The organism is Pseudomonas sp. BJa3 (assembly GCF_026343815.1).
Taxonomy (GTDB): domain Bacteria; phylum Pseudomonadota; class Gammaproteobacteria; order Pseudomonadales; family Pseudomonadaceae; genus Aquipseudomonas; species Aquipseudomonas soli.
In genome coordinates, this window is record NZ_JAOXMC010000009.1 from 1 (window position 1) to 229,711 (window position 229,711).

Sequence of the window (229,711 nt, forward strand, 5' to 3'; positions counted from 1 at the left end):
TCTGTACTGATGCGAACAGTCAGAATCGGGCATTTAGTCCCACCACCCCTTCAAGTCTAACCATACAAGCGGGCTTGCCCCGCGAGGGCGTTACTCAGGCCTCGTGGCAGACGTGTCCATCGACCAAGGTATAACGCACCGCACCCGGCAGGCAGTGGCCGATGAACGGGCAGTTTTCGCCGCGGGAGAACCAGTGTTCGCCGGCCACGGTCGAGGCTTTCGGGTCGAACAGCACCAGATCGGCGGCGGCGCCGACTTTCAGCTCGCCGGCCGGCAGGCGCATGGCCTTGGCCGGGCCGCTGCTCAGGCGCGCCAACAGGGTCGGCAGGTCGAGCAGGCCATCTTCGACCAGGGTCATGGCCAGTGGCAGCAACAGCTCGACACAGCTGATGCCTGGCTCGGTGGCACCGAACGGCGCCAACTTGGCATCGCGCTCGTGGGGCTGGTGATGACTGGAGATCGCCTGGATCACCCCGGATTTCACCGCTTCGCGCAGGCCGTCGCGGTCGGCGGCAGTGCGCAGCGGCGGCTGCACGTGGTACAGGCTGGAGAAGTCGCGCAGGGCCTCGTCGGTGAGGATCAACTGGTACAGCGCCACATCGGCGGTGACCGGTAGCCCCAACTGCTGGGCCTGGGCGATCAGCCGGGCGCCGCGGGCGCTGGTGATCTGGGTGAAGTGGGCGCGCACGCCGCTCTGCTCGACCAGCAGCAGGTTACGGGCCAGGGCCACGGTCTCGGCGGTTTCCGGGATGCCAGGCAGGCCGAGGAAGCTGGCCATCGGGCCCTCGTGGGCGAGGCCGCCCTGGGCCAGGTCACGGTCCTGGGAGTGGAACACCACGGTCAGGTCAAAGGTGGCGGCGTATTCCAGGGCGCGGGCCAGGGTGCGGTTGTTGGGGATCTCTTTCAGGCCGTTGCCGAAGGCCACGCAGCCGGTGTCGCGCAGGGCCACCAGTTCGGCCAGTTGCTCGCCTTCCAGGCCTTTGGTCAGGGCGCCGATCGGATAGACCTTGCTGTTGGCCGCTTCGCGGGCGCGGTCGAGGATCAGTTCGGCGACCGCCGAGGTGTCCAGTACCGGCTTGGTCTGCGGCGGGCAGCACAGGCTGGTGACGCCGCCGGCGACCGCGGCGCGGGTTTCGCTGGCGATGTTGCCCTTGCGGCTGTAGCCCGGTTCGCGCAGGGAGACGCCGAGGTCGACCAGGCCAGGTGCGGCGACCAGGCCTTCGGCCTGGATCGTGCGGCTGGCGCTGAAGCCGGCCGGGGCCGCGCCGATGGCGGCAATGCGCCCGCCATCGAGGTGCAGGTCGGTGATGGTGTCCAGGCCGTTGGCAGGGTCGATGACCCGGGCGCCGATGATGCTTAGGGTCACTGGGCGTTCTCCTGCTCGAATTGACGTTGCGCGTTCTGCCCGCTCATGGCCATGGACAGCACGGCCATGCGCACGGCGATGCCGTAGGTGACCTGGTTGAGGATCACCGAGTGCTTGCCGTCGGCCACCGCCGACTCGATCTCCACCCCGCGGTTGATCGGACCCGGGTGCATGACGATGGCGTCGGGCTTGGCGCCGGCCAGGCGCGCGGTGGTCAGGCCGAACAGGCGGTAGAACTCGCCCTCGCTGGGCAGCAGGCCGCCGGCCATGCGCTCGCGCTGCAGGCGCAGCATGATCACCACGTCGACATCCTTGAGGCCTTCGGCAAGGTCGGTGTAGACCTTCACGCCGTACTGCTCGATGCCGATCGGGATCAGTGTCTTCGGGCCAATCACGCGGATGTCCGGGCAGCCCAGCGCCTTGAGCGCAAGCATGTCCGAGCGTGCTACGCGCGAGTGCAGGATATCGCCGACGATGGCCACCGACAGGTTCTCGAAGCTACCCTTGTGTCGACGAATGGTGAGCATGTCGAGCATACCCTGGGTCGGGTGCGCGTGGCGGCCGTCACCGCCGTTGATCACGGCCACGTCCGGGCACACGTGCTCGGCGATGAAATGGGCGGCACCGGAGTCGGAGTGGCGCACGACGAACATGTCGGCGGCCATGGCCTCCAGGTTGCGCAGGGTATCGAACAGGGTCTCGCCCTTGCTGGTCGAGGAGGTCGACACGTTCAGGCTGATCACGTCGGCCGACAGGCGCTGGGCGGCCAGCTCGAAGGTGGTGCGGGTACGGGTGGAGTTCTCGAAGAACACGTTGCACACGGTCTTGCCGCGCAGCAGCGGGACTTTTTTGACGGCCCGGGCGCCGACTTCGAGGAACGAGTCGGCGGTGTCGAGGATTTCGGTCAGCAGTTCGCGGGGCAAACCGTCGAGCGAGAGGAAGTGGCGCAGCTGGCCCTGATCATTGAGCTGCAGCGGGCGCTTGGCGTCGAATGGCGTCATCGCGGGGGACTCTTAAAGGGCGGATGCGGGAGCGAGGTCCTGTCGCTCGAGGGCGAGCGGCGTGGGTCCGGTCAATTTTACCCGTTCATGGGCGCCCAGGGACAGGGTGGCGCCAAGCACATTCGGGCGGATCGGCAGTTCGCCTGCATCCAGGTCGAGCAGGCACACCAGTGTCACGCTGGCCGGGCGGCCGTAGTCGAACAGCTCGTTGAGGGCGGCGCGGATGGTACGCCCGCTCATCAGCACGTCGTCCACCAGCACCAGGTGCTGGCCTTCGACCTCGAAAGGCAGTTCCGAGGGGCGCACCTGCGGGTGCAGGCCGTTCTGGCTGAAATCGTCACGATAGAAGGAGACGTCCAGGGTACCCAGCGGGCTCTGGTCGCCGAGCTCGGCCTGCAGGGCCTGGGCTACCCACACGCCGCCGGTGCGGATACCGATGAAGCGTGACTCGACGATGGCGCGGCGGGCCAGGTGGGCGCGAAGGTCGACGGCCATCTGCCGGATCAGGTCGGCGGGATTGGGTAGGCTCATTGCGTGCTCCTCGGAAGGCGGGCGCCGGCAAGCCGCCGGCGGCAAAGCGGATTTAAGTGTTGGCCTCCAGCCAGCCTTGCAGCAGCAGGGCCGCGGCGATGGCGTCGACCGGATTGTCGCGGTAGCTGCCGTGACGGCCGCCACGGGCCATCTGCTCGCCCTTGGCTTCGAAGGTGGTGAGCCGTTCGTCGTGGGTGTGTACGGGCAGGTTGTAGCGGCCGTGCAGGCGACGGGCGAATTTTTCGGCGCGTTCGCTCATTTCGCTGGGCGTGCCGTCCATGTTCAGCGGCAGGCCGACGACGATGGCGTCGGGTTTCCATTCCTTGATCAGCTTCTCGACCTGGTTCCAGTCCGGCACGCCGTTCTGTGCCTTGAGCGTGCACAGTTCTCGGGCGTGGCCGGTGATCACCTGGCCGACGGCCACACCGATCTGCCGGGTGCCGTAGTCGAAGCCAAGCAGCAAGCGCAGTTCGGCCATCAGGCGTGGCCCGCCTGGCTGGTCAGCAGGCTGAGGTTGATCCCCAGGCTGGCGGCGGCGGCGCCCAGGCGCATGTCGCTGGCCACGCCGAAGATGATCTCGGGGTCGAAGGGGCAGTTGAGCCAGGCGTTGTCGGCAAGCTCGGCCTCCAGCTGGCCGGCTTCCCAGCCCGCGTAGCCCAGGGTGATCAGGCTCTTGCGCGGACCGTCGCCGGCGGCGATGGCGAACAGCACGTCCTGTGAGGTGGACAGCGACAAGCCCTCCAGCTCGACCGTGGCCTGGTAGCTGCGGTCGTTGCTGTGCAGCACGAAGCCGCGGTCGGTCTGCACCGGCCCTCCCTGGTAGATCGGGATGTGCAGGGTGCTGGCCGGCGGCTCATCGTCCGGGCGCAACTGTTCGAGGATGTCGGCCAGGTTCAGCTCCTGCGGGCGGTTGACCACCAGGCCCATGGCGCCGTGGGCATTGTGCTCGACGATGTAGGTGAGGGTCTGGGCAAAGTTCGGATCGGCCATGTGCGGCATGGCGATCAGGAACTGGTGCTTGAGGTAGCTGGGGGCGAGGGTCTTCATGTCCGCTAGTGTGGCGCCAGGTGGCGAGGCTGACAAGGTGTGCAGAGGGCTGGAGGTATTCCCGCCCCCACCGGGGTGCCCGTCACCCTCGGGTCAGTTGCTCTGCAGCCGGTCACCCCGGGCAAAGCGCCAGGTACGGATGATCTCCAGGCGGTCGAACTCCGCCAGGTCCCCGGTGAACGGCGCGAAGGGCGCCGCCAGGCGCACGATGCGCTGGGCGGCCTGGTCCAGCACTGGCTGGCCCGAGGACTCCAGCACCAGTACCTCGTACAGTGAGCCGTCGCGGTTGATCGACACCATCATCCGCAGGCTGCCGTACATCTGCTGGCGCCGGGCTTCTTCGGGGTAGTTGAGGTTGCCGATGCGCTCGACCTTCTTGCGCCACTCTTCCTTGTACCAGGCGCCCTTGTCGCGCAGGGTCGAGGCGGCGTTCAGGCGGTGGATGCGCGGGCGCTTGGCGTAGAGCTGCTGTTCCTGGGACAGCTCGGCCTCGAGGCTGGCGATCTGGCTGGACAGCTGCGAGCTGTCGAAGTCCGGAACCTTTGCCTGGGGCTGGGGTTGCGGCTTGCTTTCCTTCGGCTTGGGCTCGACTTTCTGCGGCTTCGGCGCCTGGGTGGCGACCACGGCCTTGGCCGGTGCCGGGGGTGTTTGCGGTTTCGCCGCCGGGGGCGGGGTGATCTTGTTGATCTTGCTGTCCTGGAACGGCGCGACCTCGGTGGTCTTGGGCACCGCTTTCTTGTCCAGGGTGCCGCTGCCCTGCTGGTTGTCCTGGGCCTGGAAGTCGGCCTTCTCGGGCGCTTTCTCGCTCTTGAAGGTGGCCAGGGTGATGTCCATGGCGTGACGAATCTCGGCCGGTTTGACCACGGTGAAACCCACGCCCAGGATCAGCGCCAGGTGCACCAGGGCGGCCAGGAACAGGGTGAAACCGAGCCGGTCCACCGGGCGAACGCGCGGTGGCAGCAGGTCGGGTGGGATGTCAGCGGGAAGCGTCATCGGGTATCCAGCAACCGCTAGGCTCTGTACGAAAAGCCTTGATACTTGTTCATGCTGCGTTGAGAACAGCCTCGGAATGCTCATGTACTCCAGTACACTCCGCTTCCTCGGCTGTTTTCGCCTTGCCTGACCTGCGTCTCAAGACTTTTCGTGCAGAGCCTCTGCGGGGCAGCAGCTCAGTCAAAAAGGACCGGCATCATACCCCACTGCGCGGTGTTGCCACGTGTCCTCGGTCAGCGCGCCTGAAGCTTGCGATCAATGGCGTCCATCAATTGCCCGCCGATATTGGTGTTGAAGGCAGCGTCGATCTCGCGGATGCAGGTCGGGCTGGTGACGTTGATTTCGGTGAGGTAGTCGCCGATCACGTCCAGGCCGACGAACAGCAGGCCCTTTTCACGCAAGGTCGGGCCGACCTGGGCGGCGATCCAGCGATCACGCTCGCTCAAAGGGCGGGCTTCGCCGCGACCGCCGGCGGCCAGGTTGCCGCGGGTCTCGCCGCTGGCCGGGATGCGCGCCAGGCAGTAGTCCACCGGCTCGCCGTCGATCATCAGGATGCGCTTGTCGCCGTCCTTGATCGCCGGCAGGTAGGCCTGCGCCATGATCTGCTGGGCGCCGAGCGCGGTCAGGGTTTCGAGGATCACCGACAGGTTGGGGTCGCCGACCCGGTGACGGAAGATCGAAGTGCCACCCATGCCATCCAGCGGCTTGAGAATCACATCACCATGCTCGGCGGCGAACTCGCGGATGATGTCGGGGCGGCGGCTGACCAGGGTGGGTGGCGTGCACTGCGGGAACAGCGTAGCGAACAGCTTCTCGTTGCAGTCGCGCAGGCTCTGCGGCTTGTTGACCACCAGCACGCCTTCGGCCTCGGCCTGTTCCAGCAGGTAGGTGCTGTAGACGAACTCCATGTCGAAGGGCGGGTCCTTGCGCATCAGGATCACGTCCAGCTCGGCCAGGGTGCTGTCCTGCTCCTCGCCCAGTTCGAACCAGCGGGCCGGGTCGGCGAACACCTTGAGCGGGCGCATGCGTGCGCGGGCCTTGCCCTGGCCCTGGTACAGGTCGCGCTGCTCCATGTAGAACAGGCTCCAGCCGCGGGCCTGGGCGGCCAGCAACATGGCCAGCGAGCTGTCCTTTTTGTAGGAGATGGACGCGATGGGGTCCATGACAATCCCGAGGCGAACGCTCATGGGGTAGTTCCTCTTGGCGGCACTGGCCGCATGGTACGAAAGAAAAGTGGCTCAGGGTGGCGCCGGGCGCGCCCACGGTCAAGGGGCGGGCGGATGGAATGGCCTTCGGGAGTGTGCTAAAAAGGCCAGGCACATGGCCTGCATGGCCTTTTGGCGAATTCGCTCCCAGGCAGAAGCGCAACTATGGAACAACCCCTGAAGGTGATGGTGATCGACGATTCCCGCACGATCCGCCGCACCGCGCAGATGTTGCTCGGCGAGGCAGGCTGCGAGGTGATCACCGCCAGTGACGGCTTCGACGCCCTGGCCAAGATCGTCGACCACAAACCGCGGGTCATCTTCGTCGATGTGCTGATGCCGCGCCTCGACGGCTACCAGACCTGCGCCATCATCAAGCACAACCGCGAGTTCAAGGACACCCCGGTGATCCTGCTCTCTTCCCGCGACGGCCTGTTCGACAAGGCCCGCGGCCGGGTGGTCGGTTCCGACCAGTTCCTGACCAAACCTTTCAGCAAGGAAGAACTGCTCGACGCGATCCGTGCCTGCGTGCCGGGCTTCGCCGCGCAGGATCCACACGCACCCTGACGCCGCCCACGCAGGGCGGCGTCTCTATTTCCTGATGGGGAAACAGCATGGCCCGAGTTCTGATTGTCGACGACTCGCCGACAGAGATGTACAAATTGACCGAATGGCTGGAGAAGCACGGCTATGGGGTGCTCAAGGCCGACAACGGCGCCGACGGCGTGGCCCTGGCGCGCCAGGAGAAGCCCGACGCGGTGTTGATGGACATCGTCATGCCCGGCATGAACGGTTTCCAGGCCACCCGCCAGTTGAGCAAGGACCCGGAAACCAGCGCCATTCCGGTGATCGTGGTCACCACCAAGGACCAGGAAACCGATCGGATCTGGGCCCAGCGCCAGGGCGCCCGCGACTTCCTGACCAAACCTGTGGAAGAAGACGCGCTGATCACCAAGCTCAAAGAAGTGCTGCAGGCTTGACCACCCGGCCCCAGGGCGCGTCGCTGACCGCCTTCGAACTGCTGCTGGACATCGACCGGCGCTGCCGCCTGCTGGTGGCCGACCAGCCACCGCAGGACATCCGCCTGCAACAATGGAGCGGCATCGGTTTTCGAGTTGCCGGACAGTGGTTCGTCGCGCCCATGGGCGAAGTCGCCGAAGTGCTGCGTGAGCCCCGCGCTAGCCGGGTGCCGGGTGTGCAGCCCTGGGTGCGCGGAGTGGCCAACCTGCGTGGGCGGCTGCTGCCGGTGATGGACCTGTGTGCGTTTTTTGGCCTTGGCCCGGCCGCGGCGGGCAAGCAACGGCGCGTGTTGGTGCTGGATCATGAAGAGCTGTTCGCCGGGCTGCTGGTGGATGAGGTGGTCGGCTTGCAGCATTTCGCTCTGAGCAGCCTCGAGCTGTCACCGCCGCAACCGTTGATCCGTGCGGCCGCGCCCTTCGTACATGGGCATTTTCCCCGTGAGCGTAATTGGGCGATCTTCAGCCCGTTCGCCCTGGCCCAGGCGCCGGGCTTTCTCGATGTGGCGTTGTAGAGGACTTTCGACGTGAACAAGCCAGGACCCACCGTTGCCGCAGCTGGCGTCTCGCCCGCCGCCGTGGCCCAACGCCCGCGTAGCACCGCGCAGATCACCGTGCTGTTCGTGGTGCTGATCCTGTCGATCGTCCTGTTGTTCGCCAACTTCGCCTACCTCAACACCCAGGCCAACCACGACAAGCAGTACATAGGCCATGCCGGCGAGCTGCGCGTGCTGTCCCAGCGCATTGCCAAGAACGCCACCGAGGCTGCGGCGGGCAAGGCGTTGGCGTTCAGGTTGCTCAGCGATGCACGCAACGACTTCGAACGACGCTGGAGCTACCTGCGCGAAGGTGACAAGGCCACCGGCCTGCCCGCAGCGCCCGCCGCGGTGCGCGACGAAATGGATGCGGTACGCCAGGACTGGGAGAACCTGCGCAAGAACACCGACACCATCCTGGCCAGTGAACAGACCGTGCTGTCGCTGCATCAGGTCGCGGCCACCCTGGCCGAAACGGTTCCGCAGTTGCAGGTCGAATACGAGAAAGTAGTTGAAATCCTGCTGCAGAGCGGTGCGCCGGCCAATCAGGTGGCCGTGGCCCAGCGCCAGTTGCTGCTGGCCGAGCGCATTCTCGGCTCGGTCAACACCGTGCTCGCCGGTGACGAGTCCTCGGTGCAGGCCGCCGATGCCTTCGGCCGCGACGCCAGCCGTTTCGGCCAGGTGCTCGAGGGTATGCTCGCCGGCAATCCGGCGATTCAGGTCACCCGCGTCGAGGACACCGATGCCCGGGCGCGCCTGGCCGAGATCGCCGAACTGTTCCAGTTCGTCTCGGGCTCGGTGGACGAGATTCTCGAAACCTCGCCCGAACTGTTTCGCGTGCGCGAGGCTGCCGGCAACATCTTCAGCCTGTCGCAGACCCTGCTCGACGAAGCCTCGCACCTGGCCAACGGCTTCGAGAACCTGGCCGGCGGGCGCACTCTCGACACCGTCGGCGGCTATGTGCTCGGCCTGCTGGCACTGGCCTCGATCATCCTCATCGGCCTGGTGATGGTGCGCGCCACGCACCGCCAGCTGCGCGAAACCGCCGAGAAAAACGAACGCAACCAGCAGGCGATCATGCGTTTGCTAGACGAGATCGAGGAACTGGCCGACGGCGACCTGACCGTCACGGTTTCGGTGACTGAGGACTTCACCGGCGCCATTGCCGACTCGATCAACTATTCGGTTGACCAGCTTCGCGATCTGGTTGCTACCATCAACCACAGCGCCGAGCAGGTGGCTGCTGCGGTGCAGGACACGCAGAACACCGCTCGCCAACTGGCCAAGGCTTCGGAGCACCAAGCGGAGCAGATCAGCGAGGCGTCCGAGGCGGTGGGTGACATGGTCGAGTCTATCGACCGGGTCTCCGCACATGCCTATGAATCGGCCAAGGTGGCCGAGCGCTCGGTGGCCATTGCCAACAAGGGCAACGAGGTGGTGCACAACACCATCCACGGCATGGACAACATCCGCGAGCAGATCCAGGACACCGCCAAGCGGATCAAGCGCCTGGGTGAATCCTCTCAGGAGATCGGCGATATCGTCAGCCTGATCGACGACATTGCCGAGCAGACCAATATCCTCGCCCTCAACGCGGCCATCCAGGCGTCGCTCGCCGGTGAGGCTGGCCGAGGCTTTGCCGTGGTCGCCGACGAAGTGCAGCGCCTGGCCGAGCGCTCGTCCTCGGCAACCCGGCAGATCGAGGCGTTGGTGCGCACCATCCAGGCCGACACCAACGAGGCGGTGATCTCCATGGAGCAGACCACCGCCGAAGTGGTGCGCGGCGCGCGCCTGGCCCAGGACGCCGGCGTGGCGCTGGCTGAGATCGAAGGTGTATCGCAGACGATGGCCGACCTTATCCACAGCATCTCTGATGCCGCTCAGTTGCAGACGTCGTCTGCCGGGCAGATTTCCCACACCATGGCGGTGATCCAGCAGATCACCGCACAGACCTCCGCCGGTTCCGGGGCCACGGCCGACAGCATCCGCCACCTGGCGCGCATGGCCAGCGAGATGCGCCGTTCGGTATCCGGTTTCACCCTGCCCAGACCGGTGGAACGGTCGTGAGCGGGGCAAGCATGGCCGGCCCGGGCAGTACGGCTGGCGAGCGCCACGACACGGTGGCCCTGGCATGGATCAAGGCCCCTCTCCTTGATTGCCTGGCACAGGCGCGACAGGCCCTGGAGCGTTTTTCGGCAGATCCGGGCGACCTGTCGATGCTGGCGTTCTTTGTCGACAACCTTCACCAGGTGCACGGTTGCCTGCACTTGCTCGAATTGCCGGGCGCGACGCGCCTGGCCGAGGAACTGGAGCTGCTTGGGCGGGCCATGTCCGACGGACAGGTGAGCCCTCGTGGCGACTGCCTGGGCGCGCTGTTCCGGGGGCTCGAGCAATTGCCGCCCTACCTGGATCGCCTGCGCGGGGCACGCCACGACCTGCCATTGGTGGTCATGCCACTGCTCAACCAGCTGCGGGTCTGCCGCGGTGCCGAACCCCTGGCCCAAGGCAGCCTGCTGGGCGACCTCGGACAGCGCCTGGCTGGCGCGGCGGACCTGGCCAACCTCGACCTTTCCCTGGGGAGCTGGCGTGAACACATGCAGGCCGGTCCTGGGCGCGACGCGCTGCGTTCGGTGGTGATGGCGCTGTGCGATGACCTGATGCGCATCAAGGACCGTCTCGACCCCTTCGTCAGTGGCGAGCATCCGCCACGCGAACCGCTGGAGACGTTGCTGCCGCCCCTGCGCCATGTCGCCGACACTCTGGCAGTGCTGGGTTTCCAGCAGCCACGACGCGTGATCATCGACCAGGTGCTGGCGCTGCAGGCGCAGGTCGAGAACGACGGCGCGGTGGACGAGGCGCTGTTGATGGATGTCGCCGGGGCGTTGTTGTACGTCGAGGCGACCCTCAACGGCATGGTCGGGCCGCTGGAGGAGACCTCGCCAGGCAACCTGCCTGGTTCTGACCTGGCCGAGATTCGTCAGTTGGTACTCAACGAGTCGCTCAATGTGCTGCAGCAGGCCAAGGACCTGATCGGCGACTGCCTGGAGTCGGACTGGTCGCGTCAGCGCCTGCAGGCCTTGCCCGGCCTGCTGCAGCAGGTGCGCGGGGCGTTGGCGATGCTGATGCTTCCGGCTGCCGCCGAAGTGTTCGGCGGGTGTGCGGGATATGTGCAGGGCTGGCTGGGTCATGTGGAGGATGAGCCGCTGCCCGATGAGTTGGCCCATCTGGCCGATGCCCTGTGCGCCGGCGAGGCCTGGTTGCAGTGGCGAGTGGCCGACCCGCTGGCTGATGCCCAGCGTTTCATCGACATGGCCCTCGCCAGCCTGACCGCCCTGGGCGTGCAATGCCCGCGCCTCGAGCGCCCCTTGGCTGACGCCCGGACGGCGGACGGGATCGATGACGAGTTGCGCGAAGTGTTCCTCGAAGAGGCCGGCGAACTGTTGCCTGAAATAGAGCGCCAATGGCTGCGTTGGCGTGCCGACAATGGTTTGCGTGATTCACTGATCGAGGTGCGTCGTGCGCTGCATACGCTCAAGGGCAGCGGGCGGATGGTCCACGCAGAGGCCGTGGCGGAGCTTGCCTGGGGCGCCGAGCACCTGCTTAACCGGGTGCTGGAGGGGCGCATCACGCTGAGTGCCGAAGGCCTGGTGGCCTTGCAGCAGGTCTTCGTGCGCCTGCCCGACCTGCTCGCCGACTTCGCCGCCAGCCAACTGCCGCCCACTGCGGAGATCGAGCAACTGGCCGGGCATCTGCACGCGCTGGCGCTCAACGACACGCCGGCCAGTGCCAGCATCGACGGGCTCGATCCGCAGCTGCTGGAGATCTTCCGTAACGAGGCCCAAGGGCACCTGGCCGGGCTCGATGTCTTCCTGCAGATGGCTGATGCTCAAGGCACAGGGGTCAGCGACAGCCTGCAACGCGCCTTGCACACCCTAAAGGGCAGCGCCGCCATGGCCGGCGTGATGCCGGTGGCGGAGCTGGCCACCGCGCTCGACCGCCTGGTGCGCGAATACAAAGGTCATCACCTGCCTTTGCAGCAGGCCGAAACCGAACTGCTGGAGGCTGCACGTGCGCTGTTCCACCTGGGGCTGGCCCAGCTGGACAGCACGCCATTGGCTGCCATCCCGGGGGCTGCGGCGTTGATCGAGCAGGTCGGGCAAACGGTCGATGCCAGGCTGGCCAGGCACCAGGCCGAGGCGCATCCGGCACGCCGGGCCCGGCGTGACCCGCAACTGACGGCCACTTTCCTGACCCTGGGCATGGATATCCTGCTCGACGCCGAGGCGCGGCTCGCCAACTGGCAGGCCGACGCCACGCAGCATCATGAGCTGCACCTGCTGCTCGAGGAAATGACCACCCTCAGCCATGGCGCGCACCAGGCCGAGCTGTGGCAGGTGGATGAAGTCTGCGAAGGGTTGCTCGACCTGTACGGTGCGGTCGAAGAGGGCAGCCTGGCGGTGACGCCGCGTTTCTTCGCCATCGCCCGGCAGGCCCACGAAGCGCTGTTCGACCTGTTCGATGAAATAGCCGCCGGGCAGGATCCGACAGCACGCCCCGATTGCCTGGCCGCCTTGCACGGCTTGCTTGATGATGCCCTCGATCCGGCGGCCCTGGGGCTGGTAGGCGCAGCTGGCGCGACAACGCTGCCTGTCGCAGGTCAGCTACCGGACCCAGCGGTCGTTGACCTGTTCCTCGAGGAAGCCGCCGATATTCTCGAGGGCGCCGACCAGGCGCTGCGGCAATGGAAGGACGATCCCGAAAGCCTGTCACCGCTGTCTGCGTTGCAACATGATGTGCTGACCCTCAAGGGCGGCGCGCAGATGGCTGCGATCGGTGCGATCGAAGTGCTTGCCCAGGAGCTCGCGCTGCTCTACGAAGGGCTGGTGGACCGGCGGATCGGGGCAAGCCTGGGGCTGTTCGAGCTGCTCGCACGCAGCCATGACGCCCTGGCCGGGATGCTGCGCAGCTTGCGCGAGGGACAGTCACCGCTGTCGGCGGTGGAGTTGCTGGGTGAACTGCGCGATTTCCGTCACAACGCTCCGCCACCTGGCCCGGTCGAGGCGCAGGACGACACGCAGGAAAGCGAAGGCGACAAGGAACTGCTGGAAGTTTTCCTCGAGGAAAGCTCCGATATCCTCGAAAGTGCGGCGCAGTCCCTGGCGCGCTGGCAGGCCGACCCGCGCAACACGGTCGAGGTGGAGAACCTGTTGCGCGACCTGCACACCCTCAAGGGGGGGGCGCGCATGGTCGAGATCGCCGCCATCGGCGACCTGGCCCATGAGCTGGAATTCCTCTACGAGCTGCTGGCGGCCGCACGGCTGCCGTCGACGCCGGCCTTGTTCAGCCTGCTGCAGAACTGCCATGACCGCCTGGCGCACATGCTCGACGCGGCGCGCCTGGGCGAGCCGCTGCATGCGGCCACGGCGCTGATCGACTATATCCGCAACTTCTCCAGTGCAGCGCTGACCGACAGCGCCGCCGGGCAGCCCCAGGCCGAGCCCGCCCCGGCCGAAGCCCCGGCTGTCGCCCCCGAGCGGGCCGGGGACATGGTCAAGGTCGATGCCGAACTGCTGGACGACCTGGGCAACCTGGCCGGCGAACATTCGGTGATCCGCGGGCGCATCGAGCAGCAGGTCAACGACGCGCAGTTCGCCCTCAACGAGATGGAGACCACGCTGGAGCGCATGCGCGACCAGCTGTTGCGCCTGGATATCGAGACCCAGGGGCGGATCTCGAGCCGGCACCAGTTCGAGGGTGATGCCTACGACGACTTCGACCCACTTGAGATGGACCGCCATTCGCAGTTGCAGCAATTGTCGCGGGCGCTGTTCGAGTCCACCTCGGACCTGCTCGACCTCAAGGAAACCCTGCTGCAGCGGGCCCAGGAGGCGCACAGCCTGTTGCAGCAGCAGGCGCGGGTCAACAGCCAGTTGCAAGAGGGGCTGACCGCCACCTTGATGGTGCCGTTCGAACGCCTGGTGCCGCGTTTGCAACGGGTGGTGCGGCAGGTGGCCAGCGAACTGGGCAAGCATGTCGAACTGGTGGTCGGCAATGCCGAGGGCGAGCTGGACCGCAGCGTGCTCGAACGCATGGTCGCGCCGCTGGAGCACATGCTGCGCAATGCCGTCGACCATGGCCTGGAAGCCCGCGAGGCGCGCCTGGCGGCCAACAAGCCGGAGCAGGGCACCATCCACCTGAACCTGCTGCACGAAGGTGCCGACATCGTCATCGAGATGAGCGACGACGGTGCCGGGGTGCCGCTGGAGGCGGTGCGCAACAAGGCGATCAAACGCGGTCTGCTCGATCCGCAGGCGCGTCTGAGCGACCACGAGATCCTGCAGTTCATCCTGCGCCCGGGATTTTCCACGGCCGAGAAGATCACCCAGATCTCCGGGCGCGGCCTGGGCATGGACGTGGTCCATGAAGAGGTCAAGCAACTGGGCGGTTCGATGAGCATCGAGTCCAGCCCCGGCAAGGGTGCGCGCTTCCTGATCCGCCTGCCGTTCACGGTGTCGGTGAACCGGGCGCTGATGGTGCATGTGGAGGATGAGCAATACGCAATTGGGCTGAACACCATCGAGGGCATCGTGCGCGTGCCGCCGGCGGAGCTGGAAGCCTGCTACCGGCTGGACCCGCCACGCTACAGCTATGCCGGGCATGACTACGCACTGCGTTACCTCGGCGAACTGTTGCAGGAGGGCGCGCAGCCCAACCTGCTGGGCCAGAGCGTACCGCTGCCGGTGCTGCTCACCCATTCCCACGAACAATCGTTCGCGATCCAGGTCGACAGCCTGTCGCCCAGCCGCGAAATCGTGGTCAAGAGCCTGGGCCCGCAGTTCGCGGCGGTGCCGGGGCTGTCCGGTGCCACTCTGCTCGGCGACGGACGAGTGGTGCTGATTCTCGACCTGCTCGGCCAGTTGCGTGGCCAGCAGCGACGCCTGGCGCGCCTGCCGGGCGTGGCGCAGGGGCAGCATCTGCTGACGGGGCCCGTGCCGCGTCGGCCGCTGCTGGTGATGGTGGTGGACGATTCGGTGACCGTGCGCAAGGTCACCAGCCGCCTGCTCGAACGCCACGGTATGAGCGTGCTGACCGCCAAGGATGGGGTGGATGCCATGGCGCTGCTCGAAGAGCACCGCCCGGACGTGTTGCTGCTGGACATCGAGATGCCGCGCATGGACGGTTTCGAGGTGGCCACGCGTATCCGCCGCGACCAGCGCCTGGCGCAGTTGCCGATCATCATGATCACCTCGCGCACCGGGCAGAAGCACCGCGACCGGGCCATGGCCATCGGCGTCAACGAATACCTCGGCAAGCCTTACCAGGAGTCGGTCCTGTTGCAGAGCATCGCCCACTGGAGCCAACCCCATGCTTGAACATATCGCCGGCCAGCGCAGCAGCCTCACCGGCCTGCTGTTGCCCTTGGGCGACCGCACCCTGGTACTGCCCAACGTGGCGGTGGCCGAATTGATTGGTCATCGCGCCATCGCCTGCGAGCCAGGAGAGCCGGCCTGGCACCTGGGCTGGGTGGACTGGCGCCAGCAGCGCTTGCCGTTGATCGGTTTCGAGGCCGCTTGTGGCGGGCAGACCACTTGCGGCGAGCGGGCACGGGTAGTGGTGCTCAATGCACTGGGGGATACCGGCCTGCGCTTCCTGGCGTTGCTGCTGCAGGGCATTCCGCGCTCGTGCAAACTCGACAGTCAGTTGAACTATGTTGATGTGCCACTGGCCGCGCTGGAGCTGGCGGCAGTGCAGGTGGGCGAGCAGGTGGCGCGGGTGCCTGACCTGGCCGGGCTGGAAAGATTGGTGCGTGACGCTGATCTGCAATCTGCAGCTGGCTAGGATGATGGTTGAGCGGGCCCTGTCGCGGGGCTCAGGAACCCTGACTGCTGCGGGAGGTCTGTGTTTGCATGTATTACGGTGAACGCTTCAACGCCTGGACCCACTTGGTCGGTGCGGTATTGGCCTGTATCGGCGCGAGCTGGCTGATCGTCGTGGCGGGCCTGCAGGGCGATCCCTGGAAGATCGTCAGTTTCTCCATCTACGGTTTCACCCTGCTGCTGCTCTACAGCATCTCCACCCTCTACCACAGCACTCGCGGGCGTGCGAAGCGCATCATGCGCAAGCTAGACCACCTGTCGATCTACCTGCTGATCGCCGGCAGCTACACGCCGTTCTGTCTGGTGAGCCTGCGGGGCCCCTGGGGCTGGAGCCTGTTCGGAGTGGTCTGGGGGCTTGCGCTGATCGGCATGTTGCAGGAGATCAAGCCGCGCTCCGAGGCGCGGATCCTGTCGATCGTGATCTATGCGCTGATGGGCTGGATCGTGCTGGTGGCGGTGAAGCCGTTGCTGCATAGCCTGGGTGCTGCGGGCTTCGCCTGGCTGGCGGCCGGCGGTGTGTTCTACACCGTCGGCATCATCTTCTTTGCGTTTGACAGCCGATTCCGTCACTGGCATGGCATCTGGCATCTGTTCGTGATTGCCGGCAGCCTGATGCACTTTGTCGCCGTATCTTTTTACGTGCGTTAGAAGTCGCCCCACAATTGCTGCGCCACCGACAGGGCCACCACAGGGGCGGTTTCGGTGCGCAGCACCCGAGGGCCGAGGCGAGCTGCGTGGCAGCCGGCGGCCTTGGCCAGCTCGACTTCCGCTTCGCTCAGGCCGCCCTCGGGGCCGATCAGGAAGGCCAGCCTGGCCGGTTTGGCATGGCTGGTCAGCGGCTCGGCCACCGGGTGCAGCACCAGCTTGAGTTCGGCTTTGGTGCTTTTCAGCCACTCGGCCAGGGTCACGGGCGGGTGGATCATCGGCAGGGTCGAGCGCCCGCACTGCTCGCAGGCACTGACAGCCACCTGGCGCCAGTGGGCCAGGCGCTTGTCGGCGCGCTCGTCCTTTAGACGTACTTCGCAGCGTTCGCTGACGATAGGGGTGATTTCATTGACACCCAGCTCGGTGGCTTTCTGGATTGCCCAGTCCATGCGCTCGCCCCGGGACAGCCCCTGGCCGAGGTGGATGTGCAAAGGCGAGTCGGCCTGGCCGGGGATGGCCTGGTCGAGGCTGACGCGCACGGTTTTCTTGCCGACTTCGAGCAGTTGGCCGAGGTATTCCTGGCCGCTGCCGTCAAACAGCTGCACGGCGTCGCCAGCGGCCATGCGCAGCACGCGGCCAATGTAGTGGGCCTGGGCTTCGGGGAGCTCGTGCTCGCCAAGGCCCAGTGGGGCGTCGATGAAGAAGCGGGAGAGTCTCATGGGCTTGCTCTGGAAAAAGGCTGACGCAGATCCTGTAGGAGCGGACGCGCCGGCTCCTACAGGTTTCGGGTTGGTCTGGGGTTAGCCCGGATCGCGGAAATCCGGATGGAAGTCGGCCGGCACGGCGACGCTCACCTTGTCGCGGGTGGCGATATCGATCCCCTCGCTGGCCACCTCTGCCAGGAAGTCGATCTGCTCGGGTGTGATGACGTAAGGCGGCAGGAAATACACCACGCTGCCCAGCGGGCGCAACAGCGCGCCCCGGCTCAGGGCGTGCTCGAAGACCTTCAGGCCGCGGCGCTCCTGCCAGGGGTAGGCGGCCTTGGTGGCCTTGTCCTGGACCATCTCGATGGCCACGACCATGCCGGTCTGACGGATTTCGGCGACGTGGGCATGGTCGGCCAGGTGCGCGGTGGCGCTGGCCATGCGCGCCGACAAGGCCTTGTTGGCCTCGATCACGTTGTCTTGCTCGAAGATGTCCAGAGTGGCCAAGGCCGCGGCGCAGGCCAGCGGGTTGCCGGTGTAGCTGTGCGAGTGCAGGAAGGCGCGCAGGGTCGGGTAGTCGTCATAGAAGGCCTGGTAGACCTTGTCGGTGGTCAGGCAGGCGGCCAGCGGCAAGTAGCCGCCGGTCAGGGCCTTGGACAGGCACAGGAAGTCCGGGGTGATGCCGGCCTGCTCGCAGGCGAACATCGTGCCGGTGCGGCCGAAGCCGACGGCGATCTCATCGTGGATCAGGTGCACGTCGTAACGGTCGCAGGCCTCGCGCAGCAGCCTGAGGTACACCGGGTGGTACATGCGCATGCCGCCGGCGCCCTGGATCAGTGGCTCGACGATCACCGCGGCGATGCTGGCGTGGTGTTCGGCCAGGGTCTGCTCCATGGCCGCGAACATGTTCCGCGAGTGCTCTTCCCAGCCCATGCCTTCCGGGCGCAGGTAGCAGTCCGGGCTTGGCACCTTGATGGTGTCCAGCAGCAACGCCTTGTAGGTTTCGGTGAACAGCGGCACGTCGCCCACCGACATCGCGGCGATGGTCTCGCCATGATAACTGTTGGTTAGGGTGACGAAGCGCTTCTTCTGCGGTTTCCCGGTGTTCTGCCAGTAATGGAAGCTCATCTTAAGCGCCACTTCGATGCACGACGAGCCATTGTCGCCGTAGAACACCCGCTCGAGGCCGGCAGGAGTGATGGCCACCAGGCGTTCGGACAACTCGATCACCGGCTGATGGCTGAAACCGGCGAGGATCACGTGCTCGAGCTGATCGACCTGGTCTTTGATGCGCTGGTTGATGCGCGGGTTGGCATGGCCGAAAGCGTTGACCCACCATGAGCTGACGGCGTCCAGATAGCGTTTGCCCTCGAAGTCCTCCAGCCACACCCCCTCGCCGCGCTTGATCGGAATCAGCGGCAGCTGTTCGTGGTCTTTCATCTGGGTGCATGGGTGCCAAAGGACCTTCAGGTCGCGCTGCATCCACTGATCGTTGAGGCCCATGGGCACTACTCCTGGCTTTACGGCTCGGTTTGACCGCGTAAGCCTAAGCAATGCCGGGTGGCAGGACAACCGCTCAATGTCTCCAGGCCGGGCGCCATTCCAACTGGCGGATATGCACGGTGCACTGCGGCAGGGTGGACAGGGTCAGGCGGTCGAGCGGGCCAGGTACGTCGTGCCAGGAGGTACCGTGGGTGCCGGGGCCGGGGGCGAACTCGGTGTAGCCCTGGTCGCGCAGTGTCAACCAGTAGGCGGTCGAAACGGCCCTGCCGAGCGTGTTGACGTCTACCTCGAGCAGCAGGCAATCGACCGTCTGGCCGAAGATGAACTCGATATCGCACTGGCCATGGATGATCAATTCGGTGCCGAGCCGCCCCTCGTCGGTTTGGTAGCGCGCGCTGTAGACGATGCCATTGGATACGATGCTCAGACCAGTGGGCGCGTGCCAGGTGCATTCGGGGAGGGGCGCCGAAGGCGTCCATCTGGCAAAGTCTTCGCTGTAGATCACGGCTGTACCCCGGCTCGGTGCTTGAGTGCCAGCCAAGGCTGCACGAGCCGGAGACCCACTGCTACTGACAAAATTACCAGTTGCCAAAAGCACTTGATGTCACTGCGGTGGCAGGGTGGGCAGAGGTGACGTATTCTTAACGCATCTCTCCCGGGGCATTGCTCCCGTCTCTTCTGTCGCTTCTCTAACCGGAGTTCGCCATCATGGCTGCTGCTTGGGTGCGCCTGTGCGCGTTGGTATTGATCGGGGTTTCCAGCGGTGCCGCGCTGGCCAAGGACAAGACGGCTATCGTCGTCGGTGGTGGCCTGGCGGGCCTGACTGCGGCTTACGAGCTGCAGAGCAAAGGCTGGCAGGTGACGGTGCTGGAAGCGAAGGCCGGCATGGGCGGGCGTTCGGGCCTGGCAACCAGCGAGTGGATCGGCAACAGCAAGGCCCAGCCGGTACTGAACCAGTATCTGCAGCAGTTCAAGGTGGGCACCCTGCCGGCCCCGGAGTTCGTGCGTAATCCCGGCTACCTGATCGATGGTGAATACTTCAGCGCCACGGACCTCACAAGCAAGCAGCCGGCCACAGCTGAAGCGCTGAAACGCTTCGAGAAGACCCTCGATGACTTGGCGCGCTCCATCGATGACCCGCTCAATCCCGCGGCGAACAGCACACTGTTCGCCCTCGACCAGATGACTGTGTCTACCTGGCTGGACAAGTTGCAATTGCCGGCGACCGCTCGCCAACTGGTGAACCAGCAGATCCGTACCCGCTATGACGAGCCGTCGCGCCTGTCGCTGCTGTATTTCGCCCAGCAGAGCCGGGTCTATCGCAACGTCAGCGATCGTGACCTGCGCGCCGCGCGTCTGCCGGGTGGCAGCCCGGTACTGGCCCAGGCCTTCGTCAAGCAATTGAAGACCATCAAGACCAGCTCTCCGGTGACCGCTATCGTCCAGGACAAGGACGGTGTGACCGTCAAGGTCGGCGGTGTCGGCTACCAGGCTGACTATCTGGTCATGGCCGTGCCGCTGCGTGCACTGGCCAAGATCCAGATGACCCCTGGCCTGGACGGGCAGCACCTGGCGGCCTTGAAGGGTACCAACTATGGCTGGCGCGACCAGCTGATGCTCAAGTTCAAGAACCCGGTATGGGAAAGCCGTGCACGCATGTCCGGCGAGATCTTCAGCAACACTGGCCTGGGCATGCTGTGGATCGAGCCGGCGTTAAAGGGTGGCGCCAACGTGGTGATCAACCTGTCCGGCGATAACGCCCGCTTGCTCCAGGCTTTCGGTGACAAGCAGATGGTCGATCAGGTGCTGATCCGCCTGCACGCCTTTTACCCGCAGGCACGCGGCGCCTTTACCGGTTATGAAATCCGCCGCTACAGCACCGACGCCGGCATGGGCGGTGCCTACCTGGCCTATGGCCCGGGACAGATCAGCAAATACTGGCGCCTGTGGGAGCGCCCGGTACAACGGATCGCCTTTGCCGGCGAACACACCGATGCGCTTTACCCAGGTACCCTCGAAGGGGCCCTGCGTAGCGGTCAGCGTGCTGCGGGACAGGTCCAGGACCTGGCGGCGGGCAAGTCCTTCGACCCGGCCAAGGCTGCATCGGTAGCCGCCGCAGCGGCTACTGGAGCGGCTGGCGTCGCGGCCGCGAAGGACAAGGGCGGGTTCTTCTCCAACCTTTTCGGCGGCTCGTCCGACAAGGCCCCCGCCAAGGCAGAGCCAGTGAAGGTCGAGCAGGCCAAGCAGGACAAGCCGGACAAGCCGGGCTTTTTCTCGCGCCTGTTTGGTGGTGGTGACCAGCCAGAGGTAAAGGCTGCGCCGATCACCAAGGCCGAAGAGGTTGCACCTGTGCCCGTACCGGCCCCCGCCCCTGTCGTCCCGGCGCCTGTGGCCAAGGATGAACCGCTGAAACCTGCCGTTACCAAGCCCGCTCAAGCCAAGCCTGCGGCCAAGCAGGCCCACAAGCCTGCAGCCAAACCGGCGCCGGTGAAGAAGGCCACCGCCAAGTCGGAACCGGCCAAGAAGCCGGTGGTCAACAGCCAGGCCAAGGCCGGCTGATCCCGGTATAGCTGCCTGCGCGGGGCCCTGTGTGAGCGGGCTTGCCCCGCGATGGCGTCGGATCTTCCAAACGTCTATCGTTAATGTTTCCTTAATAGGAAGCTTGCAGAATAAATATCTGGTTTTTCGATAATCAGAAGCTGTTTTTTACGCTTTTATTCGATGCATTACGCGTTAGTCTTGTGCACAGCTTTCACGGGGAAATACGCCAACATGCAACTGCGCAATTCATCTTCTCGCTACGGCCTGGTCAGCATCGTCCTGCACTGGGGTGTGGCGCTGGCGGTCTTCGGGCTGTTTGGCCTTGGCCTGTGGATGGTCGGCCTCGATTATTACGACCCATGGCGCAAGTCGGGCCCGGACCTGCACAAGAGCATCGGCCTGGTGTTGCTGGCACTGATGCTGTTGCGGGTAGTCTGGCGTTTCGTCAGCCCGCCGCCGCCGGCACCGGCCAATCATGGCAAGGTCACTCGCCTGGCCGCCAAGCTGGGCCATCTGGCGCTGTACCTGGGCCTGTTCGCGGTGATGATAGCGGGCTATCTGATTTCCACGGCCGACGGCGTGGGTATTCCGGTGTTCGGCTTGTTCGACGTTCCCGCGCTGGTCAGCGACCTGCCCGACCAGGCCGACCTGGCAGGTGTGATCCACCTCTGGCTGGCCTGGGGCCTGGTGATTTTCGCTGTACTGCACGCATTGGCGGCACTGAAACATCATTTCATCGACCGTGACGCGACCCTGACCCGCATGCTGGGCCGCAAAGCTTGAATCTCAACCTCAATTGCAAAGGAAGGAAGTAAGGATGTTGAAAAAGACTTTTGCCGCTCTGGCGCTCGGTACCGCACTGATTTCCGCTGGCCAGGCCATGGCGGCCGAGTACAAGATCGACAAGGAAGGCCAGCACGCGTTCGTCGACTGGAAGATCAGCCACCTGGGCTACAGCTTCATCCACGGCACCTTCAAGGACTTCGACGGCAACTTCACCTGGGACAGCGCCAAGCCCGAGGCGAGCAAGATCAGCGTCGACCTGAAGACTGCCAGCCTGTGGTCGAACCACGCCGAGCGTGACAAGCACATCGCCAGCAAGGACTTCCTGGATGTCAAAAAATATCCAGAAGCCAAATTTGTCTCCACCAGCGTCAAGTCGACCGGTGACAAGACTGCCGATGTGACCGGCGACCTGACCCTGCACGGCGTGACCAAGCCGGTTACCTTCAAAGCCGTGTTCAATGGCGAGGGCAAGGACCCATGGGGCGGCGAGCGCGCCGGCTTCAACGCTACCACCACGCTGAACCTGAACGACTTCGGCATCAAGGGCCCAGGCCCGACTTCGCAGACCCTGGACCTGGATATCAGCGTCGAAGGCGTGAAGCAGAAGTAATTCGCTTCGCCAGCAACAAAAACGCCGCCCAATGGGCGGCGTTTTTGTTGGCTTTGCATGGCCGCATCGCGGGGCAGGCCCCGCGATGGCGCGCTCAGCCCTTGCGGGTCAGCAGCGCTGGGCGTTCACCGCGTGGGCGGCTTGGCAGGTCGTCCAGTTGCTCGGGCGTCGGGTAACGGTCCAGCTTGGATTCCTTGCGGATGATCACTGGCGCGCTCTGCGACTCGCGCGGGTTGCGCACGGCTGGTTCCTGGCGGGACGAATCTTCACGGCGGGCACGGCCGCCGTTGTTGTCGCGTCGGGCGCCACCATTGCTGCCGCCGCCGTTGCGCGGGCGCTTTTCACCGGAGCCCTGGCCCTGGCGCTGCTGGCCATTGCCACGACCCTGGCCTTGCCCCTGGCCGCCACCACTGCGCTGGCCTTGGGCTTGGCCGCCGTTGCCGCCCGGGCGACGATTGCGCCCCTGGTTCTTGGCGTTCTGGTAGGGGCTGACGTAGTCGGCGCGGTTGCCGAAGTTGTCGACGTCGTCGTCGAGGAACTCCTCAGGGTCACGGTTGGGTGCGGCGACAGGCACGGCTTTCTGGCCGTTGTTCTGCTGCTGGCGTGGCTTCTGGTCGCGCGGCTTGCGCTGCTGGCCTTGCTGCTGTTTCTCGCCAGACTTGTCCTTTTCCGCGGCCTTCTCGGACGAAGGCTTGTTGCGGCCCTTGTCCTTGCCTTTGTCCTTGCGTCCGCCACTGCCTTCCTTGCCGCCTTCGCCGCGAGGTTGCTGGTTGCGGCCACCGCGGCCATTGTTCGGCTGGCGCTCGCGCACTTCCGGCTTCTCGGCCTCGACCTGCGATGCGTCAAAGCCCATCAGGTCGCCATCCGGGATTTTCTGGCGGGTGACGCGCTCGATGCTCTTGAGCAGCTTTTCTTCGTCCGGCGCAACCATCGAAATGGCTTCACCGGAGCGACCGGCACGGCCCGTACGGCCGATGCGGTGAACGTAGTCTTCCTCGACATTGGGCAGCTCGAAGTTGACCACATGAGGCAGTTGGTCGATGTCCAGGCCGCGAGCGGCGATGTCGGTGGCGACCAGCACGCGCACGGTATTGGCCTTGAAGTCGGCCAGCGCCTTGGTGCGGGCATTCTGGCTCTTGTTGCCGTGGATCGCCGCCGCGGTCAGGCCGTGCTTCTCGAGGTACTCGGCCAGGCGGTTGGCGCCGTGCTTGGTACGGGTGAACACCAGCACCTGTTCCCAGGCGCCCAAGGTGATCAGGTGCGCCAGCAGGGCGCGTTTGTGGCTGGCCGGCAGGCGGTAGACCCGTTGCTCGATACGCTCGACGGTAGTGTTCGGCGGCGTGACCTCGATGCGCTCGGGGTTGTGCAGCAGCTTGTCGGCGAGGTCGGTGATGTCCTTGGAGAAAGTTGCCGAGAACAGCAGGTTCTGGCGCTTGGCCGGCAGGCGCGCCAGCACTTTCTTGACGTCATGGATGAAGCCCATGTCGAGCATGCGGTCGGCTTCGTCCAGCACCAGGATCTCGACCCGCGAGAGGTCGACACTGCCCTGGCCAGCGAGGTCGAGCAGGCGACCTGGGCAGGCGACCAGGACGTCGACGCCCTTGGCCATGGCCTGGACCTGCGGGTTCATGCCGACGCCACCGAAAATGCAGGCGCTGATGAAATTCAGGTCGCGGGCATAGACCTTGAAACTGTCATGTACCTGGGCAGCCAGCTCACGGGTGGGCGTCAGCACCAGCACGCGCGGTTGGCGGGGACCATGACGTTGAGACTTGTCGGGATGGCCGCCCGGGAACAGACGCTCAAGGATCGGAAGCGCGAAGCCGCCGGTTTTACCAGTACCTGTCTGGGCGGCGACCATCAGGTCGCGACCTTGCAACACGGCGGGAATGGCCCGCTGTTGCACCGGAGTGGGCTGGGTATAGCCCGCAGCCTCGATAGCGCGGACAAGAGCCTCGGAGAGACCGAGGGAAGCAAAGGACATGGGCAATCCTGTTCTCGTGGGGGCTAGGCCCGATGGGGTGTTCTGCCTGGCGCGACGGGCATCGGAGGGATGCGATCGCGTCCGGTCCAGCTGGGCGTTCACTGCGCATCCTGGAGCCTGCGGGCGGGCACCAAAGGTGCGCGGCGCCTGGTCGAGATGCCTGTTGCGAGGCCGAGCGTCCGGGCGTGAGCCGGGCGGGAAGGCTCGAGTATAACAGAGCAATCAGCGTGTGCCGCGTTCCTGCTGCTCAACGGCGAAAGGAAAATCCTGATTGCCGAGGTAGCGGGCATTGATCGCTGCATAGGCCGGCTCTTGTTTGAAGCGCCGCAGTTCATCACTGAATGCCTGTGCCAGCTGTTCGCGCCCAGGTTTGCGGGCCAGTCCCAGATACTGGGGCCGACGGCTTATCAGCAGTGGCAGTTCTTGCACAGTCTGCTCCAAACCCAGTCGGCGGCTCACATAGCGGCCGACCCGGCGGTCGGTCACCAAGAGGTCGATGCGCCCACGGGTCAACTTGCCGAAGTTGGCCTCGTGGCTGGGCGCAGGCTCACGGCGAAACAGCGGCGATTCTGCGAAGCTGCTGTCGTAGACATAACCGGGGGAGGTGCCTACGGTCAGCCCGGCCAAGTCCTCCAGGTGCACGACAGGGTGGGGGCGTGAGCGGGCCTGGTAGAGGACGAACTCGACCTGGGACATGGGTTCGTCCGGGTAGACCATATAGCCCTGGCGTGAATCGACCTTGAAGATGTCCATCACTGCATCCGCCAGCCCCTGCTCTACCATCGCCAGGCAGCGCCTCCAAGGCAGGAACTGCCACTGCACCTCGACGCCCAGGCGTTTAAACACCTCGTTGGTTATCTCGTAGTCGATGCCTTTGGCCTGGCCATTCTCCTGGTAGAGGTAGGGGGCCCAGTCGTCGCTGACGATGCGCAGGCGTTCGGCATGGGCCAGCGGGCTCAGGCCGGCGAGCAGCAACAGCAGGAGAGGGAGGATGAGCGTGCGCATGGCGTGAGAGTACGCTGCAAGCCCGGGCAAGACCAGTGAACGCTGGCCGCAGGCGCGAGCGCGAACGAACAAGGCTTTGACCTGCGCCAAAGCCTTGTTCGCGACCATCAGCGTGGCAGCTTCAGGTTGTTCCAGATCGCCAGGCTCGGCTCGGACTGGTTGAGGGTATAGAAGTGCAGTCCCGGTGCGCCGCCTTGCAGCAGCTGTTCGCACATGTGGGTGATCACTTCCTCGCCGAATGCCTGGATGCTGGCGGTGTCGTCGGCATAGGCTTCCAGCTGCTTGCGTATCCAGCGTGGGATCTCGGCGCCGCAGGCGTCGGAGAAACGCGCCAGCTTGCTGTAGTTGGTGATCGGCATGATGCCGGGCACCACCGGGATCTCGACGCCCAGTTTCTGCGCGCGCTCGACGAAATAGAAGTAGCTGTCGGCGTTGAAGAAATACTGGGTGATGGCGCTGTCGGCACCAGCCTTGACCTTGTGCACGAAGTTGGCCAGGTCGCTCTCGAAGTTGCGCGCCTGCGGGTGCATCTCCGGGTAGGCGGCCACTTCCAGGTGGAAGTGGTTGCCGGTTTCCTGGCGGATGAACTCGACCAGGTCGCTGGCGTAGCGCAGCTCGCCGCTGGCCATGCCCATGCCCGACGGCAGGTCGCCACGCAGGGCGACGATGCGCTTGATGCCGGCGGCCTGGTACTCGGCCAGCAGGGCACGCAGGTCGTCCTTGCTGTCACCCACGCAGGACAGGTGCGGGGCGGCGGGGACTTTCACCTCGTTTTCCAGCTGCAGCACGGTGTTGAGCGTGCGGTCGCGGGTCGAGCCACCGGCACCATAGGTGCAGGAGAAGAAGTCCGGGTTGTAGCTGGCCAGCTGGCGGGCAACGCCCATCAGCTTTTCGTGACCGGCATCGGTCTTGGTGGGGAAGAACTCGAAACTGTAGCGGCGTTCTTGTGACATCTCTGGTTCCTTCGGCAGTGAGCCTGGGCTGCTGCCTGCAAATAAAAGCCAGGACGGTGGGGGCCGGCCTGGCTCGGACATCGGTTCGAAACGTTGCCTGCCAGTGCCGGGCAAGAATACTTGGCACTGGCAACCAGCCGCTTAGTAGCGGTAAGCGTCCGGCTTGAACGGGCCTTCGACGGTCACACCGATGTACTCGGCCTGCTGCGGGGTCAGCTGGGTGACCACGCCGCCGAAGCCGCGGACCATCTCCAGGGCCACTTCTTCGTCGAGTTTCTTCGGCAGCACTTCCACGGTCAGGCGCTCGGCCTTCTTCGCGGCAGGCAGCGCGGCGAACTTCTGCTCGAACAGGAAGATCTGCGCCAGGACCTGGTTGGCGAACGAGCCGTCCATGATGCGGCTTGGGTGGCCGGTGGCGTTGCCCAGGTTCACCAGGCGGCCTTCGGCCAGCAGGATCAGGTAGTCGTCGTTCTGCGGGTCGAACACGCCGGCACCGGTGCGGTGGATCTTGTGCACCTGTGGCTTGACCTCTTCCCATGCCCAGTTCTTGCGCATGAAGGCGGTGTCGATCTCGTTGTCGAAGTGGCCGATGTTGCAGACCACGGCGCGCTTCTTCAGGGCCTTGAGCATGTTGGCGTCGCAGACGTTGACGTTACCGGTGGTCGTGACGATCAGGTCGATGCGGCCGAGCAGGTCCTTGTTGATGCCGGCTTCGGTACCGGTGTTGATGCCGTCCTTGAACGGCGAGACGACTTCGAAGCCGTCCATGCACGCTTGCATGGCGCAGATCGGGTCGACTTCGGTGACCTTGACGATCATGCCTTCCTGACGCAGGGACTGGGCCGAGCCCTTGCCCACGTCGCCGTAGCCGATCACCAGGGCCTGCTTGCCCGACAGCAGGTGGTCGGTACCGCGCTTGATGGCGTCGTTGAGGCTGTGACGGCAGCCGTACTTGTTGTCGTTCTTGCTCTTGGTGACCGAGTCGTTGACGTTGATCGCCGGGACTTTCAGCTCGCCCTTGGCCAGCATGTCCAGCAGGCGGTGCACGCCGGTGGTGGTCTCTTCGGTCACGCCGTGGATCTTGTCCAGCATGGCCGGGTATTTCTTGTGCAGGATCTCGGTCAGGTCACCACCGTCGTCCAGCACCATGTTGGCGTCCCATGGCTGGCCATCCTTGAGGATGGTCTGCTCGATGCACCACTCGTACTCTTGCTCGGTTTCACCTTTCCAGGCGAACACCGGGATGCCGGCGGCAGCGATGGCGGCGGCGGCCTGGTCCTGGGTGGAGAAGATGTTGCACGACGACCAGCGCACTTCGGCACCCAGGGCGACTAGGGTCTCGATCAGCACGGCAGTCTGGATGGTCATGTGGATGCAGCCGATGATCTTCGCGCCCTTGAGCGGTTGCTCGGCTTGATACTTGCGGCGCAGGCCCATCAGCGCGGGCATTTCCGATTCGGCGATGATGACTTCCTTGCGGCCCCAGTCTGCCAGGGAGATGTCGGCGACCTTGAAGTCGGAAAAACCTGCAGGCGTGTTTACAGCGCTCATTGAGAGCCTCCATTCGTAGTGTGCGAATGGGCGCCGTTGTGCGTTGAGCGTCCGCTTGCGCGGACAACGCCCCAACCGAGCCTGACAGGCCGAGCCTGCTGCAGCGCCCCTCGGATGGGTGGCGGGATGGCCACCACTGCGGGGGACCATATGAAACGGCGAGATTATAGCCGCGGGCGTGTGACACACCCAAGACTTTCTGTCGATTAATCGAGACGATAGTCGATGTTCAATGGAGCGTGACCGAGCGGTCTGCCATCATTAGCGCATGTCAGCAAGCAGGTCAGGAGTACAGATGAACTTTCACACCCGCAAATGGGTAAAGCCCGAAGACCTCAACCCCAACGGCACCTTGTTCGGCGGCAGCCTGCTGCGCTGGATCGACGAAGAGGCGGCGATCTACGCCATCGTCCAGCTGGGCAACCAGCGCGTGGTGACCAAGTACATTTCCGAGATCAACTTCGTCAGTGCTTCGCGTCAGGGTGACATCATCGAGCTGGGCATCACCGCCACCGAGTTCGGCCGCACCTCGATCACCCTCAAGTGCGAAGTGCGCAACAAGATCACCCGCAAGGCGATCCTGACCGTCGACAAGATGGTGTTCGTCAACCTGGGTGAGGATGGCCTGCCGGCCGCCCACGGGCGCACCGAGATCAAGTACATCCAGGACCAGTTTCCCGATTCTGCGGTCGAGTGATAAAGCCGGGGCCGCAGAGCGGCCCCGGCGTTTTCATGCCGGTGTGCTGACCTTGCGCACTACCTTGCCGACCGTCAGGCCTTGAATCAGGATCGATGACAGCACCACGATGTAAGTGATCGACAGCAGCAGATCACGCTCGGCGCCCTGCGGCAGCGACAGCGCCAGGGCCACCGACACGCCACCGCGCAGGCCGCCCCAGGTCAGTACGCGAATGGTGCCCTGCGGCACGCTGCGCCAGCGGCGCAACAGCACGATCGCCGGCGCCACGGTCAGCAGCCGCGAAGCCAGCACCGCCACCGCCAGCACGCCACCGGCCGCCAGGTGCAACCAGTTGAACGGCAGCAGCAACAGCTCCAGGCCGATCAGGGCGAACAGCAGTGCGTTGAGCATGTCGTCGATCAGTTCCCAGAAACCGTCCATGTAGCGGCGGGTCATGTCGTTCATCGCCAGGTTGCGCCCCAGGTTGCCGATGATCAGGCCGGCCACCACCATGGCGATCGGCGCCGACACGTGCAACTCGTAGCACATGGCCGAGCCGCCGATCACCAGTGCCAGGGTCAGCATCACCTCCACCTGGTACTGCTCGACGCTCTTGATCATGCGGTAGGTGGCGTAACCGATCAGGCCGCCGAAGGCGATGCCACCCAGTGCCTCACGGGCGAACAGGATGGCGGTATCGGCGACGCTCGGCGTCTCGCCCAGTTGGATGATGCCCAGCAGCACGGTGAACACCACGACCGCCGTGCCGTCGTTGAACAGCGACTCGCCGACGATGGTGGTCTTCAGCGGTTTGGAGGCGTTGGCGGTACGCAGCGCGCCGAGCACGGCGATCGGGTCGGTTGGCGAGATCAGCGCACCGAACAGCAGGCAGTAGATCAGTGGCACGTTCCAGCCGAACAGGGCGAACACCCAGTGCGACAGGTAGCCAATCACCACGGTGGCGATGAGCACGCCCAGGGTGGCCAGCAGGCCGATCGGCCAGCGGTAGCTGCGCAGGTCGGCAAGATTGACGTGCAACGCGCCGGCGAACAGCAGGAACGACAGCATCCAGTGCATCAGCAGGTCGTTGAAGTCGATCTGGTTCATCAGGCCTTCAACGCGTTCTTCCAAGCCAGGGAAGCCGATCAGGCTCAGGCCCTGCAGCATCAGGGAGAATAGCAATGCGGTGACCATCACGCCGATGGCCGGCGGCAGGCCGATGAAGCGGTAGTTCACATAAGTGAGGAGGGTGGTGAGGCAGATAAACGCGGCAACTAATTCAAGCATCCCGAATCCTGTGAAAGTGGCTTCCAAGTCATTACCCGAATGGCTCGGGCAGTTCTTTGATGATCTGGCGCGGCAGTCGGGACACACCTTATGACCGGATTTATCCAATTGGTTCCTGTCAGGCAGTGGCGTGGGGGCGGGCTCGCCGAGATGGGGCCATAACACGCCAGGCGCTATATAGTGGTCCCCACCGAACGACAACAAGGATTCCAAGGCGTGCTGGCAACTTCCCTCGTACTGGTCGCAGCCCTGCTCCATGCCACCTGGAATACCTTGATCAAGTTCAGCGCCGAGCGGCTGCTGGTCATCGCCAGCATGGACGTGGTGGCGCTGAGTTTCGCCCTGCTGGCGGTGGCCTTCGTAGATTTCCCGCCCGCCGGGATCTGGCCCTGGCTGTTGGCCTCGGCGCTGGCCGAGCAGCTGTACCGCTTTCTGCTGATCCAGGCCTATCGGGTCGGCGACCTGGGCCTGGTCTATCCGTTGATGCGTGGCCTGTCGCCCTTGGTGGTACTTGGGTTGACCCTGGCCTTTGCCGGCGAATCGCTGAGCCAGCAGCAGATCATCGGCATCCTGCTGATCCCCTGTGGCATGGCGTGTCTGCTTTGGCAGGGCGGCGGCGGCGACCGCCTGCCCTGGTCGATGCTGCCGGTGGTGGCGCTGATCGGCCTGTGCATCGGCTGCTACACCTGGTTCGACGGCCAGGCCGTACGCCTGTGGGGCAAACCGTGGGATTACCTGGTGTGGCTGAGCCTGCTCAGCTCCTGGCCGTTCCCGCTGCTGGCCGTGGTGGCTCGCCGGGGGCCATTCATGCTGTTCTGGCGAACCCAATGGAATCTGGGCCTGGCAGTCGGGTTCTGTGTGTTGTTCAGCTACGCTCTGGTGCTCTGGGCCATGCACCTGGGCTCGGTGGCCGAGGCGGCAGCGTTGCGCGAACTGAGCGTGATTCTCGTGGTGCTCCTGGGCATGCGCTACCTCAAAGAACCTTTTGGCGGGCCAAGACTCCTAGCTTGCACGCTGGTGCTGGCCGGCATGCTGGTGATGAAGCTCTGAAGCCAACCTCTGTGAAACAAGGAGTCCTGTAGATGACCGTAGCCCTGTGGTGCATTCTTGTCGCCCTGGTCCTGCCGCCGCTGTGTGCGTTGATCGCCAAACTCAGCAGCGGGTATTTTGGCTTTCGCGCCAATCATGACCCGCGTGCCTTTCTGGACGAGCTTGAAGGGCTGCCACGGCGGGCCCATGCCGCTCAGTTGAATGGCTACGAGGCGTTTCCGGCATTTGCCGCGGCGGTGCTGGTGGCCGATATCGTCGGCAATGCCGAACAAGTAACCCAAGATGTGCTGGGCGTGATGTACATCACCAGCCGGTTGCTCTACATCATCTGCTACCTGGCGGATTGGGCGGTGTTGCGCTCGCTGGTGTGGTTCGTCGGGATGGCGCTGATCGTGTCGTTCTTTGTCGTTTCGATCTGAGTGCATCGCGGGGCATGCCCGCTCCCGCAGTGGGAGTAGGCATGCCCCGCGATAGCGCCCGTCAGGGTACCTTCGGTACTTCGGGCAAAGGCTGACCCTTGGGCCACAACATCCAGATCTGCCCCTGTTGTTTCATGTTGCCTGCCAGTTCCCCTGCCTCTGGCCCGGTGCCCCAGAACAGGTCCGCACGCACTTCACCAGTAATCGCCCCACCCGTGTCTTGAGCTCCCACGGGGCGCACCACCGGGCTGCCGTCGGGGCGGGTGGTGGACAGCCACAGCAGGCTGCCCAGCGGGATCACCTTGCGGTCGATGGCCACGCTGTAGCCAGCGGTCAGCGGCACGTTGAGTGAGCCGCGGGGACCTTCGTTGCTGTCCGGGCGGGTGCTGAAGAACACATAGCTCGGGTTGCTGGCCAGCAACTCAGGGATCCGCTTCGGGTTGGCCTGGGCCCAAGCGTGGATGCTGCCCATGGTCACCTGTTCCTTAGGCAGCTGGCCCTGTTCCACCAGCCAGCGGCCAATCGGCCGATAGGGATGGCCGTTCTGGTCGGCATACCCCAGCCGTAGCTGGCGGCCACCTTCCAGCTGGATGCGACCGGAACCCTGGATCTGCAGGAACTGCAAGTCCATCGGGTCGGTCAGCCAGGCCAGTACCGGCGCCATGGCACCGTCGCGGTTGATCACTTCGGCGGTGTCATAGGGTTTGAGCACGCGGCCATCAAGGCGCCCGCGCAAGCGCTTGCCCTTGAGTTCGGGATACACACTGGCCAGATCGACCACGATCATGTCCTCGGGTACGCCGTACACTGGTACATGCGCGGCTTCGGTGCGTTCCAGGCTGCCGGGGTAGACCGGTTCGTAATACCCGGTGATCAGGCCGTTGGCGCTGTTCTGCGCCGAGCGCAGTCCAAACACCTGGAGATTCTGCTCGAGGAAGGTGCGTACCTGATCAGCGTTCGCCATGGCTGAGCCGGCTGCCTCGCAGGTTGCTGCCCACACCGGATCGCGCTTGAGCTTCTCGCAACCGTTGCGCCAGGCATAGAAGCCGGCCAGCAGGTCGTCGTCGCTGACCTGAGGCAGGTCCTTCCAGGTGGCTGGCACATAAGTGGCGATGGCATGAGGCTCGGGCTTGGCGCTTTCGCCGCCGTTGCAGCCGGCCAGGAGCGCCAGGGCGGGCAGGGCCCAGGCGAGATGGCGCAATGCAGATTTCATCGAGAAGGTCCTGTGCTGGGCGAAACATGAACATTCACCCTTGTTTTCTGTGTGGCTATTGGTCTTTGCCCGGCGGGCGGCGATACTGGCCACCCGTTTGCCTGGCCAAAGAGACCGTGATGTTCAAGCGATTGACCGTAGTACTGCTCGCCGCCCTCGCCCTGACCGCCTGTGACGGCGTCGATCCCAACTCGCCACTGGGCCAGCGCAAGGCGATCTTCAAGCAGATGCTCAAGACCAGTGAAGACATGGGAGGCATGCTGCGCGGACGGTTGCCCTTCGATGGCGTGAAGTTCGCCGAGGGCGCGGTGAAGCTGGATTCCCTGGCCCATGAGCCGTGGCAGCACTTCCCGCAGGTGCGCGACGAGGGTGACAGCAGCGCGCGGGCGGATGTCTGGGAGCGGCAGGCGCGGTTCCAGGACCTGGCCCGGCAGCTGGAGGGCGTCACCGGCGAGCTGGTGACGGTGACCCGCAACCCGTCGCTGGACGCAACGCAGATGAAGGCACCGATGGACAAGGTCGAGGCGGCGTGCAAGGCCTGTCATAGCGAGTTTCGTAATCATTGAGCCGTGGGAGGCTGTTGTGGGAGCGGGTTCGCTCCCACATCAAGGGCTGTTAGGTCAGCGCTCGAGCTCGTCCACGGCTTCCTGCAGTTCTTTCTTTGCCTCGGCCAGCTTGTCCTTGCGCTTGTTGATCTTTTCCGCGTCGCCCTTCTTCATGGCTTTGTCCAGGTCCTTGGTGCGCTGGTTCACTTCGTGGCGAGCATCGAGCACTTTCTGCTCGCGCTCTTTGCGCAGCCCGGCTTCGGTGCAGTTGTCCACGCCACGCAGCGCCTCTTCGAGCCCGGCAACTTGGTCACTGTTGCCATGGTCACGGGCAATCTTCAGCTGGTTCTCGATGGCGCTGCGTTTGGCGGCGCAGCCGGTCAAACCTGCATCCGGCTGGGCGGCTTGCGCGACGCCGGTCGCCAGGCCAAGGGTTGCCAGCAGGAAAAGAGCGGTGAAACGTGTCATGAAAAGCCTCCTGAGCGGGGCGGAGCAGCAAAAGTTGGTGGAATCCTGCCTTGGTTTGCCGGATTTAGGAACCCTTGGTGGGGCTTTAAACGGCAAACTCGGAGTTACCCTACGCTCGTCATTGTTCGGCGGTGTCGTTCGAGTGCTGGAAACCGGCGATACGATACCGGCCCAGTTGCGCGGCAAGGGCTTGAACATCTTCTGTTGCAAAAAAAACCTCGAGTTGTTTCGATTTTGCGCCACCGACCCCCGGCGAGGCTTGCCATGCGTCGGCCGATCGGGTTGCGAGCGTCGACCAGTCGGCCTCCAGCGGCATCTCCTGAGGCAAGGGCGCGCCCAGCGCTTTCAACCACTGGTGGAAGGAGCGCAGGTGAGCCGCGCTGAAACTGTCATGAAGCTGTCGGGCCCTGGCGTCGCCGAGACCCGGCACCTTCGTCAGGACTTGGGTGTCGAGCTCCAGCCAGTCCACGAGGGAGGTCACCAGGCCGGCATTCACCAGTCGGCGCCAGGTACCCGGTCCGATCCCTGGCAGGGCCAGCCCCTGCTTGCCGCTCAACCAGTTCAATCGGGCGATGAATTGCTCTTCGCAGCCAGCGCCAGCCCGCCAGCAAGTGTGGGCGTCATACTGGCCGGCAGCCGGTGAGGCCACGGGCTGTCGCACGACCGTGCGATGTACCACGTCGTCAAACCGCGGAACGGTGAGGCCGGCAAGGCTGATGGCCACCTGATCGCCAGGGCGAATATCGAGGTTCTGCCAGCGAGCCAGGGAACCAAGGCTGACCTGGGAAACCTGACGGTCGTCCAGTTCGACAGGCGCCAGATGCAGGATGGGGGTTACCTTGCCAGTGCGTCCAATGCGAAAGCGCACTTCGCGCACCTCGGCCAGTGCCTGGGAGAAGGGGTATTTCCAAGCCGCAATCCAGTAAGGGGCCTTGGCCTGCCAGCGTTCGGCGGGCGGGCGGCTGTCCTGGCGCAGGATCACGCCATCGGTGGCGAAGGGCAGGGCGGTGCGATACCAGTGCAGGCGCATCTCGGCGGCCTGCTCCGGGCTGGCGATGGCGACGCTGTAGCGCTGGCTGTCGGCAAAGCCCATGGCGGCCAGTCGCTCGAGACGCTCTGCCTGGGTTTGCGGCCCGTGCGGCCAGTCCCAGACGAACAGGCCGATGCTCGCGCCGAGCGCTGTGTCCAGCTGCTTGCGTGCCATCAGCCCGGCCACGTTGCCGCGAGCGTTGAGGCTGCCTGCCTGGGCCTGCACATGGCCCTCCAGGCGTTTGTACAGTTCCCCTTGCAGCACCAGGTCCACAGGCTGCGGCAGCTGTCGGGTGATGGCGCCGAGCGAGGGAATATGCCGGCTCCAGTCATGGCCCTGGACGCCATCGCCACGGCTGAGCAGCCGGACCAACCGACCCTTCTGGTAGACCAGGGAAACCGCGACGCCGTCGACCTTGGGCTGTATCCAGACATCGCGTTTGTCGGCCAGCCAACGACGCATTGCCTGTTCGTCAGGGAGCTTGTCGACGCCGGTGTGGACGATCGGGTGTGCAATCGGACCGCGTGCGCTTGCCAGTGGGGCGGGCGCCGCGTCTGGCAGGTTGAAGCACCGCTGTAGCAGCAATTGGCGCTGGCGGCTCTGGTCATAGAGCTCGTCGGCCACCAATGACTTGCCCTGACGATGGTAGTGGTCGTCCCAGCGGGCCAGGGTCTCGCCCAGCCGGGCCATTTCGGCATTCGCCTGGGATACGCTCCAATCCGGACACTGGCCGGCCTGTGCGCTGGCGATGAGTATCGGCAGGAGCATGAGTATCAGCAGCAACGGCATGGCCGGCATCCTTGCGAGGCGGTAAGGAGTCCTCAGCCTAGGTGTCAGCTGCGCGCTGCGACGTGCCGCATTGTCAGACGATATGTCACGAAAAAGCCCCTGCCGATTGCTCGGCAGGGGCTTTCTTTTACTGCTGTAGGAGACTTACAGGCCGGCGGCGTCGCGCAGGGCGGCGGCGCGGTCGGTGCGCTCCCAGGTGAAGGTGGTGAAGGTGTCGTCACCCACGGTCTTCTGCTGCGGGGTACGACCGAAGTGACCGTAGGCAGCGGTTTCCTGGTACATCGGGTGCAGCAGGTCGAGCATGGTGGTGATGGCGTACGGACGCAGGTCGAAGCATTCGCGCACCAGTTGCACGATCTTCTCGTCCGAGACCTTGCCGGTGCCGAAGGTGTTGATCGAGATGGAGGTCGGCTGGGCCACGCCGATGGCGTAGGACACCTGGATCTCGCAACGCTCGGCCAGGCCAGCGGCGACGATGTTCTTGGCCACGTAGCGGCCGGCGTAGGCGGCGGAACGGTCGACCTTGGACGGGTCCTTGCCGGAGAACGCGCCACCACCGTGGCGAGCCATGCCGCCGTAGGAGTCGACGATGATCTTGCGGCCGGTCAGGCCGCAGTCGCCCACCGGGCCACCGATGATGAAGTTGCCTGTCGGGTTGATGTGGTACTGGGTACCCTTGTGCAGCAGTTCCGCAGGCAGGGTGTGCTTGACGATCAGCTCCATCACCGCTTCCTGCAGGTCTTTCTGCGAGACCTCGGGGTTGTGCTGGGTCGACAGTACGACCGCGTCGATGCCGACGACCTTGCCGTTTTCATAGCGGCAGGTGACCTGGGACTTGGCGTCCGGGCGCAGCCAAGGCAGCAGCTTGGACTTGCGCGCCTCGGCCTGGCGCTCGACCAGGCGGTGCGAGAAGCAGATCGGTGCCGGCATCAGCACGTCGGTCTCGTTGCTGGCGTAGCCGAACATCAGGCCCTGGTCGCCAGCGCCCTGGTCTTCCGGGCGGGAGCGGTCGACGCCCTGGGCGATGTCCACCGACTGCTTGCCGATGATGTTCATCACGGCGCAGGTGGCACCGTCGAAGCCGACGTCGGAGCTGTTGTAGCCGATGTCGATGATCACGTTACGTACCAGGTCTTCCAGATCGACCCAGGCCGAAGTGGTGACTTCACCGGCGATGATGGCGACACCGGTCTTGACCAGGGTCTCGCAGGCCACGCGGGCATACTTGTCCTGGGCGATGATGGCGTCCAGCACCGCGTCGGAGATCTGGTCGGCGATCTTGTCCGGATGCCCTTCGGACACGGACTCGGAGGTGAAAAGGGAGTATTCGCTCATCTCGATGGGTTCCTGAAATTTACCGATGTTGTATGTCGCCAGTGGCCCGCTGGAAATGCCGGACCTGGATCTGAAAACCGTTACGCAAGCCCACGTAGAGGCTGTCCCCGGGGGTCAGTCCCGCAGCGTTGGCCCAACGGGCCAGGTCATCCTGTTCGAAGCCAAGCCACAGGTCGCCGCAGGCTTCGCGCGCCCACCCCTGGTCATGGCTGCACAGCTCGGTGACCAGCAGGCTGCCGCCCGCTTTCACCCGTCTGGCCAGCAGGCGCAAGGCCTGGGCCGGGTCGCTGAAATGGTGCAGGACCATGTTCAGCACAACGCAGTCGGCTTCCACATCCGTTGTACCCAGTGCATCGGCCAACTGCAGGTTCACGTTGTTCAGTGCATTGCGCTCACAGACCTGGCGCGCCAGCTCGAGCATGGTCGGGCTGTTGTCCATGGCCGTGACCTGGTCGAAGCGGCGCGCCAGGTCGGGCAGGAAACCGCCGTCGCCAGGCCCCACTTCCAGGGCGCTGGCGCCGACGCCGAAGCTGAGCTTGTCGAGCAATGCCAGCAGGCTTTCGCGGTACTGCGGCAAGCCGGCGATCAGGTCCTGCTGGGCGCGGAATTTCTCTTCGACGCGCTGGAAAAAGTCCTGGCTGGTAGCGGCGCGGCGCTGTTGCACCAGGGCGATACGTGCCTGTACGTCCACGGGCAGCGAGAGGTCGTCGGCTTCCTCCAGCAGCGCCGTATGCAGGCGGCCACCCAGGCGCTGACTGTCGGGCAGGGCGCGGCGGTAGAAGATCGCATTGCCCTCGCGACGGGTCGCCACCAGGTCGGCCTGGGCCAGTACCTTGAGGTGGTGGCTCATACCCGACTGGCCGATGTCGAAGATCTGCGCCAGCTCCAGCACGCCGAACGAGTCGTTGGCCAATGCGCGCAGCACGTTCAGGCGCAGAGGATCGCCGCCGGCCTTGCACAGGGCGGCCAGCTCGTCGCTGCGTTGCGGGGTGATGGGCGCATTGAGGTTCATGGGGCGGGAGTCTAGTCAGGGGATGCTGTCGTCGCAATAGCAATATCAAAAAGTTTTGATATTGCTGGATGGGTGGTGGTTTCGCAGGCGCATTTCTCGTGAAAAGTGGGCCAAACACAGGAAAAAAGCCCGACTGCGACCATACGTCATTGCCCCCGGCCCCCCCTGTGGGCGAAAATGGTCGCCTTTTTTCGCTTCACCACCCTTTCAAGCCCCAGGAGACTCAGCGATGCCCAGCCGTCGTGAACGTGCCAACGCCATTCGTGCCCTCAGCATGGATGCCGTGCAAAAGGCCAACAGCGGCCACCCAGGTGCCCCCATGGGTATGGCGGATATCGCCGAAGTGCTTTGGCGCGACTACCTGAAGCACAACCCGAGCAACCCGAACTTCGCCGACCGTGACCGCTTCGTGCTGTCCAACGGTCACGGCTCGATGCTCATCTATTCGCTGCTGCACCTGACCGGCTACGACGTCACCATCGACGACCTCAAGGCCTTCCGTCAGCTGCACAGCCGCACCCCGGGCCACCCGGAGTTCGGCTACACCCCAGGCGTGGAAACCACCACCGGCCCCCTGGGCCAGGGTCTGGCCAACGCCGTGGGCTTCGCCCTGGCGGAAAAGGTGCTGGGCGCCCAGTTCAACCGTGAAGGCCACAACATCGTCGACCACAACACCTACGTGTTCCTCGGCGACGGCTGCATGATGGAAGGCATTTCCCACGAAGTCGCCTCGCTGGCCGGCACCTTGGGCCTGAACAAACTGATCGCCTTCTACGACGACAACGGCATCTCCATCGACGGCGAAGTGCACGGCTGGTTCACCGACAACACCCCGGCGCGCTTCGAAGCCTACAACTGGCAGGTGATCCGCAACGTCAACGGTCACGACGCCGACGAGATCAAGATGGCCATCGACACCGCTCGCAAGAGCGACCGTCCGACCCTGATCTGCTGCAAGACCATCATCGGCTTCGGCTCGCCGAACAAGCAGGGCAAGGAAGACTGCCACGGCGCACCGCTGGGCAACGAAGAAATCGCCCTGGCCCGCAAGGAACTGAACTGGAACCACGGTCCGTTCGAGATCCCGGCCGACATCTATGCCGAGTGGGACGCCAAAGCCGCTGGCGCCAAGGCCGAAGCTGCCTGGAACGAGCGTTTCGACGCCTATGCCAAGGCTTACCCGGAACTGGCTGCCGAGTTCAAGCGCCGTGACGCAGGCGACCTGCCGGCGGACTTCTCCGAGAAGGCCCAGGCCTACATCAACGAAGTCGCCGCCAAGGGCGAAACCATCGCCAGCCGCAAGGCCAGCCAGAACACCCTGAATGCCTTCGGCCCGCTGCTGCCGGAGTTCCTCGGGGGTTCGGCGGACCTGGCCGGCTCCAACCTGACCTTGTGGAAAGGTTGCAAGGGTGTCGAGGCCAATGACGCCAGCGGCAACTACGTGTTCTACGGCGTGCGCGAATTCGGCATGACCGCGATCATGAACGGCGTCGCCCTGCACGGCGGTCTGGTGCCTTATGGCGCGACCTTCCTGATGTTCATGGAATACGCCCGCAACGCCGTGCGCATGTCGGCGCTGATGAAACAACGCGTGATCCACGTCTACACCCACGACTCCATTGGCCTGGGCGAAGACGGTCCGACCCATCAGCCGATCGAGCAACTGACCAGCCTGCGCAGCACGCCGAACCTGGACACCTGGCGTCCGGCCGATGCGGTGGAGTCCGCCGTGTCCTGGAAAGCCGCCCTGGAGCGCAAGGACGGCCCGTCGGCGCTGATCTTCTCGCGCCAGAACCTGCAGCATCAGGATCGCAATGCCCAGCAGATCGCCGATATCGCCCGTGGCGGTTACGTGCTCAAGGACTGCGCCGGCGAGCCTGAGCTGATCCTGATCGCCACCGGTTCCGAAGTGGGCCTGGCTGTCCAGGCGTTCGACAAGCTGAGCGCCGAGGGCCGCAAGGTCCGCGTCGTGTCGATGCCGAGCACCAGCGTGTTCGATGCCCAGGACGCTGCCTACAAGCAGTCGGTCCTGCCACTGGAAGTCGGTGCGCGCATCGCCATCGAGGCTGCCCATGCCGACTTCTGGTACAAGTACGTCGGCCTCGAAGGTCGCGTGATCGGCATGACCACCTACGGCGAGTCGGCACCGGCCTCCGCGCTGTTCGAGGAGTTCGGCTTCACCCTGGACAACATCCTGGGCACCGCCGAAGAGCTGCTGGAAGACTGATGCACCCGGGAGGCTACGTGCCTCCCGCCTGATCGCGGGGCAAGCCCGCTCCCACAAGGCATTCCGGTGCCTTTAGGGAGCGGGCTTGCCCCGCGATGGTCGTTCAACGCACCTGCACGTGAGTATCGAATGCCCCACCCGCGTCCCTACAAAGTTGCACTCAACGGTTACGGCCGCATCGGCCGCTGTGTCCTGCGCGCACTGTTCGAGCGAGGGGCGAAGGCCGGTTTCGAGATCGTCGCGCTGAACGACCTGGCCGACCAGGCCAGTCTGGAATACCTGACGCGCTTCGACTCCACCCACGGGCGTTTCCCCGGTGAGGTGAAAGTCGACGGCGATTGTCTGCATATCAATGGCGACTGTGTGAAAGTGCTGCGCAGCGCCACCCCCGAAGGCATCGACTGGGCCGCCCTGGATGTCGACCTGGTACTGGAGTGCTCTGGCGCCTACAACACCCGAGCCGACGGCCAGCGTTTTCTCGATGCCGGTGCGCCACGGGTGCTGTTCTCGCAGCCGATGGCCAGTGAAGCCGACGTCGATGCCACGGTGGTCTACGGCATCAACCAGGGTTGCCTGACCGGCAACGAACTGCTGGTATCGAACGCGTCCTGCACCACCAACTGCGGCGTGCCCCTGCTGCGGGTGCTGGACCAGGCCTTTGGCATCGAGTACGTACAGATCACCACCATCCACTCGGCGATGAACGACCAGCCGGTGATCGACGCCTATCACCATGAAGACCTGCGCCGCACGCGCTCGGCATTCCAGTCGGTGATTCCGGTGTCCACTGGTCTGGCGCGGGGCATCGAGCGCCTGCTGCCGGAACTTGCCGGGCGAATCCAGGCCAAAGCGGTACGCGTGCCAACCGTCAACGTGTCGTGCCTGGACATCACCCTGCAGACCGCCCGCGACACCAGCGCGGCCGAGGTCAACCGGGTGTTGCGCGAGGCCGCCCTGGTTGGCCCGCTAAAAGGCTTGCTGGCCTACACCGAGCTGCCCCACGCCAGCTGTGATTTCAACCATGACCCGCATTCGGCCATCGTCGATGCCAGCCAGACCCGTGTCTCAGGCTCCCGCCTGGTGAACCTGCTGGCCTGGTTCGACAACGAATGGGGGTTTGCCAACCGTATGCTCGACGTTGCCGAACACTATCTGCACGTCGTCCACCCAACCCGCAGCAAACAGCCCTGAAGGACTGCATTCATGACCGTGTTGAAGATGACCGACCTCGACCTGCAAGGTAAGCGCGTACTGATCCGCGAAGACCTCAACGTCCCTGTGAAAGACGGCGTGGTCGCCAGCGATGCGCGTATCCTGGCAGCGCTGCCGACCATCAAGCTGGCCCTGGAGAAGGGCGCGGCGGTAATGGTCTGCTCGCACCTGGGGCGCCCGACCGAAGGCGAGTTCTCCGCTGAGAACAGCCTCAAGCCGGTTGCCGACTACCTGGGCAAGGCCCTGGGCCGCGACGTGCCGCTGGTCGCCGACTACCTCGACGGCGTTCAGGTGCAGGCCGGTGACCTGGTGCTGTTCGAGAACGTGCGCTTCAACAAGGGCGAGAAGAAGAACGCCGACGAGCTGGCGCAGAAGTACGCCGCCCTGTGCGACGTGTTCGTCATGGACGCGTTCGGCACCGCGCACCGCGCCGAAGGCTCCACCCACGGTGTTGCCAAGTTCGCCAAGGTCGCTGCTGCCGGCCCGCTGCTGGCGGCCGAGCTGGACGCCCTGGGCAAGGCCCTGAAGGCGCCGGCCAAGCCGATGGCGGCCATTGTTGCCGGCTCCAAGGTGTCGACCAAGCTGGACGTGCTGAACAGCCTGAGCACTGTGTGCGACCTGCTGATCGTCGGCGGTGGTATCGCCAACACCTTCCTCGCCGCTGCCGGTCACCCGGTGGGCAAGTCGCTGTACGAGGCTGACCTGGTCGAAACCGCCAAGGCCATCGCCGCCAAGGTCAATGTGCCGCTGCCGGTCGACGTGGTGGTTGCCAAGGAATTCGCTGAAAGCGCCGAAGCTACCGTCAAGGCGATCGCCGACGTGGCGGCTGACGACATGATCCTCGACATCGGCCCACAGACCGCTGCCAACTTCGCCGAACTGCTGAAGTCGTCGCAGACCATCCTGTGGAACGGCCCGGTCGGTGTGTTCGAATTCGACCAGTTCGGCAACGGCACCAAGGTACTGGCCAAGGCCATCGCCGACAGCGCCGCATTCTCCATCGCCGGTGGCGGTGACACCCTGGCAGCCATCGACAAGTATGGCGTTGGCGCCGATATCTCCTACATTTCTACCGGTGGCGGCGCGTTCCTCGAGTTCGTCGAGGGCAAGGTCCTGCCTGCCGTGGCAATCCTGGAAGAACGGGCCAAGGCCTGAGTTTGAAGGCGCCTGGCAAAGGGAGCGACCTGATGGTCAAGCAATTGCCTGTGATGATCGTGGCAGTGTTGCTGGGCGCCTGCTCCAGCAACACGGGCAGCGAGGCTGACCCGGCGCAGCCGCCCAAGGGCGGTTGCTACCAGTCCCAGTGGCAGGCCGAGACGGCACCGGTGATCAACAAGCGCCTGGGCCCGGACGGCCTGGAAAAGTACGACGACGAGCACCAGCGCAAGGCGCCGGGCTGCCCTTGATCGGGCGCCAGGCAACCTGAAGGCTGTTTTGTGGTCTTGAACATAGGGCTGCTTTGCAGCCCCTGGCGGAGTGATTGAATGAAAGCGCTTCTGGCCGCATTGGCCCTGGCGACCCTGGCAGGCTGTTCGTTGCTGCAACCCGCCCAACCCGCCCCGGCGGACAACTGGACCCGCTGGGTCTGCGACAGCCAGGCCGAGGTGCTGTGGCGCTTCGCTGATGCACAACAGGACGCGGTCGATGTACGCCTGGGTGGCGGCGACCAGGTCTACCGGCTAAAGGCCGAGCCGGGCGCCTCCGGCGCGCTGTACAGCGATGGCATGCTGGCCTTCCACACCAAAGGTGAAGAAGGCCTGGTGTATTGGGTGGCGACCAACGATCTGATTGGGCGGGGCTGCAAGGCACCGTGACTGGCCGGGCCGCGCAGGTGGCCCACACTACTTGAACAGCAACCGCCCCTGCGGCAGGCTTGCACGAAACAAACGACGCTTGTCGGGAGAGAGATACACAATGGCACTCATTAGCATGCGCCAGATGCTGGACCACGCCGCCGAGTTCGGCTACGGCGTTCCGGCTTTCAACGTCAACAACCTCGAGCAGATGCGCGCGATCATGGAAGCCGCCGACAAGACCGACTCCCCGGTCATCGTCCAGGCTTCCGCTGGCGCTCGCAAATACGCCGGTGCGCCGTTCCTGCGCCACCTGATCCTGGCGGCCATCGAAGAGTTCCCGCACATTCCGGTGTGCATGCACCAGGACCACGGCACCAGCCCCGACGTGTGCCAGCGCTCCATCCAGCTGGGCTTCAGCTCGGTGATGATGGACGGCTCGCTGGGTGAAGACGGCAAGACCCCGACCGACTACGAGTACAACGTCCGTGTCACCCAGCAGACCGTTGCCATGGCCCACGCCTGTGGCGTTTCGGTAGAAGGCGAGCTGGGCTGCCTGGGTTCGCTGGAAACCGGCATGGCCGGTGAAGAAGACGGCATCGGCGCCGAAGGCGTGCTGGATCACAGCCAGATGCTGACCGACCCGGAAGAAGCGGCCGACTTCGTCAAGAAGACCCAGGTCGATGCCCTGGCCATCGCCATCGGCACCAGCCATGGCGCCTACAAGTTCACCAAGCCGCCTACCGGTGACGTGCTGGCGATCGACCGCATCAAGGAAATCCACAAACGCATCCCCAACACCCACCTGGTGATGCACGGCTCGTCCTCGGTGCCGCAAGAGTGGCTGGCGATCATCAACCAGTACGGCGGCGACATCAAAGAGACCTACGGCGTGCCGGTCGAAGAGATCGTCGAAGGCATCAAGTACGGTGTCCGCAAGGTCAACATCGACACCGACCTGCGTCTGGCCTCCACTGGCGCCATGCGCCGCCTGATGGCGCAGAACCCGAGCGAGTTCGACCCGCGCAAGTTCTTCGGTGAAACCGTCAAGGCCATGCGTGACGTGTGCATCGCCCGCTACGAAGCTTTCGGCACCGCCGGCAACGCCTCGAAGATCAAGCCGATCTCCCTGGAAGGCATGTTCCAGCGCTATGCCAAAGGCGAACTGGCCGCCAAGATCAACTGATCTGGTACCGTTCAACGAAAGAGCCCGCCGCGAAGCGGGCTTTTTTTGTGCGCGCAAGACCCGATTCGTACGTCGGCTGTCCACCGCTTATACCGTTAGTCGGCTAAGATCGGTTCCGATGGCTTATGGCCATGCGCCTGCATTGCGTCTTGAGATGCCGAGACTAGAGTAACAATCGGATCCAATTAAAAGTCGCAGTTGGACTTACCAAGAGAAGCAACATGGATGGCGCTTATTCTCAAACACCGGAAAGCAGTTCGGTTCTGCTGATCGTAGACGACTATCCGGAGAACCTCATCAGCATGCGGGCTCTGCTGACCCGCCAGGATTGGCAGGTATTGACCGCCAGTTCAGGGATGGAAGCCCTGAGCACCTTGCTTGAGCACGAGGTCGACCTGGTGCTGCTCGATGTGCAGATGCCCGAGATGGACGGTTTCGAGGTTGCCCGCCTGATGCGCGGCAGCCAACGCACCCGTTTGACTCCGATTATTTTTCTGACCGCCAACGAGCAGTCCGACGCCGCGGTGCTCAAGGGGTATGCTAGTGGCGCAGTGGATTACCTGTTCAAACCGTTCGACCCGCAAATACTCAAGCCCAAGGTCCAGGCTCTGCTGGAGCAGCAGCGCAACAGGCGCATGCTGCAACGGCTGACCCGTGAACTGGAGTCGGCGCGGGCGTTCAACGCCTCGATCCTGGAAAATGCCGCCGAGGGCATCCTGGTGGTGGATGAGGGGGGCAGCATCGATTTCGCCAACCCGGCCATCTCGCGCCTCCTGGATGCGCCGGTGGAGAAGCTGCAAGGCGCGCATATGCTGGACCTGATCCAGCTCCCCTGCGCCAATCTTTGGCCTGAGTCGGACTTTTACCAGGCCTATCTGGGGCGGCAGATCTTCCGTGTCCACGACGCCCAGTTGCGCACCCTCGGTGGTCAGTTGGTGCCCGTAGCGCTGTCCTGCGCGCCTTTGCCCGCCGAGCAGAAAGCCATGGTGGTCACGGTGCTGGACATGTCGGTGGTGCGTAGCCTGCACCAGCAACTGGAGTACCAGGCAGTGACCGATCCTTTGACCGGGTTGCTCAATCGCCGTGGCTTCTACCAGACAGCCGAAAGCGCGTTGCTGCGCAACGAGCGTTCAGACAAGGCCAAGGCCCTGATGTACATGGACCTGGACGGTTTCAAGCGGATCAACGATCTGCTCGGCCATGACGCTGGCGATACGGTCCTGCGCTGGGTGGCTGACCAGCTCAAGGAATGCCTGGGCAGCGAGGCGCTGCTGGCGCGTATGGGCGGCGACGAGTTTACCGCCCTGTTCGATGGCCTGCCGTACCCCGAGCAGGCCGGTCGCTACGCCGAGAAACTGCTGGAGCGTATGTCGAGCTTCCAGCAGGTGGATGGGCTGGAGGTGAACCTGGGGGTGAGCATCGGCATTGCCACCTACCCGGACTGTGGCGCTAACGTGGAAGGCCTGTTGCGCGCCGCCGACGCGGCGATGTACGCGGCCAAGCAGGCCGGACGCCAGCAGTATCGCTTCTACGACCAGGAACTCAATGGCCGCGCCCGCTCGCGGCTGATGCTCGAGGACAGTGTGCGTACAGCCATCGAGCAGAATGACTTCACTCTGGTCTACCAACCGCAGGTGGCTTTCACCGATGGCCGCTTGCGGGGCTTCGAGGCGTTGTTGCGCTGGCAGCACCCCAGCGTTGGCGACGTGCCGCCCGGGTTGTTCATTCCCCTGCTGGAGGAGGCTCGTCTGATCAACCGCCTGGCCAGCTGGATCTATCGCAAGGGCGCCGCGCAGCGCAATGCCTGGAGCGAGCGCTTTGGTTCGCAGCTGGTGCTGGGCATCAGCCTGAGCCGCGCCCAGTTCACCATGCCCGGGTTGGTCGATGAACTGGCCCAGGTGATCGACAAGCATCAACTGCAACCCGCCCAGCTGGAGGTGGAGGTGGCCGAGACCTCGTTGATGTACAACATCGACGCGGCGGTGAAGCAGGTGCACCGCCTGCGAGAGCTGGGCATTCGCGTGGCGTTGGACGACTTCGGCGCCGGCGACTGCTCGTTGCGCATGCTGCGCGACCTGCCTATCGACACGCTCAAGCTCGACCGCCACCTGGTCGCGCGGTTGCCGGACTCGGCGGCGGATATCGCCTTGGTGCGCAGCGTCATCGACCTGTGCGCGGCCTACGACATCACGGTAATCGCCGAGGGTGTCGAGACTCGGGCCCAAGCCGAATGGCTCAAGGGCGCCGGTTGCGCCTACGTGCAGGGGTTCCTGGTGGCCCGGCCGCTCACTGCCGACGCCGCTGGCGATTTCCCGGCGCTTTTCCCATGGGCGTCGTGATTGGCTAAACTCGCGTCTTCTCGTTCCGAACGCCAGCCATGACCGCCCTACGTTACCTGCAAGCCTACCCGCCGCACCTGCAGGAACAGGTGCGCCAGATGATCGCCAGCGATCGCCTGGGCGACTACCTGCGCCAGCGCTATCCCGAACGCCACGACGTGCAGAGCGACAAGGCCCTGTACGGCTATGCCCAGGAAATCAAGCAGCAGTACCTGCGCAGTGCGCCGCCGCTGGACAAGGTCCTGTTCGACAACCGCCTGGACCTCACCCACCGTGCATTGGGCTTGAACACGGCGGTATCGCGGGTGCAGGGCGGCAAGCTCAAGGCCAAGAAGGAGATCCGCGTCGCCTCGTTGTTCCGCGAGGCAGCGCCGCAGTTCCTGCGCATGATCGTGGTGCATGAGCTGGCGCACCTGAGGGAGCGCGATCACAACAAGGCGTTCTACCAGCTCTGCCAGCACATGGAGCCGGACTACCATCAACTTGAATTCGACCTGCGCGTCTACCTGACCTATCGGGAACTGCCGGGCAACACCTGAGGGACAAGCACCCCATGACCACGGAAGTGAGCAAGACCCGCAGCAGCTTCTACCGCCGCCTTTACGTGGCCTGGCTGATCGACAGCCAGACCGCCACCAGTGTGCCGGCGTTGATGGAGGCCACCGGCATGCCCCGGCGTACCGCCCAGGACACCATCGCCGCCTTGGCCGACCTGGACATCATCTGCGAGTTCGAGCAGCAGGCCGGTGCGCGCAACCATGCCGGGCATTACCGGATTCACGACTGGGGCGCGATCGACAAGCAGTGGATCATCCAGCACCTGCGGCAGATCCGTGACGTACTGGGCTACCCTTGAGCGTCGCGGGGCAATGCCCTCAGCCCTTGCGCATGCCGATATGCGGAATATCGTCCTCGAGGTACTCCTCGCCCACCACCTCGAAGCCATGGCGGTTGTAGTAGCCCTGCAGGTGCGCCTGGGCCGACAGGTACACCGGCGTCCCCGCCCAGCAGTGCGCTGCGCACTCTAGCCCCTTGAGCAGCAACTGATGCCCCACCCCGCCCCCACGCGCCGACGGGGCGGTGACCACCCGGCCGATCACCACGTCGCCATTGTGTGATTGCGGGTCGAGCAAACGCAGGTAGGCCACCAATCGGTTCCCGTCCCAGCCCATCAGGTGCAGGGTATCGCCTTGCAGATCGAGCCCGTCGACTTCCTGGTAGGCGCATCGTTGCTCGACCACGAACACCTCGGTGCGCAGTTGCAGGATGGCGTAGAGTTGTTCCTTGGCGAGGTCGCCATGGTGCTTGCAGATCCACTCGATGGACATGGGGGGTCTCCTTCGGTTGACCGTCGATCATCGCAAATCCAGGCGGTCACGACGAGGGAGAATGACGCCGTCCAGGATTCGGCCAAAATAGAGGCTAAATGACATTATCGTCCGCTGCCGCCAGGATTTGGCTTGTGTAATCTGCAACCTCTGTTGCTAGTTAGAGATCGCCGTCACCAGCGTGGGCCCCCAACTTCGAAAGGATTTGAGCATGCGGCCACTGCTTTGCGTTCTTGGATTACTGGGACTGTTGTGCGCGGGGCCTGCCCTGGCCCATGGCAAGCTGCGGCTGGTGGCCGACAGCTGGCCGCCTTTCACCGATACCGGCATGCCCGGTGGCGGCCTGGCCACCAGCATCGTCACCACGGCGCTGACCCGTGCCGGCTACGCCACCGAGTTCGAGGAGGTGCCCTGGGCCAGGGCGCTGATGGGGGTGGGCGAGGGGCGCTACGATGTGTTGATCAATGCCTGGTACAACCAGGAGCGCACCCTGATCGGCCAGTTCTCTGCAACCTACCTGGTCAACCGCATCCGCCTGCTCAAGCGTGAAGGCGAGGCTTTTGCCTATGCCCGCCAGGCTGACCTGTACCCTTACACCATCGCCGTGGTGCGCGACTACGCCTATTCCCCCGAATTCGACAGCGACGAACGCCTGAACAAGGTACTGGTGCGTAACTTTTCATCAGCTGTGCGCATGCTGGCGGCCGGGCGGGTGAACCTGGCGGTGGAGGATGAATACGTGGCGCGCTACAACCTGCAGCGCGAGCCGCAGCAGGTGCGCGAGGGTGTGACCTTCGTCGAGCCGCCGCTGGGCGAGAACAGCCTGCACATCCTGGTGAGCCTCAAGCACCCGGAGCACAAGAAGATCGTGGCGCGTTTCGAAAAAGCCATCGCCACCATGAAGGCCGACGGCAGCTACGCCCGCCTGATGCGCCAGCATGGTTTCTGAGCCCGCTCCTGGTGTGGGAGCGGGTAATCAGGCGGGCTGGCCTTCCTTGATCAGATGCCCGGCCAAGGTCCGCAACGGCCCCAACTGCCGGCAGATCAGCGCCAATTGCGTCTGCACCAGGCGCTGATGCTCGTCCAGTTCCTCGGGCATCTGTTCCAGCGCGTTGGCCAGCGCCTCCTCGGCGTCACTGTGGATCGCCACCGGCAAGCGTGCCGCCAGGCCATTGGCGATCTCGTCCAGGCTGCTGGCCAGGCTCCGCCCGGCACCATCGATCAACTGCTCGTGGACTTCGGCCGGCAGCGCTGTATCGCGGTGCGCGCCCAGCCCCGAGAGGTAACTCAGCAAGGTATGTGACAACACCAGGAAGCGGAAGCCGACGTCGGCCTCCTTACGGAAATGTCCTGGCTCCATGAGCATGTTGGCCAGGGTGGTCGACAGTGCCGCGTCGGCATTGTGCGCATTGCGCCGGGCCAGGCGGTAGGCCAGGTCGTCACGCTTGCCATGGGCGTATTGCTGCATGATCTGGCGCAGGTACTCGCTGGCGCAGGCGAGGGTGTTGGCCAGTACCTTGTTTAACCGTCGGCCTTGCCAGTCGGGCAGGAACAGGAACACCGCGAGGATGGCGATCAGGCTGCCGACCAGGGTATCGAACAGGCGTGGCAGGAACAGCCCGTAGCCATCGCCGATCTGGTTGAAGCAGAACAGCACCATCAGGGTGATCGCCGCCGTGGCCAGGGTGTAGCGGGTGGTGCGGTTGACGAAGAACACCACCCCCGCGACCACCGCGAACAGCGACTGGACGATCGGGTTGGGGAACAGGTCGAACAGCGCCCAGCCCACGGTCAGGCCGATGGCGGTGCCGATGATCCGCTGCACCAGTTTGCGCCGCGTCGCGCCATAGTTGGGCTGGCAGACGAACAACGTGGTGAGGATGATCCAGTAGCCCTGGGTCGGGTGGATCAGGTGGACCATGCCATAGCCCACCGACAATGCCAGCGACAGGCGCAGGGCGTGGCGGAACAGCAGCGAGGTGGGCGTCAGCTGGGTGCGCAGGCGTTTCCACACATCCTTGAAATTGCGTGGTGAGCGGTCGAGCAGGCTGCTGTCGCTGGCATCGGCCAGGCTGTCCGGGTTGCTGGCGGCGCTGAGCAGGCGGTCCAGCGTGGCCAGGTTGGCCGCCAGGGCTCGTAGTGAACGCAGCAGGCCGCGCCAGGCTGGGTTGTTCTGGGTGCGCAGGTGCTCCAGCGAGGCATTGAGGTCTTCAAGGGCCTCTGGGTAGCCGCTGGCGAGTACGAAGGGTTGGCGCAGGCGGATCGAGCGGGCCAGTTCCTGGCAGGATGAGCCCTGTTTGCGCAGCAGGCGCTGGCAGCGGAACATCACATCGCTGTGGAAAAACGCCTCGGTCAGCGCGTTGTAGGGGTAGTGCGAGGCGCTGACCCGCTCATGGATGTCCTGGGCCAGGAAGTACAGCTTGAGGTAGCGGCTGACCTTGGAGTTGGGCTGGCTGTTGCCGACCCGGTGCAGGATGATTTCCTTGGCAGCGTTGAGCGCGGCGACCACCTTGCCATTCTGTTTTGCCAGTTCCAGGCGCGTGGCCTCGACATCGAGGGTGCGGACCGGCTCGAACAGACTCGCCTTGAGCTTGAGGTAGCTGCCCAGCTCGTAGAACAGCCTGGCCAGGCTCTGTTGCACCGGCTGGTTGGAAAACAGCGCCTGCCACAACACCGACAGCAGTCCGTACCAGGCCGCACCCGTGACCAGCAGCAACGGCTCGTGCCAGAAATCGCTGACCTCTCCGCCGCGCTGGTCGACACCGATCATGGTGTAGACCGAGAGGATCAAGGTGGCCGAGGCGATCGCCCCATAGCGTTCGCCCAAGGCTCCGAGCATGGTCAGGGAGAACGCCGCCAGGGCCAGCGCGACCGCGAAGATCCAGGGGTAGGGGAACAACAGCTCGACCGACAGCGCGGCGACGGCGAAACAGCCCAGGGTCACCAGCAGGGCACTGAGGCGTCCCTGCCAGCCATCGTCGGTCTCGGCAAGGGCGCTGGCGATGATGCCCAGGAACAGCGGGATGAGCAGGCTCATCTCGTTCTGGTACCAGCACCAGGCCATGCTGCCGGTGAGGGCGATGGTCACACGGATGGCATAGCTGAACTTGTCTTGGCCCCACAGGCGACGCAATGAATGGCGGAACGAGCTCGATGACATGATGGCCTGCTGGGCAGTATTCGAAAAAGAATCTCTGGGGCCCCATCGCGGGGCAAGCCCTCTCGCACCGTTATGACGTGGGAGCGAGCTTTCCCCGCGATGGTTTCGCACCCTTCACAACACAGAACCAGCAAGAAGCGTTCCGTGCTGCTGAATGGATTCTACTCTACACGAACTGCGCCGCAGCGTTGGCCGAAGCCCAAGCCCACTGGAAGTTGAAACCGCCCAGGTGCCCGCTCACGTCCAGCACTTCGCCGATGAAGTACAGCCCAGGGCTCTTCAGCGATTCCATGGTTTTCGAAGACACTTCGCGGGTATCCACCCCGCCCAGGGTCACTTCTGCAGTGCGATAGCCTTCGGTCCCCGCCGGAACCACCTGCCAGGCCGCCAATTTTTCGGCGACCTGCGCCAGTTCCGCAGGGGTGTACTGCTTCAGCGGCTTGGATTCGAACCACTGCTCGGCCAGCAAGTTGGCCAGCTTGCGGGTGAATACCTCGGCCAGCACGGTCTTCAGCTCGCTGTTGGGACGCTCGGCTTGTTGGCCTTGCAGCCATTCCAGGGCGTCGCGATCAGGCAGCAGGTTGATCTCCAGCGTGTCGCCGGCCTCCCAGAAGGACGAGATCTGCAGGATCGCCGGCCCGCTCAGGCCACGGTGAGTGAACAGCAGGTTCTCGCGAAAGCTGGTGCCATTGCAGCTGGCGATGCAGTCCAGCGAGGTGCCGGACAGCTCGGTGCACAGTGCCTTGAGCTGGGGCTCGGTAATGGTGAACGGCACCAGGCCGGCGCGGGTGGGCAGCAGTTCGTGGCCGAACTGGCGGGCGACCTGGTAGCCGAAGCCACTGGCGCCGAGCGTCGGGATCGACAGGCCGCCGGTGGCGATCACCAGTGACTGGCAGGCGAATGGGCCGGCGCTGGTCTGCAGGGTGTAGCCGGCCTCGGTCTTTTCGATCTTGTCGATGCTGGTGTTCATCCGCAGCTCGGCGCCGGCCTGGTCGCACTCGGCCAGGAGCATGTCGAGGATGTCGCTGGACTTGTTGTCGCAGAACAGCTGGCCGAGTTTCTTCTCGTGGTACGGCACACCGTGCTTGCACACCAGCTCGATGAAGTCCCACTGGGTATAGCGGGCCAGCGCCGACTTGCAGAAGTGCGGGTTGTGCGAAAGGAAGTTGGCGGGTTCGGTGTACATGTTGGTGAAGTTGCAGCGCCCGCCGCCGGACATGAGGATCTTCTTGCCCGGTTTGTTGGCGTGGTCGAGCACCAGCACCCGGCGCCCGCGCTGGGCGCTGAGCAGGGCGCACATCAGGCCGGCGGCGCCGGCGCCGAGGATGATCACGTCGGTGGAGTGCACGGTTTTACCTCTTCAATGGCCGGCGATGGGCTGCACAGCAGCCCCAAAAAGACTTCAGACGATACGGACTTTCAGGGCGCGACCCTTGATCTTGCCGCTGTTCAGGCGCTGCATGGCCTGTCTGGCCACTGCCCGCTCCACGGCCACGAACGCGACGAAGTCGAAGATGGCAATCTTGCCCACCTGCTTGCCTGGCAACCCGGCGTCGCCGGTCAGCGCACCGAGAATGTCACCCGGGCGCAGCTTGTCCTTGCGCCCGGCGGCGATGCACAGGGTGGTCATTGGTGGCAGCAGCGGCTCGCCACCTTTGCTTTTGAGGCTGTCCAACTGTTCCCAGCGCAGCGGCTGCTTCTGCAGGTCTTCTATGGCCTGGGCGCGATGGCCCTCGGCCGGCGCCACCAGGCTGATCGCCACGCCTTTCTCGCCGGCCCGGCCGGTACGGCCAACGCGGTGCACGTGGATCTCGGCGTCACGCGCCAGTTCGACGTTGATGACCATGTCCAGGCCATCGATGTCCAGGCCGCGGGCGGCGACGTCGGTGGCTACCAGCACCGAGCTGCTGCGGTTGGCGAACATGGTCAGCACCTGGTCACGGTCGCGTTGCTCCAGGTCGCCGTGCAGGGCCTGGGCGACGATGCCCTTGGCGGTCAGATGGGCGACGACGTCTTCGCACTGCTGCTTGGTGAAGCAGAACGCCACGCAGGACTGTGGACGGTAGTGGCCGAGTACACGGGTCACGGCGTCCAGGCGCTGCTGAGCGTCGATCTCGATGAAGCGCTGTTCGATCTGGTTGTCGCTGTGCAGCGCTTCGACCTTGACCTGCTGCGGCTGGCGCATGAAGGCCTTGGCCAACTGCTCGATGCCGGCCGGGTAGGTGGCCGAGAACAGCAGGGTCTGGCGGCGCGACGGGGTCTTGCCGATGATGCTGGCGATGGCGTCGAAGAAGCCCATGTCGAGCATGCGGTCGGCTTCGTCGAGCACCAAGGTGTTGAGTCCGTCGAGCACCAGGGTGCCTTTGTCCAGGTGCTGCTGGATGCGCCCCGGGGTGCCGACGATGATGTGCGCGCCGTGTTCCAGCGAGGCGATCTGCGGGCCGAGCGAGACGCCACCGCACAGGGTGAGGATCTTGATGTTGTCCTCGGCGCGGGCCAGGCGACGCAGCTCCTTGGCCACCTGGTCGGCTAGCTCGCGAGTCGGGCACAGCACCAGCGCCTGGCAGCCGAAGTAGCGCGGGTTGATCGGGTTGAGCAGGCCGATGCCGAAGGCGGCGGTCTTGCCGCTGCCGGTCTTGGCCTGGGCGATCAGGTCCTGGCCCTTGAGGATCACCGGCAGGCTCTGGGCCTGGATCGGGGTCATCGAGGCGTAGCCCAGGGCGTCCAGGTTGGCCAGCATGGCGGCGGACAGCGGGAGGGTGGCAAAGGCGGTGGTTTCAACGGTCACGAGGCGGGCCTGCGGCTGGAGCGAAAAATGTCGCACAGTCTACCAGCCTCACAGCCATTCGCCCTACGACTCGACGTGTTCTTCCGGACGACGAGCGCGCCTTCCGTCTGTCGGCGCCAATTGCAGGAAAATCGCCGCCGCCAGCATGGCCATCACGCCGATGGTGACGAAGGTCAGCTGGAACGCCCCCAGGGTGCTTTCCACGCCTTCGGCGCTGCCAGCCGCGGTGAAACCACCGAGCAGCGCGCCGGCGCAGGCTACGCCCAGGCTCAGCGACAGTTGCGCGACCACCGACAGCAGGCTGTTGCCGCTGCTGGCGCTGGCGTCGTCGAGGTCGATCAGGGTCACGGTGTTCATCGCCGTGAACTGCATCGAGTTCACCGCGCCCAGCATCGCCAGCTGCGCCAGCAGCAGCGCATACGGCGTCTGTTCATCGACCAGCCCCAGGCTGGCCAGCAGCAGGCCCAGCAGCAGGGTGTTGCCGGTGAGCACGATGCGATAGCCGAGGCGCTCGATCAGCGGCCGGGCGACCGACTTGGCGAGCATCGCCGCCGCCGCCAGCGGAATCATGCTCATCCCGGCCTGGGCAGGTGAATAACCCAGCGCCACTTGCAGCAGCAACGGCACCAGGAAGGGCAGGGCGCCGCTGCCAAGGCGGGCGAACAGGTTGCCGAGGATACCGATGGCGAAAGTGCGCACGCGGAACAGTGACGGCGAGAACAGTGGCTCCGGATCGCGCCCGGCGCGCAGCCAGTAGGCGGCCAGGCAGGCCATGCCGGCGAACAGCAACAGCATCACCCGCAGGTGCGGCAGGTGCAGTTCGCCCAGCCCTTCCATGGCAATGGTGATCAGCACCATCGCCGCGCCGAACAGCAGGAAGCCCGGCCCGTCGAAGGTGGTGCGCTCGGCGCCGCGCAGGTCGGGGATGAACCTCCACACCGCATAGCAACCCACGGCGCCCACCGGCAGGTTGAGCAGGAAGATCCAGTGCCAGCTAAGAATTTCCACCAGCCAACCGCCCACGGTCGGACCAAGCAGTGGCCCGAGCAGGCCGGGGATGGTGATGAAGCTCATGATCCGCACCAGTTCGCTGCGCGGGTAGGCGCGCAACACCACCAGCCTTCCGACTGGCAGCATCAGGGCGCCACCCAGGCCTTGCACCACCCGGGCGAAGATCAGGAAACCGAGGCTGTTGGCCATGGCACACAACAGCGAGCCGAAGCTGAACAGCAAGATGGCGCTGAAGAAGATGCGCTTGGTGCCGAAGCGGTCGGCAATCCAGCCCGAGGCCGGGATCAGCAGGGCCACGGTGAGCATGTAGGCGATGATCACCCCCTGCATGCGCAGCGGGTCTTCGGCCAGCGAGCGGGCCATGGCCGGCAGCGCGGTATTGAGGATGGTGCCGTCCAGCGATTGCATGAAGAAGGCGATGGCCACCACCCAGGGGATCCAGCGGGCGGTGACGGGGTCCAATGGTGCGCGGTCGGGCATGAGAAACCTCAGGCGAGTGTAGGGCCCATTGTAGGAGCAGGCTCGTGGGAGCCCGCTCCCACGCATGTTACAAGGTGAGGGTCAGCCCTTTGACCAGCGCCCCCGGCAGATGACTCGACCCGGTGCTGCGCTGTCCATAGGTGCTGGTCGACAGGATCATCTCGCGCTCCTGGCTCAGGTCCTCCAGCTGGTTGCCCAGCAGGTTGTACAGGCTGTCGTCGAAGCGCATGGTGCTCACCGGGCCCTGGATCTGCCCGTTCTCCACCCAGAAGGTGGCGAAGCGGGTCAGCCCGGTCATGCGCGCCGCTGGCAGGTCCGAGTAGTTCAAGTACCAGAGGTTGCTGATGTAAAGGCCGGTGCCCAGACGTTCGAGAATCTGCTCGCAGGGCAGGTTGCCCGGCGCCAGGCTCAGCGCGCAGGGCGACTCGTAGCTGTCGGCGCCGTTGGCCTGCTGGCCGAATTCGACGGCGCTGCGCGCACTCACCAGCCGCTCCAGCGCCCGCCCTTCACCGATCAGCAGCAGGTCGCGGCGCGGCGAACCCTCGTCGGAGAAGGCCGGACTCAGCGAGCCGCTGACCTGTTCGCGGAAACTCACCAGCGGGCTCAATTGCGCGTCGCCGTTGTACAGGCGCTGCAACGGGCTGTTGCCAGTGGCCAGCGCCTGCGCGGAAAAACCACCCCAGCACAGCATGCCGGCGATTTCGTCCATCGCCGCCGGTGCCAGGTAGGCGCGGTAGCTGCCGGGCTTGAGGGTGACGGCCGGGCGCCCCAGGTGCGCCAGCTGTTCGCGAGCCTGACGCAGGCGTGCGGCAAAGGTTTCGCCACTCCAGGCCTGCCCTGCGTAGTTGGCTTTGACGGCCTGGCCGTTGGCGTGGAACAGGCTCCAGTCAAAGTTGAAACTGTTGGCCTGGTGCCAGCCAAAGGCGCCGAACGAGCTCGCGAAGCCACGGCAGATGGGGCCGGCGGCATAGATGCCGACCAGATCCAGGTCGCCGGCTTCGCGCTCGACCAAGGCCAGCACTTCGTCCAGCTCGGGCAGTGGCTGCTCTAGCAGGCTATGACTGTGCCAGGCGCTGTAGTCGAGGTTCAGGTAGGGATCCACCGCCAGCAGCGGCAGGGTCTGGCGCAGTTGCGCGAGGGCGTCGTGCAGGCGCTGGCGGTCGAGTTCGGCATCGTCGCCCAGGGTGATCTGCTGCTCTGCCTGGCGTCCTTCGCGGACCAGCCGCAACTGCACGCTGGCCTGGCTGACCAGCCCGGCCTGGCGCACCTTGGCATGGTTGAAGCGCACGAACTGCGAGTGCTCGGCGCTGTAGCCCAGGGTGAACTGCTCGCCGGGCTGCACGGCGGCGTTCAGGCTATCGAGCAAGCTTTCGAAACGTTGCTGGTAGGCGGTGCTCATCAGGCGTCCCCTCCGAATACGTCGATCTGGCGGAACACGCAGGCCGGCGAGGCATGGCCGACTCGCACCACCTGGTTGGGCTCGCCTTTGCCGCAGTTGGGCGTGCCGAGTACCTGGAAGGTGCTGCGGTCACCGACCGCCGAGAGGTTGCGCCAGAAGTCGGCGGAGATGCCGCGATAGTTCGGGTTCTTCACCACGCCCTTGAGTTGGCCGTTCTCGATCAGTTGGCCCCACTCACAACCGAACTGGAACTTGTTGCGCGCATCATCGATGGACCAAGAGCGATTGGTGCGCATCAGGATGCCGTGCTCGATGCCGGCGATCAGTTGCGCAAGCGTCTGCTCGCCCGGCTCGATGTTGAGGTTGGCCATGCGGTCGATCGGCGCGCGGTTCCAGCCGCAGGCGCGGCTGTTGGCCACGCCGTCCAGGCCCGAGCGCAGTTGCGACAGGGCGCCACCCAGGGGGCGCACCAGCAAGCCATCGCGGATCAGGAACTGCTTGCTGGCCGGGGTGCCGTCGTCATCAAAGCTGTAGCTGGCCAGCTCCTCGTGGATTGTCGGGTCGAAGGTCACGTTGAGCAGCTTCGAGCCGTACTGCAGATGGCCGAAATCGCTGGCTTTGACGAAGCTGGTGCCAGCGTAGTTGCGCTCATCGCCGAGAATGCGGTCCAGCTCCAGCGGGTGGCCGATGGATTCGTGGATCTGCAGCATCATCTGGTCGGGCATCAGCAACAGATCGCGCTGACCAGCCGGGGTGTTCGGCGCCAGCAGCAATTGCAGCGCCTCGTCGGCCACCCGGCGGGCCGCGCCGACCAGGCCGCAGCGCTCGACCACTTCGAAGCCGCCTTGCTGCCCGAAGTTCTCCCGGCCCAGGCTGCGGCTCTGGCTGTCCTGGCCGTCGCTGGCGGTGACGCCCAGGCCTGGGTAGATGAAGCGCTGGGCGTGACGCAGCTCGGCGCCGGCGGAGTTCAGGTAGGTCTGCTCGACCACGCTGAAGCCCAGGCTTGCCTGCCAGTCCACAAAGCGCTCGTCCCTGGGTACGCTGGCGGACTCGGCGGCGAGCAGGTCCAGGCAGTCGGCGAGTTTGGGCAGGGACTGTTCGAAGTTGGGCGATACATGATCGTGACGCCCGCTCGGGGCGGCCTGGCCACTCAGGTCGAGCAGGCTGCTGGCCTTGATCCTCCGGGCGAGTGCCTCGGCCTGTTCCAGCGCGCGTTGCAGGCCTGCCTGGGACAGGTCGGCGGTGGCCGCGTAGGCCTCGACGCCGTTGACCCGCACGGTGAGCATGGCGCCTTCGTCCTGGCTGAAGAAGGGCGGCTCGGCGACGTTGCGCCGAACCGACAGTGACTGGTGCGATTGCTTCACATGGCGAAGCGAGAACAGTTCGGCCGTGCTGCGCAGCGCGGCGAAGCGCTGGCGCAGCAGGGTGCTGGAGTCGAACATGGGAAACCTCCGTGTGCGCGGTGGCTCCCCCTAGAACCACCCCTCTTGCATGCCCAGGCACGTATCGTCGCGGGCCTCGAGCAAAGCGAGGTCATTATGGCAGCCCGGCACTTCCCAGGTGAGGAAATAACGCGCGGCCTGGAGCTTGCCCAGGTAGAAGTCGCGGTCGCTGCCCTTGAGCAGGCCGACCTCGGCATGGATCGCCTGCTCCAGCCAGCGCCAGCCGATCACGCAGTGGCCGAAGGCCTTGAGGTACAGCGCCGAGTTGGCCAGGGCCCCAGCGACCTTGCCTTGGCCCAGGTCACCGAGCAGGGCGAGGGTGACCGCTTGCAGGCGATTGACCAACTGCTCCAGCGGCTGGCGCAGTGTGTCGAGGTTCGGGTGATGGCTGGCGCGCTCGCAGGTGCCGGCGATCAGGCGGATCAGTTGCTTGAGCCCGGCGCCGTTGTTCTGCGCCAGCTTGCGCCCGAGCAGGTCGAGGGACTGGATGCCTTCGGTACCTTCGTGGATCGGGTTGAGGCGGTTGTCGCGGTAGTACTGCTCGACCGGGTACTCGCGGGTATAGCCGTGGCCGCCGAGGATCTGGATCGCCAGCTCGTTGGCCTTCAGGCAGAACGCCGAAGGCCAGGACTTGACGATGGGCGTGAGCAGGTCGAGTAGCTCCAGGGCTTGCCGGCGTGCCTCTGCATCCGCCGCGGTGTGGGTGTCATCGAACAACCGGGCCGCGTACAGGCCCAGGTCGAAGGCACCCTCCACGTAGGCCTTCTGTGCCAGCAGCATGCGCTTGACGTCGCTGTGCTCGATGATCGGCACGGCGGGGCTGTGCGGGTCCTTGTTGTCCGGCAGGCGGCCCTGTGGGCGTTGGCGGGCGTACTCCAGTGAATACAGGTAACCGGCGTAGCCGAGCATCACCGCGCCCATGCCGACGCCGATGCGCGCCTCGTTCATCATCTGGAACATGCAGGCCAGGCCCTGGTGCGGCTGGCCGACCAGGTAGCCGACGCACTGGCCGTTGTCGCCGAAATTGAGCGCGGTAGAAGTGGTGCCGCGCCAGCCCATCTTGTGAAACAGCCCGGCCAGCAGCACATCGTTGCGCGGGCCCAGGCTGCCGTCGGGGTTGACCAGATACTTGGGCACGATGAATAGCGAGATGCCCTTCACCCCGGCTGGTGCGTCCGGCAGCTTGGCCAGGACCATGTGCACGATGTTCTCGGACAACTCGTGATCGCCGCCGGAGATGAAGATCTTGTTGCCCTTGAGCCGGTAGCTGCCGTCGCCTGCGGGTTCGGCGCGGCTGCGGATATCGGCCAGTGACGAGCCGGCATGGGGCTCGGTCAGGGCCATGGTGCCGAAGTAGCGGCCCTCGATCATCGGCTGCAGGAACAGGCGCTTCTGCTCTTCAGTGCCGAAACTCTCGATCAGGTTGGCCGCGCCCATGGTCAGGAACGGGTAGGCCGTGGTGCCAGCGTTGGCCGCCTGGAAGTGGGCGAAGCAGGCCTGCGATACCAGGCTTGGCAACTGCATGCCGCCGACGTCGAAGTCGCGGTTGGCGTTGAGAAAGCCCGCTTCGAGGAAGGCGTCCACGGCCGGTTTCACTTCCGGGATCAGCTCGGCGCGGCCGTCCACGTAACGTGGCTCGTTTTCATCGGCTTTGCGGTTGTGCGGGGCGAAGTACTTTTCAGCAATGGTGCGTGCGGTGGTCAGCGCCGCGTCGAAGGTCTCGCGGCTGTGCTCGGCGAAGCGCGGGCGCTGGGTCAGGGCCTCGGCGTCGAGGACTTCGTAGAGTTCGAAGGCGAGGTTGCGGCTGCTGAGGAGTTGCTCGGACATGGCGGCATTCCTGGTTCGGGTTGCAGCGAGTCTAGGCGGGGTGGTGGGGCAGGGGACAGGTTAATTGGTGTGGGTGATATGGGGGCAGAAGTGGCCATCGCCCAGGCTGCCTCGGGCGCCGGGCGCTATGGATTCCCACCAAGGCCGCTGTCGCGGGCTGCCGTTTCTCGAGCCGGGCTAGCATGAACCTTTCACCCTAACACCTGCCTGCAGCTGTCGAGACTAGTAAAAGTACCAGTTTCAGAGTGCTCCACGACTATCAATACTTGTTTGAGATTCCTTTTGGCAGGTGTGCGATGAAGTATTTTTTCTATATGGAAGGTAGGCCTGTTGTCGTCGGGGAAGTGGGGGCGGGCAGGCGTATCGTGCGTGGAGCCGGAGGTGCCTTGGCTCAGGTCGGGCAGCGCGACGGGCTGCTTACCGGCACACGCAGCGATGATTCGATCACCTTCAGCGCCTGGGGCTCCGGGCATTTTGGCCATGTCTATGGTCCCTACGGCTTTGAGCCTCCTGGGGATCACGCTGCCTTACTGGGCTATGCCGGTTATCTACGGGACTCGGAACCTGGCCGCTATCTGTTGGGAAATGGGCATCGTATGTACAGCACGAGGCTGATGCGCTTTAACAGCCCTGATGTACTGAGTCCATTTGCTGCCGGAGGGTTGAATGCATATGCCTATAGTGAGGGAGACCCCATCAATCGTATTGATCCCTCAGGACGGGTTGGATATCAATTTAACCAGACAACCGTAGGGAGATGGCCAGAACAGCGCGTTGTCTGGAGTAGGACAGTCCCACAGGTAAACAGCCAGAGTCCTGGCAGTGTGGTTTTTACCGGCGCAGCAAACTTAACGGATGCAATGACGCTCCATGTGGACAATCGTGACAGATTTGTGGGGCCAAACTATGACGCATTGCAAGCCGATTTTGAAAGTCTGATCCCCTTGGGCATGAAGCCGGAAGACTATGGTCAGTGGGTTGCCCCTGAATTGAGCAAGCAGTCACTGCTTGTCAACAGACGGTCTGCAGTGGGGTCGCTAGAAATTTTGGATAGTCTTGCGTCCGGCGATTACAGGATGGATCACCAGAATCTCTATTTGATAAACAAGAAGACGAGGAGTGTAAAGATTCATGGAGGAGTTATTAGCTCCGATGCCAAGGAAGTTTTCCATCAATATCTTGTGTTCAAGGAGTCTGTTCCCTTGCACAAGAGGCTGCTAGGTGATCAGTGGAAAAGAAAGTTTTCGAATACGCAACAATACGTAAATCTTAAGATGGCGTTAGAAATAAGGGCTTACTGGAATTAGCCAACATGATCAGCGCCCCTACCTGTTCACCCATAAGCATCGCGGGGCAAGCCCGCTCCCACAAAGTCCAAAACACGACCTTGTAGGAACGGGCTTGCCCCGCGATGGTGTCAGCCGTCTTAACCGATGGTCATCAGGCTGGCGTTACCACCCGCTGCCGCGGTGTTCACGCTCACCGCCCGCTCGATCACCAGGCGCTCCAGGGCGATCTGGTGATCGCCGCTCGACAGTCCATGCACGCCGACGATCGCGCCGGCACGCTTGGCCACCTGCTCGCAGACGCCGCGCAACTGGTCGGAGTGACCGTGGTGGATGACCGCGTCGAAGGCGACCTCATCCTTGCTCCAGTCCGCCACCAGCTTGATCTTCGCTTGCAGCTCCTTCGGCAGTCGGGCGCGCACGGTCTTGCCCGGCTCGCCATCCTGGAACACCGCCGAGCTACCCACGGCCAGTACCGCCGCCAGCTGGGCCAGCAGGTCGGCCTCGTTGTCGGCCAGGCACAGCACGTGTTCGCGTGGCAGCACGCTGTAGGTGTTGCGCTCGCCGGTCGGGCCTGGCAGCACGCGGGTGATGCCGCTCTGCGACTGCTCGGCGAACTGCTCGCACAGCGCGACCAGGTCGTTCATCTGGCTGCTGGCCGCCCAGGTCTTGAGGGTGGTCAACGTCTTGAGCTGCTGGTCGCGCAGGGTGGTGTCGGCCTTGCTGCGCGCGTCGTCGGCCTGGAAGTGGCGGGCGATGGCGTCGGCCGGGCGGGTCGACAGCAGGCGGTACAGGTACAGCGGGCCGCCGGCTTTCGGGCCGGTGCCCGACAGGCCTTCACCGCCGAACGGCTGCACCCCGACCACGGCGCCGACGATGTTGCGGTTGACGTACATGTTGCCGGCGTTGACGTTGTCCACCACCTTGGCGATGGTCTCGTCGATGCGGGTGTGCACGCCCAGGGTCAGGCCGTAGCCGGAAGCGTTGATCTGCTCGATCAGCTGGTCCAGGTCCTTGCGGTTGTAGCGCACCACGTGCAGCACCGGGCCGAAGATTTCGCGCTTGAGCTCGTCGAAGCTTTCCAGTTCGATCAGGGTCGGCATCACGAAGGTGCCGCGCTTGATTTCTTCACCCTCGGCGATGGCCACCTGGTAAACGCTGCGGCCTTTGTCGCGCATGCCCTGGATGTGCTTCTCGATGCCGGCCTTGGCTTCGGCGTCGATCACCGGGCCGATGTCCACCGACAGGCGCTCCGGGTTGCCCAGGCGGCTTTCGGCCATGGCGCCCTTGAGCATCTCGATCACGCGGTCGGCGGAGTCCTCCTGCAGGCACAGCACACGCAGGGCCGAGCAACGCTGGCCGGCGCTGTCGAAGGCCGAGGACACCACATCGATCACCACCTGCTCGGTCAGCGCCGAGGAGTCGACGATCATCGCGTTCTGGCCGCCGGTTTCGGCGATCAGCGGGATCGGACGGCCCTGGTTGTCCAGGCGCCCGGCAATGTTGCGTTGCAGCAGGCGGGCGACTTCGGTGGAGCCGGTGAACATCACGCCCTTGACGCGCTCGTCACCGACCAGGCCGGCGCCGACGGTTTCGCCCTGGCCCGGCAGCAGTTGCAGCACGCCTTCGGGGATGCCGGCTTCCAGCATCAGGCGCACGGCCTGGGCGGCGATCAGCGGGGTCTGCTCGGCCGGCTTGGCCAATACCGGGTTGCCGGCGGCGAGGGCCGCGGCCACCTGGCCGGAGAAGATCGCCAGCGGGAAGTTCCACGGGCTGATGCACACCACCGGGCCCAGTGGGCGGCAGTTGTCGTTGCGCAGGTCGTTGCGTGCCTGCACCGCGTAGTAGCGCAGGAAGTCCACCGCCTCGCGCACTTCGGCGATGGCGTTGGCGAAGGTCTTGCCGGCTTCGCGCACCAGCAGGCCCATCAGCGGCTGGATATCGGCTTCCATCAGGTCGGCGGCGCGTTCGAGGATCGCGGCGCGCTCGGCGGGCGGAGTGGCCTGCCAGATCGGCGCGGCGTTGAGCGCGCACTGGATGGCGTTGTCGACGTCGGTGACGGTGGCTTCCTGCACATGGCCGACCACATCGCGATGATCGGACGGGTTGAGCACCGGTGCGGCCGGCTGTTCGCTGGCGGCGCAAGCCAGCAGCGGCGTGGCTTTCCAGTCGTTGTGTGCGGTGGCCAGCAGGGCGCAGGACAGCGACGCCAGGCGGTGTTCGTTGGCCATGTCGATGCCGGCCGAGTTGGCCCGCTCGCTGCCATAAAGCGCGCGCGGCATCGGGATGCGCGGGTGCGGCAGGCCGATGCTGCCTTCCTGGGTGCCCATGCGCTCGATGCTGGCGACCGGGTCGGCTACCAGTTCCTGGATCGAGATCGAGTGATCGGCGATGCGGTTGACGAACGAAGTGTTGGCACCATTCTCCAGCAGGCGGCGGACCAGATATGCCAGCAGAGTTTCGTGGGTGCCGACCGGGGCGTATACGCGGCACGGACGGTTTAGCTTACCTTCGGAGACTTTGCCTACCACTTGCTCGTACAGCGGCTCGCCCATCCCGTGCAGGCATTGGAACTCGTACTGGCCTGGGTAGTAGTTCTGCCCGGCAATGGTGTAAATGGCCGACAGGGTGTGGGCGTTGTGGGTGGCGAACTGCGGATAGATGGCTTCTGGCACGGCCAGCAGCTTGCGGGCGCAGGCGACGTAGGACACGTCGGTATACACCTTGCGGGTGTAGACCGGATAGCCTTCCAGCCCCTCGACCTGGGCGCGCTTGATCTCACTGTCCCAGTAAGCGCCCTTCACCAGGCGGATCATCAGGCGGTGACGGCTGCGCTTGGCCAGGTCGATGACGTAGTCGATCACGTACGGGCAGCGCTTCTGGTATGCCTGGATGACGAAGCCGATGCCGTTCCAGCCGGCCAGCGACGGCTCGAAGCACAGACGCTCGAGCAGGTCCAGCGACAGCTCCAGGCGGTCGGCTTCCTCAGCGTCGATGTTCAGGCCGATGTCGTATTGCTTGGCCAGCAGGGTCAGCGACAGCAGGCGCGGGTACAGCTCGCTCATCACGCGCTCGTACTGGGCGCGGCTGTAGCGCGGGTGCAGGGCCGAGAGCTTGATCGAGATGCCCGGGCCTTCATAGATGCCGCGGCCGTGCGAGGCCTTGCCGATCGAGTGGATCGCCTGCTCGTAGGAGGCCAGGTATTTCTGCGCGTCGTGCTCGGTCAGCGCGGCTTCGCCGAGCATGTCGTAGCTGTAGCGGAAGCCCTTGGATTCGAACTTGCTGGCGTTGGCCAGGGCCTCGGCGATGGTCTCGCCGGTGACGAACTGTTCGCCCATCAGGCGCATGGCCATGTCGACGCCCTTGCGGATCATCGGCTCGCCGCTCTTGCCGATGATGCGGGTGAGCGAGGAGGTCAGGCCGGATTCGTTGTGGGTGCTGACCAGCTTGCCGGTCAGCAGCAGGCCCCAGGTGGCGGCGTTGACGAACAACGATGGGCTGTTGCCCAGGTGTGGCTGCCAGTTGCCGGTGCTGATCTTGTCGCGGATCAGTGCGTCACGGGTGCCTTTGTCGGGGATGCGCAGCAGGGCTTCGGCCAGGCACATCAGCGCCACGCCTTCTTGGGAGGACAGCGAGAACTCCTGCAGCAGGCCCTGGACGATACCGGCGCGGCCACCGGCGCTCTTCTGGTTGCGCAGCTTGTCGGCCAGGCTGGCGGCCAGCTTGTTGGTGGCTTCGGCCTGGGCCGCGGGCAGGCGAGCCTGCTCCAGCAACATCGGCACTACTTCCTGCTCGGGGCGGCGGTAGGCGGCGGTGATCGCCGAGCGCAGGACCGACTGCGGCAGGATGCTTTCGGCGAATTCCAGGAAGCACTGGTGGGCGTGGTCGGCGGCGACTTCGCCGGCGTCGTCGCCAGCGGCGGCATGGCCGTTGAGGTCGTTCAGGGTGGCGCCACCCTCGAGCTTCTCGAGATAGTTGAAGATCGCTTGCTTGATCAACCAGTGCGGCGTGCGGTCGATGGACTGCGCAGCTGCTTTGAGTCGCTCACGGGTCGGGTCGTCGAGTTTGACCCCAAGGGTGGTCGTCGCCATTTCTTATCCTCGTTATTGCCACGGATGTGGCCTAAGCTGGCGGCAAGATTAGCCTGTAGGACAATTCGGGTGCAACCGGGTGCAACCCGATTTTTTCAAGGTAAAGGTGCTACTCGTCTGAAGGATGTTTCCATACAACCGAAACGGTCTTTATTGGTTCAATTTGTTATGGAAAACGCTGTGTTTGCTCCGAATTGGAGCAAGAATGCGGTTTTATCTGAAAATGCATGGCTGGGTGCAACTGGCAAATGAAAAATGGTTGCACCTCGTTCACGTTGTTGCATAGGATTCGCCGCCTGGGTGCAACCGCCGTCGTGCACGGCGGGTCGCAAGAGATAAAAACAACGCCAGGGCACAACTCATGGGCAATCCACTAACGATCACTTTCGTGGTCTACATTGCGGTAATGGTGCTGATCGGCTTTGCCGCCTATCGCTCCACCAAGAACCTTTCCGACTATATTCTCGGCGGCCGTAGTCTCGGCAGCGTGGTCACCGCGCTTTCCGCCGGCGCATCGGACATGAGCGGCTGGCTGCTGATGGGCCTGCCGGGCGCCATCTACTTCGCGGGCCTTTCCGAGGCCTGGATCGCCATCGGCCTGACCGTTGGCGCCTACCTGAACTGGTTGTTCGTCGCTGGCCGGCTGCGTGTGCAGACCGAACACAACGGCGATGCCCTGACACTGCCGGACTACTTCGCCAGCCGTTTCGAAGATCAGACCGGCCTGCTGCGGATTATCTCGGCGATCGTCATCCTGGTTTTCTTCACCATCTACTGCGCCTCCGGCATTGTCGCCGGCGCCCGTCTGTTCGAAAGCACCTTCGGCATGTCCTATGAGACCGCCCTGTGGGCCGGTGCCGCAGCCACCATCGCCTACACCTTCGTCGGTGGCTTCCTGGCGGTGAGCTGGACCGACACCGTGCAGGCCTCGCTGATGATCTTCGCGCTGATTCTGACTCCGGTGATCGTGTTGATCTCCACCGGCGGCTTCGACCAGACCTTCGCTGCCATCGACGCGGTGAACCCGGCGCACTTCGACATGTTCAAGGGCGCCACCTTCATCGGCATCATCTCGCTGATGGGCTGGGGCCTGGGCTACTTCGGCCAGCCGCACATCCTGGCGCGGTTCATGGCTGCCGACTCGGTGAAGTCGATTGCCAACGCCCGTCGCATCTCCATGACCTGGATGATCCTCTGCCTGGCCGGTACCTGCGCCGTGGGCTTCTTCGGTATCGCCTACTTCTCGGCGCACCCTGACCTGGCCGGTCCGGTCACCGAAAACCACGAGCGCGTCTTCATCGAGCTGGCCAAGATCCTGTTCAACCCATGGGTCGCCGGTGTGCTGCTTTCGGCCATCCTGGCGGCGGTGATGAGCACCCTGAGCTGCCAACTGCTGGTGTGCTCCAGCGCCCTGACCGAAGACTTCTACAAGGCCTTCCTGCGCAAGAACGCTTCGCAGAAGGAGCTGGTATGGGTCGGTCGCATGATGGTGCTGGCCGTCGCGTTGATCGCCATCGCCATGGCCGCGAACCCCGAAAACCGCGTGCTGGGTCTGGTGGCCTACGCCTGGGCCGGCTTCGGTGCCGCCTTCGGCCCTGTCGTGCTGCTTTCGGTGCTGTGGAAAGGCATGACCCGCAATGGCGCGTTGGCGGGCATCGTGGTCGGTGCGCTGACCGTGATCGTCTGGAAACAGCTGGATACCGGCCTGTATGAGATCATCCCGGGCTTCCTTTTCGCCAGCATCGCCATCTTCCTGGTGAGCAAGCTTGGCAGCCCGACGAACAGCATGGTTTCGCGTTTTGAAACCGCTGATGCGCAGTATCACGCCGACAAGTAATACCTGCTGATTCGGCGTTGTCCCTGTCGCGGGACAAGCCCGCTCCTACGCAGCCTCTTCAAGTGGCGTGGGAGAGGGCTTGTCCCGCGATGCTTTTTGCGGCGGTCAAGGCAAGGTAAACTTGTCGCCTTCGCAGGAGCTGCCATGAACTATCGCCACGCCTTCCACGCCGGCAACCACGCCGACGTCCTCAAGCACATCGTGCTCACTCGCCTCATCGCCCTGATGTCGCGCAAGGAGCAGCCGTTCGCCTATATCGATACCCACGCAGGGCTTGGCCTGTACGACCTGCAGGGCGACCAGGCAAGCCTTACCGGTGAGTACCTCGAGGGCGTCGCCCGCCTGTGGAATCGCGATGACCTGCCCGCCGTTACCGCTGACTATCTGGGCGTTATCAAGCGCCTGAACAAGAACGGCGAGCTGCGCTACTACCCGGGCTCCCCCGAACTGGCCCGGCGTTTGATGCGTGAACAGGACCGTGCGCAGCTCAACGAAAAGCATCCTGAAGACGGCGTGCTGCTCAAAGAGAACATGAAAAAGGACCCGCGAGTCACCGTGCATCTGGGCGAGGGCTGGCACATCCCGCGGGCCCTGCTGCCGGTGCAGGAAAAACGCGCGATCATGTTGATCGACCCGCCGTTCGAGCAGGCCGACGAGCTCAAGCGCTGCACCGTGGCGATGAAGGAGGCGATCGGTCGCATGCGCCAGACCGTCGCGGCCATCTGGTACCCGATCAAGGACCAGCGCTCGCTGACCCGCTTCTACCAGGACCTCACCAGCACCGGTGCGCCCAAGCTGCTGCGCGTGGAACTGTATGTGCATCACCAGGACAGCCCGCAGGGCCTGAACGGCTCGGGCCTGGCCATCGCCAACCCACCGTGGGGCCTGGAAGATGAGCTCAAGGAGCTGCTGCCGTGGTTGGCCAAGGAACTGGCGCAGACCGCCGGCAGCTTCCGCATGGACTGGCTGATCGCCGAATAAACAGGCGTCGCAAGCACCGTGGGAGCGGCGATGCGGCGGCCTGACTTGCCCGGCGATGGCGTCAGCAAATCCAGCGCCATCGCGGGGCAAGCGCGCTGCCACGTCCATGCATCGCGTCAGGCGATCTTTGCGTTATAATCCCGCCCTTTAGCCGCCATCCGCCTGAATGGCCGGTGGCGCACTTCATACCGATTTGAGAGGCTAACCCCTTGGCACTGACGATTCTTGGCCTGTCCGGCGCCCTTAGCCATGACCCTTCCGCGGCCCTGTACATCGACGGCAAGCTGATTGCCGCCGCCGAAGAAGAGCGCTTCGTGCGTGACAAGCATGCGAAGAACCGCATGCCCTACGAGTCGGCGAAGTTCTGCCTGGAGCAGGCCGGCATCAAGCCGTCGGACGTCGACGTGGTGGCCATTCCTTTCGCCCCGATCAGCCTGTTCGGCAAGGCTCGCTGGCACTACGCCAAGCGCTACTGGTACGCCCCGGACCGCGCCCTCGACGCGCTGCTGATGGGCAACCGCCGTTACAAGCGCTATCGCAAGAAGATCGTCTGGTGCCTGGAGCAGTTGGGCTTCGATCCGAAGAAGATCAAGATCGAACCGGTCGAGCACCACCTGGCCCACGCCTCCAGCGCCTACCACTGCTCGGGCTTCAAAGAGAAGACCGCGATCCTCGGCATCGACGGCAAGGGCGAGTACGCCACTACCTTCTTCGGCTATGGCGAAAACGGCAAGATCCACAAGATCAAGGAATTCTTCGACCCGGATTCCCTGGGTGGCCTGTATGGCGCGATCACCGAGTTCCTCGGCTTCGAGATGCTCGATGGCGAGTTCAAGGTCATGGGCATGGCGCCGTATGGCGATGCCAGCAAATATGACTTCTCGCGCCTGGCCAGCTTCGAAAACGGCGAGCTGGTGATCAACACCGAGTACGCCAACGTCATTGGCCTGCGCCGCTATAAAGAGAAGGGCAAGGGCTTCTACTTCTCGCCCAAGCTGATCGAGTGGTTGGGTCCGAAACGCGAAGGCGATATCGCCGACGAGCCGTATATCCACTACGCGGCGAGCATGCAGGCATTGTTCGAGAAACTCGCCCTGCAGATGATCGACCACTACCTGGGCGATACCCTGAAAGAGACCGGCAAGCTGGCCTTCGCCGGCGGCTGTGCGCTGAACGTCAAACTGAACCAGAAGATCATCGCCCGCGATGACGTGAAAGAGTTGTTCGTCCAGCCAGCGTCCGGCGACGCCGGTACTGCGGTAGGTGCAGCTGCCTATGTGTCCCACGCCCGTGGCGTGCCGGTCGAGAAGATGGAGCACGTCTATCTCGGCCCTGCGTACTCCAACGAAGACGTGATCGCCGCCTGCGCCCGTCACCCGAGCAAACCGGTATGGCGCAAGCTCGAGAACATGCCCGAGCAGATTGCCAAGATCATGGTCGACGGCAACCCGGTTGCCTGGTTCCAGGGTCGCATGGAGTTTGGCCCGCGCGCACTGGGTGGTCGCTCGATCATCGGTTGCCCGAGCGTGCCGGGCGTGGCCGACCGCATCAACCACCAGATCAAGTTCCGCGAGCGCTGGAGGCCTTTCTGCCCATCGATGCTCGACACCGTCGCGCCGCAGATGATCAAGATCGACCATCCGGCCCCGTTCATGACCTTCACCTTCGAAGTGGCTGAAGAGTGGAAGACCCGCGTGCCGGAAGTGGTCCACGAGGACGGTACCTCGCGTGCCCAGGTGCTCAAGCGCGAGTACAATCCGCGCTACTACGACATGATGAAGGCGCTGGAAGACCTGACCGGCAACGGCGTGTCGCTGAACACCTCGCTCAACCGCCGTGGCGAACCGATGATCTGCTCGCCGACCGACGCCCTGAACATGTTCTTCGGCTCGGACCTGCAGTACCTGATCATGGAAGACATCCTGGTGGTCAAGGAAGGCGCCGCGCCGTATGACCAGCCGCTCTGAACCGCGGATCCTGCAGTTCTGCCATGGCTATGACGGGCCGTTCCTCGACTGCGCCCGTCAATACGCCAGCCTGTTCCAGGGCAGCGGCTACAAGGTCACCACCGTGTTCCTCACCGGGGCAGCTGACGCGCAGGTCGCGGCTGGCTGCGCCTCGGACGAGGTATTGTTCCTGGAATTCAGTTCAAAGGCCGTGCGTGGCCTGAAACTGGGTGCCATCGCCGCGCTGCGCAAGATCGCCGCGCAGCGCAATTTCGCGTTCTGCATCGCCCACCGCTTCAAGCCGATCTATGTCGCGCTGCTGGGCACCGGCCTGCCGGTGATCGGCGTGCACCACGCGTTTGGCGACTACCAGCGCAAGGGGCGTCGCCTGTTCGCCAACCTGTTCCGTAAACGCCTGAGCCTGCTCGGTGTCTCGGATGCGGTGCGCGACGACATGCGACGCTGCCTGGGGCTTTGGCCGGCCGAGCGTATCCAGACCCTGTACAACCGCATCGATGTCGAGACATTGCAGGCCAGCTTGGTGCCGCGTGACGAGGCGCGTCGTGCCTTGGGCCTGGATGAGCATGCCTGGGTGGTGGGCAATGTCGGTCGCCTGCACCCGGACAAGGACCAGGCCACGCTGTTGCGCGGCTTCGCCGAAGCCTTGCCTGGCCTGCCGGCTGGCGCGCGGCTGGCAATCCTGGGCAAGGGCCGCCTCGAGGCGCAGCTCAGGGCATTGGCCGCTGAGCTGGGCATTGCCGGGCAGGTGGACTTTCTCGGCCAGGTGCCGGACGCCCGCCGTTACTTCCGCGCCTTCGATGTATTTGCACTGAGCTCCGACCATGAGCCGTTCGGCATGGTCCTGCTGGAGGCCATGGTGGCAGGCGTGCCGCTCCTGGCCACTGCCTGTGGCGGCGCCCGGGAAGTGGTTGAGGGTGTGGGCGTGCTGTTCCCGCTGGGCGATGCCGCGCAGCTGGCCCAGGGCCTGAAACACATGGCCGGGTTGGACGCCGGGCAGCGCGAGGCCTGTGCTTTGCACATGCTGCAGCGCCTGCAGCAGCGTTTCAGCGACCAGGCAGTGCGCGGTGCCTTCTGGCAGTTGCCGCAGGTGCGTGCGCTGGTCGCGGAGGCCTGATGCTCAAATTTATCCAAGGCTGGCGCGAACGCGGTTGGCAAGTCATCGACGCGGCCGCCTACGGCGATACCTGGCAGCGGTTTGGCGGCAGTGTGGCGACCCATCCTCTGGTGATCGAGCAACTGGCCGACCTGGCCCAGATCCCGGTGCGTTATCTGGGTTTTCCACAGGATGGTGAGCTCAAGGCCGCGTTGCCGGTATGGGGGCGCCACTTGGCGCTGTCCAAGGACGTGCTCAAGCGACATGGCAAAAAAGGCCTGTTCGACTTGGGCAACGCCGAGATCATCCTGCCGGCCGCCGATGACTGCGCCGCGCCGCTGCGCCATGCCGGGCGTTACCTGTCCGAACTGAACCAGGGCCGTTTCAGCGGTCTCAAGGCGCAGCCAGAGCAGCTGGCCATGTCTCGTCCGCACGAGGACCTGTCGAAGAAGTTTCGCTATAACCAGCGCCGCGAGCTGCGCCTGCTGGAAGAGGCCGGCGGCCAGGTGCGACCGATTGGCGATTTCACTGCAGCCGAGATCGCGGCGATGTACTGTGACTTGTTTCAGCGTCGCTGGGGGTTCCCGGCTACCGGCGCGGCCCGCATGGCCGAAGTGGTCGAGCGCCTGCGCGAACTGTTGATTGGCTCCGTGCTGTTCCTGGAGGGCGCGCCGATCGCGATCCAGCTGGTGTATCGCGTCGAGGCGCCACAATGGATCAGCGTTGAATATGTAAACGGCGGTGTCGATCCAGAGACCAAGGCCTTCAGCCCTGGTAGCGTACTGAGCTTCCTCAATACCCAGGCTGCCTGGGAGGATGCCAATGCCCGCGGCAAGGCGCTGCGGTTCTCCTTCGGCCGAGCCGATCGAGAGTACAAGGATCGTTGGTGCAACCCCGTCAACGTCTTCCAGGTCTGAACATGAGCGCCAACAAGCAGCAACTGCTCAAACGCCATCGCAAGCGCAAGCGGGTGATCCTGCTGGTGTTGCTTGTCGCGCTGTTGCTGACGGCGCTGTGGGCATCGTGGTTGCCGCCTGTCCTCGCGCTGGTGTTGTGGGTGGCCCATGAGGCCTGGTTCTCCGACCACCTGTTCTACGTGCCCGGCAGCGACTACCAGTACGACTTGCAGGCCAGCGAGCGTCATGCACTGCACGGCCTTGGCGGGGTGCTTGCGTTGCCGAAAGATTGCCAACTGGACGGTAACGAGACCCTGTTGCTGCGGGTGAATCTGCGCGCCGGTTGGTTGGGGCGCCTGCTCGACCCGGCGGTACGCATCGAAGGTGGCGTCGCCGATTGCCAGACCTTCGAGCGTGGTGTCCGCGGTGTGCGCTACCTGAACCTGGGGGGACAGGCAGAGGCGCTGGGCGCCGGGCGGCTGCGCCTGAGTGGCCGGCACTGCCGCGTGGCGCCGGAGATGGAATTGCTGGTGTTCCGTCACGCCGACTACCTGGCCGGCTCGCTGATGGTCATCGCACCCCATGCCGACGATGCCGAGCTTGCGGCATTCGCCGCTTATGCTCAGGCAAAAAGCAGCTGGATCGTGACTCTGACCGCAGGCGAGATCGAGAACGCGTATTATCGCGAAACCTTCGGCCTTGACCTGGTAGAGGCGGCCCGGCTCAAGGGCGAGTTGCGCAGTTGGGACAGCATCGCCGTGCCCCGCTGGGCCGGGGTGCCTTCCCAGCAGTGCGTGCAGTTGGGTTATTTCTGCATGCAACTGCCGGCCATGCAGGCCGAGCCCGGGACACCTGTCGCATCGCGCGAGGCCGACCTGGTCGACACCCGGCCATTCCGCCGTTTCAACGAGGTCGCGTTGCGCAGCGATGCCGATGGCCGGCCGACCTGGAACAACCTGGTCCAGGACCTGCGCGAGCTCATCGAGCATGCGCGTCCGGCAACCATCGTGATGCCGCACCCGACGCTCGATCCCCACCCGGACCACGTGTGCGCCCATGACGCCCTGCAGCAAGCGTTGCAGGGGGCGAGTTGGCAGCCGCAAACCTTGCTGTTGTACGCCAATCACCTGCACGACAATGATCGCTGGCCGATGGGCGATGCAGGTACCGGGGTACCTTTGCCACCGTTCTTCGATGCAAGCCTGCCCATGCGCCCCTGGGTGCTCGGGGTTGGTGCGCAGGAGCAGAGGCAAAAGGCCATCGCTTTGGGTATGATGCACGACCTGCAGCCCGCGGCTCCATTCAAACGCAGGGTTCGTCGCTTCCTGCAGCGCTGCCTGGCCGCCCGGCGCTGGCCGGCATTCGGTGACAATGAATTCTTCCGCAAGGCCGTACGGCGCCACGAACTGCTGTGGGTCGGTACAGTGATCGACAAGAGAGAGCCACGGTGAAAGTCCTGTTCCTGGTCCAGAAAGAGCAACGCGCCATCCTGGACCGTCTTTACGAAGGCATCGCGGCCGACTGCGAGTGCGATATCCGCTGGCTTACCGGTGACCAGCAGGCCGACTTGCGTAGCTATTTCCGCGAACATGTGCAAGTCGATCAGTACGACCGCATCCTGTTCTTCCTGCGGTTCAAGAAAGAAATCCGCCAGGCGCGTTTCATCCGTACCATCCCGAACCTGGTGATCCTCGAGCACGACGCCTACCAGAACTACATACCGTGCAAGTACACCGGCAAGTTCAGCGAGTACTATCGCCAGTTGCCGTGGGCACGGGTCATCACTTCAGGTGCCGTGGTTACCCGTCGCTTGCGTGATGAAGGCTTCGATGCGGTATTCGTACCGAAGGGCTACGACCAGGCGCTGCTGCGCAACGAAAACCGCGAGCGCGACATCGAACTGGCGTTCGTCGGCAGCCTGCGCAGCGTGGCCTACTCGGGTCGCAAGCAGATGCTCGAGTCGATCGCGGCGGTGGAAAATCTGCTGATCACCCGCACCAAGTCGGGCGAGGAATACAGCCAGACCCTTAGCCGCATCCGCTTTTTCGTCAGTGCCGACGTCGGCATGGGCGAGTACATGATCAAGAACTTCGAAGCCATGGCCTGTGGTTGCGTCCTGTTCGCCTATGACCAGGGCGAGGAGGAGAACCAGGCACTGGGTTTCGTCGACATGCACAATATCGTGCTCTATCGCGACCTTGAACAACTACGCGAGAAGCTCGCCCAGCTGCGTGGCGACCTGGCCCTGGCCGAGCGTATCTCGAGCAACGGCCAGCAACTGGCCGAGCAGCGTTATACCTTTCACGCGCTAGGGCAGGCGATCACCGAGGCCATGCGCGCGCCGTTACGCCCGGCCAGCAAACCCGGCCTGGTGGAGCGCCTGCTACGTGCCATTGGTTGGTCGCGTTAAGCCCTAAAACACATCGAGGAAGCCATGATCTTCAGTGAAAACAGCGAGATCACACTGGTGGTGACCAGCTGTGGTCGTTTTGAACTGCTCAAGCGCACGCTCGAGAGTTTCGATCTCTACAACACGGCGCCCATCCGCGAAGTGTTCATCACCGAAGACTCCGGTGACGAGGCGGTACGCGACTGCATTCCCGAGCACTGGCGCGAGCACACCACCTTCATCGTCAACAATCCCAAGCTCGGGCAGTTGCGTTCGGTGGATGCCGCCTACTCACAGGTCAAGACGTTCTGGGTGTTCCACTGCGAGGATGACTGGGCATTCTATCGCCCGGGTTTCGTCGAGGAGTCCCAGGCATTGCTCGAAGCCGACCCGCAAGCCCTGCAGGTCTGGCTGCGCAGCTTCAACCATGACTTGCAGGTGCACAGCCCCTACGTGTTCCTGGAGGCGCGTCAGGTGCTGCAGGGTATCCCCTTCCACAAGCTGGGTTCGCACAAGGCGGAATGGCAGGGGTTCTCTTTCAACCCTGGCCTGCGCAGGCTCGCCGACTACCAGGCGCATGCGCCGTACGCCGCGCATTCGGGCGAGAAGAGCCTGTCGCGGCTGTACGCCGAGCGTGACCGCTACGCGCTGATCCTCGAGAACGACGCGGTGCTGCACACAGGGTTCGGCGAGCATGTGGAAATGCCGGAAGAGAAGATCAAGAAGGCTCGACGCAAGCGCATGGATCGCATTCGCCTGCTGGGCGTGTTGTTTATTGGACTATTGCTTGGATGGGTGTTGAAGGATGTTTGAAGGGATTGGCAGCGATAACCGCATGAGTCGGCGCTATTTCAGCGCGGCGTTGATCGTGTTCCTGGCCAGCTTCGTGCTGATGGCCTCATCGAAATGGACCAACAACATTTTCTACGCCTTCATTGCGTTGCCTGGCCTGGTGTTCCTGGTCAAGGAGCGTGGTGCGGGGCTGTTCAGCGACAAGCTTGGCCTGGCGTGGCTGGTGTTCCTGCTGTGGTTCCTGGTACCGGCGGCGATTGCCGGTGAGGGGCAGTTCTACAAGCATATCGTCTATGTGACATTGTTTGTCTTCGTCGTGGCCGCGTTGGTGAATCATGATTTCATGCGTTCCTGGGTATTTGCCCGGGCGCTGTTCTGGATCATCTGCCTGTATATCTTCGCCTATGCGCTTTACGCCTATGCGACGGGGTTGTATGCCTTGGGGCAGCGTGTCGATCTGCTGCCGGCGCGAATGGAAAATGTCATCTACGTCAGTATCTGGCTGCTGTGTGCCTTGGCGCTGGCCATGCCGCATTGGTTGCGCAGGCAGCTTTGGGTCGAAGCGTTCGCAGCCGTGGTACTTTCCGTGGTGGCGGTGAGCTTCGTGCTGCAGACCCGCACGGCAATGCTTGGTGCTGCGTTCCTGTTCGCTGCCTGGGCAGTTTGGGCGCTGTGGCGCTTTCCCCGAATCGCTGGTCCATGGCTGCTGGGGTTCGCGGTGCTAGGGGCTGTGGTGCTCTGGCTGATCAAGGATGCCAGCTGGGTTCATTCGGTCATCGCCCGTGGTGACTCCTTCCGCGGTGAGCTGTTCCGCGTCATGGTCGGCGAGTGGCAGAACTGTGGCTGGGCCCTGGGCTGCGGGGTGGAGTTCCATACCGACAAGCTGCTTGCCGGCACCATGCCGATCCAGCACCCGCACAATATCTTCGTTGCCTTGGGGCTTTACACCGGTGGTGTTTCGCTGCTGCTGTTCCTGGTCATCGTGGCGATGACCCTGGTCCAGGCCGTGCGCCTGCGCGACCCGTGGGGCATGTACCTGGCCTGTGCCTTGGTCATGCTCAACTTCGACGGTAGCAAGCTGATTGGTAACCCCGACGAGCTATGGCCGCTGGTCCTGCTGCCAGCAGCCATGGTACTTGGCCGTGGGTTGCAGCAGCGACGTTTGCGCTGATGATGACGATGGCCGCCTCCGGGCGGCCATCGTCGTTCAGGCCAGTGCGCTGGCCAGGTCCTGGCGACGGCAGACCTGCTGGCTGGCCAGGTAGGCCTCGATGAACAGGTTGTCGCGGTCACCCAGCAACCATTCCCGATCTTGCCGATACCGCAGCATGTGGCGGAAGTTGCGCTGACGTTGTGAGCGGCGAAGTGGCTTGCGGTACATGCGCAGGTCGGCGACATCGATCAACCCCAGCTTGCCTTCGGGCGTCAGTACCACGTTGCCCAGATGCGCGGAGCGGAAGTACACGCCTGACTCGTGCAGCGTCGCGATGAACTGCCCGAGCTGGTCGCGCAGATCGGGATGCTCGCCGGGTTGCTCCAGTAGCTGACGCAGCGTGTGCCCTGGGAGCGGGTCGTAATGCACGGCATCGCGGGCGATCTCGGCGATACGGTACACCGCCTTGACCTGTGGGCAGGGGATGCCGCGCGCGGCCAGGGCCTTGCAGTTGTCGGCGAAGCGTCGGGCATAGGGATACCAGGCCGCCGAGCTGATCAGGCGCTTGCGCCGGAACAGCTTGAGCATCGTGCCGTCGCGCAGGCGCAGGACCTTGTCGCCAGTGCCGTCGGCTTCGAGGACATGAGCGCCCTCGCGCAGGGCAAGGTAGCGGGCGTGGTCAAGTGCGTGCATCTAGCCTCCAGGGCCATGGGTTCGGGACAGCCGCCTATCTTACCTGCAGCGGGCGGTGCGAGACACCGCGTGTGTTATAATCCCGACTCTTTTTGACCCGACGGATTCTCATGACAGTTCCCGAATCGTCTTCGCCTGCGAGCCTGAAGATCTACCTGCGCCTGCTGGGCTACGTCAAACCTTATATTGGCATCTTCCTGCTGAGCATCGTCGGTTTCGTGATCTTCGCATCGACCCAACCGATGCTGGCCGGGATCCTCAAGTATTTCGTCGACGGCCTGAGCAACCCCCAGGCGGTGTTGTTCCCCAGCGTGCCTTACCTGCGCGACCTGCAGTTGCTGCAGGCGGTGCCGCTGCTGATCATCCTGATCGCCGCCTGGCAGGGCCTGGGCTCGTTCCTGGGCAACTACTACCTGTCCAAGGTTTCGTTGTGCCTGGTTCACGACCTGCGCGTCGAGTTGTTCAACAAGCTGCTGGTGCTGCCCAACCGCTACTTCGACAACCACAACTCCGGGCACCTGATTTCGCGCATCACCTTCAACGTGACCATGGTTACCGGCGCGGCCACGGATGCCATCAAGGTGGTCATCCGTGAAGGCCTGACAGTGGTGTTCCTGTTCGCCTACCTGCTGTGGATGAACTGGAAACTGACCCTGGTGATGGTGGCGATCCTGCCGCTGATCGCGGTGATGGTGAGTACCGCCAGCAAGAAATTCCGCAAGCAGAGCAAGAAGATCCAGGTGGCCATGGGCGATGTCACTCATGTGGCCTCCGAGACCATCCAGGGCTATCGCGTGGTGCGCAGCTTCGGTGGCGAAAGCTACGAAGAGCGTCGCTTCAACGCTGCCAGCCAGAGCAACACCGACAAGCAGCTGCGCATGACCAAGACCGGCGCGCTGTACACGCCGTTGCTGCAACTGGTGATCTACACCGCCATGGCCACGCTGATGTTCCTGGTGCTGTTCCTGCGCGGCGAGGCGTCGGCCGGTGACCTGGTGGCCTACATCACGGCGGCCGGGTTGCTGCCCAAGCCGATTCGCCAGCTCTCGGAAGTCAGCTCGACCATCCAGAAGGGCCTTGCCGGTGCCGAGAGCATCTTCGAGCAGTTGGACGAGAAGCCGGAGGTCGATGCCGGCACCGTCGAGAAGGAACGGGTCGACGGACGCCTCGAAGTACGCAACCTCAGCTTCACCTACCCCGGCACCGAGCGTCAGGTGCTCAGCGACATCAGCTTCACCGCCGAGCCTGGGCAGATGATCGCCCTGGTCGGACGGTCCGGCAGCGGCAAGTCGACGCTGGCGGCGCTGATTCCGCGGTTCTATCACCACACGGAAGGGCAGATCCTGCTCGACGGCGTGGAAATCGAACAGTACCGCCTGCGCAACCTGCGTCGCCATGTGTCCCAGGTGACCCAGCACGTCACCCTGTTCAACGACACGGTGGCCAACAACATCGCCTACGGTGACCTGGCCGGCGCCCCCCGGGCGGATATCGAGGCCGCCGCCGCCGATGCCTACGCCAAGGAGTTCGTCGACCAGTTGCCCAAGGGCTTTGATACCGAGGTCGGCGAGAACGGCGTGCTGCTCTCCGGAGGCCAGCGCCAGCGTCTGGCGATTGCGCGGGCGTTGCTGAAAAACGCGCCACTGCTGATCCTCGACGAGGCGACCTCGGCCCTGGATACCGAGTCCGAGCGTCACATCCAGGCGGCGCTGGACCACGTGATGGAAGGTCGCACCACCCTGGTGATCGCCCACCGCCTGTCGACCATCGAGAAAGCCGACCTGATTCTGGTAATGGATCAAGGCCGTCTGGTGGAGCGTGGCACCCACGCCGAACTGCTCCAGGCCAATGGCCATTATGCCCGCCTGCACGCCATGGGCCTGGACGAAGCGGAAAAGGCCGATATCACCTGATCGGCCGTAGGGTGGGGCCCGCGCGGCCCCGCCAGTCAATCGATACAGCATTGCCGCGGTTGGCCGTAAAGCCCTGCGCAACCCTGTGCTAATATCCTGCCCCTGTTCACTTTTCCAATGATGGGTTGCCCATGAAGTTGTCCATGCCGCGTTTCGATCAAGCCCCGGTATTGGTGGTCGGCGATGTCATGCTCGACCGCTACTGGCATGGCGGTACTTCGCGTATCTCGCCTGAAGCGCCGGTGCCAGTGGTCAAGGTCGATCAGATCGAGGACCGTCCCGGCGGCGCCGCCAACGTGGCTTTGAACATCGCCGCGCTCGGGGCCCCGGCCGCGTTGGTCGGTGTTACTGGCCAGGATGAGGCTGCCGACAGCCTGTCCAACAGCCTGCAGGCCGCCGGCGTGCGCTCGATCTTCCAGCGCATCGCCCATCAGCCGACCATCGTCAAGCTGCGTGTCATGAGCCGCCACCAGCAGTTGCTGCGCATCGATTTCGAAGAGCCCTTCGCCACCGACCCGCTATCGCTGGGGGCGGAAGTGGATGCCTTGCTCGAAGGGGTCAAGGTGCTTGTGCTGTCCGACTACGGCAAGGGCGCGCTGAAGAATCACCAGTCGTTGATCCAGGCTGCGCGCAGCAAGGGCATCCCGGTGCTGGCCGACCCCAAGGGCAAGGATTTCTCGATCTACCGCGGCGCCAGCCTGATCACCCCGAACCTCAGCGAGTTCGAGACCATCGTCGGCCGTTGCGCCGACGAAGCCGAGCTTGTTGCCAAGGGTCTGAAGCTGCTCGAAGAGCTGGACCTGGGCGCGCTGCTGGTGACCCGTGGCGAGCACGGCATGACCTTGCTGCGCATCGGCCATCCGGCGCTGCACCTGCCGGCCCGAGCCCGTGAGGTGTTCGATGTCACCGGTGCCGGCGATACGGTGATTTCCACTCTCGCCGCGGCCATTGCCGCAGGCGAAGACCTGCCGCACGCGGTCGCCCTGGCCAACCTGGCTGCCGGCATCGTGGTCGGCAAGCTGGGCACCGCCGCGATCAGCGCACCCGAACTGCGCCGGGCGATCCAACGCGAGGAAGGCTCCGAGCGCGGTGTGTTGGGCTTGGAGCAGTTGCTGCTGGCCATCGACGACGCCCGGGCGCACAACGAGAAAATCGTCTTCACCAATGGCTGTTTCGATATCCTGCACGCGGGCCACGTGACCTATCTGGAGCAGGCGCGTGCCCAGGGTGATCGCCTGATCGTCGCCATCAACGACGATGCCTCGGTCAGCCGCCTGAAAGGCCCGGGTCGTCCGATCAACAGCGTCGATCGACGCATGGCCGTACTCGCCGGGCTCGGTGCGGTGGACTGGGTTATCAGCTTCCCCGAGGATACTCCCGAGAACCTGTTGCGTCAGGTCAAGCCAGATGTGCTGGTCAAGGGCGGCGACTACGGTATCGACCAGGTTGTCGGCGCCGACATCGTCAAGGCCTATGGTGGCACGGTGAAGGTGCTCGGCCTGGTGGAGAACAGCTCGACCACGGCGATCGTCGAGAAGATCCGCAAGCACTGAGACAGTGCTTGCGCGGGACAAGCCCGCTGCCACGATAGGTGGGGGCGGGCTTGTCCAGTGTTCATTTGTGCAGTGTGTCCCGGGCCCGCTCCAACAACGCCCGAGCCTTGTTACTGAAGCGCTCAAAGTGCGAGGCCGGTTCGCGCTTGTGCTCGGCCAGGCCTTGTTGCTTCAACCAATCCTTCCAGCGGACCCGCTCTTCGCGCACCACCCAGCCCTCCTGCTGCGCAAAGCTCTCGGCCAACCATAGGCCGCGCGTGCTTGCCGGCAGCAACTCGTCCTTTCTAAGGGTGAACAGCTCGGCCACGGGGCGGCCATCTTTCAACGGCATCAGGTAAAGGTCTGGGCGCTTGCGGTCAAGCCGAGCCACCAGTTGGTCGCCTTCGAGCCGCTCGTCGACATGGAACAGGCTCAGTGACTTGGCCTCCCTGGGCACTTGCAGTCGCAGGTCGTAGATCAGCTGTAACGATGCGGTAGGCAGGTGCACGTAGGCCCGTGGCCGCTCCATTAGCGTCAGCCTGGCGCAGTGCACCGGGCGGGCGGCACCAGACTCGGGCGAGAGCACGAACGGCAGCGCCTCGCGATAGTGCAGGGCGGCGGCATAAGGCGCCGGCAGCCAGGTGTCGTTGAAGCGCCCGCCAAGCCAGCCCTCGGGGGTTTCCAGCAGGCACTCCTCGGCCACTTCCTGGATCGCCGTGTGCAGCGGCAGGTTCAGCTCGTGGGCCGGGACATAGCCGGAAATCAGCTTGAGCACCACATCGCCACGGTCCTGTCGGCGTTGGCGCACCAGCACCCAGTAGTCGCGGCCTTGCCAGTTCAGGGTGAGGCGCACTGACACGCCAAGGTTGGCCAGCTCCGCCACGAAGTGTTCGGGGTTGGCGACCTGGATGGCCTTGCGTCGCTGCAGGGTCTGGGCGAAGTTCAGCGGCATGCCGATGCTCTGGTAGGTCAGGCCATCGGGCGTGGCTTCGACGTGCAGCGGCAGGGTCTTGAAGTTGCTCGGATTCTTGCGGATCAGCGTACGCGGCACGAGGCTCCTCCTTGCGTTGGGCCCCCGTCTGGGCGGCTCAGGGCCGGCCCAGGATGCGGGCGACGGTGGCCACGTTGTGGGCCAGGTGTACCGGGTTGATGGTGCCGACGATGGCACTGCACACGCCGGGGTGGGCGAACAGCAACTCGAAACTGGCTTGCACCGGGTCGACCCCCGGCGCCAGGCAGATATGGCCGCTGGCCAGGGCCTTTTTCACCAGGATGGCCTTGCCGTGTTCGGCAGCGTAGTCGAGCACGGGCCGCTCCGCCTGCTCGTTGAGGTTGTAGGTGACCATGGCGCAATCACCTTGTTCCAAGGCCTTCAGGCCTCCCGCGGCAGTCTTGCCGGAGAATCCGTAGCCGAGGATCTTGCCTTCGCGCTTGAGCGCGGCGAGGGTTTCGTACACCCCCTCCTGCTCGAGAATCGCCAGGTCGTTGCCATCGGAATGCACCAGTACCAGCTCGATACGGTCGGTTTCCAGGCGCTTGAGGCTGCGCTCCACCGAGCGACGGGTGTGGGCGGCGCTGAAATCGAAATGCGACTGGCCGTCCTCGAACTCCTCACCGACCTTGCTGACGATGACCCATTGGTCGCGCTGGCCGCGCAGCAACGGGCCGAGCCGCTCCTCGCTGCGGCCATAGGCCGGGGCGGTGTCGATCAGGTTGATGCCCAGCTCGCGGGCTTGCGCGAGCAAGAGATGCGCGGCCTGGTCATCGGGAATGGTGAAACCATTGGGGTACTTGACGCCTTGGTCGCGGCCCAACTTGACCGTGCCCAGGCCCAGTGGCGATACCCGCAGGCCGGTGCTGCCCAAGGGACGGTGGTGATCGTGCAGGGTCGGCAGGCTCATGGCAGCAGTTGCTCCCAGGCTGGCAGCGCCAGCGGCGGGCGCGGCAAGTCGGCAAGATCAGGCTGGCTCGTCGCGCGCACGCCGTCGCGCTCGAAGCTGGCCAGCACGCGATCGGCAAAGTCCGGCGCCAGGGCCAGCTTGGTCGGCCAGCCGACCAGCAGGCGCTGCTGGTCGGCAAGGAAGGCGTTGTCCGGGCGTACCAGGCCCGATTGCGCGGGCTCGGCGCGATCGACGCGCAGGGTGGCCCAGCGCACCAGGCTTTGGTCGACCCAAGGCAACAGGCTGGCGATTTCCTTCTGCGCCGCGGCGATTTGTGCGGCGGGCTCACGGGCAACACCGTCGGCCTCGGCGATATCGCCACCCAGGTACCACACCCATTGGCCATCGGCGGCCGGATGGGTGGTCACGGTGATGCGTGGTTTGGGGCCACCGCCCAGGCAGTGGGCATACAGGGGCTTGAGGTTGGGCCCCTTGGCCAGGACCATGTGCAGCGGTCGGCGTTGCATGGCTGGTTGGTCCAGCCCCAGAGCGTGCAGCAGGTCTGCGGTGCCTGCGCCGGCGCTGAGGACGATGCGCTGGGCGCGGATCTCGCGGCCATCGACCACCAGGCCGGCCAGCTCTTCACCGTCGCGCAGTGGTTCGATTCGCTCGCCGGCCAGCAAGCTGTCACCCGCCAATTGCGCGAGGTTGGCCAGCAAGCTGGGTACGTCGATGACCAGTTCGGCCAGGCGGTAGACCTTGCCCTTGAACGCACGATCCTGCAGGGCCGGCGGCAGTTGCTCGCCCTTGACCTGGTCGACCCGGCCGCGCACGGCCTTGCTGGCGAAGAAACTGGTGAGGTTGCCGGCCAGGGTGCCGGGGGACCAGAGGTAATGGGCCTCGGACAGCAGGCGGGTGGCGCTCAGGTTCAGCTCGCCGTTGCCGGCCAGCGCTTCGCGCCAGCGCCGCGGCATGTCGGCGATGGCCTCGGAGGCGCCGGTCAGCGCCCCGTGCAGGGCGTACTTGGTGCCGCCGTGGATGATGCCCTGCGACTTGATGGTCTGCTCGCCACCGAGGCTGGCGCGTTCCACCAGTACCGTCGAGTAGCCCAGGCGGCGCAGCCGGGCATTGAGCCAGAGGCCTGCGACCCCGGCGCCGACGATCAGCACGTCAGTGGTAATGGCGGATGGCATGCGGGCACCTCGAAAACTGGGACAGGTGCGCAGTATACAGGCTGTGGCGTCGTGCTGACCCCTGTGGGAGCCGGCTTGCCGGCGATAGGGCCGCGCAGCGGCCCCATGGGCTCAGGCTCAGTGCCCTGCGGTATTGGAAAACACCTGGATCACCACCACCCCGCCGACGATCATGGCCATGCCCAGCATCGCCGGCACATCCAGCTTCTGTCCATAGATAACCAGCGCGGCGACGCTGATCAGGACGATCCCCAGCCCCGACCAGATTGCATAGGCAATCCCCACCGGAATGCTGCGCACCACCAGGGTGAGCATCCAGAACGCCACGCCGTAGCCGCACACCATCAGCAGCAGCGGCAGAGGCGTGCTCAGCCCCTTGACCGCTTTCATGGAAGCAGTGGCGATGACTTCGGCACAGATGGCGATGGCGAGATAGGTGTAGGCGTTCATGGCGCGGGTCCTCCGGTACTGGATGGGCATTCTAGAGGATCCAAGGATGCGGTAAAGTCATTACCTATCTGATATGGAGATAGGTTGAATGATGACCGAGCACTGGAACCTGGAACAGTTGCGTCTTTTCGTGCGGGCGGCGGAGCTGCGTTCGTTTTCCGCAGTGGCCCGTGAGCAGCACAAGGCGCAGTCGGCGGTGAGCAACGCCATCGCCCTGCTCGAGACGGACCTGGGCGTGACGCTGTTCGAGCGCAGCAGCGGCCGCCAGCCACGCCTTACCGAAAGCGGCACCGCGCTGCTGGAGGACGCCCGCGAGCTGTTGCGCCAGTGCGAGCGTCTGGACGGTCGGGCACTTGCGCTGATGCGTGGCCAGGAAGCGCTGCTGCGGGTGGCCCAGGACGAAGCCATGCCCTATCAGCCGGTGATCGACAGCCTCGACGAGTTGGCGGCGCGCTATCCCTACCTGGAGGTGCAACTGGCCAGCGGTGCCCAGGGCGATGTGGCGCGCAAGCTGGTGGAGCGGCGCGCCGACCTGGGGTTGTTCTTCCACCACGAAAGCATTCCCGCCTCGCTGGAGAGAAGGGCCCTGGGCAGCGTCGAGATGGTCACGGTATGCGCCATCGACCATCCCTTGGCGAACCTGGCCAAGGTCAGCCGCCAGCAGTTGGCCCGCCATCGCCAGCTGCTGATCACGCCGCAGCAGAGCGGCTACCCCGGCGGCGAGGCGATCAGTCCACAGGTCTGGCGTGCCGACAGCTTCTATGCCATGGCCGAATTGCTGATGCGCGGCCTGGGCTGGGCCTGGCTGCCACGTCATGTGGTGCAGTACCCCACTTACCAGGCGCAGATGGTCGAGCTGGACAGCGAATGGCGCCCGCCGGCGCTGGTGGCGGAGCTGGCCTGGCGCCGCGACGAGCCCTTGGGCCCTGCGGCGCAGTGGCTGGCCGAGCGCTTCGCCGTGCACCTGCGGGCCATTGGCTGACAGGCCTTTTCATCCAGTTCCTAGTAAACTCCGCCGCCATGAACAGAACCCTCTATACCCTGCTTTTCCATCTGGGCCTGCCGCTGGTCGCGCTGCGCCTGTTCCTGCGCGGGCGCAAGGCGCCGGCCTACCGTGCGCGTATCGCCGAGCGCTTCGCTTGTCGCTTGCCACCCATGCGCCAGGGCGGTATCTGGGTGCATGCGGTTTCGGTGGGCGAGAGCATCGCCGCCGCGCCATTGGTCCGGGCGCTGCTCAAGCAGTATCCGGACCTGCCGATCACGCTGACCTGCATGACCCCGACCGGCTCCGAGCGAATCCGTGCGATGTTCGATGGCGAGCCACGGGTGCAGCACTGTTACCTGCCGTACGACCTGCCATGGGCGGCGGGGCGTTTTCTCGACCATGTGCGCCCGCGCCTGGGCATCATCATGGAAACCGAGCTGTGGCCCAACCATATCCATCAGTGCGCCAGGCGCGGTATTCCGGTGGCGTTGGCCAATGCGCGGCTATCCGAACGCTCGGCCCGAGGCTATGCGCGCTTTGCCGGCCTGACCCGGCCGATGCTCGAGGAGATGAGCCTGATCGCGGTACAGACCGAAACCGAGGCCGAGCGTTTCCGCTCGCTCGGTGCGCGCCAGGCGAGCGTGCAGGTGACCGGCTCGATCAAGTTCGACCTGAAGGTCGACGACCAGTTGATGCCTCGCGCTCGACAGCTGCGCGAGCAGTGGGGGGCCAGCCAGCGCCCGGTATGGATCGCCGCCAGTACCCACGATGGCGAGGATGGGTTGATCCTCGAAGCCCACCGGCAACTGCTGAGCGTACACAGCGATGCACTGTTGGTGCTGGTGCCGCGCCATCCCGAGCGGTTCGCGGCGGTACATGAACTGTGCGCCGGCCAGTTCTCCACGGTGCGTCGTTCGAAAGGCGATGCCGTGACGGCGCAGACCCAGGTATTGCTGGGTGACACCATGGGTGAATTGCTGTTCTTGTACGCCCTGGCCGATATCGCCTTCGTCGGTGGCAGCCTGGTCCCCACGGGCGGGCACAACCCATTGGAGCCGGCGGCGCTGGCGCTGCCGGTGCTGATGGGGCCGCATGTGTTCAACTTCCTCGAGATCAGCGCGATGCTGCGCGAGGCGGGGGCGTTGCAGCAGGTGGATGATGCCGAGGGCCTGGCCGCGGCGGTGCGTCGCTTGGTCGAGCTGCCGCAGGATGCGCGGCGCATGGGCGAGGCGGGTAGGGCGGTGATGCAGGCCAATCAGGGGGCGTTGCAGCGGTTGCTCGATGGGCTGGCGCGGCTTCTGAGTTGATGATCAACCTGTAGGCGCGGTTGTTGTGGGAGCGAGCTTGCCCCCACGAAGCCCGCCCTACAGGTAGTGTGTTGCCTTCAAGGCCGGCGTTCGAAGTTTTTCGCCGCCGCCGCCGCCAGGTCCGGTGGCAGGAAATCCTTGTCCGGGTTGTAGTCGGCCTTCAGGTACCGTCCCAGGTCCTGCAGGTCCTGCGGGCTCAGGGTGCCGGCCGCCTGCTTGAGGCGCAAGTTGTCGAGGATGTAGTCGTAGCGGCTGTTGTTGTAGTCGCGCACCGAGGTGTACAGCTGGCGCTGCGCGTCGAGCACGTCGACGATGTTGCGGGTGCCGACCTGGTAGCCGATCTCGGTGGCTTCCAGGGCGCTCTGGTTGGAGATGATCGACTGCTTGCGCGCCTGGACCTGTTCCACGTCGGTGTTCACCGCGCGGTGCAGGTTACGGGTGTTCTCCACCACCTGGCGGCGCAGGCTTTCGCGCTGCTGCTCGCTCTGGGTCAGGCGCGCATAGGCCTCGCGCACCTGGGAGCTGGTCAACCCGCCGCTGTAGATCGGAATGTTCAGTTGCAGGCCGACGCTGGTCTGCTCCACGTCACCGCCGTAGCGCACGCCGTTCTGCGAAGGGTTGGTGAATCCGAGGTTGTCGTTGTCGCCTTTCTGGTACTTGGCCACTGCATCCAGGGTTGGCGCATGGCCGGCCTTGCGCTGGCGTACGGTCTCTTCGGCGGCCGCCACGGCATGGTTGGTGGCCTGCAGGTTGAGGTTCTGCCGCCCGGCGGTCTCGACCCAGGCCTTGGCGTCATTGGGCGTCGGCACTTGCACCGGCAGGGTGTGGACCACACCCTGGATCGCACTGTATTGGCGGTTGGTCAGGGTGATCAGGGCCTCGAAGGCATCCTGCACCTGGCGCTCGGCGATGATCCGGTTGGCTCGCGCCGTATCGTAGCTGGCCTGGGACTGGAGCACATCGGTCTTGTCCGAAAGGCCGACATCGAAGCGCTCGTTGGACTGGTCGAGCTGGCGCTTGAAGGCCGCCTCTTCGGCCTTGGTCGAGGCCAGGTTGTCCTGGGCGCGCAGTACCGCGAAGTAATTCTCGGCGCTTTGCAGGATCAGGTTCTGCTCGGTGGCCGACAGTTCCAGCGCGGCCTGTTCGTTGACCGCTTCGGCAGCCTGCAGCTGGAACCAGCGGTCGGCGCGGAAGATCGGCTGCGCCAGGGTGGCGCTCCAGGCATTGCCGCTGCGGTTGGAGGTGATCGACGGCTCGTCGAGCTTGGTGCGGGTGTTCATCATCTCGGCGCCGGCCGAAAGGTTGGGCAGCAAGCCGGCGCGAGCCTGGGGCACCACCTCGCGACGGGCACCGTAGTCGGCGCGGGCGGCGGCCAGGTCGGCGTTGTTGTCCACCGCTTCCTGGTAGACGCTGACCAGGTCGGTCTTCACCGTCGTGGGCGTATCCACTGCCCAGGCCACTCCGTTGGACGCACAAGACACGGCAATCGCCAGTGAGAGTTTGCGCAGCATAGGGCAATCCTTGATCAAGATGTATTTACTGTACTGTCGGGTATCGAGCACGCCAGTGTAGTGCCGTGCGCCGCCCTCAACAATCCGCCACGTGTGCCATTTATCACGCCAGGGATTTACCCGCTTGGCTTTGCCGACCACTCCAGTCTAGACTGCGCAGGTTCTTGTCGGGGTGCCTTGATGCAAAGGCTGAGATCGCAAAGTTGCGGATCCCGTTGAACCTGATCAGGTTAGCGCCTGCGTAGGGAACAAGATTGCTCTCATGTCCCGGGAGCCTCTTGTGCCAGGTCCGGGATCGCCACAGCTGCTTGCAGCCCACGGCACCCCTTGTCCGGCACTGCACCCGTCAACACGGGTGCGTCCGCGCCTTTCAGGTTCACCCCGACATTCCGCCCGCTAGGAAGCTGTCTGGAGAGCCTGTGATGAGCAAACAAGAAAAAACGATCAGTCTGAGCGAGTCGGCCCAAGTCGACCAACAGTCCGTGCAACCGCTGCCCAATTCGCGCAAGGTCTATGTCGAAGGTTCGCGCCCCGACATCCGTGTGCCCATGCGCGAGATCAGCCTGCATGACACCCCCACCGACTTCGGCGGCGAAAAGAACGCCCCGGTGCTGGTGTATGACACTTCCGGCCCATACACCGACCCCAACGTCATCATCGATGTGCGCAAGGGCCTGGGCGATGTGCGCTCGGCGTGGATCGACGCCCGTGGCGACACCGAGCGCCTGGGTGGCCTGAGCTCGAACTTCGGCCAGCAGCGCCTGAACGACGCCGAGCTGGCCAAGCTGCGCTTCGCCCACGTGCGCAACCCGCGCCGGGCCAAGGCCGGCGCCAACGTTTCGCAGATGCACTACGCGCGCCAGGGCATCATCACCGCCGAGATGGAATACGTCGCCATCCGCGAGAACATGAAACTGCAGGAAGCCCGCGCCGCCGGCCTGCTCAGCCAACAGCACGCGGGGCACAGCTTCGGTGCCAATATCCCGAAAGAGATCACCCCCGAGTTCGTTCGCGAGGAGATCGCCCGCGGTCGTGCGATCATCCCGGCCAACATCAACCACACCGAGCTGGAGCCGATGATCATCGGCCGCAACTTCCTGGTGAAGATCAACGGCAACATCGGCAACAGCGCCCTGGGTTCCTCCATCGAGGAAGAAGTGGCCAAGCTGACCTGGGGCATCCGCTGGGGTTCGGACACGGTCATGGACCTGTCCACCGGCAAGCACATCCATGAGACCCGCGAGTGGATCATCCGCAACTCGCCGGTGCCGATCGGTACCGTGCCGATCTACCAGGCCCTGGAAAAGGTCAACGGCGTTGCCGAAGACCTGACCTGGGAGCTGTTCCGCGACACCCTGATCGAACAGGCCGAGCAGGGTGTGGACTACTTCACCATCCATGCCGGCGTCTTGCTGCGCTATGTGCCGCTGACCGCCAAGCGCGTCACCGGCATCGTCAGCCGTGGCGGCTCGATCATGGCCAAGTGGTGCCTGGCGCACCACAAGGAAAACTTCCTGTACACGCACTTCGACGAGATCTGCGAAATCATGAAGGCCTATGACGTCAGCTTCTCGCTGGGCGACGGCCTGCGTCCGGGCTCGATCGCCGACGCCAACGACGCCGCGCAGTTCGGTGAGCTGGAAACCCTTGGCGAGCTGACCAAGATCGCCTGGAAGCACGACGTGCAGTGCATGATCGAAGGCCCCGGCCATGTGCCTATGCAGTTGATCAAGGAGAACATGGACAAGCAGCTCGAATGCTGCGACGAGGCGCCGTTCTACACTCTAGGCCCGCTGACCACCGATATCGCTCCGGGCTACGACCACATCACCTCCGGCATCGGCGCGGCGATGATCGGCTGGTTCGGCTGCGCCATGCTCTGCTACGTCACGCCCAAGGAGCACCTGGGCCTGCCGAACAAGGACGACGTCAAGACCGGGATCATCACCTACAAGATCGCCGCCCATGCCGCCGACCTTGCCAAGGGCCACCCGGGCGCGCAGATCCGTGACAACGCGCTGTCCAAGGCGCGCTTCGAGTTCCGTTGGGAAGACCAGTTCAACCTCGGCCTGGACCCGGACACCGCCCGTGCGTTCCACGACGAGACGCTGCCCAAGGAGTCGGCCAAGGTCGCGCACTTCTGCTCGATGTGCGGGCCGAAGTTCTGCTCGATGAAGATCACCCAGGAAGTGCGTGAGTACGCGGCCAAGATCGAGACCGTGGACGTGACAGTCGAACAGGGCATGCGCGAGCAGGCCGAGCGGTTCCGCCAGGAAGGCAGCCAGTTGTACCAGAAAGTCTGAGTAGCAGACCCAGGCGGTGCGCGATGCGCACCGCATCGCTGGCAAGCCAGCTCCCACAGAGACTGTGATGCGGCCCCTGTGGGAGCTGGCTTGCCAGCGATGGGTTCACCCCAACTCTTCCGTCGAGCGCCCGAGCATGACCACTCCCAGCCACTTCTCTCCCGACCACCCGGTACCCTCCCACCATCGCCAGTTCGGCGCCCGCGACCTGTTCTCGCTGTGGTTTTCCCTTGGCATCGGCCTGATGGTCCTGCAGGTCGGCGGCCTGCTGGCGCCGGGGCTGGGCCTGGCGGGCTCGATCCTGGCGATCACCCTGGGCACGGCGGTAGGGGTATTGCTGCTGGCGGCGGTGGGGGTGATCGGTAGCGATACCGGCCTGTCGGCCATGGCGACCTTGCGCCTCACGCTCGGTAGCCATGGCGCGCGCCTGCCGGCCTTGCTCAACCTGCTGCAACTGGTGGGCTGGGGTTCGTTCGAGATCATCGTCATGCGTGATGCCGCCAGCCTGCTGGGCGCACGCGCGTTCGGCGAGGGCAGCGGCTGGAGCAGCCCGCTGCTGTGGACCTTGTGCTTTGGCGCCCTGGCCACTCTGCTGGCGGTCAGCGGGCCGCTGGCGTTCGTGCGCAAGGTCTTGCGCAAGTGGGGGATCTGGCTGCTGCTGGGCGCCTGCGCGTGGTTGACCTGGAACCTGTTCGCCAAGGCCGACCTGGCCGATCTGTGGCGACGCCCTGGGGATGGTTCGTTGTCCCTGGCCCTGGGTTTCGACATCGTGATCGCCATGCCGCTGTCTTGGCTGCCGCTGATCGCCGACTATTCACGCTTTGGCCAGCGCGCCATCCGCGTGTTCGGAGGTACCGCGCTGGGCTTCTTCATCGGCAATGCCTGGCTCATGAGTCTGGGCGTGGCCTACACCTTGGCGTTCGCGCCCAGTGGCGAGGTGAATGCCCTGCTGTTGGCACTGGCCGGCGCTGGGCTGGGGATCCCGCTGCTGCTGATCCTGCTGGACGAGACGGAGAACGCCTTTGCCGATATCCACTCGGCGGCGGTGTCCACCGGCCTGCTGGTGAAAATGAAGGTCGAGCACCTGGCCCTGGCGATTGGCGTGCTGTGCACGCTGATCGCCTTGCTGGCGCCGCTGGGCCAGTACCAGAACTTCCTGTTGCTGATCGGCTCGGTGTTCGCGCCCTTGTTCGGCGTGGTGCTGGTGGATCACTTTGTGCTTCGCCGCCGTCGCCTGCCGGCGATGGTCGAGGGTTTGCACTGGCAGGCGCTGCTGGCCTGGGGCGCGGGAGTGGCGGCCTATCACCTGATGGCCAGCCAGGCGCCGGAGCTGGGGGCGACCCTGCCGGCATTGTTGCTGGCAGGGGTGCTGCACTTGCTGCTATCGCTCAGCCGCGGCCGGGAAACAGCTCGGGCTTGATCACGCCATTGAGGCGCGGGTAGGGGATCTTCAGCTCGACATGGCCCATGGAGTAGGGCGCAATGGAGTAGACCTCGTACTTGATCACCACCGCGCCGTAGGTCAGGGCGATGTGCGGGGACTGCTTGAACGGCCAGGTCTTGACGAACTCGGGGTCCTTGTCCATGCCGGTGCTGATCAGCCAGGCGCGGTGAGACTCCTCGGCGGTCTTCCAGAAGGTCGCCTCCTGGCCGGGCACCAGCATGTCGTCAAGGGTCAGTACCTTGTCCAGCTTGCGTGAATAGTTGATGAAGCCGCGCCCAGGCATGCCGTGGGCACCGCCGCTGTCGAGGTAGCTGGACAGCTCGACGATCACCAGCCCGTCATGCTGCTCGCGTACCTTGGCCTGCAGATAGGTGCTGTTGCGCTTGTCGGCGCGAGCGAGGTACTGCTGCTCATAGGCTTGCAGCGAGGCTGGCGGGGTGCCGCGCTGGTTGTCCTCGGTCAGCATCAGCAGGCGCTTCTCGACAATGTCGTCGAGCTTGGGCAGGGCTGGGAAGTGCACGACGTCAATGTTGACCAGCGGGCAGTCGCTTTCGCTGCAGCCGGGTTTGACGTGCTCCCAGGCCTCGCGCTTGACCTCGAGCGGGGCCCGGTAGTTGGGCGTGAACAGGCTCTGGCAGGCGCCGAGCGCCAGTGCCAGGACGGCCACGGAAGTCAGTTTGACAAGCGTCATGTTGCCTCTTTCACAACGGTGATGATCGGCCTTGGACCGCCTGCGCGGCCTTCAGTTCGCCACTAAGCTAACAGAGAGTGACACGCCTGTCCCGGCTGCCCGAACGGTCGACGGAAAGGGATGAAACCGGGCCGTGCGCAGAGTAGGATTGCGCGATGCGGTAAACGAGGCATGAGGAGTTTGCATGACGGACACGCACAATACAGTGCCTACCCAGGTCGAGATCGTTCGGCGGGAGTCGCTGTTCAAGGGCTTCTACAAGCTCGACAAGCTACACCTGCGCCACGAGCTGTTCGCCGGGGGCATGAGCCGCGAGTTCACCCGTGAACTGTTCGTGCGCCATGACGCGGTCTGCGTGCTGCCCTACGATCCACAGCGCGACGAAGTGGTGCTGATCGAGCAGTTTCGTGTCGGCGCCATGGGCAAGGTGGCCAACCCCTGGCTGATCGAGATGGTCGCCGGGCTGATCGACAAGGACGAGCAGCCCGAGGAGGTTGCCCACCGCGAAGCCGAGGAAGAAGCGGGCCTGGCCTTCTCGGCGCTGTGGCCGATGACCAGGTACTTCCCGTCACCGGGCGGCAGCGACGAGTATGTCCACCTGTTCCTGGGCCGTTGCGTTAGCGAGGGTGCCGGTGGCCTGCATGGCCTGGAAGAGGAAAGCGAAGACATTCGCGTGCGCGTGTGGTCGTTCGAGGATGCCCTGCAGGCCGTACGCGATGGGCGTATCTGCAACGCCGCCACGATCATCGGGTTGCAATGGCTGGCGCTGAACCGAGACGAAGTACGAGGTATGTGGAAGTGAACCTGCTGCGCGAGCGCTATCGAGTCGACCTGGTCGGGCTGCAATCGGCCTGCGAGGCCAACTATGCCCGCCTGATGCGCCTGTTGCCCGACATGCGCACCACGCAGAGCTCGCGTCGTATCGGCATGACCCAGGGCGACCAGATGCTCGGTGTGCTGGTGCTTGAAGTGCTATTGGCCTGCCCCTACACCACCACGCTCAAGGTGCGCCAGGAGCACAGCCTGCCCTGGCTGCCGGTGCCCGAGCTGGAGGTGCAGGTCTACCATGACGCGCGCATGGCCGAGGTGGTCAGTGCCGAGCATGCGCGTCGCCTGCGCAGTATCTACCCCTATCCCAACACGGCGATGCACCAGCCGGACGAGAAGGCCCAGCTCAATCTGTTTCTCGGTGAATGGCTGAGCCACTGCCTGGCCTGCGGCCACGAACTGGAAGCCGTGCGCTGAAATGTGATGCGCGTCGGTTTCGAGTATTTGCTCGAAAGCGATCCGCCGCCATAATCCGTGCTGAATCCGTTCGAGGAGACGGCCGTTGCCGCAACCACTTTCACCCCCGTCACCTGTCCATGTGGTGCAACTGACCGATGCCCATCTGTTCGCCGACCCGGCGGGCACCTTGCTGGGCCTCAATACCCGCGCAAGCCTTGGGCACGTGGTCGGCCAGGTTCGCCGCGAACAACCGCGCATCGACCTGCTGCTGTGCACGGGCGATCTTTCCCAGGATGCCAGCGTCGAATCCTACGCGGCCTTTCGCGAGCTCACGTCGACGCTCGGCGCGCCAGCGCGTTGGCTGCCGGGTAACCATGACGAGGCGCGGGTCATGGCAGAAGTGGCGGCGGAACTGGTGCAGGCAGTGACCGATATTGGTGCCTGGCGCATCGTCATGCTCGACTCGGCAGTGGTCGGTGCCACCTTCGGTCTGTTGGCCGATGACCAGCTGGTCGTGCTGGACCAGGCGCTGAGCGGTGCGGACGAGCGCCATTGCCTGGTGTGCTGCCATCACCAGCCGGTGGATATCGGTTGTGCCTGGATCGCGCCGATCGGGCTGCATAATGCCGATGAACTGTTGCGGCGTCTGCGCAGTTATCCACAGGTGAAGGCGCTGCTGTGGGGGCATATCCACCAGGAATGGGACGAAGTGCGTGACGGCATCCGTTTCCTCGCCACGCCTTCGACCTGCATCCAGTTCGCGCCGCGCAGCGAGGACTTCAAGGTGAGCGAGGAGCAGCCGGGTTACCGCTGGCTTCTTCTGCATGCCGACGGGAGGTTGGAGACCGGGGTGGAGCGGGCGCGGGATTTCGTGGTGACGCTGGATTTCGACAGCCCAGGCTATTGAGAGGCCGCTGCGCTGCCTTTGGGAGCTGGCCTGCCAGCGAAAGGGGCGCAGAGCGCCCTGTCATTTGAAGAATTTGTTGCGAAAATCCCCAGGCTGCGCCAATGACCATCGAACACGCTACACTGCGCGTCTTTGCGTCCGGGGGCAGCATGTCGGGTTCCATCCTCTATATCCATGGCTTCAACAGCTCGCCGCTGTCGACCAAGGCACGCCAGCTCGAAGCGGTGATGCAGCAGCTCGACCTGTCCGAGCAACTGCGCGTTCCGGCCCTGCACCATCATCCACGCCAGGCCATCGCCCAACTGGAGACGGCAATCGCCGAGCTCGGCGCGCCCTTGCTGGTCGGCAGCTCCCTCGGCGGCTACTATGCCACCCACCTGGCCGAGCGACACGGGCTCAAGGCGCTGTTGATCAACCCGGCGGTGGCCCCGCACAAGCTGTTCGACGGTTACCTCGGCACCCAGCGCAACCTCTATACCGATGAAGCCTGGGAGCTCACCCACGACCACGTGGACGCCCTGGCCGAACTGGAAGTACCGGCACCGCAGGATGCTGCCCGCTATCAAGTGTGGTTGCAGACCGCCGATGAAACCCTGGACTATCGCCAGGCCGAGCGCTACTACCGTGCTTGCGCCCTGCGGATCCAGGCCGGTGGTGACCACAGCTACCAGGGCTTCGCCGAACAATTGCCGGCACTGCTGGCGTTCGCCGGCATTGCCCGCGGACAGTACGCGGCACTGGACTTTTCTGTATTTTGACTTTTGCATTCACCAGACTGACGACGAGAACCCATGGCCAATCCCAGCGCTAGCGCCTATAACGCAGACGCCATCGAAGTCCTCTCGGGCCTTGACCCGGTCCGCAAGCGACCGGGCATGTACACCGACACCAGCCGGCCCAACCACCTGGCCCAGGAAGTTATCGACAACAGCGTCGACGAAGCCCTGGCCGGCCACGCCCGTTCGGTACAGGTCGTCCTACACGCCGACCATTCCCTGGAAGTCAGCGACGATGGCCGCGGCATGCCCGTGGACATCCACCCCGAAGAGGGTGTTTCCGGTGTTGAACTGATCCTCACCAAGCTGCACGCCGGGGGCAAGTTCTCCAACAAGAACTATCAATTTTCCGGCGGCCTGCACGGCGTCGGCATCTCGGTGGTCAACGCCCTGTCGAGCCAGGTACGCGTGCGCGTCAAGCGCGACGGCAACGAGTACCAGATGACCTTCGCCGACGGCTTCAAGGCCAGCGAGCTGGAAGTGGTCGGCACCGTCGGCAAGCGTAACACCGGCACCAGCGTGTACTTCAGCCCCGATCCGAAGTACTTCGATTCGCCGAAGTTCTCCATCAGCCGCCTCAAACACGTACTCAAGGCCAAGGCGGTATTGTGCCCGGGGCTGTCCATCAGCTTCGAGGACAAGGGCACCGGCGAGAAGGTCGAGTGGCACTACGAGGACGGTCTGCGCTCCTACCTGGTCGATTCGGTCAGCGAGTTCCAGCGCCTGCCCGACGAGCCGTTCTGCGGCAGCTTGGCCGGTAACAAGGAGGCCGTGGACTGGGCCTTGTTGTGGCTGCCGGAAGGTGGCGACAGCATCCAGGAAAGCTACGTCAACCTGATCCCCACCGCCCAGGGCGGCACCCACGTCAACGGCCTGCGCCAGGGCCTGCTGGACGCCATGCGCGAGTTCTGCGAGTTCCGCAACCTGCTGCCGCGCGGGGTCAAGCTGGCCCCCGAGGACGTCTGGGAACGCATCAGCTTCGTGCTGTCGATGAAGATGCAGGAGCCGCAGTTCTCCGGCCAGACCAAGGAGCGCCTGTCGTCCCGCGAGGCGGCCGCGTTCGTTTCCGGCGTGGTCAAGGACGCCTTCAGCCTGTGGCTCAATGCCCACCCCGAACTGGGCATGCAGCTGGCGGAACTGGCCATCAGCAACGCCGGCCGGCGCCTGAAGGCGAGCAAGAAGGTCGAGCGCAAGCGCATTACCCAGGGCCCTGCATTACCGGGCAAGTTGGCCGATTGCGCCGGCCAGGACCCGATGCGCGCCGAGTTGTTCCTGGTCGAGGGTGACTCGGCCGGTGGCTCGGCCAAGCAGGCACGGGACAAGGAATTCCAGGCCATCCTGCCGCTGCGCGGCAAGATCCTAAACACCTGGGAGGTCGATGGCGGTGAAGTCCTGGCCAGCCAGGAAGTGCACAACATCGCCGTGGCCATCGGCGTCGACCCGGGCGCAGCCGACCTCTCGCAGTTGCGCTATGGCAAGGTCTGCATCCTTGCCGACGCCGACTCCGACGGCCTGCACATCGCCACACTGCTGTGCGCGCTGTTCGTCCAGCACTTCCGCCCGCTGGTCGAGGCCGGGCACGTGTACGTGGCCATGCCGCCGCTGTACCGCATCGACCTGGGCAAGGAGATCTACTACGCCTTGGACGAGGCCGAGCGTGACGGCATCCTCGACCGCCTGGTCGCAGAGAAGAAGCGTGGCAAGCCACAGGTCACCCGATTCAAGGGCCTGGGCGAGATGAACCCGCCGCAACTGCGCGAAACCACCATGGACCCCAACACCCGGCGCCTGGTCCAGTTGACCCTGGACGATGTACAGGGCACCACCGAGATCATGGACATGCTGCTGGCCAAGAAGCGTGCGGGTGATCGCAAGAGCTGGCTGGAGACCAAAGGCAACCTGGCCGAGGTCCTGGTTTGATTCGTCCGTTGCTCCTGGCCTGCCTGGCGTGGTTTGCCCTGCAGGCCCAGGCCGGCGACTGGCCGCAGCTCAAGCTTAGCGCCGAGCATGCGGTCGATGGCATGCGCGGCGGTAACCTGTCGGGCCTGGCCTGGTGCCGTGGGGCATTGTGGGCGGTGTCCGACCGCGATGACGACCGGATCTACCGCCTCGACCAGGAGGGAGCGACGTGGCAGGCCCAGCCACTGACCTTCACCCCGCCGGCGGCGCCAGACACCGGCCTGCCATGGGGGCTCAAGTCGCGCAATTGGGCGGCGTCCTACATCCGCGGCGGCGAGCTGGATTTCGAGGGCATCACCTGCGATCAGGCCGGCAACCTCTATATCGTCAGCGAGTCCCACGCTGCCGTGCTGCAGTTGCCGGTGGACGGTGAACCGGACTGGCTGAAAATCGACCAGGCCATGGTGCGCCAGGCGCGGGCCAGCGGCATGTTGCTGCATTTCAACGCACTGTTCGAGGGGCTGGCGATCAACCCGGCGGGCGATCGCCTGTGGCTGGCAGCCGAGCGCGAGCGTCGCGGCCTGCTCGCGGTGCAGCGCCAGCAATCGGTGTGGACCTGCGGGCGCGGCTGCGTGCTGCTCAGCGAGGCGGGTGTCGAGATGCAGCCGCCACAGTTCCCCGAGTCGCGTCCGGTATCACGTGACTTTGCTGACCTGGCCTGGTTCGAAGGCAAGCTGTTCACCCTCGAGCGCAATGCCTACCGCATTTGCCGGCGGGATGCCGACACGGGCGCCGTGGAGCGCTGTTGGTCGTTCGCCGCCGACGCCCTGATGGAATCGCGGCGCTACTCGCAGTCCTACGGCCTGGCCGAGGCGCTGGTGATCGACAAGGGCGGCGCCTGGATCGGCGTGGACAACAACGACCGCCCGCGGGTGGATGGTGAAACACGGCCGATCGTCTGGCGCTTCGACGCGCCACAGGGCGGCTGGAGCGCCCAGCCATGAGCCAGCCACCGGGCAAGCGCGCGGGCAGGGTGTTGATGATTGTCGCCTGGGCGGCGGCGTTGTTCCTGGCCACGCGCTTTTTCGGGCAGTGGGAAAAACATCAGCAGAACCCCAACAGCGTGGTGCAGAGCGAGCAGGGCGACGGCTTCGTCGAGGTGCGCCTGTTGAGCAACGGTCAGGGCCATTTCGTTGCCGATGGCGCGATCAATGGGCGACGGGTGCTTTTCATGCTCGACACCGGCGCCACCGACGTGGCGATCCCCGAGGCACTGGCCCGCGACCTGGACCTGGCGCGTGGCGCCGCGGTGCAATTGAGCACCGCCAATGGCCGGACCCAAGGCTACCGTACGCGGCTCGACAGCCTGCAACTGGGCGATATCCACCTGCGCGACGTACGCGCGCTGGTGGTGCCTGGCCTGGATGGACAGGGCGTGCTGCTGGGCATGAGTGCCCTGAAACAACTTGAATTTACCCAGCGCGGCGGCACCATGCTGCTGCGCCAGAACCTGAAATGACGAGGCCCGCATGAGCGACTCACTCGAACTCAGTCTCGACGGCGTCGAACGCCGTTCCCTGGCTGACTTCACCGAACAGGCCTACCTCAACTACTCCATGTACGTGATCATGGACCGCGCCCTGCCGCACATCGGCGACGGCCTCAAGCCGGTCCAGCGACGCATCGTCTATGCCATGAGCGAGTTGGGGCTCGATGCCGACTCCAAGCACAAGAAATCGGCACGTACCGTCGGTGACGTGCTCGGCAAGTTCCACCCCCACGGCGACTCGGCGTGCTACGAGGCCATGGTGCTGATGGCCCAGCCGTTCAGCTACCGCTACACCCTGGTCGACGGCCAAGGCAACTGGGGTGCGCCGGACGATCCGAAGTCGTTCGCCGCCATGCGTTACACCGAGGCGCGCCTGTCGCGCTACTCCGAGGTGCTGCTCACTGAATTGGGCCAGGGCACCGTCGACTGGGTACCGAACTTCGACGGCACTTTGCAGGAGCCGGCCGTGCTGCCCGCGCGTCTGCCGAACATCCTGCTCAACGGCACCACCGGCATCGCCGTGGGCATGGCCACCGACGTGCCGCCGCACAACCTGCGCGAAGTGGCCAGCGCCTGCGTGCGCCTGCTCGACGAGCCCAAGGCCACCATCGAGCAACTGTGCGAGCATATCCAGGGGCCTGACTATCCGACCGAAGCCGAGATCGTCACCCCGCGCGCCGACATCCAGAAGATCTACGAGAGCGGCAAAGGCTCGATCCGCATGCGTGCGGTATACCGCATCGAGGACGGCGACATCGTCGTCACCGCGCTGCCACACCAGGTCTCCGGCGCCAAGGTGCTCGAGCAGATTGCCGCGCAGATGCAGGCCAAGAAGCTGCCGATGGTCGCCGACCTGCGCGACGAGTCGGACCACGAGAACCCTTGCCGCATCGTCATCATCCCGCGCTCGAACCGCGTGGATGCCGCCGAGCTGATGCAGCACCTGTTCGCCACCACCGACCTGGAGAGCACCTACCGGGTCAACGTCAACATCATCGGCCTCGACGGCCGTCCGCAACTGAAGAACCTGCGGGCGCTGCTGCTGGAGTGGCTGGAGTACCGCATCGGTACCGTGCGACGCCGCCTGCAGCACCGCCTGGACAAGGTCGAGAAGCGCCTGCACCTGTTGGAAGGCTTGCTTACCGCGTTCCTCAACCTGGATGAGGTGATCCACATCATCCGCACCGAGGAGCACCCCAAACAGGCCTTGATCGCCCGTTTCGATTTGAGCGAGATCCAGGCCGACTACATCCTCGAGACCCGCCTGCGTCAACTGGCGCGTCTGGAAGAGATGAAGATCCGCGGCGAGCAGGACGAACTGCTCAAGGAACAGAAGCAACTGCAAGCGCTGCTGGGTAGCGACAGCAAACTGCGCAAGCTGGTGCGCAGCGAACTGATCAAGGACGCCGAGACCTACGGCGACGACCGCCGCTCGCCGATCGTCGAGCGCGCCGAGGCCAAGGCCCTGTCGGAAAACGAACTGATGCCGACCGAGCCGGTTACCGTGGTGCTGTCGGAGAAGGGCTGGGTGCGCTGCGCCAAGGGCCACGATATCGATGCCACGGGGCTTTCGTACAAGGCTGGCGACGGCTTCAAGGCCGCCGCCGCCGGACGTTCCAATCAGTTCGCCGTGCTCATCGACTCCACCGGCCGCAGCTACTCGCTGGCCGCCCACAGCCTGCCGTCGGCCCGTGGCCAGGGCGAGCCGCTGACCGGCCGCCTGACCCCGCCACCGGGTGCCACCTTCGAGTGCGTGCTGCTGCCGGAAGACGATGCCCTGTACGTTGTGGCCTCCGACGCCGGCTACGGTTTCGTGGTCAAGGGCGAGGACCTGCAGGCCAAGAACAAGGCCGGCAAGGGCCTGCTCAGCCTGCCCAACGGCGCCAAGGTGATGACCCCGCGTCCGGTGGCCGACCGCGAGCAAGACTGGCTGGCAGCGGTAACCACCGAGGGGCGCCTGTTGGTGTTCAAGGTCGCCGACCTGCCACAGCTGGGTAAAGGCAAGGGCAACAAGATCATCGGCGTGCCGGGTGACCGGGTGGCCAGCCGCGAGGAATACGTGACCGATCTTGCGGTGATCAGCGAGGGCTCGACCCTTGTATTGCAAGCTGGCAAGCGTACCCTTTCACTCAAGCCGGATGATCTCGAGCACTACAAGGGCGAGCGGGGTCGCCGTGGTAGCAAATTGCCACGCGGTTTCCAGCGCGTCGACGGGTTGCTGGTGGAAACCCCTGCTTGAGTGGATGGGCTGTCTGTTGCGGCGTTTTCGACGCCGCTTCGGGCGGAAATGCTGGAGTCGGGCGACCATTTCGCGGATGATAGGGCCCTCGTTGGCGCCGGCGTGGCCGAGTGCCCGGATGAATCTACATGAGTATCACTGCGGTCAGTCTACTGACGACCGCCTGGATGGGATGAATGAAATTTCTGCGCCTTCCATTTGCGCTGCTGATGACTGGCTTGCTGGGCTTGAGCGGGTGCAGCATGCACCAGCCGGTTGCCCTGTATCAGCTCGACAGCGGTGATCCCGGTCAGCCGACCCAGGCTGCGGGCATGGCGGTGGTGCTTGGCCCGGTATCGGTGGCCGATTACCTGCAACGCGAAACCTTTTTGCAGCGTCAGACCGATGGCAGCCTGACTGCAGCGACCGACGGTCGCTGGGCCGGCAGCCTTTCGTCGGATATTGACCAATTGCTGGTACGCCAGCTGGCCTGGCGCCTGGACAGCCAGCGCGTGGTGCTGGCGCCGGCAAGTGCCGGCTTCACGCCGGACGTGCAGGTGCTGCTGTCGATCACCCGCCTGGACTCGGGCAAGAACCAGCCGGCGATCCTTGATGCGCAGTGGCGCGTGCTGGACCGCCGTGGCCAGGTGCGTGACAACCGTATCGTCCACCTCGAACAGCCCCATGCCGGCAGCGAGTCGGCGCAGGTTCAAGCCCAGGGGCAGTTGCTGCAGAAGCTGGTCGAACAGCTGAGCACCACGGTCAAGCCGTTGGCCAACCAGCCGGCCATCGCCGAGGAGGCGCCACGCAAGCCGGCCGCGCCGGTGCAGGTGAAGAAAGAGCCGGAGAAGCCAAAGATTCCGATGGCATCACCGATTCGTACCGATATGGAAGTGTTCCGCTTCTGATATCCGTAGCCACGAAAAAGCCCGCAGCGATGCGGGCTTTTTTGTGGGTGTCGCCATGTGATCGGGACGGCGTGGGAGTGGGCTTGCCCCACGATAGGGCTCGCCATACAGCAACATTGCCTGCCCCGACGTTATCGTGGGGCTAGCCCGCTCCCACACAGGCCTTGAATCAGCGTTGGCTCATGCGCGGCGCTCGTGCATCCGCGCCAGTTGGCGCTCCAGCATGGACGGGTAAGGCTCCATCAGGCGCTCGACACAGCACGCGCCCTCCGGGCTGGCGATCGGCCGGATACGCGCACGCTGGCGGATCAGAGCATCATCGCTGATACGGCGCTCCACGAGCAGCAGGTTGCGGCTGTGCTGCGACAAGGCCAGCGCGTCCTGGGCTTGTTCGGTCATCAGCAAGTCGACCTGATCCATGCCTTGCAGGTCGTCGGCCAGCACCAGGCCCAGCTGCAGTTGCAGGGTGATGCCGCTGTCGGCCACCTCGATCTGCAGGGCGTGGCCCAGGGCGCGTAGCAGCTCGCCACAGCAGATGGCGTTGGTGAGGTAGTCCTCGCCGCTGTCACGGCTGTGGAACAACAGCAGGGTGCTGCCGTCGTTCAAGGTATGGACTTCCCCTTCGTACAGCGAGGCGGCCTGGTCCAGGCAGTCGCGGTAGCGCTCCAGCAGTTCGGTCAGGCGAGTGCGTGGCAGGCGGCGCAGTTGCTCCTGGGAGCCCAGTTGCACGGCCAGCACGGCGCTGTGCTGCGGTTCGTCGGACTCAACGATGACGGGTTTGGCCGGCGCGCTTTGCTCATCCAGCAGATCGGCGAAGGCGTCATCGTCATCGTCTTGATCGGGTGCCAGCGCCGCTACCTTCGTGCGTGGCGCGGTCTTGGGAGCGGGCATGTCATCGAAATCGTCTGGCTCGTCTTCTTCTTCCGGTTCCGGAGGTGGCGGCGGGGCGAGGCGGGCGTGCAGCTGACGGGCCAGGTCGCCTATCTCGTCCTGACGCTCGATGCCCGGCGTGTAGGGGTGCGGATCACGCAACCAGACGCGCAGTTGCAGCAGCGGGGTGGAGATGAAACGACCCAGGCGCAGGCTGAGGGTCAGTGCCAGGGCCAACAGGATCGCGGCAAGGATACCCATGCTCTGCAGGCTGATCAGCATCGGTTGCTGGAACTGGCTCATGTCCAGGCTGATGCGCAACTGGCCGGCGGTCACGTCCTGGAAGGTGATCTTGGTCTGGTAGACCCCTTCGGTTTCGCCCAGCAAACTATTGCGTGGGCGCTGGCCGGCCTCGGCGAGGATGCGGTTGTCCACGCTGTAGATGGCGGCATGGGCCACCAGCGGGTTCTTCACCAGGTTGCCGAGCAGCACGTTGAGGCTGAGGATGTCGTTGGACACCAGCAGCTCGGTGGCCGATGTGGCCGTTTGCGTGGTCAGGCTCTGGCCAACGGCATCGGCTTGATCGTGCATGGCCTGCTTGAACTGCAAACCCATCACGCAGGCATAGATCACCAGGGCCAGGGCCACCAGGAAGATGTTATGGCAGGCAATGCGCAGGGCCAGTGGGATTCGGCGCTGGCTGAGGGCTCGGTAGATCATCAGGAAGAAGTTATCGGGTTTAACGGGCGTGGGCCGGTTCACAGAGCGCGGCTCTTCATGGCGAGAAAGTTGCTGGGCAGTATAGCGATACGTGTTTTGTCGGCAAAGTAGCGTTGGCGCCCGATGGTCATGGAAAATCGGTAGAATGCGCATTTTTCATCGAGTTGGAGCCCGGTCTTGCGCGAAATCGTCCTGATCAACATCACTGGTGAAGACCGTCCAGGTCTTACCGCGGCCATCACCGGCGTCCTGCTCCAGGGCGGTGTGAATATTCTCGACATCGGCCTTGCGGTCATGCATGGCACGCTGTCGTTCGGCATCCTGGTCGACATCCCCGACAACGAGGTGGCCACCGCGCTGCTGCAAAGCGTACAGGCCAAGGCCCATGAGCTGAACCTGCAGGCGCGCTACACGCCGATCTCCGAGGCCGACTATCAGCACTGGGCCGACAGCCAGGGCGAGGCCCGCCACATCGTCACCCTGCTCAGCCGCCGGGTCACGCCACAACAGTTGCAGCGGGTCAGCGCCATCATCAGCCAGTACGGCCTGACTATCGAGCGCATCGAGCGCCTGTCGGCCCGCGTGGCGCTTGATGCCCAGGTCGAGAAGGGCAAGTCCGCGCTGGAAATCTCCGTGCGTGGCGAAGCCAGCGACGCCCAGGCACTGCGCGCCGACTTCTTCGCGCTGTCCGAAGAGCTGAACATCGACATCGCCTTCCAGCGTGACGACCTGTTCCGCCGCAACCGCCGCCTGGCGGTGTTCGACATGGACTCGACGCTGATCGAGGCCGAAGTCATCGACGAGCTGGCCAAGGCTGCCGGTGTCGGTGAGCAGGTGGCGGCGATCACCGAGCGCGCGATGCGTGGCGAGCTGGATTTCCGCGCCAGCTTCAAAGAGCGCATGGCGCTGCTCAAGGGCCTGGACGTGAGCGTACTGGACCAGATTGGCGCCTCGCTGCGTCTGACCGAGGGTGCCGAGCATCTGTTCGCCGAGCTCAAGCGCCTGGGTTACAAGACTGCGATCCTTTCCGGCGGCTTCACCTACTTCGCCAAGCAGGTACAGGCGCGCCTGGGCATCGACTATGTATTCGCCAACGAGCTGGAAGTGGTGGATGGCAAAGTCACCGGCGTGGCCGTCGAGCCGATCGTCGATGCGCAGCGCAAGGCTGATCTGCTGCAGCAACTGGCCAGTGAAGAGGGCCTGCAGCTTGAGCAGACCATAGCCGTGGGCGATGGCGCCAACGACCTGCCGATGCTGTCCCTGGCCGGCCTGGGTGTAGCGTTCCGCGCCAAGCCGCTGGTGCGTCAGTCGGCCAAGCAGGCGATCTCGACCCTGGGCCTGGATGGTGTGCTGTACCTGCTCGGCGTACGCGATCGCGAAGCGCGCGGCTGATCTTGAGCCCTGGGGCTGCAAAGCCGACCCTATGAAAAAGGCCCTGCATGACGTGAATCATGCAGGGCCTTTTGCTTACCAGATTGATCAGGCCTGGGCGGGCTGCGCCAGTAGCTCACCCATGCGCACGGCGGAGCCGGCACCGAGGCTCTCCGCCCACTTCACCTGTTCTGGCCCGAACAGCACGATGGCGGTGGAGCCCAGCTTGAAGCGGCCCAGCTCGGCGCCTTTCTCCAGATGGATCGGCGCACGACTGGCGTCGTCGTAGCGGAAAGTCTTCAGCTCGCGCTTCGGCGGCGTGACCAGGCCGGCCCAGACGGTCTCGATCGAGGCAACGATCATCGCGCCGACCAGCACCACGGCCATCGGGCCGCGCTCGGTGTCGAACAGGCAGACCACGCGCTCGTTACGGGCGAACAGCTCCGGTACGTTCTCTGCAGTGGTCTGGTTGACCGAGAACAGCCGCCCCGGCACATAGACCATCTCGCGCAGGGTGCCGGTCAGCGGCATGTGCACGCGGTGGTAGTCCTTGGGCGACAGGTAGATGGTGGCGAACTCGCCGCCCATGAACGGCGCGGCCAGGGCCGGGTCGCCGCCCAGCAGCTCCAGGGCGCTGTAGCCGTGGCCCTTGGCCTGGAAGATGCGGCCGTGCTCGATCGGGCCAAGCTGGCTGACTGCGCCGTCGGCCGGGCAGAGGATCGCGCCGGGGGTTTCGTCCAGCGGGCGGGCACCGGGCTTGAGGGCACGGGTGAAGAAGGCGTTGAAGTGCTCGTAGGCGCTGAGGTCTTCGACCAGTGCCTCGGACATGTTCACCTGGTAGCGCTTGGCGAACCAGGCGGTGAAGGCGTTCTTGAACCAGCGTGCGCGGCACTCGGCGACGCAGCCGGCCAGCCGCGACAGCAGGTGGTGCGGCAGCAGGTACTGGCTGATGATGAACAAGCGGGATTTCATTGAGCGTCCTTAAACTTCGACGGGCGTGTCGGGGTGGTTGCCCCATTCGCCCCAGGAACCGGCATAGCCCTTCACCCGTGGATAGCCGAGGGCCTTGGCCACGAGGTAGGTGAAGCCGGAGCGGTGGTGGGTCTGGCAGTGGGTGATCACTTCCTTGTCTGGGGTGATGCCCAGGTTTTGCAGGACTTCGGCGATGTCCTTGCGGATGCGCAGGTGGTCGTTGAGGTCCATGCCGGCGGTCCACTCGAAGTTGATCGCGCCGGGAATATGCCCGCCTTTGGCGGCCAGTACTTTCTCGCCGCTGTATTCCAGTGGCCCGCGAGCGTCCCAGATGACCAGGTCGGCGGCGCCCAGGCGGCTTTGCAGGTATTCGCGGGTGGCGGTGGGCTCCGGGTGCAGTCGCAGGTTCACCGCGCCGCCCATGCTGGCGGGCACCTCGGTGGACAGTTTGTCCGCCGGCCAGGCCTGTATGCCGCCGTTTAGGTAGTGATAGCGCTGGTGGCCAATCACGTCGAGCAACCAGATGAAACGGCCGGCCCAGCCGCCGCCTTCGTCGTCGTAGACCACATAGATCGCATCGTCGCGATGACCGAGTTCGGCGAACAGCTTTTCCAGGTCGGCGCGTGCCGGCAGCAGGCCAGGCGCCGGTGGTTGCCCCAGCTGGGTGCGCTTGGGATCGACGAAGCGTGCCCCGGGGATGTGGCCGCTGCCATAGCGGTTGGCGCTGGTCAGGTCGACCAGGATCAGTTGCGGCGATTCCAGGCGCGGCAGCAGGTCCTTGGCTTCGATCACCAGGGGCAAGCCGGAAAAGTCAGTCATCCACGGTCTCCAGGGTGCAAAGGTGGCGATTGTAGCGCAAGGCAATCATGAATGGCGGTTGCCGAAGATGGCCAGGGCGCGCTCGATGCATTGCACGGTTTTACCGAACGCCTGCACGCTGACATCGGCCAGCGGTTTGCCGTCCTGGTCCGCCACCGCCAGCATCAGCACCTGGTCGCCGACCGCCAGCGAGCGCAGCAGCAGGTGTTCGCTGCGGAAGAATGCGCGCAGTGGCGCTGGCAGCAGCGCGGTGAACTGGGCGTGGTTCTCGGGAGTCAGGCGCAATTGCCCGGCCTTGCTCATCAGTTTCTGCAGGAGTTTGTTCTGCGCGATCGGCAACGCAATGACGCTGGCTTCCTTGGGCAGGCCCGCAGTTTGCTGCACCCGCAGGTGGTCGGTAGCCTTGTCCAGGCTCAGCAGCATCAGGCGCTGCATGCCGCACGCCAGTAGCGCTTCGCGGGCCTGGGTGGCCAGGTGCACGGTGTTGCTGAACGGGCTCGGCTGGGCGAGCAGTTCCTGGCACAGCGTGCGCCAGCGGCCCAGCTCCTCGGTGCTGGGCGGTGGCGGGGTGAGCATGTCCGGGTGCGGGCGGCGCTGGTGCCAAGGCCAGATCAGCGCCTCGGCCGGGTGGAACAGGGCATGCCGGGCGTGATGGCGGGCACTGGCCGCGGCCTGCTGGTGAACCTGCTGCTGCACATCGTCCAGCGTGGTCTGCAGATAAAGGGCGGTAAGCAGCTGCCAGCGCAGCAAATGCGGATTGTCCCAGCCAACCTGGGCGGCCAGGGCAAGGCCGTTGGCCAGCAGTACGGTATTCGGGGGCTGGTTGAACCAGCGGCGCAGGGCCGGCTCTTCGTCCAGGCGCTGTTGCTGGACCAGCGGGTCCTGTTCGTGGGCGATGTTCAGTACCTGCGCCAGTTGTTCGCGCTCGTCCATCAGCAGGCGGTAACCCTGGGTCACCCACTCGGGCAGGCGCCAGTGGTCGGCCATGGCCTGGCACAATTGCATGATGCGCACGCCAAACAGTTGCTGCTCGACTTCAGCAGCCTCCTCGCCCTTGTGGATAACTCGCAGCTCCCATGTGTCCAGCAACTTGGGATAGGCCAGGGCCAGCGGCCACAGGGGCGAGAGGAACAACAAGCTGCCCCAGTGGATTTCCTGCCACAAGCGCGCTAGGCGGCTGGCGAACAGGCCGTTGGCCTGCTGGGTGGCATGCTGACTGATCAGCAGGAACTGGCGCAGCACCGGCGGGATCTCGTCGGCCGGCAGCGATGGCAGGCGTGCCAGCAGTTGGCTGACGCGGGCCAGGCCAAGGCGGTTAAGGGCTATTTCCAGGCTCTCGGCCGGTTCGGCCTGGCTGGCGTTGGCCGGGTGGTTGGCCTCGCGCAGCACGCAGAGCACCAGCGCGGGGCTGTCCTGCATCAGTTCGGCGATATCGCGCAGGGAGCGACGGCTGTCGTTGATGGCTTGCAGCACGCGATCATGGCTCTCTTTCGGCACCGGTACGCGGACCCCGTCGAGCAGCTTGATCCAGGCCTCTAGACTCGACGGAGCCTGACTTGGCACCTTGGTTTCAATTGGCATATTGACATCAGTCCGAACTGGCTTTTCGCAATGAGTGGCTATAGTCTGGCGCAGTTCTGCCGATAAGTAGAAGAAGAGTTTTCAAGCTTCCGTTCCCTATCCTGACCACGACAGCAAGTGCTTCCAACTTATGGCTAAAATTATCGGCATCATCGTCGTATTCGCGAGCGTGCTCGGCGGCTACGTGCTTTCCCACGGCAAGATCGCGGCACTGATCCAGCCGTTCGAAGTGCTGATCATCGGCGGCGCGGCCTTTGGTGCGTTCCTCCAGGCCAACCCTGGTTACATGACCATGCATGTAATCAAGAAGTCGCTGAAGATGTTCGGCACCCGCTTCACCCACACCTTCTACCTGGAAGTGCTGGGCCTGGTGTACGAGATCCTCAACAAGAGCCGTCGTGAAGGCATGATGGCGATCGAGGGCGACATCGAGGACGCCGCGGCCAGCCCGATCTTCGCCAAGTATCCGGCGGTGCTGGGTGACGAGCGCATGACCGCGTTCATCTGCGACTACCTGCGGATCATGTCCACCGGCAACATGGCGCCCCACGAGCTTGAAGGGCTGTTCGACATGGAGCTGCTGAGCATGAAGGAAGAGCTCGAGCACCCGTCCCACGCAGTGACCGGGATCGCCGACGGCATGCCCGGCTTCGGTATCGTCGCGGCGGTACTGGGTATCGTGGTGACCATGGCGTCGCTGGGTGACGGTGACCAGAAGTCCATCGGCCTGCACGTTGGTGCGGCGCTGGTTGGTACCTTCTTCGGTATTCTTGCTGCCTACGGCTTCTTCGGCCCATTGGCCAACGCCCTGCGCCACGATGCCAAGGAAGAGCTGAACGTCTACGAGGCGATCAAGGCCTCGCTGGTGGCCTCGGCTTCCGGCATGCCGCCGTCGCTGGCGGTCGAGTTCGGTCGCAAGGTGCTGTACCCGGCGCACCGCCCGAGCTTCGCCGAGCTGGAACAAGCAGTACGCGGTCGCTAAGCCATGGAGAACAATCAGCCCATCATCGTCAAGCGCGTCAAGCGCTTCGGCGACGGCCATCACGGCGGCGCCTGGAAAATCGCCTTCGCCGACTTCGCCACGGCGATGATGGCGTTCTTCCTGGTGCTGTGGTTGCTGTCGACCGCCACGCCCGAGCAGAAGATCGCCATTGCCGGTTACTTCAAGGATCCGATCGGCTTCTCCGAAAGTGGCACGCCCTACATCATTGACCTGGGTGGTTCGCCACAGCTGGCGCCCGAAAAGACCATCAACCCGGAAGTGAAGTCCGAGCCGACGCCGGATACAAGCTTGCAGTTGGACAAGGACAAGGTCGAGACCATGGCCGAGCAGGTCGAGCGCGAGCGCCTCGAGTTGCTGCTGCAGGAGCTGCAGAACAAGGTCGAGGAAAACCCGCAGTTGCAAAAGTTCAAGGACCAGATCCTGTTCGAGATCACCCAGGACGGCCTGCGCATCCAGATCATGGATGCCGAGAACCGGCCGATGTTCGACCTGGGCAGCGCACGCCTGCAGCCGTACTTCGAAGACATCCTGCTAGCCATGGCCGACACCATCAAGGCGGTGCCGAACAAGATCAGCATCAGTGGCCATACCGATGCCAAGCCGTATTCCGGTACCGGCGACTTTGGTAACTGGGAGCTGTCGGCCAACCGCGCCAACGCGGCGCGTCGCGCACTGGTCGCCGGTGGCTATCCAGATGAGCAGGTGGCCCGTGTGGTCGGCTATGCATCGTCGTCGCTGTTCGATCGCGCCAACCCGTTCAACCCGGTCAACCGTCGTATCGACATCATCGTCCTGACCAAGAAAGCCCAGCGCGATATCGAGGGCGAGCAGGGCAAGCCGCAGGCTGCGCCGCCTGGCGCTGAAGCACCGCCTGCGGGCGCTGCGCCAGGTGCGGCCGCGACTCCGGGCGATACGCCGATGCAACCGCGCGAGTTGCGCCAGAAGCTGAACATCTTCGAGGATGGCGTGTTGAAGATGGATGAGGCCAAAGACCAGTAAAGGACAGGGGCCGCTTCGCGGCCCCGATGCATTCAGAACCCCCGCCTGATCTTGGCCTTGAGATCGGCATGGAAGAAATCCGCATTGTCCCTGTCCGACACTAAGCTGCGCCCGGCCTGCGAAGCCATGGCCCGGCCAAAAGTCTGCTCGTCATGGTATGCGCGCACGAAAAGGTCTATATGCTCCCGTTCCCGCATCACTGGCCACTTGCCCAGGCGCTGCGGCAGGTCAGTCGAGCCAGCATGGTAGAAAGTCACTCGCCGATGCGCCATGGCCGCAGCGCCCAGCAGCCAGGCTGTCCACCAGTCTTCGCCATGGGCCTCGTAGAGCACGCCGATCCAGTGAGTGGCATCGGCCATGTGTTGGCAAAAGCAACCATGCAGGTCGTCGAGGGTCTGGCCTTCGTCGTCGAAGGGGACAAGTTGAGTAGGAATGCCTTCTAGCAGAAGGCGTTCGTTGAGGATGAAGGCATCGAGCCGCTCATCTCGGCGGTAACTGATGAAAACCGGCATCCTTGTTGCCCTCCCTGATCAATGCCGACGACAAGGCATGACCATCGGGGAAAGCGGAGAGATGGACAATAGGTGACTGCGAAACCGGAGTGGTCCTACCTGCTCCGGTAACATCTCCTACAGCAAAAGCCGGCAGATCCGCCAATCAGTAGGTGTCTTCCGGCAAGCTGGCGATGATTGAACGGTAGCTGTTCATCCGTTGCTGCGTGACGCCGCCGTCTTCCAGCGCCTTGAGCAGGGCACAACCAGGCTCGCGGTCATGCTTGCAGTCACGGAAGCGGCAGTTGCCGATCAGTTCGCGGAATTCGATGAAGCCATCCTCGACATCGTCACGGCTGACATGGCCCAGGCCGAATTCACGGATGCCTGGAGAGTCGATCAGGTCACCGCCATTGGGGAAGTGGTAGAGGCGCGCGGTGGTGGTGGTGTGGGTGCCCTGGCCGGACCATTCCGACAGGTCGCCGACACGGGTGCCCGCATCAGGCAGCAGGCTGTTGACCAGCGAGGACTTACCCACGCCCGACTGGCCGACGAACACGCTGATATGACCATCGAGTGTCTGCTGCAAGCGCTGCATGCCATCGCCCTGGTGCGCCGAGACTTCCAGCAGCGGGTAGCCCAGGCCACGGTAGACCTCGAGCATGGCATTGAGAGTCGGGGCGTTCTCGTCGTTGATCAGGTCGGCCTTGTTCAGCAGCAGCAACGGGCGGATGCCGGCATGCTCGGCGGCGACCAGGTAACGGTCGATCAGGTTGGGGTGCGGTTCGGGCGCAGGGGCGAAGACAATGACGATCAGGTCGACGTTGGCTGCCACCGGCTTGAGCTGGCCATGGTTGTTCGGCCGGCACAGTTCGGTGCTGCGCGGCATCTGCGCGACGATCACGCCGATGCCCTGGTTGCCGGCGCGCCAGACCACACGGTCGCCAGTCACCAGCGCCGGCAGGTTGGCCCGCAGGTGGCAGCGGAACACCTGGCCCGCGACCTCGCCGTCCTGGGCCTCGACCTCGACCTGCACGCCGAAGTGGGCAATCACCAGGCCCAGTTGCTCCGGTCCCAGGTCGCCACCCTCCAGTTCCTGCAGCACATGCTGCTCGCGTTTGGCGGCGCGAGCGGCGCGTTCACCCTGGATCTTTTCGATGCGCCAGTTCTGGCGGCGGTTGAGCTGGCGTTTGGCCATGAAGGTTCCGTGTCGGCGGGGCAGAAAGAAAACGGCAGGCAGTTTAGCACGGCGCGCCCAACACCCGTTCGCTAGGCTAATATGACGGCCTATTCGAGGAGCCCTTTCATGCAAAACCCACAGAACCTGATCTGGATCGATCTGGAGATGACCGGCCTGGATCCGGACAACGACGTCATCATCGAGATGGCCACCATCGTCACCGACAGCGAGCTGAACACCCTGGCCGAAGGCCCGGTGATCGCCATTCACCACAGCGACGAGGTGCTGGCGCGCATGGACGAATGGAACACCCGCACCCATGGCGCCTCGGGCCTGACCCAGCGCGTGCGCGAAAGCAAGGTGAGCATGGCCGAGGCCGAGGCACAGACCATCGCTTTCCTCGAGCAGTGGGTACCGAAGGGCAAGTCGCCGATCTGCGGTAACAGCATCTGCCAGGACCGCCGTTTCCTCTATCGCCACATGCGCGAGCTGGAAAACTACTTCCACTATCGCAACCTCGATGTTTCCACGCTCAAGGAATTGGCCGCGCGCTGGGCGCCGGAAGTGCGTGACAGCTTCAAGAAGGGCAACACCCATTTGGCGTTGGACGACATCCGTGAGTCGATTGGCGAACTGCGTCACTACCGTGAGCATTTCATCAAGGTCTGACCTCCTGCGCCGATGATCGTCGGCGCGCCCCTTTTGGTGCCCTGCGTGACTGGGTAGACTGCGCGCCTTTCCCGCACGGACCTGCACCATGTTGCTGATGCTCTATCTCATTGCCATCACCGCCGAAGCCATGACCGGCGCCCTGTCCGCTGGCCGTCGGGGCATGGACTGGTTCGGCGTGGTGCTGATCGCCTGCGTCACCGCGCTGGGTGGCGGCTCGGTGCGTGACGTGCTGCTCGGGCACTACCCGCTGACCTGGGTGAAGCATCCCGAGTACCTGGTGCTGACCAGCTTCGCGGCGCTGCTGACCATCTTCATCGCGCCCTTGATGCGCCACCTGCGGTCGTTGTTCCTGGTGCTCGACGCCCTGGGTCTCGTGGCGTTCACCCTGATCGGCTGCATGACCGCGCTGGAGATGGGGCAGGGGTTCCTTGTCGCCTCCATCAGCGGGGTGATTACCGGGGTGTTTGGCGGCATTCTGCGGGACATCTTCTGCAATGATATTCCGTTGGTGTTTCGGCGTGAGCTGTATGCCAGTGTTTCGTTCGCGGCGGCTTGGTTCTATCTGGGGTGTGTTTACTTCAAGGTGCCGGCGGAGCAGGCCATGCTGCTGACACTGTTTGGTGGTTTTCTGGTGCGGTTGTTGGCGATTCGGTTTCATTGGGAGATGCCGAAGTTTCATTACAATGATCAGCAATAGCGGATTTTTGCGGCGCAGCCACTGTATTCAGAATTTTTCTGGCAGGACTGTAACTGTAGCTATATAGCCATTTTTCAGAAGAGTTGCTGCTCTTGCTCTTGCTCTTGCTCTTGCTCTTGCTCTTGCTCTTGATCTGCTTTTGCTTCTAGGTGCGCGATAGTTCAGGCGACACAAATTGCGACTTCAGGAGGCCGAACGCAGGTCTTGCGGAGGGAGGTGACGGGCATGGATGCCCGTCAAGCGCTGCGCCCCAGGATGGGGCGTTCAGCGCGGTCCTCCCGGGAGCAAGGCCGGAGTGAGGGGACCCCGGAGCGAAGCGTAGGGGCCGGATGAATGGAGCGAGGATTTTTTGGTCCCTTTTTGATCCTTCGAAAAGGGACCCGCCGTAAGGGCGGAAAGGTGATTATGCGTCACCATCGCAAATGAATGCGCATATAACTTTCGAGACACGCGCTGTGTAAGTTAAAGTCAAAGTCAAAGTCAAAGTCAAAGTCAAAGTCAAAGTCAAATGCGATTGGCGTGGGTTTTTACAGTTGTAAGCGCATTCATTTGCTATAATGACGCATAGTCACCCTTTCGCCACCCGGCGAGTCACTTTTTGTCAAACGCGACAAAAAGTAACCAAAAAACGCTGCGCTCCATTCATCCGGCCCTCCGCTTCGCTCCGGGTTCCCTCACTCCGGCCTTGCTCCCGGGAGGACCGCGCTGAACGCCCCATCCTGGGGCGCAGCGCTTGACGGGCATCCATGCCCGTCACCTCCCTCCGCAAGACCTGCGTTCGGCCTCCTGAAGTCGCGAAGTTACGGGCGGCGCCTGCACTGGCGCAGCTGGCGCTCGCAGGCTATGGGGTTGACCTTTTGATCGCCAAAGGCAAAGGCAAAGGCAAAGCAGCGAGCGTCAAAGGGCGTTGTGGCGAGCCAGGGCCCATTCCACGTGTTCGCGTACCAGTTCCGAAGGATCATCCCTACGCGCATTGAGCGCCTCCAGCACGGGGATGGTCGACGGTGCGTTGCCAAGCCCTACCGCGAGGTTGCGCAAGAACCGTTCATACCCCGCCCGGCGCAATGGCGAGCCTTCGGTGCAGCCGAGAAAACGCTTTTCATCCCACAGGAACAGTTCGGCCAGCTCGATATTGTCCAGCCCCCGGCGGGGCATGAAGTCGTCTTCGGTCGTGGTCTTGGCGAAACGGTTCCACGGGCAGACGATCTGGCAATCGTCGCAACCAAACACCCGGTTACCGATCAATGAACGCAGTTCCATTGGAATGGCCCCGCGCAATTCGATGGTCAGGTACGAGATGCAGCGCCGGGCATCGAGCTGATAGGGCCCGACGAACGCCTGGGTCGGGCAGATGTCCAGGCAGGCCTGGCACCGCCCGCAATGATCGCTGCCCTGCACGCCGTCGATCGGCAGCGGCAAGTCGACGAACAACTCGGCGAGGAAGAAATAGCTGCCCGCCTTGCGGTTGAGCAGCAGGGTGTTCTTGCCTATCCAGCCAAGGCCGGCCTCCTGGGCCAGGGCTTTCTCCAGCACCGGGGCGCTGTCGACGAAGGCGCGGTAGCCGAACGGGCCGATGGCTTCCTGGATGCGGTCGGCGAAGTGCTGCACCCGCTTGCGCACCAGCTTGTGATAGTCGCGGCCCAGGGCATAGCGCGAGATGTAGGCTTTTTCAGGGTCCGCCAAGCGCTTTGCCATCTGCGTGTCGCCGGGCAGGTAGTCCATGCGCAGCGAGATCACCCGCAAGGTGCCGGGTATCAGCTCGGCCGGGCGCGAGCGCTTGTTGCCATGCTCGCCCATGTACTCCATCTCGCCATTGTGGCCAGCGGCCAGCCAACGCTGCAGGTGCTGTTCGTGCTCGCCAAGGTCGACACCGGCGATGCCGACATGGGCAAAACCGAGTTCGCGGCCCCAATCCTTGATCGATTGGGCCAGTGTGGCGATGTCTGGAAGGTCGGCGGACATGTATGAACAAGCATTACAAGCGGAGGTGCGTATAATTCTGCCAGACATCGGAGCCTTTGACCCCATGCCTCAGACCAAACACCCCCCATTACCGCTCAGCAGCCTGACCTTGGCCAGGTTGCCGCCACGTGCTGCTGATGCCCACAAGGGCGATTTCGGCCATGTGCTGGTGGTCGGCGGCGACCTGGGCACAGGCGGCGCGGTCATGCTCAGTGGCGAGGCGGCGTTGCGTTGCGGCGCCGGCCTGGTCAGCGTCGCCACCCGCCCCGAGCACGTAGCTGCGGGGCTGACACGCCTGCCCGAGACCATGTGGCTGGGCGTGAGCTCGGCCAACCAGCTGATGCCGCTGCTCGAGCGTGCCACGGTGCTGGTGGTCGGCCCTGGCCTCGGCCAGGCCGGGTGGGGGCGCAGCCTGTTGTCGGCGGTGGCCAATGCCCACCGACCACAGGTGTGGGACGCCGATGCGCTCAACTTGCTGGCGCGCACGCCACTGGCACTGCCCAGCGGCAGCATCCTCACCCCGCACCCCGGCGAGGCCGCGCGCCTGCTGGGGATTTCCACCGAGGCGGTGCAGGCCGACCGGCCGGGTGCGGCGCGCAAGCTTGCGCGTCGTTACGCCAGCGTCTGTGTGCTCAAGGGCGCCGGCACGTTGGTGGCCGACCCTGCCGGGCAACTGGCTTTTTGCGGCCGTGGGCACCCAGCCATGGCCGGTGCCGGATTGGGCGATGTGTTGACTGGCGTGCTGGCAGCCTTGCTGGCCCAGGGGCTGGATGCCTGGCAGGCCGCGTGCCTGGGGGTGTGGCTGCATGCGTGCGCCGGCGAGCGGTTGGGTGTCAAAGGTAGAGGGCTGGCGGCCAGTGATCTGGTGCCGGTCATTAGAGCGTTATTGGAGGAGCATTCAGCGTGTCAGGCATAACCCTGTTTCTGGGCGACGAGGACGCCACCGTCGCCTTTGGCGCGAAACTGGCCGAAGTGACCAAAGGTCATGGTGTGATTTTTCTCGAGGGCGACCTGGGGGCCGGCAAAACCACCCTGTCCCGCGGGCTGATCCGGGGCCTGGGTCATACCGGCCCGGTGAAAAGTCCGACATTTACCGTGGTTGAACCCTACGAGATTGGTGATGTTCGCGCCTTCCATTTCGACCTCTATCGTCTGGTCGACCCGGAAGAGCTTGAATTCATGGGCATTCGCGATTATTTCGAGGGCGATGCATTGTGCCTGTTCGAATGGCCCGATAAAGGTGCGGGCGTTTTGCCAAAGCCCGACCTGACCATTACCATAAGCCCGCAAGCGGGCGGACGTTCGCTGAACCTGTCGCCGCAGGGGGCACGCGGCGAAGCCTGGTGTGCCGTTCTGGCCAAAGAATTCATACAGTAAGTGGGGAAAGGTATGCGCATACGCGCACTGGTCGCTGTCGTTGGGCTGCTGCTGACTGCGGTGACCGTTGACGCTCTGGCCGTCACTCAAGTCAAGAGCATGCGCCTGTGGCGCGCTCCGGACAACACGCGGCTGGTCTTCGACCTGTCCGGGCCTGTGCAGCACAGCGTCTTCACCCTCACCGCTCCCGATCGTCTGGTGATCGACATCAACGGTGCCACCCTGGGGGCGCCGCTGAACGTCTCCACCTCGAACACGCCGATCACCAGCGTGCGTTCGGCCCAGCGCACGCCCACCGACCTGCGCGTGGTGGTCGACCTGAAGAAAGCCGTGTCGCCGAAGAGCTTCACCCTGGCCCCGAACGCCCAGTATGGCAATCGCCTGGTGGTCGACCTGTACGACCAGGAAGCCGACGCCATCGCCGCCAGCAACCCGACACCGCCGCCGACACCGCAGCCACCGGCCACCACGCCGGCGGTGCCCGTCACCCCGGCGCAGCCGGCGATCAAGTTGCCACCGGCACCGAGTGGCAAGCGTGACATCGTGGTCGCCATCGACGCCGGCCACGGCGGCGAAGACCCGGGCGCGTCCGGCTCGCGTGGCCAGCACGAGAAAGACATCGTGCTGGATATCGCCAAGGAACTGCAGCGCCAGATCAACTCCGAGAAGGGTTATCGCGCCGAGCTGACCCGCACCGGCGACTACTTCATCCCGCTGCGCAAGCGCACCGAGATCGCCCGCAAGAAGGGCGCCGACCTGTTCGTCTCGATCCACGCCGACGCCGCGCCGTCCAAGGCTGCCTTCGGCGCCTCGGTGTTCGCCCTGTCCGACCGCGGTGCCACCTCCGAGACCGCCCGCTGGCTGGCCGACACGGAAAACCGCTCCGACCTGATCGGCGGTGCCGGCAACGTCAGCCTCGACGACAAGGACCGCATGCTGGCCGGCGTGCTGCTCGACTTGTCGATGACCGCCACCCTCAGTTCCAGCCTCAATGTCGGGCAGAAGGTGCTTGGCAACATGGGCCGGGTCACGCCGCTGCACAAGCAGCGGGTGGAGCAGGCCGGGTTCATGGTGTTGAAGTCGCCGGACATCCCTTCGATCCTCGTTGAAACCGGGTTCATCTCCAATGCCAACGAGGCGGCCAAGCTGGCTACCCGCAGTCATCAGCAGGCCTTGGCGCGTTCGATCCATACCGGTGTGCGTCAGTTCTTCCAGCAGAACCCGCCGCCTGGCACCTACATTGCCTGGCTGCGTGACAGCGGCAAGATCGCCGAGGGCCCGCGTGAGCACACCGTGCGACCGGGCGAGACCCTGGCGATGATCGCCGTGCGCTACCAGGTGAGTGTTGCCGCCCTGCGCAGCAGCAACAGCCTGAAAAGCGATGAGTTGAAAGTCGGCCAGCACCTCGACATTCCGACCACCGCCCTGGCGTCCCAGCGATGAGTGGCGGCTCGCGCATCCAGCTGCTCAGCCCGCGGCTGGCCAACCAGATTGCCGCCGGCGAGGTAGTCGAACGTCCCGCGTCGGTGGCCAAGGAACTGCTGGAGAACAGCCTCGACTCCGGTGCCCGGCGTATCGAGGTCGAGGTCGAGCAGGGCGGCGTGAAGTTGCTGCGGGTGCGCGACAATGGCAGCGGCATCGCCCCTGACGACCTGCCGCTTGCCCTGGCGCGTCATGCCACCAGCAAGATTCGTGAGCTGGAAGACCTCGAAGGTGTGCTCAGCCTCGGGTTTCGCGGCGAGGCGCTGGCATCGATCAGCTCGGTCGCCCGCCTGACCCTCACCTCGCGTACTGCCGAGGCGAGCGAGGCCTGGCAGGTGGAGACCGAGGGGCGCGACATGCTCCCGCGGGTGCAGCCGGCGGCTCATCCGGTCGGCACCTCGGTCGAAGTGCGTGACCTGTTCTTCAATACCCCTGCCCGACGCAAGTTCCTCAAGGCCGAAAAGACCGAATTCGATCACCTGCAGGAAGTGATCCGGCGCCTGGCGCTGGCGCGTTTCGACGTGGGCTTTCACCTGCGGCACAACGGCAAGACCATCTTCAGCCTGCATGAGGCCGCCGACGAGATGGCGCGGGCGCGGCGCGTCGGCACCATCTGCGGCCCGGGCTTCCTCGAGCAGGCGCTGCCGATCGATGTCGAGCGCAACGGCCTGCGCCTGTGGGGTTGGGTGGGCTTGCCGACCTTCTCGCGCAGCCAGGCCGACCTGCAGTACTTCTTCGTCAATGGCCGCGCGGTGCGCGACAAGCTGGTCGCCCATGCGGTGCGCCAGGCTTATCGGGATGTGCTGTTCAATGGTCGGCACCCAACCTTCGTGCTGTTCCTCGAGTGCGACCCGACCGGTGTGGACGTCAACGTCCACCCCACCAAGCACGAAGTGCGCTTCCGTGAAGGGCGCATGGTCCATGACTTCCTCTACGGCACCTTGCACCGTGCCCTGGCCGATGTGCGCCCGGAAGACCAGCTTGCCGCGCCGGCGGCCAGCGACGAACTGGTCCGCCCCAGCGGCTTGCAGGCTGGCGAGTTCGGCCCCCAAGGCGAAATGCGCCTGGCCTCGCCAGTGCTCGAGCAGCCTCAGGGCGAGCAGCGGGGCTTCGCTTCGAGCGGTTCGGGCGCGGGCTATCAGTACCAGTACACGCCCAGGCCCTCCCAGCCGCTGAATGCCGGCGAGGCGCAGGCGGCCTACCGCGAGTTCTACGCCCCCCTGGACAATGCCGCCGCCGCGCCGAGCGCGTTGCCGGAAAGCCAGGGCGATATCCCACCGCTCGGCTACGCGCTGGCGCAGCTCAAGGGGATCTATATCCTTGCCGAGAACGCCGTCGGCCTGGTGCTGGTGGATATGCACGCCGCCCATGAGCGGATCATGTACGAGCGTCTGAAGGTGGCCATGGCCAGTGAAGGCTTGAGCGGCCAGCCATTGCTGGTGCCCGAGTCGCTGGCGTTGAGCCAGCGCGAAGCCGATTGCGCCGAGGAGCATGCCCAATGGTTCCAGCGCCTGGGCTTCGAACTGCAGCGCCTGGGCCCGGAAACCCTGGCGATCCGCCAGATCCCGGCCTTGCTCAAACAGGCCGAGGCTAATCGCCTGGTGCAGGATGTGCTGGCGGACCTCATGGAGTACGGCACCAGTGACCGTATCCAGGCGCACCTCAACGAGCTGCTGGGGACCATGGCCTGCCATGGCGCGGTGCGGGCCAACCGGCGTCTGGCCATCCCGGAGATGAACGCCTTGCTGCGCGACATGGAGAACACCGAGCGCAGCGGCCAGTGCAACCACGGCCGACCGACCTGGACCCAGATGAGCCTGGACGATCTGGACAAGCTGTTCCTGCGGGGGCGATGACATGAGTGCCAGACCTCCGGCGATTTTCCTCATGGGCCCGACCGCGGCCGGCAAGACCGACCTGGCGATCGAGCTGACCAGCAAGCTGCCCTGCGAGCTGATCAGTGTCGACTCGGCGCTGGTCTATCGCGGCATGGACATCGGTACCGCCAAGCCCTCCAAGGAAGTGCTGGCCGCGCATCCGCACCGCCTGATCGACATTCTCGACCCCGCCGAAAGCTACTCGGCCAAGCGTTTCTGCACCGATGCACTCCAAGCCATGGCCGAGATCACCGCGCGCGGCAAGATCCCGCTGCTGGTTGGCGGCACCATGCTCTACTACAAGGCACTGGTCGATGGCCTGGCGGACATGCCGCCAGCCGATGCCACGGTCCGCGCCGAGCTCGAGGCACAGGCGCAGGCCCTCGGCCTGGCCGAATTGCACCGGCAACTGGCCGAAGTCGATCCAGAGTCGGCGGCGCGCATTCATCCGAATGACCCGCAGCGGCTGATCCGTGCGCTTGAAGTGTACAAAGTGAGCGGCGAGAGCATGACCGCCCACCGTCAGCGTCAATACGCGCAAAGTAGCGGCGCAGACGCAGGCGCGGGCGAGCATTTGCCCTATACTGTCGCCAGCCTGGCGATAGCGCCTATAGATCGTCACATTTTGCATCAGCGAATTGCGTTACGATTTTCACAGATGCTGGAACAGGGCTTTGTCGACGAGGTCCGAACGCTGCGGGCCAGAAGTGACTTGCACGCCGAGCTGCCGTCTATAAGGGCAGTGGGGTATCGGCAGGTGTGGGACTACCTCGACGGCAAGCTGACTGAGAATGAGATGCGTGAACGCGGTATCATTGCCACGCGTCAGCTGGCCAAGCGGCAATTCACCTGGTTGCGCGGCTGGTCCGACGTCCACTGGCTGGATAGCCTGGCCTGCGACAATCTGTCCCGCACCTTGAAATACCTGGGGACCGTCTCCATATTGAGCTGAGTCCCTGCCAGTTGCCGTCTATTCTTGCGAAGGGGCGGCATAATTTATCGATTTTCTTGATTTTCTATTATTGATCCTTACAGGAGTGCGGCATATGTCAAAAGGGCATTCGCTACAAGACCCTTACTTGAACACCTTGAGAAAAGAAAAAGTCCCGGTTTCGATCTATCTGGTCAACGGGATCAAGCTGCAGGGCCAGATCGAATCCTTCGACCAGTTCGTCGTGCTGCTGAAAAACACCGTCAGCCAGATGGTCTACAAGCACGCCATTTCGACCGTCGTCCCAGCACGCCCGGTTCGTCTGCCAAGCCCGACCGATGGTGAGCACGGCGACAGCGAGCCAGGCAACGCTTGAAAAAAGTAGGAGCCTGCATTGTTCTTTGAGCGCCACGGTGGTGGTGAGCGAGCGTTGCTCGTTCACTTGGAAGGTCAGAACCCTGAGGCGCGCGAAGACCCGCAGGAGTTTCAGGAGCTGGCGCTGTCGGCCGGAGCCGATATCGTTTCGCTGGTGACAGTGGCGCGGCATCAGCCCACCGCCAAGTTTCTGATCGGCAGTGGCAAGGTCGAGGAGTTGCGCGACCTGGTCCATTCGGCCGAAGCCGACCTTGTGATTTTCAATCACACCCTCACGCCCAGCCAGGAACGCAACCTCGAGCGCGTCTTCGAGTGTCGCGTGCTGGACCGTACCGGGCTGATTCTCGATATCTTCGCCCAGCGGGCGCGTACTCACGAAGGCAAGCTGCAGGTCGAACTGGCCCAGCTCGAGCACATGAGCACGCGACTGGTACGCGGTTGGACCCACCTTGAGCGGCAGAAAGGCGGTATCGGCCTGCGTGGCCCGGGTGAAACCCAGCTCGAAACCGACCGCCGCCTGCTGCGGGTGCGCCTGCGCCAGATCAAGGCACGCCTGGAGAAGGTGCGCAGCCAGCGCGAGCAGGCCCGTCGTGGGCGCAAGCGCGCCGACATTCCTTCGGTGTCGCTGGTGGGTTATACCAACGCCGGTAAATCGACCCTGTTCAACGCACTCACGCAATCCGATGTGTATGCCGCGGACCAGCTGTTCGCCACCCTCGACCCGACCTTGCGCCGGCTCGAGCTGGCCGACCTGGGGCCGATCGTGCTGGCCGACACCGTAGGTTTCATCCGCCACCTGCCGCACAAGCTGGTCGAGGCATTTCGGGCTACGCTCGAAGAGTCGAGCAACTCCGACCTGCTGCTGCACGTGATCGATGCCCATGAGCCCGAGCGCATGGAGCAGATCGAACAGGTACTGGCGGTGCTGGGCGAGATCGGTGCCGAGAGCTTGCCGATCCTCGAGGTCTATAACAAACTCGACCTGCTCGAAGATGTCGAGCCGCAGATCCAGCGCGATGCCGATGGCAAGCCGCAGCGGGTCTGGGTATCGGCACGCGATGGACGAGGCCTGGAGCTGGTTGGCCAGGCGATTGCCGAGTTGCTGGGGGACGATCTTTATGTCGGAACCCTGTGCCTGGAGCAACGGTTTGCCCGCCTGCGCGCGCAATTCTTTGCCCTGGGTGCCGTGCAGAGTGAAGAGCATGATGAAGAAGGGCGCAGCCTGCTGAGCGTGCGACTGCCCAGGGTCGAGCTGAATCGCCTGGTCAGCCGCGAAGGCATGGAGCCGCAAGTGTTTGTCGAGCAACACACTTTGCAATAAATGCCCGTCGAGGTCGCCGGGCAGCCGTGACAGGCATTCTGTAGCATTGGACGGCGCGCCGTGGGCGCGTCTTTGCTTTATCAGATGGAGAGCGCTATGGCTTGGAACGAGCCGGGTGGCAACTCGAACAATCAGGATCCCTGGGGCGGCCGCCGTAATGGTGGCGGCGGTGGTGGCGACAAGAAAGGTCCACCGGATCTGGACGAGGCCTTCCGCAAGCTGCAGGACAGCCTGAACGGCATGTTCGGCAGTGGCAAGAAACGTGGCGGCGGCGGTGACCGCAATATCGGCAAGGGTGGCGGCTACGGGCTGCTGGGCATCGGCCTGGCGGCTCTGGCGGCAATCTGGCTGTACAACGCCGTCTATGTCGTGGACGAGCAGGAGCAGGCCGTGGTGCTGCGCTTCGGCAAGTACTACGAGACCGTCGGTCCCGGCCTGAATATCTACTTCCCGCCGATCGACCGCAAGTACATGGAAAACGTGACCCGCGAGCGGGCCTACACCAAGCAGGGGCAGATGCTCACCGAAGACGAGAACATCGTCGAAGTGCCACTGACCGTGCAGTACCGCATCAGCAACCTGCAGGACTTCGTGCTCAACGTCGACCAGCCGGAAGTCAGCCTGCAGCATGCGACTGACAGCGCCCTGCGCCACGTGGTGGGTTCCACCTCGATGGACCAGGTGCTGACAGAAGGCCGCGAGCAGATGGCCGTGGACATCCGCGAGCGTCTGCAGCGTTTCCTCGACACCTACCGTACCGGTATCACCGTCACCCAGGTCAACGTACAGAGCGCGGCAGCCCCGCGTGAAGTGCAGGAAGCCTTCGACGACGTGATCCGTGCCCGTGAGGACGAGCAGCGTGCGCGCAACCAGGCCGAGTCCTACGCCAACGGCGTGGTGCCGGAGGCCCGTGGCCAGGCGCAGCGCATCATCGAGGACGCCAACGGCTACCGCGATGAAGTCATCGCCCGTGCCAAGGGTGAGGCCGATCGCTTCACCAAGCTGGTCGCCGAGTACCGCAAGGCGCCGGAGGTCACGCGTCAGCGTCTGTACCTGGACACCATGCAGGAGGTCTACAGCAACTCCAGCAAGGTCCTGGTCACGGCCAAGGACGGGCAGAACAACCTGCTCTACCTGCCGTTGGACAAGATGGTCGAAGGCAGCCGCGGCACCAGTGCAGCGCCGTCCAGCAGCGTATCGCCGTCGGTCAATGACGCCGGCGCGCGTGCCGCCCAGGATCTGCAACCACAACCGCCGCTGCGTTCCAGGGAGAGCCGCTGATGAGCAATAAGTCACTGTTCGCCCTGATCGGCGCCGTGGTGCTGGCGATCGCCGCCTGGAACTGCTTCTACATCGTTTCGCAGACTGAACGCGCGGTACTGCTGCAGTTCGGCCGCGTGGTCAAGGCCGATGTCCAGCCTGGCCTGCACGTGAAGGTGCCGTACGTCAACCAGGTGCGCAAGTTCGACGCCCGCCTGATGACCCTCGACGCGCCGACCCAGCGTTTCCTGACGCTGGAGAAGAAAGCGGTGATGGTCGATGCCTACGCCAAATGGCGGGTCAAGGACGCCGAGCGCTTCTATACCGCAACGTCGGGTATGAAGCAGATCGCCGACGAGCGCCTGTCGCGTCGTCTGGAAAGCGGCCTGCGTGACCAGTTTGGTAAACGCACCCTGCACGAAGTGGTTTCCGGTGAGCGTGATGCGCTGATGGCGGATATCACCGCCTCGCTGAACCGCATGGCCAGCAAGGAGCTGGGTATCGAAGTGGTCGACGTTCGCGTCAAGGCCATCGACCTGCCCAAGGAAGTCAACCGCAGCGTGTTCGACCGTATGAGCACCGAGCGCGAGCGTGAAGCCCGCGAGCACCGTGCCAAGGGTAACGAACTGGCCGAAGGTATTCGTGCCGACGCCGACCGTCAGCGCCGCGTGTTGCTGGCCGAAGCGTACCGCGAAGCGGAAGAGACCCGCGGTGATGGCGATGCCCAGGCAGCTGCCATCTATGCCAAGGCGTACACGCAGGACGCCGATTTCTACGCGTTCTACCGTAGCCTCAAGGCCTACCGCGAAAGCTTCTCCAGCAAGAGCGACGTGCTGGTCCTGGATTCGAAGAACGAGTTCTTCCGCTTCCTGGACAAGAGCAAGCCCTGATCGTGCTCTCATGGGGGATTCGCCCCGCCGGGCAGCTAAAATGCCTGGCGGGGTGCATCCTGAATGAAAAGGGGTGTATGATGAGTCAGCCGGGAAATTCCCGGCTTTTTTGCGTCTGCAAGGTTGATTGGCAAACGGCCAGTTGACGGTTTGGTCAGGTCGCAAGGCAATTCGAGGGTATTGGCTACGGTGGTTGCGCTGGGATCAGTGCTGCCCGCTGTTGTGCGTCAATGCCTGCTTTACTCACGGCTCGCCAGCTGGCAGGCCGCCCGGACCAGAGGGGAAATGGCGTAATGGCAACGGTAGACCGCTGGCTACTGCCAGATGGCATCGAGGAAGTACTGCCACCTGAGGCCGCGCGCATCGAGATCGCGCGTCGTCAGGTGTTGGACCTGTTCCAGAGTTGGGGTTACGAACTGGTCGTCACCCCGCATATCGAGTACCTGGAGTCGCTGCTCACCGGCGCCGGCCAGGACCTGGACCAGCGTACCTTCAAGGTCGTCGACCCGCAGTCCGGCCGCCTGATGGGCTTCCGTGCCGACTTCACGCCGCAGGTGGCGCGCATCGACGCCCACACCCTGCGCCGTGAAGGCCCGAGCCGCCTGTGCTATGCCGGCAGCGTGCTGCATGCACAGCCGCGTGCCCTGTCGACCTCGCGCAGCCCGATCCAGCTGGGCGCCGAGCTGTACGGCGACGCCAGCCCTACCAGCGATGTCGAAGTCATCAGCCTGATGCTCGCCACGCTGCAACTGACCGATGTCGCCGATGTGCACATGGACCTTGGCCATGTCGGTATCTATCGCGGCCTGGCCCGTGCCGCCAACCTGTCCGGCGCGGTCGAGCAGCAACTGTTCGATGCCCTGCAGCGCAAAGCCGTCGATGAAGTGCAGGCGCTGACCGCAGACCTGCCGAAGGACCTGGGCAACATGCTGCGCGCCCTGTGCGAGCTCTGCGGTGGTCGTGAAGTGCTGGCCGAGGCCCGTGTGCGCCTGGGCCGTGCCCCCGCCAGCGTGCTGGCGGCGCTGGACGACCTGTTGGCGATCGCCGATCGCCTGGCTTCGCGCTACCCGGACCTGCCGCTGTACTTCGACCTCGGCGAATTGCGCGGCTACCACTATCACACCGGCGTGGTGTTCGCCGTGTTCGTGCCTGGCGAAGGTCAATCGATCGCCCAGGGCGGCCGCTATGACGACATCGGCGCCGATTTTGGCCGGGCACGCCCGGCCACCGGATTCTCCACGGATTTGAAGACCCTGGTCACACTGGGGCGAGCGGAGGTCGTATTGCCTGCTGGCGGCATCTGGATGCCCGACAGCAGCGATGCGGCCCTCTGGCAGATGGTCTGCCAGTTGCGCAACGAGGGCCAGCGAGTGGTCCAGGCTTTGCCTGGCCAGCCGCTGAGTGCTGCTCTCGAGGCGGATTGTGATCGGCAATTGATTCAGCAAGACGGGCGCTGGCAGGTTCTGCCGCTGACCCATTGAGATTCTTCGCCGGCAATGGGCCGGCACCAAGTTTGCGTGAATGAGGACAAATGTAATGGGTAAGAATGTCGTCGTCCTGGGCACCCAGTGGGGTGATGAGGGCAAAGGCAAGATCGTCGATCTGCTGACCGAACATGCTGCCGCCGTCGTGCGCTACCAAGGTGGCCACAACGCGGGCCACACCCTGGTGATCAACGGTGAGAAGACTGTTCTGCACCTGATTCCGTCCGGCATCCTGCGTGAAGGCGTGCAATGCCTGATCGGCAACGGCGTGGTCGTCGCCCCGGATGCCCTGATGCGTGAAATCACCAAGCTGGAAGAGAAGGGCGTACCGGTGCGCGAGCGCCTGCGCATTTCCCCGGCGGCTCCGCTGATCCTGTCGTACCACGTGGCCCTCGACCAGGCCCGTGAAAAAGCCCGCGGCGAAGCCAAGATCGGCACCACCGGTCGTGGTATCGGCCCGGCCTACGAAGACAAGGTGGCCCGTCGCGGCCTGCGCGTCGGCGACCTGTTCCACCGCGAGCGCTTCGCCGCCAAGCTCGGTGAGCTGCTGGATTACCACAACTTCCAGCTGGTGAACTACTACAAAGAGCCGGCCATCGACTTCCAGCAGACCCTGGACGAGTGCATGGCCTACGCCGAGCAGCTCAAGCCGATGATGCTCGACGTCACCGCCGAACTGCACAACCTGCGCCGCGCCGGCAAGGACATCATGTTCGAAGGCGCCCAGGGCTCGCTGCTGGACATCGACCACGGCACCTACCCGTATGTCACCAGTTCCAACACCACCGCCGGCGGCATCTCCACCGGTTCCGGCGTTGGCCCGATGTACCTGGACTACATCCTGGGCATCACCAAGGCCTACACCACTCGCGTCGGTTCCGGTCCGTTCCCGACCGAGCTGTTCGACGAGACCGGCGCCACCCTGGCCAAGCGTGGCCATGAGTTCGGCTCCACCACCGGCCGTGCCCGTCGTTGCGGCTGGTTCGATGCCGTGATCCTGCGTCGCGCCATCGACGTCAACAGCATCTCGGGTATCTGCCTGACCAAGCTGGACGTGCTGGACGGCCTGGAAACCATCAACATCTGCGTTGGCTACAAGAACGAGAACGGTGCCGTCATCGACGCGCCTTCCGATGCCGACAGCTACATCGGCCTGGAGCCGGTGTACGAAGAGATGCCAGGCTGGAGCGAGTCGACCTTGGGCGTTAAAACCCTGGAAGAGTTGCCGCAGGCCGCGCGCAACTACATCAAGCGCATCGAGGAGCTGGTCGGCGCGCCGATCGACATCATCTCGACTGGCCCGGACCGCAACGAGACCATCGTGCTGCGTCATCCGTTCGCCTGATCAGCTACTTGCTAGCTGACTGAACGCCGCGCCCCCGCAAGGAGGCGCGGCGTTTTCATATGGGTACGAAGTAGCGGGAGGCTTGCCCCGCGCATGGCATCGGCGCAGGCAATTTCGCTGCCATGGATAATCGCCTCATATCTTTGGCATTTATACCTGCTGTCTCAGGCACAACCCTTGCTGTAAGAAGTTTCTGTAGATGCCATCAAAGTAATGGCGCCAGAAACACGAGGGTTACAACGTGTCTGCCATCCTTTCACTGTTACGAAGCCGCCTCTTGCGGCCTGTGTTTGTTGCGCTTGGTATCGCTCTTCTGGTGCAGGTGCTGGTTGCCGTTGCACTGACGCGGAGCACGGTCACCGCCCTGGAAGCCGATTTGGGGGCGCGCCTGGGCAATGACAGCCAGAAACTGGCTGCCGAACTGGAGCAGGCCGGGGAGGATGTCCGGGCTGGGCTCGACAGCCTTTCCGTCAGTACGCGTCAGCGTTTGAGTGCGGGCCTGTCCAGCCGTCTGCAGGATGAGCAGCAGCAGTTGCGCGCGACGCTGGAGGAAAATCTCAGGGACTCGGCCCATGAAATGGCCGATCTGTTGGCCTCGGTCGCGCCACGGGCGATCTGGGACAACGACGTGCCGATGCTCTCGGACTTCGCTCGCCGTGCCCAGCGCAATCCCAACGTGTTGTTCGTGATCTACGACGATGCCCAGGGCCAGCACCTGACCCGCTACCTCAACCGGCAGAACCCGATCAACCAGGCATTGATGGAAAAAGGCCAGGGCGAACGGGCGCTGGACAAGGTGCTGGATGCCGCACGCAAGGATTCGTCGGTGTACTTCGTAGAGGCGTCGATCAACCCCAACGGCGCAGAGATCGGCAAGGTGCTGATGGGCGTGTCCACCGCGGGCATCGACCAGGAGCTCAAGGCTCTGGATCAGCGCTTCGCGGCCTTGATCGCCAGTGGCGAGCAACTGGTCGGGGACAGCCTGGTGGCCGCCGCCGCCGACAGTGGCAAGGCCTTGCGTGCGCGCCTGGAGACAGCCCAGCACAGCGCCACGGCGATGCAGGCCAATACCGCGCAGACGGTGCGTGATGCCGCCGCCGAGCTGCGCTGGCGCATCGGCCTGGGTCTGGTGCTGGTCGGTCTGGGTGTGCTGCTGGTGGTGGCCGTGGTGCTCGGGCGTCGCGTCCTCAGCAAGCTCGGCCTGCTGATCGCCGCGTTGAACGACCTGGCCGCCGGCGAAGGCGACCTGACCAAGCGCGTCAAGCTCGACAGCCGTGACGAGATCGGTGACATGGCTTCGGCGGTCAATCGCTTCGTCGACAAGCTGCAGCCCATCGTCCGCGAAGCCGGCGAAGTGGCGCAGCGTACTGGCGTGGAGATCGACAGCATGGCCCAGCGCAACGCCGGTGCCGATGCCGCTGCCGCGTTGCAGCGCGACGAAGTGGCTGCCAGCCTGCGCGACCTGTCGAGTATGGCTGACGAGGCCCAGGCCGAGAGCCATGCCATGCAGGCGGCATTGCAGCAGGTGGTGGACATTCGCCAGGCGACCGACGAGAACAGTCGTGCTTCGACGCAGCTGGCGCGGTTGATCGAGAACCTGGCCGGCGAAGTGCAGACTGGCTCCCAGGTGATCGAGCGGCTGGCCAAGCAGAGCGAGCAGATCGAGGTGGTACTGACGGTGATCCATGGCATTGCCGAGCAGACCAACCTGTTGGCGCTCAACGCCGCCATCGAAGCGGCGCGGGCTGGAGAAACCGGGCGCGGTTTCGCCGTGGTGGCCGATGAGGTGCGTGCCTTGGCGAGTAAGACACAGAGCTCGACGGGGGATATCCAATCGCATATCGCTGCGCTGCAGCAAGGCGCCAAGGAGGCGGTGGCGACCATCAGTCAGGCCGGGCGCCAGGCCAGTGAAGGCTTGCTGGTGTTACGCGACAATGAGCGGCGCCAGCAGTCGGTGCAGGCTGCGGTCGAGCAGGTGCATGCGGCGATCGGCCTGGCCACGCGAGCGGCCGAGCAGCAGGCCAGCGGCGCGCAAGCCGTGCGTGGGCGAGTCGAAACCATCCATGCCCAGGCCGAGCGTTCGGCCGAGGTGGTAATGCAGACCACCGCCAGCAGCAAGGTACTGGATGACCTGGCGGCGCAGTTGCGGGCCAGTCTGGGGCAGTTCAGGGCCTGAGGAAAGGTGGGGGGCTGATCGCCGGCAAGCCGGCTCCCACATTTACAGTGTGGCTTGAGAGCGACGCGGTAGGGGTGGGAGCCGGCTTGTCGTGGCGACGAACCGCGGCAAAAGGGGCGCAACGCGCCCCCAAGAGGAGGTTGTCACGCCTTGTTCAGGTACATCCTGGTAGTCAGCAGATACACCGGCAGCCCCGACACCACGATCAACAACGCCGCATAAGGCGCCGCCGCCGCGAACTCGACGTTGGCGGTATGCGCCCACACCTCGGTGGCCAAGGTGGTCATCCCGGTCGGGCTGAGCAGCAGGGTCGCGGTCAGTTCCTTCATCGCATCCAGGAACACCAGGGCGAACGCTGCTGCCATCGCCGGGAAGATGATCGGCAAGGTAACCCGGCAGAAGGCTGCGAAGCTGCTGGCGCCCAAGGTGCGCGCCGCCTCTTCCAGGGTTGGCGAGGCCTTGTTCAGTGCGGTGCGCACCGGCGACTGCGCCAACGGCAGGAACAGCAAGGCATAGGCCAGGATCAGCAGCGCCGTAGTCTGGTACAGCGCCGGCACATAGTGCAGGGCGAAGAACACCAGGGTCAGTGCAATGACCAGACCGGGCAGGGCGTGCAGCAGATAGGGCAACCGCTCGGCCCAGATCGCCAGGCGCCCCTTGTAGCGAACCACCAGGAAGCTGATCGGCAGTGCCAGCAGCACGCAGAAGCCAGCGCCACCCAATGACACCGACAGCGAGGTGCCCAGGGCCTTACCGATGGCCGCGACCGGGAAGGCCGCCGATGAGCCCACGCTCAGCCAGTAGCCGAGCATGGCCAGTGGAATGCCACTGCCCAGCACCGCCAGCGCTAGGCAGAACAGCTGCCCCAGTGGCATCCAGCCGCGCAGTCGCAAGGGTTGGGCGCGGCGCGCCACGCCCTGGCCAATGCGCACATGACGCGCCTTGCCACGCACCCGCAGTTCCAGCCACAGCATCGCCAGGCACAGCACCAGCAGCACCGCCGAGAGCATCGCGGCGTTGGCGTTGCTGAATTCCAGTTCGAACTGCTGGTAGATCGCCGTGGTAAAGGTCTGCAGGCCAAGGATCGACAGGGCGCCGAACTCCACCAGCATGTGCAGGGCAATCAGCAGCCCGCCGCCGAGCATCGACGGCCACAGCAACGGCAGGGTGATCTTGCGGAACACGCCCCAGCGGCTGCAGCCCAGCGTGCGCGCCGACTCCTCCAGCGCGGTATCCAGGTTGCGCAGGGTGGCGGCCACCGGCAGGAACACCAGCGGGTACTTCGACAGTGCCATCACCAGGATCGCCCCGCCCAGCCCTTCGAAGTCCGAACTCAGCGACACCCAGGTGAAGCTGCTGACGAACGATGGCACGGCAAACGGCAGGCATAGCACCACGCCCCACAGGCGTCGGCCAGGCAGGTCGCTGCGCTCCAGCAGCCAGGCCAGGGCCACGCCCACCACCAGGCACAGCGCGGTGACGCCGACCATCAGCAGCAGGGTGTTGCGCAGCAAGCCCCACACGAACGGACGCCATAGCAGGCGCAGGGCTTCATGCCAGCCGGCATCCCAGGCCTTGAGCCCGACGTACAGCAATGGCAGCAGGCTCATGGCCACCAGGAACAGCACGGGCAGCACCACCCAGATGGACGGGCGCTTGCGCTTGGGGACGAAGCGCGCCAAGGCGGGCGAGGGCAGGGCGGCAGTCATCAGAGCAGGCCAACCTCACGTTCCAGCTCGATGGCTTCCTCGGCATTGCCAAGGTCGGCCGGCGAGATCTTCGGCGGGCGCAGCTCATCGAACGGCTTCAGGCCACGGTCAGAGACCATGCCTTTATGCAGCGGGTATTCGGCGGTGGTCTGGGTGATCACGCGCTGGCCTTCTTCGCTGGCCATCCAGTTGAGCAGGGCCTGTGCTTCTTTCGGATGCTTGCTGGCCTTGACCGCAGCGGCGCCGGAGATGGTCACCAGGTTGCCGGCGTCGCCGTCGGCCAGGTAGTACAGCTTGGAGTCGAGCTTGCCGCGCTCGCGCTCCAGGGCGTACCAGTAGTAGTTGTTCACCAGCACGGCGGCGACTTCGCCCTTCTCCACGGCCTTCAGTGCGACCATGTTGTTGGTGTAGGTCTTGCCGAAGGCTTTCAGGCCGGTCAGCCATTCTTCGGTGGCTTCGCGCCCGTGCATCTTGAGGATGGCCACCGCCTGTTCCTGGAAGGCGCCGCTGGTGGGCACGTAGCCGACACGGCCGTCCCATTCGGGGCCGGCGAAATCCATCACCGTGGTCGGCAGGTCTTTCTCATCGATCTTCTTCGGGTTGTAGACCACCACGCGGGTGCGCGCGGTAACGCCCATCCAGGTGCCGTTGGCGCCCACGTATTCCTTGGGCAGCATGTTCAGGGTGGCGTCGTCGATCTTCGCCAGTAGGCCCAGTTCGCCCAGGTTGTTCAGCGGTGGCGACTCTTCGGTATAGATGATGTCGGCCGGCGAGCGTTCGCCTTCCTCGATGATCTGGCTGGCCAACTGGTTGCTGCTGCCCTTGCGAATATTGATATGAATGCCGGTCTTGGCCTCGTAGGCCTTGGCGATGGCTTCACCGATTTCCTTGTGCTGGCCGTTGTACATCGTCAACGTGACCGGTTCGTCTGCCAGGGCGGCCGGAGCGCCGATCACCAGGCTCAGAACTGCGGCGGCCAGGGTGCGCATCAGCGGTTGCGGGCGGATCGTCATGCGGGTATTTCCTCGCTTACGGCTACATATTTGGAAACAATGGTAAACGAAATTGTTTCTCAAATGGGCGCATGTCGGGAAATTCATGGGTAGACGAAGGAGGGGCTGCCCGGCGACATGAAATCGCAGGCAAGAAAAAACCCACTAGCAAGCTAGTGGGTTTTTGTATGGTGCCCAGGAGAAGACTCGAACTTCCACGACCGTTAAGTCACTGATACCTGAAACCAGCGCGTCTACCAATTCCGCCACCTGGGCAAAGCTTTGCATCGTCTGCTGAAGGCGACTTTCGTCTGCTTTCACACAGTAGTAACAGATCCTTGGTCATCTGTTACTTGAAAATTTTTGGTGCCCAGGAGAAGACTCGAACTTCCACGACCGTTAAGTCACTGATACCTGAAACCAGCGCGTCTACCAATTCCGCCACCTGGGCACACATTCGAGATTAAAAGATGCTTTACAGCGTCGTTCATCTCTACTACAACTCCGGGGTTGTCCGTCGTTGTGGTGCGCACTATACGGACGCTCCTGATGGCTGTAAAGCCCCTGATCGAAAAAAAATTCAAAAAATTCAACCCGTTGATTCCACGCGCCTATTTCCGTTCGGCGGATACCGCGTCGGGGCTGTCCAAGGCTGACATTTCCGGTTTCAATACGTCTATGCCAGAATTCATATCTATATACCCCAAGGTGAACCCCTTCTGATGGCCGATTGGCAATCCCTCGATCCCGAGGCCGCTCGCGAAGCGGAAAAATACGACAACCCTATCCCCAGCCGTGAGCTGATCCTGCAGCGCCTCGCCGACCGTGGCGAGCCGGCTGCCCGCGAACAGCTGGCCGAAGAGTTCGGTCTTTACGAAGAAGACCAGATCGAAGCCCTGCGCCGCCGCCTGCGTGCCATGGAGCGCGACGGTCAGCTTATCTATACCCGGCGCGGCACCTATGCCCCGGTGGACAAGCTCGACCTTATTTGTGGCCGTGTCTCCGGGCACCGTGACGGCTTCGGCTTCCTCATCCCCGACGATGGTAGCGAGGACCTGTTCCTCAGCCCGGCACAGATGCGTCTGGTGTTCGATGGCGACCGCGGCCTGGCCCGGGTCTCCGGTGTAGACCGCCGTGGCCGTCGCGAAGGCGTGCTGGTAGAGATCATCTCCCGCGCCCATGAAAGCGTGGTTGGTCGCTACTTCGAAGAAGGCGGCATCGGCTACGTAACCCCTGACAATCCGAAAATCCAGCAGGAAGTCCTGGTCACTGCCGGACGCAACGGCGGCGCCAAGATCGGCCAGTTCGTGTCGATCAAGATCACTCACTGGCCAACCCCACGCTTCCAGCCGCAGGGTGATGTGGTCGAGGTGATCGGCAACTACATGGCTCCGGGCATGGAAATCGACATCGCCCTGCGCAGCTATGACATCCCGCATGTCTGGCCACAGGAAGTGATCAAGGAAGCGCGCAAGTTCCGCTCCGAAGTCGAGGAAAAAGATAAAGAGAAGCGCATCGACCTGCGTCATCTGCCTTTCGTCACCATCGACGGCGAAGACGCTCGCGACTTCGACGATGCGGTGTATTGCGAACCGTTGGGCAAGCTGCGCATGTTCTCCGGCGGCTGGCGCCTGTACGTGGCGATCGCCGACGTTTCCAGCTACGTGCGCCTGGGCTCGGCGCTGGATGCCGAAGCGCAGCAACGGGGTAACTCGGTGTACTTCCCCGAGCGCGTCGTGCCGATGCTGCCCGAAGAACTGTCCAACGGCCTGTGCTCGCTGAACCCGCACGTCGATCGCCTGGCCATGGTCTGCGAAATGACCATCAACAAGGCCGGCCAGATGGTCGACTACCAGTTCTACGAGGGTGTGATCCACTCCCACGCGCGCCTGACCTACAACAAGGTCAGCAGCATGCTCGAGCATTCCCGCACCCGCGAAGGCAAGGCACTGCGCGAGGAGTACAGTGCGGTGTTGCCGGACCTGAAGAGCCTTTATGCCCTGTACAAGGTGCTCCTGGCGGCCCGTCACACCCGCGGTGCAATCGACTTCGAGACCCAGGAAACCCGGATCATCTTCGGTGAAGATCGCAAGATCGACGAAATCCGTCCGACCGTGCGCAACGACGCCCACAAGCTGATCGAGGAATGCATGCTGGCGGCCAACGTTGCGACGGCCGAGTTCCTGCAGAAACACAACGTGCCTGCGCTGTACCGCGTGCACGATGGTCCACCGCCCGAGCGTCTGGAAAAGTTGCGCGCATTCCTCGGTGAGCTGGGCCTGAGTCTGCACAAAGGCAAGGACCCTTCGCCTAAGGACTACCAGGCACTGCTGGCGAGCATCGCTGGGCGCCCGGACTTCCACCTGATCCAGACCGTCATGCTGCGCTCGCTGAGCCAGGCGGTGTACAGCGTCGAGAACAACGGCCACTTCGGCCTGAACTACGAGGCCTACACCCACTTCACCTCGCCGATCCGTCGTTACCCGGACCTGCTGGTGCATCGCGCCATCCGTAGCGTGATCCGCTCCAAGGTCGACACCCCGCACGTCAAGCGTGCCGGTGCCATGAGTATTCCCAAGGCGCGCATCTACCCGTACGACGAAAACAGCCTCGAGCAGATGGGCGAGCAGTGCTCGATGACCGAGCGCCGCGCCGACGAGGCTACCCGCGACGTGGTCAACTGGCTCAAGTGCGAGTACATGCGTGATCGCGTCGGCGAGACCTTCCCTGGTGTGATCACCGCGGTGACCGGCTTTGGCCTGTTCATCGAGCTGACCGACATCTATGTCGAAGGCCTGGTGCATGTCAGCGCCCTGCCGGGTGACTACTACCACTTCGATCCTGTGCATCACCGCCTGTCCGGTGAGCGCAGCGGCCGCAGCTTCCGCCTGGGCGACACGGTCGAGGTTAAGGTCATGCGTGTCGACCTCGAGCAGCGCAAGATCGACTTCGAAATGTCGGAGAAGACCGTCACCGCACCGGTCGGCCGCAAGCCACGCGCTGCCGCGCAGCCGGTGGTCGAACAGGCGCCTGCCGCTGAAGCGAAGATTTCGCCCAAGCCGCGCAGCCGCAAGAGCGAGGCCTCCGAGGCGTACTTCCCGAAAGACGCGGTGCAGCGCAATGCCGAGGTGCGCAAGAGCCGTGAAATGAAGAAGGCGCTGATGGGCGAGGCGCGTGCCAGCGGCCATGCCGGCGGCAAGTCGGATAAAGGTGGCAAGTCGTCCGGCAAGCCGACCAAGCATCGCAAGGGGCCGCCCAAGTCCGGCGCGCCACGCAAGGGCAAGAACAAGTCATGAGTCAGCTGGAAAAGATCTACGGCGTGCATGCCGTGCAGGCACTGCTGCAACACCACCCCAAGCGGGTAAAACAGATCTGGCTGTCCGAAGGGCGCAGTGAGCCGCGCATCCAGGCCCTGCTGGAGCTGGCTGCGCAGAACCGCGTCCAGGTCGGCCAGGCCGAGCGCCGTGAACTCGACGCCTGGGTCGAAGGTGTGCACCAGGGTGTGGTTGCCGAGGTGAGCCCGAGCCAGGTGTGGGGCGAGGCGATGCTCGACGAGCTGCTCGAGCGTACCGAGACGCCGCCCTTGATCCTGGTGCTCGATGGCGTCACCGACCCGCATAACCTCGGCGCCTGCCTGCGCACCGCCGATGCGGCCGGGGCGACCGCCGTGGTGATCCCCAAGGACAAGTCCGCGACCCTGACCGGCGTGGTGCGCAAGGTGGCCTGCGGCGCCGCCGAGGTGATGCCACTGGTGGCCGTGACCAACCTGGCACGTACCCTGGAGAAACTCCAGCAGCGCGGACTGTGGGTGGTCGGAACCGCTGGCGAGGCCGAACAGGAAATCTACCAGCAGGACCTGACCGGTCCGCTGGTGATGATCATGGGGGCCGAAGGCAAGGGCATGCGCCGCCTGACCCGTGAACACTGTGATTTCCTGGTGAAGTTGCCAATGGGTGGCAGCGTCAGCAGCCTGAACGTTTCGGTGGCCACCGGGGTGTGCCTGTTCGAGGCAGTGAGGCAGCGTCAGGCCAAGCGCTGATCTGACCGTGTGCGGGAGCGGCGCACCGCCGCTCCCTCGTTGTTTCTCAGGCTTGCGGCCTGTTGGGCGAATATGTTTCCGGCTGTTCAAATATTCGCCAACCTCCTTGCTTGTCCTTCCCGGCTTCTCTACAATTGCGCCCCTTGCCGAGCTGGCAGGCGCGCATGTGCCTTCTCTCTAGGGCAAGACATACAGTGTCATTCACTCCTTGTCTGACCAGGTTGCTGGCAGACTACTAACCCGTAAGGAGCATTCATGCGTCATTACGAAATCATCTTCCTGGTTCACCCGGACCAGAGCGAGCAAGTCGGCGGCATGGTTGAGCGTTACACCAAGCTGATCGAAGAAGATGGTGGCAAGATCCACCGCCTGGAAGACTGGGGCCGTCGTCAACTGGCCTACGCAATCAACAATGTTCACAAGGCTCACTACGTGATGCTGAACGTTGAGTGCTCCGGCAAGGCCCTGGCCGAGCTGGAAGACAACTTCCGCTACAACGATGCCGTGATCCGTAACCTGGTCATCCGTCGCGACGAAGCCGTCACCGGCCCGTCCGAGATGCTCAAGGCAGAAGAGAACCGCAGCGAGCGCCGTGAGCGTCGCGAACGTCCTGAGCATGCTGATGGCGCCGAAGGCGACGACAGCAATGACAGCGACAACAGCGATAACGCTGACGAGTAATCCACGGACCTTTTGAGGAGCCTATTACATGGCACGTTTCTTCCGTCGTCGTAAATTCTGCCGCTTCACTGCTGAAGACGTGAAAGAGATCGACTTCAAAGATCTCAACACCCTGAAAGCTTACGTATCCGAAACCGGCAAGATCGTTCCAAGCCGCATCACCGGTACCAAAGCTCGTTATCAGCGTCAGCTGGCCACCGCTATCAAGCGCGCCCGCTTCCTGGCCCTGCTGCCCTACACCGACAGCCACGGCCGCTGAGACCGGGTCGTCGACTAAGTAGCAAGGGATAGGCATGCGAGCGTTGGCAAGTTTCATCATGCGCGGTCGTGTGCAGGCCACCCTCGTGGTGGTCATCAGCGCGGTACTGCCGCTGCTGTTCTGGTTGAGTGCCGCCGCTGGGAGCCTGGTTCTCCTGCGGCGCGGGTTCAAGGACGCTTCATCGGTCATCGCCTGGGGCCTTCTGCCAGCGTTGATCATGGGGTTCTTCGGCGAACCGAGCACCTTGCTGGTGCTGCTGGGAACGCTGGGTCTGGCCGCCTTGTTGCGCGCTGGGCATTCGTGGACTCGGGTACTGCTGTCCAGTGTCGCGTTAGGCTTGCTATACAGCCTGATCCTGGATGCGGTGATGCGCGAGACCTTCGAGGTGCTGGCCAAGGCGCTTGAAAAAGCCCTGCCGCAGTTCGAGGGCCAACCGGTACTACCTGGTGAGCTGATCGGCCCTTTGCTGGTCGCTTCCAGTGCGGTAATGCTGCAGCTGTTCAGCCTGCTGGCTTTGATGCTGGCGCGGTATTGGCAGGCTGCGTTGTACAACCCCGGTGGTTTCGGGCGCGAGTTTCGCGAGCTGAGGCTGCCGCTGGTACCGATGCTGGTGCTGGTGTCATTGATGGTGTTGGGCCCGTTCATCGGGTCGCAGTTCATCGTCCTGGCCAGTGCGTCCAGTCTGGTGCTGCTGCTCGCTGCCATCGCCCTCATTCATGGGTTGGTGGCACAAGGGCGACTAGCTGGTTTCTGGCTGGTGGGGATGTACGTGACGCTGCCGCTGCTCATGCAGCTGATGTATCCGTTGCTCGTGGTTCTGGCCATTGTCGACAGCCTGATTGATTTTCGCGGTCGCAAGTCCCCTTCACAGGGTGACGACTCCGCGAACGGTGAAGGTTAAAAGTTAAGAGGTTTTACCAAATGGAACTGATCCTGCTGGAAAAAGTCGCCAACCTGGGCAACCTGGGCGACAAAGTAAACGTTAAGGCTGGTTACGGCCGTAACTTCCTGCTGCCATTCGGCAAGGCCACCGTTGCCAACGCCGCCAACCTGGCTGCGTTCGAAGAGCGCCGCGCCGAGCTGGAAAAAGCCGCAGCAGACAAGAAAGCTTCGGCTGAAAGCCGCGCTGCCCAACTGGCCGAGCTGGAAGTGACCATCACTGCCACCGCTGGCGACGAAGGCAAGCTGTTCGGTTCGATCGGCACCCACGACATCGCTGACGCCCTGACCGCCTCCGGCGTTGAAGTGGCCAAGGCTGAAGTTCGCCTGCCGAACGGCACTATCCGTCAGGTTGGCGAATACGACGTAGCCGTGCACCTGCACAGCGACGTTGAAGCCACCGTACGTGTGGTTGTCGTAGCTGCCTAAGCTGCCTTAATCGACTGGCCCCTCGTGGGTCAGGCGGTTAACATCGGGCACGGTCCTGTTTTGCGCAGGCCGTGCCCTTTGTCTTTTTCATCTTGCAGAATTTTTCGTGGCCATGAACGAGATCACCACCCCCGAACAACTCGACCTGCAAACCGCTGCCTTGAAGGTGCCGCCGCATTCCATCGAGGCCGAACAGGCCGTGCTCGGTGGCCTGATGCTGGACAACAACGCCTGGGAGCGAGTGCTGGACCAGGTGTCGGACGGCGATTTCTACCGGCATGACCATCGCCTGATCTTCCGCGCCATCCACAAGCTGGTGGACGCGAACCAGCCGTTCGACGTGGTCACCTTGCACGAACAGTTGGACAAGGAAGGTGTGTCTACCCAGGTGGGCGGCTTGGCGTATCTGGCCGAGCTGGCCAAGAACACCCCGTCGGTGGCCAACATCAAGGCCTACGCCGCGATCATCCGTGAGCGGGCCACGCTGCGACAGCTGATCAGCATCAGCACCGACATCGCCGATAACGCCTTCAACCCCCAGGGCCGTAACGCCGAAGAGATCCTTGACGACGCCGAACGGCAGATCTTCCAGATCGCCGAGGCGCGGCCGAAGACCGGTGGGCCGGTGGGGGTCAACGAACTGTTGACCATGGCCATCGATCGCATCGACACACTGTTCAACTCCGACAGCGATATCACGGGCGTGTCCACTGGCTTCACCGACCTGGATGAAAAAACCAGCGGCTTGCAGGCGGCAGACCTGATCATCGTCGCGGGCCGGCCGTCGATGGGCAAGACCACCTTCGCCATGAACCTGGTGGAAAACGCCGTGTTGCGCAGCGATAAGGTGGTGCTGGTGTTCTCCCTGGAGATGCCCGGTGAATCGCTGATCATGCGTATGCTGTCGTCGCTCGGGCGCATTGACCAGACCAAGGTGCGTTCCGGCCAACTGGACGACGACGACTGGCCGCGGCTGACTTCGGCGGTGAACCTGTTGAACGACCGCAAACTGTTCATCGATGACACTGCCGGCATCAGCCCCTCGGAAATGCGTGCGCGTACCCGCCGCTTGGCGCGAGAGCATGGCGAGATTGCCATGATCATGGTCGATTACCTCCAGTTGATGCAGATCCCGGGTTCGGCCGGTGACAACCGAACCAACGAGATTTCCGAGATCTCCCGCTCGCTCAAGGCGCTGGCCAAGGAATTCAACTGCCCGGTAATCGCCCTGTCACAGCTCAACCGCTCCCTCGAGCAGCGCCCCAACAAGCGCCCGGTCAACTCCGACTTGCGTGAATCGGGTGCGATCGAGCAGGACGCCGACGTGATCATGTTCGTTTACCGCGACGAGGTGTATCACCCGGAAACCGAACACAAGGGCGTGGCCGAGATCATCATCGGCAAGCAGCGTAACGGCCCCATCGGCTTCGTGCGCCTGGCGTTCATCGGCAAGTACACCCGTTTCGAGAATCTCGCGCCGGGCATGTATAACTTCGACGACGACGAATAAAACCATCTTGCTGGGCTGGCCCCTGTGGGAGCGGATCGTGGGAGCGGGCTTACCCCGCGATGGCGATGGTGAATTCCCCGATGTCAACGCGAGGCAAGCTCGCTCCCACAGTGATATTTGTTGGCACGCTTGAATCCGACCACCACCGTCGGATTTGGTCAAAATTTGTGCTATATTTCGCGCCCGCGATTTCCCTGCACTTTAAAACCGGTCACTGACATGCAAGCAGCCAAACCACTCTACGACTATCCCAAGTACTGGGCCGAATGCTTCGGGCCAGCGCCGTTCCTGCCGATGAGCAGGGAGGAGATGGATCAGCTCGGCTGGGATTCCTGCGACATCATCATCGTGACCGGTGACGCCTACGTCGACCACGCGTCGTTCGGCATGGCCATCATCGGTCGACTGCTCGAGGCCCAGGGCTTCCGGGTGGGCATCATCGCCCAGCCGAATTGGCAGTCGAAAGACGACTTCATGAAGCTCGGCGAGCCGAACCTGTTCTTCGGGGTCGCGGCGGGCAACATGGACTCGATGATCAACCGCTACACCGCGGACAAGAAAATTCGTTCCGACGACGCCTATACGCCTGGCGGCCTTGCCGGCAAGCGCCCGGACCGCGCCAGCCTGGTGTACAGCCAGCGCTGCAAGGAAGCCTACAAGCATGTGCCGATCGTGCTTGGTGGCATCGAGGCTTCGCTGCGCCGCATCGCCCACTACGACTACTGGCAGGATAAGGTCCGCCATTCGATCCTGGTCGACGCCAGCGCCGACATCCTGCTGTACGGCAACGCCGAACGAGCGATTGTCGAGGTTGCCCAGCGCCTGTCCCAGGGTGAAAGCATCGAGCACATCACCGATGTGCGCGGCACCGCGTTCATTCGTCGCGACACCCCGCAGGGCTGGTTCGAGATCGACTCCACCCGTATCGACCGCCCGGGCCGCGTCGACAAGATCATCAACCCGTACGTGAACACCCAGGACACCCAGGCCTGTGCCATCGAGCAGGCCAAGGGCGACCAGGAAGACCCGAACGAAGCCAAGGTGGTGCAGATCCTCGATAGCCCGAGCGTCACCCGCGAGAAGTCGGTGATCCGCCTGCCGTCGTTCGAGAAGGTGCGCAACGACCCGGTACTCTACGCCCATGCCAACCGCGTGCTGCACCTGGAGACCAACCCGGGCAACGCCCGCGCCCTGGTGCAGAAGCATGGCGACGTGGATGTGTGGTTCAACCCGCCACCCATTCCCATGACCACCGAGGAAATGGACTACGTGTTCGGCATGCCCTATGCGCGCATCCCGCACCCGGCGTATGGCAAGGAGCGCATCCCGGCGTACGAGATGATTCGCTTCTCGGTGAACATCATGCGTGGCTGCTTCGGTGGCTGCACCTTCTGCTCGATCACCGAGCACGAAGGCCGGATCATCCAGAACCGCTCGCACGAATCGATCCTGCACGAGATCGAGGAGATGCGCGACAAGGTACCCGGCTTCACCGGCGTGGTCTCCGACCTCGGCGGGCCGACCGCCAACATGTACCGCATCGCCTGCAAGAGCCATGACATCGAGAAGCACTGCCGCAAGCCGTCGTGCGTGTTCCCGGGCATCTGCGAGAACCTCAACACCGACCACAGCTCGCTGATCGAGCTGTACCGCAAGGCTCGCGCCCTGCCGGGGGTGAAGAAGATCCTGATCGCCTCGGGCTTGCGCTACGACCTGGCGGTGGAGTCGCCGGAGTACGTGCGTGAGCTGGTTACCCACCACGTCGGCGGTTACCTGAAGATTGCCCCGGAGCACACCGAGCGTGGCCCGCTGGACAAGATGATGAAGCCGGGCATCGGCACCTACGACCGCTTCAAGCGCATGTTCGAGAAGTTCTCGAAAGAGGCGGGCAAGGAGCAGTACCTGATCCCGTACTTCATCGCTGCCCACCCGGGCACCACCGACGAAGACATGATGAACCTGGCCCTGTGGCTCAAGGGCAACGGCTTCCGTGCCGACCAGGTGCAGGCGTTCTATCCGTCGCCGATGGCTTCGGCCACGGCCATGTACCACTCGGGCAAGAACCCGCTGCGCAAGGTCACCTACAAGAGCGAAGGGGTGGAGATCGTCAAGAGCGAGGAGCAGCGCCGCTTGCACAAGGCGTTCCTGCGCTATCACGATCCGAAGGGCTGGCCGATGCTGCGCGAAGCGCTGCAGCGCATGGGCCGCGCCGACCTGATCGGACCGGGCAAGCACCAGCTGATCCCGCTGCACCAGCCGGCGACCGACACTTACCAGAGTGCGCGGCGCAAGAACTCGACCCCGGCCGGCAGCCACAAGGTGGGCAAGGACCAGAAGATCCTCACCCAGCACACCGGCCTGCCGCCGCGCGCCAGCGATGGCAGCAAGCCGTGGGACAAGCGCGAGAAGGCCAAGGCCGAGGCGTTCGCCCGCAACCAGCAGGCGGCCAAGGAACGCAAGGAAGCGGCCAAGGGTGGCAAGGGCAAGAAGCCGCGCCAGCCGGTGATTCCGCGCTGATCATCAAAGGGGCTGCAAAGCAGCCCCTTCCTGGTCAATCAGGCTGTTTGTCGACCCACTTCGGCACCACGGGTGCAACGAAGCTGTCCATCCCGTCCAGCAACTCATCCGGCTGCTCCCCGAGCAACAGCATTGCCCGGTGCTGCGGCCGCACGAAGCCTTCCTCGACAATATGGTCGAGGAACCCGCCCAGCTTCGCGTAGAAACCATTCACATCCAGCAGCCCCAGCGGCTTGGCGTGATACCCCAGCTGCCCCCAGGTCCATACCTCGAACAGTTCCTCCAGCGTGCCCAGGCCACCTGGCAGGGCAATGAAGGCGTCGCTGAGTTCGGCCATGCGCGCCTTGCGCGCATGCATGCCGTCCACCACTTCAAGGCGGGTCAGGCCCTTGTGGCCGATTTCGGCGTTCATCAGGCTTTGCGGGATGATGCCGACGACTTCACCTCCGGCAGCCATGGCGGCATCGGCAACGGTGCCCATCAGGCCGACCGCGCCGCCGCCATAGACCAGCGTCAGGCCACGGCGGGCGATGGCCTGGCCGAGGGCGACGGCGGCTTCACGGTAGGCAGGGTTGGCACCGATGCTGGCGCCACAGAAGACACAAACGGAACGTACAGGCATTGCTTATCTCCCTTTACATGCGCGCACAGGGTAAGGCGCATGCCTGTCGGTTCCAAGGGGATCATTCGGGACGCGCGAACTCGCAGACCGCTGAACCGGCGGTACCGCAGGCGTAGGCTGCCAGCAGGCTGCGCATCATGTTGCTCAATGTCATGACATTTGCTCCTGATTGAGAGGTTGTCTCATCGTCCATTAAGAAGGCATGATGTGCACTTTGATTGGTTGTATACAATCCATTGAACAAATCTACTGGCTGGCGACTTGACACCCCTTGACCCATATCAGGTACGGGCGTCCTGTATTCAGGCAGTCTCGCAATTGATAAAACCCTGCCAAGGAGATTCATGATGTTTGCGAAAGCTGTAGCGGTATCCCTGCTGACCCTCGCCAGCGCCTCCGTCTTCGCTGCTGACAAGTGCTCGGTGACTGTCGACTCGACTGACCAGATGTCCTTCAATACCAAGGAAATCACCGTCGACAAGAGCTGCAAGGAGTTCACCGTAAAACTGACCCACTCCGGCAGCCTGCCGAAGAACGTCATGGGGCATAACCTGGTGATCAGCAAGACCGCCGACATGCAAGGCATCGCCACCGAAGGCATGTCGCAAGGCCTGGACAAGGACTACATCAAGGCCGACAACGCCGCGATCATCGCCCACACCAAGATGATCGGCGCTCCTGAGAAAGAAACCGAAGTGAAGTTCGATGCCACCAAACTGGAAGCTGGCGGCGACTACAGCTTCTTCTGCACCTTCCCGGGCCACATCTCGATGATGAAGGGCAAGGTCGTCGTCAAGTAATCAAAACCTGACGCAATACCCTGTGGGAGCGGCCTTGCACCGCGATGGCGATGGTGAATCCACCACGTCATCGCAGGGCAAGGCCGCTCCCACAGTTGTTTCTAAGCCTGATCAAGGGGCGAACGGCAGCTCGCGCTTGTGCTGGGTCTTGCGGTAGGTAGCGACGATGATGTCGAACGCCTCCTGGCTCACCGGCTCACCGTGCAGGAAGGCGTCGATCTGCTGGTAGGTCACGCCGTGGGACGCTTCGTCCGGCTTGCCCGGTTCAAGGTCTTCCAGGTCTGCGGTCGGTACTTTCTCCACCAGCGATTCCGGCGCGCCAAAGCTGCGCGCAATGGCCCGCACCTGGTTTTTCACCAGCCCGCTCAGCGGTGCCAGGTCGCAGGCACCATCACCAAACTTGGTGAAGAAGCCCATTACCGCTTCGGCCGCATGGTCCGTGCCGATCACCAGGCCGGCACGGGCGCCGGCGACGGTGTATTGGGCGACCATGCGCGTGCGCGCCTTGACGTTGCCGACGACGAAGTCGACCAGGGTCGGCGAGCCGTTTTTCAGTTCCTCGACCTCCGCCGCCAAGGCCTTTACGGCTGGGGCGATGTCGATGGTGTGAACCTCGTCGGCCTTGATCACCTCCAGGCAGGCCTGGGCGTCGTGCTCGTCGTGCTGCACGTGGTACGGCAGGCGCACGGCGATGAAGGTATAGGCCTTGTCGCCGGTCTCGGCGCGCAGTTCGTTGATGGCGCGCTGGGCGAGCAGGGCGGCGGTCAGCGAGTCGACACCGCCACTGATGCCCAGTACCAGGGTCTTGAGCCGGGCATTGGCCAGGCAGTCCTTGATGAACGCCACGCGCCGGGCTACTTCCTGCTCGAGGGCGGCGGCATCGGCGAACGGCGGCTGCACCTTGAGCGCCTGGGCAATCTCTTGCTGAACGGCTTGCATGGGTTACTCCTTGCTGGGGACTTTGAATACATGGCGCATGTAGGCGACGAAGTTTTCGTCGCGGCACTGGGTCTTGGCGGCTTCGTCGGAGATCTTTGCCACCGGCGAGCCGTTGCAGTCGGTCATTTTAAGCACGATGCTCATGGGCGCCACGCCGGGAATGTCACAGGTCAGGTTGGTGCCGATGCCGAAGCTGACATTGATGCGCCCACGCAGGGCCCGGAAGATCTCCAGCGAGCGGGTCAGGTTCAGGCCATCGGAGAACACCAGGGTCTTGGTCATCGGGTCGATACCTAGCTTCTGGTAATGGGCGATGGCCTTTTCCGCCCAGGCCACCGGCTCGCCTGAGTCATGGCGCAGGCCATCGAACAGCTTGGCGAAGTACAGGTCGAAATCCTTCAGGAAGGCATCCATGGTGATGCAATCGGTCAAGGCGATGCCGAGCAGTCCGCGGTATTCGCGCACCCAGCAGTCCAGGGCGGCGATCTGGCTGTCGATCAGTCGTGGGCCGAGCTGCTGGTGGGCCATGATCCATTCATGGGCCATGGTGCCCAGGGGCTTGATATCCAGTTTCCATGCCAGGTCGACGTTGCTGGTGCCGACGAAGCGGCCCGGGAACTCATCGCGCAGCACCCGTACCACGTCTTCCTGCACGCGGCTGGAGAAGCGCCGGCGGGTGCCGAAGTCGGCTACCTGCAGTTCGGCCAGTTCGTCGTCGCTGGCGTGGGCGCGCAGCCAGTCGAACTTGCGATATAGCTGGTCGCGGGCTTCGGCCAGGCGCATGCGCGGATGCAGGTGGCGGTTGCGCACTTCGCTGATGATGGCCAGCAGCGGCACTTCGAACAGGATCACATGCAGCCATGGGCCTTTCAGGCGGAGAAACAGTTGGTCGTTCTCGATGCCGATGCGCACATAGCGCAGGTTGAAGCGGAACAGGCGCAGGAAACGCAGGAAGTCCGGCTTGAGGAAGCTGATGCGCTCGAGGAAGGCCAGTTGGCCGTCATCCAGGGTCAGCTCGCTGAGCAGCTCGAGCTGGTTGCGGATCTCGCCCAGGTAGGGGCGCAGGTCCTCGCCGTTGCGGCAGCGAAACTCCCATTCGACATCGGCGTCCGGGTAGTTGTGCAGGACGCCCTGCATCATCGTGAGCTTGTAGAAGTCGGTGTCGAGCAGGTTGTGCACGATGCGCTCGGCGAATGCGCTCTCGCTCATCAGGGGGAAGCTCCAAGGGGGGCAATGGCGACCATTGTGCCAGATCGCGGGGCAAGCCCGCTGCCACGCCGCCCGCGATATTGGACTCTGCAGGTAATTTTGCGTGCGCCAGCTAGCCTTCAAACAGTGCTCCCTGTAGCAGTCGCGCACCAGTGGTGTGCAGTTCGGTGACGTCCGCTGTTACAGCGCGGTTGCACGTTAACACTTGCGAGGGTTGCAATGATGGCAGGCGCTGGTTGCTCCTTGTCTAGGCGTGTTGGTGTCACTTGTCGTGCGGCAGACGGTTGCACGCTCAGTAAAGAAAAGGCCGCCGGTCGCCTCTGTCCACCCCTTGTCGTGTGTTTTCCCGGAAGACAAAACCACTGGCACGGCCCTTGCTCGGAGCACAGGGCTGAGAAGTTGTAGTGCCAACCAAAAAAATATTCTAGGAGCACCACCTCATGTCGCAGACGTTTTACAAGAAAGGTTTCCTGGCACTGGCGGTAGCCACCGCACTGGGTGTTTCTTCGTATGTTCAGGCCGACATCAAGATCGGCGTCGCGGGCCCGATGACCGGAGCCAACGCAGCGTTTGGCGAGCAGTACATGAAAGGTGCGCAGGCCGCGGCCGACGTGATCAACAAGGCTGGCGGCGTCAACGGCGAGCAGATCGTCCTGGTCAAGGGCGATGACGCTTGTGAACCGAAACAGGCCGTGGCCGTGGCCAACCGCCTGGTCGACCAGGACAAGGTGGCGGGCGTGGTCGGTCACTTCTGTTCCTCCAATACCATCCCCGCTTCCGAGGTTTACGACGAGGCCGGTGTGATCGCCATCACTCCCGGCTCCACCAACCCGCAGGTGACCGAGCGCGGCCTGTCCGCGATGTTCCGCATGTGCGGCCGTGACGACCAGCAGGGCATCGTCGCCGGCAACTACATTGTCGATGTGCTCAAGGGCAAGAAGGTGGTGGTGCTGCACGACAAGGACACCTATGGCCAAGGCCTGGCCGACGCGACCAAGGCGCAGCTTGAAAAGCGTGGCGTCAAACCCGTGCTGTACGAAGGCCTGACCCGTGGTGAGAAAGATTTCAGTGCCGTGGTCACCAAGATCCGTTCCGCGGGTGCCGACGTTGTCTACTTCGGCGGCCTGCACCCGGAGGCCGGCCCGCTGGTGCGCCAGCTGCGCGAGCAGGGGCTGAAAGACGTCAAGTTCATGTCCGATGACGGCATCGTCACCGACGAACTGGTCACCACCGCCGGTGGCGCGCAGTACGTCGAAGGCGTGTACATGACCTTCGGCGCCGACCCGCGCCTGCTGCCCGACAGCAAGGCGGTGGTCGAGGAGTTCCGCAAGAACGGCACCGAGCCTGAAGGCTACACCCTGTATGCCTACGCCTCGGTCCAGGCCCTGGCCGCCGCGTTCAACGGCGCCAAGTCGAACAAGGGCGAGGACGCCGCCAAGTGGCTCAAGGCCAACCCGGTCAAGACCGTCATGGGCGAGAAGAAGTGGGACCAGAAGGGCGACCTGACCGTCTCCGACTACGTGGTCTACCAGTGGGATGCCAAAGGCAAGTACCACCAGCTGGAAAAACAACAATAACAATGGCTGACGGCCCGGGCGCGCACTGCCCCGGGCCATAGCCCCGCGGTACCTGTCTTTGTCAGTAGATGTGCACAGTTCTGCGCTGCGAGGGCCGCTGCATCCGGGCCCTGCGTGGTCGGCGCTCGTGCAATCTCAATCAGGTGAGATTGCGTTATGGATGGTATTTTCCTGCAGCAACTGGTCAACGGCCTGACCCTCGGGTCGGTCTACGGCCTGATCGCCATCGGCTACACAATGGTCTATGGCATCATCGGCATGATCAACTTCGCGCACGGCGAGGTGTACATGATCTCCGCGTACCTCGCGGCGATCAGCCTGGCATTGCTGGCCTACTTCGGTATCGAGTCGTTTCCGCTGCTGATGCTGGGCACCCTGTTGTTCACCATCGTCGTCACTGGCGTCTATGGCTTCACCATCGAACGCATCGCCTACAAACCCCTGCGCAACTCCACCCGCCTGGCGCCCTTGATCAGCGCCATCGGCATTTCGCTGATCCTGCAGAACTACGCGCAGATCAGCCAGGGCGCCCGCCAGCAAGGCGTGCCGACCCTGCTCGAAGGCGCCATGCGCGTCGAAGTGGGCACCGGCTTCGTGCAGCTCACCTACACCAAGATCTTTATCCTGGTGGCCGCTTTCGTCGGCATGGGCCTGCTCACCTACGTGATCAAGTACACCAAGCTCGGGCGCATGTGCCGGGCCACGCAACAAGACCGCAAGATGGCCTCGATCCTGGGCATCAACACCGACCGGGTGATCTCCTACGTGTTCGTCATCGGCGCTGTGATGGCTGCGCTGGCGGGCGTGCTGATCACCATGAACTACGGCACCTTTGACTTCTACGCCGGCTTCATCATCGGCATCAAGGCCTTCACCGCCGCGGTGCTCGGCGGCATCGGCTCGCTGCCGGGAGCCATGCTTGGCGGGATCATCCTGGGGATTTCCGAATCGTTGTTCTCCGGCCTGATCAACTCCGACTACAAGGACGTGTTCAGCTTCTCGCTGCTGGTGATGATCCTCATCTTCCGTCCCCAAGGCCTGCTGGGTCGCCCGCTCGTGGCTAAGGTGTGAAACATGTCCGTTGCCAATACTGCCTCTGCTTCGCAAACCAAGGGTTTCGACCTTAAACGCAGCCTGCTGGAGACCATCGTCGCCGGCTTGCTGGCCCTTATCGTCTTCGGCCCCGTCGTCGGCGTGGTGCTCGATGGCTACACGTTCAACGCCGAACCCGCCCGCGTCGCCTGGCTGGTCGGCGGCGTGATGATCGGGCGTTTCATCCTCAGCCTGTTCCTGCAGACGCCGACCGGCCAACGCATGCTCCAGGGCTTCGACAGCGGTGGCTCGGGCGTGCATGTGCTGGCGCCGAACTACAAGTCGCGCCTGCGCTACATCATCCCGGCGCTGATCGTCATCGCCATCGTGTTCCCGATCTTCGCCAACAAGTACCTGCTGACCGTGGTCATCCTCGGCCTGATCTACGTGCTGCTGGGGCTGGGCCTGAACATCGTGGTCGGCCTGGCCGGCCTGCTCGACCTGGGTTATGTGGCGTTCTACGCCATCGGTGCCTACGGCCTGGCGCTGGGCTATCAATACCTGGGCCTGGGCTTCTGGAGCGTGCTGCCACTGGCGGCCATTGCCGCGGCGCTGGCGGGGTGCATCCTCGGCTTCCCGGTGTTGCGCATGCATGGCGACTACCTGGCCATCGTCACCCTCGGCTTCGGCGAGATCATCCGCCTGGTGCTGAACAACTGGCTGTCGTTCACCGGCGGCCCCAACGGCATGCCGGCGCCGTCGCCGACGTTCCTGGGCCTGGAGTTCGGCCGGCGGGCCAAGGACGGCGGGGTGCCGATCCACGAGTTCTTCGGCTTCGAATACAACGCCAACCTCAAGTTCGTGTTCATCTACGCGGTGCTGTTCCTGGTGGTGCTGGCGGTGCTGTACATCAAGCACCGGCTGACCCGCATGCCGGTGGGCCGCGCCTGGGAAGCCTTGCGCGAGGACGAGATCGCCTGCCGCTCGATGGGCCTGAACCACGTACTGGTCAAGCTTTCCGCGTTCACCCTCGGCGCGTCCACCGCAGGCCTTGCCGGGGTGTTCTTCGCCACCTACCAGGGCTTCGTCAACCCATCGTCGTTCACCTTCTTCGAGTCCGCGCTGATCCTGGCCATCGTCGTGCTCGGCGGCATGGGCTCGACCGTGGGCGTGGTGATCGCGGCGTTCGTGCTGACCGTGGCGCCGGAGCTGCTGCGCAGCTTCTCCGAGTACCGGGTGCTGCTGTTCGGCGTGCTGATGGTGCTGATGATGATCTGGCGACCGCGGGGGCTGATCCGCATCAGCCGTACCGGCGTGGTCCCGCGTAAAGGAGTGGCGCCATGAGCGACGAAGTCATTCTGTCTGTAGATAACCTGATGATGCAGTTCGGTGGGATCAAGGCGCTCAGCGATGTCAGCCTGCAGGTCAAACGCAACCAGATCTTCGCCCTGATCGGCCCCAATGGCGCTGGCAAGACCACGGTGTTCAACTGCCTCACGGGCTTCTACAAGGCCACCGGCGGGCGGATCGAACTGAACGTGCGCGGCAGCCATACCAACGTCATCCAACTGCTCGGCGAGCGCTTCCGGGCGGCGGACTTCGTTTCGCCGGCACGCTTTGCCAACCGCCTGTACTACAAGATGTTCGGTGGCACCCACCTGGTCAACCGTGCCGGCCTGGCGCGCACCTTCCAGAACATCCGCCTGTTCAAGGAAATGTCGGTGGTTGAGAACCTGCTGGTGGCCCAGCACATGTGGGTCAACCGCAACCTCCTGGCCGGGGTGCTCAATACCCCGGGCTACCGCAAGGCCGAGAGCGATGCCCTCGACCATGCGTTCTACTGGCTGGAGGTGGTCGACCTGGTGGACTGCGCCAACCGCCTGGCCGGCGAGCTGTCCTACGGCCAGCAGCGTCGCCTGGAGATTGCCCGGGCGATGTGCACGCGGCCGAAGATCATCTGCCTGGACGAACCGGCTGCCGGCCTCAACCCCCAGGAAACCGAAGCGCTGAGCCGCATGATCCGTGTGCTGCGCGACGAGCATGACATCACCGTGGTGCTGATCGAGCACGACATGGGCATGGTCATGAGCATCTCCGACCACATCGTCGTGCTCGACCACGGCAACGTGATCGCCGAAGGATCACCGCAGGATATCCGCCACAACCCGACGGTGATTGCCGCCTACCTGGGTGCCGACGAAGAGGAACTGACATGAGCGCGCCCATTCTCGAGCTGAAGGACCTGGATGTGTTCTATGGGCCGATCCAGGCCCTGAAGAAGGTCTCGATGCACATCAACGAAGGCGAGACGGTCAGCCTGATCGGCGCCAACGGCGCGGGCAAGTCCACGCTGTTGATGTCGATCTTCGGCCAGCCGCGCGCGGCATCCGGGCAGATCGTCTATCGCGGTACCGACATCACCCGCAAGTCGTCGCACTACATCGCGTCCAATGGCATCGCCCAGTCCCCGGAGGGGCGTCGCGTGTTCCCCGACATGACCGTCGAGGAAAACCTGATGATGGGCACCATCCCGATCGGCGACAAGCATGCAGATCAGGACATGCAGCGCATGTACGAGCTGTTTCCGCGGCTCAAGGAACGGCGCAACCAGCGGGCCATGACCATGTCCGGGGGGGAGCAGCAGATGCTGGCGATTGCCCGGGCGCTGATGAGCCGGCCCAAGCTGCTGCTGCTCGATGAGCCGTCGCTGGGCCTGGCGCCGATCGTGGTCAAGCAGATCTTCTCGACCCTGCGCGAGCTGGCGCAGACTGGGATGACCATCTTCCTGGTCGAGCAGAATGCCAACCATGCGTTGAAGCTGTCGGACAGGGCCTATGTGATGGTCAACGGGCAGATCCGCATGACCGGGACGGGACAGGAGCTGTTGGTCAACGAGGAGGTGCGTAACGCCTACCTGGGCGGGCACTGAAGTAAATCGCGGGGCAAGTCGGTGCGGCAACCCGACTTGCCCCGCTATGCGTTTTATGCCTTTCAGCACATGTGGACAACTTGTCGCATATCTTTCTCGAAGCACTCCACAACTCCCACCCAAGCCATTGTTTCCACAGCTGGAAAACTTTCCACGGATTATGTGGAACCGCCTGTGGAAAACATGGTGGCACCTTGCTCAAGCCCTTGTGTAGCAACGCTTCCAAGGATCTGTTCGTTTTTTGATCAGGTCTTGCTTGTGCATGATCTATCGAGGGTTTTTAGCAGTAGCGCGGTTCATCCACAGTTGTTCGGATTCTGTGGATAAGTCTGTGAAAAAACTTTGGACAGACCGCCGCAGACGGCAGGCTGAAAGCGTTGCGCCATCACGGGCAGATGTCCACAGCAGGCAAAGGTTCCCTGGAGCCGACGAGTTGCCCCCAATCTGTGGGGAAAGCCTTGTGGATAAGATGCGCATAGCCTGACGAAAGCCCGCAATCACGGGGCTTTTCAGCGTCTGTACGTTTTTTGACCAGTCGCTGAAACGGTTGTCGACAACGCTTGCGCCGGGCATGCTGCAAGCCCCGCCGAGTACACCCAAGGATAAGAGCATGACATCAACAGTATTCATCACTGGCGCGACCTCCGGTTTCGGTGAAGCCACCGCCCGCCGTTTCGCCGATGCCGGCTGGAAGCTGGTGCTCACCGGTCGCCGCAAGGAGCGCCTGGATGCGCTGTGCCAAGAACTTTCGGCAAAGACCGAGGTGCATGGGCTGGTGGTCGATGTGCGTGATCGCCAGGCCATGGAGGCCGCCATCGCCACCCTGCCGCCGAGCTTCGACAAGCTCCAGGGCCTGGTCAACAATGCCGGCCTGGCATTGGGTGTGGATGCGGCGCAGAACTGCAGCCTGGACGACTGGGAAACCATGGTCGACACCAACATCAAGGGCCTGATGTACACCACCCGCCTGTTGCTGCCGCGCCTGATCGCCCACGGGCGCGGCGCGTCGATCCTCAATGTCGGTTCGGTCGCGGGTAACTACCCGTACCCGGGCGCGAATGTGTATGGCGGCACCAAGGCTTTCGTCGGCCAGTTCTCGCTGAGCCTGCGCTGCGACCTGCGCGGCACTGGCGTGCGGGTCAGCAACATCGAGCCGGGACTGTGCGAAAGCGAGTTCTCGCTGGTGCGTTTCGGCGGCGACCAGGCAAAGTACGACGCTACCTACGCCGGTGCCGAGCCGATCCAGCCGCAGGACATCGCCGAGACCATCTTCTGGATCCTCAACCAGCCGGCGCATATCAACATCAATAGCCTTGAGCTGATGCCGGTTAGCCAGGACTGGGCAGGGTTCTCGATCGACCGGTCGGCTAAAGGTTGATTCGCTGATGATCGCGGGGCAAGTCGCATCGGCGCACCGCCCCGCGATAGCGTCAGGTCAGGCGCTGCAGACCTTCGAGGCAAGTCGCCAAATGATAGGGCGTGGTCGACGGCATGTCATGGCGGCTCACCGCCCCCTCGCCATCGCGGCACTCATGCCAGCCGCCTTCATGCAGGAAGCGTGACTCCAGCGCCGTGAGTTGCTCAAGCAGCCGCGCCTCGCTTCCCGGCCGCAGGGCCAGTGCCCGCAGGTACTCCGCCTGGGCCCAGATACGCTGTGTCGCGTCGATCACCTTGCCGTCCACATCCAGCGTCGCCAGCACCGCAGCATCCTTTACGCCGCACTGTTCGGCGAAGTCGAAGGCCCGCTCGATGGAGGCATGCAGCGCAGTACCGCGCAGCAACCCGGAAGTGTCGAGCAGGTAGAACCATTCGAACTGGTGGCCCGGCTCAAACCAGTTATCCACAGCCCCGCGCGGCTTCTCCAGCATCAGACCATGGGCCGGTTCGACGAACTGCGCCTGCAGCGCTTCGCACAACTGCAGCAGCGATTGGCGAACGTCGTCGTCCTCACGTACGGCCAGCACCTGCAGGAAGGCCTCGGCCAAGTGCATCTGCGGGTTCTGCAGCGGGCCGCTGCCCAGGTCTGACCAATCCTCACCCAGGCTGGCCTCGTACAGGCCATCGTCGCGGGCGAACTGCTCGTGGATCACTTCGAGGGCGCCATTGAGCGTGGCCTCCACCAGCCCTTCGCCGACCTTGCCCAGGTAATGGGCGCAAGCGAAGACGATGAAGGCGTGGGTGTAGAGGTCCTTGCGCCGGTCCAGCGGCCTGCCCTGGGAGTCGATGCTGTAGAACCAACCGCCGTGTTCGGCGTCATGGAAGTGCTTCTGCAACGAACGGAACAATGCCGCGGCGCGTTCGGCGGCGCCAGGTTGTTCGATGCGGTTGCTGAACAGGTACAGCTGGCGGGCGCAGGCCATGGCCCGGTAGCGTTGCACTGGCAGTGGCCGGTGCTGGGTGTCCAAAGCTTCGTACGGTAGGGCCATGTCGGCGTTCCAGCCCGGGCCTTGCCACAGCGGCACGATGCGCTCGGCGAAGTGCTGTTGGAAACGGGTCAGTGCGGGGCGGGGGTCGGACATGGTGGCGCTCGTGGACGGTCGGGCAGGGCGCCATGGTAGCAGAAGTGGCCATCGGTTCGTGGGAACGGGCAGCGTGGGAGGGGGGGGGGGGGGGGGGGGGTGGGGGGGGGGCGGGTGCGCCCCCCCCCCGCTCGGGGGGGGGGGGGGGGGGCCCGCCCCCCCCCCCCCCCCCCCCCCCCCCCCCCCCGCTCCCATGATCCTGTTTGGGCAAAAGCGTCAGGCTGGATTGCCCAGCCCCTGCCAATGCCGAGCGCCGACAAAAATGAAGCGCAGTTGCTGGGTGATCTTTTCCTGTGCCGTCAGTGCCTGTGCATGGCCCGGTTCGGGGCTGTCGATCAGCTCGGGCAGGGTGGCGAACACGGTCTTGACCACCAGGTCGGCCATCACCGCCAGGGCGGCGCCGTCCAGGTGCCGCCAGCGCGGCATGCGCGCAAGGTCGGTGGCCAGGTCGGTGCTGATGTCCTGGCGCAGGCGGGCGATGGCCTGGCGCACCGGTTGCGAGCCGCCGTACTGCTCGCGGGCGAGGAACAGGAACTGCGCGCGGTGGGCGGCGACCACGTCGAGGAAGATGCGCACCGAGGCATCGGTGATGCCACCCAGTTCGAATTCGTTATGGCGCACCAGGCGGATGGTCTGGCGGAAGGTGGTGTCCACCTCGGCGACCAGGGCCAGGCCCAGGGCATCCATGTCAGGGAAGTGGCGGTAGAAGCCGGTGGGCACGATGCCGGCGGCCTTGGCCACCTCGCGCAGGCTGATGCTGCCGAAACCCCGGCCGCTCTCCATGAGCAGGCAGGCGGCATCCAGCAGGGCCTGGCGGGTTTGTAGCTTCTGTTCGGCGCGCGGCAGCATGGGGCAGGCTTCTATGACGGTACGGCTGGGCATTCTGGATAGAAAAACGAAGCCCGGTCAATGGACCGGGCTTGGAGGGGAGCAGCTACCGCACGGAGGGTTGTTGTTTTCGGCCATGGCGATCAGCTCACACGGCTGAGTTCGACCAGGCGATCCGAGCCACCCTCGGCTACACGGTTGTTGCGTTCGTTGAGGCGATCGGAGCCACCTTCGGCGACGCGGTCGTTGCGTTCGATCAGGCGATCGGAGCCACCTTCGGCGACACGGTCATTGCGTTCGATCAGGCGATCAGAGCCACCCTCGGCGACACGGTCGTTGCGTTCGATCAGGCGATCCGAACCACCCTCGGCGACACGGTCATTGCGTTCGATCAGGCGATCAGAGCCACCTTCGGCAACACGGTTGTTACGTTCGAGCAGGCGTTCGGCACCGCCTTCGGCCACGCGGCCTGCACGTTCCTGCAGGCGCTCGGCGCCACCTTCTGCCAGGGTGTTCAGCGGTTGGCTGACGGTGATGGTGCTGGAGCGCGACTCGGCGCTCAGGTGCTGGTCTTCGGCTGGCAGGGCGAAGGCGTTGGCAGCAAGTACGGACAGGGTCAGGCTCAGCAGCAGATGGCGTTTCATGATTCGGTGCTCCTCTGGGGGGCTGGAAAGTGGGTACGGAGCCAATGCTACGCCCGGTAACTCCAGAGAAAAGTTCATCAGGATAATGGTAACAATCGACGGCATTGATACTGTGCGCGGAGCGCTCTGGCTCAATGTTTTCGGCGATGCGCCGAGCATTGAGGCAAGTCGACTCCCCGGTAACACTGCCACGCTCCGTAGACCAAAAGCTGAGAAAATCGTCAGGAAAATCTTGGTTATCATGCTGCGCGGATTAAACCCGGCGGGTTTTCATCAGTCCGACATAATGAGTGCCATCGTCGCGCCGCCTTCCAAGCAGTCAGGAGAATCACGCAATGACGCGCCCTGCCAGAATCATCGTCTGGACCTTCGCCACCCTGGCCACCCTGTTGGCAATCCTGGTGGTGGTGATCGCCACCTTCGACTGGAACCGCGTCAAGCCGCTGCTCAACGAGAAAGTCTCCGAAGCCCTGCACCGGCCTTTCGCGATCAACGGCAACCTCGCCGTGCACTGGCGCACCGAACCCGAGGAGGGTGGCTGGCGTGCCTTCGTGCCCTGGCCGCACTTCACCGCCGAAGACCTCACCCTGGGCAACCCCGAATGGCTCAAGGAGCCGCGCATGGTGGGCCTGGAGCGAGTGGATTTTCGCCTGGCGCCGCTGCCGCTGATCGTCCAGCGCATCAGCATCCCGCGCATCGACCTGGTCAAGCCCAGTGCCAGCCTCACCCGCCTGGCCGATGGCCGGGCCAACTGGGTGTTCGACTTCGGGCCCAAGGATGAGCACGAGGAGCCGTCGAAGTGGGTGCTGGACATCGGCGCGATCGGCTTCGACCAGGGCAATGTCAGCTTCGACGACCAGACCCTGAAAACCAGCATGAAAGTGCAGGTTGATCCGCTGGGCAAGCCGATCCCGTTCAGCGATATCGTCGGCAAGGCCCGCGCCGAGAAAGCCGGCAATGCCCAGGACTATGCCTTCGGCTTCAAGGCCCAGGGGCGCTACAAGGGCCAGGCGGTTGCCGGCACCGGCAAGATCGGCGGCCTGCTGGCGCTGCAGGATGCCAGCCAGCCATTCCCGCTGCAGGCCGACGTGCGCATCGGCGATACCCACGTCGCCCTTGCCGGTACCCTGACCGACCCCCGCAACCTGGGCGCCCTCGACCTGCGCCTGAAGCTCTCCGGCAGCAGCCTGGGCAACCTCTACCCGCTGACCGGCGTGACCCTGCCAGACACGCCACCCTACGCCACCGACGGCCACCTGAGCGCCAACCTGCATGCCGCCGAGGGCGCGCATTTCCGCTATGAAGGCTTCAACGGCAAGATCGGCGACAGTGATATCCACGGCGACCTGGCCTTCGTCGCCAGCCAGCCCCGGCCGAAACTGTCCGGCAACCTGGTCTCCAACCAACTGCTGTTCAAGGACCTGGCACCGCTGATCGGCGCCGATTCGAACGCCGATCAGAAGGCCCGGGGCGGCGCCAGCAAGCAGCCGGCCAACAAGGTGTTGCCGGTAGAGGAGTTCCGCACCGAGCGCTGGCGGGCGATGGATGCCGATGTGACCTTCGCCGGCAAGCGCATCGTGCACAGCGAGAAACTGCCGTTCAATGACCTATCTGCCCATGTGATTCTCGAGGACGGCCTGCTGCGCCTGGAACCGCTGCGCTTTGGCGTGGCCGGGGGCAACCTCGATTCCAACATCCGCCTGGACGGGCGCAGCACGCCGCTGCAGGGGCGTGCCCAGCTCACCGCCCGGGGCTTCAAGCTCAAGCAATTGTTCCCCAGCTTCGCGCCCATGCAGACCAGCTTCGGCGAGCTCAACGGCGACGCCGATATCAGTGGCAGGGGCAACTCGGTGGCGGCGCTGCTCGGTACTTCCAACGGCGACCTGCGCCTGCTGATCAACGATGGCGCCATCAGCCGCAGCCTGATGGAGATCGCTGGGCTCAACGTGGGCAACTACGTGATCGGCAAGCTGTTTGGCGATGAGGAAGTGAAGATCAACTGTGCCGCAGCCGATGTCGGCATCAAGGAGGGCCTGGCGACCACCCGCCTGTTCGTCTTCGATACCGAGAACGCGATCATCTACATCGACGGCACGGCCAATTTCGCCAGCGAGCAACTGGACCTGAAGATCACCCCGGAATCGAAAGGGCTGCGGCTGTTCTCGCTGCGGTCGCCATTGTACGTGCGCGGGCCGTTCGCCAAGCCCAGTGCCGGTGTGCAGGCAGTGCCGCTGGCGCTGCGTGGCGCGGGGATGGTGGCGTTGGGGGTGGTGGCGGGGCCTGCGGCGGGGCTGCTGGCGCTGATCGCGCCGAGCAGCGGGGATGTGCCCAACCAGTGCACGCCGTTGTTGCAGCAGATGCGCGCCGGCAAGGCGCCGGCGGCGGTGAAGGCCAAGAAGTAGGGGCGCTGCGCGCCCCCAATATTTACAACCCCTGCAACAGATCCGACATATCGTCGGCGTGCTCTTCTTCCTGGGCCAGGATGTCTTCGAAGATGCGCCGAGTGGTCGGGTCTTTATCACCGATGTACTGGATGATCTCGCGGTAGCTGTCGATGGCGATCCGTTCGGCCACCAGGTCCTCCAGCACCATCTCCTTCAATGAACTGCCCGCCACGTACTGGGCATGGGAATTCTTGGTCAGGTTGTCGGGGTTGAAGTCTGGCTCGCCGCCCAATTGCACGATGCGCTCGGCCAGCTTGTCGGCATGCTCGGCTTCCTGGGTGGCGTGCTCGAGGAACTCCGTGGCGGCGACGCTGGCCTTGATACCGCTGGCCATGAAGTAGTGACGCTTGTAGCGCAGCACGCAGACCAGCTCGGTGGCCAGCGACTCGTTGAGCAGGCGCAGGATCTTCTCGCGATCGGCGTGGTAACCCTCGGTCACCGCGCCTTGCTCGACATGCTGACGGGCACGTTCGCGCAGGGTTTTCACATCGGTCAGTTCAACGCTCATGTTCATCTCCGAAAGGATCAGGGTAGTCATGGGGTGTCATGCGCCGTGGACGGCGTCGCTGTCTTCCTGGCGTTGCTTGCAGGTCTTGAAGCCCTTGGCGTCGACATGGCCGGTGGCGTCGAAGCGCACGTAATAGGGCTGTTGCTGGCCATCGCGGTTGAGGATGTAGTCGTTGCAGGTGCCGCCGTGGGGCAGGTCGCTGACATTCGAAGGGCTGCCGCCGATGGCGATGACCTTCTGCATGGTCATGCCGTGCTCCACCTGCTTGACCAGCGGCTCGTCGCGGTAGGTGACGTAGTCCACCGGGTTTTCCGGGCGGCTGCCGCAGGCGGCGAGGGTGGCGCTTGCCAGAAGGATGGCCAGGGTCTGCTTGTACATGGTCCCGCTCCTTGCTCAGGGTCTGTTCTGCTTGGAACCGCGCAGCACGCCGGGAGTTCGATTGCGAATGACACAGGGCGCGCTGTAGTGTGGGCCGGTCGTCCATGGAAGAGGGCAGGGTGATGAGTCAGGAACTGGCCACGCGTTATCCACTGGTGCTGGTGCCGGGCATGCTCGGTTTCGTGCGGGCGCTGCTGTATCCCTACTGGTTCGGCATTGTCCCGGCGTTGCGCCGGGGCGGCGCGCAGGTGTATCCGGTGCAGGTGTCGCCGCTGCATTCCAGCGAGGTGCGCGGCGAGCAACTGTTGATCATCATCGAGGACATCTGCCGGCGAACGGGGGCCGAGAAGGTCAACCTGATTGGCCACAGCCAGGGCGCGCTCAGTGCCCGCTATGCGGCGGCGAAGCGGCCAGGCCGGGTGGCCTCGGTGACCTCGGTGGCCGGCCCCAACCATGGCTCGGAACTGGCCGACCACCTTGAACGCACGGCGCCGGGCCACTCCGCCAAGGGGCGCCTCCTCAAGGCCGTGCTGCATGGTTTCGCCGTGCTGCTGGGCTGGCTGGAGACCGGCTGGCGCCGGGATCCGCTGCCGATCGACGTGCATGCCTCGCACCAGTCGCTGACCAGCGCCGGGGTGGCGCTGTTCAACCAGGCTTATCCACAGGGGCTGCCCGAGGTCTGGGGCGGCGAGGGGCCGGCCGAGGTGAACGGCGTGCGTTACTACTCCTGGTCAGGCACCTTGCAGCCGGGCCGCACCGACCAGGGGTTGAACCGCTTCGACGGCAGCAATCGCTTCTGCCGTCTGTTCGCCCGTAGCTTCGTGCGCGAGAAGGGTCACTGCGACGGCATGGTCGGGCGCTTCAGCTCGCACCTGGGCCAAGTGATCGGCGACGACTATCCGCTCGATCACCTGGACATCGTCAACCAGTCCCTCGGCGCCGTGGGCAAGGGAGCCGAGCCGGTGCGGCTGTTCAGCGAACATGCTGCGCGGCTCAAGGCCGCGGGGTTGTGACCGTGCGCCGTACTGGCGTTGTCCAGCGCTCGGCCAGCAGCACGCCGACCAGTGTCAGCAAGCCGCCAACCAGGTGATAACTGGCCAGTTGCTCGTCCAGCACCACGGCGGCGATCACCGCCGTGACCACCGGCAGCAGGTTGAAGAACAGCGTGGTGCGGCTCGGGCCAAGGCGATGCACGGCCTGCATCCATACCCGCGGCGCCACCATCGAGGCCAGCAGGCCGGCATACAGCACGAGGCCGAAGTTGTGGCCGTTCAGCCCGGTCTTCGGTGACAGCACGAACAGCGGCAGCAGCACCAGGATAGCCACCAGCACCTGCAGGTAGAGCAACTGCAGCGGCGGCAGGCGCAGCTGCCATTTCTTCAGCAGGAAGCTGTACAGCGCATAGGCGAGGGTGGCCACCAGCATCATCAGGTCGCCACTGTTCAGGCCCTGATGTAGCAGCGTGCCAGGGTGCCCGGCCGAGACAACTTCGAGCACACCGAAGAACGACACGATCGCGCCCAGCAGCGCGCCGTAGCTCAGGCGCTGGCCCAGCCAGGCGATGGACAGGGCCAGTGACATCAGCGGCATCAGCGAGAGAATGATGCCCATGTTGGTGGCGCTGGTGATGCTGGCGGCGAAGTACGCCAGGCTCTGGTAGATGGCCATGCCCAGCACGCCCAGCACGAACACCTTGCCCAGATGCGGGCGGATCGCCGCGCGATTGCGCCAGACCTGGGGCAGCAGGAAGGGCGTGAACAGCAGGCCGGCCAGCAGCCAGCGGTAGAAGCCGATCTCTGCCGGGAAGATGGCCCCCGCGGACATCTTGGTGACCACGGTGTTGCCGGCCCAGATGAGGATGGCGATGAGGGGGAAGAGGTAGTTCATTGGGACTCTCAGGTAGCGGGTGTCCCCTGCGGGAGCGGGCTCGCTCCTGCAGGGAGGGTATGACGGCGGGTATTATCGCTTGTCTGCTTGCATGCTTATACTTCCATCCAGACAACCTACCCCGCGAAGCAGACAGCATGGCCCGCAAGTACCTCGACATTCCGCGCTTCGACCAGCTCCCGGCCCCGGTGTACTTTCGCTACGACGAATTCGGTGCCGACACCCACAGCGCCCCGCACCGTCACCCCTGGGGCCAGCTCAACTACGCGTCCCATGGTCTGATGCACCTGGACGTCGAAGGCCAGCGCTTCATCTCGCCGCCGCACTACGCCGTGTGGGTACCGCCGGATACCGAGCATGGCTGCTACAACCCCCAGGCCATCGTCTACCGCTCGGTCTACCTTGACCGCAGCCTGTGTGCCGGCCTCCCGGCGCAACCCTGCAGCCTGGTGATCAGCGACATCCTCAAGGCGATCCTTGGCGACTTCGCCCGCCGTGACCTGCGCGTCGCCCGGGACGACCGTGACCAGCGCCTGGCACAGGTGCTGCTGGACCAGTTGCACCTGGCGCAGACCCAGACCTGCTACCTGCCCTTCGCCCGCAGCGACAGCCTGCGCCAGGTGCTTGAAGGATTGCATGACGAACCCGGCGACAACCGCCCGCTGGCTCACTGGGCCGGGCAGGTGCATGTCAGCGAGCGCACCCTGGCGCGGCAGTTCCTGCGTGAACTGGGAATGAGCTTCGGCGAATGGCGCCTGCGTCTGCGCTTTCTGCGCGCCATCGAGGCGCTCGAGGCAGGTACCGCGATCCAGTCCATCGCCTTCGACCTCGGCTACAGCAGCGCCTCGGCCTTCATAGCCATGTTCCAGCGCCAGGCCCGGTGCACCCCGGAACAGTACCGACGGCGAGCGCGGACAGAGATGTAAAAATTCTTGTCTACACTCAGCAGCGACGAGCGCGCATCCGGCGCGCAGGCAAGGAGACCACGCCATGAAGCTGCTGCACGTACCCCTGCTGGTGTTGGGCATGATGATCGCGGGGCAAGGATTTGCCGCCACCGCGCAACAGGAAAAGATGAAGACCTGCAACGCCGATGCCACTGCCAAGGCGCTCAAGGGCGACGAGCGCAAGGCATTCATGAGCACCTGCCTCAAGGCCAAGCCCGCCGCCACTCAGCAGGAAAAAATGAAAACCTGCAACGCCGACGCCACCACCAAAGCGCTCAAGGGCGATGAACGCAAGACCTTCATGAGCGACTGCCTGAAGAAGAAATGACCTGCGCCTATGCCTCTGCCGTGAAGGCTGGCAGACTGCGGAACTTTCCGCTGTCTGCCGTCGAGGCTGTATGACCTTCACCCCCCGCCAGATCACCCTTGCCAGCCTGCTCATCGTTGTCGCCGGCCTGCTGCTGGCGTTGCCGCTGAAACTGCTGCCCAGCTTGCTCGCCGGCCTGCTGGTATTCGAGCTGGTCAACATGCTGACGCCGCGCCTGCAACCGCTGATCGCTGGGCAGCGCGCACGCTGGCTCGCTGTGGCGCTGCTTGGCACCCTGGTAGTGAGCACATTGACCCTGCTGATCGCCGGCGCCTTCAGTTTCCTGTTGCATGAGGCCGAGAACCCCGGCGCCTCGCTGGACAAGTTCATGGGTTTGGTCGAGCGTGCGCGGGGCCAGTTGCCGCCGTTCATCGACGCCTACCTGCCGGCCAGTGCGGCCGAGTTCAAGGTGGCCATCGGCGATTGGCTCAAGAGTCACCTGAGCGAGTTGCAGCTCGTGGGCAAGGGCATGGCGCACATGTTCGTGACCCTGTTGATCGGCATGATCCTCGGCGCCATCGTCGCCCTGCAGCGCATCCCCGACATTTCCCGGCGCAAGCCCCTGGCCGCTGCCTTGTTCGAGCGCCTGAGCCTGCTGGTTCAGGCATTTCGCAACATCGTCTTCGCGCAGATCAAGATCTCGCTGCTCAACACCTTCTTTACCGGCATCTTCCTCGCCGTGGTGTTGCCGCTGTTCGGCGTGCACCTGCCGCTGACCAAGACCCTGATCGTGCTGACCTTCCTGCTCGGGCTGCTGCCGGTGATCGGCAACCTGATGTCCAACACCCTGATCACCATCGTTGGCCTGTCGCTGTCGATCTGGGTGGCGATGGCGGCGCTGGGCTATCTGATCGTGATCCACAAGGTCGAGTACTTCCTCAACGCGCGGATCGTCGGCGGGCAGATCAGTGCCAAGGCCTGGGAGCTGTTGCTGGCGATGCTGGTGTTCGAGGCGGCGTTCGGCCTGCCGGGGGTGGTGGCGGGGCCGATCTACTACGCCTACTTGAAGAGCGAGTTGAAGCGGGCGGAGCTGGTCTGAGGATCACCAGGGCCGCAAAGCGGCCCCAAATCGATCAGAGCACGCCGTAACGCTTGCGCGCCTCGATCGCCAGGCCGCTGCCAATGCTGCCGAAGATATTGCCTTCCACATGCCGCGCATTGGGCAGCATCGCCGCCACGCTGTTGCGCAGCGCCGGAATGCCGCTGGAGCCGCCGGTGAAGAACACCGTGTCCACCTGGCTCTCGCTCACGCCGGCCTTGGCCAGCAATTCGCTCACACTGCCGCGCACGCGCTCGAGCAAACCGTCAATTGCATCTTCGAACAGTGCCCGGGTCAGCTCGGCCGACAGCTGCGGTTCGATCCGGCCAAAGTCGATGCTCCGGCTGTCGCGCTCGGTCAGCTCGATCTTGCTGGCTTCCACCTCCATCGCCAGCCAGTGCCCGGCGCGCTGCTCGATCAGCTTGAACAGGCGGTCGATGCCGAGGGTGTCCTCGATGTCATAGCGCATGCTGCCCAGGGCCAGCTGCGACTTCTGCGCATACAGGGCGTTGATGGTGTGCCAGGTGGCCAGGTTGAGGTGGTAGCTGGTGGGCATCAGCGCGCCGCTCTTCATCCGGCTGCCGTAGCCGAACAGCGGCATCACGCCCTGCAGGCTCAGTTGCTTGTCGAAGTCGGTACCGCCGATGTGCACGCCGCCGGTGGCGAGGATGTCGTCATGGCGCTCGGCCACCAGGTGGCGCTCGGGCGACAGGCGGATCAGGGTAAAGTCCGAGGTACCACCGCCGATATCGACAATCAGTACCAGCTCTTCACGGCTGATGCCCGACTCGTAGTCGAAGGCCGCGGCGATCGGTTCGTACTGGAACGACACGTCCTTGAAGCCGATCTTGCGCGCAACTTCCGCCAGGGTATCCTCGGCTTCCTGGTCGGCGGCCGGGTCCTCGTCGACGAAGAATACCGGGCGGCCCAGCACCACCTGGTTGAATTCGCGGCCGGCATCGGCTTCGGCGCGCTTTTTCAGTTCGCCGATGAACATGCCCAGCAGGTCCTTGAACGGCAGGGCGCTGCCCAGCACGCTGGTGTCGTGCTTGATCAGCTTGGAGCCCAGCAGGCTCTTGAGCGAGCGCATCAGGCGGCCTTCGTAGCCCTCCAGGTACTCGTGCAGGGCCAGGCGGCCATACACCGGGCGACGTTCCTCGATGTTGAAGAAGACCACCGACGGCAGGGTGATCTTGCCGTCTTCCAGGGCGATCAGCGATTCGGCGCCAGGGCGGTGCCAGCCGACCGTGGAGTTGGAGGTGCCGAAGTCGATGCCGAGGGCACGGGCCGGGGATACGTCAGACATGGAGAAAGCTTCCGGAGGCAAAACGGCCGCGCAGTTTATGCCGTTCTGCGGCTAAATCAAGACCGGTCGTCTGCGATAGCGCAACCCCGGATGAACCTTGAAAGGCTATGCTTGACCCCAATCTTCAGTAGCAATACGTACATTCACATCGGTGATCCATAGATGGACTTCAAAGACTATTACAAGATACTCGGCGTCGAGGCGAGCGCGGACGAGAAGGCGATCAAGGCCGCTTACCGCAAGCTCGCGCGCAAGTATCACCCGGATGTCAGCAAGGAGCGTGACGCCGAGGACAAGTTCAAGGAGGCCAACGAGGCCTACGAAGTGCTTGGCGACAAGGACAAGCGCGCCGAGTACGACGAGATCCGCAAGTATGGCGGCCAGCATGGCCGGCCTTTCCAGGCACCGCCTGGCTGGCAGTCCCGTGGCGGCAATGGCGGCGGCGGTGGCTTCGAGGGCGGCGATTTTTCCGATTTCTTCAGCTCGATCTTCGGCGCCCGGGGTGGCAACCCCTTCGGTGGCGGCGGTGGCCGGCAACAACGCAGTACCGGCAGGCGAGGGCAGGACGTGGAACTGGAGTTGGCGGTGTTCCTCGAGGAAACCCTGAACAAGGAATCCAAGCAGATCAGCTTCCAGGTGCCGCAGACTAACGCTGCCGGCCAGCGCACCGGGTTCACCACCAAGACCCTGAACGTGAAGATCCCTGCCGGGGTGACCGACGGCGAGCGCATCCGCCTCAAGGGCCAGGGCGCGCCGGGCGTGGGCGGTGGCGCCAATGGCGACCTGTTCCTGACCATCCGCATGGCACCGCACCCGCTGTTCGATGTCGAAGGCCATGACCTGATCATCACCGTGCCGCTGGCACCGTGGGAAGCGGCGCTCGGCGCTAAGGTGGCCGTGCCGACCCTGACCGGCAAGATCAACCTGACCATCCGCCCCGACAGCCAGAGCGGCCAGCGCCTGCGGGTCAAGGGCATGGGCCTGTTGAACAAGCAGGGCGAGCGCGGCGACCTGTACGCCCAGCTCAAGGTGGTCATGCCCGCCCAGTCCGACGCCGCCGCGCGCGAACTGTGGACCCAGCTCTCCGAGAAAGCCGCGTTCAATCCGAGGACTCAATGGAGTAAGTGATCATGAGCAGCACCCTGATCGTTCAACTGGACATGCGTACCCTGTGCCAGGAGGCCAATGTATCGGCCGACTGGGTGATCGAGATCGTCGAGCACGGTATTGTCGAACCGTCAGGGCGAACGCCCGAGGAGTGGGTGTTCGATGACCGCGCGCCGGTGACGCTGAAGCGCGCGGTGAAGCTGCATCAGGAGCTGGAGTTGGAGTGGGAAGGGGTGGCGCTGGCGCTGGAACTGTTGGAAGAGGTGCAGCAGTTACGCAGTGAGAACAGCATGTTGAAGCAGCGGTTGGGCAGGTTTACCCAGATATAAGAGTAAAAGCATCGCGGGGCAAGCCCGCTCCCACGCCAGGCATCGAGGTGCTTCGTGGGAGCGGGCTTGCCCCGCGATTGCATCAACGCCGTTCTGAAGCCGGCGCCAGGACCTTGAAATACAACGCTGTTGCCCGGTACACCCCTTCCGGTCCGCAGGCATAATCCGGAATCTCCCCCGCCTTGCTGTACCCCTGCGCCCGATAGAACGCCTCGGCCCCAGACCCCGCCTCGGTATCGAGAAACAGCATCCCCCGCCCGATCCGCCGCGTCTCGGCCTCCAGGGCCCCCATCAACTGCTGCCCCAGCCCACGCCGCCGAGCATCGCTGTGCACCAGCAACTTCTGCACCTCGGCCCGGTTCAGCCCATTGGGCTTCAGGCACAACCCCAACTGCACGCTGCCCAGCACTTCCTGCCCCTGGGCAATGACCCAGAGCAGTTGCTCGCCACCGGCCATTTTTGCCTTCACCTCATCGAAGTAGGTCTTGGCCTGCTGCTCGTCGATATCGGCCAGAAACCCCACCGACGCGCCCTGGCGCACCGCATTCAGCAAAAGGGCCACCAGCCCGTCGCGGTAGTACGCCAGGCCTTCGTGGGTGACGCGGTGCAGCTGGGCGGTGTTCATTGGCTTCAGGTCCTTGAAGGGGGAAGGGTGTTGTCATCCAGGTAAAGCTGCATGAAGGTCAGGTCCAGCCAGCGCCCGAACTTCACCCCCACCTGCGGCATCTGCCCGGTGATGCTGAAGCCCAGGCGTTCGTGCAGGCGGATCGACGCGGCATTGCCGCTCTCGATGGCGGCGACCATCACATGTTTGTCGCAGTGGCGCGCGCGCTCGATCAGCGCGTCCATCAACACCGGGCCCAGGCCCTTGCCGCGTTGGTCGCCACGCACGTACACCGAATGCTCGACGGTGTGGCGAAAGCCCTCGAACGGCCGCCAGTCGCCAAATGAGGCATAGCCCAGCACGCCGCTGTCGTCCACCGCCACCAGGATCGGATAGCCCTGCTGCGCACGGGCCTCGAACCAGGCCTGGCGGTTGCCCAGGTCCACGGGGGTTTCGTTCCAGATCGCCGTGGTGTTGGCCACGGCGTCGTTGTAGATGTCGAGGATGCCCGGCATGTCGTCGATCAGGGCGTCGCGGATCTGGTAACTCATGACAGCGTCTCGCAAGGGAAGTGGCTGCAGATTAAATGGTAACCAGGCCGCGCACACCTTCGGCCTGCATGTTTTCACCCCGGCCGCGCTGGACGATCTCACCGCGGGCCATGACCAGGTACTGGTCGGCCAGCTCCTCGGCGAAGTCGTAGAACTGCTCCACCAGCAGGATGGCCATGTCGCCCCGGTCGGCGAGCGTGCGAATCACCGCGCCGATTTCCTTGATCACCGACGGCTGGATGCCTTCGGTGGGCTCGTCGAGGATCAGCAGGCGCGGGCGGCTGGCCAGGGCGCGGCCGATGGCCAGCTGTTGCTGCTGGCCACCGGAGAGGTCGCCGCCACGGCGTTGCTTCATCTGCTCCAGCACCGGGAACAGTTCGTAGATGAAGGCTGGCACTTCCCGGGCCTCGCGGGCGGGGAACCGCGACAGGCCCATCAGCAGGTTTTCCTCGACGGTCAGGCGCGGGAAGATTTCGCGGCCCTGCGGCACGTAGCCGATGCCGGCCTGGACCCGTTGCTGGGGCTTGAGCGTGGTAATGGGTTTGCCTTCCCATTCCACGCGGCCCTCGCGGGCCGGCAGCAGGCCCATCAGGCAACGCAGCAGGGTGGTCTTGCCCACGCCGTTGCGGCCCAGCAGGCAGGTGACCTCGCCGACCTTGGCCTCGAAGGACAGGCCGCGCAGGATGTGGCTGCCGCCGTAGTATTGGTGCAGGGTGTCGATTTTCAGCATGTTCTGCCCTTGAGTCGTTCAATTCGTGGGAGCGGGCTTGCCCCGCGATAGCGTCAGGCCTGGGAATGATGTTGGCCGGGCGGACGCAATCGCGGGGCAAGTCGCATCGGCGCACCGCCGCTCCCACGCCACCCTCACAGGCCTATCTACCGAGATACACCTCGACCACCCGCTCATCCTCCTGCACCTGCGCCAGCGACCCTTCCGCCAGCACACTCCCCTGGTGCAGCACCGTCACATGGTCGGCAATGCTGCCGACGAAGCCCATGTCATGTTCCACCACCATCAGCGAATGCCTGCCCGCCAAGGAGCGGAACAGCTCGGCGGTGAACGCGGTCTCGGCATCGGTCATCCCCGCCACCGGCTCGTCGAGCAGCAGCAACCTCGGCTCCTGCACCAGTAGCATGCCGATCTCCAGGAACTGCTTCTGCCCGTGGGACAGCAACCCCGCCTGGCGCTGGGCCAGGGGCAGCAGCCGCAAGGTGGTCAGCACCTCGTCGATGCGCTGGCGCTGCTCGCCGCTCAAGCGTGCCAGCAGGCTGGCCCACACCGACTTGTCGGCCTTGAGCGCCAGCTCCAGGTTCTCGAACACCGTCAACGCCTCGAACACCGTGGGCTTCTGGAATTTGCGGCCGATGCCGGCCTGGGCGATCTGGCATTCGCTCATGCGGGTCAGGTCGAGGGTGTCGCCGAAAAACGCGGTCCCCGTGTCGGGCCGAGTCTTGCCGGTGATCACGTCCATCATCGTGGTCTTGCCGGCGCCGTTGGGGCCGATGATGCAGCGCAACTCACCGACGCCGATGTACAGGTTCAGGTCGTTGAGCGCCTTGAAGCCGTCGAAACTGACGCTGATGCCCTCCAGGCTCAGCACCGTGCCGTGGCGGGTGTCGAGCCCAGTCTCGCGGCGCCGACCGAGGCCGATCGCCTCGCGACCGCTGCCGATCTGGTCGAAGATCGGCTCCAGCATGAATTCCGGATGCACCGGGGGCACGCTTCTCATGGCTGGCTCCTTTTCTTCACAAGGCCGACCACGCCCTTGGGCAGGTACAGGGTGACGAGGATGAACAGCGCGCCGAGGAAGAACAGCCAGAACTCGGGGAACGCCACGGTGAACCAGCTCTTCATGCCATTGACCAGGCCGGCGCCGAGCAGAGGCCCGATCAACGTGCCGCGCCCGCCCAGGGCCACCCACACGGCGGCCTCGATGGAGTTGGTCGGCGACATCTCGCTGGGGTTGATGATGCCCACCTGCGGCACGTACAGCGCCCCGGCCAGGCCGCACAGCACGGCGCTGAGCACCCATACCAGCAGCTTGAAGCCACGCGGGTCGTAGCCGCAGAACATCAGGCGGTTCTCGGCGTCACGCACGGCAGTGAGCAGGCGCCCGAACTTGCTCTGGGTCAGGCGCCAGCACAGGAACAGGCTGCCCAGCAGCAGGCCGACCGTGAGCAGGAACAGCACGGCCCGGGTGCCCTGGGCGGCGATGTCGAAACCGACGATGGTGCGGAAGCTGGTGAAGCCGTTGTTGCCGCCAAAGCCTGTCTCGTTGCGGAAGAACAGCAGCATCCCGGCGAAGGTCAGGGCCTGGGTCATGATCGAGAAATACACGCCCTTGATCCGCGAGCGGAAGGCGAAGAAGCCGAACACCAGCGCCAGCAGCCCCGGCGCCAGCACCACCAGGCACAGCGCCCAGGCGAAATGCTGGGTGCCGGCCCAGTACCAGGGCAGCTCGCTCCACGACAGGAAGGTCATGAACCCCGGCAGGCCGTCGCCGGCCGCCTGGCGCATCAGGTACATGCCCATGGCGTAGCCGCCCAGGGCGAAGAACAGGCCATGGCCGAGCGACAGCAACCCGGCGTAGCCCCAGACCAGGTCCAGGGCCAGGGCGACGATGGCGTAGCAGAGGACCTTGCCGACCAGGGTCAGGGTGTAGGCCGAGACCTGCAAGGCGTGCCCGTCGGGCAGCAGCGACAGCAGCGGCAGGGCCAGCAGCACCAGGACGACAACGGCGCCGACGGCCATTGAAACCCGGGTGCCGGCCTTGCGCGTGGCAGTGACAATCAATGGCTGGTTCATCAGTCGATTACCCGTCCCTTGAGGGCGAACAGGCCTTGCGGGCGCTTCTGGATGAACAGAATGATCAGCGCAAGGATGAGGATCTTGCCCAGCACCGCACCGATCTGCGGCTCCAGCAGTTTGTTGGCGATGCCCAGTCCGAAGGCCGCCCACAGGCTGCCAGCCAGTTGGCCGACACCGCCGAGCACCACCACCAGGAACGAGTCGATGATGTAGCTCTGGCCCAGGTCCGGCCCCACGTTGCCGACCTGGCTCAAGGCCACGCCGCCGAGCCCGGCGATGCCTGAGCCGAGGCCGAAGGCGAGCATGTCGACGCGGCCGGTGGACACCCCGCAGCAGGCGGCCATGTTGCGGTTCTGGGTGACCGCGCGCACGTTCAGGCCCAGCCGCGTGCGGTTGAGCAGCAGCCAGGTGAGCAGCACCACGGCGAGGGCGAAGCCGATGATCACCAGGCGGTTGTACGGCAGCACCAGGTTGGGCAGCACCTGGATGCCGCCGGACAGCCAGGCCGGGTTGCTTACCTCGACGTTCTGCGCGCCGAAGAGCAGGCGCACGGCCTGGATCAGGATCAGGCTGATGCCCCAGGTGGCCAGCAGGGTCTCCAGCGGGCGGCCATACAGGTGGCGGATCACCGTGCGCTCCAGGGCCATGCCGACCCCGGCGCTGACGGCGAAGGCCACCGGCAGGGCGATCAGCGGGTAAAACTCGATGGCACCGGGGGCATAGCGCTGCAGCAGCACCTGGACCATATAGGTGCTGTAGGCGCCGAGCATCAGCATCTCGCCGTGGGCCATGTTGATCACCCCGAGCAGGCCGAAGGTGATCGCCAGGCCCAGTGCCGCCAGCAGCAGAATCGAGCCCAGCGACAGACCGCTGAAGGCCTGGCCGAGCAGTTCGCCCACCAGCAGCTTGCGCTGTACCTGGGCCAGGCTGGTTTCGGCGGCGGTGCGCACGGCTGCGTCGGTTTCGGCGTCGGGTTGTAGTAGCGCTTCAAGCCGGGTGCGGGCCAGCGGGTCACCGGTTTCGCCGAGCAGACGCACGGCGGCCAGACGCACTGCCGGGTCGCTGGCGCCCAGTTGCAGGTTGGCCAGGGCCAGGCCGAGGGCCGCGTGCACGGCGGCGTCGGGTTCGGCGGCGAAGCGCCGGTCGAGGAAGGCCATCTGTGCCGGCTGGGCGCTTTTCTGCAACTGCTGGGCGGAGGCCAGGCGGATTGCGCTGTTGTCGCTGAGCAGCTGGTGGCTGGCCAGGGCGTTGTCGATCAGGCCGCGCAGGCGGTTGTTCAGGCGTAGTTTGCGGGTGTCATTTTCAGCGATGCGGCCCTGGCGCAGGTTGTCCAGCAGCGGCAGGCGGGCGGCGTCGGGTTGCGCGGCCCAGGTTTCGAGCAGGCGCGCCTGTTCGGCGGGTTTGGCGCTGAGGAAGAATTCGCCTTCGCTGGCTTGGGTGGCCAGGGGCAGTAGCAGTAGAAAGGTGAGCAGGAGTCTGAGCATGCGGGCCATCCTGGAAATCGGCGGTGGATTCATCGCGGATGAATCCGCTCCTACACGGACCTGTAGGAGCGGATTTATCCGCGATAGGGCTGCGCAGCAGCCCCAGTGCACTCAGTTACCCTTCACCGCATAATCCGGCCGCTTGTCATTCCCCGGAATGAACGGGCTCCACGGCTGCGCCCGCAACGGCTCTTCTGTCTGCCAGACCACACTGAACTGCCCGTCATCCTGGATCTCGCCGATCATTACCGGCTTGTGCAGGTGGTGGTTGCTCTTGTCCATGGTCAGGGTGAAGCCCGACGGTGCCTTGAAGCTCTGCCCGGCTAACGCTTCACGTACTTTGTCGACGTCCGTGGACTTGGCTTTCTCGGCGGCCTGCGCCCACATGTGAATGCCCACGTAGGTGGCTTCCATCGGATCGTTGGTCACCGCCTTGTCGGCCCCGGGCAGGCCCTTGGCCTTGGCGTAGGCCTTCCAGTCGGCGACGAACTTCTGGTTCACCGGGTTATCCACCGACTCGAAGTAGTTCCACGCCGCCAGGTGGCCCACCAGCGGCTTGGTGTCGATGCCGCGCAGCTCTTCTTCACCCACCGAGAACGCCACCACCGGCACATCGGTGGCCTTCAGCCCCTGGTTGGCCAGCTCCTTGTAGAACGGCACGTTGGAGTCGCCGTTGACCGTGGAGATCACCGCTGTCTTGCCGCCCGCCGAGAACTTCTTGATGTTGGCGACGATGGTCTGGTAATCGCTGTGGCCGAACGGCGTGTAGACCTCTTCGATATCCTTGTCGGCCACGCCCTTGCTGTGCAGGAATGCGCGCAAGATCTTGTTGGTGGTGCGCGGGTAGACGTAGTCGGTGCCCAGCAGGAAGAAGCGCTTGGCGCCGCCACCGTCCTCGCTCATCAGGTATTCCACCGCAGGGATCGCCTGCTGGTTGGGCGCCGCGCCGGTGTAGAACACGTTCGGCGACATCTCTTCACCCTCGTATTGCACCGGGTAGAACAGCAGGCCATTGAGCTCCTCGAACACCGGCAGCACCGACTTGCGCGACACCGAGGTCCAGCAGCCGAACACCACCGCCACCTTATCCTGGGTCAGCAACTGGCGGCTCTTCTCGGCGAACAGCGGCCAGTTGGACGCAGGGTCCACCACCACCGCCTCGAGCTGCTTGCCGTTGACCCCGCCCTTGGCGTTGATCTCGTCGATGGTCATCAGCGCCATGTCCTTGAGCGAGGTCTCGGAAATGGCCATGGTCCCGGAAAGCGAATGCAGGATGCCAACCTTGATGGTCTCGGCGGCCTGGATGCTCCAGCTCAGGCCCATCGCGGCGATCGATGCGCTGAGGGTAAAGGCCTTGATCAGACTGCGTCGCTTCATGTGCTCACTCCGATGTGATGGTGGGTGTTGGCCAGATCGGAGATTGCAAGGGCTGTGCCGAGCGATGGAATGTGCTTGGTAGAGCGGTTATGCGACGAATCGGGGCGCGGGGTGTGGCCAGGATGGTGCTTGCTGCACAGGCTTGCACAGGATTGGGGCCCGGGGCGATGAACACTTTTGACACATAAGCGGTACTTGAGTACCGTGCCGCACCGCAGTAGTTTCTGCGGTTCGGGATTGGCGTCCCGTATTCAGAGAGATCGAGCACTGACGCAGCTTGCGGCGGTGTTCTGCATGGCTGCACCCGTTATGGGCGGAGCCGTGTGTGGGAGCCTTCGGGCTCACCGGTTCTCTCTGCCGGCACGCCAACCCGCACGGCTTCGTCCACCCATATTGGCGTGTGGGAGCGGAGCTTCAATAAGAGAGAGCTGCAAGGAGATGCACCATGCTCAAGAAGATCGTTCCAGATCCACCGTTCGCATTTACCGAGATCGCCACCTTTCATCGAGAGGTGCAACCATGAACCAGGAATCGCTGGTCAACCTCACCCCGCGCAAATCACGTCCAGTCACCGCCAGTTCCCACTTCGGCACCTGCAATCACGCCCATGCGCCGATGCTCTCGGTGCAGGCCGGGGTCGATAGCGAGGATGCGCTGGTGTGCGCCGTGGCGGCGTTGAAGGCGGCGTATGAAACCAATGCTGCCGCGTTGGAGAAGGCGGGGGAGCCGTTGCGCAGTCTGCTGACGGCGACGGAGAACTCGCTGGAGAAGGGGTTGGCGTTGGCTGAGGCTGTGCTTGAAGGGTTGGAGCACGGCTGACATCGCCGGGGCCGCAGTGCGGCCCTTTCGCCGGCAAGCCGGCTCCCACAGGTACTGCGCAATCCTGACCGTGTGGGAGCTGGCTTGCCAGCGAAAGGGCTGCGCAGCAGCCCCCTGCGATCAGCGGCTCGACGCGCCTCTCACCGCATTGCGCGGCTGGCGCTTGCTACGCACAAACTGATAGGTCACCGCCAACAGCACAAACCAGATCGGCGTCACCACCAGCGCCGAGCGCGTATCGGCCTCCAGGCTCAACAGCACCAGGATGCCGGCAAAGAACACCAGGCACACGTAGCACATGAAACGCCCGCCGGGCATCTTGTAGGTGGACTGCTCATGCAGCGCCGCGCGCTGTTTGCGGTAGCTCAGGTACGACAGCAGGATCAGCGTCCAGACGAACATGAACAGCACCGCCGACACCGTCGTCACCAGGGTGAAGGCTTCGATCACATTGGGTACCAGGTAGATCAGCACCGCGCCCAGCAGCAGGCAGGTGCAGGAGAAGTACAGGCCGTTGGCCGGCACCGCGCGGCGCGAGAGTTTCTCGAACGCCTTGGGCGCATCGCCCTCCTGGGCCAGGCCGAACAGCATGCGGCTGGTGGAGAACACGCCGCTGTTGGCCGACGAGGCCGCAGAAGTCAGCACCACGAAGTTGATGATGCTCGCCGCCGCCGGCAGGCCGGCCAGCACGAACAGTTCGACGAACGGGCTCTTGCCCGGCACCACGTCGCGCCATGGGGTGACGGCCATGATGGCGATCAGCGCCAGCACGTAGAACACGATGATGCGGACCGGGATCGAGTTGATCGCCCGCGGCAGGGTGCGCTCGGGGTTCTTCGCTTCGGCGGCTGTGGTGCCCACCAGTTCGATACCGACGAAGGCGAACACGGCAATCTGGAAGCCGGCGAAGAAACCGAGCAGGCCGTTGGGGAACATGCCGCCGTCATTCCACAGGTTGGCCAGGGTGGCGGTATGGCCGCTCGGCGACTGGAAGCCGGTGATAACCATGTACAGGCCGGTGGCGACCAGGCCCATGATGGCGATGATCTTGATCAGGGCGAACCAGAATTCCATTTCGCCGAACATCTTCACCGTCACCAGGTTCAGCGACAGCAACAAGGCCACGCAGCTCAGCGCCGGTATCCACTGTGGCAAGTCCGGGAACCAGAATTGTGTGTAGGCGGCGATCGCCACCACGTCGGCGATGCCAGTGACCACCCAGCAGAACCAGTAGGTCCAGCCGGTGAAGTAGCCGGCCCAGGGGCCGAGCAGGTCGGCGGAGAAATCGATGAACGACTTGTAGTTGAGGTTCGACAGCAGCAGCTCGCCCATGGCGCGCATGACGAAGAACAGCATGAAGCCGATGATCATGTAGACGAAGATGATCGACGGGCCGGCCAGGCTGATGGTCTTGCCCGAGCCCATGAACAGGCCGGTGCCGATGGCGCCGCCAATGGCGATGAGCTGGATGTGACGGTTGGTCAGGTTGCGTTGCAGGTGCTGCTCTTCGGAGGGTGTCTGGGAGGTCCGGGTCATAGGCTGCATTCCATTGAGGGTCAGTCTTTTTGTGAGCGAAAGCCGCGTAGGCTATCACGTCGCGTTCCAATCGCGGGTGTGGCAGATCGGCACGATCTTGGCGGTACAGCGCGGTGCTCGACATGACGGGAATCAATGGTTGTTGGTGCCGGCCTCATCGCGGGGCAAGCCCGCTCCCACGCTGATCTCACAGGGCAGGCGTGGGAGCGGGCTTGCCCCGCGATTGCGATATCAGGCCCTGACCATGATCTGGCGTCTCACCACCAGGCTATCCACCCCCCACATCACCACCATCGAAATCCCCACCAGCGGGAAGGCGACGCCCAGCACCACCATCACCCCCACTGCCGTCTTCCAGCGTGGCAGGTCATGACGCAGCGGCGGCACGCCCAATCCACCCGTGGGCTTGCGCTTCCACCACATCACCAGCCCGCTCACCGAGCCCAGCAGGATCATCAGGCACACCAGCAGGATGACGAGCTGGTTCAACGGCCCGAACATCTTGCCTTCGTGCAGCATCACCCCAAGCTCGGTGGCGCGTGCCACCGGGCTGTAGTCCTGCCAGCGCACATCGGCCAGCACCTTCCCGGTGTACTGGTCCACATGCAGGGTGGCGTCGTTGCGCGGATCGTCAGCGAATACCGCAATGGTGAACACCCCGTCAGCACTGCTTGGCAGGGTGATGCTGTAGCCCGGCTCGACCTCGCGCAGATTGGCGATGTTCTCGACCTGCTGCAGGCTCACCTGCGGCGCCGCCGGGGCGTGATCCATCATGTGATGCCCGGCATGCTCGGCATGGGCGCCGGACACTGGCATCGGCGTGTTCTCCATCGCCCACGGCACGGTCTGGCGGTGGGCGCTGTTGAGGTCGCGGGCTTCTTTGTCGGACTTGGGCACGTCGTTCCACATGGCCGCCGGGAAGCGGTTCCACAGGTCGGCGTACTGTTTGCCCCACAGCCCGGTCCAGGTCATGCCGCTGAGCAGCATCAGCAGCAGCAGGGCCGAGCCCCAGAAACCGGTGACGGCATGCAGGTCGCGCCACAGCAAGCGGCCGCGCGCGCTGAAACGTGGCCACAGCACGCCCGCGCTGCTGCGCCCGCGTGGCCACCAGAGATAGAGCCCGGACACCACCAGCACAATGCCCCAGCCCGCCGCCAGTTCAACCAGCCGGTCACCGACCGTGCCGACCATCAGTTCGCCATGCAAGGCGCGTGCGATGGCCTGCAGGTTCTGTTTGCCATCCTGCTCGCCCAGTACCTGGCCGCTGTACGGGTCGACGAAGACATTCAGCTCGCGCCCGCCGTCATGCACCACGAACTGTGCGCTGCGCTCGGCGCTCACCGGCGGCAGATACTGTCCCACCTGGCCTTGTGGATAAGCCTGGCGCACGTTGGCCAGCAGCGTGTCGGCGCCCTGTCGGTGATGGCCGGCCTCGACCACCATCAGCTCGCGGTACATCAACGGATCGAGTTGCGGCTTGAACAGGTAGATGATCCCGGTAAGCGCCAGCAGGATCATGAATGGCGCCACGAACAGCCCGGCATAGAAATGCCAGCGCCACGCAAGGTTGTAGAAGGAAACGTTTGGTTTGCTCATTAGAGCCTCCCGTAGACCTTAAGTGGGCGCGGTCAGGTCCCGCGCCCGTTTGTTGTTGTCAGAAGCTGAAGTCGACCTTGGTCCAGAAGGTCCTGCCTGGCTCGTTCACCGGGTCCGTGGCGCTGGCCGGGTAGCCGAACCCGGCGTTCCCGGCCAGGTTCAGGTGCTCGGCGTAGGCCTTGTCGAACAGGTTGTCGACGCCCGCGCTGAGCTTGAGGTTGTTGTTGACCTTGTAGGCGCCGTTGAGCGAGAACACGCCGAAGCCTGAGCTTGCGTCGTAATCCTTGCCGACCACGTTGCCCTGGTTTTTGGCAATGCGGTTCTGCTCGGCGACCAGGCGCCACAGGGCACCGACGCTCCAGGTGTCGCGGCTGTAGGTCAGCCCCAGGCGGCTTTCCAGCGGTGGCATCTGTGGCAGGGCCTTGCCGTCGCTGCTGTTCTTGCCCCAGGCGTAGGCCAGGGTGGCGTCGGCCTTCCAGTTCTCGGTCAGTTTGTAGGCCGCGCCCAGTTCGCCGCCCATGATGCGGGCGTCGACGTTCTGCGCCTGGGAGGTGAGCGAGCCCATCATGTTGCGCTGGTAGTCGAACAGGATGTAGTCGCGGACCTGCCCGACATAACCCGAGGCCCAGGCCTCCAGGCGCTCGTCGCGGTACTGGATGCCGAAGTCGAGCTGGGTGGTCTTCTCCGGCTTGATGCCGTCGAAGGCGTTGACCGAGCCGGCCGGGGCGCGCTTGGGCGAGAACAGCTCCCAGTAGTCGGGGAAGCGCTGGGTGTGGCCGAGGCCGATGTAGGTGGTGGCCGGAATCGCCGCCAGGTCGTGCTCGTAGCGCACGAAGCCGCTGGGCAGGGTGTCGGCGCGGGTGTCGCCTTCGGTGGCGCTGCCCTTGCGGAAATCGCGGGCCGAGGCACGGTCCAGGCGGGCGCCGGTGACCAGGCGATCCTCACCGGTCGCATACCAGGTGAGCTCGCCGAAGGCGCCGTAGTTGTGGAAGTCGGCGTCCTTGGTCCAGGGCTGGCCCTTGTGCGCGTTGACGCCCATGCCGCCGCGCTGGCGGTGTTCGTTGGTCTGCGCGTCGATGCCGCTGATCAGTTGCACGTCGGCCCAGCGCCAGGTGGCCTTGATCCGTGCGCCCATGGTACGGCGGTCGACGTTGCTGACCATGGGCATGCCCATCATGCCGGTGCCCGACGGAGTGCGCAGGGTGTAGTTGTCCATCACGTGGTCAGCGTAGTTGTAGTAGACCTGCGCCTCGACCTTGTCGAGCACCTCGCCCAGGTTGGACTTCTCGAAGCGCAGCCCCAGGCTCTCGCGCTTGAACTGCGAACCGTCCATGCCGCGTCCGGCGGAGCGAGCCTCGCCGTCGCCCTTGCCAGCGGTCAGTTCCAGCAAGGTGTCGGCGTCCGGGGTCCAGCCGAGGCTGACGTCGCCGTTCCACTTGTCCCAGCGCGACGGCACGGTATCGCCGTTGCCGTCCTCGAAGTCGTCCGAGTGCGACTGGTTACCGATGAAGCGCACGTAGCCGAGCTGGTTGCCGGCCGCGGCGTCGAGGACCTTGTCGAAGCGGCCGTTGGAGCCAGCCAATACGCTGCCGTTGACCCGGCTACCCAACTCGCCGAACTTCTCCGGCTCACGCTCGAAGAGAATGGTGCCAGCCGAGCCGCCCGGCCCCCAGATCACGCTCTGCGGGCCCTTGATCACGGTGAGGCGGTCGTAGGTTTCCGGCGAGATGTACGAGGTTGGCGCGTCCATGCGGCCCGGGCAGGCGCCGAGCATCATGCCGCCGTTGGTGAGGATGTTCAGGCGCGAACCGAACATGCCGCGCAGCACCGGGTCGCCATTGGTGCCGCCAGCGCGGATCACCGAGAACCCGGGGATGGTCTTGAGGTAGTCACCGCCGTCGCTGGCCGGCACGGGCTGGCGCGGGTCCTTGGGGTTGGTGACCACGGTCAGCGGCGAGCTCGGGGCGATGGCGGTGATCACCGTCGGGCTCAGTTCGGCCGCGTCGTGGATGTGGCCTTCGTGGCCGGTTTCGGCGGCAAGGGCCAGTGGCGCGAGCAGCGAGCCGCAGAGCACGGCGATGGTGCCGCGCAGGGAAAGGGCAAAAACAGGGGGGCAGCCGGACATAATGATTCCAGTCGATCAGTCATGAGTCAGCGCGAAGCCTCCTGGCTTCGGGCGTTTATCGGGTTGTGTTCAGGCGACGATCGAACCGGGCGGCGCGCGGCTGCGGGCGCCGGGGAATACAGCCTGCCGGGCATGGCCCTGGCGCGTGGCATTGGCGAGGTGGACAGGGGGGAGTTGGCTGCCCGCAGTCAGCGGGCTGAGGGTCTGGGGCAGGGCGGGGCAGTTGAACAGCAGGCTGCAGTAGCCGCACTTCTCCCACATGACATGCAGCTGGCCATCGTTGCCGTGGCCATGGTGCTCGTCGTGAGCGTGGGCCATGGGCATGCTCATCGACATGTCCATGGGCATGCCGGCGTGGTGCTCCATTGGCATCGACTGGGAAACCAGCGGGCCGATGAAGATCATCCACATGGCGAACAGGCTCAGCCAGCCGCCACCGACGCGCCTGCGATCAGGGCGGGTGCTGCGGGCGGAGCTGTAGCGCGGCAGGCTCATGGCGAGCGCCTGTCAGTCGGTCAGTGCGTGTGTTCGTGCGCTGCGGCTTGTTCGGCCGGCGGCTGCTTCTGCACCGCGACGTCGACCGTGACGTCACCGGCTTTCTCGAAGTGCAGGGTCAGCGGGAAGCGTTTGCCATCGGTGAGCAGGCTGCGGTCCTTGGGCTGCATGATCATCACGTGGTAGGCGCTGGGGGCGAACACCACATCCTTGCCGGCCGGGACCAATACGCTAGGTACATGCTGCATCTTCATGGCGCCGGCGGCGCTCATCACATGCTCGTGCAACTGGGCGTCGTCGGTGATGGGGCTTTGCACCGAGAGCAGGCGGTCATCGGCCTTGCCGTTGTTGTGCACGACAAAGTAGGCCGCGACGTTAGGCGCGTTCGGCGGCAGCTCCAGCGACCAGGGGTGGGCGATGTGCAGGTCGCCGACGCTGTACTCGTGGGCGTTGGCGTAGGCGCCGGGCAGCAGCAGGGCGGCCAGGACGAGGGCTTGCTTGAGCATGGGTGAGTCTCCGGTCTGTTCAGTTTCTGAAGGACAGCGTAGTGAAATCAGACCAGCGGAGAGGCACGAGGATTGAGCGCGGGCCAGAGCTGGCGCGGCGTGGGTTGGTAGTCGGCGAGGTGCGGCAGGTGCCCGGCGATCAGAAGCGGCTGGTTGTGCAACTGTGGCGGGTAGCTGGGCAAGGCCAGCAGTGGCGCCGCGCCCAGGCAGCACCAGCAGTTCATCATGCTGGCGCTTTCGTCGCTTTGCTGCCCCAGGTCGATCTTGGCCAGGGCCTGGACATCGACCTTGGCCTTGTTGGCCATGCTGGAGCAGAAAGCCCCCCACAGCAGCTGCTCGGCCGGGCCTTTGGGCGCGGCAGAAGACAGCGGCATGGCCAGCAGGTTGAACAGCACTGCAAGGCAGGCTATCCAGGCAATGTGCCGACGTGGGGGCATGGAGAGATCCGGTCAGGAATCGTGATGGCTATTGTACGGCGGAGTATAGGTAAAAAAGCCGGGGTGCGGTGAAGTGCCGCACCTGGGGCTGCACAGCAGCCGCAGGTGATATCAGGCCTTGCCGCGCCCCATCAGGCCGCGCACGGTTTCCTGCAGGTCAGCCGGCAGCACCACGACTTTCGAATTGTCGCTGGCCGCCAGGTTTTCCATTGCGCCAATGTAACGCTCACCCAGCAGGTACATGGCCGGCACGGTCTCGCTACCCACGGCTTCCTTGACCAGGGTGATCGCCCGCGCCGACGCCTCGGCCAGGTTCACCTGGGCCTCGGCATCCAGCTTGGCCGCCTGCAGGCGCGCTTCGGCCTCGAGAATCGCCGCCTGCTTGTTGCCCTCGGCGCGGGTCACGTCGGCTTTACGTTCACGCTCGGCGGCGGCCTGACGCTCCATGGCGGTCTGCATGCTCGGCGACGGCTTGATGTCCTGGATCTCCACCGAGCGCACGGTCACGCCCCAGTCTTCGGTTTGCTCGGACATCGCCTCGCGCAGGCGCGCCTTGATCTGCTCGCGGCTGGACAGCGCCTCGTCCAGGTCCATGGCGCCGACGATGGCGCGCAGCGAGGTCATGGTCAGGCTGGTGACGGCGAACGAGAAGTTCTGCACGCCGTACGAGGCTTTCTGTGGGTCGACCACCTTGGCGAAGCACAGGGCGTTGGCGACGATCACCGCATTGTCCTTGGTGATGATTTCCTGCTGTTGCACATCGAGGATGATGTCCTTGGTCGGCAGGCGGTAGGCGACCACGTCCATGTACGGAATGACGATGTTCAGGCCCGGCTTGAGAGTGCTGTGGTAGCGGCCCAGGCGCTCGACGATCCATTCCTCGCCCTGGGGCACGATGCGCACGCCCTTGAACACGGTGATGAGGACGAATACAGCGAGGGTGGCGACGACGATGAGGCTGGTCATGGTGCGAACTTCCTTTTAGTGCGGATTCAGGCCCGGGTAACCCGGGCGGTGTTGCCTTCGATGGCGGCCAGGCGCACGCGCTCGCCGGCGGGGATGTCGCTGTCGGCGACGCAGGTCCATTCCTCGTTGCCGAGGATCGGTTTCTGGAAGCGCACCCGGCCTTTCTGGAACTGCGACACGTTGGCGGTCAGCAGGCCGACCTCGCCGATCACGCTGTCGGCGGTCCAGCGCACGTCTGGCTTCTTGCGGCGGAACACCTTGAACCAGAGCACGGTGGTGATCGATGAGAACACCACCCACAGCAGGCCCTGCATATCGAGTTGCAGGCTGGGCGCGAGCAGCGAGACGAGCGACACCAGCACGGCGCCGATGCCGAACCAGAGGATGAAGAAGGTGGGGAGTACCAGTTCCAGCAGGATCAAGGCCACGCCGAAGACGAGCCAGATCCACCATTGCATTTCCATATGGGTGGAGCCTTCCAGAAGGGGAGAGGTGATTTTACGGCAGGATCAAGGCACAGGGCCATCTCGCGACCGTCAGCGTGGATGTGTCACCCAATCTTCCACACGCAGCCCCGGAACACGCTGGAACTCGCGCAGGTTGTTGGTCACCAGCGTGAGGCCGCGCGCGCGGGCGTGGCCGGCAATCATTCTGTCGTAGGGGCCGATGGGCGTGCCGGCCTTGGCCAGTTCCGCACGTAGCTGCGCGGTGTGAGCTGCGCCCTGAATGTCGTAGTCAAGCACATCGAGCCGTGCGGCGAACCCCTCGACAATGGCCAGATTACGCTCCGGCGCGGCGGACTTTTCCGCACCGTAGATCAACTCCATCAGGGTTACCGTGCTGATGGCCAACTGGCCGTGGTGCCGATTGAATGCCTCGCGCACCACTTGTGGCTTGTTCTTGATGGTGAAAATGCAGATGTTGGTATCGAGCATGTACCTGAGCATCAGAATCCTTCGCGCTCCTGGTCGGCTGGCTGTTCCCTGCTCGCCATGAAGTCCGAACTCACATCGTCACCCTCGAACCAGCTGTCCCAGCTTTCGCCGGCAGGCGAGATGATACGGGAACGGCCCACCGCGACGATGTCCACTCGGGTGACGTCTTCTGGAAGGGCGAGGGCTTTTGGCATGCGGATAGCCTGGCTGCGGTTGCTTTTGAAGACTGCACCTTGCTCCATGATGGGCCTCCTTGAAAGCGCAAATGTATGTCGGAGTTTAATTCCAGGAGTGGATATGTCAATGGGATATACGTAGCATGATCAGGCCTTGAACAGGCCGAGTGCCTCTAGCAGCGACCCTGCATCGTGAAATGCCCGATCCACTTCCGGCAGCACCGGCCGCTCGAGCACCAGTACTGGAATCCCGCGCTCCCGCGCCACTTCCAGTTTCGGCTCGGTGGCCGTGCTGCCGCTGTTCTTGCTCACCAGCACGTCGATCTGCCGACGTTCGAACAGGGCACGTTCATCGTCGATGAGGAATGGCCCGCGCGCACCGATCACTTCGCAGCGGTCATTGCCGGGGCACGCCTCGAGGGCGCGCAGGGTCCAGAACTGGTGTGGCGGGATTTCGTCCAGGTGTTGCAGGGGCTCTCGACCCAGGGTGAACAAGGGGCGTTCGAATGGGGCCAGCGCCGCGATCAGCCCGGCCCAGTCCTCGACTTCGCGCCAGTCATCACCGGGCTGCGCCTGCCATGCCGGGCGGCGCAGGGCCCAGCAGCGAATGCCAGCGCTGCTTGCGGCGAGGGCGGCGTTGTGGCTGATCTGCGCGGCATAGGGATGGGTGGCGTCGATCAGCAGGTCGATGCCTTCGGCGCGCAGGTACTCCGCCAGGCCTTCGGCGCCGCCATAGCCGCCGACCCGCACCTGGCAGGCCAGGTCCTGGGGAATACGGCCGATGCCGGCGAGGCTGTAGACATGCTGCGACCCGAGTGTACGGGCGATGGCCAGGGCCTCGGTAACGCCGCCCAGCAGCAGGATGCGCCCGTTCATTGCACACCTGCCTTGCCGACGATGCCGCCCTGGCGGTCGATGGCGAACACCTCCAGCTGGACCTGGGCCGGCACCACGCTGCGGGCGAAGTTCAGCGCATGGCGGCAGACTTCGTCGCCCAAGGCGATACCGGCGGCATGGGCCAGGGCAAGGGCCTGCTGGCTGGTGTTGGCGCCGACGATCGCCGCTTGCAACGCTGAGTCGGCGCCAATGTTGGCAGCCCAGCCCGCCAGCTGCGGCAGGTCGATGCTCGAATGGCGGCTGTGCAGGTCCATGTGCCCGGCCGCCAGCTTGCTGATCTTGCCGAAGCCGCCGCACAGCGTGAGGCGCGGCACCGGCACCTTGCGCAGGTGCTTGAGCACGGCGCCGACGAAGTCGCCCATCTCGATCAGGGCGATTTCCGGCAGGTCGTAGACCCGGCGCATGGTGTCTTCGCTGGCGTTGCCGGTGCAGGCGGCGATGTGCGTGTAGCCGTTGGTGTGGGCGACGTCGATGCCCTGGTGGATCGAGGCGATGTAGGCCGAGCAGGAAAACGGCCGGACGATGCCGCTGGTACCGAGGATCGACAGCCCGCCGAGGATGCCCAGGCGCGGGTTCATGGTCTTCAGGGCCAGCGACTCGCCGTCCTGGACATTGACCGTGACTTCAAAACCGCCGTCATAGCCACATTCGCAGGCCAACTGTTGCAAGTGGTCGCCGATCATCCTGCGCGGTACCGGGTTGATCGCCGGCTCGCCGACGCCCAGCACCAGCCCCGGGCGGGTCACGGTCCCCACGCCTTGCCCGGCGACAAAGCGAATGCCGGGCTCGGCCAGCAGGCGCACCTGGCTGTAGAGCAAGGCGCCATGGGTGACATCGGGGTCGTCGCCGGCATCTTTCAGGGTGCCGGCTTCGGCGGCTTCGCCTTTGAGATGGCAGAACTCCAGGCGCATCTCTACCACCTTGCCCTTGGGCAGGGTGATGTGCACCGCGTCATTGTGCTGGCCGGTCAGCAGCAGGCGCGCCGCCGCCAGGCTGGTGGCGGTGGCGCAGCTGCCGGTGGTCAGGCCGCTGCGCAGGGGCGCGGGCTGTTCGCGGGTTTCTTCACGCATCGACGGGTTTCACCACATCGAGCAAAGTGATCGGCAGGGCCTGGCGCCAGGTGTCGAAACTGCCCAGCGGCTGGGTGTGGGCGATATGGATACGGGTCAACTCGCCGCCATGCTGGTCGCGAAACTGCGCCAGGGCGACCTCGCTTTGCAGCGTGACGGCGTTGGCAACCAGGCGCCCGCCCGGCAGCAGGCGCTGCCAGCACAGGTCGAGCACGCCTTCGCGGGTGACGCCGCCGCCGATGAAGATCGCGTCCGGACGCTCCAGCCCGGCCAAGGCCTCGGGTGCCTTGCCGCGGATCAGTTGCAGGCCGGGCACCCCGAGGGTGTCGCGGTTGTGTTCGATGTAGCCCTGGCGGCCTTCGTCTGCCTCGATCGCAAGGGTGCGGCAGCTGGGATGGGCGCGCATCCATTCGATGCCGATGGAGCCGCAACCGGCGCCTACGTCCCACAGCAGTTCGCCCGGCTGCGGTGCCAGGCGGGCCAGGGTAATCGCTCGTACGTCGCGCTTGGTCAGCTGGCCGTCGTGACGGAAGGCGCTGTCGGGCAGGCCGGCCACGCGAGGCAGGCGTGGGGTATCAGGTGAGGCCTGGCATTCGATGGCGACCAGGTTGAGCAGGGCGATGTCGGTATGTGGCCAATCGTCGGCGGTGCCGCTCAGCGTTCGTTCCAGTGGGCCGCCGAGGTGTTCGAACACCTGGAGACGGCTGGGGCCGAAGCCACGTTCGCGCAACTGCGCGGCAATGGCCGCCGGGCTGCTTTCGTCGTTGCTCAACACCAGCAGGCGCATGCCGCTGTACAGGTGGGCATTGAGCGCCGCCAGCGGGCGGGCGACCACCGAGACCACCTGCACGTCCTGCAGCGGCCAACCCAGGCGGGCGGCGGCCAGGGCGCAGGAGGAGGGCATCGACAGCACCTGCAGTTCCTCGGCGGGCAGCTGGCGCGCCAGGCTGGCGCCGACGCCGTAGAACATCGGATCGCCGCTGGCCAATACGCATACCGGCTCACCGCGCAGGGCCAGGACCGGGGCCAGGGAGAAGGGGCTGGGCCAGTGCAGTTGCTCGGCGGTGACGCAGCGGGGCAACAGGGCCAGCTGGCGCGGGGCACCGATGATGCGCGTGGCTGCTAGCAGGGCGCGCCGGGCCTGTTTGCCCAGGCCGCTGAAGCCGTCTTCGCCGATGCCTATTACTGTCAGCCAGGGGGCCATCTGTTCCTCGTACCGTTCATTGATCGCGGGGCGTTCGACCACCGGTTTTTCATGCCGCCGGACAAAGCAGGCATAATACCGCGCCTTCTACACTGAAGCGCACTTTCACGATTGCCGGATGCCCCCTTGACGCCGCCCCTGCCCCCCGAAGTTTCGCCCCGTCCCTCGGCCTGCCCGGGGTTGTGGCGCATCGTCGCCGCGCGCGATGGCGGCATCTGCCGGATCAAGCTGCCCGGTGGCCTGCTGCTGGCCGACCAGGCCGATGCCGTGGCCGACGCCGCCGAGCGTTTTGCCGGAGGCGTGATCGAGGCGACCAACCGGGCCAATCTGCAGATTCGCGGCATCGGTGATGATCACCGGGGCCTGGTCGAGCATCTGCTGGCTGCCGGGCTCGGCCCGCGTGACGCGGCCGGTGATGATGTGCGCAACCTCATGGTCAGCCCATTGGCCGGTCTCGATCCGGCCATGGTGTTCGACACCCGACTGTTGACCGCGCAGATTCTCGACCTGCTGGAAAGTACACCCAGGTTCCACAAGCTGTCGGCCAAGTTCGCCATGCAACTCGATGGCGGCGAAGCGCTGGCGATGCTCGAGCACGCCCATGATCTGTGGCTGTCCGCGATGCAGCGCGAAGGACGCATCTGGTTGCAGTTCGGGCTCGCCAGCAGCCTGTCGAATAGCCAGGTGCTGGGCGCGGTGCCGGTGGACCAGGGGCTGGCGTTGGTGCGTGCAGTGCTGGAGCGCTTCCTCGACCTGGCGACGCCCGAGCAGTCGCGCATGCGTCAATTGCTGCAGGTGTGCCCGGTGGGGCACTTCCTTGAAGGGCTGCCCCTGCAAATCGACACCTCATCGCTGGCTTGGCAGCGCCCGGCAACGACAAGTGCCTGGCTTGGCGTGCTGCCCCAGCGCCAGGGCGTGGCCCTGGGCGTCGCGCCACCCCTTGGTCGCCTGACTCCGGCCATGCTGCGCGGCGCCGCCCATGTCGTCCGCCAATGGGGCGATGGCAGCTTGCGCCTGACGCCTTGGCAGAGCCTGGTACTGACCAACCTGAACCCGACCCATGTGCAGCCTGCCCGCGAACACCTTGCGGCCCTGGGCCTGCTGTGCCACAGCGAGCACCCGCTGGCGCGGGTCGTCGCCTGCACTGGCTCCAGCGGCTGCGCCAAGGGCCAGGCCGACACCAAGGCCGATGCCGTGACCCTGGCCGGCTTGCTGCACCACGGCGCCCCAGGCAGCGTGCACCTGTCCGCCTGCCCACGTTCCTGCGCCATGGCCCACACGGCCCCGGCCACCCTGCTGGCCCGCGCCCCGGGCCGGTATGACCTTTACTTGCGCGATGCGCGCCAGCCGGGCTTCGGCAGGCTGCGCGGCGCCGACCTCACCCCAGAAGAAGCAGGCGCCATGCTCGACCTGCCGACGGAGCACCTTGATGATTGACTACATCCGCGATGGTCAGGAGATCTATCGCAATTCCTTCCGCATCATCCGCGAGGAAGCCCGGCTCGAGCGGATCCCCGCCGATCTTGAAAAGCTCGCTGTGCGCGTGATCCATGCCTGCGGCATGGTCGAGGCCATCGATGGCCTGCAGTTTTCCGAAGGCGCCGGCACTGCCGGTCGCGAGGCCCTGGCCAAGGGCGCGCCGATCCTCTGCGACGCGCACATGGTCGCCGAAGGCATCACCCGCGCCCGTCTGCCGGCCAACAACCCGGTGATCTGCACCCTGCGCGACCCGAGCGTGCCGGACCTGGCCAAGGCCGAAGGCAACACCCGTTCCGCCGTGGCCCTGGAGCTGTGGCGTCCGCACCTGGAAGGCAGCGTGGTGGTGATTGGCAACGCGCCGACCGCGCTGTTCTACCTGCTGGAAATGCTCGATGCCGGTGCACCGAAACCGGCGTTGATCCTCGGCTTCCCGGTCGGCTTCGTCGGCGCCGCCGAATCCAAGGCGTTGCTCGCCGCCGACAGCCGCGGCGTGCCGTTCGTGATCATGCAGGGCCGCCTGGGCGGCAGCGCGATGGCCGCCGCGGCAGTCAACGCCCTGGCCACGGAGGTGGAATAATGCAGGCACGCGGACGACTGCTGGGCCTGGGCGTGGGCCCAGGCGACCCTGAGCTGATCACGGTCAAGGCCTTGCGCCTGCTGCGCGAGGCTCCGGTGGTGGCGTACTTCGTCGCCAAGGGCAAGCGCGGCAATGCCTTCGGCATCATCGAAGCGCACCTGCAGGCCGAACAGACCCTGTTGCCGCTGGTGTACCCGGTGACCACCGAAGCGCTGCCCGCGCCGCTGTCCTATGAGCAGGTGATCAGCGACTTCTACGACGAAGCCAGCCTGCAGGTGGCCGAACACCTGGATGCCGGCCGTGACGTGGCGGTGATCTGCGAGGGCGACCCGTTCTTCTATGGCTCCTACATGTATCTGCACGACCGCCTGGCCTCGCGCTACGAGGCCCAGGTGATCCCGGGCGTGTGCTCGATGCTCGGCGGCGCCTCGGTGCTCGGAGCGCCGCTGGTGTATCGCAACCAGACCCTCACCGTGCTTTCTGGCGTGTTGCCCCATGAGGAGCTCAAGCGCCGTCTGGCCGATGCCGACGCCGCAGTGATCATGAAACTGGGACGCAACTTCCCCAAGGTGCGCCAGGTGCTCGCCGAACTGGGCATGGATAGCCGTGCGCTGTACGTGGAGCGGGCGACCATGGCCAACCAGAAGATCGTCGCGCTGGACGAGGTCGACCCACAGTCCTCGCCTTACTTCTCGCTGATCATCGTGCCGGGTGAGAAATGGCAGGGATGAACAAGGCTCCGGCAATCGTCATTCTCGGCCCGGGCAGCCTGGCCACCGCGCGGCGTATCCAGGCCTGTTATCCACAGGCGCTGATCCATGGCCTGGAAGGGCGCGTTGAAGGGACCGACCGCTACTACGCAGCATTTGGCGACACCCTGCGGGCGCTGTACCAGCAGGACACACCGATCATCGCCCTGTGCGCGGCGGGTATCGTCATTCGCACCCTGGCGCCGCTGTTGAGCGAAAAAGGTGTCGAGCCACCGGTACTGGTGGTGGCCGAGGACGGCAGCGCCGTGGTGCCACTGCTCGGTGGCCTGGGTGGGGTCAACGTCATGGCCCGAGAGATCGGCGAGGCGCTGGGTGTGAGCGCGGCGATCACCACCAGTGGTGAGCTGCGCTTTGGCACCTGCCTGCTCAACCCGCCCGAGGGTTACGCACTGGCGGACCTGGAGCAGGGCAAGCGCTTCGTCTCCGACCTGCTGGCGGGCGAGACGGTGCGTGTCGAAGGCGACGCGCCGTGGCTCGAACACGCGCAGTTGCCCGCCAGTGACGAGGCGCAACGCACTATCCACGTGGGCAGCGCACTGCGTCCGGCCAGCCGGGACGAACTGCTGATCCATGCGCGTTGCGTGGTGGTGGCGGTCACGGCCGGTAGCGCCGACCTGGTGCACCAAATACGCGAGGAACTGCTGCAGGCGAACATCGCCGAGCCCGCGCTGGCCTGCCTGCTGGCGAGCGAAGCCGAGATGACGGAGCCGGCGCTGCACGAAGCTGCACAGGCACTGAATGTCGCACTGCGCTTCGCCCCGGCTGCCGAAAGCCTGGAGCGGATGCTGGCTGATGCAGTGCCGCAAGCGCGGGTAGGTTCGGCCGTCGGGCTCGCCCACGCCGTTTGCCCGGCACCTGTCGACATCGACCGCGTTGGCCGGCGCCGTGGCCGCCTGGCCGTGATCGGCCTGGGCCCTGGTGCCGCCGAGCTGATGGTACCGGCGGTCAAGGCTGAGCTGGCGCGTGCGCAGGATGTGCTGGGTTACGAAACCTACGTGCGCATGGCCGGCCCCTTCCGCAACGATCAGGTGCTGCATTGCACCGACAACCGCGAAGAGATGCAGCGCGCCCGCCATGCCTTCGAGCTGGCGGCGCAAGGGCGTTCGGTGGTGGTGGTGTCGTCGGGCGATCCGGGCGTGTTCGCCATGGCTGCCGCAGTGCTCGAAGCGCTCCACGAATCCAGTGACCCGGCCTGGCAGCGCGTCGAGCTGGAGATCCTGCCCGGTGTCTCGGCCTCGCTGGCTACCGCCGCCCAGGCAGGGGCGCCACTGGGCCACGACTTCTGCGTGATGTCGCTGTCGGACAACCTCAAGCCCTGGTCGATCATCGAGAAACGCCTCGACCTGGCGGCCCAGGCGGATCTGGTTCTGGCGTTCTACAACCCGATCTCCAAGTCCCGGCCGCATCAGCTGGGCGTGGCGCTGGAGCTGGTACGCCGCCATCGCGACGCAGGCACCCCCGTGGTGCTGGGCCGTGATATCGGCCGGCCAGGGCAGACCCTGCGGGTGGTGACCTTGGGCGAGCTGCTGCCGGAGATGGTCGACATGCGCACCATGGTGCTGGTCGGCTCCTCGACCACCTGCACCTTCCCCCGTGCCGATGGCGGCCAGTGGGTGTACACGCCACGCTGGTACCCCGCCAAGCCCTGAACGCAGCGGGGTCAGGGCAGCAGGTAGCCCTTGATCCCGGTGAAGATGATCTGCGCCGCGAGGGCGCAGACGAACAGCCCCATCAGGCGGCTGACGATCTGCAGACCCTGGTCGCCCAGGATCCGTTCGATACGGTGCGAGAGGTACAGCACCAGGCCCACGGTGAAGCTGGCCAGGGCGATGCTGACGATGGCCAGCAGCTTGTCGTCCCAGTGTGGCTGGCCCACGCCCATCACCAGCAGCGCGCCGATGGTGCCGGGGCCGACGGTGAGCGGAATGGTCAGCGGCACGATGGTCACGTCCTGCTGCACGTTGTCGGTCTGCACCGCCGACTTGCCCTGGGCCATGCCCAGCGCGGAGATGAACAGCACCGAGCCTGCGCCGATGCGGAAGGCGTCGGCGGTGATGCCGAATACCCCGAAGATCACCCGCCCGAACAGGTACAGCAGCACGCTGGCGACCAGCGTGGCAATGGCTACCCGCCAGGCCAGTTGCTTGCGCTCCTTGCTGGAGTGGCCGCGGGTCAGGCCGATGAAACATGAGAGCACGAAGAAGGGGCTGTAGAGCACGAGCATTTTCAGGTAGACGCTGAACAACTCATGGAGCATGGCGCTGGGTCCGCGACGGGAATGGGTGGCACCTGTATAGCACGGAACCTGTAGGAGCGGCTTCAACCGCGATCACCCGCGAAGCGGGTGCAAGATTGTGTGGTGGTTGCCTCGCGGCTGAAGCCGCTGCTACAGGATCTGCGTGGTGCCGTCGGACACCACCTGCCGCTGCCCCGCCCAGAACTGCACCAGCTCGCGCAATTGCGACAGCTCCACCGGCTTGGCCATGTGCCCGTCCATGCCGGCCAGGCGCGCGCGTTCCTTGTGCTCGTTGAGGATATGCGCGGTCAATGCCACCACCGGGGTGCGCGGGCGTTGGTTGGCGGTCTCCCAGGCGCGCAGCTGCTGGGTGGCGGAGAAACCGTCGAGTACTGGCATCTCGCAGTCCATCAGCACCAGGTCGTACTGTTTGGCCTTCATCGCCTGCAGGGCCTCTTCGCCGTTGCTGGCGGTATCCGGCTCGAGGTTGAGCTTGCCGAGCATGCCGCGGATGACCTTGGTCGAGATGCTGTTGTCCTCGGCCACCAGGATGCGGAAGTCGCCGGGCAGGTCCAGCGGCACCGGGGTGCCGACCGGCAGCGGCGGCGCGGCCTGCTCGCGGCCGCGCAGGGCGAGTTCCTCGGCAAGGGTGGTCTTGAGCGTGTAGCCGGCCACCGGCTTGGCCAGGATGCGCTTGACCCCGGCGTTGCGGGCGATGATCTTGCTCGGCGCGTTGCTGATGCCGGTGAGCATGACCACCAGGATGTCGTGGTTCAGGCTCGGGTCTTCCTTGATCTTCGCCGCCAGTTGCATGCCGGTCATGCCAGGCATGTTCTGGTCGAGCAGCACCGCGTCGAAATAGTCGCGCAGGTGCGCCTTGGTGCGCAGCAAGGCCAGTGCCTCCTTGCCCGACGGCACCGCGCTGACGTTCATGCCCCAGGCGCTGCATTGCTGCACCAGCACCTTGCGGCAGGTGTCGTTGTCGTCCACCACCAGCACCCGGGCGTCGCGCAGCGGGCCGTCGAGGTCGGTAGGCGGCTGCTCCAGGCGCAGCGGGTCGAGCGGCAGGGTCAGCCACAGGGTGTTGCCCATGCTGGTGCTGGTCTTGATGCCGAACTCGCCCTGCATCAGGCCGATCAGTTGCTTGGCGATCACCAGGCCCAGGTGGCCACCGAGCTTGTTGCTGGAGAGGAAGTGGCGGCTGTGCAGCTCGGCCTGCAGCAAGGCGTCGCGCTCGGCCGGCGGCATGGGCTCGCCGCTGTCCTGCACGGCGATGCGCAGGCGCGGGCTGTCGCCACGCTGGTCGAGGGCCACCACCAGCAGGATCTCGCCCTGGGTGGTGTTCTTCAGGGCGTTGTCCAGCAGGCTCGACAAGGCCTGGCGCAGGCGCGTCGGGTCGCCGCTGACCACTCGCGGCACTTGTGGCTGGGTGAAGCTGATCAGCTCGATGTTCTGCTGTTCGGCCTTGGCCCGGAAGATGTTCAGGCAGTCCTCGATCAGGGCGTTGAGGTCGAACTGCACGTCGTCCAGTTCGATCTGCCGCGACTCGAGCTTGGAGATGTCGAGGATTTCGTTGATCAGGGTGAGCAGTTCGTTGCCGGCGCTGTGGATGGTCTGCACATAGTCGCGCTGCTTGACCGACAGCGGCGTGCCGAGCAGCAGCTCGGTCATGCCCAGCACGCCGTTCATGGGGGTGCGGATCTCATGGCTGATCTTGGCCAGGAACTCGGCCTTGGCGTTGATCTCGGCGTCGCTGGCGGCCAGGGCGCGGCTGGCGCGGAAGCGCTCCTCGCTGATCCGGCGCAGGCGCTCGCTGACCGCGAGGTTGAGCAGCAGGCCGCTGACCACGGTCAGCGCCATGAGGATGCACAACAACCAGGGCGTGGAGGTGCGGGTGAGTCCCAGCAGGGCCGGTAGCAGCACCAGGCCGCCGAGGTTGAACACCAGCATCGCCACGGCGAACAGGCGCGCCGGGCCGTAGCCCTTGTACCAGTGATAGCCGCTGACCAGCAGCATGCTCACGCTGCCCAGGGCGAGCAGGGCATAGGTCATCAGGTTCAGCGGCAGCGTATCGACGAACAGCAGCACCAGGCCGCTGACGGCGGCCACCAGCATCTCCATGTGCAGCAGGCGGTTGAGCCGCGCCGAACTGCAGGGGGAGAAGAAATGCAGGGTGAAATACAATCCGGCCAGGCCAGCCAGTACCAGGGTCAGGTAGGCTGCCGGGGTCTGCGCGCTGTGCCACAGGTGCCACCAGGGGCCACTGAGGTTGAGCAGGATCAGCGCGCTGAGCAGCATCAGGCCGTGGTACAGCGCCAGCACCAGCGTGGTGCTGGAGCGTGTGTAGCCGAAGCGGATCAGGTTGTGCAGGATCAGCATGGCCAGCCCCCCGAACAGCAGGCCGAACAGCAGCGACTGGCGCTGGTCGGCAGCAGCGTGGGCGGTGGTCTCGACAGTGATGGCCGGGCGCAGCTGGTGTTCGGAAACCAGCCGCAGGTAGATATCCAGCGGTTGGTTGCTGTGCGGCAGTGGCAGCACGTGGTCCCTGCCGCGCAGGGTCGGGCTCAGGCCATCACCCTGCCGGCCATGGTGCAGCTGGCGCAGCAGTTTGCCGCCTTCCAGGGCGTAGAGGTCCAGGCGTGACAGGTCGGGGGCGAAAATGCGTACCAGTTGTTCCTGGTCGCTCGGATCCAGGCGGTAGTGCAACCACAGGGCCTGGTCGGGGAGGGCGGCATCCAGTTCTTCGAGGGCCAATGGGCTGAACTGGTTGCGGTAGCGTTCGGAGCGCACGTCGGACAGCTGCAGGTTGGCCTGTTCATCGAGCAGCGCCGACCAGCCCGCGGCCTGTTCGGCGTGTGCCGGGAGCAGGCAGAGCAGGGTCAGCAGGCTGACGATCAGGGCTATGGCAATCCGAAGCCGACGCACGACGAAATCCCTTCTTAGCTAATGTGCCGGATATCCACTATGCGCGGCGCGCCAAGGCGAAGGCAAGGCCCCGGCGGGGCCTTGACGACGAGCCGAAGGCCGTGCGCCGGGTACGGCACGACCGTTGGCTGCACTTTTACTGCTGCTCACCGCGCTCGCGGGCGATGGCCCGGTAGCCGATGTCGTTGCGGTAGAAGCTGGCGTCCCACTTGACCTGCTCGGCCAAGCGGTAGGCCTGCTGCTGGGCGGCTTCGACGGTGTCGCCCATGGCGGTGGCGCACAGTACGCGGCCACCGGCGGTGACCACCTGGCCGTCCTTCAGCGCGGTGCCGGCGTGGAACACTTTGCCTTCAAGCTTGGCGGCCGCGTCGAGGCCGCTGATCACGGCGCCTTTGGCGTAGTCGCCCGGGTAGCCACCGGCGGCCAGCACCACGCCCAGGCTAGGACGCGGATCCCACTGCGCCTCGACCTTGTCCAGGGCCTTGGCGAAGGCGGCTTCGATCAGCAGTACCAGGCTCGACTCCAGGCGCAGCATGACCGGCTGGGTTTCCGGGTCGCCGAAGCGGCAGTTGAACTCGATGACCTTGGGGTTGCCTGCCTTGTCGATCATCAGGCCGGCATACAGGAAGCCGGTGTAGACGTTGCCTTCCTCGGCCATGCCGCGCACGGTTGGCCAGATCACTTGGTCCATCACGCGCTGGTGCACGTCGGCGGTGACCACGGGGGCAGGGGAGTAGGCACCCATGCCGCCGGTGTTCGGGCCGGTATCCTGGTTGCCGACACGCTTGTGGTCCTGGCTGGTGGCCATGGGCAGCACGTTGTGGCCGTCGACCATGACGATGAAGCTGGCTTCTTCGCCGTCGAGGAACTCTTCGATCACCACGCGCGAACCGGCTTCACCGAAGGCGTTGCCGGCGAGCATGTCGCGCACGGCGTCTTCGGCTTCCTGCAAGGTCATGGCGACGATTACACCTTTACCGGCGGCCAGGCCGTCGGCCTTGATCACGATCGGCGCACCTTTCTCACGCAGGTAGGCCAGGGCCGGCTCGATCTCGGTGAAGTTCTGGTAGTCGGCAGTCGGGATCTTGTGGCGGGCCAGGAAGTCCTTGGTGAAGGCCTTGGAGCCTTCTAGCTGGGCCGCGCCCTTGGTCGGGCCGAAGCAGTCCAGGCCGCGGCTGCGGAACAGGTCCACGACACCGATCACCAGCGGCGCTTCCGGGCCGACGATGGTCAGGTCGACGTTCTTCTCGGCGAAGTCGGCCAGTTGCTCCAGGGCGGTGACGTCGATGGCGACGTTCTCGCACTTGGCTTCGCTGGCGGTGCCGGCGTTACCTGGCGCCACGAAGATTTTCTCGACCCGTGGGTCCTGGGCGACTTTCCAGGCCAGGGCGTGTTCGCGACCGCCGCTGCCGATGATCAAAACTTTCATGTCAAAACCTCGAAATCTGTCGAACGAGAGGCAGCACCCCTCGCTGTACGAGGTCGCACTGAAGCAGATGCCTGCTTCAGTGCGGCCGATTGCCATAATCAGTGGCGGAAGTGGCGCATGCCGGTGAATACCATGGCGATACCGGCTTCGTCGGCAGCGGCGATGACTTCGGCATCACGCATCGAACCACCTGGCTGGATCACCGCGCTGATACCCACTTTAGCCGCGTTGTCGATGCCATCACGGAACGGGAAGAACGCATCCGAAGCCATTACCGCGCCCTGCACTTGCAGGCCGGCATGTTCGGCCTTGATCGCGGCGATGCGCGCGGAGTTGACGCGGCTCATCTGGCCGGCGCCGACGCCGATGGTCTGGCGCTGCTTGGCGTAGACGATGGCGTTGGACTTGACGAACTTGGCCACTTTCCAGGCAAACACCAAGTCGTGGATTTCCTGCTCGGTCGGCGCACGCTTGGTGACGATCTTCAGGTCGTCGGCAGTGATCATGCCGATATCGCGGCTCTGCACCAGCAGGCCACCGTTGACGCGCTTGAAGTCCCAACCGGCGGCGCGCTCGGCTGGCCACTCGCCGCACTCCAGCAGACGCACGTTCTGCTTGGCGGCCACGACTTCGCGGGCGGCCTGGGAGATTTTCGGGGCAATGATCACTTCGACGAACTGGCGCTCGACGATGGCTTTGGCGGTTTCGCCGTCCAGCTCGCGGTTGAAGGCGATGATGCCGCCGAATGCCGACTCGGTGTCGGTGGCGTAGGCCAGGTCGTAGGCCTTGCGGATACCGCCTTCGTCTTCAGGCACCACGGCCACGCCGCACGGGTTGGCGTGCTTGACGATCACGCAGGCCGGCTTGACGAAGCTCTTCACGCACTCCAGCGCGGCGTCGGTATCGGCCACGTTGTTGAACGACAGCTCCTTGCCTTGCAGCTGGATGGCGGTGGAAATGCTGGCCTCGCCCTTCTTGGCCTCGACGTAGAACGCCGCGCTCTGGTGCGGGTTCTCGCCGTAGCGCATTTCCTGGGCCTTGACGAACTGGCTGTTGAAGGTGCGCGGGAACTCGCTGCGATCTTCGGTGGACAGGGTGTCCTTGGCCTGGTCGATGGTGCCCATGTAGTTGGCGATCATGCCGTCGTAGGCGGCGGTGTGCTCGAAGGCCTTGAGCATCAGGTCGAAGCGCTGGGCGTAGGTCAGGCCGCCGGCTTTCAGGCCTTCGACAATGCCGGCGTAATCGCTGGCGTTGACCACGATGGCCACGTCCTTGTGGTTCTTCGCCGCGGAACGGACCATGGTCGGGCCGCCGATGTCGATGTTCTCGATGGCTGTCGGCAGGTCGCAGCCCGGCTTGCTGATGGTGGCTTCGAACGGGTACAAGTTGACCGCGACCAGGTCGATCGGCTTGATGCCATGCTCGTTCATGATGGCGTCGTCGGTGCCGCGACGGCCCAGGATGCCGCCGTGGATCTTCGGATGCAGGGTCTTGACCCGGCCGTCCATCATTTCGGCGAAGCCGGTGTAGTCGGCCACTTCCACCGCGTTGACGCCGTTGTCCTTGAGCAGCTTGTAGGTGCCGCCGGTGGACAGGATCTCGACACCGAGCTGTTGCAGCTCCCGGGCGAATTCGAGGATACCGGTCTTGTCGGAGACGCTGATCAGGGCGCGGCGGATCGGCAGGCGGGTAGTCTGGTCGGTCATTTCAGATTCCATAACGCGGTGGAGTCAGCAAAAAAGGCGCCTTTTTGCATGAGCGCCTTTTCTGGTTGGGGTTCTGGCCTTACAACAGATCGTACTGCTTGAGCTTCTTGCGCAGCGTGCCTCGGTTGAGCCCGAGCATCTCGCTGGCTTTGGTCTGGTTGCCCTTTACGTAGTTCATCACGCATTCGAGCAGCGGCGCCTCGACTTCCGAGAGCACCAGGTTGTACACGTCCGTGACGGTAGCGCCTTCCAGGTGGGCGAAGTAGTTGTGCAGCGCCTTCTCGACGCTGTCGCGCAGGGTCTGGCCCTCCTCGCTCGGCGTGTTCAGGTGCTGCTTGAGGTTGGCGTTGTCGCTCACGGGCGTTGTTCCACTCACTAATGTCTCGGTCATCATCGTCATGCGGCCACCCCTTGTTCGTCCTCTGTCCCAAGGCTCTGTCGACGTTCGGCAAAATAAGCCTGAACGTTGGCGCACTGCGCTTGTGTGTCTTGCAAAGCGTTGAACTGGCTGCGGAACTCCTTGCCGCCAGGTCGGGTTGCCAGGTACCAGCCAACGTGCTTGCGGGCGATCCGCACGCCCATCACATCGCCATAGAAGGCATGCAGCGCGGCCAGGTGTTCCAGCAGAATGCGTTCCACTTCGTCCAGCGCCGGGGTGGGCAGGTGCTCGCCCGTGCGCAGGTAATGCTCGATCTCGCGGAAAATCCACGGCCGCCCTTGGGCGGCACGGCCGATCAGCAGGCCGTCGGCGCCGGTGGCATGCAGCACCGCCCGGGCCTTTTCCGGCGAAGTGATGTCGCCGTTGGCGAAAACCGGGATCGACACCGCCTGCTTGATCGCGGCGATGGTGTCGTACTCGGCGTCACCGGTGTACAGGTCGGCGCGTGTGCGGCCATGCACCGCCAGCGCCTGGATGCCGGCCTGTTCGGCGATCTTCGCCACGTTCAGGCCGTTCTTGCTTGCCCGGTCCCAGCCGGTGCGGATCTTCAGCGTCACCGGCACGTCCACGGCGCCGACGACGGCGTGGAGGATTTCGGTGACCAAGGCTTCATCTCTCAATAAAGCAGAGCCTGCGGCCTTGTTGCAGACTTTTTTTGCCGGGCAACCCATGTTGATGTCGATGATCTGCGCGCCGGCCTCGACATTGGCCCGGGCCGCCTCGGCCATCATCTGCGCATCGCCGCCGGCGATCTGCACCGAGCGTGGCTCGGGATCGCTTTCATGTATGCGGCGCAGGCTCGACTTGCGGCTATTCCACAGACGCATGTCGCTGGAGACCATCTCCGAGACCACCATGCCCGCTCCCAGACGCTTGCACAGGGTACGGAAAGGTTGGTCCGTGACGCCGGCCATCGGGGCCAGGATCAGGTTGTTCTGCAGTGTGTAAGGGCCGATGCGTACCGCCGACATAGGTGTTCCCTGTTGTGGGGCCGAATCATTGGAGTCGAAAAAGGGATGGCATGATACCCGCTCTCGATGACCGGATAAAGATGAATCTGGATAAAATCTGAACAGTTGCGGCGTTATGACATCCAGTGCCAAGCGGCAAGCTTCAAGCTGCAAGAGGGCTGCGGACAGGCATTTACCTGCGGTGTGAAGCTTGCCGCCTGTCGCTTACTCCGGCGAACGGAAGCTCAGGCTGTAGTTCACCGCCTTCGGCCCAGGGTCGAGGATGTCCAGGGCGATGTGGATCGGCGTCTGGCTGGGCATCTCGCCGCGCCCGGCCAGCTCGCCCGACAGGTACTCGCTTGGTTTGAAGCGCCGGCTGGCGATCAGCTGGCCGTTGAGGTCGGCGAAGCGCAATTCGAGAAGGGGGAAGGGCTGGGCGAAGGGCGCGCGGTTGTAGATGATCGCGTCGACGATCAGCGCCCCTTTGAAGTCCGGGTGGCTGCGCACTACCAGATTGCTGCTTTTGATCCGCGAGATGTCTACGCGGGTCGGCACCTGGCAGCCGAACATCGGGCACAGCTGCTGGAACCAAGGGCGATACTGGTCCTGGCGGGCCATTTCGTCGAAGTGGAACCAGACGTACTGGAATGCCAGCAGGCCCGCGGCCAGCAGTGTCAGGAAACCCCACAGCAGGCGTTTGCCCCAGTTCGGGGCGGGCTTTTCCCAGCCCAGCTGCAACGGGTCGTCGACCACGTCGACCAGCGGCTCCTTGCGCGCGCGTTCGGGCTTGGCGGCCAGGCTCGGTTCCAGGCGTTGCCCGGGATGTTCTTCGGGGTCATAGTCGCGGGCCGAGAACGGCGCGCTGTGCACCTCGTCGTCAAGCGCCGAAAGGCCCTTCTCCGGCAAGGGTTCGTCGTGGTTGGGCAACTGCCGCGAGGGTTCGTCGAGTGGCTGATTGCGCACTGGAGGCTCATCGTCCAGCTCGAGGCTGGTCGCGCCGAGGGTAGGCTCGGTGCGCTCGTCGTCGGCCGGCGCCAGGTCCAGCGGCTCCTGCTCGACCAGCATCGGTGCGTCCTCGCGCTCCTGCGCAGGCTCACGGTCGCCGTCAGTGGCGGTGCCGAACGGTTCATCGCCAGGCCCATCGCCGAGCTGATCGTCGCGGCGGGCCTGGAGCATGCCTTTGGCCGGGGCGGCGCGCCGATCACCCGGGCTGCGCCGTTCAAGGCGCGCCAGCTCCTGGTCGAGATCGAGGGCATCCAGTTCCTCGGCCGTGACCGTCCAGTTGTCCTCGCTCGGTGCCGGCGGGGCGGCCTCCGGTTGCACGGCTGCGGGCGCTGGCACGGCCGGCTCGGCTGCCGGCGCCGGCGCACGGGTGTCGCCTTCGCCAGCCGCGGCGCGATTCTGCTCCAGCAGTTGTTTCGCCGCGTTGAACACCTGCAGGCATTGGCCGCAGCGCACCACGCCGCGGGCCACGCTCAACTGGTGATGGGTGACGCGAAAGCTGGTCTGGCAATGCGGGCACTGGGTGACGAAACTGTCGGTCATGCGGCTGTCCGGGAAGCTGTGCAGGAGTTGAGTCTAGGCGCGCTTAGCGGCGGCGACCACTGATACGTACCCAGCCGTCGCGCACGACGATCGGGTCCAGGTCGAAGTCGGCGGCATAGGCGGCGGCCACTTCCTCACCCTGTTCGGCGAGGATGCCCGACAGCGCCAGCAGGCCGCCGGGGCGCACCAGGCCGGACAACTGCGGCGCCAGCGATACCAGCGGGCCGGCCAGGATGTTCGCGACCAGCACGTCGGCCTGCATGGCCGGCATCTGCTCGGGCAGGTACAGGTCGAACGTGTCGTCGGCAATGCCGTTGCGCTGGGCGTTGTCACGCGAGGCCTCGATAGCCTGCACGTCGATGTCGGTGCCGACCGCGTGGCGGGCGCCGAGCAGCAGCGCGGCAATGGCCAGGATGCCCGAGCCGCAGCCGAAGTCGAGCACTTGCGTGCCTTGCAGCTGCTGGCCGTCGAGCCATTCCAGGCACAGCGCGGTGGTCGGGTGGGTACCCGTGCCAAAGGCCAGGCCCGGGTCGAGCAGCAGGTTCACCGCGTCCTTTTCCGGGGCTTCGTGCCAGCTCGGCACGATCCACAGGCGCTGGCCGAAGCGCATCGGCTGGAAGTTGTCCATCCAGCTGCGCTCCCAGTCCTGGTCCTCGATCACCTCGGCGTGGTACTCGGGCAGCTCGGCGCCGGTCAGCAGGCGCAGGTGGGCGAACACCTGCTCGGGCTCGGCATCGGCCTCGAACAGCGCCAGCAGGTGCGTGTGCGACCACAGCGGGGTGGTGTTGAGGTCCGGTTCGAAGATCGGCTGGTCTTCTGCGTCCATGAAGGTCACCGAGACGGCGCCCACTTCAAGCAGGGCGTCTTCGTAGGTTTCGGCTTGTTCCGGGCTGATGGCCAGGCGTACTTGCAGCCAGGGCATGGCGGGCACCTTTGGTAAATCGACAGGGGCAGCCCGAGGCTGCGCGAAAAGGCCGCCAGTTTACTTGAGTGCGTGGGGTTTGTGCAGGACGCAGTTGTGCTGGCGGCTTTGCCGGCGCCATCGCGGGGCTAGCCCGCTCCCACCAGAGAGCGGGGCTGCCTTGCGGTTCAGAGACTGCGCGCCCGCGTCACCCGGTCCACCAGGTACACAAGCCCGTGATAATCGATGCCACTGTGGCTCGACAGGCCGATCTCGCAGGTGCGGCTGGTGGAGATCCCCTCGCTGCAATACTGCACCGCGTCCTTGAGGGTACGCAGCGAATGGGCGTTGAGCTCAGGTGTGGTGAAGCCCTTGTCGCCGGCGAAGCCGCAGCAATGGATGCCTTCGGGGATCACCACCTGCTTGCTGCAGCGCCGCGCCAGGTCGATCAGCGCCTGGCTTTCGCCCAGGTGCTGGGTGCTGCAGGTCACGTGCACCGCCACGGGCTCGTCCTGGGGGGTGAACTCCAGCTTGTCGACCAGGTGGGTGCGGATGAAGCGCACCGGGTCGTACAGGTCCAGCCGCGATTCGCCCAGGTCCTGCACCAGGCGCAGGGTGCAGGGGCTGGTGTCGCAGTAGATCGGGTCAAGGCCGCCGCGGCTGGCGTGCAGTAGTGCGTTGATCAGTTCCTGGCGCTTGTGCTCGGCCTGCTCGGGGTAGCCCTTGGAGGCGAACGGCTGGCCGCAGCACAGACTGTCGGCGTTGTCCGGGAACACTACCTGGTAGCCGGCCTTCTCCAGCAGGGCACGGGTCTTGTCCAGCAGCGAACTCTGCTCGCGGTCGGCATAGGCCGGGCCCATCACCCGCGAAACACAGGCGGCCAGGTAGACCACGCGAGGGCGGGCGTCGTGGCTCGCGGTGCTGAACTCGAAGGCCCGCAGTGGCTGCGGCATGGCGGGGGTCCACTGTGGCAGGCGGCCTTTGCTGGCCTTGCTCAGGCGGGCGCTGAGCCGGCTCATGCGCGGGGCACCGAGCAGCTTGCGCGCGCCATTGGCGGCGGCCAGCGTGAAGCGCGCGCCGCGCAAGGTGGCGTGAAAATGCTCGGCCAGCCAGTCGGCGGTCTTGCCGTGCTCGGCCGCCTGACCGCGCAGCTTCTTCACCAGCTCGCCGGTGTTGATGCCCACCGGGCAGCGCTGGGCGCACAGGCCGGTGGCGGCACAGGTGTCGATGCCCTGGTACTGGTAGGTGCGCAGCAGTTCGCGGGTATCAACGCCGGCGCGTTTCTTCGCCTGGATGTCGCGCCACATGACGATGCGCTGGCGCGGGCTCAAGGTAAGGCCTTTCGACGGACACACCGGCTCGCAGAAACCGCACTCGATGCACTTGTCGACGATCTCGTCGGCGGCCGGCAGCGGCTTGAGGTTCTTCAGGTGGATGTCGGGGTCCTCGCTCAGCACCACATCGGGGTTGAGGATGCCGTTGGGGTCGAGCAGGCGCTTGAGCTTCCACATCAGCTGGTAGGCGTCATGCCCCCATTCCAGTTCGACGAAGGGCGCCATGTTGCGCCCGGTGCCGTGCTCGGCCTTGAGCGAGCCGCCGAATTCCACTGCCACCAGCTGCGCCACGTCGTCCATGAAGGCCTGGTAGCGCTCCACTTCCTCGGCGCTGTTGAAGCCCTGGGTGAAGACGAAGTGCAGGTTGCCTTCCAGGGCGTGGCCGAAAATGATCGCCTCGTCATAGCGGTGCTTGTCGAACAGCTGGATCAGGCGGTTGACGCCTTCGGCCAGTTGTTCGATGGGGAAGGTCACGTCCTCGATGATCACCGTGGTGCCGGTCTGGCGCACGGCGCCGACGGCGGGGAAGGTGTCCTTGCGGATCTTCCACAGCTGGTTGTACACCGCCGGGTCTTCGCTGAACGCGACCTTCTGCTCCAGCGGGTAGTCGTCGATGGACGCCATCACCTGCTCGAGCTGCTCGTGCAGCAGGCTCTGGCTGGCGGCGCGGCACTCGATCAGCAGGGCGCAGGCGTTGGCCGACAGGTCCTTGACCCACGCCGGCATGCCCGGCATCTCCTGCACCGAGCGCAGGCTGCGGCGGTCGAGCAGCTCAACGGCGGAGACTGGCTGGCGCTTGAGCACGGTCACGGCGCGGCAGCAGCTTTCGACGCTGGGGAACACCAGCAGGGCGCTGGCCTTGTGCGGGTGGTCGGGCACGGTGTTGTAGGTGACGGCGCTGATGAAACCAAGGGTGCCTTCGGAACCGACCAGCAGGTGCTGCAGGATATCGAGCGGCTGGTCGTAGTCCACCAGTGCGTTGAGTGATAGCCCCGTGGTGTTTTTCAGCCGGTACTTGTGCCGGATGCGCTCAGCCAGCGCGGTGTTGGCGCGGGTCTCGCGGCCAAGGCGGGCCAGTTCGTCCAGGAGGCCGGCGTGGCTGTGCTCAAAGGCGGCGACGCTGGCCGGGTCCTCGCTGTCCAGGCGAGTGCCGTCGGCCAGCACCAGGCGCAGGCCGGCGAGGGTGTGATAGGTGTTCTGCGCGGTGCCGCAGCACATGCCGCTGGCATTGTTGGCGACGATGCCGCCGATCTTGCAGGCGTTGATCGATGCCGGGTCCGGGCCGATCTTGCGCCCATAGGGGGCCAGCCAGGCATTGGCCTGGGCGCCGATCACGCCGGGCTGTAGTCGGATCTGCCCGCCCTGGTGGCGAATCTCCCGGCCATTCCAGTTGTCGCCGAGCACGATCAGCACCGAGTCGCTGATGGCCTGGCCGGACAGGCTGGTGCCGGCGGCGCGGAAGGTCACCGGCACCCGGTCGCGCTGGGCCAGCTGGATCAGCGCGACTACTTCGTTCTCGGACTCCACGCGCAGCACCAGCTTGGGGATCAGCCGGTAGAAGCTGGCGTCGGTGCCGAAGGCCAGGGTCGAGGTCGGGTCGTCGAAGCGGCGTTCGGCGGGGATCAGGCGCTCGGCATCACGCAGGAACGCGGCGGGCAGGCTCATGCAATCTCCTCGCGGGGCCGCGGCGTCTGGTGCGCGGCGTGCCCCGGGTATTCAGGCGTTGGTGGGCGCTCAGGCGCCCAGTTCGCGGACCAGCGAGTCTTTGCTGATCTCGCCGATGGACTTGGCGCCGGTCAGCACCATGGCCACGCGCATCTCTTTCTCGAACAGCTCCAGCAGGTTCTTCACCCCGGCCTCGCCGTGGGTGGCCAGGGCATAGAGGAAGGCGCGGCCGATCAGCACGCTGTCGGCGCCCAGGGCGATCATGCGCACCACATCGAGGCCGCTGCGGATGCCGGAGTCGGCGAGGATCTTGATATCGCCCTTCACCGCGTCGGCGATGGCCGGCAGGGCGCGGGCGCTGGACAGCACGCCATCGAGCTGGCGACCGCCGTGGTTGGAGACGACGATGCCGTCGGCGCCGAACTTGACCGCGTCGCGGGCGTCATCGGCGTCGAGGATGCCCTTGATGATCATCGGGCCGTCCCAGAATTCGCGGATCCACTCCAGGTCTTTCCAGGAGATGGACGGGTCGAAGTTGTTGCCCAGCCAGCCGATGTAGTCGGCAAGGCCCGTGGGGTTGCCGCGGTAGGCGGAGATATTGCCCAGGTCGTGGGGGCGGCCCATCACGCCGACGTCCCACGCCCATTGCGGGTGGGTCATCGCTTGCAGTACGCGGCGCAGCGGGCCGTTGGCGCCGCTCATGCCGGAGTGGGCATCGCGGTAGCGCGCGCCGGGCACGGGCATGTCGACGGTGAACACCAGGGTCTTCACTCCGGCGGCCTTGGCGCGCTCCAGGGCGTTGCGCATGAAGCCGCGGTCCTTGAGCACATACAGCTGGAACCACATCGGCCGGTCGATGGCCGGGGCCACTTCTTCGATCGGGCACACCGATACCGTCGACATCGTGAACGGAATGCCATGGGCCGCCGCTGCGCGTGCCGCCTGCACTTCGCCACGGCGGGCGTACATGCCGGTGAGGCCGACCGGGGCCAGGGCCACGGGCATGCTCAGGGTTTCGTCGAACAGCTGCGTCTGCAAGCTCAGCTCGGACATGTTCTTCAGCACGCGCTGGCGCAAGGCGATGCCGGCCAGGTCCGAGACGTTGTGGCGCAGGGTGTGTTCGGCGTAGGCGCCGCCGTCGGCGTAGTGGAACAGGAAGGGAGGCAGCTTGCGTTGGGCCGCGGCGCGATAGTCGGTGGAGGCGGAAATGATCATGGATTCTCGCAGCGTTGCTTGTGGGGAATGCCGGGCGCGTCAAGGCGCCCGGCCCCTGTCACTTTAGTGATGAACCAGCATGCCAGTGAGCCAGTAGGCCTGGACCAGAGTAATCAGGCCGACGATGGTGGCGAAGAACAGGCTGTGCTTGACGGTGAAGCGGAACAGGTCGGATTCCTTGCCGACCAGGCCTGTGGCGGCGCAGGCCACGGCGATCGACTGCGGCGAGATCATCTTGCCGGTCACGCCGCCACTGGTGTTGGCCGCCACAAGCAGGGTGTCGTTGACCCCGATCTGGTGCGCGGTAGTAGCCTGCAGCGAGCTGAACAGGGCGTTGGACGAGGTATCCGAACCGGTCAGGAACACGCCCAGCCAGCCGAGGAACGGCGAGAAGAACGGGAACGCCGCGCCGGTGCCGGCCAACACCAGGGCCATGGTCGAAGACATGCCCGAGTAGTTGGTGACGAAGGCGAAGGCCAGCACCATGCCGATCGACAGGATCGGCCAGCGCAGTTCCCAGAAGGTTTCTTTGAAAGTGGTAAGACCAGTTTTGAAGTTGATCTTCAGCACCCACATCGAGATCAGTGCCGAGAGGAAGATCGCGGTGCCGGTGGCGGAGATCGGGTCGAGCTTGAACACCGCCGGCATGGCGGTGGGCGCTGTGACGATTGGTGCGGTCTTGACCACCAGCTGGTCGAGGTGCGGGATGGCGAAGTTGAACACGAAGTTGTACATCGCGCCGCCCGGGGCGAAGGCCGCCTTGAACGGTTTCAGGGTCCAGATGGTCACCAGCACGGTGAGGATCAGGAACGGTGACCAGGCCTTGAAGATCTCGCCAAAGCTGTACGGGCTCGGTTGGCTGCCGCTGGATTGCACGACGGCGGCGCCGACACTGCCCTTGGCTTCGGCGAACGCGCGCTTGGGCTGCCAGACCTTGAGGAACAGGGTCAGGGCGATCAGGCTGGCCAGGGCCGAGGTGATGTCGGGCAGCTCCGGGCCGATGAAGTTGGAGGTGAAGTACTGGGTGACGGCGAAGCTCAGGCCGGCCACCAGGGCGGCAGGCCAGGTCTCTTTCACGCCGCGCACGCCGTCCATCATGAACACCAGCCAGAACGGCACGAACAGCGACAGCAGCGGCAGTTGGCGGCCGGTCATGGCGCCGATGTGGAAGGCATCGATGCCAGTCACCTGGCCGGCGACGATGATCGGGATGCCCAGGGCGCCGAAGGCCACCGGGGCGGTGTTGGCGATCAGGCACAGGCCGGCGGCGTACAGTGGGTTGAAGCCCAGGCCCACCAGCAGCGCGGCGGTGATCGCTACCGGGGCGCCGAAGCCGGCCGCGCCTTCGAGGAAGGCGCCGAAGCAGAAGCCGATCAGCAGTACTTGCAGGCGCTGGTCGTCGGTGATCGACAGTACCGAGCTGCGGATGACTTCGAACTGGCCACTCTTGACCGTGAGTTTGTAGAGGAACACCGCGGCGACGATGATCCAGGCAATCGGCCACAGGCCGTAGAGGAAGCCATAACTCGCAGCGGCCAGTGCCATGTCGACAGGCATCTGGAAGGCGAAGATCGCCACCAGGATCGACAGTGCCAGGGTGATGCTGCCGGCGACGTGGCCCTTGAGGCGGAACACGGCGAGGGCGAGGAAGAAGAACACGATTGGGATGACCGCCGCCAGCGCGGACAGGCCAAGGCTACCAAGCGGGGTATAGAGTTGTTGCCAGGTTTGCATATGGGGTGGCCCCTAATTGTTGTTGGTCAAGGCACTGGCATTGGATAATTGGTAAGACCAATTTACAATGGCTGGTCGCTAGGTTAAGAGCGCCACGCAGGGTGTGTCAATTTGTCCTGTGGGAAACTTTGGTCGGATGCCGATGAGCGGGCATCTGATTGGCTGGGAAAAACGCCGCCTGACGGCTGTCGGCGCAAGCCGGATAGGCGCAGAATAGGCGCCCCCGGATTGGCATCCCCGGGGTTCGTGGAGAGCATGTGATGGTTTTTGATCAGGTCCGCCAGCGGCGCCTGTCCGACGACATCGTCGATCGGTTGGAAGGGATGATTCTCGAAGGCACCCTCACCTCGGGTCAGCGCCTGCCGGCCGAGCGCGCCCTGGCCGAGCAGTTCGGCGTGTCGCGGCCGTCGTTGCGCGAGGCTATCCAGAAGCTGGTGGCCAAGGGCTTGCTGGTCAGTCGCCAGGGCGGCGGCAACTATGTGGCCGAGTCATTGGGCTCGACCTTCAGCGACCCCTTGCTGAAGCTGCTCGAATCCAGCCCCGAGGCGCAGCGTGACCTGCTGGAGTTTCGTCATACGCTGGAGGCGTCCTGCGCCTACTACGCGGCGCAGCGCGCCACCGAGCCGGATCGTGAGCGGCTGAAGACTGCGTTCGACGCCTTGCAGGACTGCTACAACCGTGTCGGTGAGGTGGATCGGGCGGAGGAGGGGGCTGCCGATGCTCGCTTCCATCTGGCCATTGCCGAGGCCAGCCACAATGCCGTGTTGTTGCACACTATTCGCGGGTTGTTCGACCTGCTCAAGCGCAATGTGGTGACCAACATTGGCGGCATGTACCAACAACGCACTGAGACCCGCGACATGCTGATCAGCCAGCATCGCGAGTTGTACCTGGCGATTGTCGAAGGGCGTGCGGAGGACGCGCGGGAGGTTTCCAGCCGGCACATCCTGTATGTGCAGGAGGTGCTGCAGGAGGCGCAGCAGGAAGCACAGCGGGTTGCGCGGGCGGAGCGGCGCAGCGGGCGCTGATTCTGGGCTTCGTGGGAGCGGGCTGGCCCCGCGATCGCGCTAGCATGGGCAGCGGTGCTGCCTGGCCTGGCGCGATCGCGGGGCAAGCCCGCTCCCACGGGAAAGGTCAGGCCGAGCCTTACTCTTCCTTGCCCTTGTTGCGCATCGTGCGCTGCAGCTCGCGGTTGGAGTCGCGCTCGCGCACGGTATCGCGCTTGTCGAACTCCTTCTTGCCCTTGCCGAGTGCGATCTCACACTTGATCAGGTGCTTGCTCCAGTACAGCGACATCGCCACGCAGGTGTAGCCCTTCTGCGCCACGGCCGCTTCCAGGCGCTCGAGCTCGCGCTTGTTCAGCAGCAGCTTGCGGGTGCGGATGGGGTCGGCAATGACGTGGGTGCTGGCGGTGTTCAGTGGGGTGATGTGGCTGCCGAACAGCCAGGCTTCGCCATCCTTGAGCAGCACGTAGCTGTCGGTCAGGTGCGCCTTGCCGGCCCGCAGGCTTTTTACTTCCCAGCCGGACAGGACCAGCCCGGCCTCGAACTTGTGTTCGATGAAGTAATCGTGTCGCGCTTTCTTGTTCTGCGCGATGGTCCCGGTCGGATGCTTCTTTTGTTTAGCCATAGGGGCGGCATTATAGGCAGTCGCCGCGTCCTCGGCTACGGGGTTTAGCTGCGCTTGAGCCTGTTGTGTGAATCCCGGACAATGCAACCCACGCTCTGCCGCGCAGAGCCGTTTTCAAGGCGCTGACAAGCGCTGCCGCCCAGTTTGGAAGTGACGCCTGGATGACTACCCATATTCAACGCTCCGCTCTGCTGCCGTACCCTGCCCAGGCGCTCTACAACCTGGTCAACGATGTGGCGAGCTACCCGGAGTTCCTGCCCTGGTGCTCGGCGTCCACAGTGCTCGAGGCCAGTGATACGCACATGCGCGCCAGGTTGGAAGTGGCCAAGGGTGGCATGAGCCAGCAGTTCATCACGCGCAATGTGCTGGTGCCGGGGCAGTCGATCGAGATGAACCTGGAAGAGGGGCCGTTCACCCAGTTGCATGGGCTGTGGGTGTTCAAGTCGCTGGGAGAAAAGGCCTGCAAGATCAGCCTCGACCTGTCGTTCGACTACGCCGGTGCCCTGGTGCGGGCCACCTTGGGGCCACTGTTCAACCAGGCAGCCAACACTATGGTCGATGCCTTCTGCCAGCGGGCCAAGCAGCTCAATGGTTGAGGGTGCGCGTGGCGGGTGAGTAAACTCCGTCATTCATGCAGGCAATAAAAAGCCCGGAAACGATCCGGGCTTTTTAGTATCGGCGCATTTACTGCGGCGAAGTTTCCAGCGGTGCTGGTGTTGGCACCGGGGTGGTCTCGACGTTGTCGATTTCCTTTTGCAGCGAGTCTTCCAGCGAGCCTGGCTTGGCCGGCTTCTCGGATTGGCTCGGTTGCTTGTCCGGGTTGACTGTAGTGTCGCCGCTGCCGCCGAGGATTTCCTGGTCGCGGCTGACGCCTGGCATGAAGTCGCCTGAGAGGTTGACCAGTTGGTCGTTCTCGTTGAAGAAAATGCTCATGCGCTCTTGCTGGCGCTGGCCGCCGCCAGGCTGCAGGCTGTAGAGGTAATCCCAGCGATTGGTGTGGAAAGTGTCCTGCAGCAGGGGGTTACCCATGATAAACCTTACTTGTCGGCGGGTCATTCCCGGGCGCAATTGGTCTATCATGTCCTGCGTGACGACATTGCCCTGCTGGATGTCGATTTTGTAAACCCCGGGAAACGAGCAACCGGCGAGTGCGAGCAGTCCCACGAGGGTGAGGCTGTTTAGCAAGAGCTTGGTGTTTTGCATCGGTGGGCGACTTCCACTATCTTGGCTGGACAACGTAAACCCCGATCATACCCGTATTAAGAGAAGCTGCGAAGCAGCATCGGCGAGAAAGCTGACCATGGTTGAAAATAGCGAATTGCGCAAAGCGGGCCTCAAGGTAACCCTGCCTCGAGTAAAGATTCTTCAGATGCTCGACTCCGCCGAGCAGCGTCACATGAGTGCCGAGGATGTGTACAAGGCGCTGATGGAAGCTGGCGAAGATGTCGGTCTGGCGACCGTGTACCGCGTACTGACCCAATTCGAAGCGGCGGGCCTGGTGGAGCGCCACAACTTTGATGGCGGCCACGCGGTGTTCGAGCTGGCGGATGGCAAGCACCACGATCACATGGTCAACGTGGACAGCGGTGAAGTCATTGAATTCTTCGATGCCGAAATCGAGAAGCGCCAGAAAGAGATTGTTGCCGAGCATGGCTTCGAGCTGGTGGACCACAATCTGGTGCTGTACGTACGTAAAAAGAAGTAACGATTGAATCGTTATTGACGACAAAGGCGACCTTCGGGTCGCCTTTGTGCGTTTTGGGTTGGGCTCGCTTCGGCCGCTCAGGTCTTGCTGGTCACCACCATCTTGCGCGCATGGGCCAGCGACTCCTTGGTGAGGTCGATGCCGCCCAGCATCCGCGCCACTTCCTCGACCCGCTCGCGCTTGCCCAGGCTGGCCACGGCGGTGTGTGTGGTGTCGCTGTTGCGCACCTTGTGCACGAACAGGTGGTGATGCCCTTGGGCGGCTACCTGTGGCAGGTGGGTCACGGTCAGCACCTGGCCGCGTTCGCCGAGGCGGCGAAGCAATTGGCCGACGATCTCGGCGGTCGGGCCGCCGATACCCACGTCGACTTCGTCGAATACCAGGGTCGGAATGCGTGAAGTCTGTGCGGTGATCACCTGGATCGCCAGGCTGATGCGTGACAGCTCGCCGCCTGAGGCCACCTTGGCCAGGCCCTTGAGTGGCTGACCAGGGTTGGCGCTGACCAGCAGCTCGATCTGCTCCAGGCCGTGGGGCGAGAGGTCAGTGCTTTCGAAGGGGGTGAGTTCGATGCAGAAACGCCCGCCTGGCATGCCCAGGCGCTGGATTTCCTGCTCCACTGCGGTGGCCAGCTGTTTGGCCGCCTGCTGGCGCAGGGCGCTGAGCTCAATGGCCTTCTCTTTATAGTGCTGGGCGAAGGCCGCGAGCTCCTCGCCCAGCCGCTCGATCGATTCGTCGCTGGCATTCAGGCCCTCCAGCTCTTCCATCAGTCGCTGTTGCAGGTGCGGAAGTTCGGTGGGGTGCACGCGGTGTTTGCGCGCGAGGGTATAGATAGTGTCCAGGCGTTCTTCGAGGGTCTGCAGGCGCATCGGGTCGGCATCGAAGTTGTCGAGGAAGCGGTTGAGTTCGCCGACGGCCTCCTCCACCTGGATCTGCGCGCTGGCAATCAGGTTGACCGCCTCGCCCAGTGCCTTGGGTGCATTGCCTACCGCGCCGAGGCGATTGAGGCTCATGGTCAGGGCGCTCAGTACGTTGCCCGAATCGCTTTCGCTGCACTGCTCGATGACCTGGCGGCAGATGCCGAAGAGTGCCTCGGCGTTGGTCAGGTTCTTGTGCTCCTGCTCCAGCTGTTCCAGCTCGTTTTCGCCAAGGCCGAGGTTGTCGAGTTCTTCCAGCTGGTAGCTGAGCAACTGGTGGCGCGCCCGCTGCTCGTCGCCGGAGTTGCTCAGGCGCTCCAGCTCCTGGCGCGTCTGGTTCCAGCGCTTGGCGGCCAACTGCACCTGGCGGGCCAGGTCGGTGGCGCCGGCGTACTCGTCCACCAGGCGGCGATGGGTGTCGGTTTTCAGTAGTGACTGGTGTTCGTGCTGGCTGTGGATGTCGATCAGCAGCTCGCCCAACGCCTTGAGGTCGCCCAGCGGGCAGGGGGTGCCATTGATGTAGCCGCGGCTGCGGCCCTCGGCGGTGATCACCCGGCGCAGGATGCACGGGCCGTCGCTTTCCAGGTCACGCTCGGCGAGCCAGGCGTGCGCCTCGGGGATGTCGACCAGGTCGAAGGTGGCGAGGATGTCCGCCTTGTCGGTGCCCGGGCGCACCACGCCGCTGTCGGCGCGATCGCCAAGGGCCAGGCCGAGGGCGTCGAGCATGATCGACTTGCCGGCCCCGGTCTCGCCGGTGATGACGGACATGCCGCGGGCGATCTCGAGGTCGAGGTGTTCGACGATGGCGTAGTTGTGGATGGACAGGTGCACCAGCATTGGGGCGGCTCCCGAGGGGTCGTGTCTGGATATTTATACAGTGCTTTTCGCGAGTCTGCCAATAGCCGGTCGACGAATGTAGAAAAGCACCTGCCCCCTTGAACCTGGTTTTTCCGACCCCATATAGCCGGCATGACATGGCGAGCCTGGCTCGCACGACAGAAATCGTGGAGGAGAAACCCAATGGCTGACGAACAGCTGGATGAGAAGAACCTGAATTCCGAAGAAGCCGGTGCAGCAACCGCCGACGCGCGCGTTCTGGAGCTCGAAGAGCAGCTGGCCGCCGCCAAGGATCAATCCCTGCGCGCCGCCGCCGACCTGCAGAACATCCGTCGCCGTGCCGAGCAGGACGTCGAGAAGGCGCACAAGTTCGCCCTGGAGAAATTCTCCTCCGACCTGTTGCCGGTGATCGACAGTCTGGAGCTGGCCCTGGCGCACTCCAGCGCCGAAGACGAGAACGTCAAGAAGATCCGTGAAGGTGTCGAGCTGACCCTGAAGATGTTCCAGGACACCCTCAAGCGCTACAACCTTGAGGCCGTCGATCCGCACGGTCAGCCGTTCAACGCCGAACACCACCAGGCGATGGCCATGCAGGAAAGCGCCGATGTCGAGCCGAACAGCGTGATCAATGTGTTCCAGAAGGGCTACCTGCTCAACGGCCGCCTGCTGCGCCCCGCCATGGTGGTGGTCAGCAAGGCGCCGAGCGCTGCGCAGCCTTCGATCAATGAAAAGGCTTGAAATCTTTCCGGGCGCCCCCATCTAGGTGTCAAGCCTTCAAGTATTAGCGCAGATGGCCAAAGCAGTCACTGCTACCAAATTCAAGTTTCGGGAGAATCATCATGGGTAAAATCATCGGTATCGACCTGGGGACCACCAACTCCTGCGTCTCCGTGCTGGAAAACGGCACCGCCAAGGTCATCGAGAACGCCGAAGGCGCGCGCACCACGCCTTCGATCATCGCCTACGCCAACGACGGCGAAATCCTGGTTGGCCAGTCGGCCAAGCGCCAGGCGGTCACCAACCCGCACAACACCCTGTTTGCGGTGAAGCGCCTGATCGGCCGCCGCTTTGAAGAAGACGTCGTCCAGAAAGACATCAAGCTGGTGCCTTACAAGATCGTCAAGGCCAACAACGGTGATGCCTGGGTCGAGGCTTCCGGCAAGGAAATGGCGCCGCCGCAGATCAGCGCCGAAGTCCTGAAGAAAATGAAGAAGACCGCCGAAGACTACCTCGGCGAGCCTGTCACCGAAGCGGTCATCACCGTGCCGGCCTACTTCAACGACAGCCAGCGCCAGGCGACCAAGGACGCCGGCCGCATCGCTGGCCTGGACGTCAAGCGCATCATCAACGAACCGACTGCCGCCGCGCTGGCCTACGGCATGGACAAGGGCAAGGGCGACCACACCGTCATCGTCTATGACCTGGGTGGTGGTACCTTCGACGTATCGGTCATCGAAATCGCCGAAGTCGACGGTGAGCACCAGTTCGAAGTACTGGCCACCAACGGCGACACCTTCCTGGGTGGTGAAGACTTTGACATGCGCCTGATCGACTACCTCGTCGACGAGTTCAAGAAAGAGTCCGGCATGGACCTGAAGAACGATCCCCTGGCCCTGCAGCGCCTGAAAGAAGCCGCTGAAAAAGCCAAGATCGAGCTGTCCTCGGCCCAGTCGACCGACGTCAACCTGCCGTACATCACTGCAGACGCAACCGGTCCGAAACACCTGAACGTGAAGATCTCCCGCGCCAAGCTGGAGTCGCTGGTCGAAGACCTGGTCAACCGTACCATCGAGCCATGCCGAATCGCCCTGAAGGACGCCGGCATCGATGCCAGCAAGATCGACGACGTGATCCTGGTCGGTGGCCAGACCCGTATGCCGATGGTGCAGAAAGCCGTTGCCGACTTCTTCGGCAAGGAAGCGCGCAAGGACGTCAACCCGGACGAAGCCGTCGCCATGGGTGCCGCCATCCAGGGCGCCGTTCTGGCTGGTGACGTGAAGGACGTACTGCTGCTGGACGTCAGCCCGCTGACCCTGGGTATCGAAACCATGGGTGGCGTGATGACCGCGCTGATCGAGAAGAACACCACCATCCCGACCAAGAAGTCGCAGGTGTTCTCGACCGCCGATGACAACCAGGGCGCCGTGACCATCCACGTGCTGCAGGGCGAGCGCAAGCAAGCTTCGCAGAACAAGTCGCTGGGCAAGTTCGACCTGGCCGATATTCCGCCGGCTCCACGTGGCGTACCGCAGATCGAAGTGACCTTCGACATCGACGCCAACGGCATCCTGCACGTCGGTGCGAAGGACAAGGCCACCGGCAAGGCGCAGTCGATCGTGATCAAGGCCAACTCCGGCCTGTCCGACGAAGAAATCGAGAAAATGGTGCGTGACGCCGAGGCCAATGCCGAGGAAGACCGCAAGTTCGAAGAGCTGGCCGCCGCCCGTAACCAGGGTGACGCGCTGGTCCACTCGACCCGCAAGATGATCACTGAAGCGGGTGACAAGGTCACCGCCGAAGAGAAAACTGCCATCGAGGCCGCCGTGGTAGCCCTGGAAGCCGCCGTCAAGGGCGACGACAAGGCTGCCATCGACGCCAAGGTCGAGGAGCTGTCCAAGGTTTCGGCCCCTGTTGCCCAGAAGATGTACGCCGAGCAACAGGCCGAGCAACCGCAGGGCGGCGCCCAGCAGGCCGAGCCGGAAGCCAAGCATGACGACGTGGTTGACGCCGAGTTCGAAGAAGTAAAAGACAACAACAAGCAGTAAATCCTGCATGTTGTCGCCCAGTTCACCGTCGTTTGCCGGTGAGCTGGTAGGATGTCGCCGCGCGGGGGCTTGCTCCCGCGTTGGCGTGTCTGGAACACGAGAATTATTTACAGCATCTGTCTGGGCGCATTCGCGTATGGCGGCAGGTGCTGACGGCATGGCGCACCGATGCGCAGAGGTATGCCGAACGCCCCCAAGAGTGCAAATGACCTATGGCAAAGCGTGATTTTTATGAAGTCCTGGGTGTCGAGCGTGGCGCCAGTGAAGGTGATCTGAAGAAGGCCTACCGCCGTCTGGCGATGAAGTACCACCCTGACCGCAACCCGGGTGACAAAGAGTCCGAAGACCTGTTCAAGGAGGCCAACGAGGCCTACGAAGTGCTGTCGGATGCCAGCAAGCGTGCGGCGTACGACCAGTACGGCCATGCCGGCGTCGACCCGAGCATGGGCGGCGGCGGTGCCGGCTTCGGTGGTGCCAACTTCTCCGATATCTTCGGCGATGTCTTCAGTGATTTCTTCGGCGGTGGTCGTGGTGGTGGTCGTGGCGGCGCCCAGCGTGGCAGCGACCTGCGCTACACCCTCGAGCTCAATCTCGAAGAGGCGGTGCGCGGTACCACGGTCAATATCCGCGTCCCCACGCTGGTCAACTGCAAGCCGTGCGATGGCTCCGGCGCCAAGAAGGGCTCGACCCCGTCGACCTGCCCGACCTGTGGCGGTATCGGCCAGGTGCGCATGCAGCAGGGCTTCTTCGCGGTGCAGCAGACCTGCCCGCGCTGCCACGGCCAGGGCAAGATCATCACCGACCCTTGCGGCTCGTGCCACGGCGAAGGCCGTGTCGAGGAATACAAGACCCTGTCGGTCAAGGTGCCGGCTGGCGTCGATACCGGCGATCGCATCCGCCTGTCCGGCGAAGGCGAGGCGGGTGCCCATGGCGGCCCTACCGGTGACCTGTACGTGGTCGTCAATGTGCGCGAGCACCCGATCTTCCAGCGCGACGGCAAGCACCTCTACTGCGAAGTGCCGATCAGCTATACCGATGCCGCCCTGGGGGGCGAGCTGGAAGTGCCGACCCTCGATGGTCGCGTGAAGCTGAAGATCCCCGAAGGTACCCAGACCGGCAAGCAGTTCCGCTTGCGTGGCAAGGGCGTGGCACCGGTGCGCGGTGGCGCGGCAGGCGACCTGCTGTGCCGAGTGGCGGTGGAAACGCCGGTCAACCTCAGCCGTCGCCAGCGCGAGCTGCTCGAAGAGCTGCGCGATTCGCTGGAAGGCGACAGCTCCCATTCGCCCAAGGCCAGCGGCTGGTTCGAGGGTGTGAAGCGCTTCTTCGGCGATCTCTGAGAAGGAACAGGCTATGCGACGTATTGCGGTAATGGGCGCGGCGGGGCGGATGGGCAAGACCCTCGTCGAGGCTGTGCAGCAGCAGGCGCCCCAGACCGGGCTGACGGCGGCGATCGATCGCCCGGACAGCTCGCTGGTCGGGGCCGATGCCGGCGAACTGGCGGCCCTGGGGCGTATCGGCGTGCCGATCTGCGATGACCTGGCCAAGGTCGCCGACGAGTTCGATGTGCTGATTGACTTCACGCATCCTTCGGTGACCCTGAAGAACCTGGCGTTCTGCCGCAAGGCAGGCAAGGCCATGGTCATCGGCACCACCGGTTTCACGCCGGAAGAGAAAGAGCTGCTGGCGGAGGCGGGCAAGGAAATCCCGATCGTCTTCGCCGCGAACTTCAGCGTGGGCGTGAACCTCAGCCTCAAGCTGCTGGACATGGCGGCCCGGGTGCTGGGCGATGATGTGGATATCGAGATCATCGAGGCCCATCACCGGCACAAGGTCGATGCGCCGTCGGGGACCGCGCTGCGCATGGGTGAAGTGGTTGCCAATGCGTTGGGGCGTGACCTGCAGGAAGTGGCGGTTTATGGGCGCGAAGGCCAGACCGGTGCTCGTGATCGCAAGACCATCGGTTTCGCCACCGTGCGTGCCGGTGATGTGGTCGGTGACCACACTGTACTGTTCGCCGCCGAAGGCGAGCGCCTGGAGATCACCCACAAGGCCTCCAGCCGCATGACGTTCGCCAAGGGCGCCGTGCGCGCTGCGCTGTGGCTGGAAGGGCGCGAGCCTGGCCTGTACGACATGCAAGACGTGCTCGAACTGCGTTGATGCCGTGGGGCTGCCTGGCAGCCCCTTGTCGCATTGGTGTGTTTTAGAGACACATCTACGGTAGACCGAAAACGCACTTTTCTGTAAGCTACAGCTTTAGTGTGTCCACTAAAAGCGCGCAGCGAATTGAATTCAGCACTTAAAAGCGGGGTGACGTGTCCATACGTCACTCCGCTTTTTTGCAACCTGCGATCGCCCTTTCATGCTTGATTTACGGGAGGTCTTCTTGACAAAGCCAGCCATACTCGCCCTTGCCGACGGCAGTATTTTTCGCGGTGAAGCCATTGGTGCCGACGGTCAGACCGTTGGTGAGGTGGTATTCAACACCGCTATGACCGGCTACCAGGAAATCCTTACAGACCCTTCCTACTCGCAGCAAATCGTCACCCTGACCTACCCGCACATCGGCAATACCGGCACTACCCCGGAAGACGCCGAATCCAACCGCGTCTGGTCCGCCGGCCTGGTCATCCGCGACCTGCCGCTGCTGGCCAGCAACTGGCGCAATACCCAGTCGCTGCCTGAGTACCTCAAGGCCAACAACGTTGTCGCCATCGCCGGTATCGATACCCGTCGCCTGACCCGTATCCTGCGTGAAAAGGGCGCCCAGAACGGCTGCATCCTCGCCGGTGACAACATCACCGAAGAGCAGGCCATCGCCGCTGCCCGTGCCTTCCCGGGCCTGAAGGGCATGGACCTGGCCAAGGTCGTTTCCACCAAGGAGCGCTACGAGTGGCGTTCCAGCGTGTGGGAACTGAAGACCGACAGCCACCCGACCATCGACGCTGCCGACCTGCCTTACCACGTGGTTGCCTTTGACTACGGCGTCAAGCTGAACATCCTGCGCATGCTGGTCGCGCGTGGTTGCCGCGTGACCGTGGTGCCAGCCCAGACCCCGGCCAGCGAAGTGCTCGCGCTCAACCCCGATGGTGTGTTCCTGTCCAACGGCCCTGGTGATCCGGAGCCATGCGACTACGCCATCCAGGCGATCAAGGAAATCCTCGAAACCGAGATTCCGGTCTTCGGCATCTGCCTCGGCCACCAGCTGCTGGCCCTGGCCTCCGGCGCCAAGACCGTGAAGATGGGCCATGGCCACCACGGTGCCAACCACCCGGTCCAGGACCTGGACACCGGCGTGGTCATGATCACCAGCCAGAACCACGGCTTTGCCGTCGACGAAGCCACCTTGCCGGCTAACGTACGCGCCATTCACAAGTCGCTGTTCGACGGCACCCTGCAGGGTATCGAGCGCACCGACAAGAGCGCGTTCAGCTTCCAGGGCCACCCTGAAGCGAGCCCGGGCCCGACCGACGTCGCGCCACTGTTCGATCGTTTCACCGATGCCATGGCCAAGCGCCGCTGAGCATCCTGCTTCAAGGCCCCGGGCCGGCTTGTGCCGCGCCCGGAAGCGCCTGACCCAGATTGTTCAAAGCGGCTTGCCGACTGACCCCGGATTTGAGTGACCACCATGCCAAAACGTACAGACATCAAAAGCATCCTGATTCTCGGCGCTGGCCCGATCGTGATCGGCCAGGCCTGTGAGTTCGACTATTCCGGCGCCCAGGCCTGCAAGGCCCTGCGCGAGGAAGGTTTCCGCGTCATCCTGGTGAACTCCAACCCAGCCACCATCATGACCGACCCGGCCATGGCCGACGCCACCTACATCGAGCCGATCAAATGGCAATCGGTGGCCAAGATCATCGAAAAAGAGCGTCCGGACGCCGTCCTGCCGACCATGGGCGGCCAGACCGCGCTGAACTGCGCCCTGGACCTGGAGCGCCATGGCGTTCTGGAAAAGTTCGGCGTAGAGATGATCGGTGCCAACGCCGACACCATCGACAAGGCCGAAGACCGCTCGCGCTTCGACAAGGCCATGAAGGATATCGGCCTTGAGTGCCCGCGCTCGGGTATCGCCCACAGCATGGAAGAGGCCAATGCGGTCCTCGAGAAGCTCGGCTTCCCATGCATCATCCGCCCGTCCTTCACCATGGGCGGCACCGGTGGCGGTATTGCCTACAACCGTGAAGAGTTCGAAGAAATCTGCACCCGTGGTCTGGACCTGTCGCCGACCAAGGAACTGCTGATCGACGAATCGCTGATCGGCTGGAAGGAATACGAGATGGAGGTGGTCCGCGACAAGAAGGACAACTGCATCATCGTCTGCTCCATCGAAAACTTCGACCCGATGGGCGTGCACACCGGTGACTCGATTACCGTGGCTCCGGCACAGACCCTGACCGACAAGGAATACCAGATCATGCGCAACGCCTCGCTGGCGGTGCTGCGTGAAATCGGTGTCGAAACCGGTGGTTCCAACGTGCAGTTCGGCATCTGCCCGAACACCGGCCGCATGGTCGTGATCGAGATGAACCCGCGTGTTTCGCGTTCGTCCGCCCTGGCGTCCAAGGCCACCGGCTTCCCGATCGCCAAGATCGCCGCCAAGCTGGCCATCGGCTACACCCTGGACGAACTGCAGAACGACATCACCGGCGGCCGTACCCCGGCGTCCTTCGAGCCGTCGATCGACTACGTCGTCACCAAGCTGCCACGCTTCGCCTTCGAGAAGTTCCCCAAGGCCGACGCCCGTCTGACCACCCAGATGAAGTCTGTCGGTGAAGTCATGGCCATCGGCCGTACCTTCCAGGAATCCCTGCAGAAAGCCCTGCGTGGCCTGGAAGTCGGCGCCTGCGGCCTCGACCCGAAAGTCGACCTGGCCAGCCCGGAAGCCGCCAGCATCCTCAAGCGCGAACTGACCGTGCCGGGTGCCGAGCGTATCTGGTATGTCGCCGATGCCATGCGTTCGGGCATGACCATCGAGGAAATCTTCCAGCTGACCGGCATCGACCTGTGGTTCCTGGTGCAGATGGAAGACCTGATCAAGGAAGAAGAGAAGGTCAAGACCCTGGCCCTGTCGGCGATCGACAAGGACTACATGCTGCGCCTCAAGCGCAAGGGCTTCTCGGACCAGCGCCTGGCCAAGCTGCTCGGCATCACCGACAAGAACCTGCGCCGTCACCGCCACAAGCTGGAAGTGTTCCCGGTGTACAAGCGCGTCGACACCTGCGCCGCCGAGTTCGCCACCGACACCGCCTACCTGTACTCGACCTACGAGGAAGAGTGCGAGGCCAACCCGTCGACCCGCGACAAGATCATGATCCTGGGTGGTGGGCCGAACCGTATCGGCCAAGGCATCGAGTTCGACTACTGCTGCGTGCACGCAGCGCTGGCACTGCGTGAAGACGGTTACGAGACCATCATGGTCAACTGCAACCCGGAAACCGTCTCCACCGACTACGACACCTCCGACCGTCTGTACTTCGAGCCGCTGACCCTGGAAGACGTGCTGGAAGTCTGCCGCGTCGAGAAGCCGAAGGGCGTCATCGTCCACTACGGCGGCCAGACCCCGCTGAAACTGGCCCGTGCCCTGGAAGAAGCCGGCGTGCCAATCATCGGCACCAGCCCGGACGCCATCGACCGCGCCGAAGACCGCGAGCGTTTCCAGCAGATGGTTCAGCGCCTGAACCTGCTGCAGCCGCCAAACGCCACCGTGCGCAGCGAAGACGAAGCCATCAAGGCGGCCGGCACTATCGGCTACCCGCTGGTGGTGCGCCCGTCCTACGTGCTGGGCGGCCGTGCGATGGAGATCGTCTACGAGCTGGACGAGCTCAAGCGTTACCTGCGTGAAGCGGTGCAAGTGTCCAACGACAGCCCGGTGCTGCTCGACCACTTCCTCAACTGCGCCATCGAGATGGACGTGGATGCGGTCTGCGACGGCACCGACGTGGTGATCGGCGCGATCATGCAGCACATCGAGCAGGCCGGCGTTCACTCCGGTGACTCGGCGTGCTCGCTGCCACCTTACTCGCTGAGCAAGGAAGTGCAGGACGAAGTCCGCGTACAGGTCAAGAAAATGGCCCTGGAACTGGGCGTGGTCGGCCTGATGAACGTGCAGCTGGCCCTGCAGGGCGACAAGATCTACGTGATCGAGGTCAACCCGCGCGCCTCGCGTACCGTGCCGTTCGTGTCCAAGTGCATCGGCACCTCGCTGGCGATGATCGCCGCGCGCGTCATGGCTGGTAAAACCCTGAAAGAACTGGGCTTCACCCAGGAAATCATCCCGAACTTCTACAGCGTGAAGGAAGCCGTCTTCCCGTTCGCCAAGTTCCCAGGGGTTGACCCGATCCTCGGCCCTGAGATGAAATCCACCGGTGAAGTCATGGGTGTCGGCGACAGCTTCGGTGAAGCCTTCGCCAAGGCCCAGATGGGCGCCAGCGAAGTGCTGCCGACCGGCGGTACCGCGTTCATCAGCGTGCGCGACGACGACAAGCCGCAAGTGGCTGGCGTTGCCCGCGACCTGATCGCCCTGGGCTTCGAAGTGGTTGCAACTGCAGGTACCGCCAAGGTTATCGAAGCGGCCGGCCTGAAAGTGCGCCGTGTGAACAAGGTGACCGAGGGTCGCCCACACGTGGTCGACATGATCAAGAACGACGAAGTGTCGCTGATCATCAACACCACCGAAGGCCGCCAGTCGATCGCCGACTCCTACTCGATTCGTCGCAATGCGCTGCAGCACAAGATTTACTGCACCACCACCATTGCGGCCGGTGAAGCCATCTGCGAGGCGCTGAAATTCGGTCCGGAAAAGACCGTTCGTCGCCTGCAGGATCTGCATGCAGGACTCAAAGCATGAGCATTACCAAGTACCCGATGACCGTCCAGGGCGCTCGCGCCCTGGAAGAAGAGCATCTGTTCCTGAGCAAGACCGAGCGCCCGCGCCTGAGCCAGGCTATCGGTGAGGCCCGCGAGCTGGGCGATCTCAAGGAAAACGCCGAATACCATGCCGCCCGTGAGGAGCAGGGCATGGTCGAGGCGCGTATTCGCGATATCGAAGGCCGCCTGCAGAACTCGGTGGTGATCGACGTGACCACCATTGCCCACACCGGCAAGGTCATCTTCGGCACCACTGTCGATCTGGAGAACACTGAAACCGGCGATCAGGTGACCTACCAGATCGTTGGCGAAGATGAAGCCGACGTGAAGAAAGGCAAGCTTTCCAGCGGTGCACCTATCGCCCGTGCCATCATTGGCAAGGAAGAAGGTGACACGGTGGTCGTGAAGACGCCGAACGGTACGGTCGAGTACGAGATTGTCGAAGTCAAGCACATCTGACCGGCGCCTGCGGGCGCCATCCCTCGAGGGGATCCTCTGGCAGCTGGCCCAGGTTTTCTGGGTCGGCGGCCTGTGGGTGTTCCACGTGGGGCTGGTGCCTGCGCTGAAAGTCAGTGGCCTGGCGCCGTTGCTGGTGCACGACATTGCTGCACAGATCGACCGTTGGTTGATCGGCGTGGCAATGCTCGGGCTGTTGACCCAGCTGGCGGTATTGGCGAGGGTGGATGGCCTGGCGGCCTGGTGGCGGCAATTTCGCGGCCAGATGCTGTTGCTCGGTTTTGCTGCCTGCGTCAGCTACTACACTCTGCGCTACGGGATCTCCGTGGGCGAACGCTGGCAGATGTTCTGCTTTTTGGTGCTGGGTTTTTCCGGCATCGTGCTGGTGGCCCAGCCGGTTCCGGTCAGGGCGCGCAAGGCGCGCCACTGATCGGCGCCACCGTTACTTGAAGCGGTGGATGTTGGACAGCTGCTTGTTCGGCTGTGGGTTCTTGCGGTAGATCAGCGCCTTCTTGCCGATGGTTTGCACCAGCTCGGCGCGGCCGACCTTGCACAGTTCGGCGATCGCGGCGGCGCGCTCTTCACGGTCTTCCGAACGGATTTCGACCTTGATCAGCTCGTGATCGGCCAGGGCGCGTTCCAGTTCGGCGGCGACGCCTTCGTTCACGCCGTTGCCAGCAACGATCAGGACCGGCTTCAGGTCATGACCAATGGACTTGTATTGCTTCTTCTGCTCGTTATTGAGCGGCATAATCTGACCCTTTTCGTCTGATTCTGTAAAATTGACGGGCATTTTACCCGAGGGCCCCTGGCTCCGCCCAGTCAAACACGACGCATATCATCGAGGTGCCCCGTGGTACAACGTTCCAAAAGCAGCGCAAACTGGCTGCGAGAGCATTTCAACGATCCTTTTGTGAAACAGGCGCAGAAGGATGGCTACCGCTCGCGTGCGAGCTACAAACTGCTGGAGATCCAGGAAAAAGACCGCCTGATCCGCCCCGGCATGAGCGTGATCGACCTCGGCGCAGCGCCAGGTGGCTGGTCGCAGGTGACCAGTCGTCTGATTGGTGGCCAAGGGCGGTTGATCGCCTCGGACATCCTGGAAATGGACTCGATCCCGGACGTTACCTTCATCCAGGGCGACTTTACCCAGGACGAAGTGTTGCAGCAGATCCTGCAGGCGGTCGGTGATTCGCACGTAGACCTTGTGATTTCCGATATGGCCCCCAATATGAGTGGTACGCCCGCGGTGGACATGCCGCGTGCCATGTTCCTCTGTGAACTGGCCCTGGATCTGGCTACCCGCGTGCTCAAGCCCGGCGGGGATTTCCTGATCAAGATCTTCCAGGGCGAGGGTTTCGACATGTACCTGAAGGACGTGCGCAGCAAGTTCGACAAGGTGCAGATGCGCAAGCCGTCGTCCTCGCGGGATCGCTCCCGCGAACAGTACCTGTTGGGCAAGGGTTTCAAGGGAGCGTGAAAGGCGTGCTGCGGGGTTGCCGATAGTTATTTCCAATCGGCGGCTCCGTCTGGATCGTCCGAACTTCGTGTAGTCTAGCTTTCACAAAGGGTTACAGACGGTGCCTGCGGATGCGTGGGTAATGTAGTAAGTTAGGGCGATGAATATCATGCGAGGCACGGCTGCGTCGTGCGCCGGCCTCAGAGGGTAGCGAATTGAACGACATGGCAAAGAATCTGATCCTCTGGTTGATCATCGCCGCCGTCCTGGTGACGGTGATGAACAACTTCTCGAGCCCTAACGAGCCGCAGACCCTCAACTATTCCGACTTCATCCAGCAGGTCAAGGATGGCAAGGTCGAGCGCGTGACCGTCGACGGCTACATCATTACCGGCAAGCGCACCGACGGCGACAACTTCAAGACCGTCCGCCCGGCCATCACCGATAACGGCCTGATCGGCGACCTGGTCGATAACCACGTCACCGTCGAAGGCAAGCAGCCTGAGCAGCAGAGCATCTGGACCCAGTTGCTGGTGGCCAGTTTCCCGATCCTGGTGATCATCGCCGTGTTCATGTTCTTCATGCGCCAGATGCAGGGCGGTGCCGGTGGTAAAGGCGGCCCGATGAGCTTCGGCAAGAGCAAGGCGCGCCTGCTGTCCGAAGATCAGGTCAAGACTACCCTGGCTGACGTTGCTGGTTGCGACGAGGCCAAGGAAGAAGTTGGCGAGCTGGTCGAGTTCCTGCGTGACCCAGGCAAGTTCCAGCGCCTGGGTGGCCGCATTCCTCGCGGTGTGTTGATGGTCGGCCCGCCCGGTACCGGTAAGACCCTGCTGGCCAAGGCCATCGCCGGCGAAGCCAAGGTGCCGTTCTTCACCATTTCCGGTTCCGACTTCGTCGAGATGTTCGTCGGCGTGGGTGCCAGCCGCGTGCGCGACATGTTCGAGCAGGCCAAGAAACATGCTCCTTGCATTATCTTCATCGACGAGATCGACGCCGTCGGCCGCCACCGTGGCGCCGGCATGGGCGGCGGTCACGACGAGCGTGAGCAGACCCTGAACCAGTTGCTGGTCGAAATGGATGGCTTCGAGATGAACGATGGCATCATCGTCATCGCCGCCACCAACCGTCCCGACGTGCTCGACCCGGCGCTGCTGCGTCCCGGTCGCTTCGACCGCCAAGTTGTGGTCGGCCTGCCGGACATCCGTGGTCGCGAGCAGATCCTCAAAGTGCACATGCGCAAGGTGCCAATCGGCGAGAACGTCAACGCGGCGGTCATCGCCCGCGGTACCCCTGGCTTCTCCGGTGCCGACCTGGCCAACCTGGTCAACGAGGCGTCGCTGTTCGCTGCCCGTTCCAGCAAGCGCGTAGTCGAGATGAAGGAGTTCGAGCTGGCCAAGGACAAGATCATGATGGGCGCCGAGCGCAAGACCATGGTCATGTCCGAGAAAGAGAAGCAGAACACCGCTTACCACGAAGCTGGCCACGCCATCGTCGGCCGTGTCGTCCCCGAGCATGATCCGGTGTACAAGGTGTCGATCATTCCGCGTGGTCGTGCTCTGGGTGTGACCATGTTCCTGCCGGAAGAAGACCGTTACAGCCTGTCCAAGCGTGCGCTGATCAGCCAGATCTGCTCGCTTTACGGCGGTCGTATCGCTGAAGAGATGACCCTGGGCTTCGATGGTGTGACCACTGGCGCCTCCAACGACATCATGCGTGCGAGCCAGATTGCCCGGAACATGGTCACCAAGTGGGGCCTGTCCGAAAAACTCGGGCCGCTGATGTACGCCGAAGAAGAGGGCGAGGTGTTCCTCGGCCGCAGCGCGGGTAGCCAGCATGCCAGCGTTTCCGGCGAGACGGCGAAGATGATCGACTCCGAAGTGCGCAGCATCATCGACCAGTGCTATGCCACGGCCAAGCAGATCCTCACCGACAATCGCGACAAGCTCGACGCCATGGCCGAGGCCTTGATGAAGTACGAAACCATCGATGCCGACCAGATCGACGACATCATGGCGGGCCGCACTCCACGTGAGCCACGTGACTGGGACAACGATGCCGGGACCTCTGGCAAGCAAGCTTCCCAGGATGATCGTCCGGAGTCGCCGATCGGCGGTCCAGCGGCTCAGCACTAAGGGTTTCTATGACCTCACAGCAGTACCCGACCCGGTTGCCTTGCGGCAACCGGGTTCTTGATTTGTCCCGTACCCATGTCATGGGTATCCTCAATGTCACCCCAGACTCGTTCTCCGATGGTGGGCGCTTCAGTCAGCGCGATGCGGCCCTGCGTCATGCCGAGGAGATGGTGGCGGCCGGAGCGACCCTGATCGACGTGGGGGGCGAATCCACCCGCCCGGGTGCCCGCGCCGTTTCGCCTACCGAGGAGCTGGAGCGTGTGGCGCCGATTGTCGAGGCGATCAACAGCCGGCTCGACGTGGTCATTTCGGTCGATACCTCGACACCTGCGGTCATGCGCGAATCCGCGCGCCTCGGTGCTGGCTTGATCAATGACGTGCGCGCCCTGGAGCGCGACGGTGCGCTTGATGCGGCGGCGGATACCGGCTTGCCGGTGTGTCTCATGCACATGCGTGGCGAGCCGGGCAACATGCAGGACAATCCACAGTACGAAGATGTGACAGCCGATGTTACGCGCTATCTTGAACAGCGTATGGCCGCCTGTGCGGCGGCGGGCATCGGGGCTGAGCGCATCATCCTCGATCCGGGGTTCGGCTTTGCCAAGACCCTCGAGCACAACCTCAGCCTTTTCAAACACATGGAAGCGCTCTATCGCCTCGGCAGGCCGCTCCTGGTAGGCGTCTCGCGCAAGAGCATGATCGGTCTCGCGCTGGGCCGCCCCGTCGGTGAGCGCCTGTGCGGTAGCCTGGCGCTGGCGGCATTGGCCATGACCAAGGGTGCGAGCATCCTGCGGGTGCATGACGTGGCGGAAACCGTCGACGTGGTGCGCATGATCGCGGCCGTGCAGAGCGCCGAATAAGAACATTGGAGTCACTATGAGCAGAAAATACTTTGGTACCGATGGTATCCGTGGTCGCGTTGGCCAGTTCCCCATCACCCCGGACTTCATGCTGAAACTCGGCTGGGCGGCGGGCATGGCCTTCCGCAAGCAAGGCAATTGCCGTGTGCTGGTGGGCAAGGACACCCGTATCTCGGGCTATATGTTCGAATCCGCGCTGGAGGCCGGACTGTCTGCGGCCGGCGCCGACGTGATGCTGCTCGGGCCGATGCCGACGCCTGCCATCGCCTACCTGACCCGCACCTTCCATGCCGAAGCGGGTATCGTCATCAGTGCTTCGCACAATCCGCATGATGATAATGGCATCAAGTTCTTCTCCGGTGCCGGTACCAAGCTGCCGGACGAAGTCGAGCTGATGATCGAGGAACTGCTCGACCAGCCGATGTCCGTCGTCGAGTCCAGCAAGCTGGGCAAGGTTTCGCGCATCAACGACGCGGCGGGGCGCTATATCGAGTTCTGCAAGAGCAGCGTGCCTAGCAGCACCAGTTTCGAAGGCCTCAAGATCGTGGTGGACTGCGCGCATGGTGCCACCTACAAGGTGGCGCCGAGCGTGTTCCGTGAGCTCGGCGCCGAAGTCACGGTGCTGCACGCGGCGCCAGACGGCCTGAACATCAACGAGGGCTGTGGTTCGACCCATATCGAGTCGCTGCAGGCTGCGGTGCTGGTCGGGCATGCGGACATCGGCATTGCCTTTGATGGCGATGGTGACCGCGTGCTGATGGTTGATCACACAGGCACGATCGTCGATGGCGACGAGTTGCTGTTCATCATCGGTCGCGACATGCAGGAGCGTGGAAAGCTGCAGGGTGGTGTGGTCGGGACGCTGATGAGCAACCTGGGCCTGGAATTGGCGTTCAAGGAGCTTGATATTCCGTTCGTGCGCGCCAAGGTTGGTGATCGCTACGTGATGGCCGAGCTGCTCGAACGCGAATGGCTGCTGGGTGGCGAAAATTCCGGGCATGTCGTCTGCGGCAGCCACACCACCACGGGAGATGCGATTATCGCCGCGCTGCAAGTGCTGATGGCGCTCAAGCGCCGTGGCGAGAACCTCGCCCAGGCCCGCCAGGCGGTGCGCAAGTGCCCGCAGGTGCTGATCAACGTGCGCTTTGCCGCGGGCAAGAGCGATCCCCTGGAAAACCCGTTGGTCAAAGAGGCCAGCGCCAAGGCGACCGAGGCCATGGCCGGTCGCGGTCGAGTGCTGCTGCGCAAGTCCGGTACCGAGCCGTTGGTGCGGGTGATGGTCGAAGGTGATGACGAAACCCAGGTGCGCGGCCATGCCGAGGCCCTGGCCAAGCTCGTTGAAGAAGTTTGTGCCTGAAAGAGGCTTGCCAGCGCAGATCGGGTTGGGTAAGATCTGCGCCCACTTTGACCGACGAGGTAAAGCATGCGTCGCCCCATGGTAGCTGGTAACTGGAAGATGCACGGTACCCGCGCCAGCGTCGCTGAGCTGACTCAGGGGTTGGGTAAAATGCTCATTCCCGACGGTATCGAAGTCGCGGTGTTTCCACCGGCCCTGTTCATCAATGAAGTTGTTGATGGGCTGAAAGGCAAGGGGATCATCGTTGGAGCACAGAATTCTGCGGTACAGCCCGAACAGGGTGCACTGACCGGTGAAGTTGCACCGAGTCAGTTGTCAGAAGTCGGTTGCAAGTTGGTGTTGATCGGCCATTCGGAGCGTCGCCAAATTATCGGTGAAAGCGACGAAGTGCTGAATCAAAAGTTTGCAGCCGCACAGAAAAGTGGTTTGACGCCAGTGCTCTGTGTAGGGGAAACTCTCGCCGAGCGTGAAGCAGGCAAGACGCTAGAAGTTGTAGGGCGTCAACTAAGTAGTGTAATCGACGTGTTCGGTATCGCCGCTTTTGCCAATGCAGTAATTGCCTATGAGCCTGTTTGGGCCATTGGTACAGGTTTGACGGCCTCGCCCCAGCAAGCCCAGGATGTGCATGCAGCCATCCGCAAGCAGTTGGCGGAAAAGGACGCCGAAGTTGCCCGCAAGGTGCGGCTTCTCTACGGCGGCAGCGTGAAGGCGGCTAATGCGGCCGAACTGTTCGGCATGCCGGATATCGATGGGGGGCTCATTGGTGGAGCGTCCCTGAATGCAGACGAATTCGGTGCAATTTGTCGCGCCGCAGGAAACTGAAAAATGCTGGAAACAGTCGTAGTTGTTTTTCATCTGTTGGCAGCACTGTCACTGGTAGTCATGGTGCTGCTGCAACAGGGTAAAGGTGCGGAAGCAGGTGCATCTTTCGGCGCAGGTGCTTCAAATACTGTGTTCGGAAGTCAAGGTTCCGCTACCTTTTTGAGTAAAGTTACTGCTATACTTGCTGCCACTTTCTTTTTGACTGCACTTGGGTTAGGATACTTCGCCAAGCAGCAAGCACACCAGCTGACTCAAGCCGGTTTGCCAGATCCAGCAGTGCTGGAAGTCAAAGAGCCAAAGCCGGCAGTCAATGATGATGTACCGGTGCTCCAGCAGCAGAAGAGCGAAACCACCAACTCTGGTGATGTACCTCCTCCAGCCAAAGAGCAGCAGTAACGGGTTTCAAATGTAGTATTGCCGAGGTGGTGGAATTGGTAGACACGCAACCTTGAGGTGGTTGTGCCCATAGGGTGTAGGGGTTCGAGTCCCCTTCTCGGTACCAATTGAAGCATGAGAGCCCGCTTTAGCGGGCTTTCTTGCAGGTGGAGGTCGGATTGACCCAGCACTGGGTTCAGTCTTATACTTTCGCCCCAGCTTTGTCGCGGGGTGGAGCAGCTTGGTAGCTCGTCGGGCTCATAACCCGAAGGTCGTTGGTTCAAATCCAGCCCCCGCAACCAGCTTCAGCAGAGCCCCTTTTCAGGGGCTTTTTGCTAGCCGAACAGTTTTGGCGTCGTTGTCCAACGGCGCTTTCAGGGATGGGCGCTTCGCCCATTTTTTATTTGCACAGCATGCACGAGGGGGTTCAGGTGTCGAGCAAGCTAGAACAGTTGCAGGCCTTGTTGGCCCCGGTTGTCGAGGGCCTGGGCTACCAATGCTGGGGGATCGAATACGTCTCCCAAGGCAAGCATTCGGTACTGCGTATCTACATCGACAAGGAAGGCGGCATCCTGGTGGAAGACTGCGAAGCCGTCAGCCGTCAGGCCAGCGCCATCCTCGATGTGGAAGATCCGATCAGCTCTGAATATACCCTCGAGGTGTCCTCTCCAGGCATGGACCGCCCGCTGTTCACGTTAGAACAGTTTGCAGCGCATGCCGGCGAGCAGGTGAAGATCAAGCTGCGTACGCCCTTCGAGGGCCGTCGTAACTTCCAGGGCCTTCTCCGCGGTGTGGAGGAACAGGATGTGGTGGTGCAAGTGGACCAGCACGAGTTCCTGTTGCCGATCGACTCGATCGACAAGGCCAATATTATTCCCAGTTTTGACTGAGACGTGCCGGGCCCGGCGGATGTTCCGGGGCCAATGGCTTGCGCAAGGCGAGGCGTACGATGAGCA

At 64.2% G+C, this 229,711-nt stretch carries 203 protein-coding genes, 4 tRNA genes, 1 pseudogene and 2 riboswitches (1 of these 210 cut by a window edge); of the genes and pseudogenes, 116 read left to right on the forward strand and 92 right to left on the reverse strand.

From position 1 onward, the window contains the following. Positions 1-94: 94 nt before the first annotated feature. The 7 genes from OH705_RS12840 to gshB all read right to left on the reverse strand — a co-directional run bounded on the left by OH705_RS12840 (position 95) and on the right by gshB (position 6,125). Positions 95-1,366 carry a dihydroorotase gene (locus OH705_RS12840; RefSeq protein ID WP_038706926.1) on the reverse strand — a complete coding sequence of 424 codons (1,272 nt, stop codon included), beginning with the start codon at positions 1,364-1,366 and terminating at the stop codon, positions 95-97. Further along, positions 1,363-2,367, reverse strand: coding sequence for an aspartate carbamoyltransferase catalytic subunit (locus OH705_RS12845; protein WP_038706925.1), 1,005 nt, complete (start codon positions 2,365-2,367; stop codon positions 1,363-1,365). Before OH705_RS12845 ends, OH705_RS12840 begins: the two co-directional genes overlap by 4 nt. A gap of 12 nt (positions 2,368-2,379) precedes the next feature. Continuing rightward, positions 2,380-2,898, reverse strand: a complete 519-nt coding sequence (gene pyrR, locus OH705_RS12850; protein WP_038706924.1) for a bifunctional pyr operon transcriptional regulator/uracil phosphoribosyltransferase PyrR — start codon at positions 2,896-2,898, stop codon at positions 2,380-2,382. A gap of 52 nt (positions 2,899-2,950) precedes the next feature. Next, complete coding sequence (ruvX, locus tag OH705_RS12855) at positions 2,951-3,376, reverse strand: Holliday junction resolvase RuvX (protein ID WP_023633141.1); 426 nt, start codon at positions 3,374-3,376, stop codon at positions 2,951-2,953. Then, positions 3,376-3,945 (reverse strand): YqgE/AlgH family protein, encoded by a 570-nt coding sequence (locus tag OH705_RS12860; protein ID WP_038706923.1) that lies wholly within the window; start codon positions 3,943-3,945, stop codon positions 3,376-3,378. Before OH705_RS12860 ends, ruvX begins: the two co-directional genes overlap by 1 nt. Before the next feature lie 93 nt (positions 3,946-4,038). Further along, positions 4,039-4,938 (reverse strand): energy transducer TonB, encoded by a 900-nt coding sequence (locus OH705_RS12865; RefSeq protein WP_023631717.1) that lies wholly within the window; start codon positions 4,936-4,938, stop codon positions 4,039-4,041. 233 nt (positions 4,939-5,171) lie between these two features. Continuing rightward, positions 5,172-6,125, reverse strand: a complete 954-nt coding sequence (gene gshB / locus OH705_RS12870; protein WP_046853923.1) for a glutathione synthase — start codon at positions 6,123-6,125, stop codon at positions 5,172-5,174. Positions 6,126-6,308: 183 nt separating this feature from the next. Between gshB and pilG the strand changes: the two genes are divergently transcribed. The 7 genes from pilG to trhA all read left to right on the forward strand — a co-directional run bounded on the left by pilG (position 6,309) and on the right by trhA (position 16,220). Continuing rightward, a complete protein-coding gene (gene pilG, locus OH705_RS12875) occupies positions 6,309-6,710 on the forward strand; it encodes a twitching motility response regulator PilG (protein ID WP_023631716.1) in 402 nt (133 codons plus the stop codon). A gap of 47 nt (positions 6,711-6,757) precedes the next feature. Further along, positions 6,758-7,123 (forward strand): twitching motility response regulator PilH, encoded by a 366-nt coding sequence (gene pilH / locus OH705_RS12880; protein ID WP_023631715.1) that lies wholly within the window; start codon positions 6,758-6,760, stop codon positions 7,121-7,123. Continuing rightward, a complete protein-coding gene (locus tag OH705_RS12885; protein ID WP_038706921.1) occupies positions 7,120-7,674 on the forward strand; it encodes a chemotaxis protein CheW in 555 nt (184 codons plus the stop codon). Before pilH ends, OH705_RS12885 begins: the two co-directional genes overlap by 4 nt. A gap of 63 nt (positions 7,675-7,737) precedes the next feature. Then, positions 7,738-9,762, forward strand: a complete 2,025-nt coding sequence (locus OH705_RS12890) for a methyl-accepting chemotaxis protein (RefSeq protein ID WP_094012386.1) — start codon at positions 7,738-7,740, stop codon at positions 9,760-9,762. An 11-nt stretch (positions 9,763-9,773) separates the two neighbouring features. Then, positions 9,774-15,068, forward strand: a complete 5,295-nt coding sequence (locus tag OH705_RS12895; RefSeq protein ID WP_267302382.1) for an Hpt domain-containing protein — start codon at positions 9,774-9,776, stop codon at positions 15,066-15,068. Beyond that, positions 15,061-15,534 carry a chemotaxis protein CheW gene (locus OH705_RS12900; protein WP_023632084.1) on the forward strand — a complete coding sequence of 158 codons (474 nt, stop codon included), beginning with the start codon at positions 15,061-15,063 and terminating at the stop codon, positions 15,532-15,534. The genes OH705_RS12895 and OH705_RS12900 overlap by 8 nt, the downstream gene beginning before the upstream one ends. 68 nt (positions 15,535-15,602) lie before the next feature. Further along, positions 15,603-16,220, forward strand: coding sequence for a PAQR family membrane homeostasis protein TrhA (gene trhA / locus OH705_RS12905; protein ID WP_023632083.1), 618 nt, complete (start codon positions 15,603-15,605; stop codon positions 16,218-16,220). Here trhA and OH705_RS12910 read toward each other — a convergent pair. The 3 genes from OH705_RS12910 to OH705_RS12920 form a co-directional block, all read right to left on the reverse strand. Beyond that, positions 16,217-16,936 carry a 16S rRNA (uracil(1498)-N(3))-methyltransferase gene (locus tag OH705_RS12910; protein WP_267302325.1) on the reverse strand — a complete coding sequence of 240 codons (720 nt, stop codon included), beginning with the start codon at positions 16,934-16,936 and terminating at the stop codon, positions 16,217-16,219. The genes trhA and OH705_RS12910 overlap by 4 nt on opposite strands. 81 nt (positions 16,937-17,017) lie before the next feature. Then, positions 17,018-18,424 carry an adenosylmethionine--8-amino-7-oxononanoate transaminase gene (locus tag OH705_RS12915; RefSeq protein ID WP_038706917.1) on the reverse strand — a complete coding sequence of 469 codons (1,407 nt, stop codon included), beginning with the start codon at positions 18,422-18,424 and terminating at the stop codon, positions 17,018-17,020. Between the two features lie 73 nt (positions 18,425-18,497). Continuing rightward, positions 18,498-18,929, reverse strand: a complete 432-nt coding sequence (locus OH705_RS12920; RefSeq protein ID WP_023629961.1) for a hypothetical protein — start codon at positions 18,927-18,929, stop codon at positions 18,498-18,500. Between the two features lie 203 nt (positions 18,930-19,132). Here OH705_RS12920 and OH705_RS12925 point away from each other — a divergent pair, with 203 nt between their 5' ends. From OH705_RS12925 to OH705_RS12935, 3 genes are all read left to right on the forward strand, one after another. Beyond that, positions 19,133-20,983 (forward strand): flavin monoamine oxidase family protein, encoded by a 1,851-nt coding sequence (locus tag OH705_RS12925; protein WP_267302326.1) that lies wholly within the window; start codon positions 19,133-19,135, stop codon positions 20,981-20,983. 213 nt (positions 20,984-21,196) lie between these two features. Further along, positions 21,197-21,748 carry a cytochrome b gene (locus tag OH705_RS12930; protein ID WP_094012344.1) on the forward strand — a complete coding sequence of 184 codons (552 nt, stop codon included), beginning with the start codon at positions 21,197-21,199 and terminating at the stop codon, positions 21,746-21,748. Positions 21,749-21,782: 34 nt separating this feature from the next. Beyond that, entirely contained in the window at positions 21,783-22,361 is a 579-nt protein-coding gene (locus OH705_RS12935) for a YceI family protein (RefSeq protein WP_023629958.1), read from the forward strand. A gap of 94 nt (positions 22,362-22,455) precedes the next feature. Here OH705_RS12935 and OH705_RS12940 read toward each other — a convergent pair whose 3' ends face one another. The 4 genes from OH705_RS12940 to ahcY all read right to left on the reverse strand — a co-directional run bounded on the left by OH705_RS12940 (position 22,456) and on the right by ahcY (position 27,854). Beyond that, the gene (locus tag OH705_RS12940) at positions 22,456-24,345 is read right to left on the reverse strand and encodes a DEAD/DEAH box helicase (protein WP_177410840.1); all 1,890 of its coding nucleotides are present in this window, start codon (positions 24,343-24,345) and stop codon (positions 22,456-22,458) included. A gap of 222 nt (positions 24,346-24,567) precedes the next feature. Then, positions 24,568-25,350: a substrate-binding periplasmic protein gene (locus OH705_RS12945; RefSeq protein ID WP_094012387.1), complete on the reverse strand. Its 783-nt coding sequence runs from the start codon at positions 25,348-25,350 to the stop codon at positions 24,568-24,570. A gap of 107 nt (positions 25,351-25,457) precedes the next feature. Further along, entirely contained in the window at positions 25,458-26,303 is an 846-nt protein-coding gene (gene metF, locus OH705_RS12950; protein WP_094012345.1) for a methylenetetrahydrofolate reductase [NAD(P)H], read from the reverse strand. Between the two features lie 141 nt (positions 26,304-26,444). Then, complete coding sequence (gene ahcY, locus OH705_RS12955; protein WP_046853939.1) at positions 26,445-27,854, reverse strand: adenosylhomocysteinase; 1,410 nt, start codon at positions 27,852-27,854, stop codon at positions 26,445-26,447. Positions 27,855-27,875: 21 nt separating this feature from the next. Further along, positions 27,876-27,972: riboswitch (S-adenosyl-L-homocysteine riboswitch) on the reverse strand. A 177-nt stretch (positions 27,973-28,149) separates the two neighbouring features. On the opposite strand from ahcY, the gene OH705_RS12960 reads away from it, so the two are divergent. Further along, positions 28,150-28,551, forward strand: coding sequence for an acyl-CoA thioesterase (locus OH705_RS12960; RefSeq protein WP_003257757.1), 402 nt, complete (start codon positions 28,150-28,152; stop codon positions 28,549-28,551). Positions 28,552-28,584: 33 nt separating this feature from the next. Here the strand turns inward: OH705_RS12960 and OH705_RS12965 are convergent, their stop codons facing one another. Next, entirely contained in the window at positions 28,585-29,820 is a 1,236-nt protein-coding gene (locus OH705_RS12965) for a cation:proton antiporter (RefSeq protein WP_267302327.1), read from the reverse strand. 216 nt (positions 29,821-30,036) lie between these two features. Here OH705_RS12965 and OH705_RS12970 point away from each other — a divergent pair, with 216 nt between their 5' ends. Continuing rightward, entirely contained in the window at positions 30,037-30,870 is an 834-nt protein-coding gene (locus OH705_RS12970) for an EamA family transporter (protein WP_023629466.1), read from the forward strand. A gap of 32 nt (positions 30,871-30,902) precedes the next feature. Next, entirely contained in the window at positions 30,903-31,289 is a 387-nt protein-coding gene (locus OH705_RS12975) for an MAPEG family protein (RefSeq protein ID WP_023629465.1), read from the forward strand. A gap of 61 nt (positions 31,290-31,350) precedes the next feature. On the opposite strand, the gene OH705_RS12980 is transcribed toward OH705_RS12975, so the two are convergent. Further along, positions 31,351-32,502: a murein transglycosylase A gene (locus OH705_RS12980; RefSeq protein ID WP_110605340.1), complete on the reverse strand. Its 1,152-nt coding sequence runs from the start codon at positions 32,500-32,502 to the stop codon at positions 31,351-31,353. A gap of 119 nt (positions 32,503-32,621) precedes the next feature. On the opposite strand from OH705_RS12980, the gene OH705_RS12985 reads away from it, so the two are divergent. Next, entirely contained in the window at positions 32,622-33,068 is a 447-nt protein-coding gene (locus tag OH705_RS12985; RefSeq protein ID WP_038706915.1) for a c-type cytochrome, read from the forward strand. A gap of 54 nt (positions 33,069-33,122) precedes the next feature. Here OH705_RS12985 and OH705_RS12990 read toward each other — a convergent pair whose 3' ends face one another. From OH705_RS12990 to OH705_RS13005, 4 genes are all read right to left on the reverse strand, one after another. Next, on the reverse strand, positions 33,123-33,515 hold the full coding sequence (locus OH705_RS12990) for a DUF1090 domain-containing protein (RefSeq protein WP_023632841.1): 393 nt from the start codon (positions 33,513-33,515) through the stop codon (positions 33,123-33,125). 118 nt (positions 33,516-33,633) lie between these two features. Further along, positions 33,634-35,334, reverse strand: coding sequence for an NAD-dependent DNA ligase LigB (gene ligB, locus OH705_RS12995; RefSeq protein ID WP_038706914.1), 1,701 nt, complete (start codon positions 35,332-35,334; stop codon positions 33,634-33,636). A 144-nt stretch (positions 35,335-35,478) separates the two neighbouring features. Further along, positions 35,479-36,669: a methionine adenosyltransferase gene (metK, locus tag OH705_RS13000; RefSeq protein WP_038706913.1), complete on the reverse strand. Its 1,191-nt coding sequence runs from the start codon at positions 36,667-36,669 to the stop codon at positions 35,479-35,481. A 19-nt stretch (positions 36,670-36,688) separates the two neighbouring features. Next, positions 36,689-37,681, reverse strand: a complete 993-nt coding sequence (locus tag OH705_RS13005) for an ArsR/SmtB family transcription factor (protein WP_038706912.1) — start codon at positions 37,679-37,681, stop codon at positions 36,689-36,691. 229 nt (positions 37,682-37,910) lie between these two features. Between OH705_RS13005 and tkt the strand changes: the two genes are divergently transcribed. The 9 genes from tkt (at position 37,911) to OH705_RS13050 (ending at position 47,294) form a co-directional block, all read left to right on the forward strand. After that, complete coding sequence (gene tkt / locus OH705_RS13010; RefSeq protein WP_023631029.1) at positions 37,911-39,908, forward strand: transketolase; 1,998 nt, start codon at positions 37,911-37,913, stop codon at positions 39,906-39,908. A gap of 129 nt (positions 39,909-40,037) precedes the next feature. Next, complete coding sequence (gene epd, locus OH705_RS13015) at positions 40,038-41,099, forward strand: erythrose-4-phosphate dehydrogenase (RefSeq protein WP_023631030.1); 1,062 nt, start codon at positions 40,038-40,040, stop codon at positions 41,097-41,099. A 12-nt stretch (positions 41,100-41,111) separates the two neighbouring features. After that, positions 41,112-42,275 carry a phosphoglycerate kinase gene (locus OH705_RS13020; RefSeq protein WP_038706911.1) on the forward strand — a complete coding sequence of 388 codons (1,164 nt, stop codon included), beginning with the start codon at positions 41,112-41,114 and terminating at the stop codon, positions 42,273-42,275. Between the two features lie 32 nt (positions 42,276-42,307). Next, positions 42,308-42,526 carry a hypothetical protein gene (locus OH705_RS13025; protein ID WP_031315764.1) on the forward strand — a complete coding sequence of 73 codons (219 nt, stop codon included), beginning with the start codon at positions 42,308-42,310 and terminating at the stop codon, positions 42,524-42,526. Positions 42,527-42,604: 78 nt separating this feature from the next. Beyond that, on the forward strand, positions 42,605-42,934 hold the full coding sequence (locus tag OH705_RS13030; RefSeq protein ID WP_023631711.1) for an MliC family protein: 330 nt from the start codon (positions 42,605-42,607) through the stop codon (positions 42,932-42,934). 100 nt (positions 42,935-43,034) lie between these two features. Continuing rightward, the gene (fba, locus tag OH705_RS13035) at positions 43,035-44,099 is read left to right on the forward strand and encodes a class II fructose-bisphosphate aldolase (RefSeq protein WP_023631710.1); all 1,065 of its coding nucleotides are present in this window, start codon (positions 43,035-43,037) and stop codon (positions 44,097-44,099) included. 221 nt (positions 44,100-44,320) lie between these two features. After that, a complete protein-coding gene (locus OH705_RS13040; RefSeq protein WP_160291091.1) occupies positions 44,321-46,438 on the forward strand; it encodes a putative bifunctional diguanylate cyclase/phosphodiesterase in 2,118 nt (705 codons plus the stop codon). Between the two features lie 38 nt (positions 46,439-46,476). Beyond that, a complete protein-coding gene (locus OH705_RS13045; protein WP_023631708.1) occupies positions 46,477-46,977 on the forward strand; it encodes a M48 family metallopeptidase in 501 nt (166 codons plus the stop codon). A 14-nt stretch (positions 46,978-46,991) separates the two neighbouring features. Then, positions 46,992-47,294, forward strand: coding sequence for a winged helix-turn-helix domain-containing protein (locus tag OH705_RS13050; RefSeq protein WP_023631707.1), 303 nt, complete (start codon positions 46,992-46,994; stop codon positions 47,292-47,294). A gap of 19 nt (positions 47,295-47,313) precedes the next feature. Here OH705_RS13050 and OH705_RS13055 read toward each other — a convergent pair whose 3' ends face one another. Next, positions 47,314-47,766, reverse strand: a complete 453-nt coding sequence (locus OH705_RS13055) for a GNAT family N-acetyltransferase (protein ID WP_104444809.1) — start codon at positions 47,764-47,766, stop codon at positions 47,314-47,316. Between the two features lie 211 nt (positions 47,767-47,977). Here OH705_RS13055 and OH705_RS13060 point away from each other — a divergent pair, with 211 nt between their 5' ends. Continuing rightward, positions 47,978-48,715 (forward strand): substrate-binding periplasmic protein, encoded by a 738-nt coding sequence (locus OH705_RS13060; RefSeq protein WP_267302328.1) that lies wholly within the window; start codon positions 47,978-47,980, stop codon positions 48,713-48,715. Positions 48,716-48,742: 27 nt separating this feature from the next. On the opposite strand, the gene yccS is transcribed toward OH705_RS13060, so the two are convergent. From yccS to OH705_RS13095, 7 genes are all read right to left on the reverse strand, one after another. Continuing rightward, entirely contained in the window at positions 48,743-50,926 is a 2,184-nt protein-coding gene (gene yccS, locus OH705_RS13065) for a YccS family putative transporter (RefSeq protein WP_023631168.1), read from the reverse strand. 166 nt (positions 50,927-51,092) lie between these two features. After that, positions 51,093-52,274, reverse strand: coding sequence for an NAD(P)/FAD-dependent oxidoreductase (locus OH705_RS13070; protein ID WP_094012354.1), 1,182 nt, complete (start codon positions 52,272-52,274; stop codon positions 51,093-51,095). Positions 52,275-52,328: 54 nt separating this feature from the next. Further along, positions 52,329-53,666 (reverse strand): ATP-dependent RNA helicase DbpA, encoded by a 1,338-nt coding sequence (dbpA, locus tag OH705_RS13075; RefSeq protein ID WP_244891349.1) that lies wholly within the window; start codon positions 53,664-53,666, stop codon positions 52,329-52,331. Between the two features lie 111 nt (positions 53,667-53,777). Beyond that, on the reverse strand, positions 53,778-55,205 hold the full coding sequence (gene mdtD / locus OH705_RS13080; RefSeq protein ID WP_023632381.1) for a multidrug transporter subunit MdtD: 1,428 nt from the start codon (positions 55,203-55,205) through the stop codon (positions 53,778-53,780). A gap of 67 nt (positions 55,206-55,272) precedes the next feature. Further along, positions 55,273-56,604, reverse strand: coding sequence for a TldD/PmbA family protein (locus OH705_RS13085; protein WP_094012356.1), 1,332 nt, complete (start codon positions 56,602-56,604; stop codon positions 55,273-55,275). Then, entirely contained in the window at positions 56,604-58,046 is a 1,443-nt protein-coding gene (locus OH705_RS13090) for a TldD/PmbA family protein (protein ID WP_267302329.1), read from the reverse strand. The genes OH705_RS13085 and OH705_RS13090 overlap by 1 nt, the downstream gene beginning before the upstream one ends. Positions 58,047-58,076: 30 nt before the next feature. Further along, a complete protein-coding gene (locus OH705_RS13095; protein ID WP_160291094.1) occupies positions 58,077-59,873 on the reverse strand; it encodes an acyl-CoA dehydrogenase in 1,797 nt (598 codons plus the stop codon). A 296-nt stretch (positions 59,874-60,169) separates the two neighbouring features. Between OH705_RS13095 and OH705_RS13100 the strand changes: the two genes are divergently transcribed. Beyond that, positions 60,170-61,180: an RHS repeat-associated core domain-containing protein gene (locus tag OH705_RS13100; RefSeq protein WP_267302330.1), complete on the forward strand. Its 1,011-nt coding sequence runs from the start codon at positions 60,170-60,172 to the stop codon at positions 61,178-61,180. Positions 61,181-61,299: 119 nt separating this feature from the next. Here the strand turns inward: OH705_RS13100 and putA are convergent, their stop codons facing one another. Continuing rightward, a complete protein-coding gene (gene putA, locus OH705_RS13105; RefSeq protein ID WP_094012360.1) occupies positions 61,300-65,250 on the reverse strand; it encodes a trifunctional transcriptional regulator/proline dehydrogenase/L-glutamate gamma-semialdehyde dehydrogenase in 3,951 nt (1,316 codons plus the stop codon). A gap of 361 nt (positions 65,251-65,611) precedes the next feature. Between putA and putP the strand changes: the two genes are divergently transcribed. The 9 genes from putP to OH705_RS13150 all read left to right on the forward strand — a co-directional run bounded on the left by putP (position 65,612) and on the right by OH705_RS13150 (position 76,376). Further along, positions 65,612-67,087 carry a sodium/proline symporter PutP gene (gene putP, locus OH705_RS13110; protein WP_023630134.1) on the forward strand — a complete coding sequence of 492 codons (1,476 nt, stop codon included), beginning with the start codon at positions 65,612-65,614 and terminating at the stop codon, positions 67,085-67,087. Positions 67,088-67,231: 144 nt separating this feature from the next. Further along, on the forward strand, positions 67,232-68,068 hold the full coding sequence (locus tag OH705_RS13115; RefSeq protein ID WP_267302331.1) for a 23S rRNA (adenine(2030)-N(6))-methyltransferase RlmJ: 837 nt from the start codon (positions 67,232-67,234) through the stop codon (positions 68,066-68,068). Between the two features lie 209 nt (positions 68,069-68,277). Continuing rightward, entirely contained in the window at positions 68,278-70,035 is a 1,758-nt protein-coding gene (locus tag OH705_RS13120; protein WP_023630136.1) for a carbamoyltransferase, read from the forward strand. Continuing rightward, entirely contained in the window at positions 70,019-71,149 is a 1,131-nt protein-coding gene (locus OH705_RS13125; protein ID WP_267302332.1) for a glycosyltransferase, read from the forward strand. Before OH705_RS13120 ends, OH705_RS13125 begins: the two co-directional genes overlap by 17 nt. Next, positions 71,149-72,045 carry an antimicrobial resistance protein Mig-14 gene (locus tag OH705_RS13130; RefSeq protein WP_267302333.1) on the forward strand — a complete coding sequence of 299 codons (897 nt, stop codon included), beginning with the start codon at positions 71,149-71,151 and terminating at the stop codon, positions 72,043-72,045. Before OH705_RS13125 ends, OH705_RS13130 begins: the two co-directional genes overlap by 1 nt. A 2-nt stretch (positions 72,046-72,047) precedes the next feature. After that, entirely contained in the window at positions 72,048-73,475 is a 1,428-nt protein-coding gene (locus OH705_RS13135) for a PIG-L deacetylase family protein (RefSeq protein WP_267302334.1), read from the forward strand. Then, entirely contained in the window at positions 73,472-74,434 is a 963-nt protein-coding gene (locus OH705_RS13140; protein ID WP_267302335.1) for a glycosyltransferase family protein, read from the forward strand. Before OH705_RS13135 ends, OH705_RS13140 begins: the two co-directional genes overlap by 4 nt. Positions 74,435-74,458: 24 nt before the next feature. Continuing rightward, positions 74,459-75,226, forward strand: a complete 768-nt coding sequence (locus tag OH705_RS13145; protein WP_267302336.1) for a glycosyltransferase family 2 protein — start codon at positions 74,459-74,461, stop codon at positions 75,224-75,226. A gap of 22 nt (positions 75,227-75,248) precedes the next feature. Next, positions 75,249-76,376 (forward strand): O-antigen ligase domain-containing protein, encoded by a 1,128-nt coding sequence (locus tag OH705_RS13150; RefSeq protein WP_267302337.1) that lies wholly within the window; start codon positions 75,249-75,251, stop codon positions 76,374-76,376. 36 nt (positions 76,377-76,412) lie between these two features. On the opposite strand, the gene OH705_RS13155 is transcribed toward OH705_RS13150, so the two are convergent. Beyond that, positions 76,413-77,051, reverse strand: a complete 639-nt coding sequence (locus OH705_RS13155; protein WP_267302338.1) for a phosphotransferase — start codon at positions 77,049-77,051, stop codon at positions 76,413-76,415. Positions 77,052-77,161: 110 nt separating this feature from the next. Between OH705_RS13155 and msbA the strand changes: the two genes are divergently transcribed. Together msbA and hldE are read left to right on the forward strand one after the other, a co-directional pair. Continuing rightward, positions 77,162-78,964, forward strand: coding sequence for a lipid A export permease/ATP-binding protein MsbA (gene msbA, locus OH705_RS13160; RefSeq protein ID WP_046853969.1), 1,803 nt, complete (start codon positions 77,162-77,164; stop codon positions 78,962-78,964). A gap of 131 nt (positions 78,965-79,095) precedes the next feature. Further along, complete coding sequence (hldE, locus tag OH705_RS13165; protein WP_104444823.1) at positions 79,096-80,517, forward strand: bifunctional D-glycero-beta-D-manno-heptose-7-phosphate kinase/D-glycero-beta-D-manno-heptose 1-phosphate adenylyltransferase HldE; 1,422 nt, start codon at positions 79,096-79,098, stop codon at positions 80,515-80,517. Positions 80,518-80,578: 61 nt separating this feature from the next. Here hldE and OH705_RS13170 read toward each other — a convergent pair whose 3' ends face one another. The 4 genes from OH705_RS13170 to OH705_RS13185 form a co-directional block, all read right to left on the reverse strand. Further along, complete coding sequence (locus tag OH705_RS13170) at positions 80,579-81,547, reverse strand: metal ABC transporter ATPase (RefSeq protein WP_160291095.1); 969 nt, start codon at positions 81,545-81,547, stop codon at positions 80,579-80,581. Positions 81,548-81,584: 37 nt separating this feature from the next. Further along, entirely contained in the window at positions 81,585-82,397 is an 813-nt protein-coding gene (locus OH705_RS13175) for an aldo/keto reductase (protein ID WP_104444825.1), read from the reverse strand. Then, on the reverse strand, positions 82,394-83,569 hold the full coding sequence (locus OH705_RS13180; RefSeq protein ID WP_094012372.1) for an NAD(P)/FAD-dependent oxidoreductase: 1,176 nt from the start codon (positions 83,567-83,569) through the stop codon (positions 82,394-82,396). The genes OH705_RS13175 and OH705_RS13180 overlap by 4 nt, the downstream gene beginning before the upstream one ends. 117 nt (positions 83,570-83,686) lie before the next feature. Then, the gene (locus tag OH705_RS13185; protein ID WP_023632892.1) at positions 83,687-84,019 is read right to left on the reverse strand and encodes a DMT family transporter; all 333 of its coding nucleotides are present in this window, start codon (positions 84,017-84,019) and stop codon (positions 83,687-83,689) included. Positions 84,020-84,110: 91 nt separating this feature from the next. Between OH705_RS13185 and OH705_RS13190 the strand changes: the two genes are divergently transcribed. Together OH705_RS13190 and waaA are read left to right on the forward strand one after the other, a co-directional pair. Then, entirely contained in the window at positions 84,111-85,001 is an 891-nt protein-coding gene (locus OH705_RS13190; protein ID WP_094012388.1) for a LysR family transcriptional regulator, read from the forward strand. Positions 85,002-85,039: 38 nt separating this feature from the next. Beyond that, a complete protein-coding gene (waaA, locus tag OH705_RS13195; protein WP_267302339.1) occupies positions 85,040-86,311 on the forward strand; it encodes a lipid IV(A) 3-deoxy-D-manno-octulosonic acid transferase in 1,272 nt (423 codons plus the stop codon). Positions 86,312-86,388: 77 nt separating this feature from the next. Here waaA and OH705_RS13200 read toward each other — a convergent pair whose 3' ends face one another. After that, on the reverse strand, positions 86,389-87,822 hold the full coding sequence (locus OH705_RS13200) for a TolC family outer membrane protein (protein WP_023632667.1): 1,434 nt from the start codon (positions 87,820-87,822) through the stop codon (positions 86,389-86,391). Between the two features lie 158 nt (positions 87,823-87,980). Beyond that, positions 87,981-88,087: riboswitch (TPP riboswitch) on the forward strand. A 157-nt stretch (positions 88,088-88,244) separates the two neighbouring features. On the opposite strand from OH705_RS13200, the gene thiC reads away from it, so the two are divergent. Together thiC and cytX are read left to right on the forward strand one after the other, a co-directional pair. Beyond that, complete coding sequence (thiC, locus tag OH705_RS13205) at positions 88,245-90,125, forward strand: phosphomethylpyrimidine synthase ThiC (protein WP_267302340.1); 1,881 nt, start codon at positions 88,245-88,247, stop codon at positions 90,123-90,125. A 136-nt stretch (positions 90,126-90,261) separates the two neighbouring features. Next, the gene (cytX, locus tag OH705_RS13210; protein ID WP_038706900.1) at positions 90,262-91,545 is read left to right on the forward strand and encodes a putative hydroxymethylpyrimidine transporter CytX; all 1,284 of its coding nucleotides are present in this window, start codon (positions 90,262-90,264) and stop codon (positions 91,543-91,545) included. On the opposite strand, the gene OH705_RS13215 is transcribed toward cytX, so the two are convergent. Continuing rightward, on the reverse strand, positions 91,514-92,260 hold the full coding sequence (locus OH705_RS13215) for an RsiV family protein (protein ID WP_023630806.1): 747 nt from the start codon (positions 92,258-92,260) through the stop codon (positions 91,514-91,516). The two genes, cytX and OH705_RS13215, sit on opposite strands and share 32 nt — an antisense overlap. A gap of 184 nt (positions 92,261-92,444) precedes the next feature. On the opposite strand from OH705_RS13215, the gene OH705_RS13220 reads away from it, so the two are divergent. The 9 genes from OH705_RS13220 to OH705_RS13260 all read left to right on the forward strand — a co-directional run bounded on the left by OH705_RS13220 (position 92,445) and on the right by OH705_RS13260 (position 101,744). Next, positions 92,445-93,062: an NUDIX domain-containing protein gene (locus tag OH705_RS13220; RefSeq protein ID WP_160291098.1), complete on the forward strand. Its 618-nt coding sequence runs from the start codon at positions 92,445-92,447 to the stop codon at positions 93,060-93,062. After that, positions 93,053-93,505, forward strand: a complete 453-nt coding sequence (locus tag OH705_RS13225; protein ID WP_023630808.1) for a DUF1249 domain-containing protein — start codon at positions 93,053-93,055, stop codon at positions 93,503-93,505. The genes OH705_RS13220 and OH705_RS13225 overlap by 10 nt, the downstream gene beginning before the upstream one ends. A gap of 85 nt (positions 93,506-93,590) precedes the next feature. Beyond that, positions 93,591-94,394 (forward strand): 3',5'-cyclic-AMP phosphodiesterase, encoded by an 804-nt coding sequence (cpdA, locus tag OH705_RS13230; RefSeq protein ID WP_094012376.1) that lies wholly within the window; start codon positions 93,591-93,593, stop codon positions 94,392-94,394. A 149-nt stretch (positions 94,395-94,543) separates the two neighbouring features. Then, positions 94,544-95,152 (forward strand): YqiA/YcfP family alpha/beta fold hydrolase, encoded by a 609-nt coding sequence (locus OH705_RS13235; protein ID WP_038707608.1) that lies wholly within the window; start codon positions 94,544-94,546, stop codon positions 95,150-95,152. Positions 95,153-95,185: 33 nt separating this feature from the next. Then, the gene (gene parE, locus OH705_RS13240) at positions 95,186-97,090 is read left to right on the forward strand and encodes a DNA topoisomerase IV subunit B (protein ID WP_023630810.1); all 1,905 of its coding nucleotides are present in this window, start codon (positions 95,186-95,188) and stop codon (positions 97,088-97,090) included. Continuing rightward, positions 97,087-98,073, forward strand: coding sequence for an esterase-like activity of phytase family protein (locus OH705_RS13245; protein ID WP_038706899.1), 987 nt, complete (start codon positions 97,087-97,089; stop codon positions 98,071-98,073). Before parE ends, OH705_RS13245 begins: the two co-directional genes overlap by 4 nt. Further along, positions 98,070-98,588: a retropepsin-like aspartic protease family protein gene (locus tag OH705_RS13250; RefSeq protein ID WP_023631341.1), complete on the forward strand. Its 519-nt coding sequence runs from the start codon at positions 98,070-98,072 to the stop codon at positions 98,586-98,588. The genes OH705_RS13245 and OH705_RS13250 overlap by 4 nt, the downstream gene beginning before the upstream one ends. A gap of 10 nt (positions 98,589-98,598) precedes the next feature. Then, positions 98,599-100,857: a DNA topoisomerase IV subunit A gene (parC, locus tag OH705_RS13255; RefSeq protein ID WP_023631342.1), complete on the forward strand. Its 2,259-nt coding sequence runs from the start codon at positions 98,599-98,601 to the stop codon at positions 100,855-100,857. 176 nt (positions 100,858-101,033) lie between these two features. After that, on the forward strand, positions 101,034-101,744 hold the full coding sequence (locus OH705_RS13260; RefSeq protein WP_038706898.1) for a PqiC family protein: 711 nt from the start codon (positions 101,034-101,036) through the stop codon (positions 101,742-101,744). 180 nt (positions 101,745-101,924) lie between these two features. Here the strand turns inward: OH705_RS13260 and OH705_RS13265 are convergent, their stop codons facing one another. Next, on the reverse strand, positions 101,925-103,376 hold the full coding sequence (locus OH705_RS13265) for a histidine kinase (protein ID WP_094012380.1): 1,452 nt from the start codon (positions 103,374-103,376) through the stop codon (positions 101,925-101,927). A 135-nt stretch (positions 103,377-103,511) separates the two neighbouring features. Between OH705_RS13265 and serB the strand changes: the two genes are divergently transcribed. Continuing rightward, a complete protein-coding gene (gene serB / locus OH705_RS13270; RefSeq protein ID WP_104444830.1) occupies positions 103,512-104,726 on the forward strand; it encodes a phosphoserine phosphatase SerB in 1,215 nt (404 codons plus the stop codon). Between the two features lie 87 nt (positions 104,727-104,813). Here the strand turns inward: serB and asd are convergent, their stop codons facing one another. Genes asd through OH705_RS13285 form a run of 3 tightly spaced genes read right to left on the reverse strand, consistent with a single transcriptional unit; the run spans position 104,814 to position 108,077 of the window. Further along, positions 104,814-105,677: an archaetidylserine decarboxylase gene (gene asd / locus OH705_RS13275; protein WP_267302341.1), complete on the reverse strand. Its 864-nt coding sequence runs from the start codon at positions 105,675-105,677 to the stop codon at positions 104,814-104,816. Positions 105,678-105,686: 9 nt separating this feature from the next. Continuing rightward, positions 105,687-106,496, reverse strand: coding sequence for a thiosulfate sulfurtransferase (gene rhdA / locus OH705_RS13280; protein ID WP_094012383.1), 810 nt, complete (start codon positions 106,494-106,496; stop codon positions 105,687-105,689). Between the two features lie 45 nt (positions 106,497-106,541). Further along, the gene (locus OH705_RS13285) at positions 106,542-108,077 is read right to left on the reverse strand and encodes an HDOD domain-containing protein (protein ID WP_267302342.1); all 1,536 of its coding nucleotides are present in this window, start codon (positions 108,075-108,077) and stop codon (positions 106,542-106,544) included. Between the two features lie 130 nt (positions 108,078-108,207). Here OH705_RS13285 and motA point away from each other — a divergent pair, with 130 nt between their 5' ends. Together motA and motB are read left to right on the forward strand one after the other, a co-directional pair. Then, the gene (gene motA, locus OH705_RS13290) at positions 108,208-109,059 is read left to right on the forward strand and encodes a flagellar motor stator protein MotA (RefSeq protein WP_023630652.1); all 852 of its coding nucleotides are present in this window, start codon (positions 108,208-108,210) and stop codon (positions 109,057-109,059) included. Between the two features lie 3 nt (positions 109,060-109,062). Continuing rightward, positions 109,063-110,079, forward strand: coding sequence for a flagellar motor protein MotB (gene motB / locus OH705_RS13295; protein WP_023630651.1), 1,017 nt, complete (start codon positions 109,063-109,065; stop codon positions 110,077-110,079). A gap of 32 nt (positions 110,080-110,111) precedes the next feature. Here motB and OH705_RS13300 read toward each other — a convergent pair whose 3' ends face one another. Further along, positions 110,112-110,591 carry a hypothetical protein gene (locus OH705_RS13300; protein ID WP_023630650.1) on the reverse strand — a complete coding sequence of 160 codons (480 nt, stop codon included), beginning with the start codon at positions 110,589-110,591 and terminating at the stop codon, positions 110,112-110,114. Between the two features lie 145 nt (positions 110,592-110,736). Beyond that, complete coding sequence (rsgA, locus tag OH705_RS13305) at positions 110,737-111,768, reverse strand: small ribosomal subunit biogenesis GTPase RsgA (protein WP_023630649.1); 1,032 nt, start codon at positions 111,766-111,768, stop codon at positions 110,737-110,739. Positions 111,769-111,876: 108 nt separating this feature from the next. Between rsgA and orn the strand changes: the two genes are divergently transcribed. Then, on the forward strand, positions 111,877-112,419 hold the full coding sequence (orn, locus tag OH705_RS13310) for an oligoribonuclease (protein WP_046853993.1): 543 nt from the start codon (positions 111,877-111,879) through the stop codon (positions 112,417-112,419). Positions 112,420-112,507: 88 nt separating this feature from the next. Then, on the forward strand, positions 112,508-113,119 hold the full coding sequence (locus tag OH705_RS13315; protein WP_023630647.1) for a trimeric intracellular cation channel family protein: 612 nt from the start codon (positions 112,508-112,510) through the stop codon (positions 113,117-113,119). Between the two features lie 897 nt (positions 113,120-114,016). On the opposite strand, the gene queG is transcribed toward OH705_RS13315, so the two are convergent. After that, positions 114,017-115,081, reverse strand: a complete 1,065-nt coding sequence (gene queG / locus OH705_RS13320; protein WP_023630646.1) for a tRNA epoxyqueuosine(34) reductase QueG — start codon at positions 115,079-115,081, stop codon at positions 114,017-114,019. 64 nt (positions 115,082-115,145) lie between these two features. Between queG and OH705_RS13325 the strand changes: the two genes are divergently transcribed. The 13 genes and pseudogenes from OH705_RS13325 (at position 115,146) to OH705_RS29310 (ending at position 129,599) form a co-directional block, all read left to right on the forward strand. Further along, positions 115,146-115,997: an NAD(P)H-hydrate dehydratase gene (locus OH705_RS13325; protein WP_038706895.1), complete on the forward strand. Its 852-nt coding sequence runs from the start codon at positions 115,146-115,148 to the stop codon at positions 115,995-115,997. Next, positions 115,985-116,458: a tRNA (adenosine(37)-N6)-threonylcarbamoyltransferase complex ATPase subunit type 1 TsaE gene (tsaE, locus tag OH705_RS13330; protein ID WP_023631735.1), complete on the forward strand. Its 474-nt coding sequence runs from the start codon at positions 115,985-115,987 to the stop codon at positions 116,456-116,458. Before OH705_RS13325 ends, tsaE begins: the two co-directional genes overlap by 13 nt. After that, on the forward strand, positions 116,459-117,901 hold the full coding sequence (locus OH705_RS13335) for an N-acetylmuramoyl-L-alanine amidase (RefSeq protein ID WP_376780524.1): 1,443 nt from the start codon (positions 116,459-116,461) through the stop codon (positions 117,899-117,901). Further along, positions 117,898-119,796 carry a DNA mismatch repair endonuclease MutL gene (gene mutL / locus OH705_RS13340; RefSeq protein ID WP_267302343.1) on the forward strand — a complete coding sequence of 633 codons (1,899 nt, stop codon included), beginning with the start codon at positions 117,898-117,900 and terminating at the stop codon, positions 119,794-119,796. Before OH705_RS13335 ends, mutL begins: the two co-directional genes overlap by 4 nt. Position 119,797: 1 nt before the next feature. Then, on the forward strand, positions 119,798-120,769 hold the full coding sequence (gene miaA / locus OH705_RS13345; protein ID WP_267302344.1) for a tRNA (adenosine(37)-N6)-dimethylallyltransferase MiaA: 972 nt from the start codon (positions 119,798-119,800) through the stop codon (positions 120,767-120,769). Between the two features lie 94 nt (positions 120,770-120,863). Beyond that, on the forward strand, positions 120,864-121,124 hold the full coding sequence (gene hfq, locus OH705_RS13350) for an RNA chaperone Hfq (protein ID WP_023629894.1): 261 nt from the start codon (positions 120,864-120,866) through the stop codon (positions 121,122-121,124). An 18-nt stretch (positions 121,125-121,142) separates the two neighbouring features. Next, the gene (hflX, locus tag OH705_RS13355; RefSeq protein WP_023629895.1) at positions 121,143-122,444 is read left to right on the forward strand and encodes a ribosome rescue GTPase HflX; all 1,302 of its coding nucleotides are present in this window, start codon (positions 121,143-121,145) and stop codon (positions 122,442-122,444) included. A 96-nt stretch (positions 122,445-122,540) separates the two neighbouring features. Beyond that, positions 122,541-123,725 (forward strand): FtsH protease activity modulator HflK, encoded by a 1,185-nt coding sequence (gene hflK / locus OH705_RS13360; protein ID WP_267302345.1) that lies wholly within the window; start codon positions 122,541-122,543, stop codon positions 123,723-123,725. Then, positions 123,725-124,594: a protease modulator HflC gene (hflC, locus tag OH705_RS13365; protein ID WP_023629896.1), complete on the forward strand. Its 870-nt coding sequence runs from the start codon at positions 123,725-123,727 to the stop codon at positions 124,592-124,594. The genes hflK and hflC overlap by 1 nt, the downstream gene beginning before the upstream one ends. Positions 124,595-124,887: 293 nt before the next feature. Next, the gene (locus OH705_RS13370) at positions 124,888-126,075 is read left to right on the forward strand and encodes an ATP phosphoribosyltransferase regulatory subunit (protein WP_038706891.1); all 1,188 of its coding nucleotides are present in this window, start codon (positions 124,888-124,890) and stop codon (positions 126,073-126,075) included. Positions 126,076-126,130: 55 nt separating this feature from the next. Continuing rightward, on the forward strand, positions 126,131-127,423 hold the full coding sequence (locus OH705_RS13375; protein ID WP_028688256.1) for an adenylosuccinate synthase: 1,293 nt from the start codon (positions 126,131-126,133) through the stop codon (positions 127,421-127,423). A 1,057-nt stretch (positions 127,424-128,480) separates the two neighbouring features. Next, positions 128,481-128,693: pseudogene (locus tag OH705_RS29305) on the forward strand (methyl-accepting chemotaxis protein); the annotation flags it as partial. Between the two features lie 201 nt (positions 128,694-128,894). After that, positions 128,895-129,599 carry a methyl-accepting chemotaxis protein gene (locus tag OH705_RS29310; protein WP_371920599.1) on the forward strand — a complete coding sequence of 235 codons (705 nt, stop codon included), beginning with the start codon at positions 128,895-128,897 and terminating at the stop codon, positions 129,597-129,599. A gap of 143 nt (positions 129,600-129,742) precedes the next feature. Here the strand turns inward: OH705_RS29310 and OH705_RS13385 are convergent, their stop codons facing one another. The 4 genes from OH705_RS13385 to OH705_RS13400 form a co-directional block, all read right to left on the reverse strand. Beyond that, entirely contained in the window at positions 129,743-131,308 is a 1,566-nt protein-coding gene (locus OH705_RS13385) for an ABC transporter permease (protein ID WP_038706889.1), read from the reverse strand. Continuing rightward, positions 131,308-132,321, reverse strand: coding sequence for an extracellular solute-binding protein (locus OH705_RS13390; RefSeq protein ID WP_023629373.1), 1,014 nt, complete (start codon positions 132,319-132,321; stop codon positions 131,308-131,310). Before OH705_RS13390 ends, OH705_RS13385 begins: the two co-directional genes overlap by 1 nt. Positions 132,322-132,489: 168 nt before the next feature. After that, positions 132,490-132,576: transfer RNA gene (locus OH705_RS13395), tRNA-Leu, on the reverse strand. 88 nt (positions 132,577-132,664) lie between these two features. Further along, a tRNA-Leu gene (locus tag OH705_RS13400) sits at positions 132,665-132,751 on the reverse strand. 98 nt (positions 132,752-132,849) lie between these two features. On the opposite strand from OH705_RS13400, the gene OH705_RS13405 reads away from it, so the two are divergent. The 9 genes from OH705_RS13405 to OH705_RS13445 all read left to right on the forward strand — a co-directional run bounded on the left by OH705_RS13405 (position 132,850) and on the right by OH705_RS13445 (position 142,674). Further along, positions 132,850-133,023 carry a hypothetical protein gene (locus OH705_RS13405; RefSeq protein ID WP_023629372.1) on the forward strand — a complete coding sequence of 58 codons (174 nt, stop codon included), beginning with the start codon at positions 132,850-132,852 and terminating at the stop codon, positions 133,021-133,023. Next, positions 133,023-135,596, forward strand: a complete 2,574-nt coding sequence (gene rnr, locus OH705_RS13410) for a ribonuclease R (RefSeq protein ID WP_267302346.1) — start codon at positions 133,023-133,025, stop codon at positions 135,594-135,596. Before OH705_RS13405 ends, rnr begins: the two co-directional genes overlap by 1 nt. Next, complete coding sequence (rlmB, locus tag OH705_RS13415) at positions 135,593-136,339, forward strand: 23S rRNA (guanosine(2251)-2'-O)-methyltransferase RlmB (RefSeq protein ID WP_217840554.1); 747 nt, start codon at positions 135,593-135,595, stop codon at positions 136,337-136,339. The genes rnr and rlmB overlap by 4 nt, the downstream gene beginning before the upstream one ends. A 255-nt stretch (positions 136,340-136,594) precedes the next feature. Further along, on the forward strand, positions 136,595-137,020 hold the full coding sequence (gene rpsF, locus OH705_RS13420; RefSeq protein WP_023629370.1) for a 30S ribosomal protein S6: 426 nt from the start codon (positions 136,595-136,597) through the stop codon (positions 137,018-137,020). 28 nt (positions 137,021-137,048) lie between these two features. Next, complete coding sequence (gene rpsR / locus OH705_RS13425) at positions 137,049-137,279, forward strand: 30S ribosomal protein S18 (protein ID WP_003249563.1); 231 nt, start codon at positions 137,049-137,051, stop codon at positions 137,277-137,279. Between the two features lie 34 nt (positions 137,280-137,313). Beyond that, on the forward strand, positions 137,314-138,180 hold the full coding sequence (locus OH705_RS13430) for a hypothetical protein (protein WP_104444842.1): 867 nt from the start codon (positions 137,314-137,316) through the stop codon (positions 138,178-138,180). Positions 138,181-138,200: 20 nt separating this feature from the next. Continuing rightward, positions 138,201-138,647 carry a 50S ribosomal protein L9 gene (gene rplI, locus OH705_RS13435; protein ID WP_011535934.1) on the forward strand — a complete coding sequence of 149 codons (447 nt, stop codon included), beginning with the start codon at positions 138,201-138,203 and terminating at the stop codon, positions 138,645-138,647. A 112-nt stretch (positions 138,648-138,759) separates the two neighbouring features. Then, the gene (gene dnaB, locus OH705_RS13440) at positions 138,760-140,157 is read left to right on the forward strand and encodes a replicative DNA helicase (RefSeq protein ID WP_023629368.1); all 1,398 of its coding nucleotides are present in this window, start codon (positions 138,760-138,762) and stop codon (positions 140,155-140,157) included. A gap of 219 nt (positions 140,158-140,376) precedes the next feature. Next, complete coding sequence (locus OH705_RS13445; protein WP_267302347.1) at positions 140,377-142,674, forward strand: YgiQ family radical SAM protein; 2,298 nt, start codon at positions 140,377-140,379, stop codon at positions 142,672-142,674. Positions 142,675-142,708: 34 nt separating this feature from the next. On the opposite strand, the gene OH705_RS13450 is transcribed toward OH705_RS13445, so the two are convergent. Beyond that, positions 142,709-143,296 carry a TIGR00730 family Rossman fold protein gene (locus OH705_RS13450; protein WP_094012218.1) on the reverse strand — a complete coding sequence of 196 codons (588 nt, stop codon included), beginning with the start codon at positions 143,294-143,296 and terminating at the stop codon, positions 142,709-142,711. Between the two features lie 347 nt (positions 143,297-143,643). Here OH705_RS13450 and azu point away from each other — a divergent pair, with 347 nt between their 5' ends. Beyond that, a complete protein-coding gene (azu, locus tag OH705_RS13455) occupies positions 143,644-144,096 on the forward strand; it encodes an azurin (RefSeq protein ID WP_023629364.1) in 453 nt (150 codons plus the stop codon). Positions 144,097-144,207: 111 nt separating this feature from the next. Here azu and nadE read toward each other — a convergent pair whose 3' ends face one another. Together nadE and pncB are read right to left on the reverse strand one after the other, a co-directional pair. Beyond that, positions 144,208-145,035: an ammonia-dependent NAD(+) synthetase gene (gene nadE / locus OH705_RS13460; protein ID WP_031314652.1), complete on the reverse strand. Its 828-nt coding sequence runs from the start codon at positions 145,033-145,035 to the stop codon at positions 144,208-144,210. Between the two features lie 3 nt (positions 145,036-145,038). After that, positions 145,039-146,244: a nicotinate phosphoribosyltransferase gene (pncB, locus tag OH705_RS13465; protein WP_031314651.1), complete on the reverse strand. Its 1,206-nt coding sequence runs from the start codon at positions 146,242-146,244 to the stop codon at positions 145,039-145,041. 440 nt (positions 146,245-146,684) lie between these two features. Here pncB and OH705_RS13470 point away from each other — a divergent pair, with 440 nt between their 5' ends. The 6 genes from OH705_RS13470 to OH705_RS13495 all read left to right on the forward strand — a co-directional run bounded on the left by OH705_RS13470 (position 146,685) and on the right by OH705_RS13495 (position 153,160). Next, positions 146,685-147,821, forward strand: coding sequence for a branched-chain amino acid ABC transporter substrate-binding protein (locus OH705_RS13470; protein WP_094012219.1), 1,137 nt, complete (start codon positions 146,685-146,687; stop codon positions 147,819-147,821). A gap of 156 nt (positions 147,822-147,977) precedes the next feature. Continuing rightward, complete coding sequence (locus OH705_RS13475; RefSeq protein WP_019098910.1) at positions 147,978-148,892, forward strand: ABC transporter permease subunit; 915 nt, start codon at positions 147,978-147,980, stop codon at positions 148,890-148,892. A gap of 3 nt (positions 148,893-148,895) precedes the next feature. Continuing rightward, a complete protein-coding gene (gene livM, locus OH705_RS13480; RefSeq protein ID WP_046854015.1) occupies positions 148,896-150,197 on the forward strand; it encodes a high-affinity branched-chain amino acid ABC transporter permease LivM in 1,302 nt (433 codons plus the stop codon). Further along, positions 150,194-151,069 carry an ABC transporter ATP-binding protein gene (locus OH705_RS13485; RefSeq protein WP_031314650.1) on the forward strand — a complete coding sequence of 292 codons (876 nt, stop codon included), beginning with the start codon at positions 150,194-150,196 and terminating at the stop codon, positions 151,067-151,069. Before livM ends, OH705_RS13485 begins: the two co-directional genes overlap by 4 nt. Beyond that, positions 151,066-151,782: an ABC transporter ATP-binding protein gene (locus OH705_RS13490; protein WP_023629375.1), complete on the forward strand. Its 717-nt coding sequence runs from the start codon at positions 151,066-151,068 to the stop codon at positions 151,780-151,782. Before OH705_RS13485 ends, OH705_RS13490 begins: the two co-directional genes overlap by 4 nt. 610 nt (positions 151,783-152,392) lie before the next feature. Beyond that, the gene (locus OH705_RS13495) at positions 152,393-153,160 is read left to right on the forward strand and encodes an SDR family oxidoreductase (protein WP_110605598.1); all 768 of its coding nucleotides are present in this window, start codon (positions 152,393-152,395) and stop codon (positions 153,158-153,160) included. Positions 153,161-153,212: 52 nt separating this feature from the next. On the opposite strand, the gene OH705_RS13500 is transcribed toward OH705_RS13495, so the two are convergent. The 3 genes from OH705_RS13500 to OH705_RS13510 form a co-directional block, all read right to left on the reverse strand. Then, positions 153,213-154,301 (reverse strand): AGE family epimerase/isomerase, encoded by a 1,089-nt coding sequence (locus tag OH705_RS13500; protein WP_110605597.1) that lies wholly within the window; start codon positions 154,299-154,301, stop codon positions 153,213-153,215. 216 nt (positions 154,302-154,517) lie between these two features. Further along, positions 154,518-155,150, reverse strand: coding sequence for a TetR family transcriptional regulator (locus tag OH705_RS13505; RefSeq protein ID WP_267302348.1), 633 nt, complete (start codon positions 155,148-155,150; stop codon positions 154,518-154,520). A 122-nt stretch (positions 155,151-155,272) separates the two neighbouring features. Beyond that, entirely contained in the window at positions 155,273-155,773 is a 501-nt protein-coding gene (locus OH705_RS13510; RefSeq protein WP_023632183.1) for a hypothetical protein, read from the reverse strand. Between the two features lie 335 nt (positions 155,774-156,108). Here OH705_RS13510 and OH705_RS13515 point away from each other — a divergent pair, with 335 nt between their 5' ends. Further along, positions 156,109-158,175 carry an AsmA family protein gene (locus tag OH705_RS13515; protein ID WP_267302349.1) on the forward strand — a complete coding sequence of 689 codons (2,067 nt, stop codon included), beginning with the start codon at positions 156,109-156,111 and terminating at the stop codon, positions 158,173-158,175. Between the two features lie 22 nt (positions 158,176-158,197). Here OH705_RS13515 and OH705_RS13520 read toward each other — a convergent pair whose 3' ends face one another. Together OH705_RS13520 and osmE are read right to left on the reverse strand one after the other, a co-directional pair. Then, the gene (locus tag OH705_RS13520) at positions 158,198-158,755 is read right to left on the reverse strand and encodes a ferritin-like domain-containing protein (protein ID WP_094012224.1); all 558 of its coding nucleotides are present in this window, start codon (positions 158,753-158,755) and stop codon (positions 158,198-158,200) included. Positions 158,756-158,761: 6 nt separating this feature from the next. Beyond that, complete coding sequence (osmE, locus tag OH705_RS13525) at positions 158,762-159,103, reverse strand: osmotically-inducible lipoprotein OsmE (RefSeq protein WP_023631201.1); 342 nt, start codon at positions 159,101-159,103, stop codon at positions 158,762-158,764. Between the two features lie 122 nt (positions 159,104-159,225). On the opposite strand from osmE, the gene OH705_RS13530 reads away from it, so the two are divergent. Further along, complete coding sequence (locus OH705_RS13530; protein ID WP_267302350.1) at positions 159,226-160,116, forward strand: lipase family alpha/beta hydrolase; 891 nt, start codon at positions 159,226-159,228, stop codon at positions 160,114-160,116. Here OH705_RS13530 and OH705_RS13535 read toward each other — a convergent pair. Beyond that, a complete protein-coding gene (locus OH705_RS13535) occupies positions 160,097-160,990 on the reverse strand; it encodes a DMT family transporter (RefSeq protein WP_104444847.1) in 894 nt (297 codons plus the stop codon). The genes OH705_RS13530 and OH705_RS13535 overlap by 20 nt on opposite strands. A gap of 137 nt (positions 160,991-161,127) precedes the next feature. Between OH705_RS13535 and OH705_RS13540 the strand changes: the two genes are divergently transcribed. The 3 genes from OH705_RS13540 (at position 161,128) to OH705_RS13550 (ending at position 163,343) form a co-directional block, all read left to right on the forward strand. Beyond that, positions 161,128-161,916: an AraC family transcriptional regulator gene (locus tag OH705_RS13540; protein ID WP_038706883.1), complete on the forward strand. Its 789-nt coding sequence runs from the start codon at positions 161,128-161,130 to the stop codon at positions 161,914-161,916. Between the two features lie 64 nt (positions 161,917-161,980). Beyond that, complete coding sequence (locus OH705_RS13545; RefSeq protein WP_023630090.1) at positions 161,981-162,265, forward strand: PsiF family protein; 285 nt, start codon at positions 161,981-161,983, stop codon at positions 162,263-162,265. A gap of 70 nt (positions 162,266-162,335) precedes the next feature. Beyond that, the gene (locus OH705_RS13550) at positions 162,336-163,343 is read left to right on the forward strand and encodes an AI-2E family transporter (protein ID WP_023630089.1); all 1,008 of its coding nucleotides are present in this window, start codon (positions 162,336-162,338) and stop codon (positions 163,341-163,343) included. A 34-nt stretch (positions 163,344-163,377) separates the two neighbouring features. Here OH705_RS13550 and OH705_RS13555 read toward each other — a convergent pair whose 3' ends face one another. Further along, positions 163,378-164,649, reverse strand: coding sequence for an Hsp70 family protein (locus OH705_RS13555; RefSeq protein WP_267302351.1), 1,272 nt, complete (start codon positions 164,647-164,649; stop codon positions 163,378-163,380). 162 nt (positions 164,650-164,811) lie between these two features. Between OH705_RS13555 and cbpA the strand changes: the two genes are divergently transcribed. Both cbpA and OH705_RS13565 read left to right on the forward strand, forming a co-directional pair. Continuing rightward, positions 164,812-165,777 (forward strand): curved DNA-binding protein, encoded by a 966-nt coding sequence (gene cbpA, locus OH705_RS13560; protein WP_267302352.1) that lies wholly within the window; start codon positions 164,812-164,814, stop codon positions 165,775-165,777. Positions 165,778-165,779: 2 nt separating this feature from the next. Continuing rightward, complete coding sequence (locus tag OH705_RS13565; protein WP_028688225.1) at positions 165,780-166,085, forward strand: chaperone modulator CbpM; 306 nt, start codon at positions 165,780-165,782, stop codon at positions 166,083-166,085. 82 nt (positions 166,086-166,167) lie between these two features. Here the strand turns inward: OH705_RS13565 and OH705_RS13570 are convergent, their stop codons facing one another. The 7 genes from OH705_RS13570 to urtA all read right to left on the reverse strand — a co-directional run bounded on the left by OH705_RS13570 (position 166,168) and on the right by urtA (position 172,910). Then, positions 166,168-166,710 (reverse strand): GNAT family N-acetyltransferase, encoded by a 543-nt coding sequence (locus OH705_RS13570; RefSeq protein ID WP_267302353.1) that lies wholly within the window; start codon positions 166,708-166,710, stop codon positions 166,168-166,170. A 5-nt stretch (positions 166,711-166,715) separates the two neighbouring features. Then, on the reverse strand, positions 166,716-167,240 hold the full coding sequence (locus OH705_RS13575; protein WP_028691303.1) for a GNAT family N-acetyltransferase: 525 nt from the start codon (positions 167,238-167,240) through the stop codon (positions 166,716-166,718). 31 nt (positions 167,241-167,271) lie between these two features. Continuing rightward, on the reverse strand, positions 167,272-167,970 hold the full coding sequence (gene urtE, locus OH705_RS13580; protein ID WP_028691302.1) for an urea ABC transporter ATP-binding subunit UrtE: 699 nt from the start codon (positions 167,968-167,970) through the stop codon (positions 167,272-167,274). 142 nt (positions 167,971-168,112) lie between these two features. Beyond that, on the reverse strand, positions 168,113-168,970 hold the full coding sequence (gene urtD / locus OH705_RS13585) for an urea ABC transporter ATP-binding protein UrtD (RefSeq protein WP_267302354.1): 858 nt from the start codon (positions 168,968-168,970) through the stop codon (positions 168,113-168,115). Continuing rightward, complete coding sequence (gene urtC / locus OH705_RS13590; RefSeq protein ID WP_062572703.1) at positions 168,967-170,046, reverse strand: urea ABC transporter permease subunit UrtC; 1,080 nt, start codon at positions 170,044-170,046, stop codon at positions 168,967-168,969. The genes urtD and urtC overlap by 4 nt, the downstream gene beginning before the upstream one ends. Next, positions 170,046-171,533, reverse strand: a complete 1,488-nt coding sequence (gene urtB / locus OH705_RS13595) for an urea ABC transporter permease subunit UrtB (protein ID WP_267302355.1) — start codon at positions 171,531-171,533, stop codon at positions 170,046-170,048. The genes urtC and urtB overlap by 1 nt, the downstream gene beginning before the upstream one ends. A gap of 111 nt (positions 171,534-171,644) precedes the next feature. Beyond that, positions 171,645-172,910: an urea ABC transporter substrate-binding protein gene (gene urtA / locus OH705_RS13600; RefSeq protein WP_094012233.1), complete on the reverse strand. Its 1,266-nt coding sequence runs from the start codon at positions 172,908-172,910 to the stop codon at positions 171,645-171,647. A gap of 519 nt (positions 172,911-173,429) precedes the next feature. Between urtA and OH705_RS13605 the strand changes: the two genes are divergently transcribed. Next, positions 173,430-173,729 carry a hypothetical protein gene (locus OH705_RS13605; RefSeq protein ID WP_046854034.1) on the forward strand — a complete coding sequence of 100 codons (300 nt, stop codon included), beginning with the start codon at positions 173,430-173,432 and terminating at the stop codon, positions 173,727-173,729. A gap of 120 nt (positions 173,730-173,849) precedes the next feature. Here the strand turns inward: OH705_RS13605 and cycA are convergent, their stop codons facing one another. From cycA to cbiE, 13 genes are all read right to left on the reverse strand, one after another. Continuing rightward, entirely contained in the window at positions 173,850-175,265 is a 1,416-nt protein-coding gene (gene cycA, locus OH705_RS13610) for a D-serine/D-alanine/glycine transporter (RefSeq protein WP_267302356.1), read from the reverse strand. A gap of 231 nt (positions 175,266-175,496) precedes the next feature. After that, a complete protein-coding gene (locus tag OH705_RS13615) occupies positions 175,497-176,861 on the reverse strand; it encodes a PepSY-associated TM helix domain-containing protein (protein ID WP_267302357.1) in 1,365 nt (454 codons plus the stop codon). Positions 176,862-176,919: 58 nt separating this feature from the next. Then, complete coding sequence (locus OH705_RS13620) at positions 176,920-178,986, reverse strand: TonB-dependent copper receptor (protein ID WP_267302358.1); 2,067 nt, start codon at positions 178,984-178,986, stop codon at positions 176,920-176,922. 69 nt (positions 178,987-179,055) lie between these two features. Beyond that, complete coding sequence (locus OH705_RS13625) at positions 179,056-179,481, reverse strand: DUF2946 domain-containing protein (RefSeq protein WP_023631117.1); 426 nt, start codon at positions 179,479-179,481, stop codon at positions 179,056-179,058. Positions 179,482-179,501: 20 nt separating this feature from the next. Then, a complete protein-coding gene (locus OH705_RS13630) occupies positions 179,502-179,987 on the reverse strand; it encodes a copper chaperone PCu(A)C (RefSeq protein ID WP_023631116.1) in 486 nt (161 codons plus the stop codon). 47 nt (positions 179,988-180,034) lie between these two features. Continuing rightward, on the reverse strand, positions 180,035-180,424 hold the full coding sequence (locus tag OH705_RS13635) for a DUF2946 domain-containing protein (RefSeq protein WP_267302359.1): 390 nt from the start codon (positions 180,422-180,424) through the stop codon (positions 180,035-180,037). 111 nt (positions 180,425-180,535) lie between these two features. Beyond that, the gene (locus tag OH705_RS13640) at positions 180,536-181,390 is read right to left on the reverse strand and encodes an SPFH domain-containing protein (protein WP_023631114.1); all 855 of its coding nucleotides are present in this window, start codon (positions 181,388-181,390) and stop codon (positions 180,536-180,538) included. A gap of 26 nt (positions 181,391-181,416) precedes the next feature. Next, positions 181,417-181,854, reverse strand: a complete 438-nt coding sequence (locus OH705_RS13645) for an NfeD family protein (RefSeq protein WP_088852331.1) — start codon at positions 181,852-181,854, stop codon at positions 181,417-181,419. Positions 181,855-181,926: 72 nt separating this feature from the next. Continuing rightward, the gene (vapC, locus tag OH705_RS13650; RefSeq protein WP_028691288.1) at positions 181,927-182,337 is read right to left on the reverse strand and encodes a type II toxin-antitoxin system tRNA(fMet)-specific endonuclease VapC; all 411 of its coding nucleotides are present in this window, start codon (positions 182,335-182,337) and stop codon (positions 181,927-181,929) included. Next, on the reverse strand, positions 182,337-182,567 hold the full coding sequence (gene vapB / locus OH705_RS13655; protein WP_036986184.1) for a type II toxin-antitoxin system VapB family antitoxin: 231 nt from the start codon (positions 182,565-182,567) through the stop codon (positions 182,337-182,339). The genes vapC and vapB overlap by 1 nt, the downstream gene beginning before the upstream one ends. 81 nt (positions 182,568-182,648) lie before the next feature. Next, positions 182,649-183,377 carry a cobalt-precorrin-6A reductase gene (locus tag OH705_RS13660; protein WP_267302360.1) on the reverse strand — a complete coding sequence of 243 codons (729 nt, stop codon included), beginning with the start codon at positions 183,375-183,377 and terminating at the stop codon, positions 182,649-182,651. After that, positions 183,374-184,468 carry a cobalt-precorrin-5B (C(1))-methyltransferase gene (locus OH705_RS13665; protein WP_267302361.1) on the reverse strand — a complete coding sequence of 365 codons (1,095 nt, stop codon included), beginning with the start codon at positions 184,466-184,468 and terminating at the stop codon, positions 183,374-183,376. The genes OH705_RS13660 and OH705_RS13665 overlap by 4 nt, the downstream gene beginning before the upstream one ends. After that, a complete protein-coding gene (gene cbiE / locus OH705_RS13670; protein ID WP_094012268.1) occupies positions 184,461-185,672 on the reverse strand; it encodes a precorrin-6y C5,15-methyltransferase (decarboxylating) subunit CbiE in 1,212 nt (403 codons plus the stop codon). Before cbiE ends, OH705_RS13665 begins: the two co-directional genes overlap by 8 nt. Before the next feature lie 111 nt (positions 185,673-185,783). Between cbiE and cobG the strand changes: the two genes are divergently transcribed. From cobG to cobJ, 4 genes are read left to right on the forward strand one after another with little or no spacing between them, the layout of a single operon-like run. Then, on the forward strand, positions 185,784-187,109 hold the full coding sequence (cobG, locus tag OH705_RS13675; protein WP_267302362.1) for a precorrin-3B synthase: 1,326 nt from the start codon (positions 185,784-185,786) through the stop codon (positions 187,107-187,109). Then, complete coding sequence (locus OH705_RS13680) at positions 187,102-187,728, forward strand: precorrin-8X methylmutase (protein WP_267302363.1); 627 nt, start codon at positions 187,102-187,104, stop codon at positions 187,726-187,728. Before cobG ends, OH705_RS13680 begins: the two co-directional genes overlap by 8 nt. Next, a complete protein-coding gene (locus tag OH705_RS13685) occupies positions 187,728-188,459 on the forward strand; it encodes a precorrin-2 C(20)-methyltransferase (protein ID WP_267302364.1) in 732 nt (243 codons plus the stop codon). Before OH705_RS13680 ends, OH705_RS13685 begins: the two co-directional genes overlap by 1 nt. Continuing rightward, on the forward strand, positions 188,447-190,147 hold the full coding sequence (gene cobJ, locus OH705_RS13690; RefSeq protein ID WP_267302365.1) for a precorrin-3B C(17)-methyltransferase: 1,701 nt from the start codon (positions 188,447-188,449) through the stop codon (positions 190,145-190,147). Before OH705_RS13685 ends, cobJ begins: the two co-directional genes overlap by 13 nt. 11 nt (positions 190,148-190,158) lie before the next feature. Here the strand turns inward: cobJ and OH705_RS13695 are convergent, their stop codons facing one another. The 11 genes from OH705_RS13695 to OH705_RS13745 all read right to left on the reverse strand — a co-directional run bounded on the left by OH705_RS13695 (position 190,159) and on the right by OH705_RS13745 (position 206,577). Next, complete coding sequence (locus OH705_RS13695; protein WP_023633040.1) at positions 190,159-190,755, reverse strand: MarC family protein; 597 nt, start codon at positions 190,753-190,755, stop codon at positions 190,159-190,161. A gap of 129 nt (positions 190,756-190,884) precedes the next feature. Next, positions 190,885-193,659 (reverse strand): hybrid sensor histidine kinase/response regulator, encoded by a 2,775-nt coding sequence (locus OH705_RS13700; protein WP_267302366.1) that lies wholly within the window; start codon positions 193,657-193,659, stop codon positions 190,885-190,887. Positions 193,660-193,795: 136 nt separating this feature from the next. Continuing rightward, positions 193,796-195,088, reverse strand: coding sequence for a phosphoribosylamine--glycine ligase (purD, locus tag OH705_RS13705; RefSeq protein WP_038706875.1), 1,293 nt, complete (start codon positions 195,086-195,088; stop codon positions 193,796-193,798). Between the two features lie 98 nt (positions 195,089-195,186). Further along, positions 195,187-196,794 (reverse strand): bifunctional phosphoribosylaminoimidazolecarboxamide formyltransferase/IMP cyclohydrolase, encoded by a 1,608-nt coding sequence (gene purH / locus OH705_RS13710; RefSeq protein WP_023630842.1) that lies wholly within the window; start codon positions 196,792-196,794, stop codon positions 195,187-195,189. 79 nt (positions 196,795-196,873) lie between these two features. After that, entirely contained in the window at positions 196,874-197,194 is a 321-nt protein-coding gene (fis, locus tag OH705_RS13715) for a DNA-binding transcriptional regulator Fis (protein ID WP_011535876.1), read from the reverse strand. Beyond that, entirely contained in the window at positions 197,191-198,204 is a 1,014-nt protein-coding gene (gene dusB, locus OH705_RS13720; protein ID WP_038706874.1) for a tRNA dihydrouridine synthase DusB, read from the reverse strand. The genes fis and dusB overlap by 4 nt, the downstream gene beginning before the upstream one ends. Positions 198,205-198,408: 204 nt before the next feature. Beyond that, positions 198,409-199,728: a DUF3426 domain-containing protein gene (locus OH705_RS13725; protein WP_094012244.1), complete on the reverse strand. Its 1,320-nt coding sequence runs from the start codon at positions 199,726-199,728 to the stop codon at positions 198,409-198,411. A 43-nt stretch (positions 199,729-199,771) separates the two neighbouring features. Next, on the reverse strand, positions 199,772-200,650 hold the full coding sequence (gene prmA / locus OH705_RS13730; protein WP_046854052.1) for a 50S ribosomal protein L11 methyltransferase: 879 nt from the start codon (positions 200,648-200,650) through the stop codon (positions 199,772-199,774). 167 nt (positions 200,651-200,817) lie between these two features. Beyond that, the gene (locus tag OH705_RS13735; protein WP_267302367.1) at positions 200,818-203,628 is read right to left on the reverse strand and encodes an FAD-binding and (Fe-S)-binding domain-containing protein; all 2,811 of its coding nucleotides are present in this window, start codon (positions 203,626-203,628) and stop codon (positions 200,818-200,820) included. 69 nt (positions 203,629-203,697) lie between these two features. Then, the gene (lldD, locus tag OH705_RS13740) at positions 203,698-204,843 is read right to left on the reverse strand and encodes an FMN-dependent L-lactate dehydrogenase LldD (protein ID WP_038706870.1); all 1,146 of its coding nucleotides are present in this window, start codon (positions 204,841-204,843) and stop codon (positions 203,698-203,700) included. Between the two features lie 63 nt (positions 204,844-204,906). Beyond that, the gene (locus OH705_RS13745; protein WP_267302368.1) at positions 204,907-206,577 is read right to left on the reverse strand and encodes a lactate permease LctP family transporter; all 1,671 of its coding nucleotides are present in this window, start codon (positions 206,575-206,577) and stop codon (positions 204,907-204,909) included. Positions 206,578-206,837: 260 nt separating this feature from the next. On the opposite strand from OH705_RS13745, the gene OH705_RS13750 reads away from it, so the two are divergent. Next, positions 206,838-207,605 carry an FCD domain-containing protein gene (locus OH705_RS13750; RefSeq protein WP_023629356.1) on the forward strand — a complete coding sequence of 256 codons (768 nt, stop codon included), beginning with the start codon at positions 206,838-206,840 and terminating at the stop codon, positions 207,603-207,605. 118 nt (positions 207,606-207,723) lie between these two features. On the opposite strand, the gene smpB is transcribed toward OH705_RS13750, so the two are convergent. Next, the gene (gene smpB, locus OH705_RS13755; RefSeq protein WP_023629355.1) at positions 207,724-208,206 is read right to left on the reverse strand and encodes an SsrA-binding protein SmpB; all 483 of its coding nucleotides are present in this window, start codon (positions 208,204-208,206) and stop codon (positions 207,724-207,726) included. 161 nt (positions 208,207-208,367) lie between these two features. Here smpB and OH705_RS13760 point away from each other — a divergent pair, with 161 nt between their 5' ends. Further along, entirely contained in the window at positions 208,368-208,802 is a 435-nt protein-coding gene (locus OH705_RS13760; RefSeq protein ID WP_267302369.1) for a type II toxin-antitoxin system RatA family toxin, read from the forward strand. Positions 208,803-208,890: 88 nt separating this feature from the next. Here the strand turns inward: OH705_RS13760 and OH705_RS13765 are convergent, their stop codons facing one another. Continuing rightward, a complete protein-coding gene (locus OH705_RS13765; RefSeq protein ID WP_023629354.1) occupies positions 208,891-209,409 on the reverse strand; it encodes an outer membrane protein assembly factor BamE in 519 nt (172 codons plus the stop codon). Between the two features lie 97 nt (positions 209,410-209,506). On the opposite strand from OH705_RS13765, the gene fur reads away from it, so the two are divergent. After that, positions 209,507-209,911 (forward strand): ferric iron uptake transcriptional regulator, encoded by a 405-nt coding sequence (gene fur, locus OH705_RS13770; protein WP_028691268.1) that lies wholly within the window; start codon positions 209,507-209,509, stop codon positions 209,909-209,911. A gap of 77 nt (positions 209,912-209,988) precedes the next feature. On the opposite strand, the gene recN is transcribed toward fur, so the two are convergent. Continuing rightward, a complete protein-coding gene (gene recN / locus OH705_RS13775; RefSeq protein ID WP_094012246.1) occupies positions 209,989-211,662 on the reverse strand; it encodes a DNA repair protein RecN in 1,674 nt (557 codons plus the stop codon). A 183-nt stretch (positions 211,663-211,845) separates the two neighbouring features. On the opposite strand from recN, the gene grpE reads away from it, so the two are divergent. From grpE to OH705_RS13815, 8 genes are all read left to right on the forward strand, one after another. Further along, complete coding sequence (gene grpE / locus OH705_RS13780) at positions 211,846-212,400, forward strand: nucleotide exchange factor GrpE (protein ID WP_023629352.1); 555 nt, start codon at positions 211,846-211,848, stop codon at positions 212,398-212,400. A 101-nt stretch (positions 212,401-212,501) separates the two neighbouring features. Next, positions 212,502-214,427, forward strand: a complete 1,926-nt coding sequence (dnaK, locus tag OH705_RS13785; RefSeq protein ID WP_023629351.1) for a molecular chaperone DnaK — start codon at positions 212,502-212,504, stop codon at positions 214,425-214,427. Between the two features lie 212 nt (positions 214,428-214,639). Next, positions 214,640-215,764 carry a molecular chaperone DnaJ gene (gene dnaJ / locus OH705_RS13790; RefSeq protein ID WP_028691264.1) on the forward strand — a complete coding sequence of 375 codons (1,125 nt, stop codon included), beginning with the start codon at positions 214,640-214,642 and terminating at the stop codon, positions 215,762-215,764. Between the two features lie 13 nt (positions 215,765-215,777). Further along, on the forward strand, positions 215,778-216,584 hold the full coding sequence (dapB, locus tag OH705_RS13795; protein WP_038706867.1) for a 4-hydroxy-tetrahydrodipicolinate reductase: 807 nt from the start codon (positions 215,778-215,780) through the stop codon (positions 216,582-216,584). Between the two features lie 226 nt (positions 216,585-216,810). Next, positions 216,811-217,947, forward strand: a complete 1,137-nt coding sequence (carA, locus tag OH705_RS13800) for a glutamine-hydrolyzing carbamoyl-phosphate synthase small subunit (protein WP_023629348.1) — start codon at positions 216,811-216,813, stop codon at positions 217,945-217,947. 105 nt (positions 217,948-218,052) lie between these two features. Further along, positions 218,053-221,274 carry a carbamoyl-phosphate synthase large subunit gene (gene carB, locus OH705_RS13805; RefSeq protein WP_031314636.1) on the forward strand — a complete coding sequence of 1,074 codons (3,222 nt, stop codon included), beginning with the start codon at positions 218,053-218,055 and terminating at the stop codon, positions 221,272-221,274. Then, positions 221,271-221,753, forward strand: coding sequence for a transcription elongation factor GreA (gene greA / locus OH705_RS13810; RefSeq protein ID WP_082120346.1), 483 nt, complete (start codon positions 221,271-221,273; stop codon positions 221,751-221,753). Before carB ends, greA begins: the two co-directional genes overlap by 4 nt. Beyond that, a complete protein-coding gene (locus tag OH705_RS13815; protein ID WP_082120347.1) occupies positions 221,731-222,180 on the forward strand; it encodes an MFS transporter in 450 nt (149 codons plus the stop codon). Before greA ends, OH705_RS13815 begins: the two co-directional genes overlap by 23 nt. 12 nt (positions 222,181-222,192) lie before the next feature. Here OH705_RS13815 and OH705_RS13820 read toward each other — a convergent pair whose 3' ends face one another. Next, positions 222,193-222,501: a YhbY family RNA-binding protein gene (locus OH705_RS13820; protein WP_027595032.1), complete on the reverse strand. Its 309-nt coding sequence runs from the start codon at positions 222,499-222,501 to the stop codon at positions 222,193-222,195. A 102-nt stretch (positions 222,502-222,603) separates the two neighbouring features. Here OH705_RS13820 and rlmE point away from each other — a divergent pair, with 102 nt between their 5' ends. From rlmE to nusA, 10 genes are all read left to right on the forward strand, one after another. Further along, complete coding sequence (gene rlmE / locus OH705_RS13825) at positions 222,604-223,230, forward strand: 23S rRNA (uridine(2552)-2'-O)-methyltransferase RlmE (protein WP_011532133.1); 627 nt, start codon at positions 222,604-222,606, stop codon at positions 223,228-223,230. 203 nt (positions 223,231-223,433) lie between these two features. Further along, the gene (gene ftsH, locus OH705_RS13830; RefSeq protein ID WP_038706866.1) at positions 223,434-225,341 is read left to right on the forward strand and encodes an ATP-dependent zinc metalloprotease FtsH; all 1,908 of its coding nucleotides are present in this window, start codon (positions 223,434-223,436) and stop codon (positions 225,339-225,341) included. A gap of 8 nt (positions 225,342-225,349) precedes the next feature. Further along, positions 225,350-226,201 carry a dihydropteroate synthase gene (folP, locus tag OH705_RS13835; RefSeq protein WP_267302370.1) on the forward strand — a complete coding sequence of 284 codons (852 nt, stop codon included), beginning with the start codon at positions 225,350-225,352 and terminating at the stop codon, positions 226,199-226,201. Positions 226,202-226,217: 16 nt separating this feature from the next. Further along, positions 226,218-227,558, forward strand: coding sequence for a phosphoglucosamine mutase (gene glmM / locus OH705_RS13840; protein WP_267302371.1), 1,341 nt, complete (start codon positions 226,218-226,220; stop codon positions 227,556-227,558). Positions 227,559-227,624: 66 nt separating this feature from the next. After that, entirely contained in the window at positions 227,625-228,380 is a 756-nt protein-coding gene (gene tpiA, locus OH705_RS13845; protein WP_077418144.1) for a triose-phosphate isomerase, read from the forward strand. 3 nt (positions 228,381-228,383) lie between these two features. Further along, complete coding sequence (gene secG, locus OH705_RS13850; protein WP_077418140.1) at positions 228,384-228,776, forward strand: preprotein translocase subunit SecG; 393 nt, start codon at positions 228,384-228,386, stop codon at positions 228,774-228,776. Between the two features lie 20 nt (positions 228,777-228,796). Beyond that, a tRNA-Leu gene (locus OH705_RS13855) sits at positions 228,797-228,882 on the forward strand. A 98-nt stretch (positions 228,883-228,980) separates the two neighbouring features. Next, a tRNA-Met gene (locus tag OH705_RS13860) sits at positions 228,981-229,057 on the forward strand. A gap of 129 nt (positions 229,058-229,186) precedes the next feature. Further along, positions 229,187-229,645: a ribosome maturation factor RimP gene (rimP, locus tag OH705_RS13865; RefSeq protein WP_038707604.1), complete on the forward strand. Its 459-nt coding sequence runs from the start codon at positions 229,187-229,189 to the stop codon at positions 229,643-229,645. 59 nt (positions 229,646-229,704) lie between these two features. Continuing rightward, on the forward strand, positions 229,705-229,711 hold the 5' end (the start) of the coding sequence (gene nusA / locus OH705_RS13870; RefSeq protein WP_038706865.1) for a transcription termination factor NusA. Its footprint extends 1,475 nt past the window's final position; 7 of the gene's 1,482 nt are visible here — the first part of the coding sequence; it begins with the start codon at positions 229,705-229,707; its stop codon lies beyond the right edge, outside the window.

Coding starts and splice junctions, on each gene's coding strand:
- OH705_RS12845 (WP_038706925.1), bottom strand. CDS start 2,367: ATGACGCCATTCGACGCCAAGCGCCCGCTGCAGCTCAATGATCAGGGC.
- pyrR (WP_038706924.1), bottom strand. CDS start 2,898: ATGAGCCTACCCAATCCCGCCGACCTGATCCGGCAGATGGCCGTCGAC.
- ruvX (WP_023633141.1), bottom strand. CDS start 3,376: ATGGCCGAACTGCGCTTGCTGCTTGGCTTCGACTACGGCACCCGGCAG.
- OH705_RS12860 (WP_038706923.1), bottom strand. CDS start 3,945: ATGAAGACCCTCGCCCCCAGCTACCTCAAGCACCAGTTCCTGATCGCC.
- OH705_RS12865 (WP_023631717.1), bottom strand. CDS start 4,938: ATGACGCTTCCCGCTGACATCCCACCCGACCTGCTGCCACCGCGCGTT.
- gshB (WP_046853923.1), bottom strand. CDS start 6,125: ATGAGCGTTCGCCTCGGGATTGTCATGGACCCCATCGCGTCCATCTCC.
- pilG (WP_023631716.1), top strand. CDS start 6,309: ATGGAACAACCCCTGAAGGTGATGGTGATCGACGATTCCCGCACGATC.
- pilH (WP_023631715.1), top strand. CDS start 6,758: ATGGCCCGAGTTCTGATTGTCGACGACTCGCCGACAGAGATGTACAAA.
- OH705_RS12895 (WP_267302382.1), top strand. CDS start 9,774: ATGGCCGGCCCGGGCAGTACGGCTGGCGAGCGCCACGACACGGTGGCC.
- OH705_RS12900 (WP_023632084.1), top strand. CDS start 15,061: ATGCTTGAACATATCGCCGGCCAGCGCAGCAGCCTCACCGGCCTGCTG.
- trhA (WP_023632083.1), top strand. CDS start 15,603: ATGTATTACGGTGAACGCTTCAACGCCTGGACCCACTTGGTCGGTGCG.
- OH705_RS12910 (WP_267302325.1), bottom strand. CDS start 16,936: ATGAGACTCTCCCGCTTCTTCATCGACGCCCCACTGGGCCTTGGCGAG.
- OH705_RS12915 (WP_038706917.1), bottom strand. CDS start 18,424: ATGGGCCTCAACGATCAGTGGATGCAGCGCGACCTGAAGGTCCTTTGG.
- OH705_RS12925 (WP_267302326.1), top strand. CDS start 19,133: ATGGCTGCTGCTTGGGTGCGCCTGTGCGCGTTGGTATTGATCGGGGTT.
- OH705_RS12930 (WP_094012344.1), top strand. CDS start 21,197: ATGCAACTGCGCAATTCATCTTCTCGCTACGGCCTGGTCAGCATCGTC.
- OH705_RS12935 (WP_023629958.1), top strand. CDS start 21,783: ATGTTGAAAAAGACTTTTGCCGCTCTGGCGCTCGGTACCGCACTGATT.
- OH705_RS12940 (WP_177410840.1), bottom strand. CDS start 24,345: ATGTCCTTTGCTTCCCTCGGTCTCTCCGAGGCTCTTGTCCGCGCTATC.
- OH705_RS12945 (WP_094012387.1), bottom strand. CDS start 25,350: ATGCGCACGCTCATCCTCCCTCTCCTGCTGTTGCTGCTCGCCGGCCTG.
- metF (WP_094012345.1), bottom strand. CDS start 26,303: ATGTCACAAGAACGCCGCTACAGTTTCGAGTTCTTCCCCACCAAGACC.
- ahcY (WP_046853939.1), bottom strand. CDS start 27,854: ATGAGCGCTGTAAACACGCCTGCAGGTTTTTCCGACTTCAAGGTCGCC.
- OH705_RS12960 (WP_003257757.1), top strand. CDS start 28,150: ATGAACTTTCACACCCGCAAATGGGTAAAGCCCGAAGACCTCAACCCC.
- OH705_RS12965 (WP_267302327.1), bottom strand. CDS start 29,820: ATGCTTGAATTAGTTGCCGCGTTTATCTGCCTCACCACCCTCCTCACT.
- OH705_RS12975 (WP_023629465.1), top strand. CDS start 30,903: ATGACCGTAGCCCTGTGGTGCATTCTTGTCGCCCTGGTCCTGCCGCCG.
- OH705_RS12980 (WP_110605340.1), bottom strand. CDS start 32,502: ATGAAATCTGCATTGCGCCATCTCGCCTGGGCCCTGCCCGCCCTGGCG.
- OH705_RS12985 (WP_038706915.1), top strand. CDS start 32,622: ATGTTCAAGCGATTGACCGTAGTACTGCTCGCCGCCCTCGCCCTGACC.
- OH705_RS12990 (WP_023632841.1), bottom strand. CDS start 33,515: ATGACACGTTTCACCGCTCTTTTCCTGCTGGCAACCCTTGGCCTGGCG.
- ligB (WP_038706914.1), bottom strand. CDS start 35,334: ATGCCGTTGCTGCTGATACTCATGCTCCTGCCGATACTCATCGCCAGC.
- metK (WP_038706913.1), bottom strand. CDS start 36,669: ATGAGCGAATACTCCCTTTTCACCTCCGAGTCCGTGTCCGAAGGGCAT.
- OH705_RS13005 (WP_038706912.1), bottom strand. CDS start 37,681: ATGAACCTCAATGCGCCCATCACCCCGCAACGCAGCGACGAGCTGGCC.
- tkt (WP_023631029.1), top strand. CDS start 37,911: ATGCCCAGCCGTCGTGAACGTGCCAACGCCATTCGTGCCCTCAGCATG.
- epd (WP_023631030.1), top strand. CDS start 40,038: ATGCCCCACCCGCGTCCCTACAAAGTTGCACTCAACGGTTACGGCCGC.
- OH705_RS13020 (WP_038706911.1), top strand. CDS start 41,112: ATGACCGTGTTGAAGATGACCGACCTCGACCTGCAAGGTAAGCGCGTA.
- OH705_RS13025 (WP_031315764.1), top strand. CDS start 42,308: ATGGTCAAGCAATTGCCTGTGATGATCGTGGCAGTGTTGCTGGGCGCC.
- OH705_RS13030 (WP_023631711.1), top strand. CDS start 42,605: ATGAAAGCGCTTCTGGCCGCATTGGCCCTGGCGACCCTGGCAGGCTGT.
- fba (WP_023631710.1), top strand. CDS start 43,035: ATGGCACTCATTAGCATGCGCCAGATGCTGGACCACGCCGCCGAGTTC.
- OH705_RS13040 (WP_160291091.1), top strand. CDS start 44,321: ATGGATGGCGCTTATTCTCAAACACCGGAAAGCAGTTCGGTTCTGCTG.
- OH705_RS13045 (WP_023631708.1), top strand. CDS start 46,477: ATGACCGCCCTACGTTACCTGCAAGCCTACCCGCCGCACCTGCAGGAA.
- OH705_RS13050 (WP_023631707.1), top strand. CDS start 46,992: ATGACCACGGAAGTGAGCAAGACCCGCAGCAGCTTCTACCGCCGCCTT.
- OH705_RS13055 (WP_104444809.1), bottom strand. CDS start 47,766: ATGTCCATCGAGTGGATCTGCAAGCACCATGGCGACCTCGCCAAGGAA.
- OH705_RS13060 (WP_267302328.1), top strand. CDS start 47,978: ATGCGGCCACTGCTTTGCGTTCTTGGATTACTGGGACTGTTGTGCGCG.
- yccS (WP_023631168.1), bottom strand. CDS start 50,926: ATGTCATCGAGCTCGTTCCGCCATTCATTGCGTCGCCTGTGGGGCCAA.
- dbpA (WP_244891349.1), bottom strand. CDS start 53,666: ATGCTGGCCAACCTGGACGCCCTGGGCTACGCCTCGATGACCCCGATC.
- mdtD (WP_023632381.1), bottom strand. CDS start 55,205: ATGCCCGACCGCGCACCATTGGACCCCGTCACCGCCCGCTGGATCCCC.
- OH705_RS13085 (WP_094012356.1), bottom strand. CDS start 56,604: ATGAGCACCGCCTACCAGCAACGTTTCGAAAGCTTGCTCGATAGCCTG.
- OH705_RS13090 (WP_267302329.1), bottom strand. CDS start 58,046: ATGTTCGACTCCAGCACCCTGCTGCGCCAGCGCTTCGCCGCGCTGCGC.
- OH705_RS13095 (WP_160291094.1), bottom strand. CDS start 59,873: ATGTCCGAGCAACTCCTCAGCAGCCGCAACCTCGCCTTCGAACTCTAC.
- OH705_RS13100 (WP_267302330.1), top strand. CDS start 60,170: ATGAAGTATTTTTTCTATATGGAAGGTAGGCCTGTTGTCGTCGGGGAA.
- putA (WP_094012360.1), bottom strand. CDS start 65,250: ATGGCGACGACCACCCTTGGGGTCAAACTCGACGACCCGACCCGTGAG.
- putP (WP_023630134.1), top strand. CDS start 65,612: ATGGGCAATCCACTAACGATCACTTTCGTGGTCTACATTGCGGTAATG.
- OH705_RS13115 (WP_267302331.1), top strand. CDS start 67,232: ATGAACTATCGCCACGCCTTCCACGCCGGCAACCACGCCGACGTCCTC.
- OH705_RS13125 (WP_267302332.1), top strand. CDS start 70,019: ATGACCAGCCGCTCTGAACCGCGGATCCTGCAGTTCTGCCATGGCTAT.
- OH705_RS13130 (WP_267302333.1), top strand. CDS start 71,149: ATGCTCAAATTTATCCAAGGCTGGCGCGAACGCGGTTGGCAAGTCATC.
- OH705_RS13135 (WP_267302334.1), top strand. CDS start 72,048: ATGAGCGCCAACAAGCAGCAACTGCTCAAACGCCATCGCAAGCGCAAG.
- OH705_RS13145 (WP_267302336.1), top strand. CDS start 74,459: ATGATCTTCAGTGAAAACAGCGAGATCACACTGGTGGTGACCAGCTGT.
- OH705_RS13150 (WP_267302337.1), top strand. CDS start 75,249: ATGAGTCGGCGCTATTTCAGCGCGGCGTTGATCGTGTTCCTGGCCAGC.
- OH705_RS13155 (WP_267302338.1), bottom strand. CDS start 77,051: ATGCACGCACTTGACCACGCCCGCTACCTTGCCCTGCGCGAGGGCGCT.
- msbA (WP_046853969.1), top strand. CDS start 77,162: ATGACAGTTCCCGAATCGTCTTCGCCTGCGAGCCTGAAGATCTACCTG.
- hldE (WP_104444823.1), top strand. CDS start 79,096: ATGAAGTTGTCCATGCCGCGTTTCGATCAAGCCCCGGTATTGGTGGTC.
- OH705_RS13175 (WP_104444825.1), bottom strand. CDS start 82,397: ATGAGCCTGCCGACCCTGCACGATCACCACCGTCCCTTGGGCAGCACC.
- OH705_RS13180 (WP_094012372.1), bottom strand. CDS start 83,569: ATGCCATCCGCCATTACCACTGACGTGCTGATCGTCGGCGCCGGGGTC.
- OH705_RS13185 (WP_023632892.1), bottom strand. CDS start 84,019: ATGAACGCCTACACCTATCTCGCCATCGCCATCTGTGCCGAAGTCATC.
- OH705_RS13190 (WP_094012388.1), top strand. CDS start 84,111: ATGACCGAGCACTGGAACCTGGAACAGTTGCGTCTTTTCGTGCGGGCG.
- waaA (WP_267302339.1), top strand. CDS start 85,040: ATGAACAGAACCCTCTATACCCTGCTTTTCCATCTGGGCCTGCCGCTG.
- OH705_RS13200 (WP_023632667.1), bottom strand. CDS start 87,822: ATGCTGCGCAAACTCTCACTGGCGATTGCCGTGTCTTGTGCGTCCAAC.
- thiC (WP_267302340.1), top strand. CDS start 88,245: ATGAGCAAACAAGAAAAAACGATCAGTCTGAGCGAGTCGGCCCAAGTC.
- cytX (WP_038706900.1), top strand. CDS start 90,262: ATGACCACTCCCAGCCACTTCTCTCCCGACCACCCGGTACCCTCCCAC.
- OH705_RS13215 (WP_023630806.1), bottom strand. CDS start 92,260: ATGACGCTTGTCAAACTGACTTCCGTGGCCGTCCTGGCACTGGCGCTC.
- OH705_RS13220 (WP_160291098.1), top strand. CDS start 92,445: ATGACGGACACGCACAATACAGTGCCTACCCAGGTCGAGATCGTTCGG.
- OH705_RS13235 (WP_038707608.1), top strand. CDS start 94,544: ATGTCGGGTTCCATCCTCTATATCCATGGCTTCAACAGCTCGCCGCTG.
- parE (WP_023630810.1), top strand. CDS start 95,186: ATGGCCAATCCCAGCGCTAGCGCCTATAACGCAGACGCCATCGAAGTC.
- OH705_RS13250 (WP_023631341.1), top strand. CDS start 98,070: ATGAGCCAGCCACCGGGCAAGCGCGCGGGCAGGGTGTTGATGATTGTC.
- parC (WP_023631342.1), top strand. CDS start 98,599: ATGAGCGACTCACTCGAACTCAGTCTCGACGGCGTCGAACGCCGTTCC.
- OH705_RS13260 (WP_038706898.1), top strand. CDS start 101,034: ATGAAATTTCTGCGCCTTCCATTTGCGCTGCTGATGACTGGCTTGCTG.
- asd (WP_267302341.1), bottom strand. CDS start 105,677: ATGAAATCCCGCTTGTTCATCATCAGCCAGTACCTGCTGCCGCACCAC.
- rhdA (WP_094012383.1), bottom strand. CDS start 106,496: ATGACTGACTTTTCCGGCTTGCCCCTGGTGATCGAAGCCAAGGACCTG.
- OH705_RS13285 (WP_267302342.1), bottom strand. CDS start 108,077: ATGCCAATTGAAACCAAGGTGCCAAGTCAGGCTCCGTCGAGTCTAGAG.
- motA (WP_023630652.1), top strand. CDS start 108,208: ATGGCTAAAATTATCGGCATCATCGTCGTATTCGCGAGCGTGCTCGGC.
- motB (WP_023630651.1), top strand. CDS start 109,063: ATGGAGAACAATCAGCCCATCATCGTCAAGCGCGTCAAGCGCTTCGGC.
- OH705_RS13300 (WP_023630650.1), bottom strand. CDS start 110,591: ATGCCGGTTTTCATCAGTTACCGCCGAGATGAGCGGCTCGATGCCTTC.
- rsgA (WP_023630649.1), bottom strand. CDS start 111,768: ATGGCCAAACGCCAGCTCAACCGCCGCCAGAACTGGCGCATCGAAAAG.
- orn (WP_046853993.1), top strand. CDS start 111,877: ATGCAAAACCCACAGAACCTGATCTGGATCGATCTGGAGATGACCGGC.
- OH705_RS13315 (WP_023630647.1), top strand. CDS start 112,508: ATGTTGCTGATGCTCTATCTCATTGCCATCACCGCCGAAGCCATGACC.
- queG (WP_023630646.1), bottom strand. CDS start 115,081: ATGTCCGCCGACCTTCCAGACATCGCCACACTGGCCCAATCGATCAAG.
- OH705_RS13325 (WP_038706895.1), top strand. CDS start 115,146: ATGCCTCAGACCAAACACCCCCCATTACCGCTCAGCAGCCTGACCTTG.
- mutL (WP_267302343.1), top strand. CDS start 117,898: ATGAGTGGCGGCTCGCGCATCCAGCTGCTCAGCCCGCGGCTGGCCAAC.
- miaA (WP_267302344.1), top strand. CDS start 119,798: ATGAGTGCCAGACCTCCGGCGATTTTCCTCATGGGCCCGACCGCGGCC.
- hfq (WP_023629894.1), top strand. CDS start 120,864: ATGTCAAAAGGGCATTCGCTACAAGACCCTTACTTGAACACCTTGAGA.
- hflK (WP_267302345.1), top strand. CDS start 122,541: ATGGCTTGGAACGAGCCGGGTGGCAACTCGAACAATCAGGATCCCTGG.
- hflC (WP_023629896.1), top strand. CDS start 123,725: ATGAGCAATAAGTCACTGTTCGCCCTGATCGGCGCCGTGGTGCTGGCG.
- OH705_RS13370 (WP_038706891.1), top strand. CDS start 124,888: ATGGCAACGGTAGACCGCTGGCTACTGCCAGATGGCATCGAGGAAGTA.
- OH705_RS13375 (WP_028688256.1), top strand. CDS start 126,131: ATGGGTAAGAATGTCGTCGTCCTGGGCACCCAGTGGGGTGATGAGGGC.
- OH705_RS29310 (WP_371920599.1), top strand. CDS start 128,895: ATGGCTGACGAGGCCCAGGCCGAGAGCCATGCCATGCAGGCGGCATTG.
- OH705_RS13385 (WP_038706889.1), bottom strand. CDS start 131,308: ATGACTGCCGCCCTGCCCTCGCCCGCCTTGGCGCGCTTCGTCCCCAAG.
- OH705_RS13390 (WP_023629373.1), bottom strand. CDS start 132,321: ATGACGATCCGCCCGCAACCGCTGATGCGCACCCTGGCCGCCGCAGTT.
- OH705_RS13405 (WP_023629372.1), top strand. CDS start 132,850: ATGGCTGTAAAGCCCCTGATCGAAAAAAAATTCAAAAAATTCAACCCG.
- rnr (WP_267302346.1), top strand. CDS start 133,023: ATGGCCGATTGGCAATCCCTCGATCCCGAGGCCGCTCGCGAAGCGGAA.
- rlmB (WP_217840554.1), top strand. CDS start 135,593: ATGAGTCAGCTGGAAAAGATCTACGGCGTGCATGCCGTGCAGGCACTG.
- rpsF (WP_023629370.1), top strand. CDS start 136,595: ATGCGTCATTACGAAATCATCTTCCTGGTTCACCCGGACCAGAGCGAG.
- rpsR (WP_003249563.1), top strand. CDS start 137,049: ATGGCACGTTTCTTCCGTCGTCGTAAATTCTGCCGCTTCACTGCTGAA.
- OH705_RS13430 (WP_104444842.1), top strand. CDS start 137,314: ATGCGAGCGTTGGCAAGTTTCATCATGCGCGGTCGTGTGCAGGCCACC.
- rplI (WP_011535934.1), top strand. CDS start 138,201: ATGGAACTGATCCTGCTGGAAAAAGTCGCCAACCTGGGCAACCTGGGC.
- dnaB (WP_023629368.1), top strand. CDS start 138,760: ATGAACGAGATCACCACCCCCGAACAACTCGACCTGCAAACCGCTGCC.
- OH705_RS13445 (WP_267302347.1), top strand. CDS start 140,377: ATGCAAGCAGCCAAACCACTCTACGACTATCCCAAGTACTGGGCCGAA.
- OH705_RS13450 (WP_094012218.1), bottom strand. CDS start 143,296: ATGCCTGTACGTTCCGTTTGTGTCTTCTGTGGCGCCAGCATCGGTGCC.
- azu (WP_023629364.1), top strand. CDS start 143,644: ATGTTTGCGAAAGCTGTAGCGGTATCCCTGCTGACCCTCGCCAGCGCC.
- nadE (WP_031314652.1), bottom strand. CDS start 145,035: ATGCAAGCCGTTCAGCAAGAGATTGCCCAGGCGCTCAAGGTGCAGCCG.
- pncB (WP_031314651.1), bottom strand. CDS start 146,244: ATGAGCGAGAGCGCATTCGCCGAGCGCATCGTGCACAACCTGCTCGAC.
- OH705_RS13470 (WP_094012219.1), top strand. CDS start 146,685: ATGTCGCAGACGTTTTACAAGAAAGGTTTCCTGGCACTGGCGGTAGCC.
- OH705_RS13475 (WP_019098910.1), top strand. CDS start 147,978: ATGGATGGTATTTTCCTGCAGCAACTGGTCAACGGCCTGACCCTCGGG.
- livM (WP_046854015.1), top strand. CDS start 148,896: ATGTCCGTTGCCAATACTGCCTCTGCTTCGCAAACCAAGGGTTTCGAC.
- OH705_RS13485 (WP_031314650.1), top strand. CDS start 150,194: ATGAGCGACGAAGTCATTCTGTCTGTAGATAACCTGATGATGCAGTTC.
- OH705_RS13490 (WP_023629375.1), top strand. CDS start 151,066: ATGAGCGCGCCCATTCTCGAGCTGAAGGACCTGGATGTGTTCTATGGG.
- OH705_RS13495 (WP_110605598.1), top strand. CDS start 152,393: ATGACATCAACAGTATTCATCACTGGCGCGACCTCCGGTTTCGGTGAA.
- OH705_RS13500 (WP_110605597.1), bottom strand. CDS start 154,301: ATGTCCGACCCCCGCCCCGCACTGACCCGTTTCCAACAGCACTTCGCC.
- OH705_RS13505 (WP_267302348.1), bottom strand. CDS start 155,150: ATGCTGCCGCGCGCCGAACAGAAGCTACAAACCCGCCAGGCCCTGCTG.
- OH705_RS13510 (WP_023632183.1), bottom strand. CDS start 155,773: ATGAAACGCCATCTGCTGCTGAGCCTGACCCTGTCCGTACTTGCTGCC.
- OH705_RS13515 (WP_267302349.1), top strand. CDS start 156,109: ATGACGCGCCCTGCCAGAATCATCGTCTGGACCTTCGCCACCCTGGCC.
- OH705_RS13520 (WP_094012224.1), bottom strand. CDS start 158,755: ATGACTACCCTGATCCTTTCGGAGATGAACATGAGCGTTGAACTGACC.
- osmE (WP_023631201.1), bottom strand. CDS start 159,103: ATGTACAAGCAGACCCTGGCCATCCTTCTGGCAAGCGCCACCCTCGCC.
- OH705_RS13530 (WP_267302350.1), top strand. CDS start 159,226: ATGAGTCAGGAACTGGCCACGCGTTATCCACTGGTGCTGGTGCCGGGC.
- OH705_RS13535 (WP_104444847.1), bottom strand. CDS start 160,990: ATGAACTACCTCTTCCCCCTCATCGCCATCCTCATCTGGGCCGGCAAC.
- OH705_RS13540 (WP_038706883.1), top strand. CDS start 161,128: ATGGCCCGCAAGTACCTCGACATTCCGCGCTTCGACCAGCTCCCGGCC.
- OH705_RS13545 (WP_023630090.1), top strand. CDS start 161,981: ATGAAGCTGCTGCACGTACCCCTGCTGGTGTTGGGCATGATGATCGCG.
- OH705_RS13550 (WP_023630089.1), top strand. CDS start 162,336: ATGACCTTCACCCCCCGCCAGATCACCCTTGCCAGCCTGCTCATCGTT.
- OH705_RS13555 (WP_267302351.1), bottom strand. CDS start 164,649: ATGTCTGACGTATCCCCGGCCCGTGCCCTCGGCATCGACTTCGGCACC.
- cbpA (WP_267302352.1), top strand. CDS start 164,812: ATGGACTTCAAAGACTATTACAAGATACTCGGCGTCGAGGCGAGCGCG.
- OH705_RS13565 (WP_028688225.1), top strand. CDS start 165,780: ATGAGCAGCACCCTGATCGTTCAACTGGACATGCGTACCCTGTGCCAG.
- OH705_RS13570 (WP_267302353.1), bottom strand. CDS start 166,710: ATGAACACCGCCCAGCTGCACCGCGTCACCCACGAAGGCCTGGCGTAC.
- OH705_RS13575 (WP_028691303.1), bottom strand. CDS start 167,240: ATGAGTTACCAGATCCGCGACGCCCTGATCGACGACATGCCGGGCATC.
- urtE (WP_028691302.1), bottom strand. CDS start 167,970: ATGCTGAAAATCGACACCCTGCACCAATACTACGGCGGCAGCCACATC.
- urtD (WP_267302354.1), bottom strand. CDS start 168,970: ATGAGAAGCGTGCCCCCGGTGCATCCGGAATTCATGCTGGAGCCGATC.
- urtC (WP_062572703.1), bottom strand. CDS start 170,046: ATGAACCAGCCATTGATTGTCACTGCCACGCGCAAGGCCGGCACCCGG.
- urtB (WP_267302355.1), bottom strand. CDS start 171,533: ATGCTCAGACTCCTGCTCACCTTTCTACTGCTACTGCCCCTGGCCACC.
- urtA (WP_094012233.1), bottom strand. CDS start 172,910: ATGAAGCGACGCAGTCTGATCAAGGCCTTTACCCTCAGCGCATCGATC.
- OH705_RS13605 (WP_046854034.1), top strand. CDS start 173,430: ATGAACCAGGAATCGCTGGTCAACCTCACCCCGCGCAAATCACGTCCA.
- cycA (WP_267302356.1), bottom strand. CDS start 175,265: ATGACCCGGACCTCCCAGACACCCTCCGAAGAGCAGCACCTGCAACGC.
- OH705_RS13615 (WP_267302357.1), bottom strand. CDS start 176,861: ATGAGCAAACCAAACGTTTCCTTCTACAACCTTGCGTGGCGCTGGCAT.
- OH705_RS13620 (WP_267302358.1), bottom strand. CDS start 178,986: ATGTCCGGCTGCCCCCCTGTTTTTGCCCTTTCCCTGCGCGGCACCATC.
- OH705_RS13625 (WP_023631117.1), bottom strand. CDS start 179,481: ATGAGCCTGCCGCGCTACAGCTCCGCCCGCAGCACCCGCCCTGATCGC.
- OH705_RS13630 (WP_023631116.1), bottom strand. CDS start 179,987: ATGCTCAAGCAAGCCCTCGTCCTGGCCGCCCTGCTGCTGCCCGGCGCC.
- OH705_RS13635 (WP_267302359.1), bottom strand. CDS start 180,424: ATGCCCCCACGTCGGCACATTGCCTGGATAGCCTGCCTTGCAGTGCTG.
- OH705_RS13640 (WP_023631114.1), bottom strand. CDS start 181,390: ATGACCAGCCTCATCGTCGTCGCCACCCTCGCTGTATTCGTCCTCATC.
- OH705_RS13645 (WP_088852331.1), bottom strand. CDS start 181,854: ATGGAAATGCAATGGTGGATCTGGCTCGTCTTCGGCGTGGCCTTGATC.
- vapC (WP_028691288.1), bottom strand. CDS start 182,337: ATGCTCAGGTACATGCTCGATACCAACATCTGCATTTTCACCATCAAG.
- vapB (WP_036986184.1), bottom strand. CDS start 182,567: ATGGAGCAAGGTGCAGTCTTCAAAAGCAACCGCAGCCAGGCTATCCGC.
- OH705_RS13660 (WP_267302360.1), bottom strand. CDS start 183,377: ATGAACGGGCGCATCCTGCTGCTGGGCGGCGTTACCGAGGCCCTGGCC.
- OH705_RS13665 (WP_267302361.1), bottom strand. CDS start 184,468: ATGCGTGAAGAAACCCGCGAACAGCCCGCGCCCCTGCGCAGCGGCCTG.
- cbiE (WP_094012268.1), bottom strand. CDS start 185,672: ATGGCCCCCTGGCTGACAGTAATAGGCATCGGCGAAGACGGCTTCAGC.
- OH705_RS13680 (WP_267302363.1), top strand. CDS start 187,102: ATGATTGACTACATCCGCGATGGTCAGGAGATCTATCGCAATTCCTTC.
- OH705_RS13685 (WP_267302364.1), top strand. CDS start 187,728: ATGCAGGCACGCGGACGACTGCTGGGCCTGGGCGTGGGCCCAGGCGAC.
- cobJ (WP_267302365.1), top strand. CDS start 188,447: ATGGCAGGGATGAACAAGGCTCCGGCAATCGTCATTCTCGGCCCGGGC.
- OH705_RS13695 (WP_023633040.1), bottom strand. CDS start 190,755: ATGCTCCATGAGTTGTTCAGCGTCTACCTGAAAATGCTCGTGCTCTAC.
- purD (WP_038706875.1), bottom strand. CDS start 195,088: ATGAAAGTTTTGATCATCGGCAGCGGCGGTCGCGAACACGCCCTGGCC.
- purH (WP_023630842.1), bottom strand. CDS start 196,794: ATGACCGACCAGACTACCCGCCTGCCGATCCGCCGCGCCCTGATCAGC.
- fis (WP_011535876.1), bottom strand. CDS start 197,194: ATGACGATGATGACCGAGACATTAGTGAGTGGAACAACGCCCGTGAGC.
- dusB (WP_038706874.1), bottom strand. CDS start 198,204: ATGTCGGCGGTACGCATCGGCCCTTACACACTGCAGAACAACCTGATC.
- OH705_RS13725 (WP_094012244.1), bottom strand. CDS start 199,728: ATGACCGACAGTTTCGTCACCCAGTGCCCGCATTGCCAGACCAGCTTT.
- prmA (WP_046854052.1), bottom strand. CDS start 200,650: ATGCCCTGGCTGCAAGTACGCCTGGCCATCAGCCCGGAACAAGCCGAA.
- OH705_RS13735 (WP_267302367.1), bottom strand. CDS start 203,628: ATGAGCCTGCCCGCCGCGTTCCTGCGTGATGCCGAGCGCCTGATCCCC.
- lldD (WP_038706870.1), bottom strand. CDS start 204,843: ATGATCATTTCCGCCTCCACCGACTATCGCGCCGCGGCCCAACGCAAG.
- OH705_RS13745 (WP_267302368.1), bottom strand. CDS start 206,577: ATGCAAACCTGGCAACAACTCTATACCCCGCTTGGTAGCCTTGGCCTG.
- OH705_RS13750 (WP_023629356.1), top strand. CDS start 206,838: ATGGTTTTTGATCAGGTCCGCCAGCGGCGCCTGTCCGACGACATCGTC.
- smpB (WP_023629355.1), bottom strand. CDS start 208,206: ATGGCTAAACAAAAGAAGCATCCGACCGGGACCATCGCGCAGAACAAG.
- OH705_RS13760 (WP_267302369.1), top strand. CDS start 208,368: ATGACTACCCATATTCAACGCTCCGCTCTGCTGCCGTACCCTGCCCAG.
- OH705_RS13765 (WP_023629354.1), bottom strand. CDS start 209,409: ATGCAAAACACCAAGCTCTTGCTAAACAGCCTCACCCTCGTGGGACTG.
- fur (WP_028691268.1), top strand. CDS start 209,507: ATGGTTGAAAATAGCGAATTGCGCAAAGCGGGCCTCAAGGTAACCCTG.
- recN (WP_094012246.1), bottom strand. CDS start 211,662: ATGCTGGTGCACCTGTCCATCCACAACTACGCCATCGTCGAACACCTC.
- grpE (WP_023629352.1), top strand. CDS start 211,846: ATGGCTGACGAACAGCTGGATGAGAAGAACCTGAATTCCGAAGAAGCC.
- dnaK (WP_023629351.1), top strand. CDS start 212,502: ATGGGTAAAATCATCGGTATCGACCTGGGGACCACCAACTCCTGCGTC.
- dnaJ (WP_028691264.1), top strand. CDS start 214,640: ATGGCAAAGCGTGATTTTTATGAAGTCCTGGGTGTCGAGCGTGGCGCC.
- dapB (WP_038706867.1), top strand. CDS start 215,778: ATGCGACGTATTGCGGTAATGGGCGCGGCGGGGCGGATGGGCAAGACC.
- carB (WP_031314636.1), top strand. CDS start 218,053: ATGCCAAAACGTACAGACATCAAAAGCATCCTGATTCTCGGCGCTGGC.
- greA (WP_082120346.1), top strand. CDS start 221,271: ATGAGCATTACCAAGTACCCGATGACCGTCCAGGGCGCTCGCGCCCTG.
- OH705_RS13820 (WP_027595032.1), bottom strand. CDS start 222,501: ATGCCGCTCAATAACGAGCAGAAGAAGCAATACAAGTCCATTGGTCAT.
- ftsH (WP_038706866.1), top strand. CDS start 223,434: ATGGCAAAGAATCTGATCCTCTGGTTGATCATCGCCGCCGTCCTGGTG.
- folP (WP_267302370.1), top strand. CDS start 225,350: ATGACCTCACAGCAGTACCCGACCCGGTTGCCTTGCGGCAACCGGGTT.
- glmM (WP_267302371.1), top strand. CDS start 226,218: ATGAGCAGAAAATACTTTGGTACCGATGGTATCCGTGGTCGCGTTGGC.
- tpiA (WP_077418144.1), top strand. CDS start 227,625: ATGCGTCGCCCCATGGTAGCTGGTAACTGGAAGATGCACGGTACCCGC.
- secG (WP_077418140.1), top strand. CDS start 228,384: ATGCTGGAAACAGTCGTAGTTGTTTTTCATCTGTTGGCAGCACTGTCA.